General features: G+C 58.8%; 146 protein-coding genes, 4 tRNA genes and 1 pseudogene (1 of these 151 running past the window's edge). 51 read left to right on the top strand and 100 right to left on the bottom strand.

Annotated features, from left to right (window positions below; translation table 11 throughout):
• The 3 genes from ABRP88_RS01570 to ABRP88_RS01560 form a co-directional block, all read right to left on the bottom strand.
• A tRNA-Gly gene (locus ABRP88_RS01570) sits at positions 1 to 76 on the bottom strand.
• A 38-nt stretch (positions 77 to 114) separates the two neighbouring features.
• Positions 115 to 186: transfer RNA gene (locus ABRP88_RS01565), tRNA-Val, on the bottom strand.
• Between the two features lie 54 nt (positions 187 to 240).
• Positions 241 to 316 (bottom strand) — tRNA-Gly (locus tag ABRP88_RS01560).
• A 255-nt stretch (positions 317 to 571) separates the two neighbouring features.
• Here ABRP88_RS01560 and ABRP88_RS01555 point away from each other — a divergent pair.
• The 5 genes and pseudogenes from ABRP88_RS01555 to msrB all read left to right on the top strand — a co-directional run bounded on the left by ABRP88_RS01555 (position 572) and on the right by msrB (position 3,965).
• Positions 572 to 646, top strand: a tRNA-Val gene (locus tag ABRP88_RS01555).
• A gap of 88 nt (positions 647 to 734) precedes the next feature.
• A pseudogene (locus ABRP88_RS01550) lies at positions 735 to 1,636 on the top strand (DMT family transporter).
• 45 nt (positions 1,637 to 1,681) lie between these two features.
• Positions 1,682 to 2,380, top strand: coding sequence for a pyrimidine reductase family protein (locus ABRP88_RS01545; protein ID WP_349835861.1), 699 nt, complete (start codon positions 1,682 to 1,684; stop codon positions 2,378 to 2,380).
• Positions 2,381 to 2,386: 6 nt separating this feature from the next.
• A complete protein-coding gene (locus tag ABRP88_RS01540) occupies positions 2,387 to 3,538 on the top strand; it encodes a glycosyltransferase family 87 protein (RefSeq protein ID WP_349835860.1) in 1,152 nt (383 codons plus the stop codon).
• Between the two features lie 10 nt (positions 3,539 to 3,548).
• Positions 3,549 to 3,965 carry a peptide-methionine (R)-S-oxide reductase MsrB gene (gene msrB / locus ABRP88_RS01535; RefSeq protein WP_023022629.1) on the top strand — a complete coding sequence of 139 codons (417 nt, stop codon included), beginning with the start codon at positions 3,549 to 3,551 and terminating at the stop codon, positions 3,963 to 3,965.
• 93 nt (positions 3,966 to 4,058) lie between these two features.
• Here the strand turns inward: msrB and hemQ are convergent, their stop codons facing one another.
• Positions 4,059 to 4,760, bottom strand: coding sequence for a hydrogen peroxide-dependent heme synthase (gene hemQ, locus ABRP88_RS01530; protein WP_284782068.1), 702 nt, complete (start codon positions 4,758 to 4,760; stop codon positions 4,059 to 4,061).
• A gap of 146 nt (positions 4,761 to 4,906) precedes the next feature.
• Between hemQ and ABRP88_RS01525 the strand changes: the two genes are divergently transcribed.
• Positions 4,907 to 5,581: a DUF3000 domain-containing protein gene (locus ABRP88_RS01525; RefSeq protein ID WP_349835858.1), complete on the top strand. Its 675-nt coding sequence runs from the start codon at positions 4,907 to 4,909 to the stop codon at positions 5,579 to 5,581.
• A gap of 1 nt (position 5,582) precedes the next feature.
• Entirely contained in the window at positions 5,583 to 6,803 is a 1,221-nt protein-coding gene (locus tag ABRP88_RS01520) for an HRDC domain-containing protein (RefSeq protein ID WP_349835856.1), read from the top strand.
• Here the strand turns inward: ABRP88_RS01520 and dxs are convergent.
• The 5 genes from dxs to dut all read right to left on the bottom strand — a co-directional run bounded on the left by dxs (position 6,800) and on the right by dut (position 12,249).
• The gene (dxs, locus tag ABRP88_RS01515; protein WP_349835855.1) at positions 6,800 to 8,698 is read right to left on the bottom strand and encodes a 1-deoxy-D-xylulose-5-phosphate synthase; all 1,899 of its coding nucleotides are present in this window, start codon (positions 8,696 to 8,698) and stop codon (positions 6,800 to 6,802) included. The two genes, ABRP88_RS01520 and dxs, sit on opposite strands and share 4 nt — an antisense overlap.
• Before the next feature lie 106 nt (positions 8,699 to 8,804).
• Positions 8,805 to 10,061: a class I SAM-dependent RNA methyltransferase gene (locus ABRP88_RS01510; RefSeq protein ID WP_349835854.1), complete on the bottom strand. Its 1,257-nt coding sequence runs from the start codon at positions 10,059 to 10,061 to the stop codon at positions 8,805 to 8,807.
• A complete protein-coding gene (locus ABRP88_RS01505) occupies positions 10,054 to 10,761 on the bottom strand; it encodes a DUF3159 domain-containing protein (protein ID WP_349835871.1) in 708 nt (235 codons plus the stop codon). Before ABRP88_RS01505 ends, ABRP88_RS01510 begins: the two co-directional genes overlap by 8 nt.
• Positions 10,762 to 10,790: 29 nt before the next feature.
• The gene (locus tag ABRP88_RS01500; protein ID WP_349835852.1) at positions 10,791 to 11,762 is read right to left on the bottom strand and encodes a DUF3710 domain-containing protein; all 972 of its coding nucleotides are present in this window, start codon (positions 11,760 to 11,762) and stop codon (positions 10,791 to 10,793) included.
• Between the two features lie 13 nt (positions 11,763 to 11,775).
• Entirely contained in the window at positions 11,776 to 12,249 is a 474-nt protein-coding gene (gene dut / locus ABRP88_RS01495; RefSeq protein WP_349835850.1) for a dUTP diphosphatase, read from the bottom strand.
• A gap of 103 nt (positions 12,250 to 12,352) precedes the next feature.
• Between dut and ABRP88_RS01490 the strand changes: the two genes are divergently transcribed.
• A complete protein-coding gene (locus tag ABRP88_RS01490; RefSeq protein ID WP_349835869.1) occupies positions 12,353 to 12,823 on the top strand; it encodes a DUF3093 domain-containing protein in 471 nt (156 codons plus the stop codon).
• Between the two features lie 704 nt (positions 12,824 to 13,527).
• Here ABRP88_RS01490 and ABRP88_RS01485 read toward each other — a convergent pair.
• Together ABRP88_RS01485 and ABRP88_RS01480 are read right to left on the bottom strand one after the other, a co-directional pair.
• The gene (locus ABRP88_RS01485) at positions 13,528 to 13,818 is read right to left on the bottom strand and encodes a DUF4193 domain-containing protein (RefSeq protein WP_023022651.1); all 291 of its coding nucleotides are present in this window, start codon (positions 13,816 to 13,818) and stop codon (positions 13,528 to 13,530) included.
• Positions 13,819 to 13,929: 111 nt separating this feature from the next.
• Complete coding sequence (locus ABRP88_RS01480) at positions 13,930 to 14,817, bottom strand: inositol monophosphatase family protein (protein ID WP_349835849.1); 888 nt, start codon at positions 14,815 to 14,817, stop codon at positions 13,930 to 13,932.
• On the opposite strand from ABRP88_RS01480, the gene ppgK reads away from it, so the two are divergent.
• Both ppgK and ABRP88_RS01470 read left to right on the top strand, forming a co-directional pair.
• Positions 14,816 to 15,574 (top strand): polyphosphate--glucose phosphotransferase, encoded by a 759-nt coding sequence (gene ppgK, locus ABRP88_RS01475; protein ID WP_349835848.1) that lies wholly within the window; start codon positions 14,816 to 14,818, stop codon positions 15,572 to 15,574. The genes ABRP88_RS01480 and ppgK overlap by 2 nt on opposite strands.
• Positions 15,575 to 15,771: 197 nt before the next feature.
• Positions 15,772 to 17,250 (top strand): RNA polymerase sigma factor, encoded by a 1,479-nt coding sequence (locus ABRP88_RS01470; RefSeq protein ID WP_284784257.1) that lies wholly within the window; start codon positions 15,772 to 15,774, stop codon positions 17,248 to 17,250.
• Positions 17,251 to 17,396: 146 nt separating this feature from the next.
• Here the strand turns inward: ABRP88_RS01470 and ABRP88_RS01465 are convergent, their stop codons facing one another.
• Entirely contained in the window at positions 17,397 to 19,160 is a 1,764-nt protein-coding gene (locus tag ABRP88_RS01465; RefSeq protein WP_284769678.1) for a DEAD/DEAH box helicase, read from the bottom strand.
• Entirely contained in the window at positions 19,157 to 19,408 is a 252-nt protein-coding gene (locus tag ABRP88_RS01460; protein ID WP_349835846.1) for a DUF3039 domain-containing protein, read from the bottom strand. The genes ABRP88_RS01465 and ABRP88_RS01460 overlap by 4 nt, the downstream gene beginning before the upstream one ends.
• 138 nt (positions 19,409 to 19,546) lie before the next feature.
• Here ABRP88_RS01460 and ABRP88_RS01455 point away from each other — a divergent pair, with 138 nt between their 5' ends.
• The 9 genes from ABRP88_RS01455 (at position 19,547) to galE (ending at position 29,208) form a co-directional block, all read left to right on the top strand.
• Positions 19,547 to 19,930, top strand: coding sequence for a DUF3099 domain-containing protein (locus tag ABRP88_RS01455; protein ID WP_284853237.1), 384 nt, complete (start codon positions 19,547 to 19,549; stop codon positions 19,928 to 19,930).
• Positions 19,931 to 19,978: 48 nt separating this feature from the next.
• The gene (locus ABRP88_RS01450; protein WP_349835845.1) at positions 19,979 to 21,556 is read left to right on the top strand and encodes a DUF7782 domain-containing protein; all 1,578 of its coding nucleotides are present in this window, start codon (positions 19,979 to 19,981) and stop codon (positions 21,554 to 21,556) included.
• A gap of 41 nt (positions 21,557 to 21,597) precedes the next feature.
• Positions 21,598 to 22,041, top strand: a complete 444-nt coding sequence (gene dtd / locus ABRP88_RS01445) for a D-aminoacyl-tRNA deacylase (RefSeq protein ID WP_284769675.1) — start codon at positions 21,598 to 21,600, stop codon at positions 22,039 to 22,041.
• A gap of 362 nt (positions 22,042 to 22,403) precedes the next feature.
• Positions 22,404 to 23,798 carry an SLC5/6 family protein gene (locus ABRP88_RS01440; protein WP_284782084.1) on the top strand — a complete coding sequence of 465 codons (1,395 nt, stop codon included), beginning with the start codon at positions 22,404 to 22,406 and terminating at the stop codon, positions 23,796 to 23,798.
• A 37-nt stretch (positions 23,799 to 23,835) separates the two neighbouring features.
• Complete coding sequence (locus ABRP88_RS01435) at positions 23,836 to 25,209, top strand: L-serine ammonia-lyase (RefSeq protein WP_349835843.1); 1,374 nt, start codon at positions 23,836 to 23,838, stop codon at positions 25,207 to 25,209.
• A 129-nt stretch (positions 25,210 to 25,338) separates the two neighbouring features.
• Complete coding sequence (locus tag ABRP88_RS01430; RefSeq protein WP_502879833.1) at positions 25,339 to 26,103, top strand: helix-turn-helix transcriptional regulator; 765 nt, start codon at positions 25,339 to 25,341, stop codon at positions 26,101 to 26,103.
• A gap of 191 nt (positions 26,104 to 26,294) precedes the next feature.
• Positions 26,295 to 27,308 (top strand): sigma-70 family RNA polymerase sigma factor, encoded by a 1,014-nt coding sequence (locus ABRP88_RS01425; RefSeq protein WP_284784261.1) that lies wholly within the window; start codon positions 26,295 to 26,297, stop codon positions 27,306 to 27,308.
• A gap of 235 nt (positions 27,309 to 27,543) precedes the next feature.
• Complete coding sequence (locus ABRP88_RS01420; protein WP_284796056.1) at positions 27,544 to 28,221, top strand: metal-dependent transcriptional regulator; 678 nt, start codon at positions 27,544 to 27,546, stop codon at positions 28,219 to 28,221.
• Between the two features lie 3 nt (positions 28,222 to 28,224).
• Positions 28,225 to 29,208, top strand: a complete 984-nt coding sequence (galE, locus tag ABRP88_RS01415; protein ID WP_349835840.1) for a UDP-glucose 4-epimerase GalE — start codon at positions 28,225 to 28,227, stop codon at positions 29,206 to 29,208.
• Between the two features lie 9 nt (positions 29,209 to 29,217).
• Here galE and ABRP88_RS01410 read toward each other — a convergent pair whose 3' ends face one another.
• Positions 29,218 to 30,303, bottom strand: a complete 1,086-nt coding sequence (locus ABRP88_RS01410; RefSeq protein WP_349835838.1) for a DUF4192 domain-containing protein — start codon at positions 30,301 to 30,303, stop codon at positions 29,218 to 29,220.
• Between the two features lie 260 nt (positions 30,304 to 30,563).
• On the opposite strand from ABRP88_RS01410, the gene ABRP88_RS01405 reads away from it, so the two are divergent.
• Together ABRP88_RS01405 and ABRP88_RS01400 are read left to right on the top strand one after the other, a co-directional pair.
• Complete coding sequence (locus ABRP88_RS01405; protein ID WP_284769667.1) at positions 30,564 to 31,580, top strand: PAC2 family protein; 1,017 nt, start codon at positions 30,564 to 30,566, stop codon at positions 31,578 to 31,580.
• A gap of 34 nt (positions 31,581 to 31,614) precedes the next feature.
• Positions 31,615 to 34,158, top strand: a complete 2,544-nt coding sequence (locus ABRP88_RS01400) for a DEAD/DEAH box helicase (protein WP_349835836.1) — start codon at positions 31,615 to 31,617, stop codon at positions 34,156 to 34,158.
• A 124-nt stretch (positions 34,159 to 34,282) separates the two neighbouring features.
• Here ABRP88_RS01400 and ahpD read toward each other — a convergent pair whose 3' ends face one another.
• Together ahpD and ABRP88_RS01390 are read right to left on the bottom strand one after the other, a co-directional pair.
• A complete protein-coding gene (gene ahpD / locus ABRP88_RS01395; protein WP_349835835.1) occupies positions 34,283 to 34,807 on the bottom strand; it encodes an alkylhydroperoxidase, AhpD family in 525 nt (174 codons plus the stop codon).
• 99 nt (positions 34,808 to 34,906) lie between these two features.
• Positions 34,907 to 35,500, bottom strand: a complete 594-nt coding sequence (locus tag ABRP88_RS01390; protein WP_023022697.1) for a peroxiredoxin — start codon at positions 35,498 to 35,500, stop codon at positions 34,907 to 34,909.
• Positions 35,501 to 35,662: 162 nt separating this feature from the next.
• Here ABRP88_RS01390 and ABRP88_RS01385 point away from each other — a divergent pair, with 162 nt between their 5' ends.
• A complete protein-coding gene (locus tag ABRP88_RS01385; protein ID WP_284782100.1) occupies positions 35,663 to 36,610 on the top strand; it encodes a LysR substrate-binding domain-containing protein in 948 nt (315 codons plus the stop codon).
• Between the two features lie 66 nt (positions 36,611 to 36,676).
• Here the strand turns inward: ABRP88_RS01385 and ABRP88_RS01380 are convergent, their stop codons facing one another.
• On the bottom strand, positions 36,677 to 37,621 hold the full coding sequence (locus ABRP88_RS01380; protein WP_349835833.1) for a hypothetical protein: 945 nt from the start codon (positions 37,619 to 37,621) through the stop codon (positions 36,677 to 36,679).
• A gap of 121 nt (positions 37,622 to 37,742) precedes the next feature.
• Between ABRP88_RS01380 and hrpA the strand changes: the two genes are divergently transcribed.
• The gene (gene hrpA, locus ABRP88_RS01375) at positions 37,743 to 41,645 is read left to right on the top strand and encodes an ATP-dependent RNA helicase HrpA (protein WP_349835831.1); all 3,903 of its coding nucleotides are present in this window, start codon (positions 37,743 to 37,745) and stop codon (positions 41,643 to 41,645) included.
• A gap of 291 nt (positions 41,646 to 41,936) precedes the next feature.
• Here hrpA and nrdR read toward each other — a convergent pair whose 3' ends face one another.
• Together nrdR and ABRP88_RS01365 are read right to left on the bottom strand one after the other, a co-directional pair.
• Complete coding sequence (gene nrdR / locus ABRP88_RS01370) at positions 41,937 to 42,395, bottom strand: transcriptional regulator NrdR (protein ID WP_023017363.1); 459 nt, start codon at positions 42,393 to 42,395, stop codon at positions 41,937 to 41,939.
• Positions 42,396 to 42,600: 205 nt separating this feature from the next.
• A complete protein-coding gene (locus ABRP88_RS01365) occupies positions 42,601 to 43,005 on the bottom strand; it encodes a hypothetical protein (RefSeq protein WP_296087147.1) in 405 nt (134 codons plus the stop codon).
• Between the two features lie 253 nt (positions 43,006 to 43,258).
• Here ABRP88_RS01365 and lexA point away from each other — a divergent pair, with 253 nt between their 5' ends.
• A complete protein-coding gene (gene lexA, locus ABRP88_RS01360) occupies positions 43,259 to 43,969 on the top strand; it encodes a transcriptional repressor LexA (protein ID WP_349835830.1) in 711 nt (236 codons plus the stop codon).
• 488 nt (positions 43,970 to 44,457) lie between these two features.
• The gene (gene sugR, locus ABRP88_RS01355; RefSeq protein ID WP_349835829.1) at positions 44,458 to 45,240 is read left to right on the top strand and encodes a transcriptional regulator SugR; all 783 of its coding nucleotides are present in this window, start codon (positions 44,458 to 44,460) and stop codon (positions 45,238 to 45,240) included.
• Positions 45,241 to 45,309: 69 nt separating this feature from the next.
• Here sugR and ptsP read toward each other — a convergent pair whose 3' ends face one another.
• Positions 45,310 to 46,998 carry a phosphoenolpyruvate--protein phosphotransferase gene (gene ptsP, locus ABRP88_RS01350; RefSeq protein WP_284769659.1) on the bottom strand — a complete coding sequence of 563 codons (1,689 nt, stop codon included), beginning with the start codon at positions 46,996 to 46,998 and terminating at the stop codon, positions 45,310 to 45,312.
• Positions 46,999 to 47,207: 209 nt separating this feature from the next.
• Between ptsP and ABRP88_RS01345 the strand changes: the two genes are divergently transcribed.
• The 3 genes from ABRP88_RS01345 to ABRP88_RS01335 are packed head-to-tail and all read left to right on the top strand — an operon-like array spanning position 47,208 to position 50,613.
• Positions 47,208 to 48,170 carry a 1-phosphofructokinase family hexose kinase gene (locus ABRP88_RS01345; protein ID WP_349835828.1) on the top strand — a complete coding sequence of 321 codons (963 nt, stop codon included), beginning with the start codon at positions 47,208 to 47,210 and terminating at the stop codon, positions 48,168 to 48,170.
• Positions 48,171 to 48,188: 18 nt separating this feature from the next.
• Complete coding sequence (locus ABRP88_RS01340) at positions 48,189 to 50,288, top strand: PTS fructose transporter subunit IIABC (protein WP_349835826.1); 2,100 nt, start codon at positions 48,189 to 48,191, stop codon at positions 50,286 to 50,288.
• A 55-nt stretch (positions 50,289 to 50,343) separates the two neighbouring features.
• On the top strand, positions 50,344 to 50,613 hold the full coding sequence (locus ABRP88_RS01335; protein WP_349835824.1) for an HPr family phosphocarrier protein: 270 nt from the start codon (positions 50,344 to 50,346) through the stop codon (positions 50,611 to 50,613).
• Positions 50,614 to 50,742: 129 nt separating this feature from the next.
• On the opposite strand, the gene ABRP88_RS01330 is transcribed toward ABRP88_RS01335, so the two are convergent.
• The 3 genes from ABRP88_RS01330 to hflX all read right to left on the bottom strand — a co-directional run bounded on the left by ABRP88_RS01330 (position 50,743) and on the right by hflX (position 54,734).
• Positions 50,743 to 51,786, bottom strand: a complete 1,044-nt coding sequence (locus ABRP88_RS01330) for an HNH endonuclease signature motif containing protein (RefSeq protein WP_349835823.1) — start codon at positions 51,784 to 51,786, stop codon at positions 50,743 to 50,745.
• 126 nt (positions 51,787 to 51,912) lie between these two features.
• On the bottom strand, positions 51,913 to 53,193 hold the full coding sequence (locus tag ABRP88_RS01325; protein WP_349835821.1) for a uracil-xanthine permease family protein: 1,281 nt from the start codon (positions 53,191 to 53,193) through the stop codon (positions 51,913 to 51,915).
• 32 nt (positions 53,194 to 53,225) lie between these two features.
• The gene (hflX, locus tag ABRP88_RS01320) at positions 53,226 to 54,734 is read right to left on the bottom strand and encodes a GTPase HflX (RefSeq protein ID WP_349835820.1); all 1,509 of its coding nucleotides are present in this window, start codon (positions 54,732 to 54,734) and stop codon (positions 53,226 to 53,228) included.
• A gap of 75 nt (positions 54,735 to 54,809) precedes the next feature.
• Here hflX and ABRP88_RS01315 point away from each other — a divergent pair, with 75 nt between their 5' ends.
• Positions 54,810 to 55,619 (top strand): hypothetical protein, encoded by an 810-nt coding sequence (locus tag ABRP88_RS01315; RefSeq protein ID WP_349835819.1) that lies wholly within the window; start codon positions 54,810 to 54,812, stop codon positions 55,617 to 55,619.
• 10 nt (positions 55,620 to 55,629) lie between these two features.
• Positions 55,630 to 56,178 (top strand): hypothetical protein, encoded by a 549-nt coding sequence (locus ABRP88_RS01310; RefSeq protein ID WP_284852011.1) that lies wholly within the window; start codon positions 55,630 to 55,632, stop codon positions 56,176 to 56,178.
• Positions 56,179 to 56,183: 5 nt separating this feature from the next.
• Here the strand turns inward: ABRP88_RS01310 and dapF are convergent, their stop codons facing one another.
• Genes dapF through ABRP88_RS01295 form a run of 3 tightly spaced genes read right to left on the bottom strand, consistent with a single transcriptional unit; the run spans position 56,184 to position 58,541 of the window.
• Complete coding sequence (dapF, locus tag ABRP88_RS01305; protein WP_349835817.1) at positions 56,184 to 57,029, bottom strand: diaminopimelate epimerase; 846 nt, start codon at positions 57,027 to 57,029, stop codon at positions 56,184 to 56,186.
• 10 nt (positions 57,030 to 57,039) lie between these two features.
• The gene (gene miaA, locus ABRP88_RS01300) at positions 57,040 to 57,939 is read right to left on the bottom strand and encodes a tRNA (adenosine(37)-N6)-dimethylallyltransferase MiaA (protein WP_284769650.1); all 900 of its coding nucleotides are present in this window, start codon (positions 57,937 to 57,939) and stop codon (positions 57,040 to 57,042) included.
• A complete protein-coding gene (locus ABRP88_RS01295) occupies positions 57,921 to 58,541 on the bottom strand; it encodes a protein-L-isoaspartate O-methyltransferase family protein (protein ID WP_284782123.1) in 621 nt (206 codons plus the stop codon). Before ABRP88_RS01295 ends, miaA begins: the two co-directional genes overlap by 19 nt.
• Positions 58,542 to 58,677: 136 nt before the next feature.
• Here ABRP88_RS01295 and ABRP88_RS01290 point away from each other — a divergent pair, with 136 nt between their 5' ends.
• On the top strand, positions 58,678 to 59,982 hold the full coding sequence (locus ABRP88_RS01290; RefSeq protein WP_349835816.1) for a DUF349 domain-containing protein: 1,305 nt from the start codon (positions 58,678 to 58,680) through the stop codon (positions 59,980 to 59,982).
• Positions 59,982 to 61,082 (top strand): GNAT family N-acetyltransferase, encoded by a 1,101-nt coding sequence (locus tag ABRP88_RS01285; protein ID WP_349835815.1) that lies wholly within the window; start codon positions 59,982 to 59,984, stop codon positions 61,080 to 61,082. Before ABRP88_RS01290 ends, ABRP88_RS01285 begins: the two co-directional genes overlap by 1 nt.
• Here the strand turns inward: ABRP88_RS01285 and ABRP88_RS01280 are convergent.
• From ABRP88_RS01280 to ABRP88_RS01260, 5 genes are all read right to left on the bottom strand, one after another.
• Positions 61,079 to 61,705 (bottom strand): Rv2732c family membrane protein, encoded by a 627-nt coding sequence (locus ABRP88_RS01280; protein WP_349835814.1) that lies wholly within the window; start codon positions 61,703 to 61,705, stop codon positions 61,079 to 61,081. The genes ABRP88_RS01285 and ABRP88_RS01280 overlap by 4 nt on opposite strands.
• Positions 61,706 to 61,728: 23 nt before the next feature.
• On the bottom strand, positions 61,729 to 63,255 hold the full coding sequence (miaB, locus tag ABRP88_RS01275; protein ID WP_349835813.1) for a tRNA (N6-isopentenyl adenosine(37)-C2)-methylthiotransferase MiaB: 1,527 nt from the start codon (positions 63,253 to 63,255) through the stop codon (positions 61,729 to 61,731).
• A gap of 156 nt (positions 63,256 to 63,411) precedes the next feature.
• The gene (gene recX, locus ABRP88_RS01270; RefSeq protein WP_349835811.1) at positions 63,412 to 64,011 is read right to left on the bottom strand and encodes a recombination regulator RecX; all 600 of its coding nucleotides are present in this window, start codon (positions 64,009 to 64,011) and stop codon (positions 63,412 to 63,414) included.
• A gap of 39 nt (positions 64,012 to 64,050) precedes the next feature.
• The gene (gene recA / locus ABRP88_RS01265) at positions 64,051 to 65,187 is read right to left on the bottom strand and encodes a recombinase RecA (RefSeq protein ID WP_005283473.1); all 1,137 of its coding nucleotides are present in this window, start codon (positions 65,185 to 65,187) and stop codon (positions 64,051 to 64,053) included.
• Positions 65,188 to 65,368: 181 nt separating this feature from the next.
• A complete protein-coding gene (locus tag ABRP88_RS01260) occupies positions 65,369 to 65,584 on the bottom strand; it encodes a DUF3046 domain-containing protein (RefSeq protein WP_284769643.1) in 216 nt (71 codons plus the stop codon).
• 130 nt (positions 65,585 to 65,714) lie between these two features.
• On the opposite strand from ABRP88_RS01260, the gene ABRP88_RS01255 reads away from it, so the two are divergent.
• The 3 genes from ABRP88_RS01255 to ABRP88_RS01245 are packed head-to-tail and all read left to right on the top strand — an operon-like array spanning position 65,715 to position 67,608.
• A complete protein-coding gene (locus ABRP88_RS01255) occupies positions 65,715 to 66,278 on the top strand; it encodes a biotin transporter BioY (protein WP_349835808.1) in 564 nt (187 codons plus the stop codon).
• Complete coding sequence (locus ABRP88_RS01250; protein ID WP_349835807.1) at positions 66,278 to 66,970, top strand: energy-coupling factor ABC transporter ATP-binding protein; 693 nt, start codon at positions 66,278 to 66,280, stop codon at positions 66,968 to 66,970. The genes ABRP88_RS01255 and ABRP88_RS01250 overlap by 1 nt, the downstream gene beginning before the upstream one ends.
• 14 nt (positions 66,971 to 66,984) lie before the next feature.
• The gene (locus ABRP88_RS01245; protein ID WP_284853259.1) at positions 66,985 to 67,608 is read left to right on the top strand and encodes an energy-coupling factor transporter transmembrane component T family protein; all 624 of its coding nucleotides are present in this window, start codon (positions 66,985 to 66,987) and stop codon (positions 67,606 to 67,608) included.
• A gap of 124 nt (positions 67,609 to 67,732) precedes the next feature.
• Here the strand turns inward: ABRP88_RS01245 and ABRP88_RS01240 are convergent, their stop codons facing one another.
• From ABRP88_RS01240 to pgsA, 4 genes are all read right to left on the bottom strand, one after another.
• A complete protein-coding gene (locus tag ABRP88_RS01240; protein ID WP_349835806.1) occupies positions 67,733 to 68,590 on the bottom strand; it encodes a PspA/IM30 family protein in 858 nt (285 codons plus the stop codon).
• A gap of 133 nt (positions 68,591 to 68,723) precedes the next feature.
• On the bottom strand, positions 68,724 to 69,101 hold the full coding sequence (locus ABRP88_RS01235) for a helix-turn-helix domain-containing protein (RefSeq protein WP_005278839.1): 378 nt from the start codon (positions 69,099 to 69,101) through the stop codon (positions 68,724 to 68,726).
• An 8-nt stretch (positions 69,102 to 69,109) separates the two neighbouring features.
• A complete protein-coding gene (locus tag ABRP88_RS01230; RefSeq protein WP_349835803.1) occupies positions 69,110 to 69,625 on the bottom strand; it encodes a CinA family protein in 516 nt (171 codons plus the stop codon).
• Between the two features lie 5 nt (positions 69,626 to 69,630).
• On the bottom strand, positions 69,631 to 70,215 hold the full coding sequence (gene pgsA / locus ABRP88_RS01225; RefSeq protein WP_284849966.1) for a CDP-diacylglycerol--glycerol-3-phosphate 3-phosphatidyltransferase: 585 nt from the start codon (positions 70,213 to 70,215) through the stop codon (positions 69,631 to 69,633).
• 59 nt (positions 70,216 to 70,274) lie between these two features.
• Between pgsA and ABRP88_RS01220 the strand changes: the two genes are divergently transcribed.
• A complete protein-coding gene (locus ABRP88_RS01220) occupies positions 70,275 to 70,565 on the top strand; it encodes a YciI family protein (protein WP_284784288.1) in 291 nt (96 codons plus the stop codon).
• A gap of 4 nt (positions 70,566 to 70,569) precedes the next feature.
• Here ABRP88_RS01220 and ABRP88_RS01215 read toward each other — a convergent pair whose 3' ends face one another.
• From ABRP88_RS01215 to dapB, 7 genes are all read right to left on the bottom strand, one after another.
• Positions 70,570 to 71,691, bottom strand: a complete 1,122-nt coding sequence (locus ABRP88_RS01215; RefSeq protein WP_349835801.1) for a TerC/Alx family metal homeostasis membrane protein — start codon at positions 71,689 to 71,691, stop codon at positions 70,570 to 70,572.
• Between the two features lie 169 nt (positions 71,692 to 71,860).
• Positions 71,861 to 75,103 carry an FtsK/SpoIIIE family DNA translocase gene (locus ABRP88_RS01210; RefSeq protein WP_502879834.1) on the bottom strand — a complete coding sequence of 1,081 codons (3,243 nt, stop codon included), beginning with the start codon at positions 75,101 to 75,103 and terminating at the stop codon, positions 71,861 to 71,863.
• Positions 75,104 to 75,375: 272 nt separating this feature from the next.
• Entirely contained in the window at positions 75,376 to 76,014 is a 639-nt protein-coding gene (locus tag ABRP88_RS01205; RefSeq protein WP_284851695.1) for a TIGR03085 family metal-binding protein, read from the bottom strand.
• 65 nt (positions 76,015 to 76,079) lie between these two features.
• Positions 76,080 to 78,251: a ribonuclease J gene (locus ABRP88_RS01200; RefSeq protein ID WP_349835798.1), complete on the bottom strand. Its 2,172-nt coding sequence runs from the start codon at positions 78,249 to 78,251 to the stop codon at positions 76,080 to 76,082.
• A 2-nt stretch (positions 78,252 to 78,253) separates the two neighbouring features.
• Positions 78,254 to 79,162: a 4-hydroxy-tetrahydrodipicolinate synthase gene (gene dapA, locus ABRP88_RS01195; RefSeq protein ID WP_284769633.1), complete on the bottom strand. Its 909-nt coding sequence runs from the start codon at positions 79,160 to 79,162 to the stop codon at positions 78,254 to 78,256.
• A 54-nt stretch (positions 79,163 to 79,216) separates the two neighbouring features.
• The gene (gene thyX / locus ABRP88_RS01190) at positions 79,217 to 79,963 is read right to left on the bottom strand and encodes an FAD-dependent thymidylate synthase (RefSeq protein WP_349835796.1); all 747 of its coding nucleotides are present in this window, start codon (positions 79,961 to 79,963) and stop codon (positions 79,217 to 79,219) included.
• A gap of 4 nt (positions 79,964 to 79,967) precedes the next feature.
• Positions 79,968 to 80,714 (bottom strand): 4-hydroxy-tetrahydrodipicolinate reductase, encoded by a 747-nt coding sequence (gene dapB, locus ABRP88_RS01185; RefSeq protein WP_284782137.1) that lies wholly within the window; start codon positions 80,712 to 80,714, stop codon positions 79,968 to 79,970.
• Positions 80,715 to 80,839: 125 nt separating this feature from the next.
• Between dapB and ABRP88_RS01180 the strand changes: the two genes are divergently transcribed.
• Positions 80,840 to 81,229, top strand: coding sequence for a VOC family protein (locus ABRP88_RS01180; protein ID WP_349835794.1), 390 nt, complete (start codon positions 80,840 to 80,842; stop codon positions 81,227 to 81,229).
• A gap of 117 nt (positions 81,230 to 81,346) precedes the next feature.
• The gene (locus ABRP88_RS01175; RefSeq protein ID WP_349835793.1) at positions 81,347 to 82,078 is read left to right on the top strand and encodes an AMIN-like domain-containing (lipo)protein; all 732 of its coding nucleotides are present in this window, start codon (positions 81,347 to 81,349) and stop codon (positions 82,076 to 82,078) included.
• 85 nt (positions 82,079 to 82,163) lie between these two features.
• Here ABRP88_RS01175 and ABRP88_RS01170 read toward each other — a convergent pair whose 3' ends face one another.
• From ABRP88_RS01170 to ABRP88_RS01155, 4 genes are all read right to left on the bottom strand, one after another.
• Positions 82,164 to 84,410 (bottom strand): polyribonucleotide nucleotidyltransferase, encoded by a 2,247-nt coding sequence (locus ABRP88_RS01170; protein WP_284853267.1) that lies wholly within the window; start codon positions 84,408 to 84,410, stop codon positions 82,164 to 82,166.
• A 213-nt stretch (positions 84,411 to 84,623) separates the two neighbouring features.
• A complete protein-coding gene (gene rpsO / locus ABRP88_RS01165) occupies positions 84,624 to 84,893 on the bottom strand; it encodes a 30S ribosomal protein S15 (RefSeq protein ID WP_005278802.1) in 270 nt (89 codons plus the stop codon).
• A gap of 149 nt (positions 84,894 to 85,042) precedes the next feature.
• Complete coding sequence (locus ABRP88_RS01160) at positions 85,043 to 85,984, bottom strand: nucleoside hydrolase (protein WP_284853268.1); 942 nt, start codon at positions 85,982 to 85,984, stop codon at positions 85,043 to 85,045.
• Positions 85,985 to 87,007, bottom strand: coding sequence for a bifunctional riboflavin kinase/FAD synthetase (locus tag ABRP88_RS01155; protein ID WP_349835791.1), 1,023 nt, complete (start codon positions 87,005 to 87,007; stop codon positions 85,985 to 85,987). It abuts the gene before it with no gap.
• A gap of 23 nt (positions 87,008 to 87,030) precedes the next feature.
• On the opposite strand from ABRP88_RS01155, the gene truB reads away from it, so the two are divergent.
• Positions 87,031 to 87,924, top strand: a complete 894-nt coding sequence (gene truB, locus ABRP88_RS01150) for a tRNA pseudouridine(55) synthase TruB (RefSeq protein WP_284819376.1) — start codon at positions 87,031 to 87,033, stop codon at positions 87,922 to 87,924.
• 48 nt (positions 87,925 to 87,972) lie between these two features.
• On the opposite strand, the gene ABRP88_RS01145 is transcribed toward truB, so the two are convergent.
• The 9 genes from ABRP88_RS01145 to rimP form a co-directional block, all read right to left on the bottom strand.
• Entirely contained in the window at positions 87,973 to 88,647 is a 675-nt protein-coding gene (locus tag ABRP88_RS01145) for a 4'-phosphopantetheinyl transferase family protein (RefSeq protein ID WP_349835789.1), read from the bottom strand.
• Positions 88,647 to 89,453 (bottom strand): metallophosphoesterase family protein, encoded by an 807-nt coding sequence (locus ABRP88_RS01140; RefSeq protein ID WP_284851999.1) that lies wholly within the window; start codon positions 89,451 to 89,453, stop codon positions 88,647 to 88,649. Before ABRP88_RS01140 ends, ABRP88_RS01145 begins: the two co-directional genes overlap by 1 nt.
• 100 nt (positions 89,454 to 89,553) lie before the next feature.
• Entirely contained in the window at positions 89,554 to 90,864 is a 1,311-nt protein-coding gene (locus ABRP88_RS01135) for an MATE family efflux transporter (RefSeq protein WP_349835787.1), read from the bottom strand.
• Positions 90,854 to 91,822: a DHH family phosphoesterase gene (locus ABRP88_RS01130; protein ID WP_284784310.1), complete on the bottom strand. Its 969-nt coding sequence runs from the start codon at positions 91,820 to 91,822 to the stop codon at positions 90,854 to 90,856. Before ABRP88_RS01130 ends, ABRP88_RS01135 begins: the two co-directional genes overlap by 11 nt.
• A complete protein-coding gene (gene rbfA / locus ABRP88_RS01125; protein WP_284784312.1) occupies positions 91,823 to 92,266 on the bottom strand; it encodes a 30S ribosome-binding factor RbfA in 444 nt (147 codons plus the stop codon). It lies immediately after the preceding gene.
• A 221-nt stretch (positions 92,267 to 92,487) separates the two neighbouring features.
• Positions 92,488 to 95,361: a translation initiation factor IF-2 gene (gene infB, locus ABRP88_RS01120; RefSeq protein WP_284784314.1), complete on the bottom strand. Its 2,874-nt coding sequence runs from the start codon at positions 95,359 to 95,361 to the stop codon at positions 92,488 to 92,490.
• Between the two features lie 107 nt (positions 95,362 to 95,468).
• Positions 95,469 to 95,831 carry a YlxR family protein gene (locus tag ABRP88_RS01115; protein WP_284784316.1) on the bottom strand — a complete coding sequence of 121 codons (363 nt, stop codon included), beginning with the start codon at positions 95,829 to 95,831 and terminating at the stop codon, positions 95,469 to 95,471.
• Between the two features lie 84 nt (positions 95,832 to 95,915).
• Entirely contained in the window at positions 95,916 to 96,932 is a 1,017-nt protein-coding gene (nusA, locus tag ABRP88_RS01110; protein WP_349835783.1) for a transcription termination factor NusA, read from the bottom strand.
• 23 nt (positions 96,933 to 96,955) lie between these two features.
• A complete protein-coding gene (rimP, locus tag ABRP88_RS01105) occupies positions 96,956 to 97,495 on the bottom strand; it encodes a ribosome maturation factor RimP (RefSeq protein WP_284769616.1) in 540 nt (179 codons plus the stop codon).
• Positions 97,496 to 97,533: 38 nt separating this feature from the next.
• Between rimP and ABRP88_RS01100 the strand changes: the two genes are divergently transcribed.
• Together ABRP88_RS01100 and ABRP88_RS01095 are read left to right on the top strand one after the other, a co-directional pair.
• The gene (locus tag ABRP88_RS01100; protein ID WP_349835781.1) at positions 97,534 to 98,382 is read left to right on the top strand and encodes a DUF4439 domain-containing protein; all 849 of its coding nucleotides are present in this window, start codon (positions 97,534 to 97,536) and stop codon (positions 98,380 to 98,382) included.
• 181 nt (positions 98,383 to 98,563) lie between these two features.
• Positions 98,564 to 98,893: a transglycosylase family protein gene (locus tag ABRP88_RS01095; protein ID WP_410755737.1), complete on the top strand. Its 330-nt coding sequence runs from the start codon at positions 98,564 to 98,566 to the stop codon at positions 98,891 to 98,893.
• 128 nt (positions 98,894 to 99,021) lie between these two features.
• On the opposite strand, the gene ABRP88_RS01090 is transcribed toward ABRP88_RS01095, so the two are convergent.
• Positions 99,022 to 99,384: a DoxX family protein gene (locus ABRP88_RS01090; protein WP_284853275.1), complete on the bottom strand. Its 363-nt coding sequence runs from the start codon at positions 99,382 to 99,384 to the stop codon at positions 99,022 to 99,024.
• Positions 99,385 to 99,444: 60 nt separating this feature from the next.
• Positions 99,445 to 101,214 carry a proline--tRNA ligase gene (locus tag ABRP88_RS01085; RefSeq protein WP_284782252.1) on the bottom strand — a complete coding sequence of 590 codons (1,770 nt, stop codon included), beginning with the start codon at positions 101,212 to 101,214 and terminating at the stop codon, positions 99,445 to 99,447.
• Between the two features lie 30 nt (positions 101,215 to 101,244).
• On the opposite strand from ABRP88_RS01085, the gene yaaA reads away from it, so the two are divergent.
• On the top strand, positions 101,245 to 101,967 hold the full coding sequence (gene yaaA, locus ABRP88_RS01080) for a peroxide stress protein YaaA (RefSeq protein WP_284784322.1): 723 nt from the start codon (positions 101,245 to 101,247) through the stop codon (positions 101,965 to 101,967).
• 22 nt (positions 101,968 to 101,989) lie between these two features.
• Here yaaA and ABRP88_RS01075 read toward each other — a convergent pair whose 3' ends face one another.
• The 4 genes from ABRP88_RS01075 to ABRP88_RS01060 are packed head-to-tail and all read right to left on the bottom strand — an operon-like array spanning position 101,990 to position 105,650.
• Positions 101,990 to 102,727, bottom strand: coding sequence for an ABC transporter permease (locus tag ABRP88_RS01075; RefSeq protein ID WP_284853276.1), 738 nt, complete (start codon positions 102,725 to 102,727; stop codon positions 101,990 to 101,992).
• 28 nt (positions 102,728 to 102,755) lie between these two features.
• Positions 102,756 to 103,655: an ABC transporter ATP-binding protein gene (locus ABRP88_RS01070; protein ID WP_284853277.1), complete on the bottom strand. Its 900-nt coding sequence runs from the start codon at positions 103,653 to 103,655 to the stop codon at positions 102,756 to 102,758.
• 59 nt (positions 103,656 to 103,714) lie between these two features.
• Positions 103,715 to 104,476 carry a response regulator gene (locus tag ABRP88_RS01065; RefSeq protein WP_284853278.1) on the bottom strand — a complete coding sequence of 254 codons (762 nt, stop codon included), beginning with the start codon at positions 104,474 to 104,476 and terminating at the stop codon, positions 103,715 to 103,717.
• Positions 104,469 to 105,650 (bottom strand): sensor histidine kinase, encoded by a 1,182-nt coding sequence (locus ABRP88_RS01060; protein WP_349835778.1) that lies wholly within the window; start codon positions 105,648 to 105,650, stop codon positions 104,469 to 104,471. The genes ABRP88_RS01065 and ABRP88_RS01060 overlap by 8 nt, the downstream gene beginning before the upstream one ends.
• Before the next feature lie 66 nt (positions 105,651 to 105,716).
• Here ABRP88_RS01060 and ABRP88_RS01055 point away from each other — a divergent pair, with 66 nt between their 5' ends.
• Together ABRP88_RS01055 and ABRP88_RS01050 are read left to right on the top strand one after the other, a co-directional pair.
• Complete coding sequence (locus ABRP88_RS01055) at positions 105,717 to 106,541, top strand: PhzF family phenazine biosynthesis protein (protein ID WP_349835776.1); 825 nt, start codon at positions 105,717 to 105,719, stop codon at positions 106,539 to 106,541.
• Position 106,542: 1 nt separating this feature from the next.
• Positions 106,543 to 107,898: a protein adenylyltransferase SelO gene (locus ABRP88_RS01050; protein WP_349835774.1), complete on the top strand. Its 1,356-nt coding sequence runs from the start codon at positions 106,543 to 106,545 to the stop codon at positions 107,896 to 107,898.
• A 110-nt stretch (positions 107,899 to 108,008) separates the two neighbouring features.
• Here ABRP88_RS01050 and mqo read toward each other — a convergent pair whose 3' ends face one another.
• Entirely contained in the window at positions 108,009 to 109,505 is a 1,497-nt protein-coding gene (mqo, locus tag ABRP88_RS01045; RefSeq protein WP_284782151.1) for a malate dehydrogenase (quinone), read from the bottom strand.
• Positions 109,506 to 109,790: 285 nt separating this feature from the next.
• Between mqo and ABRP88_RS01040 the strand changes: the two genes are divergently transcribed.
• Both ABRP88_RS01040 and mtr read left to right on the top strand, forming a co-directional pair.
• The gene (locus ABRP88_RS01040; protein ID WP_349835773.1) at positions 109,791 to 110,837 is read left to right on the top strand and encodes an alpha/beta hydrolase; all 1,047 of its coding nucleotides are present in this window, start codon (positions 109,791 to 109,793) and stop codon (positions 110,835 to 110,837) included.
• A 35-nt stretch (positions 110,838 to 110,872) separates the two neighbouring features.
• A complete protein-coding gene (gene mtr / locus ABRP88_RS01035) occupies positions 110,873 to 112,273 on the top strand; it encodes a mycothione reductase (RefSeq protein WP_349835772.1) in 1,401 nt (466 codons plus the stop codon).
• A gap of 120 nt (positions 112,274 to 112,393) precedes the next feature.
• Here the strand turns inward: mtr and map are convergent, their stop codons facing one another.
• The 5 genes from map to dxr all read right to left on the bottom strand — a co-directional run bounded on the left by map (position 112,394) and on the right by dxr (position 118,997).
• Positions 112,394 to 113,263: a type I methionyl aminopeptidase gene (map, locus tag ABRP88_RS01030; RefSeq protein ID WP_005283598.1), complete on the bottom strand. Its 870-nt coding sequence runs from the start codon at positions 113,261 to 113,263 to the stop codon at positions 112,394 to 112,396.
• Positions 113,264 to 113,328: 65 nt separating this feature from the next.
• On the bottom strand, positions 113,329 to 115,179 hold the full coding sequence (locus ABRP88_RS01025) for a penicillin-binding transpeptidase domain-containing protein (protein WP_349835770.1): 1,851 nt from the start codon (positions 115,177 to 115,179) through the stop codon (positions 113,329 to 113,331).
• A 94-nt stretch (positions 115,180 to 115,273) separates the two neighbouring features.
• A complete protein-coding gene (gene ispG / locus ABRP88_RS01020; RefSeq protein ID WP_284784341.1) occupies positions 115,274 to 116,437 on the bottom strand; it encodes a flavodoxin-dependent (E)-4-hydroxy-3-methylbut-2-enyl-diphosphate synthase in 1,164 nt (387 codons plus the stop codon).
• A 177-nt stretch (positions 116,438 to 116,614) separates the two neighbouring features.
• Complete coding sequence (locus tag ABRP88_RS01015; RefSeq protein WP_349835767.1) at positions 116,615 to 117,823, bottom strand: M50 family metallopeptidase; 1,209 nt, start codon at positions 117,821 to 117,823, stop codon at positions 116,615 to 116,617.
• Between the two features lie 13 nt (positions 117,824 to 117,836).
• Complete coding sequence (gene dxr, locus ABRP88_RS01010) at positions 117,837 to 118,997, bottom strand: 1-deoxy-D-xylulose-5-phosphate reductoisomerase (protein WP_349835766.1); 1,161 nt, start codon at positions 118,995 to 118,997, stop codon at positions 117,837 to 117,839.
• Positions 118,998 to 119,136: 139 nt separating this feature from the next.
• Here dxr and ABRP88_RS01005 point away from each other — a divergent pair, with 139 nt between their 5' ends.
• Positions 119,137 to 119,625 carry a DUF2631 domain-containing protein gene (locus tag ABRP88_RS01005; protein WP_284769599.1) on the top strand — a complete coding sequence of 163 codons (489 nt, stop codon included), beginning with the start codon at positions 119,137 to 119,139 and terminating at the stop codon, positions 119,623 to 119,625.
• Between the two features lie 181 nt (positions 119,626 to 119,806).
• On the opposite strand, the gene rlmN is transcribed toward ABRP88_RS01005, so the two are convergent.
• Positions 119,807 to 120,919, bottom strand: coding sequence for a dual-specificity RNA methyltransferase RlmN (gene rlmN / locus ABRP88_RS01000; protein ID WP_284769598.1), 1,113 nt, complete (start codon positions 120,917 to 120,919; stop codon positions 119,807 to 119,809).
• Between the two features lie 104 nt (positions 120,920 to 121,023).
• Between rlmN and ABRP88_RS00995 the strand changes: the two genes are divergently transcribed.
• Positions 121,024 to 121,425 carry a LapA family protein gene (locus tag ABRP88_RS00995; RefSeq protein WP_349835763.1) on the top strand — a complete coding sequence of 134 codons (402 nt, stop codon included), beginning with the start codon at positions 121,024 to 121,026 and terminating at the stop codon, positions 121,423 to 121,425.
• Positions 121,426 to 121,534: 109 nt separating this feature from the next.
• On the opposite strand, the gene ABRP88_RS00990 is transcribed toward ABRP88_RS00995, so the two are convergent.
• From ABRP88_RS00990 to rpsB, 5 genes are all read right to left on the bottom strand, one after another.
• Positions 121,535 to 122,413 carry a phosphatidate cytidylyltransferase gene (locus tag ABRP88_RS00990; protein WP_284769596.1) on the bottom strand — a complete coding sequence of 293 codons (879 nt, stop codon included), beginning with the start codon at positions 122,411 to 122,413 and terminating at the stop codon, positions 121,535 to 121,537.
• A 123-nt stretch (positions 122,414 to 122,536) separates the two neighbouring features.
• Positions 122,537 to 123,094 (bottom strand): ribosome recycling factor, encoded by a 558-nt coding sequence (gene frr, locus ABRP88_RS00985; RefSeq protein WP_349835761.1) that lies wholly within the window; start codon positions 123,092 to 123,094, stop codon positions 122,537 to 122,539.
• A gap of 70 nt (positions 123,095 to 123,164) precedes the next feature.
• Entirely contained in the window at positions 123,165 to 123,851 is a 687-nt protein-coding gene (gene pyrH, locus ABRP88_RS00980) for a UMP kinase (RefSeq protein WP_284769800.1), read from the bottom strand.
• 229 nt (positions 123,852 to 124,080) lie between these two features.
• Positions 124,081 to 124,893 (bottom strand): translation elongation factor Ts, encoded by an 813-nt coding sequence (gene tsf, locus ABRP88_RS00975; protein WP_284769594.1) that lies wholly within the window; start codon positions 124,891 to 124,893, stop codon positions 124,081 to 124,083.
• A 304-nt stretch (positions 124,894 to 125,197) separates the two neighbouring features.
• Positions 125,198 to 126,031, bottom strand: a complete 834-nt coding sequence (rpsB, locus tag ABRP88_RS00970) for a 30S ribosomal protein S2 (protein ID WP_284769593.1) — start codon at positions 126,029 to 126,031, stop codon at positions 125,198 to 125,200.
• Between the two features lie 391 nt (positions 126,032 to 126,422).
• On the opposite strand from rpsB, the gene ABRP88_RS00965 reads away from it, so the two are divergent.
• Positions 126,423 to 126,944, top strand: coding sequence for a M23 family metallopeptidase (locus tag ABRP88_RS00965; protein WP_284796013.1), 522 nt, complete (start codon positions 126,423 to 126,425; stop codon positions 126,942 to 126,944).
• A 7-nt stretch (positions 126,945 to 126,951) separates the two neighbouring features.
• On the opposite strand, the gene ABRP88_RS00960 is transcribed toward ABRP88_RS00965, so the two are convergent.
• The 15 genes from ABRP88_RS00960 to rimM form a co-directional block, all read right to left on the bottom strand.
• On the bottom strand, positions 126,952 to 127,869 hold the full coding sequence (locus ABRP88_RS00960) for a tyrosine recombinase XerC (protein ID WP_349835759.1): 918 nt from the start codon (positions 127,867 to 127,869) through the stop codon (positions 126,952 to 126,954).
• A 22-nt stretch (positions 127,870 to 127,891) separates the two neighbouring features.
• Positions 127,892 to 129,073, bottom strand: coding sequence for a DNA-processing protein DprA (dprA, locus tag ABRP88_RS00955; protein WP_349835757.1), 1,182 nt, complete (start codon positions 129,071 to 129,073; stop codon positions 127,892 to 127,894).
• Positions 129,070 to 130,635, bottom strand: coding sequence for a YifB family Mg chelatase-like AAA ATPase (locus tag ABRP88_RS00950; RefSeq protein WP_284769589.1), 1,566 nt, complete (start codon positions 130,633 to 130,635; stop codon positions 129,070 to 129,072). Before ABRP88_RS00950 ends, dprA begins: the two co-directional genes overlap by 4 nt.
• On the bottom strand, positions 130,622 to 131,020 hold the full coding sequence (locus ABRP88_RS00945) for a YraN family protein (RefSeq protein ID WP_284769588.1): 399 nt from the start codon (positions 131,018 to 131,020) through the stop codon (positions 130,622 to 130,624). Before ABRP88_RS00945 ends, ABRP88_RS00950 begins: the two co-directional genes overlap by 14 nt.
• A gap of 183 nt (positions 131,021 to 131,203) precedes the next feature.
• Positions 131,204 to 131,509 carry a DUF2469 domain-containing protein gene (locus ABRP88_RS00940; RefSeq protein ID WP_005278666.1) on the bottom strand — a complete coding sequence of 102 codons (306 nt, stop codon included), beginning with the start codon at positions 131,507 to 131,509 and terminating at the stop codon, positions 131,204 to 131,206.
• Positions 131,510 to 131,571: 62 nt separating this feature from the next.
• Positions 131,572 to 132,222: a ribonuclease HII gene (locus ABRP88_RS00935; protein WP_284769799.1), complete on the bottom strand. Its 651-nt coding sequence runs from the start codon at positions 132,220 to 132,222 to the stop codon at positions 131,572 to 131,574.
• Positions 132,200 to 132,937, bottom strand: a complete 738-nt coding sequence (lepB, locus tag ABRP88_RS00930) for a signal peptidase I (protein ID WP_284769587.1) — start codon at positions 132,935 to 132,937, stop codon at positions 132,200 to 132,202. Before lepB (ABRP88_RS00930) ends, ABRP88_RS00935 begins: the two co-directional genes overlap by 23 nt.
• On the bottom strand, positions 132,915 to 133,610 hold the full coding sequence (gene lepB / locus ABRP88_RS00925) for a signal peptidase I (protein WP_349835866.1): 696 nt from the start codon (positions 133,608 to 133,610) through the stop codon (positions 132,915 to 132,917). Before lepB (ABRP88_RS00925) ends, lepB (ABRP88_RS00930) begins: the two co-directional genes overlap by 23 nt.
• Before the next feature lie 245 nt (positions 133,611 to 133,855).
• Positions 133,856 to 134,200 (bottom strand): 50S ribosomal protein L19, encoded by a 345-nt coding sequence (rplS, locus tag ABRP88_RS00920; protein WP_005278655.1) that lies wholly within the window; start codon positions 134,198 to 134,200, stop codon positions 133,856 to 133,858.
• Between the two features lie 171 nt (positions 134,201 to 134,371).
• Positions 134,372 to 136,579: a YhgE/Pip family protein gene (locus tag ABRP88_RS00915; protein ID WP_349835755.1), complete on the bottom strand. Its 2,208-nt coding sequence runs from the start codon at positions 136,577 to 136,579 to the stop codon at positions 134,372 to 134,374.
• A gap of 255 nt (positions 136,580 to 136,834) precedes the next feature.
• Positions 136,835 to 139,159 (bottom strand): Tex family protein, encoded by a 2,325-nt coding sequence (locus ABRP88_RS00910; RefSeq protein WP_349835754.1) that lies wholly within the window; start codon positions 139,157 to 139,159, stop codon positions 136,835 to 136,837.
• A gap of 159 nt (positions 139,160 to 139,318) precedes the next feature.
• Positions 139,319 to 139,909, bottom strand: coding sequence for a hypothetical protein (locus tag ABRP88_RS00905; protein ID WP_349835752.1), 591 nt, complete (start codon positions 139,907 to 139,909; stop codon positions 139,319 to 139,321).
• 97 nt (positions 139,910 to 140,006) lie between these two features.
• A complete protein-coding gene (locus ABRP88_RS00900; RefSeq protein WP_284850018.1) occupies positions 140,007 to 140,381 on the bottom strand; it encodes a hypothetical protein in 375 nt (124 codons plus the stop codon).
• Between the two features lie 5 nt (positions 140,382 to 140,386).
• Positions 140,387 to 141,277 (bottom strand): tRNA (guanosine(37)-N1)-methyltransferase TrmD, encoded by an 891-nt coding sequence (gene trmD / locus ABRP88_RS00895; protein WP_349835751.1) that lies wholly within the window; start codon positions 141,275 to 141,277, stop codon positions 140,387 to 140,389.
• Positions 141,274 to 141,771: a ribosome maturation factor RimM gene (rimM, locus tag ABRP88_RS00890; protein WP_284769581.1), complete on the bottom strand. Its 498-nt coding sequence runs from the start codon at positions 141,769 to 141,771 to the stop codon at positions 141,274 to 141,276. Before rimM ends, trmD begins: the two co-directional genes overlap by 4 nt.
• Positions 141,772 to 142,312: 541 nt before the next feature.
• Here rimM and ABRP88_RS00885 point away from each other — a divergent pair.
• On the top strand, positions 142,313 to 143,011 hold the full coding sequence (locus tag ABRP88_RS00885) for a TetR/AcrR family transcriptional regulator (RefSeq protein ID WP_284769580.1): 699 nt from the start codon (positions 142,313 to 142,315) through the stop codon (positions 143,009 to 143,011).
• 150 nt (positions 143,012 to 143,161) lie between these two features.
• Here ABRP88_RS00885 and rpsP read toward each other — a convergent pair whose 3' ends face one another.
• Positions 143,162 to 143,659: a 30S ribosomal protein S16 gene (gene rpsP / locus ABRP88_RS00880; protein WP_284851456.1), complete on the bottom strand. Its 498-nt coding sequence runs from the start codon at positions 143,657 to 143,659 to the stop codon at positions 143,162 to 143,164.
• A 357-nt stretch (positions 143,660 to 144,016) separates the two neighbouring features.
• Here rpsP and ABRP88_RS00875 point away from each other — a divergent pair, with 357 nt between their 5' ends.
• Positions 144,017 to 146,284, top strand: a complete 2,268-nt coding sequence (locus tag ABRP88_RS00875; RefSeq protein ID WP_349835750.1) for an acyltransferase family protein — start codon at positions 144,017 to 144,019, stop codon at positions 146,282 to 146,284.
• A gap of 82 nt (positions 146,285 to 146,366) precedes the next feature.
• Here ABRP88_RS00875 and ffh read toward each other — a convergent pair whose 3' ends face one another.
• From ffh to smc, 11 genes are all read right to left on the bottom strand, one after another.
• Positions 146,367 to 147,998 carry a signal recognition particle protein gene (gene ffh / locus ABRP88_RS00870; RefSeq protein ID WP_284869101.1) on the bottom strand — a complete coding sequence of 544 codons (1,632 nt, stop codon included), beginning with the start codon at positions 147,996 to 147,998 and terminating at the stop codon, positions 146,367 to 146,369.
• A gap of 51 nt (positions 147,999 to 148,049) precedes the next feature.
• A complete protein-coding gene (locus ABRP88_RS00865) occupies positions 148,050 to 150,182 on the bottom strand; it encodes a [protein-PII] uridylyltransferase (protein WP_349835749.1) in 2,133 nt (710 codons plus the stop codon).
• Between the two features lie 6 nt (positions 150,183 to 150,188).
• On the bottom strand, positions 150,189 to 150,527 hold the full coding sequence (locus ABRP88_RS00860; protein WP_023022932.1) for a P-II family nitrogen regulator: 339 nt from the start codon (positions 150,525 to 150,527) through the stop codon (positions 150,189 to 150,191).
• A gap of 228 nt (positions 150,528 to 150,755) precedes the next feature.
• Positions 150,756 to 151,124 carry a Na+/H+ antiporter subunit G gene (locus ABRP88_RS00855; RefSeq protein ID WP_005283678.1) on the bottom strand — a complete coding sequence of 123 codons (369 nt, stop codon included), beginning with the start codon at positions 151,122 to 151,124 and terminating at the stop codon, positions 150,756 to 150,758.
• Positions 151,125 to 151,127: 3 nt separating this feature from the next.
• A complete protein-coding gene (locus ABRP88_RS00850; RefSeq protein WP_005278611.1) occupies positions 151,128 to 151,418 on the bottom strand; it encodes a cation:proton antiporter in 291 nt (96 codons plus the stop codon).
• Positions 151,415 to 151,948 carry a monovalent cation/H+ antiporter subunit E gene (locus tag ABRP88_RS00845; protein ID WP_005278609.1) on the bottom strand — a complete coding sequence of 178 codons (534 nt, stop codon included), beginning with the start codon at positions 151,946 to 151,948 and terminating at the stop codon, positions 151,415 to 151,417. The genes ABRP88_RS00850 and ABRP88_RS00845 overlap by 4 nt, the downstream gene beginning before the upstream one ends.
• Positions 151,949 to 153,490 (bottom strand): monovalent cation/H+ antiporter subunit D family protein, encoded by a 1,542-nt coding sequence (locus ABRP88_RS00840; protein WP_284851452.1) that lies wholly within the window; start codon positions 153,488 to 153,490, stop codon positions 151,949 to 151,951.
• Positions 153,490 to 153,966 (bottom strand): sodium:proton antiporter, encoded by a 477-nt coding sequence (locus tag ABRP88_RS00835; protein WP_349835746.1) that lies wholly within the window; start codon positions 153,964 to 153,966, stop codon positions 153,490 to 153,492. The genes ABRP88_RS00840 and ABRP88_RS00835 overlap by 1 nt, the downstream gene beginning before the upstream one ends.
• Complete coding sequence (locus tag ABRP88_RS00830; RefSeq protein ID WP_349835745.1) at positions 153,966 to 156,947, bottom strand: DUF4040 family protein; 2,982 nt, start codon at positions 156,945 to 156,947, stop codon at positions 153,966 to 153,968. The genes ABRP88_RS00835 and ABRP88_RS00830 overlap by 1 nt, the downstream gene beginning before the upstream one ends.
• 249 nt (positions 156,948 to 157,196) lie before the next feature.
• On the bottom strand, positions 157,197 to 159,164 hold the full coding sequence (ftsY, locus tag ABRP88_RS00825; protein WP_349835743.1) for a signal recognition particle-docking protein FtsY: 1,968 nt from the start codon (positions 159,162 to 159,164) through the stop codon (positions 157,197 to 157,199).
• Positions 159,165 to 159,218: 54 nt separating this feature from the next.
• Positions 159,219 to 162,088: the 3' portion of a chromosome segregation protein SMC gene (gene smc, locus ABRP88_RS00820; RefSeq protein ID WP_349835741.1), read on the bottom strand. The gene runs 643 nt beyond the window's last position; only the last 2,870 of its 3,513 coding nucleotides appear in the window; the start codon falls outside the window, past its right edge; the stop codon is at positions 159,219 to 159,221.

The raw sequence follows: 162,088 nt of genomic DNA, 5'->3' as shown, positions 1-162,088 counted from the left end.
TGGAGCGGATGACGAGACTCGAACTCGCGACCCTCACCTTGGCAAGGTGATGCGCTACCAACTGCGCTACATCCGCATGCGAAACCAGGCCCGGTTTCTAGGACAAAGTCCTTGTGCGCGATACTGGGATTGAACCAGTGACCTCTTCCGTGTCAGGGAAGCGCTCTCCCACTGAGCTAATCGCGCGCTATTCATTTAGTTCCACTTTCCCTTTGTGGTGTAATACCCTCAAGAAAAGCGTGGAGCGGATGACGAGACTCGAACTCGCGACCCTCACCTTGGCAAGGTGATGCGCTACCAACTGCGCTACATCCGCATCGCGCCGCAGTGCTTAATGCTTTGCGGTGCGTGAACAAACATTATCGTGCTCCCTGTCAGTTTCCAAATCCCCAGCCCAGCACCCCTATTGCGCGACACACATCACGCATTTCTCCGCACCGTGAATTGCAGGGTTGTCATTTACCCCACGAGTAAACCTCCCCTGGATATCCGCGTCTACCCCACCTTCCACGCCTGCCATCCAGCCAATTAGGAAAATGGAATGAACCGGGTGTAGATTTATCCCCCGCAAGGTCCTATAGCTCAGTGGGAGAGCGTTCCGTTCACACCGGAAAGGTCACTGGTTCAATCCCAGTTAGGACCACCACCGCCCACTTAAGCTTAATTTTCTTCGCTTAGGTGGGCTTTTCCCATTCAAGTGGGCTTTTTGGCTTATCTGAGTAAAGTGTCCACCCGTGTTGTGGATACTTTTGGGAATTCTTGCTGGACTGGTCTTACCGATACAAACGCTGGTCAATACCCGCCTTCGCGCCTCCACCGGCACCCCGTTTTCCTCCTCGATGATCTCCTTCGCCGTAGGAACGGTAACCCTGCTCATCGTGGCCACCGCAGTTACCGGCGGGGACTACGGTATTGCGCAGGCTATTGATGAACCACTCTGGATTTGGTTCGGCGGTATGCTAGGTGTTGTCGCTCTGACCGGAAATATTCTTCTCTTTCCACACCTCGGCGCGGTGCAGACTGTGGTCTTGCCCATTGCCGGGCAAGTCATTATGGGGCTCATGTTGACCACTTTGGGCTCTTCGAATCCCCTCAATCGTCTTTAACGGTGGTGCGCGCCGTGGGCGCCATTATCGTGCTTGCTGGCGTGATTGCGGTGGTAGCCACACCGAGCGCAGCAACAAGTAATGAAGATTCCGCGACCGCCCTGTGGCTGTGGCGGCTAGCCGGATTTATTTTTGGCTGTTTTACAGCCAGCCAATCCGCCATCAACGGCCACCTTGGCCAGGTGACGGGATCTCCGGTGAGCGCTGCGCTAGTATCGTTTGCCGTCGGCGTTACCGCCTTGGTCATCATCAATATCGTGTTGCGCTGGCGCCCGCGCATCGAGCGCCCGGAAGGAAAACCAAACCCGTGGTGGATGTGGATAGGCGGTGTATTGGGCGCGCTTTTCATCTTCGGCAACGCCGCCCTCGTTCCGCAGATTGGTACCGGCCTCACCGTAGTTGCCGGCCTGCTTGGCTCGATGCTGGGCTCGCTCATCATTGACCGCGTAAGCGGCGCCCCCATTAAGTCCCGCCAGGTCCTGGGCATTGCCCTCCTTTTGACCGGTGTGGTGCTTATTCGGCTGGTGTAGCCAGCGGGACGATTCACACCTGCAGAACCATTACACTGGCAGACCATGGACATCGCTTCGCTTCTGGGCCCCGAACCCGCTTACCTGCCCGCCGTGCGGGCCAATATGGTTTCTACCCTCACCGGTTCTGCCACCATCAACGATCTTTCAGAGGCCATGGGCAATGACACTGATGCACAGCTTTTCCAGGCCCTGCGCGGCTGGGCGGACGTCGTCTTCGTTGGCGGGCAGACAGTCAGGTCAGAAGATTATGCGGGAGTAGAGCGCGACTCTCCCGATTCACAGCCCGCCCCCATCGCCGTGCCCACGCAAAGCTTGAAGTTTGATCCGGGTTCGAAATTCTTAACGCACTTCACCACTGCCCCGCTCTTCCTTCTCCCCCACGCCGCGTTGCAAAGCGCAGAGGTCTCCGCGAGAAAGCGCTCCATCGAGGCAGCAGGTGCAGAGGTAATCGATGCCGGTGACGGCACCATGCAGGACTATCTCCGCGTATTGCGGGAGCGTGGATTCCAGCGCATCCTCTGCGAAGGTGGGCCAGGAATGCTCGGCCAGCTGGTGCATATCGATGCGATTGATCAGATGTATTTAACCCTGGATCCCCACCTTTCCACCGGCGTAGAAAAACCCGTGGCTACCTTTCATGGCACGCACTCCCACCGCCGAATGCAGCTAGAAAATATTGCCGCCGATACAGATAGCACGGTGTTTCTGCGGTACTCGCGCACTACTGAGTCCGTAGACTAAAAGGTCGTGACTGCTCGAATAAACGCCGCCGCATGGCCTATTGCCGTTCTCCTCGTCATTCAGCGCGTCTTCATCGTGGCGCGCAATGGGACGCTGACTGATGATTTCACTACGGTCTATAGCGCGCTTAAGCGCATGGTCGACGGTATTCCGGTGTATGAACAGGCTTATAACCATGTGGATCCGCTATATCTCTACACCCCAGGCGCAACGCTATTCTTATCGCCTTTAGCGTGGCTCGATTTCAGCCTTGCGCGCGGACTTTTCATCGTTGTTAACGCCCTTGCCATCATTGCCGCACTGGCGCTGCTAACCCACGTGGTGGGAAGAAAGCTCACCTCGCCGGTTTTTCCAGTCTCGATCGCTTTAGCCTTCGCCACCGAATCAGTCACCAACACTTTGGCGTTTACCAATATCAACGGTGTGCTCTTATTCTGCATGGCGCTTTTCCTATGGGCTTTCTTAGCGGCTGAGCGCACCCCGCAGCTCGCGTGGGTCTCCGGCATAGCCCTTGGGCTAGCCATTTTGATTAAGCCCCAATTCGCACCCCTGCTTTTCTTGCCCTTGGTCAAGCTGCAATGGCGCAACCTCCTCGCAGGGCTCGGGATTCCGGTCGTTCTCAATGTCCTCGCGTGGCCGCTCGTGCCGGGTGCTAGCGGTTACCTCGACAAGCTGATGCCCTATCTTTCCACGACCCGCGATTATGCCAATTCCTCCTGGGCGGGATTGCGGGCCTATGTGGAATTCGGCCCCGTTCTCTACTGGGTGGTGTGGGTAGTCTTCGCCGCCTTGGTCGGGTGCGCGGTGCTCGGACTACTGCGGTGGCGACAATCCGAACCGGTATTTTGGGCGCTGACGACGAGTGGCACGATTATGGTCGGGATTTTCTTCTTGTCCTCACTAGGACAGCAATATTATTCAATGTGGTTATTCCCGCTAATTTTCACCGTGTTCCTACCGCGCTCGGTCTTTCACTCGGTGGGCGCATGGGTGGCTGCATTCCTGTTCTTGGCCCCAGTGACATGGACGTCGCAAGCGCACCCGGATGCTGGGCGGTGGGTGAACACTTTCTCCGGCACCGTGGGGTGGAGCCTGCTCATCGTCATCATCTTCGCTTCCGTTGCCGGGTGGTGGCGTGCCACGCAAATAAAGGATTAAACTTAAAGTCATGACTGATTTTAAGCTCATCGCTGATGCCGACTGGCAAAAGCGCCTTAGCCCCGAAGAATATTACGTATTGCGCGAAGCAGGCACGGAGCCGCCGCACGTGGGCGAATACACAGATACCACCACAGAGGGTGTCTACTCCTGCAAGGCCTGCGGCGAGGAGCTATTCCGTTCCACCGAGAAGTTTGCTTCCCACTGTGGTTGGCCTTCCTTCTTCTCCCCGCTAGCCGGTGACAAGATTATCGAGCGGGAAGATAATTCCCTGGGCATGCGCCGCGTCGAGGTACTATGCGCCAACTGTGAGTCCCACTTGGGCCACGTATTCGAAGGCGAAGGCTACGATACCCCGACTGACCTGCGCTACTGCATTAACTCTATTTCTTTGAACCTGGAAGAAAAGCCCATCGAGGAAAACTAGGATTTCACTACCACGCGCAGTGAGATCAAATGACAGCGCTGGAAGCTCCCTCCAGTTAAGGGGGGGCTCCCAGCGCTGTTTTTATTTCAAATCTTAGGGCAGAACCTTAATGAGTTCTGCGATGTCCTTCACGCGACGTCCGGTGTGGAATGGAATTTCCTCACGCACGTGGTGGCGGGCTTCAGTATAGCGCATCTTATACATCAGGTCCACAATGCGGTGTAGCTCGTCGGCTTCAAAGGCAAGGACCCACTCATAATCCCCAAGCGCGAATGCCGGTACGGTATTGGCGCGCACATCGGGGTAGTCGCGTGCCTGCATTCCGTGCTCCATCAAAATACGGCGACGCTTTTCTTCTTCCATCGTGTACCAGTCATACGAACGCACGAATGGGTAGACGGAAATCCACTCCTTGGGCTCTTCCCCCATGATGAAGGAAGGCAGGTGGGACTTATTGAACTCGGCCGGACGGTGCAGGGCATTTCCAATCCACGTTACTTCGCTCACCTGGCCCAAGGTGGTCTCCCGGCGGAAATCGCCAAAGGCTTTCTGGATATCGGAAAACTCCTCGGCGTGCCACCAGATCATGAAGTCCGCAGAATCGCGCATCGCGGTCAGATCGTAAACGCCGCGGACGGTGACCTTATTGTCCTTTTCTAGTTCCGCAAAGAATTCTTGGGCTTGGGAGATGATCTCCTCGCGCTCGCTGCCCAGCCCGCCGGGGATCACCTTGAAAACGGCGTGTTGGGAGTATTGCTGTACCTCGTTGAGTTCCTTGAAATCGAGCTTCGCCATTGCCTTCTCCTTTGCAGAAGCTTATTCGAATATTCGGACAAATCCATCATAAGTTGGAGTTAGACCGATTGTCATCCCCCCTGTGCACCTCCCACTATCGGCGCGCCTCCGCCAGCTCAAGGTAGTGAAACTATAGCTTTATCAAGGTGAGTAATTCCGAATCGAGCACGCCCAGCGCCGGTAAGAATGCCGGAGCCAACTCCGGAGATGGCGCAGCCTTTACCTCCCTACGCCGCAATGACGAGGCACAGGAGCCAACGACGCCGCCGGCTTTTACTCAGGCAGTAGAGTCCATGCACGCGGCCACTCTTCGCCCAGAAATTAGCCTAGGGTCCATTCGCCCACCGCAGCGATTAGCGCCCTTTAGCCACGCCATTGGCCTTGAGGTGGGCACGGAAGAGGAGCCGGATATCATCGCCACCGATTCAGATGGCGATGCCTTCGGGCGCCTCATCCTCCTTCATGACCCGGGCGCGGAAGAGGCCTGGGAGGGCGCAATGCGCTTGGTGGCGTATATCCAGGCCGATATGGATGATTCGGTAGCAGGAGATCCGCTGCTTCCGGACGTAGCCTGGCAATGGCTCAATGAAGGCTTGGAAAAAGAAGGCGCGGAGCTTACCAACCTCGGCGGTACGGTCACCTCCACCGCCTCGGTCCGCTTCGGTGAGATCGGCGGCCCCCCGCGCGCTTATCAGATTGAGATGCGCGCATCGTGGACGGCGGAGGGGCTGGATTTAGCACCGCACGTGCAGGCCTTCGCACAAGTATTAGCCAACGTCGCGGGGCTGCCGCCTGAAGGCGTTACTGAACTCGGCCGCTAAGATGGTGGAATTTCGGAAGCAACCGAAAGAGGGTATTCCGAAGGTATTATCCACGCCAGCGGAATTCACCGCTGCCGCCGCGCGGTTGCACGCTGGTACCGGGCCCTTTGCCATCGATACCGAGCGCGCCTCAGGCTACCGGTACGATGACCGCGCCTTTCTCATCCAGATTCGCCGTAACGGCGCCGGGACGATGCTTTTTGCCCCCGAAGGCCACCGCGCGGAATTGACCAAGACACTGGCTCCGGTGCTCAATGGGCAGCACTGGATCATTCACGCCGCGCCCTCGGATCTCCCGTCTCTTGGGTGGCTCGGGCTTTTCCCTGGCACCCTTTTCGATACGGAATTAGCCGCCCGGTTTGCAGGATTTCACCGCACCAATTTGGGCGCCATTATCGCGGAGCTTCTCGATGTCCAGCTAGAAAAAGGCCACGGCGACGATGACTGGTCCATCCCGCGGCTCAGCGAAGAAATGCGCGCTTATGCCGCACTCGATGTCGAGCTCTTACTGGAATTGGCTACGACGCTGCGCGATATCTTGGCCGAACAAGAAAAGCTGGACTGGATGGTGGAGGAATGTGCGGCGATCGTCGCCAAGCACGCGAATGACACCGCCCCGCAGCCGCACTCTTGGCGCGATATCAAGGGAGTATCGAGCCTAAAGAATGGGAAGCAGCGCGCCGCGGCGCAGTCTTTGTGGAACCTGCGCGATGATATTAGCCGGCGAACCGATACCGCGCCCGGGCGCGTGCTGCCCAATAAGGTACTAGTAGAGATAGCCCGGATCCTGCCCAGCACGCAGCCGCAATTAACCCGCATCAAGGGGTTTCCACGGCGGAGCAAAGGCGTCGCGCACCGCTGGTTACTGGCCGTGCAGCAGTCCCAGAATATTCCACCGCGCGGGCGCCCAGGCCCGCTTCGCCAGGAAAGAACCGTTCCCTCGAAATCGGTGTGGTCTAGGGAGTATCCACAGCAGTGGGGGGAATATCAAGAGATCCGCGCTGCCATTGGGGATATCGCCGAAGAGCTCGGGCTACCACAGGAGCTGCTGCTTCGACCCGCAACCCTTCGCGCCACCGTGTGGGCGGCCATTGGCGGGAGCGGAACCATCAGCCAGCCTGAAGATGTGCCCGCCTTCCTAGAACGCGAAGGCGCGCGGTCGTGGCAGGTCAACCTCGTTGCCCCGGCATTGATCGCGAGCCTATTCTCCCAGCCGCATTAAGCGGTCAGGTTTTCTACCCACTCGGTAATCGATGCAGCAATGAGCTGAGGGCTTAGGCCAAATTCTTCCAAAACCTCGCCGCGGGAACCGTGCTTGGGGAAGTAACCAGGAACACCCAGGCGACGCACTGGGGTGTCCACCTCTGCGGCGCCGAGGGCCTCAGCAATCATGGATCCAATTCCGCCGCGAATGAGGCCATCCTCTACCGTCACCACCAAATCGTGATCTGCCGCCATAGCGATGACGGAGCTTGCCACTGGTGCGACCCACCGCGGGTCGATAACCGTGACGTTGAGCCCCTGCTTCTCCAGCTCTTGCGCTGCCTTGATGCTCCGCGCGGACATCGCACCGATAGAAACGATGAGGACCTCGGGAGTATCCTCACCGGCGTCAGCCTCACCGTAGTAGAGGATATCGACGCCATCGGCAAGCGTATCCACGGCTTCCATATCGGGCAGCAAGTTTCCCTTGGGGAACCGGACGACTGAAGGCCCAGAATCAATGTCCAGAGATTCCTGGAAGAGCTCGCGCAGGCGCGCACCATCGCGCGGGGCGGCGATGTGCATGCCAGGGACAATGCTCATTAAGGACATATCCCAAATTCCGTTGTGGGAGGCGCCATCAGATCCCGTCACGCCCGCGCGGTCCAGCACGATGGTCACCGGCAGCTTAAGCAAGGCAATATCCATGATCACTTGATCCACGGCCCTATTCAGGAACGTGGAATACACAGCCACCACGGGGTGCATGCCGCCCAAAGCCAAACCAGAGGCAGAGGCCATGGCGTGCTGCTCGGCGATGCCCACATCAAAGAACCGCTCCGGGAAACGCTCCTGGAAGGGAGCTAGCCCCGTAGGACCCGCCATGGCTGCGGTAATCGCGACGATGTCCTCGCGCTTTTCCGCCGCCGCAATCAATTCTTCAGAAAATGCGGCCGTCCACCCTGGTTGCTTGGTGCCCTTGGCAACACCTGTGACTGGGTCGATAGCACCCGTCGAGTGCATCTGGTCCTTCGGCTCATTGACCGCCGGGGCAAATCCGTGGCCCTTTTCCGTGACCACATGCACGATAATGGGGCCCTCATAATCGCGGGCATAGGAAAGCGCATGCACCAAGCCATCGATGTCATGGCCGTAGATGGGGCCAATATATTTAATCCCCAGCTCTGGGAAAATCTCCGTGGGCAAGACGGTGGACTTGACGCCTTCCTTCATGGCATGGAGCGCATCAAAGGCGCGCTCGCCCACCCAGCCCATGGATTTTAAGCGGCGCTTGCCCTGCTCCATGAGCTCGTCGTAGCCATGCTGGGAACGAATTCGCCCCAGGTTTTCAGAAATGCCGCCAATGGTGGGCGAATAGCTGCGGCCGTTGTCATTGACCACGATGACTGCATTGCGCTTTTTATCTTCAGAAATATTATTGAGCGCTTCCCAGCACATGCCGCCGGTCAAGGCGCCATCGCCCACAATGCCAATGACATTGCGGTGGCCTTCCCCGCGAATCTTAAAGGCCTTGGACAGCCCATCCACAGTCGAAAGCGAGGCGGAAGCATGCGAGGATTCCGTCCAGTCATGCTCGGACTCACCGCGGTCCGTATAACCGGACAGGCCGCCCTTTTGGCGCAGGGTATCGAATTGGGCCGTGCGACCAGTGAGCATCTTGTGCACATAAGACTGGTGGGAGGTATCAAAGATGATGGGCTCGCGCGGGGAATCAAAGACCCGGTGCAGCGCAATGGTCAATTCCACCACGCCCAAATTGGGCCCCAAATGCCCACCCGTCACCGATACCTTATCGATGAGGCGCTGGCGAATATCCGCCGCAAGTTCCTCCAACTTTTCTGCAGGCAGTGCCTTCAGGTCTTGCGGCGAGTTTATGGTATCCAAGATAGTCATGGAGCGGCCTTCAACTCCTTCTGTGCTTAGTTCTTCCTATCCACCGTACCCGTGGTCCGTATTTTCTTTTATATCGGCTTCTTAATTCAGGCGGGGTATTTTCGCATTAAACAGCGTCCTGCGCCGAGTTATACGCCGCCTTATCTGGGGTAATAAGAGCGATTACCTCAAAGTGATGGGTGCCGGGGAAGGCATTGACCAGCGCCATTTTCTCGGGCTTATACCCAGCGCTTTGCCATAGGGACAGATCGCGGGCAAAGGTCGCTGGATCGCATCCCACATGCACCACGGCTTGGGGCTTTGCCTCCGCCACGGCGCGGACCACCTGCTCGCCTGCCCCGGTTCGCGGCGGATCGAGCACCACGGCACCGGGTTGGGGCAATTGCGCAGCAACCTGTTCTACCTTGGCGGATTTCACGGCAATATCGATATCGCGCAACCCCGGCTGCGTAGTCGCCGTTGCCGCGGGCGAATAGTCCACGGAAATGACTTTTCCGCCGGTGGCTTCTGATAACGCGGGCGCGAATAGTCCAACGCCGCCGTACAAATCCCAAGCGATCTTGTGCTGGTAATCCCGGCCGGCCAGCCACTGCCCTGCCACAGCGCTATAAATCTCCGGCGCCGCCACATGCGCTTGCCAAAATGCCGTGGCGGGGAAGGAAAACTCGCGGCCATTGACGTATTCGGCCACCGTGCCAGAGCCCTCGATGACCTCACGAATGGTCTCCACGCGCCTGCCTCGCGGGGCCTTGCGCGTTTCCACCACATGCCGGTTGCCGGCGCCATCAAGAACCGCGACGATTTCGGCCCCAGGGGTAAAACGCCGCGCGCCATCCCCAACCAGACCATCAATCAAGCCATCTGCTAATTGGGTACAACCGACGGACGTGACCAGCTCATTCGAGCGGTACTTCCGCAATCCGGCGCGGCCTTGCTTGTCGACGCCCAACCGGACCCTCGTCCGCCAGCCCCGTACCGGCGGCAGATCATGTTGCTCAATGGTGAGGGACTCGAGCCCCTCAATGCCGCTGCGGCGCAGCTGTTCGCGGAAGACATCCATCTTGATGTCTATTTCCGCTGCGGGATCCAACTCAGCAAAATCGCAGCACCCAGCACCAAGCTCCGCGGCGGGACAGCTACTGGGTACACGCAGCTGCCCTGCGGTGACGATGCCATCGAGTTCGCCCTTGATAAAGGACTTTTTTACCTTACCCGCGGTGGCACGAACCGTATCCCCCGGAAAAGCCCGCGGAACAAAGACGACGCGCCCGTCTGGGGCGTGGCCGATACCAAGTCCGCCATGGGCCATTCGGTCAATGGTGACTTCTACGGTGTCCCCGCGAGATACTGCGGACTCATTCATTTTCTGCCTCGAGCTCTTGTGTACTGCGATCTGAATTTGTAGCAAGTCCGGCATTTTCTGCCTCTTCTACCGCGGCGTCCGCACGGCGCACCATCCACACTGTTAATGCTGTCACCAACAGCGTCAAGGGCCAGCCCATGACGATCCTGGTAATTCCCAATGCGGTAGTCTCCCCGGCATCATAAATCGCGCGCTGGATGATAAACCGCGCTAAGAAGATAACGGCCCACCCGGCGGTGGCGATGGAATAGGCCCTCCGCGCAAGCTTTACCTTCTGCCAGGCCATATCATCGCCGTTCAAGCCCTTCCAGATAACGCCTACGGCCGGCCACCGGAAAAGGATGGATAACGCTGCGGCAATAAACAAGGCCAGCGACATCCAAATGCCGTATAGGAAGTAGCCTTTGGCATCCCCGGTAAACCATGCGATGGCGGCGCAAATGGCCACGCCGATAAGTCCAGATATGGCCGGCTGAATAGTCTGTTTGCGAACGATGCGCCAGATGGCGATCACTACCGCCACACCCAGCGCGGAGATCAGCGCTGGGGTGAGGCCATAGAGGCTATTGACTGGAATAAGGACGACGATGGGCAACGTGGCCGCGACGAGGCCGGGTAGGCCTCCCATTTGTTCCAACAGAGTTGGTTCAGTATCGCGGTCCTGGTCGTCGCTTAGCTGAGGAGCCTGCGGCTCCGGCAAAGAGTTACTCACGTAGCGTTCTGCTTTACTTACTTATCGGTATCGGGGTTAGACCCCTTGTCTTTGTCATGTGCGGGAGATTCATTCTCCCCCTCGGGTGGCTGCGCGCCCAAATCGCGCAGTTGCTTTTCCGCTTCCGCCTCAGCGGCAGGATCGGGGCCGCCTACCCCGTTTTCTGGGTGGCCTTGGGCCGGCTGACCTTGGGCATTTGCGCCGGATTGTTCCTGCTGGCGCTTTTCCATGGCTTGTTTAACCTGCTCCACCAGCTGCTTTGGCATGATGACCGGCAGTGCATTGCCCGCCAAAATGGGATCCTCACCGCGGTAAACAAAGGTACGCGATGCTACGTCGCGCGCGATCTGCGCCAAATCTTCTTCAAGGCCGGTAGGTGCTGCAAGAGTTAAGCGCAGCATCCACCGCGGGCCCTCGGCGCCAATGACGCGGAGTTGGCCGTTGCCATTTTTGCCAACGATTTCCAGCCCCCAGGGGCCTTGCTCGGTGGTAACGGAAAGTCCATCGCGGCTCATGCCTTCCTTGATTTCTTCCACGGATTCTGCCCACTGTCCAGGCTTGCGCGGAGCTGCGAAGGCAACGGGAGTAATACGACCAGCCTTGGTGACAATGTGCAGCATCTTAGGGCCTTGTTCACCCATTTCCACCTGGACCTGGGAGTCCTTTGGCAGCGGAATGCGCATCGAGCCAAGGTCAAGGATGCCGATGGATGAATCAGAAAAGTCAAAGTCTTCGATATTGACGGAATCGCCATCGAAGGGCCCGGTTTCGCCGTTCACGGCATCGTGGGCAAACTCCGTTGGCACCTGTCCCGAGGCTGCGGCGGCATCGGCAGCCGTATCTTTTACGGATTCAAAAGAACTCGAGTCAGCCGAAGCCGTTCCTGCGGAATCAGCAGCAGGCTCTTGCGACTGCGATTGCTGAGAGTTCTCCGGCTCTTCCTTTCGGCCGTCATCGTTTTTCTTTTTGCCAAATGGCCAAATGCCCATTTTTTAATCCTTCCTATATCCCAGTTGATCCGTAGCCGCCGGTACCGCGGTCGGTCTCATCCAAGTCTTCTACTTCGCTAAAATCCATTAGTTCTACACGCTGTACCACGAGTTGAGCGATGCGCATGCCGCGCTCGATCTCGATCGGGGTGTGGGGATCGTGGTTAATCAGGCACACCTTGATCTCCCCGCGGTAGTCAGCATCCACGGTACCCGGCGTATTGACAATGGACAGCCCGTGTTTAGCTGCTAAGCCGGACCGCGGATGGATTAATCCCACGGTGCCGAGCGGTAAGGCCATGGCGATACCGGTGCCGACAAGTGCGCGTTCGCCAGGTTGGAGGGTAAGCGCCTCCGCGGCGTAGAGATCGGCACCGGCGTCACCCCGATGCGCCCGAAATGGCATCGGGAGCCCTTTATCGAGGCGCTTAATTTTGACGTCTCCTACTGGCGTTAGTTCCTGCGGTAGCGAATTCGAATCAGTCACTTAGCCAATCCTACCTGCCCCAGCCGGTTCATTCTGCGCCTGGAGTGGACTAGACTGCCTAGGCGTGTCTGATATTTCTGCTCCTCAACCCGCTGCCCCGAAAGTGTTGTATCGCGAACGCCAATGGGTGCCGTGGTACTTCTGGATTTTTGCAGCAATCGTTGTGGCTTTAACCTCAGCTACGGCCGGACTTAACCGCTCTGTGTGGTGGACCATCATTCCCGCAGTCCTGCTCGGCGCCATCGCTATCTGGGTGCTCATCACGTGGTCTGGGACCGTTGTGCAGGTGGAACAAGATGAAGATGGAACGCGATGGTTGCTAGTCAAGGATGCGCAGTTACCCAATGAGGTTGTCTCTCGTTCGATTACCGTTCCAAAGTCTGCGCGCCATAACGCACTGGGCCCGCAATTCGATCCGGCCGCATTCTTGGTCTCTCATGCGTGGATTGACGAGCACGCCATGATGGTCCTCAATGATCCGGAGGATGACACCCCATATTGGCTCATTGCCTCGAAAGATCCAGACCAACTGCTCCGCACCTTCCTGCCAGAGCAGCACGCAAAAGGCTCGTAGATTCTAGGGGTCGCTGCTTTTTAGAAGGCGTCACCTGTGAGAGTGCCGTTGGTGTTTTTCGGTGCTACTACATCCCCCGAGCAAGCCCCCGCATGACAGCATTAAAGAAGACTTTCGGTCGCACCTTACGCGGGTTCTTGTACCATCAGTGAAAAGTTGGACTAGGAGGAGATCACAATGGGTTTCGGAGGAGCTCTACGCAGAACTCAGAAAGATGGGAAACCCTGGATACCTCCGTGGTGGTTTTCCTTTGTGATACTGCCACTAATGGTGATCGCTGAATTCTACGTCATTCAAGTAACCGGTTGGCGTGGAGTGTCCTCATCAAACGTAGAGGGGGTTGCCTGGAGCGAAGTGAGCTCTGACGGCATCGTCCTTCACGTAGTGGGGTACATGGCTTTTTACTTCGTTCTAGTATTGCCCATCTTCCTAGTGCGTAGATATCTATGGGAGAAACAGCAAAAGCAAGGAAGCGAACCGGATAAGAAGGGCAAAGACGAGCAGCCTTAGATAGAACTGGATGACTGAAAAGATTTGCACCCTCAAAAAGTAGACACCCCGCGCAGTTAGGTGCCGCGCACATTGGGTGTCTGCTAAATAAGGAAAACTTCAAACCCCGCCGCGTTTACCATTGCAAACTGCGGCGGGGTGAATCTTTATTTGGGTTGTGCGCAATAACGACTAGCTAAGCCAATACTGGCTGCTTAGGCACAATCCTTACAGATGGGCATGCCATCTTCTTCGTGCGAATAACGCTTATTGGACTGAACCAAAAAGCAAGATCCGCAGGTAAATTCGTCTTCTTGGCGGGGAACGACCTGTACGTTGAGTTCCTCGCCGGTCAGATCAACTGATGGTGGTTGGAATGCTTCGACGATTTCGCCATCGTCATCCATGCCATTGCTTTCGGGTTCAGCTGCTTTCAGTCCCTCTAAAGAGTCAGTTTCAAGTTCTTCTTCTGCGCCGCGGCGCGGTGCGTCATAATCGGTGGCCATACTGTACGCCCCTATAAGTCGAGTTGCTTTAGGAATAGTTGTTTATCGATCGCGCATAGTAAAGGACAAATACCGATATGTCATCCTGCTGCTAAAAATTTCTTTAACCCTTCACCCCCGCATCGCCTCCTTAGCGCCATGTGCTGCCAAAAGTTCCTCAAATGCGGGTGCCAATTTCACCCCCGCGGCCCAGGTTAATTCACCATCAGCGGACCCCTTGTCCAGCCTTGGGTGATGGACTTTAGCTCCTGCCTCGCGGGCGATGAGAGCACCGGCGGCAAAGTCCCAGGCGTTAATACCGTGCTCGAAATAGGCATCAACACTCCCCTCTGCCACGCGGCATAAATCAAGGGCGGCTGCGCCGATGCGGCGGATATCGCGGACCTGCGGCAACAACTTAGTCAGTAGTTCCGCCTGTTGCTTGCGCCGCTGTGCGCCGTAACCAAATCCCGTCGCTACCAAGGAAAGCGCGGGATCGTCTTGCTCACCGCACCGTAGTGAGGACCGCGTGCCATCCGCAGCGGTAACCGTGGCACCCTGGCCTGCTGCTGCGGAATACACTTGCCCCCGTGCCACATTGACTACTGCACCCGCTACCAAGCGGCCGTCGTATTCCGCGCCAATCGAGACCGCATAGTCCGGAATGCCGTAAAGGAAATTGACGGTTCCGTCGATGGGATCCACGATCCACCTCACCCCGGTCGTCCCGTCGAAGCTTGCGCCTTCCTCACCCAATAGGCCATCGCCAGGGCGGCTTTCCTTAATCGTGCGCTTAATGAACTCCTCGGTGGCGGTATCGACCTCCGTAACGGGGTCGACGGCGCTCGACTTTGTCTGAGTATGTGCCGCAATACCGTCTCCAGCCACCAAGTCCGCACGGCGCGCGCGAATAAGTTCCGCCGCACGCACTGCGGTAGATTCCGCAAAATCTCGCAGCTGCAGAAAATCTATGTCATGATCCATGCCATCCATTGTGCCTTCTTCTACACTTGCGAGCATGACTACTCATATTGGCCACTCTTTTGGCATCGATATTGGCGGCTCCGGCATTAAGGGCGCCGAAGTCGACCTCAAAAACGGTGAATTCGTGGGCCCACGGCTAAAGATCCCCACCCCACAGCCGTCCACGCCACATGAGGTAGCCACGGTAGTGGCCCAGATTGTGGGCAAAAAAGAGTGGGACAAGCCCGTCGGCATCACCTTGCCCTCGGTGGTGTCCAACCACACGGTGCACTCCGCTGCCAATATCTCACCTGAGTGGGTCGGTGTGGATACCACTGAGTTGTTTTCTCGTTATCTAGACGTTGACTTTGTGGTTTTAAATGATGCCGATGCCGCAGGCCTTGCGGAAGTCGCGTATGGAAACGAGTTGGCTAAAACCGGGCCAGTCATCTTTTTGACGCTGGGAACCGGCATCGGCTCGGCCTTCTTCCTCAACGGGCAACTCTTTCCCAATACTGAGCTTGGACACCTCACTGTGGGAACTGACGAGGCCGAAGCGATCGCATCCTCCGCAGCCAAAGAACGCGAAGGGTTGAAGTACAAGGAGTGGGCGGTTCGGCTCGATCGCGTGCTGCAGGAATACGAGAAGTTATTTAACCCCCAGGCTTTCCTCATCGGGGGTGGCATATCTCGCAAATTCCACAAATGGGGCCCCCACTTAACTATTGATACCCCCGTTATGCCTGCACAACTGCAAAATCGTGCAGGTATTGTAGGTGCAGCGATGGCTGTATTGGAAGGCCTAGAGCCATAAATTCGCCGTTGCATTAACCCTATCTACCGGCATTGTGCAAAAATCGCCTATACTGGGCGGTCGATCCAAAATTGCATGGCTCTCGGGCGTGTCTGACCTGCATAAGGCCTACACCCGCTAGCATTTCATAATGCTATTGCCACCCTGTGCGGGTGCGGTGAGCTATTTCCATCAAGTAGTAAGTCGAAAGGGCGTACGTGGCAGCCACTGATTCTTCAGACCAGGCACTCGGCGAGGACGACAAGTCAGTCGAGGCATCTACTCCTGCAAAGAAGACCGCCAAAAAGACGGCAAAGAAAACGGCGAAGAAAACCGCCAAGAAGACAGCTAAAAAGACGGCGAAAAAGACTGCCAAGAAAACGGCTAAGAAGACCGTCAAGAAGTCGGCGAAGAAATCAGCCAAAAAAGCTGTCAAAAAGACCGTGCGAGCCTCTGCGGCAGAACCGCAAGACTCCCCCGCAAACTCCGCGGAGAAAGCACCGTCGGAAGCTAAGGACGCAGAGGATCAGCTCGACGCCGTTGAGCAAGACGCCCCTGCGGATGACGTCGACTTCGACCCCACCCATGAGGACATCGAAGAAGATGAATTCGATGCCCCCACTGACCTGGATGAAGACGATATCCAGGAAGAGTTGGGCGAAGAAGAAGACGAGGACGAAGCAGAAGATACGTCCTCGGTCTGGGATGAGGAAGAATCCGTCGCCCTACGCCAAGCGCGCAAGGATGCACAGCTGACCGCCTCCGCCGACTCCGTCCGCGCGTACCTTAAGCAGATCGGTAAGGTTGCCCTGCTGAATGCAGAGCAGGAGGTCTCTTTGGCAAAGCGCATTGAGGCTGGCCTGTACGCGCAGCACCGCATGGATGAGATGGAAAAGGCTCGTGCGGAGGGCGATAAGGCTGCCAAGCTCTCCCCCATGGAAAAGCGCGACCTGCGCAGCATCGCAAGGGACGGGCGCAAGGCTAAGAACCACCTGTTGGAGGCCAACCTTCGCCTTGTGGTCTCCTTGGCCAAGCGCTACACCGGCCGCGGCATGGCTTTCTTGGACCTTATTCAGGAAGGCAACTTGGGCCTTATCCGTGCGGTGGAAAAGTTCGACTACACCAAGGGCTATAAGTTCTCTACCTACGCCACGTGGTGGATTCGTCAGGCTATTACCCGCGCCATGGCTGACCAGGCCCGCACCATCCGCATCCCGGTTCACATGGTGGAGGTCATCAACAAGCTGGGCCGCATCCAGCGCGAGCTACTCCAGGACTTGGGCCGCGAGCCCACTCCCCAGGAGCTCGCGAAGGAAATGGACATCACTGAAGAAAAGGTGATGGAGATTCAGCAGTATGCGCGTGAGCCCATCTCGCTGGACCAGACCATTGGTGATGAGGGCGATTCCCAGCTGGGTGATTTCATCGAGGATTCTGAGGCCGTCATCGCCGTCGATGCCGTGTCCTTCACCTTGCTGCAGGACCAGCTCCAGGACGTGCTGACGACGTTGTCCGAGCGCGAAGCCGGCGTCGTGCGCCTGCGCTTTGGGCTTACCGATGGCATGCCGCGCACTTTAGACGAGATCGGCCAAGTCTACGGCGTTACCCGCGAGCGCATCCGCCAGATCGAGTCCAAGACGATGTCGAAGCTGCGCCACCCCTCTCGTTCGCAGGTATTGCGCGATTACCTCGACTAGATAACTCGCCCGTCCTGCACAAAATGAAGGCCGCACCACCATGGTGCGGCCTTTTTATGTGCCTAATTCTCTCCTGCGGGCTGGCGCGGCGAAAGGGGCGCAGCGCCAACCGCCGGCCAGCAGCCAACCAGCGACGGAGAGGCGCTCTACCACTTGCGCAGGTAATTGATACGCTCGCGCAGTTGCTCCGCGCTGCATAACGCGGTGGGCGGTCCACCGCAGGCCTTGCGGACCTCGGTGTGGATGGCACCGTGCGGCCGGCCAGAGCTCTGCGCGGCGATGGAGACCACGGTATTAAGCTCCTTGCGCAGCGCGCCGAGCTCATCAACCACGCCGGTATCCTCCGCGGCATCGGACTCTTGCTGCTTCGCGGCTGGCGCATGACCCATGCCGTAAATCTTGCGGCGGTGGGCCTCTTCTGCCTCGGCGGCCCGGCGCGCCTTTTCCTCAGCCTCGCGGCGGTCCATTTCCTCGGATTGCTTCTTGCGCAAGAGGTCTTTGACCTGGTCGGCATCGAGGAGCCCGGGGATGCCGAGGAAATCGGCCTCCTCATCAGAGGTCATATCGCCGGTATTAAACTGCGAGCCGTTATAGAGCAGGCCAGAAAACTCGGCTTCGGCGCCTAAGGACTCATAAGACTTTTCCAGCATGTCCGGTTCGGTCTTTTTCTGGTTTGCTTGCTCAAGCAGCTCGTCGTCCCAGCCTTCTTTCTCCGTCTTCTCTTTGCCCAAGACGTGGTCACGGGATTTTTCCATGTGCTCTGCAAGGCCGAGCAGCACGGGGACGGAGGGAAGGAATACCGAGGCGGTTTCGCCAGGCATGCGGGAGCGCACGAAGCGGCCGATTGCCTGGGCGAAGAACAAGGGGGTCGACGCGGAGGTGGCGTAGACGCCCACTGCGAGGCGGGGCACGTCGACGCCCTCGGACACCATGCGGACGGCAACCATCCATTCATCGGTGGAGTCCGCAAATTCTTGAATGCGGTCCGAGGAGCCTGGGTCATCGGACAAAATAACCGAGACGGGGGTATTGGAGAGTTGCTTGAGGATTTTCGCGTAGGCACGGGCGGTGGTCGTATCGGAAGCGAGCACGAGCCCGCCGGCATCCGGCATATTGCGCCGCATCTGCATCAAGCGGGTATGCGCCGCCTGCAGCACGGCGGGGATCCATTCGCCCTTGGGGTCAAGCGCGGTGCGCCAGGCACGCGCGGTTTGTTCCACGTTCATGATGTCACCCAAGCGCGCAGAGTGCTCCTCCCCGGCGGAGTCCCGCCAGCGCGCCTCGCCGGAGTAGGACAGGAAGACGACGGGGCGCACGACGCCATCGGCAAGCGCATCGCCGTAATCATAAGTGTGGTCGGCGCGCGAGACCTTATGGCCTTCCCCATCGTCCTCATAGCGCACAAAGGGGATGGGCGATTCATCGGAGCGAAACGGCGTACCGGTCAGCGCAAGGCGGTGGTTGACGTCGTCGTAGGCCTCCTTCACACCATCGCCCCAGCTTTTGGCGTCGCCGGCGTGGTGGATCTCGTCCAAGATCACCAAGGTGCGCCGCGCGGACGCAACGGCGCGGTGCTTGAAGGGGTGCATGCCCACTTGGGCATAGGTCACCACGATGCCATCCATGCTGGGGTTAACAGCAGAAGAGTTCGTGAAGGCAGGATCCAAGGCCAAGCCCACCCGCGCGGCGGCGGCAGACCACTGCGTCTTCAGGTGCTCGGTAGGCACCACGACGATGACGCGCTCCACCGTGCGGTCTTCCATGAGCTCCGTCGCGATGCGCAGAGCAAAGGTGGTTTTACCCGCACCTGGGGTCGCCACCGCCATAAAGTCTTGTGGCTTGGTGGCGAGGAATTTATCGAGGGCTGATTGCTGCCACGCGCGGAGGTTCGTCTTCTTAAACGTCCTCACTTGCGGCGAAGACCCTTAAAAACGCGTTCGCAATCGGGGCAGACCGGCGAGCCCGGCTTTGCCTGTTTAGTTACCGGGAAGGTCTCACCGCACAGGGCAACGACGTACTTGCCGTTGACCGCGGAATCGAGGATCTGATCCTTTTTGACGTAGTGGAAGAACTTCGGCGTTTCATTATCCGTCGTCGAAGTGTCTTCACGAATATCTGGCCGTTCAATTGTCTTCGTAGTCGTAGTCACGCACCCCATTTTGCCGCATCAGCATCGAACTTTGCGAGTCATGCGTCTACCCTTGGAGAACATGCACACTCTACGCACGCCAACGCCGGCTTTCCCGTCCCCTGTTGTAGGGTTACGCGCCGCGCTCCAAGGAGGTGCGTAGTTTAAGTGTTTGGCAAAAAGGAACGTTTTCTCATCACGGATGCCAAGCTCTCGCCCGCACAAGATCGCAGGCGCCGGGAGTTATGGTACGGCTTTTTCCAATTCTTGCGCGTGCCGTCCCTGCTCATTGCCGGGGTCTTTTTATACCTGCATTGGTGGTTCCTCGCGGCGATTATCGTGGGCGTGACTTTTCCTTTGCCGTGGATTGCCGTGGTTATTGGCAATAGCCGCGGTGAGAAGAAGGATAAGCGCGATAAAAATGTCTATAAACCCGCGATGAATCGTCAGCTATATTCGCAGTATCAGAACCAACAGATTTCCCGCGGCGGCTCCACGGCAATCGAATCTAAGCACTCGGTCATTGACCATGACGATACTGCCTCCGACTAACCGCATCATCAGCATGAATAGTACGACTGGAAAGGAACTTCTCCCAGTATGACGTCCTTTGGCCCCCACTTCGATGCCGCCGCGCTGCGCGATCTTGCCCCAGAGTTGGCAGAGGCTTTTTCGCAGGCCGGTTTTACTACCGATGGTTTAGCGGGGCATTTGGGCCCGGAGCTTACGGAGGCCCTCTACCGAGGTGAGCCTGCCGCGGTGGCGCGCGGAACCGCAGGTAATACCCAGCTGGATACGCTCATTCGCTTCTTCCTGCTGCATGAGCATCTGCCTGCCACGTTGCTTGCCGATGCCCTCGGGGCCCGCCTTGCCACCAAGCTCCTGGATGCCGGCGTGGCGCTTTCCGATGATCGCGGCAGCATCTACATTGCCCTCGACATCCGGCCCCATATCATCGTTGGCTCCAACCGCCTCGTCTTTTCCGATGTCGATGCCTCGCTCGTGGACCACGTCCCCGGCGCGGATCACGTCTTAGGAGTCGGGGCGGCAAGCCTTTCGCTATTGCAATCGACGCCGGTAAGCCCGGTATCAACGGTGCTCGATTTGGGTACCGGCTCTGGCGTGCAATTGCTGGGTCAGCTCGAGAGCGCGCACAGCATTACCGCGACAGATGTCCACCGGCGCGCGCTTGATTTGGCAGCGGCGACAGTTGCTGCTGCGGGGTCCAGCACCGAGGTAGAACTTGTTGAGGGCTCGTGGTTCGAGCCCGTTGCGGGACGCACCTTTGACCGCATCGTGGCCAATCCCCCATTTGTCGTTGGCCTCCCTGAGGTGGGCCATGTTTACCGCGATTCTGGCCTGAACTTGGATGGGGCTAGCGAATTGGTGGTATCCCAGGCAGTAGAGCACCTCACCCCGGGTGGAACCGCACACTTGCTCGCCGCCTGGGTACATACCAGTGGGCAGACTTGGCAGCAGCGCGTGGCCTCGTGGCTGCCGGATAAGGGTATAGCCGCTTGGATCATTCAGCGCGATATCGCCGATCCTTCCCTCTACGTATCTACGTGGCTCAAGGATGAATCGTTGGATGTGCGCAGCGATGAGGGCAAGGCTCGCTCCACGGCGCAGCTGGATCATTTCCACGACCACGATGTCACGGGTATCGGGTTTGGATTCGTCGCCATCCAAAAAATCGCCGATGATGAGCCCTCCGATATCTTGGCCGAAGAAATGCCGCAGCACTTTAGTGATCCTTTGGGACCCGAGGTGGAAGAATACTTCGCCCGCGTGGCGTGGCTGCGCGATTTGGTTCCTGGTGAGCTGGAGGGCAAGCACTTCCAGGTACGCCCACAGGTGGCCAAGGAAGAAGTCAGCGTGGCCGATACCGATAACAAACAAGGATTTAACCGGGCGGTAATCCGGCTAACCCGTACCGATGGGCCCCGGTGGAGCCACGAAGTTGATGAGCACTTGGCCGCAATCGTTGCGGGCCTATCTCCCTACGGGCTCAACCTTGCCGAGACCGTGGGCCTTTATGCGGCCGCGCACGGCTTCGATGAAGCAGAACTGACCGCGGCGGCGCTTCCCGCCATTATCGATATGGTCCGCCACGGCTTGCTCATCCCCGCCGATCTGCTGCTCGAGGACGACGCTTCCCCGGCTACCCACGCCGATTAACACCGAATAGCGCCGTATAGCTAAGAAAGGAAGAGACTTTTATGCGCGCAGTACTAACCCGCGTATCCGAAGCCGCGGTCACGGTTGCAGGCGAAACCGTCGGCGCCATCGATTGCCCTGAGACCGGCGGACTTTTAGCCCTCGTCGGTGTTTCCAGGGAGGATTTGGACGATTGGGCACCGCGCGCGGAAAAGATGGCCCGCAAGATCGCGGAGCTGCGCATCCTGGAAGGTGAAGTATCGGTCGCTGATGCTGGAGCACCGGTATTGGTAGTCAGCCAATTCACGCTCTATGGCCGCACCGCCAAGGGGCGGCGCCCATCGTGGGCCGATGCGGCCCCGGGGGAAGAGGCCGAGCCGGTCATCGAGTACATCATCGAGCACCTTCGCGAGCGCAATATCGCGGTCGAATCAGGCCAATTCGGGGCTATGATGCGCGTATCTTCCGTCAACGAAGGCCCGTTTACGGTTTTGGTCGAGACCTAATCTCCTCTAACGCATTTTTCTCATCATCTGGCGATTACCTGCACGAGCGCCCACTCACACCCACGATTATTTATGAGTTAGATCGCAGAGAGTTCGATATTGTTCAACAATGCATATCGCTGGGTGCCGCGCAAGCTTTTTTAGAGTGATAATTAACCTATCCCAAAATGTAATAAATTATTATCACGTGGCATTACCGCGGGCTTATACTTAACGCGTAACGAAGTGAATGGGCTGGATACAAGCTGAAAGTTTAATTTCAGGCCCTTGCCCGCGCACGCTGGTGAGAGAAAATATTTTCTCACTCCAGGGTGACAGGAGCCCCCAAGCTTCGGTCAACCCCATGCAGAGGAGGAAAGAAAATGTCCCACAAGCTCTTGCGCCACGGACAAGTCGAACACCCGGAACACAGTGCGCAAATTCCGGAACAACTACCCGCAGAAGAAAAGCCACCTGCTGACGGCATAGAGACCCCATTTGCGGGCCAAGAAGGCGCCCCAGCGTGGAACAAGGAAGACACCGTTTGGATGCTCTCCCTATTCGGCACCGCCATTGGCGCCGGCGTGCTCTTCCTCCCTATCAACGCTGGCATCGGCGGCATCATCCCGCTTCTTATCATGACCGTCGTCGCCTTGCCGATGACCTACTGGGCCCACCGCGGCATGACCCGCTTGGTCCTATCAAGCTCGAAGCCAGATGGCGATCTCACCGACGTCGTGGAGGAACACTTCGGCGTTAAAGCCGGCGTGCTGATGAATATCCTCTACTTCCTTTCCGTCTACCCCATCCTGTTGGTGTACTCGGTAACCATCACCAACACGGTCAATTCCTTCTTGGAACACCAGCTAGGTATCACTCCACCGGAGCGGTGGCTTACCTCGTTGGTTCTCGTAGGCGGACTCATCCTCGTCGTACGCATGGGTAAAAGCGTGGTCGTCCACGTTATGTCCTACTTGGTATACCCGTTCATCGGTATCCTGGTCCTGCTCTCGCTGTACCTCATCCCCAAGTGGAATACCGCACTCTTTGATAGCTTCGACCTCGACGTCGCGCGCGAAGCTTCCGGCCACGGCATGGGTATTACCTTGATGCTCTTGGTCCCAGTTATGGTCTTTTCCTTCAACCACTCGCCCATGATTTCTTCCTTCGCCGTTGACCGCCGCCAGACCTACGGCAAGTACGCGGAATACAAGTCCCGCAAGATCTTGCTCCGCGCGGAAATCCTCATGGTCGTCGTCGTGATGTTCTTCGTCTTCTCCTGCGCGCTCAGCCTATCGCCTGCGGATATGGCCGAGGCCAAGGAACAAAACATCACCATCTTGTCTTACCTGGCCAACCACTTTGATAACCCCGTCATCCAGTGGATTGCCCCCATCATCGCCATGATTGCCGTAGCCAAGTCCTTTTTGGGCCACTACCTCGGCGCTGCAGAAGGCTTCGAGGGCCTCCTAGTCAAAGGCAGCAAGAATGCCAATAAAGATGATGCAGAATCCAGCCACAAGCTCGACACCATCACGCTTGTCTTCATGCTGGTAACCGCATGGCTCGTTGCCTGGGCAGATCCTTCCATCCTCGGCATGATCGAAACCCTCTGCGGCCCGACCATCGCCATCATGCTGTTCCTTATTCCGATGATTGCCATCCACAAGGTCCCAGCGCTCGCCCGCTTCAAGGGCAAGGCCTCCAACTACTTCGTCTTCATCATGGGCCTTGTTGCCCTGGCCACCATCATCTACTCCATCGTGCAGGCTTTCTAAGCAGCACTTGCTTCTCAGGATTTTCCAGGAGACAACCATGTTCATCAGCATCTTCGATATGTTCAAGATCGGCATCGGCCCCTCAAGCTCACACACCCTTGGGCCAATGAAAGCCGGCAAGGCCTTCGTTGACGAACTCAAAGAAAAAGGCCTCATGGATAAGGTCACCCGCGTCCAGGCCAACGTCTACGGCTCCCTATCCTTGACCGGTGTGGGCCACTCCACCGATAAAGCCATCCTGTTGGGACTGGCCGGCGAAGAACCAGAAACCGTCGATATCGACGGCATCTCCGCCTTCATGAAAGAGATCAACCAGAGCGAAACGCTCCTTCTCGGTGGCACGCACAAGGTGAGCTTCCCCAAAGACGGCGGCTTCTACTTCCACGATGAATACCTGCCGATGCACGAAAACGGCATGTGCCTTATCGCCTTTGCCGGCGAGGAAGACATCCTGCACAAGACCTACTACTCGGTGGGCGGCGGGTTCATCGTCAAGCAAGAAGACTTCGCCATGCGCACCCAGGATTCCGTCGAGGTCCCATTCGCTTATTCCAGCGCGGAAGAACTACTGGCGCTGTGCGAAACCAATAATATGACGCTACCTGAGCTCGGTCGGGCCAATGAAAGGGCGCTGCACAGCGATGAGGACATCGACGAGCACCTGCGCAAGGTCCGCGATGTCATGTACACCGGCATCAAGCGCGGCTCCACCACCGATGGCCCGCTCCCCGGTGCCCTGCTCGTACCGCGCCGCGCCGCCGCCCTGAAGCGCAGGCTGGAACAATCCGACCCGCACGATGGCCTCAACATCTTGAGCTGGGTAAACATGTTTGCCCTGGCCATTTCGGAGGAAAATGCCGCCTGTGGCCGCGTCGTCACCGCACCCACCAACGGCGCATGCGGCGTCGTGCCTGCGGTCCTGGCCTACTTCGATGAATTCGTCGAGCCAGTCACCCCGAGCATGTTCGCGGACTATATCTTCGCCTGCAACCACATTGCCGCGCTGTACAAGATGAACGCCTCCATTTCCGGTGCGGAAGTTGGCTGCCAAGGAGAAATTGGCGTCGCCTGCTCCATGGCCGCGGCCGGGTTGGCCCAACTGATGGGGGCAACGCCGGAACAGGTCTGCGTGGCGGCCGAAATCGGCATGGAACACAAATTGGGCCTGACCTGTGACCCGGTCCTAGGCCAGGTGCAAGTCCCCTGCATCGAGCGCAACGCCGTAGCCGCGGTAGACGCAATTACCAGCGCGCGCATGGCCTTGGACCGCGAAAGCAAGCCATGTGTCAGCCTCGATGAGGTGATCTGGACCATGTACAACACCGGCAAGGACATCAACGCCAAATACCGGGAAACCTCACAAGGCGGCCTCGCCCTAGCGGTGCACCCGCCCATTCCGGTATGTGGTTAATGTCGGCAACCTAGGCTCCGGAAAGAGCGCCATATAAGGAGGTGAGTACTTGGCCACGGCCGGTTACTCGCCTCCTTTTGTCGTTACTTTGTGGTACCTTATCAATAATCTGACAGGAATTATAAGGACATGCTTCAGCTAATGAACCTTTCTAGCAGCCATGCCCCCGAAGAAAACTTCCTCGAGCAGTACATACCACTCGTCGATTTCCTCGGTCAGGCCATAGGCCCTAACACCGAAATCGTGCTTCATGATCTCGATGTACCCGATAAATCCATCATTGCCATTGCCAACGGCCACATCTCTGGACGCGAACTAGGCGGCCCGGTCACAGACTTTGCCCTCTGGTTCATGAAACAGGGCGACGCGGCGGCCGTTCCAATGATGACGGGATACCGCGCGGTCAATGGCGAGGGGAAAGTGTGCCGCTCCTCAAGCTATTTCCTACGCGATACCACCGGCCATATGCGCGGCATGCTTTGTATCAATGTGGAATTATCCGAGCTGATCCAAATCCGCGATGCCGCTAACGCGATGATCGGTGGCACCGAACCGGCCATCGATAAGGCGAAGGCCTTCGGTGGCTACCCCGACACCACCACACCGCCAAAAACTCCGGCATCTGAAGCGACGGCGAATAAAAAGCCGGAAGCGCCCTATAGCGAATCACTGCGTTCCAACGTCGAGCACCTTCTGGACTCCATGCTGGATTCCGCGATTTCCACGCACTCCACTCCGGTCGAGGCGATGCAGCGCAACGAACGGCTCGAAGTCATCGCTTCCCTTGAAGACGCTGGTTTCTTCCTCCTCAAAGGTGGCATCGCCGCCGCGGCCGCCCGGCTCGGCGTGTCTGAGCCCACGGTATATCGCTACCTCGTACAAGTCCGCGGCTAAGACTACCCCGCCACGTGAATGAGCGGTTTTACCGCGTTCACGTGGCGCATGCGCTTGCCGACGCCCCCAAAAAGGTGGGGCAAAACGCCCGGCACGTCGCCGTTTTAAAGATTTCAGGATGCGCGGGAACTAAATGCGACCTAACACCGTTGTACTTTTTGAAACAGGCGACAATTTCAGGAGGCTGAAAGATGACGAATCCATCTGCCAACACCGCCAATGGCACTTCGACTGCCGCTACTGATGAGGAACAGGAAGTAGACCGCGGGTCTCGCCGCAATCAAACCAATGACAATCCCTCTGCGGACTTGGTACGCGTCTACCTCAACGGAATCGGTAAGACCGCCCTGCTCAGCGCCGAGGACGAGGTTGAACTCGCGCAAACCATTGAGGTGGGCCTGTATGCAGAATACAAGCTCAATAACGCAGAGAAGCTGACGCGCGCAGAAAAGCGCGACCTGAAAATTTTGGCTCGCGAAGGCAAGAAGGCCCGCTCCCACCTGCTGGAGGCAAACCTCCGCCTCGTAGTCTCCTTGGCCAAGCGTTACACCGGCCGCGGCATGCCACTATTGGACCTCATCCAAGAGGGCAACCTTGGCCTTATCCGCGCCATGGAAAAGTTCGATTATGCCAAGGGCTTTAAGTTCTCCACCTACGCCACGTGGTGGATCCGCCAAGCCATTACCCGCGGTATGGCCGATCAGTCGCGTACCATCCGCCTCCCGGTCCACCTGGTGGAACAGGTAAATAAGCTTTCCCGCATCAAGCGTGAGATGTATCAGTCCCTGGGCCGCGAGGCGACCAATGAGGAGCTGTCGGAGGAATCCGGCATCGATGAGAACAAGATCGAGATGCTGCTGCGCCAGTCCCGCGATCCCGTCTCGCTCGACATGCCCGTCGGCACCGACGAGGAAGCACCGTTGGGCGACTTCATCGAGGATGCTGAGGCTACCGATGCTGAGACCGCCGTCGTGGCCTCCATGCGGCACTCCGATATTCGCGGTGTCATTGACACGCTAGAAAAGCGCGAGCAGGACGTTATTCGCCTGCGCTACGGCTTGGATGACGGCGTGCCACGCACCCTTGACCAGATTGGTCGCCGGTTCGGACTCTCCCGCGAACGCGTACGCCAAATCGAGCGTGAGGTCATGGCCAAGTTGCGCGATGGCAACCGCGCCGATCGCCTCCGCGAGTACGCGCTATAAAACTTTTCGCCTCCTGAACCTTCATTAATCGCGACCTCGACTGTACTGCCGAGAATTTTTTCCAGTGTGCTTTCGAGGTCGCGTTCTCTATGCAAGCGGCGAGCTCGAACTCGTCTCCGAAAATCTCTCCAGCAAACTTAGGGCAACTTAAGCTAGTCTGGATACAGAATGTAAAAAGCGCTGTCTGCATTGCGCACGGCACGCATTACTGTTTCTCAAAGAAAGGTATGCCCACGTGAGGGACCTCGTTGATACTACTGAGATGTACCTTCGGACCATTTATGAATTGGAAGAAGAAGGCATCACTCCCCTGCGCGCCCGGATTGCGGAACGCCTAGAGCAGTCCGGACCTACCGTATCCCAAACCGTTGCCCGCATGGAGCGCGATGGTCTCCTCCACGTCCGTTCGGATCGGAGCTTGGACCTTACCGAAAAGGGACGCGAATTGGCTACGGCTGTTATGCGCAAGCACCGCCTTGCAGAGCGTTTGCTTACTGATGTCCTCGGGCTCGATATCAGCAAAGTCCACGACGAGGCTTGCCGCTGGGAGCACGTGATGAGCGAAGAGGTGGAAAAGCGCATGGTCACGGTCCTCGATGATCCCAGCCGTTCTCCTTTTGGCAATCCGATTCCGGCGCTGGCAGAGCTGGGCTTCCAGGTCCCCGAACCAGCGATTGGGACGCGGGCTATCGATCTCCCGGATGGCGAAGAGAAGTCCGCCAAGATTATCCAGATCAATGAGATTCTGCAGGTAGATGAGGCTACCTTCCGGGATCTCGCTGAGGCTGGAATCCGCATCGGCACCGAGGTCACCGTGGTCAATAATGGCGGCACCATTTCGCTTACCACTCCCTCGGGTAAGGTCATCACCTTGGCAGATGATCTGGCACACGCTGTGCGCGTGGAGGTCTAGGCCATGAAACTCTTGGTTACTGGCGGCGCCGGCTATGTCGGCAGCGTGTGCTCCGCAGTCCTCGTTGAGCAAGGCCACGATGTCACCATCATCGATAACTTTTCCACGGGAAACCGAGATGCAGTACCGAACTCGGCCCGCATAGTAGAAGGCGATGTGGCAGACAAGGCCGCAGAGGTGCTGGGCGAAGGCGGTTTCGAGGGCGTTCTACACTTCGCCGCCCGCTCGCTCGTCGGTGAATCCGTGGAAAAGCCGGACGAATACTGGCAGCACAACGTCGTGACCACGCTGCGCCTGCTCAATGCCATGCGCGATAACGATGTGAAAAGCCTCGTCTTTTCTTCCACCGCGGCCACCTACGGCGAGCCGGAGCAGGTTCCTATTACTGAGGACTTGCCCACCCAGCCCACGAATCCCTATGGCGCTAGCAAACTAGCTATCGACTACATGATTTCGTCTTTTGCCCAGGCGTTTGGGCTCGCGGCTACATCCCTGCGCTATTTCAACGTTGCCGGCGCGTACGGTTCCATCGGCGAAAACCGCGAGATTGAAACCCACCTTATCCCCATTGTCCTGCAGGTTGCTCTGGGGCACCGCGATAAGATTTTCATGTTTGGCACGGATTGGGATACCCCGGATGGAACGCCGGTGCGCGACTACATCCATATCCGCGATCTTGCCGATGCCCACGTGCTCGCCCTCCACAGCAATACTTCCGGGACCCACCGAATCTATAACTTGGGTTCCGGCGAGGGATACTCGGTCAAGCAGGTCATCGAGATGTGCCGGAAAGTCACCGGCCACGAGATTCCGGCGGAAATTGCCCCACGCCGTGCCGGAGACCCAGCCACGCTCATCGCATCCTCAGAAAAGATCAAGCGGGAGCTTGACTGGAATCCCCAGCGCACGGACTTGGAGACCATCGTGACCGACGCGTGGAATTTCACTCGGCAGCTGGGAGACCGGGCGCATTCGGCACGGCGCTAAAACGCGGGGCTAAACAAGGCCATCGGCATCAATCCCCGCTGCCTCCCGCGCGGCGTCGCAACCGCGGCTCAAGCTAGTAATGAGGCGTTCCCCCATTCCGCTGCGATAGGCCTGGGCGATGAGCTGGCTCAAATTGTGCCCAGGCGCCTCATCGATGGCGACGGTCAGCGCCGGGCCGGCATAGAGCCCAAACCTCTGCGCCACCTGGGTCGCTGCATATAACGCTAGGGCGTTATAGCGGATGGGGCCGCCAAAGGTGCGCGCCGTGGCCAAAAGCAAGGTGCCGGCCGCGTGCGGGGATTCGACGAGGTCCCGGATGACTAGGTCTCGCATCCACGTCGTCGACATCCACATTGCCCCCACGCAGAGTAATTCTTCGTTATCCAACGTCTCTTCCAGGGTTTCTACCTCACTTAATACATATTGCGCATCCGCGATGAGGTGCTGGACCACACGGGTTGGATCCGTCGTACCGTAGCCGTGGCCGGCGCGCATCTGCCGCGACAATTCCTCAGCGCAGCGCTGCATGGACACGATTTCTTCGTGCCCGAAGTACGGATTATGCGGGGCGAATTGCTGGACCAGCTCATTGCGGGAAAGTTCCGGCAAAGTGCCGTTTTCTACGCAGGCGCGCATGGAAGAGCTGGTGGAAATAGCGGGAATGGTTCCTTCGGTCCAGGCGGGCATAGGGCCCTTGCCACCCCCGGTGCTAAAGCCGAATACAAGATCGTAGGCAGTGGATGTGGCGATTTCTTCCACCAGCCAGCAGGCATCAATTCCGGTGCCCTGGTCATCTTCGAAGTGGTAGAGCGACTCGATCATCTCCCAGAGCTCTACTTCCTCGCGCTGGGAGATGATAAAGCCGAGGACGACTTCCGGGTTCCCACAGTGAAAGGCGCTCATGATCTCTGAAAGGGCCGCAGGGACATCGGACAGGTCTACACGCGCGACTGGCCCCATGGTGCGGCCTGCTGGAGTTGGTTCGATGGAGATGAGGACGATGGATTCTGCTGGAAAGAATCCGAGGATTCCTGGAATATTGGCAAGGATATCGCCGGGTGTACGGATGGGCTGTTGTGGTGTTGTGATCTTCATGGCTCCTAGCTTCGGGGCCTGCGGCAAGTACCGAAAGCCCACCACAGGCAGAGGGCCGAAATCTGTGGATAAGGTGGGTGGAAGGGGGCATCGGCAAGCAGTTATGCACAACCCCATCGCACCGGGCCTAGCGCGGGTTGCCGAGTTAGGGCATAATGGGTTATTTAACTACTCCGCGAACACTGAACTGAGTGCGTGTGGGAATAGTACGGTCCTGGCGGTCGTTGATCTAGATTAAGAGACCAAGGAGGTAACACATCATGCACGAAGAAGAGCGCAGCATGTACGAATTGGAGTACCCCGCTCCGGTGGTCAAGGACAATTCCGGTGAAGGAAAAGGCCCCACCATGATTGTTGCCATGCACGGCTATGCCGATGCAGGCCAGGCTATTGAGTCGAGCGCCGATCATCTCAAGGCGGCGCTGGAAAACCGCCAGCTAGCCTCCTTTAACTCTGATGAGCTCATCGATTACCGCTCCCGCCGCCCCGCCGTCACCATCGATAATGACCGGGCCCTAGAGGTAGAACCCATGGATTTGGGCTTGAAGGTGCTCCGGGATAATTCCGGCAAGTCTTTCCTCCTTCTCTCCGGTCCTGAGCCGGATATGCGCTGGGAAGCCTTTACTACAGCGGTGGTAAAACTGGTGGAGAAATTCGATATTGAAGACACCATCATGCTCTACGCCGCGCCGATGCCCGTGCCGCACACCCGCCCCACCGTGGTCACCGCACACGGTACTGCCTCCCGCCTGACGGAAGGCATGGTCAAGATGGACTCGACGATGATGGTTCCGGGAGCCGCGGCGCTCTATATAGAAAAAGCCTTAGCGGATAAGGGCCGGACGGTCGCGGGCTATACCGCGCACGTGCCGCACTACCTGGCTGCGTCCCCGTACCCGCAGGCCACCTTGGAGCTCCTTGACTCCGTGGCTAAAGCCGCCCAGCTCAATATTCCGCTGGGCAGCATTGAGGCGGATATTTCCCGCGTCGAGGGCCAGCTGGATGAGCAGGTCAATGGCTCGGAAGAGATTGAGGGCGTGGTCCAGCAATTGGAGCAGCAATACGATGCCTTCATGGACCGCTACCGCGAAGAGCACCCACAGGCCATTATGCCGGGCGAGGAAGCCGTGCCCAGCGCGGAGGAAATCAGCGAAGAATTCGAAGCCTTCCTCGCCTCTCTCGATGAGTCCGATAGCGAGGAGATTATCCATACTGATATTGATGACCGCGAAGACTCTGCCGATGATGATGACAGAGACTTAGGCGACGATATCTAACGAACCCGCCCCCATCGCCGCTAAGGTGGTGGGGGTGAACTTATCTCAGCAGCTGCCAGATTTAACGGAAGTCCCCGAGTCCCTCATCGATGAGGCCATTTGGGATACTTTTAACTCGTGGACCACCAGCAAGGGAATCGATTTATACCCCGCGCAAGAGGAGGCCTCGCTCGGCATCTTGGCCGGAGATAACGTCATCCTCGCGACCCCAACGGGTTCCGGAAAGTCCATGGTGGCCAACGCCGCCCACTTCATCGCCCTAGCCCGTGGACAGCGGAGTTTTTATACCGCGCCCATTAAGGCGCTGGTCAGCGAGAAGTTCTTTGCGCTGTGTGAAATCTTCGGCGCAGAGAATGTGGGCATGATGACTGGCGATGCCACCGTAAACGGCAACGCCCCCATCATCGCCGCCACCGCCGAGATCGTTGCCAATATCGCGCTTCGCGATGGCGCCGAGGCCAACATCGACCAGGTAGTCATGGACGAATTCCACTACTACTCCGATCCTGATCGCGGCTGGGCGTGGCAGGTTCCGCTCTTGGAGCTGCCCAAGGCGCAATTCCTCTTAATGTCTGCCACGCTCGGTGATACAGACTGGCTGCAAGAAGATCTCACCCGCCGCACGGGGCGCGAGACTAATTTAGTGGCCGGCTCTACTCGCCCGGTGCCGCTTGACTTTTCTTATGTTTTTAGCGCGGTGCACGAAACCATCGAGGAGCTGCTCGCCGATAATAAGGCACCCATTTATGTCGTGCACTTTTCCCAGCGCGAGGCAGCCGAGCGGGCCCAAGCCCTGACCTCGCTTTCTGGCATTATTAGCAAAGAGGAAAAAGAGGACATCGCTGAGGAAATCGGCGGGTTCCGCTTTACCACTGCCTTTGGTAAGGACCTCTCAAAGTTGCTTCGCAAGGGCATTGGTATCCACCATGCGGGAATGCTGCCCAAGTACCGGCGACTTGTAGAGCGCCTCGCACAACGCGGCCTCCTCAAGGTTATTTGCGGCACCGATACCTTGGGCGTGGGCATCAACGTCCCTATCCGCACCGTATTGATGACTGGCCTGGCCAAGTTTGATGGGCAACGCCAGCGCATCTTGAAGTCCCGCGAATTCCACCAGATTGCAGGTCGCGCCGGGCGTGCGGGCTATGACACGGAAGGTACCGTCGTCGTCGAGGCCCCAGAGCACGAGATTGAAAATGCCAAGGCCCGCAGGCGCATTGGCGATGATCCGAAGCGGCTGAAAAAGCTGAAGAAGAAATCCGCACGCGAGGGCGAAGTCTCGTGGTCCGAGAAGACATTTGCGCGGCTCACGGAAGCAGAACCAGAGCAGTTGACCTCGCAATTCCGGGTCTCGAATTCGATGCTGCTCAATGTCTTGGCCCGCCACGGCGGTGGTTATGCGCATATGCGCCACCTCTTGCGCGATAATCACGATCCCCGCAGCAAGCAGAACAAGGACATCCTCACCGCCCTCGACCTCTTCCGCGGATTGGTGGATTCCGGCGTGGTCCAAAAATCCACGAAGGGGCTCGATATTTACGGCCGCCCGTACCACCTCGTGCGGGAGTTGCCGCGAGACTTTGCCTTGAACCAGCCACTCGGCCCCTTTGCCTTGGCCGCGCTCTCCCTCTTGGACCCGGAGGCGGAGAGCTATCACCTGGACGTGATCTCGGTCTTTGAGGCGATCCTCGATGACCCCCGACAGGTGCTACAGGCCCAGCAGAAGAAGCGGCGCGGGGAAGAAATTGCCGCGCTCAAGGCGGACGGGGTGGACTATACCGACCGCATGAATATCGTGGAGGATATCACCTGGCCCAAGCCGCTAGAGGAGCTGCTCGAGCAGGCCTACGATACCTTTGCGGAGACCAATGCTTGGGTAAAGGAATTCGAGCTGCGGCCCAAATCCGTAGTGCGAGACATGGTAGAAAATGCCATGACATTCTCGGATTTGGTGGCCACCTACGGCCTAGCCCGGTCTGAGGGAGTTATCCTCCGTTATCTCACCGACGCGTGGCGGACCCTGAAGCAGTCCATCCCTGATGAATATACGACGCCCCAAATTGAAGACATCATTGTTTGGTTAGGTGAGCTTATCCGCCAGGTGGATTCCTCGCTTGTCGATGAATGGGCGCAGATGGCCGGTGAAGACTCCCCCATCGATCAAGATACGCTCGACCGCGAGCTGGCCTTTGGCGTCGAAGACCCAACAGCCCTTACCGCCAATCGCCGCGCCTTTGGCATTATGGTCCGCAATTACATGTTCCGCCTCGCGCAACTCTTCGCGTTGGAGGAAGAAGACCGCCTCGCCGAGGTATTGGATTATCTGGACGAAATTCCCGATTTTGGTGCCGTCTTAGATGACTACTTCGACGAATACGACGATATTGATACCGGCCCTGAGGCGCGCGGGCCAGAGTACTTCCGGCTGGAAGAATCAAGCTCCCGCAGCTGGCCCGTGCGGCAAATCATTAAGGACCCAGCAGGCGATCGCGCCTATCAATTCGTCGCCACCGTCGATCTGGACGCCTCCGATGAAGCCGGCGAAGTCCGCCTGTCAGAGTTGCGCGTCGAGTATTAGGAACGCGCGGGTTGGGTAAAACGACTTAAGCCACCCCCTCCGCTGCACTCGGCGTCCTGTGGGGGACGCCGAGACAAACAGTGGGCGGGGGTGGCTTAGTTTAAAGGCTGATTAAGCAGCGCTTTTAGCGTGCAGCCTCAATCTGAACAGCCTGTGCGACTGCCTGAATGACAGAAGCAACCTTGATGGCCTCCCAGACCTGCTCCTTGGTCGCACCAGTATCGTTGAGCTTCTGGGTGTGTGCACCCAAGCAGTGCTCGCAGCCGTTGATGGCGGAAACGGCGATATTCCACAGCTCGAAGTTAGCGTCCTCCACGCCAGGCTTGGAGATGAAGTTCATTCGCAGGCCGAACTTAACCTGTGCATAGTCATCGCCCAACCAACCCTTGGCGCGGTAGGCAACGTTATTCATCGCCATGACGGTGGCAGCGCCGTAAGCGGCGTTGATAGCTTCCTCAGAGAGGTGCTCTTGTGCCTCTTCCGCGATTTCAGAAGTCACGGTGTCATTGCGGGTAGCTGCCGCCGAAGCCAACAGGGTGCCCCACAGCTGCTCTTCATTCAGCTCGGTCGTGCGGGTCAGCGCGCCGAGGTTGAGCTTCTGGTCCTTGGCGTACTCAGGCAGTGCTGACTTCAAGTTCTCGATAGACACAGTTTTCTCCTTCTAAATCTTTTCTCAGTAACTTAAATTGCAAGGCAAGTGCGTGCCCCGCCAGAACGGCGGGGGGAAGCACCTACTGATAACTAAGGCTTAAAGCTGGGACTGAACAACGTCCATCTTGTCGATGTTCTTGGTTGGGTCGTTCTTCTCCCAGTTGCAGGCGCAGACCTCTTCGGACTGCAGGGCGTCGAGAACGCGCAGGACCTCGTCAACGTTACGGCCCACAGCGTCCGGGGTAACGGAGACGAACTGGATAACACCATCTGGGTCGATAATGAAGGTTGCGCGATCAGCAACGCCGTCAGCGTTTTCTACGCCCAGGGCGCGGATCAGGTCGTGGCGCACGTCAGAGAACATCGGGAACGGAACGTCCTTCAGGTCCGGGTGGGTTGCGCGCCAGTTGAAGTGAGCGAACTCGTTATCGGTGGAGCCGCCCAGCACCTGGGTGTCGCGGTCCTGGAATTCTTCATCCAGCTTGCCAAAGGCAGCGATCTCGGTCGGGCAAACGAAAGTGAAGTCCTTGGGGTAGAAGAAGACAACCTTCCACTTGCCCTCGTACTTGTCCAAGGAAACCTGCTCGAAGTAGTCCTCTGGCTGGCTAGCGTTAACGTCGTGCAGGTCGCCGCCGGTCAGGGCGGTGAGGTCGAATTCTGGGAACTTTTCGCCAACGGTCATGATAGGCATGTTCTTCAACTCCTTCTTAAAAGGGTAATCTTTTTCAAGTTTCCGACAGTCCTGTGCCGAGGACCACGGGCCGGACCCTCTCCGGCCCAACACCAAAGACAATACCATTAATTCCGGTCACGTCAATAGCTAATCCTATAGATAAATGTTAGAGTGATAGGCATGCATAATAAAGAGTATCGACCAACACTTGCCCAGCTGCGCACGTTTGTCACCGTGGCGGAAAACAAGCACTTCGGCACCGCTGCCGCCAAGCTGGAGATCTCTCAGCCCTCCCTCTCCCAGGGCCTCGTGGCACTCGAGCAGGGGCTCGGCGTGCAGCTCATCGAGCGCTCCACCCGCAAGGTCATCGTAACCTCGGCCGGTGAAACCCTTCTGCCCTATGCCAAATCCACACTTGAGGCCGCCGATACCTTTCTCGCGCACGCCCGCGGCGCCCACGGCACGCTGTCCGGCCCGCTTACCATTGGCGTTATCCCGACCATCGCCCCGTATATCCTCCCGGATTTGTTGGCGAAGATTACGGAGACCTACCCGGAGCTTGAGCCGCGCTTTGTGGAGGAGCAAACCCAGCACCTCATCGCGCGCCTGCGCAACGGTAACCTAGATTTAGCCGTCCTTGCCCTGCCTTCAGAGGCCACGGGCATGGTCGACAGCCCGCTGTACACCGAGGACTTCGCCATCGTCAGCCCGCCCGATCACCCCATCGCCGGGCGTACGGACGTCCAGGTGGCGGAGCTGCGGGACTTGGATTTGCTGCTGCTTGACGATGGCCACTGTCTCCGCGACCAAATCGTCGATCTCTGCCGGCACGCCCACGTCAACCCGGCAGAGGCAACCAATTCCGTCACGCGCGCCTCATCACTGACCACCATTATGCAGCTGGTGATGGGCGGGCTCGGCTGCACCCTTATCCCCAAGTCCGCGTTGGCTACCGAATGCCACGGCAAGAACCTCGGCATCGCCTACTTTGACCCCGATGTCACCGCTGAGCGCGAAATCGGCCTCGTCTTCCGCTCCTCTGCCGCACGCAGTGAAGAGTTCCGCGAATTCGGCACACTGATTACCGCCGCTTATGAAAATGCCCTCGCCCGCTCGCTGGAGGGTTAAAACCGCCACGCACGTTTAAGGCCACCGAAGCAATGCCTCGGTGGCCTTAAATAATGCTAAAGCGCCTTACGCAGCTTGGCTAGTCGCGCGGCCTGCGCACTGGCGGAACAAATATGCCGTAGCCAGCAAGGTAACCGGTACGGCGACAATCAAGCCAACCAGGAACAGGATGCCGCCGGCAATGGTAATCAGCACGTTGAGCACCGTCAGCAGCAAGAGCTGGCCGTAGTTTCCTTTACCGGCCTTAAATCCGTTCTTGATGGCCTGGCCAACCCCGTCACCGTCGGCTGCAAACCACTGCATCAGCATATAAAGCGGCTGGATGAATAGGCCGATGAGCATCAATACAAGCAACATGACGAAAAAGCTTGTCTCGAAGCCAGCCATGGCATCCAATTCCTCGTCCTCGGTGGCGTCGGCGCCCGCGTCTGGGCCGAGGAAGATCGAGCCACCAACGAAGAGGAACATTACTACCGAGGAAATAATACCGATGATGATCATGATCACCAGTGGCTGCCACCACCGCACGTCCTTGCCCACATAGCTCCACCCAGTACGCGGGTCATCGATCTGGAAAAGCGCCAGTCGCATCGCCAACAAGCTGACGACGACCATGATCACGTAGGACACGATTTGCACAATGGATCCCGCACCGGAGGCATCCGCGCCCTCTGCGGGAGCAACGGCCAGGCTCACTCCGGAGACTGCTATGACAATGACGCCAACGAGCAAGGCACCGAGTATCCACAGTTTCCAGTTCTTAAACACCGTGCGAAAGGCCCACGAAATCGAATCAATGGCCGAGGGCTTTCCGGTAAACCCGCCGGAATTTACGGTATTGTCCTGTGCTTGGTAGCCCGCATATCCTTGGTTGCCGGAGCTTTCGTAGCTGCCGCTCTCGTGGCTTCCGCCGTAGGACGGCAGGCTTCCGTAGCTCGGCTGGTCTTCTGGGTGGTCGGTCGGTTCATAGCGGGGAAAATCGTCATTTCCACCGGATTTATCGTCGTTCATCAGCGGTGCCTTCCTTCTGCATTCAGGTTGGGCGCAACGAGAAAAGTATCGTTGAGACAAGTATTTTCACAATAGCAACTTTTTCCACTCCACGTAACCGGGGTAAGCTCATAAATTAGCCATGACACAGCATGAAACCACGACGTCGCAGGCCCCTAGCCGCGATGAACTTTTTGCCGCATTAGACAACGTCACCATCGCCGAGGCCCGCAGCTTCCGCCGCCGCCTATCGAAGGCACGCGCCCCCAAGGCCCTGCGCGAAATCGGCCAGGATATCCAGGCTGCCGCAGATCGCCTGGCGCTTGTCGATGCCGCCGTTCCCCCACTCACCTACCCCGACTCCCTGCCGGTCAGCGGCCGCAAGGACGATATTGCCGCCGCGATTGAAGAAAACCAGGTCGTCATCATTGCCGGCGAAACCGGTTCCGGTAAGACCACGCAGATCCCTAAGATCTGCCTCGACATCGGCCGGGGTCGCCGCGGCCTTATCGGGCATACGCAGCCGCGCCGCATTGCCGCGCGGACCGTCGCCGAGCGCATCGCCTCCGAGCTGGACCAAGATATCGGGGAATCGGTAGGCTACGCCATCCGCTTCGATGACCAGGTCTCTGATACCACCGCCGTAAAGCTTATGACGGACGGCATCCTGCTAGCGGAAATGCAGCGCGATCGCTTCCTTAATAAATACGACACCATCATTATCGATGAGGCGCACGAGCGCTCGCTGAATATCGACTTCCTCTTGGGATATCTGAAGCGACTGCTCCCCAAGCGGCCCGATCTCAAGGTGATTATCACCTCCGCGACGATCGATCCGGAAAGTTTTGCCGAGCACTTCGCCCAGCCCGATGGCACCCCTGCGCCCATCATCGAGGTATCCGGGCGCACCTATCCGGTAGAAATTCGCTACCGCCCCCTCGAATTCGAGGCCGGTGAAAAACTGGTGGATCAGGACCCGCTCGATGGCTTAACCGAGGCCATCGAGGAGCTCATGGCAGAAGGCGATGGCGATATCCTCTGCTTTTTCCCAGGCGAGCGCGATATCCGCGATGCCATGGAAGCAATCGAGGCCAAGAAGTGGAAAAACGTGGAGGTCGCTCCCCTCTTCGGGCGCCTGTCCAACCAGGAACAGCACCGCGTATTTAGCAATCACCGCGGAAGGCGCATCGTTTTGGCTACCAATATCGCCGAAACCTCGCTGACCGTGCCCGGAATCCGCTACGTCGTGGATACCGGCACCGCGCGCATCTCGCGCTATTCCACGCGGACCAAGGTGCAGCGCCTGCCTATCGAGCCCATTTCACAGGCCTCTGCCAATCAGCGCTCGGGTAGGTGCGGCCGCGTCGCCGATGGCATCGCTATCCGCCTCTATAGCGAGCAAGATTTTCAAAGCCGACCAGAGTTTACTGACCCGGAAATCCTGCGCACCAACCTGGCCAGCGTCATTTTGCAGATGGTCTCGCTCAAGCTCGGCGATATCGAGAAATTCCCTTTCCTCCAGCCACCCGAGTTCAAGGCCATTCGCGATGGCCTCAACCTCCTCCACGAGCTCGGTGCTCTCCAGGACAAGCACGAGAAACCGGCGCTGACCGAAACCGGCCGCAATTTGGCCCGCATCCCACTCGATCCCCGCATGGCACGCATGCTTATCGAGGCCCATACCAACGGCTGCCTCCACGATGTCATCGTGATCGTTGCCGCCATGACCATCCAAGACGTGCGCGAACGCCCGCTGGAGTACCAAGCACAAGCCGATCAAGCGCACGCGCGCTTTAAGGACAAGACCTCTGACTTTTTGTCCATGCTGAAGTTGTGGGATTACATCAAACAGACCCGCAACGAGCAATCGGGAAATAAGTTCCGCAAGCACATGAAGCAGGAGTTTCTCCACTACATGCGCATCCGCGAATGGTTCGATTTGGTCCGCCAGCTCAAAGACGTATCCAAGCAACTGGGTTGGAACTACCAGGAAGGCACCGAGTGCCGTTCCGACGATATTCACATCGCGCTGCTATCTGGCCTGCTTTCCAATATTGGCGCCCGCGACGGCAATTCCAAGGAGTTCCACGGCGCGCGCAATACCCGCTTCCTCGTCTTTCCAGGCTCCGCGTTGGCCAAAAAGCCGCCCGAGTTCCTCATGGCGGCAGAGCTCGTCGAAACCTCTCGGCTTTGGGCACGCGACGTTGCCGCTATCGATCCGGCCTGGGTGGAAAAACTCGGTGCGGACCTGCTCAAGCACAACTATTCCGATCCCACTTGGTCCCGCAAGCGCGCGGCCGCCATCGCACACCAGAAGTCCACGCTCTACGGCGTGCCCATCGTCGCGGATCGCACCGTGCCCTATCACCGCGTGGATCCCGTCGCGGCGCGCGATATGTTCATCCGCAATGCGCTTATCGCCGGCGAGTGGAATGCGCACCACGACTTCCTCAAGGCAAACGCGCAGGCCCTTGATGAGGCGGCCGAATACGAGGAAAAGGCCCGCCGCCGCGGCCTTATCGTGGATGAGGATACCCTCTTCGATTTCTATGACCAGCGCATTCCCGCCAAGATCACCACGGGCCGCCATTTCGATTCCTGGTGGAAGAAAAAGCGCCGCCAGGAACCCGATCTGTTGAATTTCGACCCAGCCACGCTTGTCGATGACTCCCACGACGTAACCGAAGTCTCCTTCCCAGATCACTGGCGCAAGGGATCCATCGATTACGAGCTGACCTATAGGTTCGAACCCGGCGACTCGCTCGATGGCGTCACCGTGATGGTGCCTGTGCCTATGCTTGCCGGGCTTGATACCGAAGGCTTCGATTGGCTCGTTCCCGGCCTGCGATTCGAGCTCGTCAACGAACTTATTCGTTCCCTTCCCAAGGCCCTGCGGCGCACGGTCGTGCCAGCCCCGGAATTTGCCGAACGCGCCATGGACCGGCTCATTCCTTTCGAAGGCCCCCTTACCCAGCAGCTTGCCGATGTCCTGCGCGAGCTCGGCGGCCACGGCATCAACGCCTCCGACTTCCAACCGGACAAGCTGCCGGATCATTTGCGGATGAACTACGCGGCCATCGACAAGCGTGGCACCATCATCGACTCCGACAGGGACCTTGCCGCCCTGCGCGAGCGCCAGGCCGGGCACATCAAATCGTCCGTCTCTCAAGTTAGCCGCACCGCCGAATCGACCGCAGTCAGCGAGTGGACCGACGATACCCTGGGCACCGTTGACGAGACCGTCACCACCACCGTTGACGGCCACGAAGTCACCGCCTACCCAGCGCTGGTGGCCACCAAAGACGGCGTGGAGCTTAAGGTTCACCCCACCAAGGCCGCAGCCGATGCCGCCATGGTCACCACCACCCTCACGCTCTTGATGCGCGAAATTTCTGTCTCGACCGCGCAAATGGTCAAGGGCCTACCCTTGCAACAGCGCGTCGCCGTGGATTCTTATCCGCATGGCGGTGCCGACGGGCTGGTCAATGACGCACGCGTCGCGGCAATCCGTGACCTCATGCTCGAAGCCGGCGGCCCCGTGCGCTCCCCAGAGGCGTTTACCGAGCTCAAGGATTCCGTAAAACCACAGGTCCCCGGCCGCGTGCGGCAATCAATTGTTTCGATAGCCCCCGGCCTGGCTGAGTATTCCAATCTCCGCGCCGAGCTTTCTCACTGGGACGGTACCGCCATCGACGATATGGAAAAGCAACTCGCTTTCCTTCTCCCGCCGAATGCCATTACCGTGCACGGAGCCGCGCACCTGCGACACCTTCCCCGCTACATCCAGGCAATGCGGATCCGCTTGGAAGACCTGTCGCTCGACCCAGATCGCGATGCCGACCGTCAGGCCGAGGTCGATAACGCCAAGGCCTACCTGGCAAACCGGCTGCGCAACCTCCCCGCGGGTCGTGAAAAGACGCGCGAGGTCAAGGACATCCACTGGATGATCGAGGAATTGCGGGTCTCGCTATTCGCCCAGCGCCTCGGCACGGCGCACGCGGTATCCCTGCGGAGGATCCAGAAGGCAGTGGATAAATTGCGCTGACCTCCCAGCACCTCGAGTCCCCGTCACCCGCCGAGAACTCCGCTCCCGCCATCGCTGGTCGGTCGGCTGGCTAACCAAAACCGCCAGCCGACTATCGCCGCAGCCCAAACACAACTGCCGCCCATGCGCCGCTGCCGACGAACCACAAGGAAATCCGTTCTCCTGGCCGCCGGCGCCATGAGAATTAGCCGATCACAGCGAAATAATGATGCAAAAAGCCAGCTAAAACTGCTCTAAACCTGCACTCGCATGGCCGTATAACTGCTAAGAAACCGCCATAAGCCCCGCATTTTAAAGGTCCCCGCGATCGCGTCGCCGCATCAGTCGAATCTCCGATTCAAAATCGTCCGCGCTCTCGAAAGATTTATATACCGAGGCAAAGCGCAGATATGCGACCTCGTCTAGGTCGCGCAGCGGCTCAAGGATCGCAAGCCCAATTTCGTTGGCGTTAACCTGCGATGACCCATGGCCCCGCACTGTTTCCTCAACTTCTTGTGCCAACTTCTTAAGGGCATCATCGCTAACATCTCGGCCCTGGCAAGCGCGCCTGACACCCCGAATGAGTTTGTCCCTGCTAAATGGTTCTGCAAGGCCGTTTCTCTTAACGACCAGCAGTACGGCCTTTTCCACAGTGGTAAAACGCCCTTTACACGAAGCACACTCGCGGCGGCGCCGTATCGATGCGCCTGCATCAACCACGCGAGAGTCAATAACGCGGGATTGTTCGTTATGGCAAAACGGGCAGTACACGCTAGTCCTTTCGCTATTTTAGCTTCTCGGCTTAGTTTACCCCGAGGCCAAACCAGGATTCAGACGCCAATACACCAGACTCCTGTTACCGGCATGCCTGCCTCGTTAAGTGAGCAGGTCTCGTCTAATCAGAGGAAGGCAAGCTGATGGCAAAAAAGACGCCAAGCCTAAAGCCCTCCCAACGCTCGCTTAAGTACTAGATGCATTACTGAACGAGCGCTGCTTCTACTTGCTGTACCGAAGCGCCAGGTTCAGTCGGTGCCTCAGCGCTCGTGCCCATCAATCCGCCGACGACCGTGCCAAAAAATACCGCAGCGCCGAACACAGCACCAAGGAGATAATTCTTGCGTGAACTCTGGGCATCGTCTTCTTCGATCGTCTTGTTCGCCACATTAGGCAACGAATATTCTTCAGTCCACATATTCGAATCCCCTTTAGAATTCGTTCGATATTCAGAATCTAGTGTCCTAATTTTTCCTCTTTCAGAGCGGGGATGCTGAGCACCCCACCTACGATCATCAATATCCCAGATAGCGGCTGAAGGTACGATCTGTGGACGTACCGAGTGCTGTTTAACCATGTTATTGCGAGAGTTAAGTAGTTGAGACATTTCTTTCCTTTCGACGACCGCCGTAAGTCTAAAGCGGCCCCTTGACACGACAGAAGCATAATGTCGCTCCTGTGTTCGAGATTGATTCTATGTTCGATTTATAGCATTCCTTCGAAAACCTGTCCAGTTTTGTGTGCAAATCTCGAACGCCTGTACTTTTCGTGCTACAAATGGGTTATGGCACGCAGCTGCCACCCAGTCCCCTTTTCAAGCCACGACCGCAGAACCTCAGACCCCTAGCTAGGAGCCGCACATGGGCCGCAAAAAAGCAAGCAACGCAAAGAACGATTACGCTTCTCTTTCCGAAAGGCAACGCCGCATCCTGAACGTCATCAGCGATGCGGTGATGTTACGCGGCTACCCACCCAGCATCCGCGAAATTGGCGATGCCGCAGGCCTGCAATCCACCTCGTCCGTGGCCTATCAGCTCAAGCAGCTGGAAGAAAAGGGCTTCTTGCGTCGCGATCCTAATAAGCCACGCGCGGTCGATGTGCGTCACCTCAATACTGACGACGGCGAAAAGAAACCAGGCCGTAAATCTAAAGAGGCCACCGATACCTCTGTCCGCAGCCCTGAAGAGTCCGCCGCCGTAGCTTATATTCCCGTCGTGGGACGCATTGCCGCCGGTGCACCGATCACCGCAGAGGAAAATATTGATACGTATTTCCCCATGCCGGACGAGGTCGTCGGCGGCGGCGAGCTTTATATGTTGCAGGTTGTGGGTGATTCCATGCAGGATGCCGGCATCCTTAACGGCGACTGGGTCATCATCCGGTCGCAGTCAGTGGCTGAGGAAGGCGAGTTTGTCGCCGCGCTTCTCGATGGCTCCGAGGCCACCGTCAAAGAATTCCATCGCGACTCCTCGGGCGTGTGGCTCCTTCCCCACAATGATGCCTACCCACCCATCAACGGCGACGATGCAGAGATTATGGGCAAGGTAGTATCCGTCTTCCGCAAGCTCTAAGTCGCGCCAGGCAGATGTGAACTCGCTGTACGCCGGTTCTTCACTAGCGGCCATAACCGCTACCTTTATTCTGCGCCCGCTTCCTTGAAACGCGTACTTTCGACCCACTCGCACAGCCCTGTCTCCCCGCCTTGGAGAGCAGGGCGGTACCAGTTTTACCAAAGTTTAAGTCCGTTCATCCATACAATCGCGCCCCATAAAACCAACTTGAACTCGGGCTCCCTATTGATAAAGCACCCCCGAAATAACGGATCCGTAAGTTAATCACTAATAGGTCTGACTTTCATCACGGTGAAATATTGCTTACTGACCAGCAAGTTTTGTTCAAAAACGGACAGCCGCACAAACCTGTATTTTTGTTTTCGTCCGATTACCGCCGAATTTTGACACAATGGAGGAAGAAATCCCACATCATATAGCTTTCACCGCGCACCTGCATACGCAAATGGAGTAACCGCCCGGCCGAAGGCAAGGAGCAAGGAGGGTCCGTGTACGCAGAGGAGCGACGCCGCCAAATCGCGTCCCAAACTGCTGTCGAGGGTCGCGTTAACGTCACCGATTTATCAGAGCGTTTCGATGTGACTGCCGAAACCATCCGTCGCGACCTAGCTGTGCTGGATAGAGAGGGCGTTGTCCACCGCGTGCACGGCGGCGCCGTTGCTTCGCAAGCCTTCCAAACCGCGGAGCTCACGCTCGATACCCGCCAGCGATCCGCATCGGGGGCCAAGGCCGCCATCGCGCATGCCGCGCTCGATTTCCTTCCCCCTGGCGGCGGCAGCATTTTTTTGGACGCCGGCACCACCATCAATACCTTTGCCGAGCTCATCAGCCAGCAATACCTGCAAGCGCAGTTCAATATCGTCTCCAATAGCCTGCCCATTGCGCTGTCCCTCGCCAATAGTGGCGTCCCCGATGTCCAGCTCCTCGGCGGAACCGTACGCGCAATCACTCAGGCCGTCGTCGGCGATACCGCCTTGCGCACCATGGCGCTCATGCGTGCCGATGTCGCCTTTATCGGCACCAATGCCCTGACCCTCGATCACGGCTTGTCGACGGCCGATTCCCAAGAAGCAGCCATCAAATCCGCCTTCGTCACGAATGCCCACAAGGTCGTGGTCATGTGCGATTCCAGCAAATTGGGCAACGACTACCTGGTGAGCTTCGCTTCCATTGCCGATATCGATGTCGTCATCACTGATTCCGGCGCGCCGGAATCCTTCGTCGATGCTCTCCGCGAGCGCGAGATCGACGTCGTCCTAGCCAGCGAATAGCTCCAGGCCGCACACGACTTCGCCCTCCCTGCCTCGGCGCCGAGGTGGGGAGGGCGAAGCTTTATACCGTTAGTTGAATTTTTCTATCTGCTCCATCGCCGCGGCACGGGCGGCGGAGGGGCCTTCGGAATTGAGGGCGGCATCGGCAAGCTGCTGGCACTGGTCGAAGGTCAACTCGGCCAATTGGGCACCGACGCCGGCGACTGCGGTGGATGCAGCCGACAAGGAGTTGACGCCAAGGCCGGTCAATACGCAGGCCAGTAGCGGATCGGCGGCGGCCTCACCGCAGACGCCAACCGGGACGTTGTATTCGTGTCCAGCGATGCAGGTGTGCTGGATCAGACGAAGCACGGCCGGCTGCCACGGATCGGTGAGGTAAGCAAGCTGTGGCGACAAGCGGTCAGCGGCCATCGTGTACTGGGTGAGGTCATTGGTGCCGATGGATACGAAGTCCAGATGCGGCATGATCTTATCTGCCATCAGCGCTGCTGCGGGCACCTCAATCATCGCGCCCGCGGTCAGGCCGCGCTCCCGGCACAGCTCCGCAAACCACTGGGCCTCCTTCGAGGTCGCCACCATCGGTGCCATGACCCAGGTCTCGGCAGCTTCGCCGCGGGACTCCGCAGCCTGTGCGATGGCATCCAACTGGCGAGTCAAGAGGGACTCATTATCGCGGGCAATGCGCAGGCCGCGCACACCCAATGCCGGGTTCTCCTCAGAGGACAGCGTGGCATAAGAAATCGGCTTATCGGAGCCAGCATCTAAGGTGCGCACCACGACCTTGGAATCGGGGTAGGCGTTGAAGACCTTTCTGTAAATCTTTGCCTGCTCGTCAACGGAAGGCTCCTCGCTAGCGGATAGGAACGACAGCTCCGTGCGGTAGAGGCCAATCCCCTCTGCCTGCGAGTCGGAGGCGATGCGGGCGGCGTTGCCATCGGCCACGTTGGCCAAAAGCTGCACGCGGTGGCCGTCCTTGGTTTGCGCTGGTCCAGTCCATTCGGCAACGCGGGCGGCGCGCTCGCGATATTCTTCGACCGCCTTGGTGGATTCTGCCTCGTCCGCGCCCAGCGTCACGGTTCCAAGCGCACCGTCGACGAAGACGAGCGTGCCGCTTTCAATCTCGCGCAGCTTGTTTCCCACGGCAACGATGCACGGAATATCGAGCTGGCGAGCGATGATCGCGGTGTGGCTGGTGGGCCCGCCCAGCTCGGTGACGAGTGCGCGGATATGCGCGGTATCCAGGGTGGCGGTATCGGCAGGCGCGAGGTCATCGGCAAAAAGTACCGCTTGGCCTTCCACCATGGGCAAACCGGGCTCCTGCTCGCCGCGCAGCTGGGCGATGACGCGGTCGCGCACGTCCTTCAGATCGGTGGTGCGCTCAGCCATAACGCCGCCGGCCGCCTCAAACATGGTGACGAACTTGTCCGTGGCTCCCACCGTGGCGAACTCGGCATTCTTGCCGGATCGGATGTTCTTGCGCACGGCCTTGTGCCAGCCACGGTCCTTGACCATGCCGGCGGTTGCGGTCAGCACTTCCGAGGCTTGGCCCTCCGCGGCTGCGGCGCGGTTTTCCAAGCGGCTGGCAACGATATCGACTGCCTCGAGGAAGCGATCGTATTCGGCTTCGCTGCTGGCCTCTTGGTCAATACTTCCTTCAGTAGGCAGGTCCGGGCGGGGGCGGACCCATACGGCTTCTGCATAGGCGACTCCAGCAACAACGCCGGTTCCTTTAACAGTGGACTGAAGCGTATTTTCCATGGCGATACTTCCTTCGAAGATAGCGGCTTATTTATTTCCAGATCATCACAAATCCAACAGAAATGCAATGTATGCCACACGGTTTCTATTGACTTTCCAACACAATCGGGCAAGAATAAACATTAATGGCGGGCTTAAGCGCGTGTTCCAACCGGACCGACTGCGTGTGGCCCCCAATATACGCACTCTGCGAAAGGGATAAGTTCTCGATGATCCTCACGCTCACCCCAAACCCAAGCATCGACGCCACCCTGGCGCTCAATCAGCCTTTGACCTCAGGCGATGTTCACCGCGCCGCCAGTGTTACCCAGGTTGCGGGCAGTAAAGGCGTCAACGTCGCCCACGCGGTTCACCTCGCCGGGAAAGAAACCCTGGCCCTCTTCCCCGCCCGCGCGGCCGATCCGTTCATCAACCTCATCCACGACGTCGACCTCCCCTACGCCCACGTGAACATGGATGGCGGCGTGCGCGTCAATACCACCATCACCGAGCCAGATGGCACGACCACCAAGGTCAACGGCCCTGGCCCGCTGCTTTCCGATGCCACCCAAAAGCACCTCATCGCCACCCTTACCCGCCACGCCCAGTCCGCCGATTGGGTAGCCCTTGCCGGATCGCTTCCCAAGGGTGTTGACGCCGGGTGGTATACCGACCTCATCAAGGAAATCCGCACTGCCGCCCCGCAGGCGCGCATCGCCGTCGATACCTCCGATGCCCCGATGAAGGCCATCGCCGAGCAGCTCGATTCCGCAGCCCCGGATCTCATCAAACCCAACGGTTTCGAACTGGGGCAGCTCACCGGTCAGGATGGCCTCGCCCTCGAGCGCGCCGCTGCGGCCGGAGACTATAGCCCGGTCGTGGAGGCTGCTAGAGATGTCGTGAAGCGCAGCATCAAGGAAGTGCTTGTCACCCTCGGCGGCGCCGGCGCCGTGCTGGTAAACGCAGACGGCGCATGGGCTGCCACCCCGCCTCCTGCCACGGTGAAATCCACGGTCGGCGCGGGTGATGCCGCGTTGGCCGGATACCTATTAGGGCGCACGCAGGGGCAAGGACCGGCAGATTCCCTTGCGCTCTCGGTGGCTTATGGCACCGCTGCGGCCGCAAAACCGGGCACCCAATTCCCCCGCCCCGAAGAACTCGATACCGCCCACACCTCCATCTCCGCTCTATAGCTAAAGGAGCCTTCCATCATGGCATCCGATCTCATCACTACCGAACTGGTAGCGCTCGACGCCGACTTCGGCGATAGCGTCGATTCCGTAATCACTAACCTCGCCACCCTGGTGCACGATACCGGGCGCGCAACCGAGGTCGAAGGCCTCGCCCAGCCCGCCATCGACCGCGAAGCCAAGGCCGGCACCGGCGTACCTGGAGGCGTGGCCATCCCCCACTGCCGTTCCGAGGCCGTCACCGAGCCGACGTTGGCTTTCGCCCGCCTGTCCCGCGGCGTGGATTTTTCCGGCCCCGACGACGATGCCCAGTTAGTCTTTCTCATTGCCGCACCTGCTGGCGGCGGCAAGGCCCACCTGCAGATTCTTTCCAAGCTCGCCCGCGCCCTCGTGCGCAAGGACTTCCTAGAGGCCCTGCGCACCGCGACGACGAAGGAAGAAATCGTCAAAGAAATCCTCGCCGTCGTCAACGCGGAAAAGCCGAAGAAGAAAAAGCAGGACAACGCGGAGGCTGCTGCAGGTGGGGCAGCGGAAGCGGCATCGGAAAGCGCGGGAGACTCGGCACAAGCTACCCGCATCGTTGCCATCACGGCCTGCCCGACCGGCATCGCGCACACCTACATGGCTGCCGATGCCCTCACCCAGACCGCCGGCGAGCGCGACGACGTCGATCTCACCGTCGAAACCCAGGGCTCGTCCAATAACGAATCGGTCTCGCAGTCCACCATCGACGCTGCCGATGCCGTCATCTTCGCCACGGACGTCGGCGTGCGCGACCGTGAGCGCTTCGCGGGCAAACCCGTCATCGAATCCGGCGTCAAGCGCGCCATCAACGAGCCCGGCAAGATGCTCGATGAAGCCATTGCGGCGGCAAAGAACCCGAACGCCCGCAAGGTCTCTGGAACGGCCTTACCTTCCTCCGCCGAAGAAGAGGGCCAGTCGCTAGGTTGGGGCAAGCGCATCCAGCAGGCGATTATGACCGGTGTGTCCTACATGGTGCCGTTCGTCGCCGCCGGCGGCCTGCTGCTCGCCCTCGGATTCCTCTTCGGTGGCGCCGATATGGCCAATGGCTGGCAGGCGCTTTCCACCAATTACTCCCTGTCCAACCTGCCGGGCAATGAAATCATCGTCGACGGCGAGACGATGTCGTTCGAGCATTCCGGCTACTCGCTTTATATAGGCGCGGTACTCTTTGCCATCGGCCAGGCCGCAATGGGCTTTATTGTCGCCGCACTTTCTGGCTATATCGCCTACGCCCTGGCCGGACGCCCGGGTATTGCGCCGGGCTTCGTCGGCGGTGCTATCGCCGTAACGCTCGACGCGGGCTTTATCGGTGGCCTGGTGACCGGTTTGTTGGCCGGCTTTATCGCCCTGTGGATTGGCAATTGGAAAGTCCCGCGCTGGCTCGGTTCCCTCATGCCGGTGGTCATCATTCCGCTTTTGACCTCCCTGGTCGTTGGCCTGGCGATGTACCTGTTGCTCGGCGCCCCACTGGCCGCGCTGATGGAGGGCCTGCAAAATTGGCTGTCTTCCATGTCTGGGTCTTCTGCCGTAGTGCTCGGCATCATCTTGGGCCTGATGATGTGCGTCGACCTGGGTGGCCCGGTCAACAAAGCCGCCTACCTCTTTGCCACCGCAGGATTGTCCACTGGCGATGCAGCCTCCATGCAAATCATGGCCGCTGTCATGGCCGCCGGCATGGTTCCACCCATCGCACTGTCCTTGGCAACCTTCATTCGCAAGTCACTGTTTACTCCTGCTGAGCAGGAAAACGGTAAGTCCGCCTGGCTGCTCGGCCTGTCCTTCGTCTCCGAAGGCGCCATTCCGTTCGCCGCGGCCGATCCGTTCCGCGTCATCCCTTCCATGATGGCCGGTGGTGCCGTGACGGGTGCTATCTCCATGGCTCTGTCGGTCGAGTCCCGTGCTCCGCACGGTGGTGTCTTCGTCGCCTTCGCTATCGATCCGTTCTGGGCTTACCTGGTCGCAATCCTTGCCGGCGTGGCGGTATCCACCGTCGCAGTCTTGGCCATGAAGCAATTCTGGCCAAATAAAACCGTCCAACAAGCTGCTCAAAAGGCTGCTCCAGAGTCCAAGACCGGTTCCCAGAACGTGGCGGCATAAACCAAACACTCGTACACTGGATCACGATAAATTAACCACAGAAAGGATAAATTCCATGGCTTCCAAGACTGTAAAGGTCGGCTCCTCCGTAGGACTGCACGCACGTCCTGCCTCCATCATTGCTGACGCTGCCGGCGAATTCGACGAGGACATTTTCCTGAACCTTGTTGGTGAAGATGACGATAACGAAACCGACGCCGCTTCTTCCCTGATGATCATGGCCCTCGGTGCTGAGCAGGGCGACGAGGTCACCGTTACCTCTGACAACGAAGAAGCCGTTGAGAAGATCGCGAGCCTCATCGAGCAGGATCTTGATGCTTCCTAAACGCTGCTGCTCATAACTAGCGTTTAAGCACGATTCGTACGCTCCTCGCCTTGATGGCGGGGAGCTTTTGCGATCCGCAGGCAGTTCTTCGCTGCCCCTGTGAGCAGATTTAACTCGTTAGTGCAGCACTCAATTGCGGCCAGTGTTCGATGGCCTGTCGTTTCCGTTAGGGCTTCCGGGAGGCGTGGCCCCGGGAGGAAGCCAACGAACCTTTCCTTGTATTCGGGCCAATCGCCCGCGCCGCGGTGGCGCCTTCGGGTCATCGTCGTTAACGCCGTTGTGGTACGGGCAGCAGGTAGCGAGATTAGCGGAATTGGTATTGCCACCGTGCTGCCAGCTTTCTAGGTGGTGGATCTGGCACTCATCCGCAGGATAGTTGCACTTTTCCCAGGGACATACGGGATTGACTGCGGCAGCCATCAACCGTTGCTTCGCGTTGGCGAACCGGGACGTGCGGTACAAATTGACCGGCCCTTCAACGGGATGCACAAGCGTGATGTATCCGTGATCGCTTAAAACCCGGCTCACGAGGTCAGCGCCGCTGATTCGCGAGCCATTGGTGAGCTGCAGGGTTATTTCCTCGCCATCGCCGTCAACGATGCGATCGAGCTCGTCCAAGGTGATGACCACCTGCGTGCTCGCAGTGGTGCGCGCCCCAGATTTCCCGCCGAAGAAGATGGACTTAACTGAGTCCAGTGGGCTCTGGTTATCAAGGGCGGCGTGCATATCGGCGACATCGGCGGATTCCCCGGTAATGGTCAACGACCACGGTCCGCGCGGCCGGCGGGTAATGCGCACTCCTTTCTTGGGAGTGCGGGGCGGTTGGAGCTCCCGCAACATGGCGCGCGCCCGTTTGCGCAAGGCCGTGGCGCTGCCGCGAAATTTACACAACTCGGAGCGCACGGCCCAGGCATCGCGCTGGGTGCGAGCGCGCAGTGCGAATTTCTCGATCAGGGTGAGCACGTCTAGTGGGTGCGTCGTCGAGCGGGCCGTGCGTTGCTTGGCGCTAAAGGCACTGCGGCCAAAATAGATATCGCAAAGCTGCACCAAATCGCGCGCGGCGACGTCGCTGGCACCGCGCTGCACCAAGTCGCGCTCGCTTAAGCCCTGGGCGGCGGCGATGATGTCCATCCCCTGGCCCAGCGCGGATAAGTAACGGTCGAGTGCGTTCATGCCGCCTAGTACAGCGCAAAACCCTGCGCAGCCGCGACCGCACGCACGAAGGCCTGTGGATTAGGCTGCAAACCGTACCGCTACGACCCTATTTCGCGGCGGGTTCAACAAAGTTATCCACAGAATTTAGTACTTGGCGCCGTTACCTTCGCCCACGGTTTCGTACAGCTTCCGCATGATCGGATAGGCAACGATGATGCCGACCGAGCCCCAGGCGATGCCCTCCAAGCTCACCCCGCCCACGGTCAGCGTCAGGTTACCGATGCCCGCGATCAAGGCCACCGCGGCCGCGGTCAGGTTCACCGGGTTATTGAAGTTGACCTCATTATCCATCCAGATGCGCACGCCCAGCATGCCGATAAGGCCATAGAGCACGAGGGTTGCCCCACCGAGCACGCCGGTAGGGATGGTGAAAATCAGCGCGCCGAACTTCGGGACGAAGGCCAGCAAGATTGCGGTTAAGGCGGCGACCCAATACGCGGCGGTGGAATAGACGCGCGTGGCGGCCATGACGCCAATATTCTCGGCATAGGTGGTGGTACCGGAGCCGCCGAAGCCGCCGGCGAGGGAGGAGGCGAGGCCATCGGCAATCAGCGCATCGCCGGCAAGATCGTCTAAGTCGCGGTTGGTCATCTCGGAGACAGCCTTAACGTGCCCGACGTTTTCCGCAATCAGCACCACGAGCACCGGCAGGGCCACGGCGATGGCCGAAAGATGGAACTCAGGGGCATGGAATTCGGGCAGTCCTACCCACGGGGCGGCATCGATGGCGGCCTTGGCATCCTCGCCCAAGTTGCCGGTCAGGGCGGCGAAAATCCAGCCGACGACCACTCCGATGAGGATGGACAGGCGCGATACCATGCCGCGCCCGGCCACAGTGGCCAAGAGAATAACCAGCAGCGTAATGCCTGCTACCAACGGCTGGCTGGCGAAGTTTTCGGCCGCATTCGGCGCCAAGTTGAGCCCGATGAGCGCGACGATGGCGCCGGTAACCGCCGGTGGCATCACCGCATCGAGCACCCGCCTGCCGGCAGCCTTGACCACGATACCGACCGCCACCAGCACCAAACCGGTCACCAGAATGGATCCAGCCTGCGCCGCGATCCCGTATTGCTGCGAGGCTGTCAGCGGAGCGATGAAAGCAAACGACGAGCCCAAGTAGGACGGCAGGCGATTGCGCGTAATCAGCAGGAAGAGGATGGTGCCGATGCCGGAAAATAGCAGCGTGGTATTGACCGGAAATCCGGTCAGGGTGGGCACCAGCAGCGTGGCACCAAACATCGCCACCACATGCTGCATGCCGATGCCAATGGTTCGGCCCCAGCTTAAACGTTCCTCGGGCGCGACCACGGCGCCTGGTGCAATCTTCTTACCGTCGCCGTGGACGGTCCAACCTAGTATGCTCACGAACCACCATTATGGGCCATGGAGCACGAATTTTAGGAATCTTCCTCCACGATGAATTCGGCGAGCTCGCGGGCGGTGGTGGCGGGCAGGCGGACATCGACAAGCGTGCCATTTTCGGTATATTCCTCGCTGCGCACGGTGCCCTCGGCGTGCACGCGGGAGACGACATCGCCGCGGGTGAAGGGAACCTGCAGCTTAACGTGACTATCGCGGGAGTTGAGGAAGAGCTCCACGCGCGCGCTCAGCTCGTCGATGCCCTCCCCCGTGCGCGCCGAAACATAGACGACGTCCTCATGATCCAGGACGTGGCGCAGCTCCGCAAGCACGAGCGGCTCGGCCTGGTCAATCTTGTTGATCACGATGATTTCCGGCGGGGCCTGCTCACCAGTCTCGCTGACGATATCGTAGATGACCTTATTGACCGCCTCGATTTGCTTGAGCGGGAACGGGTCCGATCCGTCCACGACGTGCAGCATAATATCGGCGGCGAGCACCTCTTCCAGGGTGGATTTGAAGGCCTCCACTAGCTGGGTGGGCAGGTGGCGGACGAAGCCGACGGTATCGGTGAAGACGACCTGGCGGCCATCGGCAAGCGAGGCGCGGCGCGTGGTGGGATCCAAGGTGGCAAAAAGCGCGTCTTCCACAAGCACGCCCGCGTTCGTCATGGCATTAATGAGCGAAGATTTGCCGGCGTTGGTGTAGCCTGCGATGGCGATCTGAGCGATCGTGGAGGACTGGCGCCGAGAGCGCTTGACCTCGCGGGCGGTTTTCATCCCGCGCAATTCCTTGCGCAGGCGCGCCATCTCGGTGCGGATGCGCCGGCGGTCGGTTTCGATCTTGGTTTCACCGGGACCGCGCAGGCCCACGCCGCCATTAGAACCGGCGCGGCCACCGGCCTGGCGCGAAAGGTTGCCACCCCAACCGCGGGTGTGGGTATAGAGGTATTCCAGCTGTGCTAGCGAGACCTGCGCCTTGCCCTCCTTGGACTTTGCGTGCTGGGCAAAGATGTCCAAGATGAGCATGGTGCGGTCGATGACCTTAGTATTCAGCGCCCGCTCGAGCGCCGTGAGCTGGCCGGGGTTTAGCTCACCATCGCAGACGACGGTATCGGCCCCGGTGGCCTCGACGATATCGTGGAGCTCTTTGACCTTGCCCGAGCCGATGAAGGTGCCCGGGTCGGGTTTATCGCGCTTTTGGTAGATCATTTCGACTACGTCGGCGCCGGCGGTCTCGGTTAGGGCCGCCAGCTCATCCATCGTGGCTTCGACCTCCGCTACGGTGCCTTCGGTCCACACGCCCACGAGGATAACGCGCTCGAGGCGCAGTTTTCGGTATTCCACCTCGTAGCCATCGGTGGTGTCCTCGGCGCGGATGGAGGTCTCGCGGGTAACGCGGCGGAAGGCGTTGCGTTCGGCCAAATCTAGATCGCCGCTGGTGGGCGTGGTTTCCTGCGGGGTATCCGCGTGGTCGCGGAAGGCCTGGGCGAGAAGTTCATCCTTGCTCGCGGAGCTATCAGAATTCTGCGGGGAAAATTTGTTCATATTGCTATCTATTTTGGCACGTTAGGCGGCAAAACGGGAATTGCGGTTTCCGGGCGTACTGGACAAAGCGATACAATGGTGGCTATGGAAACCACGCAGCCTAGGCCAACGACTACTACCCAGAAAAAGAATACCGAAATGCAGGCCATCGGCTTGGATTTCGAACGCTGGCAGGACGCGGTCGAGGCAGCCATCGCCACGGACCACCTTGCCGTCACCGGTGAGGTCCGAGGTGGCCAACTCATCCAATACGGCGACCCCTCGGGCGCCCAGCTTAATATCTTGGCGGTAGAGCCCTACGCCACCTTTATTGGTTTCGATGCGGTCACGCAGGGCTTTGCCCACGTGGAGATGTTTAATGACGTTCTAGCGATCATGGACATCATCGATCCCTTCGGCACGCCGCTGGCCCAGGTCACGGCGAACCTCGCGCAGGGGCCACTGTTGGCAGAAGAACCGCGGCAGGAATGGCAGCAGGTATCGCTGACCGCCATGGGACTGGATATCACCACCTACGACTCCCCTTCTGCCTACGAGGCCAAGACCGGTGAGTACCCCGCCCTTTTTGAATCCGAAGGTGCACGCGTGATCGCCTCTGGCTCCGGCGCGCAGGCCCCCACGCCGGCGGCTACTTTTGCCGCCCGGGTGATGGAAGCCGAGTGGCGCACCAATGAACTCACCGGCGAAAAGTTCGCGCACCTCGTCATGGACGGGCTATTCCCCTTCGATCTCTGCCTGCCGGCGGACCGTGGCGAATTGCCGGCCAAGGATACCGTAATCTCCGGTACGGCCCTGCTCACCGCCGCTATTGACATGCCGTCTGGCGGCTGCGGCGATGGCGGATGCGGTTGTGGATCCGGCGGTTGCGGCTGCGGCGGGCACTAGATTTTAGGCCATGGCTTTCCTTAGCGATCCGCAAAACCGGAGGACACTTGTCTTTATCCTCCTGGTCCTTTGCGCGATCGCGATTGTTGCCACGCTAAAACTGCCCGGCCTCATCATCGCCGCCATGCTGGTGGGCGCGGGGTGGTTTATGCTGCGCACGCGCCCCGATACCGCGGAACGGAGGGCCCTGCGCAGCTCCATCTCGCTTTCGGCGGACGATATCCAGGACGTCATCGCCGAATTCGAGGAATTCGAAACCTCCACAGAGGCGGAGCCACTGGCGGATCGCACGCTGTACCGGCCGGCGCTGCTCGACCTCGACTGCTCCCACCCCGCCATCGATGCGTTCCACTACGAATTAGCCGGGGCGCGCCGCTTCCTCCGCCGCCTCAATATCAGAATCCACGCCCACGGCATGCGCACGCAGGAGTTAGAATCACTCCTCCGCGTCACCGATGAGCGCGCCCGCGAGCTGAAAGAATCGTGGCTGGCGGCCCGCCGCGCGGCCTTCCGGCTCGGCCCGGATTACCGCACGCGCCAGATCGACGACGGAAACTAACGCCTCTACAGGCTCGTTTCGCCCGTAGCCACGATGGCGGACGGGCCCGTCAAGCGCGTACCGCCGTCATAGACCTCGACGGTGACCTCGCCGCCAGGAACGTGGACGTGGACGGTGCCAAGGGCTTGGGCGGCATCGGCAAGCGCGGCGGTAGCTGCCGCGACCGTACCCGTGCCACAAGACTGCGTCTCCCCAACCCCGCGCTCGAAGACGCGCATATGCACCTGCCCCTCCCGCAGTGGGGTGACCAGCTCAAAGTTGACCCCACCCGGGAAGAAGGATTCATCATAGACCGGCGCCGTGAGTTCCTTGGTAGCCAATGCTTCCGGTTCCAGGCCTGGGATGACGGCCGCGAGGTGCGGGTTGCCCATATCCACCCCGAGTCCGGCATAGGACTCACCGCCCACGGAAGCGGTGGACACCCCGGTCACGCGCGCCGGCCCCATCTCCACGGTGACGCTCGCGTCAGTGGCATCGCAGGAATGCACCGTTACTTGCTTGGCGCCCGCCCGGGTGCCGATGGTGAATGCGTCCTCGCTAACCAAGTCGTGCGAGCGCAACCAATGGGCAAAGACGCGGGTGCCATTGCCGCACATTTCCGCTACGGAGCCATCGGCGTTGCGGTAATCCATGAACCAATCGGCAGCGTCCACCCCGTCCGGCAAGGCCGCCAGCTCGCCCGCGTCCACGAGTGCGCCGGCCCGGACCACCCGCAGCAGGCCATCGCCGCCGATTCCTGCTCGGCGGTCACACAGCGCCGCCACGCGCTCCGGTGCAAACGGCACGTCGGCGTCGAAGTCTTCTACGATGACGAAGTCATTTTCAGTTCCATGGCCTTTGGCAAATTTCATGCCTTCTACCCTAGCGCCGAAGCGCGTGCAAAGCCTCGGCGGTAGTATCGCCCGCGGCATCGAGCCAGGTAATGCGCTTATCGCGGTTGAACCAGGAACGCTGGCGGCGCACGTACCGGCGGGTGCCAGTAATCGTGCGTTCTACCGCATCCTCCCACGTCAGCTCGCCGCGCTGGGCTTGTAGCACCTGCGCATAACCAATCGCGCGGCCGGCGGTGGAATCGGCCACAAGCCCCTTGTCCTGCAGGCGCTCTACTTCTTCGACGAGGCCTTGCTCAAACATGAGGCGCGTGCGCTTTTCGATGCGCGGGTTCAACCACTCGCTATCTGTGCGCAGCCCCAGCAGCTTGGTTCCCCACCGAGGCGGGCCATTCTTCGGCGGCTGGCTGGCCTTAAAGGGCTTGCCGGTCAGCTCGATGACCTCGAGTGCCCGGACGGTGCGCCGGGGGTCTTTGTCCTCAATAATGGCGGCTGCGGCCGGATCGACGCGTGCCAGCTCGGCGTGGAGTGCGTCGGTTCCGATATCGGCGCGGCGGGCCTCGTATTTGGCACGGACCTGCGGGTCGGTGGGCGGGAATTGCCAATCATCCACCAACGCCTGGGCATAGAGCATGGATCCGCCGACGAGGATGGGCGTCTTACCGCGGGACATGATGTCCTCGATATCGCGCAAGGCCGCCTGCTGATAGCGCGCCACGGAGGCGGTTTCCGTCACGTCCCAGACATCGAGCTGGTGGTGCGGAATGCCTTCGCGCTCTGCGGGGGAAAGCTTTGCGGTGCCGATATCCATGCCGCGGTATAGCTGCATGGAATCGACATTGACCACTTCCCCACCCAGTTCATGGGCTAGGGCCAGCCCGAGCGCAGATTTGCCGGAGGCGGTGGGGCCAACTACTGCGATGGGGCGCATATTACCTCCCAACCAGCCACGTAGCGGCCTACTCCGAGGGTGGCATCCGTCGCCCGCACCTGCGCGCGCTTGGGCGTGCAGCCAGCAAGCTCCAACCAGAGCTCCGGCTCTTCCACGCCACGTTGCTGAAGCCACTCGGCATTGCTGCTTGCCGATGCCCCCATCAGCACCTCCTCGCACCACCGGTGCGCCTCCTGCGCGCCGGGGATAAGGGCCAGCGGTGCCCTCTCGGTAAGACCTGCGCTGCCGTCTGCGACCACAACGCTCAGGACCTTAGGGTCTGGCGCGCCCAGGCGATCGCGGCTATCGCGGACCGTTATCTGTGGGACCGTGGATAAGACGTAGTGGGCCATGATCTCTGGCAGGTAGCTTCCGGCGCCCACGTGCACCTGGTGAGCACCCCATGCGCGCAGGCTTCCGGTATGGCTGGTATGCCAGCGTGGAGAGCGGGATCCGATAATTTCTGCCTCGTTAATGCCGGCGGCAGCGGCTTCAACCGCGAGCGTGCGCGCCGCCGCGAGCAGTGCCCGCGAGGCGGCGTCGTTGGGAGCTAGCTCGACTGCCAGCGCCGGCGAGGCGGGCATAACCATGAGATTGAACATTATTCCTCCATACTATCTACCCAAGAGGAGGTAATTAAATAGATTCTAGGCACACAGCGATTTTTCGCGGTAATGTAACCAGTGATTTCATCCGGCAGCCGTGACGCGCGGCGATATATGTCTAGGAGGGCTTTCCATGTCTCCCACCCCTACTCCAGGTTCCATGCCCAAGAAGGGCCCCCGCCCTACAGCCAAGCCCGTGCCCGTTCAATCTCCGAGCAAGAACGATCCAGCCAAGTGGGGGCGCGTCGATGCCGATGGGTCCGTCTTCGTTTCCGCCCCCGAGGGCGAGCGCAAGATTGGGGAATGGCAGGCAGGCTCTGCGCAAGAGGGCCTCGAGCACTTCGGCGCCCGCTATGACGATCTAGCCACCGAGATCGAGCTTTTGGAGGCTCGCCTGCGCGCCAACCCCAGCGAAGCCGCAGGAATCAAGCAGACGGCCGCGGAATTGCGCGAGACCCTGCCTACCGCTGCGGTTATTGGCGATATCGCCGCATTGGATCGCCGCCTGGGCGCGGTTATCGATCACTCCGTTGTGGCCGGGGAGCAGGCGCAGGCGGATAAGGAAAAGCGCCGACTGGATGCCATTACGGCGAAGGAAAAGCTCGCCGCCGAGGCGGAAGAGATTGCCGAAAATTCCACCGAATGGAAGGCCGCCGGTGACCGCATCCGCGCCATTTTGGAAGAGTGGAAGCAGATTAAGGGCATCGATAAGAAGACCGATGACGGCCTGTGGAAGCGCTACTCTCGCGCCCGCGATGCCTTCAATAGGCGCCGCGGTTCGCACTTTGCAGAACTCGATCGCGCCCGCGCGGCGGCGCGAAAGAAGAAGGAAGAACTCGTCGAGCGCGCTGAATCCATCCAGGACTCCACCGACTGGGGCCCTACCGCCCGCGCCTACCGCGATCTCATGGCGGAGTGGAAGGCGGCTGGCCGCGCCCCGCGCGAGGTCGATGACCAGCTGTGGGCAAAGTTCCGCGCGGCACAGGACCGCTTCTTTGATGCCCGCAATGCCGTCAACGACGAGCGGGACCGCGAGTTCGCCGAAAACGCCAAGGCAAAGGACGCGCTGCTTGCGGAATACGATAGCCTGATTGACCCATCGCAAAGCATGGACAAGGCCAAGGCTAAGCTGCGCGAGCTGCAGGAAAAGTGGGAGGAAATCGGCTTTGTGCCCCGCAATCAGGTGCGCGAGTACGAATCCAAGATCGAGCAGCTAGAAAAGCGCGTCACCCAGGCGGAAGAATCCGAATGGCGGCGCACCGACCCTGAAGCGCAGGCTCGCGTGGCCCAGTTCCAGGCCAAGGTGGAAGACTTCAAGGCCCAGTCCGCGGCCGCGGAAGCTAAGGGCAAAGAGAAGAAGGCCGCGGAGCTGCGCGCGCAGGCGGAGCAATGGCAGGAATTTGCCGATGCCGCTGCCAATGCCGTCAACGATAAATAGTGCACCTCGTTCAGATTGCGCGCCCCACCCAGGTAACCGAGGCTGAACCGGCGGATTGCATCCGATCCTTTGTTTTCTGGGCAAACCTGGCGGCGCAGGAAGCCAGTGGGGATGCGGCGGCCTCGACCTCGCCTAGCCGCGTGGTGCACCGCCTGCAGGGTTCGGGCGAATCGCAAACCTACCTTTTCGCCGTGGTCGATGCGCCGGCGACGCTCGGTCCTGTCTCCGATCTTGGCCTGCCCCAAATCCCCGCCACCGCACCGAGCCCCGAGCTGGACTATGTAGGATTTATCCACATCAGCCTGCCGCTTTTAGAAGAGCGCAATGCCGCGGAAATCGAGTGCGTCCTCTGCGATCTGCCACTGCCCGGAGAACCCCTTGATGCCAAGGGGCAGAAGGTGGCTACCTGGATGGGAGATACCGCCTTAAAAATCACCCAACAGCTCGGCCGCAGCGTCGCGCACGTGGGTCTGCTGCACCCGCCGGAGACTTCGCCGGAGTACGACGCGATGGCAGAGGTCTATCAATCCTTAGGCTTTACGCAGCGCCATAGTGAGCGGCAACTAACCATCGATATTCCAGAACAACCGGCTGCTGCCCTCTTTCCGCCTGGGCTTTCGGCCGCGGTATGGCAGGACTATGCCATACCGGAAGAACACATCGACGATGTCATGCGACTTTTAACGGTCGCCTCCGCAGATGCCGATACCGGCACCCTGTCCACCGAACCCATCGTGTGGTCTCGGCAGCGGTTGGAGGAGGCGCACCAACGCCTGCGTTCGCGGCGCGGACATACGTTGCTCGTAGCGCTCATTGATGACGCCGGCGATATCGTGGCGCTAACCGAGCTGGCGCGCCACGAGGCGGCGGATCCGGAGGTCTGCGAATGGACCCTCACCGTCACCGACCGCGACCACCGCCGGCAAGGCTTGGCGCAATTGGCAAAACTCACCGCCCTGCACGAGGTCAATCAGGTCTGGCCGCAGGTGCGTCGCTGCTATTGTTCCGTCGCCGCCGGTGACGCAGCTATGAACGCGCTATACGCACGGCTCGGGGCGCGGGAAATCTCCCAATCCTCAGCCTGGGAGCTGCACCTTTAGCCCTCCTGCTGGTGACGGTGGCGCTCGGCGGCCTTCTTGCGGCGGTCATCGATAAGCATCTCCTGCGGCTGTGGGGACGCAATATCGGACTGGATTTTGCCTACCTCATCCAGCTGGCCCGCCGAGGCGCGGACCTTCTCCTCGGCCGCGCGTTGCTCCGGGCTGCGGCGCAGGGCGACGAGGCTAAAGCCCAAGAAGGCCAGGAAGGTGGCCAGCATGCCCACCCACATGCCAATGGCCGGGCCGTCTGCGGTGGAGCCGCGGTACCAAAAGCCCCACAGGTTGACGAAGAATGAAACCGTCACCATCATCCACGCAATCAGCCCGAGGGTGGCGCGGCGGGTCAGCAAGGTCGCCGTCGTCAGCACGCCCACGCCGAGTAGCGCGAGCCACGCGGAGACGGTTTCCATCAGCGAGATCTTCACCCCGTCATCGGTGGTGCCAAAACTCAGGACCTGCCACCCGTGGGCAGAGCCGGCATAAGGAACGATGAGGTAGACAATATAGGCCGCCACAGCGATCAACAGCATCAGCTGCTGCCCACGCAGATCCATGGTTTGTGCTGCTCGGCGCTCCGCCTGTGCCGCCTCCTGGGCGGCGCTGGTGGTATTTCGCTCTGTCATGGCACCCTAGCCTACTCCCCCGGTTAGCAGCCGCAGGAATCCGCTGTGGCAGCGCCGGCGGGCTTGCCGATGCCCGGCAGTCCCAACCCCACCCCAATGGGAGCGGTAGTGGGGGTTTGACCCGCCGCCGACATGTCGCCGGCCTTGGTGCGGGTGTGGGTGTTTACTGCGGCATCGGCAAGCAAGAAGAACGAGCCTGCACCGGTGACCTTGGTGCGCACGACGTCGCCTGGGCGAATCTCAGCGGAGATATCCGCGCCGTTGTCGTCGATGGGGCTAAAGTGCACGAGGCGCCCATCGCGGGCCCGACCCGACATGCGGTGGGTCTCGTCGTTCTTGCGCCCGCCTTCTGCCTGGACCAAGAGCTCCACCTCAGTGCCCACGAGCTTCTGATTCTCTTCTGCCTGGATGCTATCCTGCAGCGCAACGAGCCGCTCGAAGCGATCCTGGACGATTTCCTTAGGCACTTGGTTTTCCATCTCCGCCGCGGGGGTGCCAGGGCGCGGGGAATACTGGAAGGTAAACGCCGAGGCGAAGCGAGCGCGGCGAACCAACTCCATGGTGTCCTGGAAATCCTCTTCGGTCTCGCCCGGGAAGCCGACGATGATATCGGTAGTAATCGCCGCGTTTGGAATCTTCTCGCGAACCTCATCGAGGATGCGCAAGAACTTCTTCGTGCGGTAGGAACGGCGCATGTCCTTCAAGACCTTATCCGAGCCGGATTGCAGCGGCATATGCAGCTGCGGGCACACCGCCGGGGTTTCCGCCATGGCGTCGATGACATCCGAGGTAAATTCTGCCGGGTGCGGGGAGGTAAACCGCAGGCGCTCGAGGCCGTCGATCTTTCCCACCTCGCGCAGCAGCTTAGAGAAAGCGAAGCGATCGCGCGGCATTTCTGGATCGGCGAAATTCACGCCATAGGCGTTGACGTTTTGGCCCAGCAGGGTGACCTCAGAGACGCCCTGGTCCACCAGCGCTTGTACCTCGGCCAGGATATCGCCCGGCCGGCGGTCCTCTTCCTTACCGCGCAGGAAGGGAACGATGCAGAAAGTGCAGGTGTTATTGCAGCCTACGGACACCGACACCCAACCCGCGTAGGCGGATTCGCGCTTAGCGGGCAAAACCGAGGGGAACGCCTCTAGCGAATCGACGATTTCTACCTGGGCTTCCTCGTTATGGCGGGCGCGCTCGAGGAGGGTTGGCAATGCTGCCATATTGTGGGTGCCGAAGACGGCATCCACCCACGGTGCGTTGTCAAGGACAGTGTCTTTATCCTTTTGCGCAAGGCAACCGCCCACGGCAATTTGCATGCCTGGGTGGTTCTCCTTCGTCTTCTTCAATGCGCCCAGCGTGCCGTACAGGCGCTTGTCGGCGTTTTCGCGGACTGCGCACGTATTAAAGACGATCAGATCCGGCTCCGTGGCCTCGTCTGCGGCCGCGTAGCCAGCTTCCTCCAGCAGGCCAGAGATGCGCTCAGAATCGTGCACATTCATCTGGCAGCCAAAGGTTCGGACTTCATAGGTACGGGTTTCAGGAATTGTCTGCTCCACGTCGGCATAGTCTAGCCATCACCCAGAACAACTCATAACCGTCGCTGCTAGGCGCCCATGAAGGCTGGAAGATGAGACCGCGTTAGGGTGCGCACCCGCTGTGCGTGGGGATGCGCGCGCGAGTGCCTAGGTTAGTGTCCCACTAGGCGTACGGATTTAAGGAGAAGACAGCTCCTCGCACCGTTCCTCGAGGGCGCTAATGGCAATGTTCAAAGACATTCCCTCGTTGAACCCACGGCGCGCCAATACGCCTACGATTCTGCGCAGCGCCTTATCCCGTTCCTTCCTATCTGCAGGAACGGATTTCAGGCTGCGCGCCTTCTTTTCCGCCAAGGCTCGGGCCATAGCTTCTTCATCGGCGGCATCTATCTGCTCGAGGGCTTCGTCTCTATCCGCTTGGCTTACGCCCTTGTCTCGGAGCTCGCGGTCGAGGACGCTGCGCGATTTCCCCCTCCGCTTGTGCCGCTGCCGCACCCATTCGGCGGCAAAGGCGGCATCGTTAATGAGGCCCGCATGCGCTAAGTCATCGAGGACATCTTCAACCACCTCGGGGTCGAATTCGGCTTGTACTAGACGGTCATACAATTCCTGACGGGATCGCGAACGTTGATCCAGCAAACCCAAGGCGCGGGAGCGAACCTTGGATTTTGCCTCTTCGGCCTCCCGATCAAAAAGCCCGCCCCCGGCTTCTCCTTTTTCATAGGCCTCAAGGGCCTGGCGGAGTTGCTCTAACTTTTCAGGGGCGGGTTGATTCATAGCGCGGGTTAAAAGCGATGGGATTGCAGGTGGACAGGATTAGTCGTCATCGAAGTCGACGTTCGGGACCAAATCTACGGATTCATCCGTCAATGGGTCATCGGAGCCGGGGACATCCATGGCGGTAGCTTCTTCACCATTTGCCGCCTCTTCCCCAATGCCGAGCTTCTGGAAGATCTTCTTTTCGATCTCATTGGCAAGGTCCGGGTTGTCCTTAAGGAAGGAGCGGGCCTTCTCCTTACCTTGGCCCAATTGATCACCTTCATAGGTAAACCAGGAGCCGGACTTGCGGATGAAGCCGTTTTCTACGCCGAGATCAATGATGGAGGACTCGCGAGAAATACCCTCGCCGTACATGATGTCGAACTCGGCGATCTTGAATGGTGGGGAGACCTTATTCTTTACCACCTTGAGCTTTGTGCGGTTGCCAATGGCGTCTTGGCCATCCTTCAGGGTCTGGATACGGCGGATATCGCAGCGCACGGAGGAATAGAACTTCAGCGCCTTACCACCGGTGGTGGTCTCCGGGGAACCGAACATCACACCAATCTTTTCGCGCAGCTGGTTGATGAAGATTGCGGTGGTGCCAGAGTTGTATAGCGCACCGGTCATCTTGCGCAAGGCCTGGGACATAAGGCGGGCTTGCAGGCCCACGTGGCTATCGCCCATCTCACCTTCAATTTCCGCCTTTGGGGTCAACGCCGCCACAGAGTCCACAACGATAATGTCGATGGCGCCGGAGCGCACCAGCATATCTGCTATTTCTAGGGCCTGCTCACCAGTATCAGGCTGGGATACGAGGAGGTTATCGGTGTCGACACCTAGCAGGCGTGCATATTGGGGGTCGAGGGCGTGCTCGGCATCGATAAACGCTGCAATGCCGCCGTCTTTTTGCGCCGAGGCAATTGCGTGCAGTGCCACCGTCGTCTTACCAGAGGACTCTGGGCCATAGATTTCCACAATTCGCCCGCGGGGAAAGCCGCCAATACCCAGTGCCACGTCGATTGCCGTGTTGCCGGAAGAAATGGCCTTGATGGGCGGGCGGTCATCATCGCCCAAGCGCATAACGGCGCCTTTGCCATAATCCTTTTCGATCATGGCCATAGCTGCATCTAGCGCCTTCTGGCGGTCATCTCCCTTGGTTGCGGCTGAGGATGATTTCTTTTTCGTTGCCATTGTTATAAATCCTTATCTCGTACGACACTGCGTGAACACTTAATTAGACTGCTGCAGAGCCCTAAATGGTTCCGCCCTCATTGCAATCCCACTGTAGTCGCCCACACCGACACTCCAACTAGAGTACATACATCTGTTCGAATATCGAAAATGGACACGCATTTTCAGCTTTTCTCAGTCCCTATAAGGTTGGGTAATCTACGCCGAGACGGCGCTCTTGGGGGACATCGAAGTCATCGCACAGCCCTATCCATACACGGCGGGGATCGACGCCACGTTCGATAAGTTCATCCGGCGTTCCATTGAGCGCAGATAAAACATGCGAATGGCTAATCCACGCCCCTTTTGATTCGCCAAATTCATCCACAACCAATTGGTGGTACTCCGTCAATCGCATGCGCGCAATCCTACCCACCACCATGGAAATTTTTCCAAAGCCTTTACCAGGACCCTAAAAATGTTGTACTTGAACAACGTTCAAATATGCATGTCTACAGCGCCTTTACCCAAGATGCTAATCTTTTCCCATGCAGAAGAACTCCGTGGCAACCACCATTGCCTATGTTGCGGTATTTACCGCCCTCGTTATCGTTTTAGCCTTCGTTTCTATCCCCGTAGGCACCGCCGGCGTCCCCATCGTCTTGCAAAACGCCGCGCTCATTTTGGCCGGACTCATCTTAGGCGGCAAACGCGGCGGCTACGTTGGGCTCCTATTCCTCTTTCTTGGTTTGGCATTGCCCGTTTTGGCAGGCGGTGGCACCACGCTCCGCGCGCTCGCCGGCCCCACCGTGGGATACATCGTCGGATACGTGCTCTCCCCAATCGTCGCAGGCGCCATTGCTTACCGCGCCCCACGCGGAAAGAGCGGCATGACCATTGTTCTCGCTATCGCGGCCATCGCAGGCCTCCTGGTGCAGTACACCTGTGGCGCGATCGGCTTGATGCTTCGCTCCGGATTGGACGTCGGCCCGGCCATCGCGGCGCAAGGCCCGTTCGTCCTCGTTGACACTGCAAAGCTCATCGTGGCCATCATCATCGCCGTCGGTGTTCACTCCGCATTCCCCGACCTGATGGGTAAGAAGGCCTCCTAGTGCCCACCATCGACTTTTCCTCGGTGACAGTAACCTTTGATGAGACGGTGGTCCTCGATGACATCAACCTCACTTTAAGCGAGCAGAGGATCGGCATCATCGGTCAAAATGGTGGCGGAAAGTCCACGCTGACCCGGCTAATCAATGGCCTGGGTGAGCCCTCCGCGGGTACCGTCACCGTCGACGGCATAAGTCCCAGCGAGCAGGGCAAAAAGGTGCGCGAAAAGGTGGGTTTCGTCTTTTCTGATGCCGAAAATCAGATCGTCATGCCAAACGTGCGCGATGACATCGCTTTTTCGCTGCGCCGTTTCAAGTTATCTAAGGCCGAGCGCACTGCGCGAGTCGATGCCGCCCTAGAGCGGTTCGGGCTTCTAGACTTCGCCGAACGTTCCCCGCACACGCTATCTGGTGGACAGAAACAATTACTCGCCTTAGCCGCCGTACTGGTCATTGACCCAGTTCTCATCATCGCCGATGAGCCAACGACGCTGCTCGACCTTCGCAATCGCGACCGCATTAAGCGCGAGTTCGCACAGCTCGACCAGCAGCTCATCGTGGTTACTCACGATCTGGAATTCCTCATGGATTTCGACCGTGTCATCTGCATCGATGACCACAAGGTTGCCGCCGATGGAGCTCCCCAGGAGGTCATCGATTTTTACCGAGACCTCATGGCACAACGGCCACTCTAGAAAGTCACCAACTAATGACTCGCCGCAGAACCAATATTCCGCTTTCCGTGTATGTTCCGGGAACGACGGTAATCCACCGGATGAAGCCCAGTTGGAAAATACTCATCCTGCTGGTATTTATCCTGGTTACCAGCATCTTTTTCGACTCTTTGCCGTGGGCTGGCGGCGCGGTAATTGCCGCAGCGTTGACGTATATCGTTGCCCGCATTCCCCCACATATTGCGTGGAGCCAACTCTGGCCGCCCCTGATAATCCTCATTCCTCTTGCCGGGTTCCAGTGGTGGGCGAAAGATTTTGGCTACGCCGCCGTGATGTTCCTCAACATCTTGGCCGCCATGATTCTGGCCTTCTTATTAACGCTTACCTCAACGGTCGACGCGATCATGGAGTCCCTGGAGGAATCCCTCCAGCCGCTTAAACGATTCGGCGTCCCAGTAGAAAACATCAGCTTGGCGATGTCCCTGACAATCCGCCTCATCCCCCTCATGTTCGAAACGGTCTATGAGGTTCTCGATGCCCGGAAGGCGCGCGGGGCTGGGTTTTCCCCCTCGGCGTTTGTTACGCCCGTCATCATCCGCTCTATTCGGCGCGCTCGGGCCATTGGCGAGGCCCTCCAGGCCCGCGGCGTCGGAGACTAAGGTAACAAAGGCACATGCCCGACTAGCACCAAAAGCCTCCGCCTTCCCCCACCGCTCGGAGCGGGAAAGGAAAGATCGGAGGCTTTTGTGCAGTTTGCGTTATGACGAGCGAGGAGTGAGGGAGTTACTCTCCGCGTAGCTCGCGCAGGCGGGCCTGGACGGCGTCATCATTCGACGTCGGCTGAGCGGCCTGATCCGCAGCGGAACCAGAGACCTTATTACCCTCGATGGCCTGAGTGCGGTTGCCTTCCACCGACTTCGTGGAGTTCATCTCACTACGGATCTGCTCCAAACGGGAGTGCCCAGCCATCTGGATGCCTGCTTGCTGAACCTCCGCCATACGGTTTTCTACAGAATTTTCCGCCAATTCCGCCTGCCCCAGAGCCTTGGAGTAACGGCGCTCAATCTTATCGCGCACGGCATCGAGCGAAGGCGTGTTGCCGCCGGCCGAGAGCTCGTTCATGGAGTTCAAAGACTCAGAAACCTTTTCCTGCATCTTTGCCTGTTCCAGCTGCGATAGCAGCTTCGAACGCTCATCAACCTTCTGACGCAGTGCGGCATTATTGCGTTCTACAGCGCGCTTTGCCTGCTCAGCTTGTTGCAATGACTGGTCATGGAGCTTCTTCGTGTCCTCGACAGACTCCTCTGCGGTAACCAGCTGAGCGGCAAAGGCCTCAGCGGCGTTCTCGTACTCCACGGCCTTGCTCTCATCGCCATTAGCGCGTGCCTTATCGGCAAGCTCGAGCGCCTGGCGGGTATTGCCCTGCAGCTTTTCAACCTCGGCGAGGCGTCGGTTAAGTTGCATCTCCAGCTGGCGTTGATTGCCAATGACTGCCGCGGCTTGCTGCGATAGCTCTTGATGCTGACGTTGGGCATCTTCGATGGCCTGCTCAATCTGAATTTTCGGATCGGCATTCTCCTCGATTTTATTATCGAACAGTGCCATGAGGTACTTCCAACCCTTAACAAATGGATTCGCCATTATGCTCTAGACCTTTCTAAGGAATGTGGGAATGCGTCGCGTTATCGTGTTTATAGTAACCCAACGCCTAGGGCTCTGCCGCCACTAATCGCAGGTATCCACCGCGGCTACTCTCTTTAGAGTCGCGCACGCGTTAAAGCTCAGAAGCAGCCGGCGCAGTATGCGCGAGCTCTTCATCCATCGAGGGCAGCGCCATATAACCGGCAGCCTCGATCAGGACGTCCGATACAGACGCGTCGAGCGCATGGCACACGGAGGCCAATAGCTCAGAAGAAACTTCCTTGCGGCCTCGCTCGAGCTCCGACAAGTAGCCCGGTGACACGCGGGCAACGCTAGCCAATTCGCGTAGAGTAACTGACTTATCCGCGCGGAATGCACGCAGGGTCAAGCCCAATGCTTCACGCAATAGTGGCTCGGGTGCGCGGGCAGGTTGTGGCGCCGATGGTGCCGCTGCCGCAGGTTCCGCGGCAGTCTGCGCCGAGTGGTCGAGGACTGCTGTAGAAATGTTCATCGTAAGTTTTAACGCTCCTTCGATGAAATTTGTTCCCCACTGGTAGGAAAATTTTTGATGACCGCACCAAGTTGGGCGATCGCTGCTCCTACCGTGGCGTTTCTAATTTCGTTGCGTGCAGTACCCAAGTCGCGCAGGCAATAAGACTGCGCTATGCGGTCGGCAGAATAGATTCCTAAAAATACCGTGCCGGGATCTTTTCCTTCTTGTTTGTCCGGCCCAGCAACACCGGTAAGCCCTATCCCCCAATCGGCCCCAGTTTCCGCGGTGGCGGCGCGGGCCATATCGACTGCGGTTTCGCCAGAGACGACGCCCATGCGCTCGATCTCTGAGACTGGTTTGTCCAGAAAGTGGGATTTTACCTCGGTGGCATAGATGATAAGGCCGCCACGCAAGACGGCAGACGCCCCAGGCACCGAAGCGATGGTAGCGCTGGCTAAGCCGGCGGTCAGTGATTCACAAAAGGCCACGGACTCGTGGCGCGCTGTCAATAAGGCAACGAGGTCAGATTCTGTGAAGGTCATTGCGTTTAGCTATTTTGCTTCTGGCCGTCGATGAGATACTGCACGCCGGTAACGACAGTTACCACAACGGCCATCCACATGATGAAGGAGGTAGGAATATCCATCCACGAGGGAAGCGGCCACAAGTATAGACCCACGGCGAAGGACTGCAGGACGGTCTTCAACTTGCCGCCTTTAGAGGCCGGGACGACCTTTCCGCGGCGCAGCAGGGCCATGCGCCAGATGGTGATGCCGAATTCTCGGATCAAGATAATGACGGTGATCCAGACCGAAAGCTGATCGACGATATTAAGGCAGACCAGCGCTGTGGTCATGAGCGCTTTATCAGCAATGGGATCGGCAATCTTGCCAAAATCAGTAATCAACCCGCGGGCGCGGGCAATATCGCCATCGAGCTTATCCGTGAGCATTAATGCGGCGAAGACGCCGAAAGACCACCACTGGTGGCCGCTGATGACCAGCCATGCAAAGACCGGAATGAAAACGATACGCAGGCAGGTAAGGACATTTGGCAGATTCCAATTAGAGACCTGCGGATTCACATCCGAGGACTGCGCTGACTGTGCTCCGGGTTGATTCACCCTATACATACTACCCGCTTGGGTTCTGGTCTCGCGGCACACTCCCCCGAGAATTTATACTGGGAGGTATGAAATATTTTGCAGTCAATTATGAATACAACCCAGCCAATCCAGAGATAGCGAAGGTGCGCCCTGCCCACCGCGAGTTCACTGGGAAGTTATTTGATGAGGGCACCATCGTGGCCTCGGGACCGTTCACGGATTCCCAGGGAGGCGCACTCATCATTGTGCGCTTTGACGATGATGACACCCAGGTTGCCGATGTCATCCAGCTGATGAACGATGACCCCTTCTATCAAGAAGGATGCCTCCAGGGCCGAAGCTTCCGCGAGTGGAACCCGGTCAAAGCCCGCTTTTAGGCCCCTAGTTGGGTAGATCTTCTTTGGGCAGCTCCTCGGCCTTGCCCAAGTAATCCCCGCGGGTATTGCGCACGATCTTATTTCCTTCCTCATCCCAGTCGTAGCGGTTGTGGGAGACAGCCACTACGCCTTGGGTCTTATCGCGCATGTTCTTAATAACCGATGCAAGAACGGTGATGACCAGAACTCCAACGATGACCACTAGCGAGCCGATGGTGGAAATTTCCGGCACGGATTCGATATTGTCGCCGCCATTGATAAACGGCAGGTTATTCTCATGCAATGCGTGGAAAAGCAGCTTGACGCCGATAAAGCCAAGGATGATGCCCAGGCCGTAGGGCAGGTAGACGAGGCGGTCCAGGAGGCCATCGATAAGAAAGTACATTTGGCGCAAGCCCATCAGTGCGAATGCGTTGGTGGTAAAGACCAAAAACGCCTCCGAGGTGATGCCGTAGATTGCCGGAATGGAATCGAAGGCAAACATGACATCGATAAGCCCAATGGACACCAGCGCCACAAACAGCGGCGTGAAAGCAAATTTACCCTTCTTTGAGCCACCGTCCGCACGGTAGGTGAGCTTGTCCCCGTGGTACTGCGGGGTAACATCTACCGCCTTGCGCACGAGCTTGATGATGGCCATATCGTTCGGGTTGGTCTCCGGCGCGTCCCGAATCTCATCGATGACCAACTTGATGGCGGTGTAGAGCAAGAAGACGGCGAAGAGGTAGAAGATATCGGACCACGCCGCGATAACCGCCGCGCCCAGCAGGATGAATACCAAGCGAAAGAAAAGGGCGATGATGATGCCGATGAGCAGCACCTTTTGTTGATATTTGCGCGGGATTTTAAAGGACCCCATGATAAGCGCAAATACGAAGAGGTTATCCACAGAGAGCGCTTGCTCGGTGACATAACCGGTAAAGAACTGGATGCCGTGCTCATGGCCCCAAACGGCCCAGACGACGCCGCCAAAAACTACGGCGACGGCAATATAGAAAAGGGTCCACAGGCCCGACTCTTTCAAGGTGGGCTCATGTGGGCTGCGCACGTGAGAATAAAAATCGAATATAAAAAAGGCTAGAATCACCGCACCGGTGACCAGCCACACCCACAATGGAATATTCATCGCGAGATCCCTCCGGTCGAATTTACTTTAAGAAAGTGACCGGAGGTCTCCCCCGCCCAGCGACTATTCCTTGCTGGGCCGACACGACCGGGAGCGCCAGGCTACCGTGTTGACGATCTATGCCGTATGTGGGGTACTCCCCTCCAAGACCGTGACTATCTTACACTACTTAGAATGCTCCGGACGATGGGTTATAGGTTGCTTGCACCGTCCGCGTATCGGAATTGGGCGCATCGGGGGCATCGGAAGTAGCAGACTCTGCAGAATCGCCCGCATCATCGTCTGCCTCTTCTTGGTTCATCTCGTCCTGGATTTCCTTGGGAGCCTCGGCAGGATCGGCGCCCTTAATCATCCACAGGATGGTGTCGAGCTCTTCGGGCTTGACCAGCACCTCGCGGGCCTTGGAGCCTTCCGATGGCCCCACGACACCGCGCGATTCCATCAGATCCATCAGGCGGCCCGCCTTGGCAAAGCCGATGCGCAGCTTGCGCTGCAGCATTGAGGTGGAACCCAGCTGGGCGGTCACCACAAGTTCGACGGCCTCGAGGAGGTCATCCATGTCCTTGCCGATGTCATCGTCGATTTCCTTCTTCGCCTCGGACTGCTTTTCCTCGGTCACGCCCTCGGTGTAGTTCGGGGCAGCCTGGGATTTGGCGGCTTCGACGACATCCATGACCTCGTCATCGGAAACGAATGCGCCCTGCATGCGCACTGGGCGCTTTCCCTGCGGGATGAATAGGCCATCGCCCATGCCGATGAGTTTTTCCGCACCGCCTTGGTCCAAGATGACGCGAGAGTCGGTCAAGGACGAGGTAGCAAACGCCAAGCGGGAAGGCACGTTGGTCTTGATCAGGCCGGTGACCACATCGACGGACGGGCGCTGGGTGGCGAGCACCAAGTGGATGCCGGCAGCGCGGGCCTTCTGGGTGATGCGGACGATGGAGTCCTCAATTTCCTTCGGGGCGGTCATCATCAAATCCGCCAGCTCGTCTACCACGCAGACGATATAAGGATAAGGACGAACCTCGCGCTCGGAACCGGCCGGTGCCTGGTACTCGCCGGAGACTACCTTGCGGTTATAGTCCTCGATCTTGCGCACACGCGCGGCCTTCATATCCATGTAGCGCTGCTCCATCTCTTCCACTAGCCACTGGAGTGCCGCAGCGGCCTTCTTCGGCTGGGTGATGATGGGCGTAATCAGGTGCGGGATGCCTTCATACGGCGTGAGCTCGACCATCTTTGGATCGACGAGGATCAGGCGCACCTGCTCCGGGGTGGCGCGGGTCAGCAGCGAAACCAGCATGGAGTTCACGAATGCAGACTTACCGGAACCGGTGGCACCGGCAACCAGCAAGTGCGGCATCTTCTGCACGGAAAAGGACGTGTATTCACCCTCGATGTCCTTGCCCAGGCCAATCAACATTGGATCCGGGGACGAAGTCATGCTAGGCGCATCCAAGACCTCGCGCAGGTGGACCATTTCGCGGTCCGGGTTAGGCACCTCAATGCCCACCGCGGACTTGCCTGGAATCGGCGTAAGCAAACGCAGGTTATCGGTCGCTACGGCATAGGCCAGGTTGGACTGCAGGTTCGTAATCTTTGAGACCTTCACGCCTGGTCCAAGCTCAATCTCATAGCGGGTTACCGTGGGGCCACGGCTAAAGCCCGTTACCTGAGCATTGACGTTGAACTCTTCGAAGACATCAGTAATGGCCTCAATGATGCGGTCATTGATCTCGGTTCGTTCCTTCGCAGGCGTACCAGGGGTTAGGAGATCGGTAGAGGGCACCGCATAGTTGTCGTTGCCAAACTGCGCTGGGGCGGGCGCTTGGGGTTGCGCGGCAGGCTGCTCCGCCGCGGCGGATTCTACCTGTGCGCCGGTGGCGGCATCGCGACCAGAGCGCTCACGGAACAGGCGCCGAGCCTCCTCGTGCGCCGAAGACACGGCATCAGATCCGGCCTTGGCAGCACCTGCGGCAGCCGCGCCCGCGGCGGCTCCAGCAGCACCGGCACTGGCTGCAGCGCCCTTGGCCTTGCCAGCGGCACCAGCGGCACCAGCAGCACCAGCAGCGCCGGCCACCCCAGAAGCAGCAGCACCAGCGGCACCCGCGGCGCGACCAGCGCGCGAAGCTGCATCGCCCTTCTTGCGGCCGGCAGAAGACCCGCCAGTGGCAGTACCCAAAACGCGGGTGGGCTCACTTTCTGGCAGCGCCGGTTGGGTGGATTCGGAGTCCTCTGTGTATTCGGCGTCGTCTACGGCCGGGAAGGCATCGGTATCCCCCATGCTGGAATCCGTGCCGTATCCCAGTTCTTCGTCGCTGCGGTCTACGGGTTCATAGCCCGCGCGGACTGGAGTATTGAAGGCGACGGTGTGGTCGTCTCCGGGGGCATCGGCAAGCGGCTCCACCGGATAGGAGCTACCGGTCTTGCGCGGGGTGGACGGGCGGCGACGTTTCGGCGCAGGACGCTCGGATCGCTCGCGGCCGTGCGCAATATCGTCGATATCGCCAGATACGTGGCCGTAAAGATCGTCTTCGTCGGCATCGTCGTAGTCCGCCTCGCTGCCGCCAAAGCGGGAAAAGGCCGAGCGCAGCGAATCCGCAACGAGCTCGTAGACCTCGCGGATGGTAATACCGGTAACCAGCAGCGCACCGTAAATGATGACAAGGAAGAGCAGCGGCACCGCAACATACGAGGTAAACGCGGCATCGAGGATCCCGCCGATGGCAAAGCCAACAACACCTCCGGCCCCGCCCGCGGTATCGGTAGTAAAACCGAGCGGCGGATTGTCGGCAAATATGTGAATGAGGCTCAGCATCGCCAGCACGGTGATCGACGTGCCACCGGCAATACGCGGATTGATGCGACCGGATGGACCGTCCAATTCCATCATGAGTGAGATGGCCAGCGCGACGAGCGCAATGGGAAGTACCCACGCGCCGGCGCCGATGACGTAGCGCACCAGGTTACCCACCCAGGCGCCCACCTGGCCGGCGACGCCAAACCACACGGTGGCGGCGAGGACGATGGATACGCCAATGAGCACTAAGGCAACCGCATCCGGATTATTGACGCGGAACCCACCCTGGGAAGATGGCGCGGCCTCCTCGGCAGCCTGTGCTTCCTCCTCGGCCGCGATATCGCGCGCGCGAGTTACCTTGCTCTTCTTCTTTTTCCCGGCGCTGTCAGAAATTTCCTGTGGCTCCCTTGTTCTCTCGAAATCCTCCGTGCCGTCTGCAGGTGCATCCTGGCTCGGCTTTAAGCCCGCAAGGCCATTTCCTAGGCCGCGGGCGACATTGCCCATTCCTCGCGCGGTGGCACCAAATGCAGAGCCAAGCCCCTTGCCGACGGCCCGAAATGCGCTCCCCGTACGCTCCTGCGTCGTTCCTGCCGCGCGCCCAGACGAGGTCATCTCCAGGGTCTCTGGCACACCGGCGCTGGACTGACTGCGGCCAGACGGGCGCGACCGGTTGACTTTCCGGCCAGGCGCGCTTTTCGATGCTCGCGTCTGGTTGCGGCGCGATCCGCGCGAGGAGGCATTTTTGACAGACATGTCATTTACCTTAACCGGAAAACCCCACAAATCACATACGCCACACGCGTGGCGCGGTCCGCAAACTGGAAATTATGCAGTATCTGCGTCAAAACGTTGCCGCCCGGCCAGGAAAAGTGCCTATTTCTAGGCTAGAGGGTTGACATTTCAATGGCGGACTCATCGCCATTGATGGTGACTTGGACAACGTCGCGCCCGTACGCCCACAGCAGTAGTTCCCCGACCTCCCCGCTGACGCGGACCACACGATCACCACGATCGGCCACCCCGTGCTTATCCGCCACGACGATGCGCGGCAGCCCATCCGGTTGCAGGATGACCGGTTGGGTGGACTTGCGCAGGCTAAATTTAGCCCAGATCTTCAAAAAGCGGTGCAGCTTCTTCTGTACCGCAGCGGAAAAATCGCGCGGTTCGGTCTCGCCATTGGCGCGGCGAATATCCTCGTGATGGATAAAATGCTCGGCCAAATTCTGCTGGGAATCAAGAAAGCGTGCGGGGTTGAACTTTGCCGGTCCCCTCCCCCAGGCATCGACAAGCTCATCGAAATCGCGGCGGGCGACCTTGGCGGATTCCTTGTCCAGGTGAGACTTAAAGACCGAGAGGAACATGCCCGCGGCAGCATCGGGACGGTTTTCGCGCACCCAGAGGTGAGTAACTAAGTCGCGCGTGGTCCAGCCCTCACACAACGTGGGGGCATCGGGACCTAACTGATGAAAAAGCGCGACCATCTTGGCGCGTTCGGAAGATGAAAACGACATGTGCCCCAGCATACCGAGGACATCGAAATGCTGGGGCACAGAAATTATGCCGGGATTAAATCCTTTTGTAGGAGAATCTACAGGGACTCGCGGCTGGCGTCGACATCGGCGTCATCGGCAAGCAGCGTCCCGGAATTCGTCGGCACGATGGTGGGCAAAATGACCGGCTCGCGCTTGTACTTGGAATCCATGAGCTTGGAGACCTTGCGGCGCAGCTTCTGCACCATCCGGTAGGTGTCATTCTCACCCTCTGCAGCGAGGTCGTTCATGGTGTTTTCCACCATCTCTGCCACCTCGGGCACGACGCCGCGGTCATCGTCGGAGAAGCCGGTGGTCGCGACCGTCGGGTGCTCCAGCAAGCGGGAGGTGCGGTTATCAATCACGCAGGTAATGGATACCACGCCGCCGGCACCCAGGTTGGTGCGATCTGCCAAGGTATCGGCATCGACATCACCCATGGACACGCCATCGACGTAGAGGTGGCCAACCTGCAGCTGGCCGACGACCTCCGCGCGGCCCTTGCGCAGATCCACCACGACGCCGTTTTGCGCCAAGACCGTCCGGTCGCGGGCAACGCCGGTAGAAATCGCCAATTCCTTATTAGCCCGCAGGTGGCGCCACTCGCCGTGGACCGGCATGGCATTGCGCGGGCGCGCCGCGTTGTACAGGAAGAGCAGCTCACCGGAGTAGCCGTGGCCGGAAGCGTGCACCTTGACGTCCTGGTTGGTGATGACGTTGGCACCAATCTGGGACAGCATATTGATAACGCCGAAGACGGCCTCCTCATTGCCCGGAATGAGCGAGGACGAGAAGATGATGGTATCGCCATCGCGCACCGTAATCTGGCGGTGTTCGCGGCGGGCCATGCGTGAGAGCGCAGCCATCGGCTCACCCTGCGTACCGGTGGTGATGAGCATGGTCTTGTGCGGGGCCATCTTCGCGGCCTCATCGATTGGGATAATCGTGCCGCGCGGAACCTTCAAAAAGCCCATCTTTTCCGCGATTTCCATGTTGCGCATCATCGATCGACCGTTGAAGGCCACCTTGCGGCCATTGGCCACGGCAGCATCGATGGCGGCCTGCACGCGGTAGACGTTCGAGGCGAAGGAAGCCAAGATGACACGCTGCTTCGCGTTAGCCACCAAGCGCTTGAAGTTGGCAGGGATATCGCCCTCGGAGGCAGATACGCCCGGCACCGTGGCGTTGGTGGAATCGCACAGCATGAGGTCAACGCCCTCGTCGCCGTAACGAGACAGCGCCGGAAGGTCGGTCGGACGGTTATCCAACGGGGTCTGGTCCAGCTTGATATCACCGGTGTGGATGATGTTACCGGCCGGGGTGCCCAGCATGATGCCGAGTGCATCAGGCACGGAGTGGTTAACCGCCCAGAAGCGAACGCGGAAGCAGCCGTAGGTCACGTCGGACTTCTCGTTAACCTCGACGAACTTCGGCTTCTGGCGGTGTTCCTTACACTTCGCCGCAATAAGCGCGATGGTGAAACGGGAGGCAACGATGGGAATATCCGGGCGCAGCTTCAACAGCCACGGGATGGCACCAATGTGATCCTCGTGGGCGTGGGTAACCACGAGAGCCTTTACCTTGTTGATCTTCTTTTCAATCGGCCCGAAGTCCGGCAGGATGAGATCCACGCCAGGCTCGCCGGAGGATGGGAAGAGCACGCCGCAGTCAATGATGAGCAGCTCATCGCCGTACTCAAAGACGGTCATATTGCGGCCGATTTCAGAAATTCCGCCCAAAGCGTAGATGCGCAGGGTATCTTTCGCCTGCTTCGGCGGTTCCGGTAGGCGCTTGGTCAGATCCGCGCCCTGCATCGACTTCGGCACATTGCGGCGGCCGCGGTTGTTGTTGTTGCGGCCACGGCCTTTGCCATTGCCGTTCTTTCCGTTGCCACCGTTGTTGTTCTTGTTATTGCCACCGTGGTTATTGCCACCTTGGCCATTGCCGCCGTGGTTATTTCCCTGGCCATGGCCATTATTGCCGTTTCCGCCACGGCCACGGCCGCGGCCGCCGCGGGAACGCGAGCGACGTCCGTTGTTATCGCCATCGTTCTTGTTATCGGACGAGTTGTTCCGGCCAGAGTTGGCCTGGTCTTCGTTTCCGGCAGTGCCGGCGTTATTGGCAGGGGCCTGAAATACGGGCGAAGCCGCCTCGTTGGAGGCGGTCTCAGTTTCCGAAGGTGGACCCACCTTGCGGGTCACCTTGCGGGAACGGTTACGGGGTTCAGTCATTCTTAAAGGACTCCAGATTGTTCCAAATCACGGCGAAGTACCTCGCGTTCCTCCTCGCTCGCGGCGGTGATAGGAAGGCGGGGCTCGCCAACTTCAAAGCCCTGCAGGCGCAGAGCTTCCTTTGCAAATGTCGCTCCGCCCAACCGCGCTTGAGCGCGGGTCAGTGGAAGAAGCGTTGAGTAATTTATTTCTTGCGCGCGGGCCAAATCGCCCGCATCGAAAGCTTCATAGAGTTCTACCAAGGCACGCGGTGCGGCGTGACCGATAACGGAGATGAAACCCGAAGCGCCGAGGGACAGCCACGGCAGGTTAATCGGATCATCACCGGAGTACCACGCCAAATCGGTTTCTTGGATGAGTTCTGCGGCCGCAGAAAGATCGCCCTTGGCATCTTTCACGGCTTGGATAGTCGGCAATTCCGCAAGGCGTCGGAGCGTATCCGACGCCACTGGGATGCCCGAGCGGCCAGGGATGTCATAGACGCAAATCGGCAGATCCGTTGAATCAGCAACTGCGGCAAAATGCTCGTAGACGCCCTTTTGGGAGGGCTTAGAATAATACGGAGTCACCACGAGCAAACTATCGGCTCCGGCGGCGGCGGAAGCTTGGGCCACCTCGATGGAGGTGGCGGTATTATTCGTTCCGGCGCCCGCACAGATCCGGACGCGGTCTCCTACTTCCTCTTTTACGGCCTTGAGCAGCTCCAACTTTTCGTCCAAGGACGTGGTTGGAGACTCGCCCGTCGTTCCACCCAAGATGAGTGAATCCACGCCGTTGTCTACGAGATGAGCTGCCAGGCGGCGACCCGCTTCTAAATCCAGCGCACCGTCACGATCAAACGGAGTGACCATGGCGACGCCAATGCGACCGAAGGTGTCAACGCCAGTCTTTGCTGTCATACCTGTGCTCATAGCCGTCAAGGTTACCCGCTAGGACACCTTTTGGCCGCATCGGGGTGCCGCGTGTTAAGCGTAGGGGCTTGCGGCCATCTGCGTTCCATCGGCCAACGTGGTGATATGGAAGTCATCGAAAAGCGCTGGTGCTTGCTCCTGCAAATGCTTCAAACACTCCACCGCTACGTGGCGCAATTCTGTATCCGCGTGCTCGGCCGCACGCGCCCCAATGAAGTGGCGCCACGCACGGTAATTACCGGTGACGACGAGCCTAGTTTCCGTAGCGTTGGGCAATACTGCGCGCGCTGCCTGGCGCGCCTGCTTCTTTCGCAGCAGCGCATTCGGCTCATCGAGCTTTTCTTCCAAGGCTTCTAGCAGCTCATCGTAGACAAAACGGGTTTCATCGACCGCCTGCATGACCAACCGGCGCAATTGCTCATCTTCTTTCACCAGCTTGGGCAGCGCTACTTGCGTCTCCTTTGGATGCACAAAGCGCTGGGATAGCTGCGAGAAGGAAAAATGCCGGTGTCGAACCAATTCGTGGCTGGCAGAGCGCGAGAGCCCCGTGATGTACATCGTGGCCGTGGCGTGTTCCAATAGCGCCGTATGGCCTACCTCCATGATGTGGTGCAGGTAGGCGGAATTCGTAGCGGTGCGCGGGTTGGGCTTATCAAAAGACTCATAACACGCCCGTCCGGCGAATTCGACGAGGGCCTCGCCGTCAGTCGCCGTGTCATCAGCGCTCCACTGCGTTCCCTGCGGCGGATGAAACTCGGTAGCGGCAATGAGCTGGATTTTAAGCTCACTCGCAGTGGCCATACCGCTACAGCCCCAGGTACTTGTCTAGCCCGACGACCAATCCTGGGTGCTGCGCAATCTCCCGCACGCCGACCAGTACGCCGGGAGTAAAGGAGGAACGATCGTAAGAATCCTGGCGGATGGTCAGAGACTGTCCCTGCGCACCGAAAATGACCTCTTCGTGGGCCACCATGCCGCGGGTACGCACGGCATGCACCGGGATTCCGTCTACATTCGCCCCACGTGCCCCATCGAGGGACTTTTCCGTTGCATCCGGCATCTCCCCCAGGTCGGCGTCGCGGCGCGCTTGGGCAATGGCTTCTGCGGTGTGGATAGCGGTGCCGGAAGGCGCATCCAGCTTGGTGGGGTGGTGAAATTCCACGACCTCAGCAGTCTCAAAGAACTTCGCCGCCTGCTTAGCAAGCACCATTGTCATGACAGCAGAGATAGCGAAATTAGGTGCGATCAGCACGTTGCCAGCACCTTCTTGGCGGGTCCACTGCTCAACCTGGTCCAAGCGCTCTTTATCAAAGCCAGTAGTACCCACCACGCAGTGGATGCCGTTCGCGATGCAAAACTCCAAGTTTCCCATCACCGAATCAGGCTGGGTGAAGTCCACGATAACCTCTGCATGATTATCAACTAATTGCTGCAGATCATCCCCGCGGCTAATTTCCGCTACGAGCTCTAAATCATCTTCGGCATTCACGCCTTCAACAATCGCCTTGCCGACGCGCCCTTGCGCTCCCAAGATTCCTACTTTGATCGCCATTGTGGGCCTCACTTTCTTAACAACTTTGCGTTAAAATTCTACTTCTTTACCTATCCTATCGCGCTCGCTCATGCGCGGCGGGCAGCCCTCCGGACACCAGAAATACCACTGCTAGACTGGCTGCCATGCAGATTTATATTGCTTCCGTTCCAGTAGATGACGTTGCTCGTGCCCACGATTTCTATGTCGATGTCCTTGGCTTCCGCGTAAAAGATGACGTCACACACGGCGATTTCCGGTGGCTGACGGTCACCAACGCCGACGGCGATGGCAGCGTTGAATTGCTGCTTGAGCCCAAGGGCCACCCAGCCGCCAAGACGTACACCGAAGCGCTGAAGGCGGATAATATCCCGGTCACCCAATTCTTGTCGCAGGATGTGGAGAAAGAATACGCCGAACTAAAGGACAAGGGCGTGGGCTTTACCATGGAGCCCACCGACGTTGGACCCTCCATCATCGCGGTCTTTGACGATACCGTGGGCAACCTCATCCAGCTCGTCCAGTTGAAGCGTTAGTCCACACCTTCGCTAGTTTTCTTTGTACAACAATTGCATCACTTCCCCAGTTGAGCCACTTGTGTACCGGTAGAATTGAAAGAGACAACAAGGTAGACAACCTAGGAAGTGGTCACAATGTCTCGATCTACTCTCACCCGCGTTATCGCTGCTGGCGCCGGTATAAGCTGCATGCTCTCATTGGCTGCTTGCGCTAGCCCCAGCGATGACAAGGCCGCCGATGCCTCATTTGCCACGCAGGAGGAATCAACCGGTTCCACTGCAGAGTCGACGACGTCATCGGCAAAGAAGTCAGAGCCTTCTACCACGACCACTGACGATGACCCAACCAAGACGGTAGAAGACACCGCCCCGTTAAGCCACAATCAACAAAAGGCGCAAGGCAATAATCCAAAGCCGACTTTTGGTGGCATGGGCACGCCCTCCCTCGAGGATCAACGCCACCTTCCTCCTGGATTGGGTGGCCTCGTTCCCACAGAGATCCGGGTAGCCGCGCACGATTCATTCACCCGCGTCGTGGTCGACCTTGAAGGAGACGGCGAAGCCGGGTGGTTTACCACCTATACGGATCAGCCCGCCCACCAGGCCTCGGGACTTCCTGTCGAGGTAAAAGGCGCTACATTTCTCAACCTTGGCATCGAGGGCACCCCGTGGCCATCGACGCCAGAGTTGGAGCAAAAGTTCATGGATACTGGCATCACCCCAGGTGCCGGCGTTGTGCAAGAGATCAACTACACCACCACCTTCGAGGCGCAAACGCAGTTGATCATCGGTCTGAAGAAGCAAACGCCGTATTCCGTGACCTTCCTGCAGAACCCCAAGCGCCTCGTGCTTGATTTCCAAAATTAGGTAATCATAGCGAAGGCATAGAAATGGCCCTGTTTCCCAGCATGTGCGGGAAACAGGGCCATTGCTCTAACGAGCGCGCGAGGGGTTAGTCCTCAACGGGCACTAGGGAAATCTTGCCGCGGTTATCAATATCCGCGATTTCTACCTGTACCTTGTCGCCCACGTTGACGACATCTTCGACCTTCTCGATGCGCTCGTCCCCACCCAGGTTGGAGATGTGGATCAATCCATCGCGGCCTGGGGTCAAGGATACGAAGGCGCCGAATGGAACGGTCTTGACTACCGTGCCGAGGAAGCGCTCGCCTACCTTGGGCAACTGCGGATTGGCAATGGAGTTAACCTTTTCAATCGCAGCATCCGCTGCTTCGCCGGTTACCGCAGAGATGTAGACCGTGCCATCGTCTTCAATCGAGACTTCAGCACCGGTATCTTCGGTGATCTGGTTGATGGTCTTGCCCTTAGGCCCGATGAGCTCACCAATCTTATTAACCGGTATCTTCACCGAAGCGATCTTCGGGGCCAGGCCAGACATCTCATCTGGGGAATCAATGACCTCAGCCATGGTTTCCAGGATGGTGGCACGGGCATCGCGGGCCTGCTCGAGTGCTTGAGCCAAGACCTTAGACGGAATGCCATCGAGCTTCGTGTCCAACTGCAGCGCAGTGATGAATTCAGAGGTACCTGCAACCTTGAAGTCCATGTCGCCGAAGGCGTCTTCGGCGCCCAAGATATCGGTCAGTGCCACGAATTTTTCCTTGCCCTTAACCTCACCGGAGACCAGGCCCATGGCGATGCCGGCTACCGGCGCCTTGAGCGGAACACCCGCATTGTAGAGGGACAGGGTGGATGCGCACACAGAACCCATGGAGGTGGAACCGTTGGAACCGAGCGCCTCAGAGACCTGGCGGATGGCATACGGGAAATCCTCGCGCGACGGAATGACCGGAAGCAGGGCGCGCTCGGCTAGTGCACCGTGGCCGATTTCGCGGCGCTTGGGCGAGCCGACGCGGCCGGTCTCACCGGTAGAAAATGGCGGGAAGTTGTAGTGGTGCATGTAGCGCTTGGACTCGATGGGAGTAAGCGAGTCAATCTGCTGCTCCATCTTCAGCATATCCAGGGTGGTTACACCGAGGATCTGCGTCTCACCGCGCTCGAACAAGGAAGAACCGTGTGCGCGTGGTACCAAGTCAACTTCGACGGACAGGTCGCGGATATCGGTAAGCCCGCGGCCATCGATGCGGAAGCCATCGGTCAAGATCTTGCGACGCACGATCTTCTTCATGACCTCGTTATAAGCAGCGCGAATCTGCTTGGAGGCCACTGCTTCTTCCAAGTCCGCGAATTGCGGCAACAGGTCTTGTTCTACCTGTTCCATGTGTGCATTCGTAGCCTCGTCGCGCTCCTGCTTGCCTGGGATGCTCAGCAGGTTCTCCAGCTTCTTGGAAGCGGCCTTTTCCACGGCGGCGAAGACATCGTCCTCATAGGCAGGGAAGAGCGGGAACTCTTGGGTCTCCTTGGCAGTGCGCTCTGCAAGGCCGTTTTGGGCTTCACACAGGGTCTTGATGAACGGCTTAGCCGCCTCGAGGCCCTCGGCGACGGCGGCTTCTTGCGGAGCCGGGGCGCCATCGGCGATGCGCTCTGCAACGTTGGTGCCAGCACCGGCCTCCACCATCATGATGGCGACGTCTTCTTTGCGGCCCTTAGTCACGATGCGGCCCGCCACGACCATCTCAAAGAGCGCGCGCTCGTGCTGCTCGTGGTTCGGGAAAGCCACCCACTGGCCCTCTGGGTGCTTGTCATCGGCGATGAGCGCCATGCGCACGCCGCCGACGGCACCGGATACCGGCAGGCCGGAAAGCTGGGTTGCCGCGGACGCGCCGTTGATGGCTACGACGTCATAGTACTCTTCTGGGTCCTGCGACAGGACGGTGATAACAACCTGTACTTCATTGCGCAGGCCCTTGACAAAAGTGGGGCGCAGCGGGCGGTCGATGAGGCGGCACGCCAAGATAGCCTCCGTGGAGGGGCGGCCCTCGCGGCGAAAGAAGGAACCGGGGATCTTACCGGCCGCGTACATGCGCTCTTCCACGTCAACGGTTAGCGGGAAGAAGTCAAAGTTCTCGCGCGGCTGGTTCGAGGCGGTCGTGGTGGCCAGCAGCATCGTGTCATCGTCGAGGTACGTGGTTACGGAACCATCTGCTTGGCGGGCCAGCTGGCCGGTTTCGAAACGAACGGTGCGGGTACCAAAGTCCCCATTGTCGAGGACAGCGATAGCTTCGGTAATACCGAATTCTTCATCGATATTGAACTCTACGGAGTTCTGAACGCTCATCTAGTAAATCTCCTTGAATGTTTTAGGCGATCGTCGGTGCCGCCTTTTCCACATTGTTTTTGACAACGGTGAAAATTCTAACAGAGATTCCGCACTTTTGAGCTACGGCAACCGCAATCGCCCCTGCTCCCCACAAGGATAAAGTGGGTATAAAACCACTAATTCCCCTTGCCGCAGGGCAAGGGGAATAATTCGGCCGCAGCCGCGTCGCAATTAGCGGCGCAGGCCCAGGCGGGAAATCAGGTCACGGTAGCGATCCACGTTGTTTTCTGCCAAGTACTTCAGCAGGCCACGACGACGACCAACCATCAGCAGCAGACCACGACGGGAGTGGTGATCGTGCTTGTGGAACTTCAAGTGCTCGGTCAAAGTATTGATGCGAGAGGTCAGCAGGGCAACCTGTGCCTCAGGGGAACCGGTGTCGGTCTCGTGCAGGCCGTACTCCTTGAGGATTTCGGCCTTCTTCTCAGTGGTCAGTGCCATGAGTATTTCTCCTTTATTTCAGTCCACACTATTCTTCTACGCAAAGCGCCGCCGTGGCGAGCTCCGCGTGCCGCAACTGTCGTGAACCACAGTCGCTAAGCCAAATCGTCATCTTACAGCCAATTAGCGCGGCAAATCAAAACGCTGCACTACTTAGCGCCCACCGTCCGGAAAAGTTCTTCGAGGTAGTCCACGAATTCATGAACGAAGCGCTCGTTGTCCACGCCCACGGCCACCTTCGCGGTAGGTTCCTGGCTCAGCCGGGTTTCATCGGCAATGGTGCGCCCGCGGGTGGGGCCTTGCGTATCCGTTTTCATATTGGTTTCGATGACCTCTACCAACGACGGATCTGCGGCTACCGCCACGGCCAGCGGATCGTGCAGACCGCAACCTCCCAAGTGGGGAGCCGTGGTGGCATAAGCGCGGATGTAGTAATCCACCATATCGGCGAAAACCTCGCCCGCGGTCGTTCCGGTCTCCCGCCAGCGCGCGGTTTCTTTTTCCGTCAAGAGGGTGCGCAAGGTGACATCAAGGCCGACCATGGTGACATCTTGGCTGTGGCGGAAGAGGTAATCGGTGGCATCCGGGTCTTGGGAAATATTGGCCTCTGCCCACGCGGAGACGTTGCCAGGAACGGTCAGCGCTCCGCCCATCATGACGATGTGGGCGTTGGCGGCAAAGGTGGCATCGGCAAGCATAGCCTGAGCGATGGTCGTCGACGGACCTGTGGGAATAATGACCAGGTCATCACCGTAATCGCGCACGGCCTGCAAGAGGAAATCCGTGGCCGGCTGCGTGTCCTCGGTCTTATCGGACGGGGTAAGCGCGACCTCGCCCACGCCATTCTGGCCGTGGATGAAGGAGGAAATCTCGCTGGGCTGGAAACCGTCCGGGCTGGGGCCCGCAAAGACCGGGATATCAGACCTATCCAGCAAATCCAGCAGCGCCAGGGTATTGCGCACCGCCAGCGGCACCGTGACGTTGCCATAAGTACACGTCACACCGATGAGCTCAAGATCGGGGTGGGCCAGGGCATAAGCCAAGGCCAAAGCATCATCAATGCCGGTATCAAGATCGAGGATGGCCTTCATTTACTTCTCCTTTAAGAAATAGTCTTCGCTATTGCAGCCCTGCGCGCGGGCATCGGCAGCCAGCACCTTGCGGGCGGCTGCGACGTCCTGGGCCATGGCTTCCAAAAGCTCATCGACGGAATGAAACTTCACCATATCCCGCAGGTGGCCCACGAATTTCACGGTTGCCTCATAGCCATAAAGATCGGCATCGCGGTCCAAGACAAAAGACTCCACGGACCGCTCTTCATCACCAAAGGTGGGATTCGTACCGACGGAAATCGCCGCGGCATAGGCTACTTCGGGCTGCATATCCCCATCGAGGGGCGAATCAGAATGCACAATAAACCAACCGGCATAGACCCCGTCCGCAGGAATGGCTACGGTATCCGGGAAATATTGATTAGCCGTGGGAAATCCCAGTTCCTTGCCTCCGCGCCCCGCGCCGCGAACCACGGGACCAGTGACCGTAAAGTGCCGGCCAAGCGCCCAATTCGCCGATTCTATTGCGCCCCGGGACAGGCTATGGCGAATATAGGTGGAACAAATCTGCACACCGTCCTCGTCCAAGAGCGGGATGATATCGACGCTAAATCCAAACTCCTCCCCCAGCTGCCGCATGGCTTCCGCGGTGCCGCTGGCCCCAGCGCCGAAAGTGAAGTTCTCCCCCACCACCACGTGGTGCGCATGGAGTTTGCCCACCAAGAGGTCGCGCACATAGGGGCGCGGCTCCACGCCCTCTAGTTCCTTGGTGAAGTCAATGACAAGCACCATCTCGATGCCCATTTCTTCCGCGAGCTCCAGTCTGCGCTCGAAGCTCACCACAGACAGCGGCGCGCGCTCCGGCAAGAAAACGGAGACCGGGTGCGGGTCAAAGGTCACCATAACGGGGACCTGATTATTCGCCCGCGCGTGCTCCACGCAGGCAGAAACGAGCTGTTGGTGGCCGCGGTGCAAGCCATCGAAGACGCCAATGGTTACCGAGGTCGGCCCCACATCCGCGGGGATGTCATCGATTCCGTAACAAATATCCACGGAATCCATCGTAGAGCATAGACTTGTACCCTATGACTGATGCGCTCGCACATTCCGGACTTGTCATTGTTGATAAGCCTGCCGGCATGACCTCTCACGATGTTGTTAGCCGCCTACGCAGGTATTTTCACACCAAAAAGGTCGGCCACGCCGGCACCTTAGATCCCATGGCAACTGGGGTGCTGGTCCTTGGCATCGAACGCGGTACCAAATTCCTCGCGCACATGGTTGCTTCCACCAAGTCTTATTCAGCCACCATTCGCCTCGGCGCTTCTACCACCACCGATGATGCCGAGGGCGACTTTCGCTGGGGCAAGCCCGCAGCAGCGCTTGATCGATCCGCCATCGAGGCCGAGGTTGCCACATTGACCGGTGAGATTATGCAAAAGCCCGCCGCGGTTTCCGCCATCAAGATCAAAGGTAAAAGGGCGCATGAATTGGTGCGCGAGGGAAAAGAGGTAGATATCCCCGCCCGCCCGGTCACCGTCCACAGTTTTGATATTCATGACATGCGCACCGAGGGCGATTTTCTAGACATCGATGTATCCGTGGAGTGTTCCTCCGGCACCTATATCCGCTCCTTGGCGCGCGATATGGGCGAGGCACTTGGCGTCGGTGGGCATTTAACCGCCCTGCGCCGCACGACGGTGGGGCCCTTTGCGCTTGCCGATGCCCACCTCCTCGACGATCTCGCAGAAAACCCCCGCCTGTCCTTGAGCCTCGACGAAGCACTCAAGCGCAGTTTCCCCGTGCTGCCCGTCACAGAGAAAGAAGCCGCCGCTTTAGCGATGGGCAAATGGTTAGAGCCGCGCGGGCTATCTGGGGTTCATGCGGCGGTAGCCCCCAATGGCCAGGCCATCGCGCTCATTAAGGAGAAGGGAAAAAGGTTGGCCACGGTCTTTGTGGCGCGGCCGTCTACCCTCTAAACCAGAGCCTTAGAGGGAAGACCAAGGGGACCAGTGCGAACGTTCGGTTTAGGCGGAGAAATCAAGGGCCGGAACCAGCGTGGAAACCACGACATAACCGCCCTTTAGGATCCACTTGCCAGTGATAAACGGCACTGGCGTGGGGCGGGCCAGGATATAAGAAATAAAGGTTCCATCTTCGCGGATATCGATTTCTGCCTGATCGAAATCGAGCCACCGATGCGTCATGGGAAACCACGCCTTATAGGTGGCCTCCTTGGCGCAAAATAGCAGGCGGTCTGGGCAGTGCACCCCCGCCTTTTCTAGGCGCGGCAGCTGCGGCATTTCCCCGGCTCGGGCGATCATGGTCAACACATGTTCGGGTAGGCGCTGCGCCGGCTCCGCATCAAGGCCAATGGAGCGAAAATCCATAGTGGAGGCCACCACCGCTGCGCGCAGGCCCTCCGTATGCGTCATGGATCCAATAAATCCTTCGGGCCACAGCGGCATGCCCCGCTCTCCGCGCATAATCGGGTTAGTACCTGTCAAGCCCAGCTCGCGAAGAGCCTGGTGCGCACACCACCGGGCATCGCCAAATTCGGACTTCCGGACATCGACCGCCTGCGAGACTATGGACTGTTCCTTAGGGTCGAGCTGATCATAGTTGAGTAGGTCGGACTCGCGGGCATCCGTACGCACATAGCAATACCGGGTAGTTTCTGGGAACAGGTCGGGGTATAACATCAATTCACCTCCCCAAACGTCGAAGTAACTGGGTATGGCCACGGGATACGGTGCGGCTGGTTACGCCATTCGCGCGGGTAGCCTAATGAGACTTCGATATGGTCTACCCCATCCACATTCATCTTTGAGGGCATGTGCAAGTGGCCGTAAATGACAGCTTCTGCCTTGTACCGTCGCGGCCACGAACGCGTATGCCGCGAGCCGCTCCACAGGGCAATCTCTGGAAAGCGCAGAACCATCGTAGGTTCTTGCACCAGTGGCCAGTGGTTAACCAAGATAGTTGGACCCTGTACTCGGGATAAACGCTTAATGGAATACGCCAAGCGGTCCCAACACCATGCGCGCACGTCTACGAAGGGAGCGATTGCTACCTCATCGGTCATGACAAGCTTTTTAGAGTGTGCCTGCTGCACCGCTTCTTCCACCGAGGTACCCGGTGGGCGGAAACTGTAGTCATACAGGGTAAAAAGCGGCACAATCGTTATCCCATTAAAAGCCGGATAGGGGTCCTCTGGGGTGATAACGCCGATTTCCCGGCAGGCGGCCACCAGGTAATCGTATTTTTCGCGCCCCTTGTACTGGTCTTGGGAACGAGAAAATAACTCGTGATTGCCTGGTGCCCAAATGACGGTGTCATAGCGCGCGGCCAAGTCCCGCAAGATGCGCAGGATAAGCTCGCTGCGCTCTGCAACATCGCCTGCCACAATGAGCCAATCGGCCGGATCGGGTGGGTTAAGTTCTGCAATGCGCGCAAAATTTTCACGGATCGCGCCGTGCAAGTCTGCTACTGCCCATAGCGTTGGCATTACCGCTCCCCCCGCCTTGCTCATCATCGTTATGGAGTCTCTCGCTGTAGTTAAATCTGTAGTGCTGTTGCTACTCGTTACAGTCACTGTAGCGCAGGTACTACTCTGCTACTACAGCCCATTTCATGGAATAGAAGCGGTAGACCACGCCGATGAGGCGGAAAGTAATGAATGCAGCCAAGCCGCACCACACGCCGGTAAGGCCCGTGCCCATGGCATGTGCGAGGAGCACCCCGGGCAAAAATCCCAGAAGAACCGAGGCGATAGTCAGGCTGCGCAAGAATGCCGCATCCCCCGCCCCCAATAGGACGCCGTCCAGGGCAAAGACCACGCCACCGGCGATGACCATGCCGACCAGGATCCACCATGGTTGGCTCATGGCATCGATGACCTCCTGAGAGGATGTAAAGACGCGCGGAATGAACCCGGCCCCAGCGGCGAAAACCAAGGCGAGGAAGGCTGAGAAAATCGTGGAATACATCACTACCTTGCTTCCCACGCTGCGCGCGTGGCGCGCCGAGCCAGCGCCCAAGGCCGCTCCAGTCAAGGCCTGAGCGGCAATGGCCAAGGAATCCAAAATCAGCGACATGAAATTCCACAGTTGCATCATGATTTGGTGGCCGCCCAACGCGGCCGTGCCCACGCGGGATACCACGGCCGTTGCAGTTAGAAAGGCCACCTGAAAGCTAGCGGAGCGCAAGATAAGGTCGCGGCCCAAAATCAGCTGTTCGCGCACGATGTGCCACCGAAATTTCCAAGAGCCTTCGTGCTGTTTATACAGCTCGCGCACGAAGAGGCTCGCGATAATGCTCATCCCCAATACGGTGGCAATGGCAGACCCGGCAAGGCCCCACCAATACACGAATGCGGGTACGGCAATGGCTCCGGGAATCATTCCGGCAAGGGTGAAATAGAGCGGCTTCTTGGTATTTTGCACACCGCGCATCCAGCCATTTCCGGCCATTTCCACCAGCGTTACGGGAATCGCCAGTGCAGCGATCCGCAGCCACAGTGCGGTTCCGGCCGCAGTCGTAGGATCCCCGGTAAGCCACTGGGCAAAAACACCGCCGAAGATCCACATGATGAGGGCTAAAAGCCCACCAACGCCCAGGGCCACGTAGGTTGCTTGCACACCTTCTGCCACTGCCTCGGCGCGCTTTCCAGCGCCAAAAAGGCGGGACGAGCGAGCCGTCGTGCCATAGGACAGGAAGGTCAGCTGCGTGGTCACCACGGTATGGATCGTGGTTGCCGCGGCGAGCGAAGCCAATTCCTGGGCACCCAGGCGCCCCACCACTGCGGTATCGAGCAAGAGGTAGAGCGGCATCGCGGCCAGTACTCCAAGCGCAGGAAACGCGAGGCCAAAGACCTCGCGTGCGCTTACTGTCGTGGGGTTTGACTGCCTAGTGCTCATCGATGGCACTCACCAGCTCCGCGACGATTCTCTCTTCGCTTCCCGATGTCATGTACCCAGCAGCGGGAATATGCCCGCCGCCGCCAAATTGGGTTGCCAAGGCGGCGCAATTGATCGTAGTCGAACGCAGCGATACCGCCCATATCCCAGGCGACTGTTCCTTAAAGACCACACCCAATTCGGTGCCTTCAAGGGCACGCACGAAATCTACTAGGGACTCGACTGCGGAATCCGAATGACCTTCGATATCGGCCAAGCCTGCAACGAGGATGCCCACACCCATTTCACCAGCATGTTCAATGCGCAGTCCTGCGAGCACGCGGCCGACCATCTGCAGATCATCTGGAGTCGTGGCATCGAGCAGGTCCGTGGCAATCTGCTTGGTATCCAAGCCATAGTGCATCAAGCGCGTGGCCACATCGTGCATGCCAGGCCTGCCCCACCGGAAGCTACCCGTATCGGTCAAAAGACCCGCATACAGGCAGTGTGCGATGCTGCTTTCGATTTGCACCGACAGCATATCCAGGATGGTCAATATGGCCACCGTGGTGGACTCGCACTCTGAATCAACCAAGTTCACTGAGCCAAACCCGAGGTTGGACGAGTGGTGGTCGATGCACAGCACGCGCCCTGCCTCTGTCAGCTCGGCGATATCTGCGGAAAACAGTCCGGTGCGATCGATCGACCCACAATCCACGGTGACATAAAGGTCATATCCCTGCGGGAGCTCCCGCATGACCTTGACCTGATCTGCGCCGGGAATGGAGTAAAGATTAGGCGCAAAGTCCTTGTCCTGGCCAATGACCGCACAGGCTTCTTTCCCACTTTGTTGCACGGCTAAGAGCAACGCCGTGGCTGAACCAATGGCATCGGCATCCGGGCGCAAGTGAGTGATAATACAGATGCTTTGCGCGCCAGAAATGGCATCGACTGCGTCCTGATATTCCTTGCGGGTCACTTAAGCCTCGTCTTCATCGGAGGTTTTATACGGATTGGCCTCGCCCGCGGGCTTAGCGTTTTCCTTCAATTTTGCTAGCTCCTCATCGCGAGCCCGAGCGCGCGCCAAGAGCTCTTCCATGTGCGCGGAGGCTTCCGGGACGGTATCGAGCTCAAAAGCAAGGGTTGGGGTAAAGCGAACGGACAACTGATCGCCAACGATCTTGCGCAACTGTCCCTTCGCGCGCTTAAGGGCTTCCTCAGCCTGGTCATAATCGGGTTCCGCATCGATATCGTGGCCACGCACCGTGTAAAAGACGGTAGCGTCGTGCAAATCACCGGTGACGCGGGCATCGGTCACGGTGACCATCTCCAAGCGGCGATCCTTAATCTGCAGCTCAATCGCACTAGCCACGATTTCCTGAATGCGTTTTGCTAGCCGCGCCGCGCGTGCGTGATCGACCATGAGAACCTCCAAGCTAAAGGGGAAAAATTTATTCCTAAATTACCGTGTCGCGGTATCAGAAACCACCAGTTTAGTTACTCACCGCACCCAATGGAAACCGCTTGAAAACCTCACATGCGAAAACGCGAAACGGCCCGCTCTACCTGCCGCACCTCGCGATCTCCCTCCGGGGAGAAAGAATCTTGAGGTGGGCACGTACAGCGGGCCGAAACTAGCAGCGATTAGTCGCGCGGTACCTCGACTTCTTCATAAGCCTGGATGATATCGCCTACCTGGATATCCGGGTAGGACAGCACCATACCGCACTCATAGCCGGCCTTGATCTCAGTAGCGTCGTCCTTTTCGTGACGCAGGGACTCGATCTTGGCATCGGCAGTAACCACGTTGTTATCGCGGAGCAAGCGAACCTTGCCGTTGCGGACAACCTTGCCTTCGGTGACCATACAACCGGCGATGGTACCCACCGAGGAGGACTTGAACAGAGCGCGGATTTCGGCCGCACCGGTGTCGCGTTCCTCGTAGATCGGCTTGAGCATGCCCTTGAGAGCGGCCTCGACTTCTTCGATGGCCTTGTAGATAACCGTGTAGTAGCGGATATCCACACCCTCTTGGGTAGCGATCTCCGTGGCCTTGCCCTCTGAGCGAACATTGAACGCAATGATGACGGCATCGGAAGCGGCGGCCAAGGAAATATTGGTCTCCGTTACGGCACCGACACCGCGGTCGATGATGTTGAGCTCGACTTCGTCCTCGGTCTTGATGTCCAACAGGGCATCTTCCAGCGCCTCGACGGAGCCGGCATTGTCGCCCTTGAGGATGAGGTTGAGGGTCGAGGTCTCCTGCAATACCTTGTCCAGATCCTCCAGGGACACGCGCTTGCGCTGCTTTGCCTGCAGGGCAGAACGCTTACGAGCATCGCGCTGGTTGGCAATCTGGCGGGCCACGCGGTCATCGTCGACCACGAGCAGGTTATCGCCAGCACCTGGAACGCCGGACAGGCCTTGCACCTGTACTGGGCGGGAAGGACCGGCTTCCTTGACGTCCTCACCAAACTCATCGAGCATGCGGCGCACGCGACCATGCGCATCGCCTACCACGATGGAATCGCCGACGTGCAGCGTACCTCGCTGGACGATGACCGTAGCCACTGGGCCGCGACCGCGGTCCAAGTGGGCCTCGATGGCCACACCCTGGGCATCCATCTCTGGATTAGCCGTGAGCTCGAGGGCGGCATCAGCAGTCAGGATGACGGACTCTAGCAGCTGGTCGATGTTCTGGCCCTGCTTAGCAGAGATGTCCACGAACATCGTGTCGCCGCCGTACTCTTCTGGCACCAAGCCGTACTCCGTGAGCTGGCCACGGATCTTTTCCGGCTGCGCCTCCGGCTTATCCACCTTGTTCACGGCCACGACGACCGGGATATCAGCAGCCTTGGCGTGGTTGATGGCCTCAACCGTTTGTGGCATGACGCCGTCATCGGCGGCGACTACCAAGATGGCCAAGTCGGTGGACTTCGCACCGCGGGCACGCATGGCGGTAAAGGCCTCGTGACCAGGGGTATCCAGGAAGGTAATGGTGCGCTCGCCATCCACGTCAACCGTGGTCTGGTAAGCACCGATTCCCTGGGTAATACCGCCGGCCTCACCGGCTGCCTCATTAGTCTTACGGATGGTGTCCAACAGGCGGGTCTTACCGTGGTCAACGTGACCCATGACGGAGACGACTGGAGGGCGGTGTTCGAGGGCCTCTTCGCCACCTTCGTCCTCGCCGAATTGCAGGTCGAAGGACTCGAGCAGCTCGCGGTCCTCGTCTTCTGGGGAGACGACTTCTACCTTGTAGTTGATCTCGTCACCGAGCAGCTGCAGCGTATCTTCCGATACGGATGCGGTTGCGGTGACCATTTCACCAAGGTTGAACAGTGCCTGTACCAATGCTGCTGGATCGGCACCGATCTTCTCCGCGAAGTCAGACAGCGAAGCGCCGCGGCGCAGGCGGACGGTCTGTCCCTTGCCATCTGGCAAGCGGACGCCGCCTACGACGTGCTTCTGCTGCTCTTCAAACTCATGGCGCTTTTGCCGCTTCGACTTCTTGCCCTTGCGTGGTGCGCCACCTGGACGGCCGAATGCACCAGCGGTGCCGCCGCGACGCCCACCGCGTCCACCGCGGAAACCGCCGGGACGACCGCCGCCTGGGCCGCCTGGACCACCAGGTCCGCCGTGACCACCTCGACCGCGGCCGCCGCGTCCACCACCGCTCGGTGCCTTGGAGGGCATCGAGGCAGGGTTCGGATGCGAAGGCATCATGGCTGGCGACGGACGACGTCCACCGCCGCCACCCTGGCCTTGGTTCTGATCCTGGCCCTGACGGTTAGTGCCGCCCTCGTTGCGGCCGCCGCGCTTTCCACCGCGGTTATCGCCGGGACGGTTGCCGCCGCGCTGCCCCTTGGAGCCACCGGGGCGTGGGCCTGGTCGATTGTCGCCGCCACCCGTGGAAAATGGGTTATTGGCAACGCGGCGGGATCCGCCGGGCTTAGGCATCGGTCGCGGCATGGCGTTTCCTGGGGTCGGACGCTCGCCCGACTTCTTGGCATCGCCTTGGCCTGCGTTTTGACCTGGCTTCGGTGCACCTTGGCCGGGCTTCGGTGCTGGCTTGCCAGCGGCAGCGCCCGGCTTTGGTGCTGCCTTACCAGGCTTGGGGGCAGCCTTAGCGGACCCTGCGCCTGGCTTCGGCGCAGCGTCGGATGGCTTCGGTGCCTGTGCCCCTGGCTTCGGTGCTCCGGGCTTAGGCGCAGCGGATTTCGCTCCGCCCTGTGCGCCAGCGCCTGGCTTTGGCGCAGGCGATGCCTGCTTCTTGGCGCTGCCTTGACCGGGCTTAGCGGGCTTGGCAGCTTTCTCAGCCTTGTCTGCCTTAGCTTCGGTGGCATCGCCACCGGACTGTGCTTCATAGTGAGCACGCATCTTCTTGACCACCGGTGGTTCGATGGTCGAGGATGCGGTTTTCACGAACTCGCCTTGTTCCTTCAGGGTGGCGAGCAGTTCCTTGCTGGTTACTCCGAGCTGTTTTGCCAACTCGTGAACACGTAGCTTTCCGGGCACTTGTCTCCTCTTGATATCGCCTAGGAGCCAAGGCCGCGAAAAACTTGCCTGACTCCTAGTTAAACGTTCTGGACTTTCATCGCTGATGCTTCATCGTTGTGCGCTCATCAGTGTTCGGTCTTCCTTTTTAACTCTGGTGTGTACGAATCTTGTGCAGCTTGTTCCGCACACGGTACTTTTTCGCCCTGTACATTTTCGTACTGTGCTTCCAAGTATCTACGTACCTGACCTGTGTCCACGGATGCGGACGTGCGGAGCGCGCGCTTGAAAGCATGTTTGCGCTCAGCTAGCTCGAGTGCAGAAAGCGTGGGGCTAATCCATGCGCCGCGGCCGGGAAGCCGCCGGAATGGATCCGCCACCGCGCGGCTGCCTTGAGGATCATTGGCATCAATGACCACCCGCAGCAGCTCCGTATCGGGCATGCGGCGACGCGTAGCGATGCAAGTACGAAGCCGTTGAGTCTGCGACATCGAACTCCTTAACTTTCGCTGCGTCTTCATGTCCCTTTCTGCATCTGGGCCGTTTACTAGCCTACGCTATTTATCCGCATTTCCTTAATTCGCGTCCGCGTCTGAATGAATATCGATCTTCCAGCCGGTCAAACGGGCGGCTAGACGCGCGTTCTGGCCTTCCTTACCAATGGCAAGAGACAGCTGGTAGTCAGGGACGATAACTCGCGCCACCTGCTCTTCGCTATCGAGCACGGTCACCTTGATCACCTTGGAGGGGGCCAAAGCATTGCCCACATATACGGTGGGATCCTCGCTGTAATCAATGATGTCGATCTTTTCCCCACCGAGCTGGCGCATGATGTTATTCACGCGCTGACCGCGCGGGCCAATGCACGCGCCCTTGGCGTTGAGGCCTTTAGCGTGGCCAATAACAGCGACCTTGGAGCGGTGCCCAGCTTCACGTGCGATGGCGATCATTTCCACGCTGCCATCCGCAACTTCCGGAACTTCCAGTTCAAAAAGCCCGCGCACTAGCTCCGGGTGAGTCCTGGACAAGTTGATTTGCACATTGGCGCCATTGCGATTTACTCCCACCACATACGCCTTGATGCGGTCACCGTGCTGCAGCTTCTCTCCGGGGATTTGTTCTGCGGGAAGCAAGATTCCGTCCTGCGATTCCAACTCGGAACCGAGCTGGACCACAACGATGCCGCGCGCATTGGCACGCGCATCGCGCTGGACGATGCCACTGACAACGCGCCCGCTAAGCTCCGAATAGGAATCAAAAGTGCGCTCGGCTTCGGCCTCGCGCAGCTTGCGCAAGATGGCTTCGCGCACGGCGCGTGCACCCACGCGGCCAAAGTTATCCGGGGTGTCATCGTACTCGCTGGTTACCTCCCCGGTTTCGGGGTCGCGCTCGGTAACGATGACACTGACGGCACCGGTGGTGGTATCGATGTCTACTCGGGACTTGGTGCCTTCGGCCTTGCCCTCCGCGGTGGATTCGCGGTAATCCAGGTAGGAATACAACAAGGCACTTGCAATCGACTCCAACAGGTCATTGACGGGGACCTGCCGTTCGGATTCGATGGTACGAAGTGCCTCAAGATCAATATTCACTTGTCTATCCTCTCGATTGCCGGTTAGCTCTCGGCTTCTGCAAATGGCTGGTGCACGGCGTCTAACTCACGCTGTGATGGCTGTGCAAACTCAATTTCTACCACTGCGTGGGCAATGTTTTCCAATCGCTCCACTTCTGTATGCACCTCGTTTTTCTCAGAGGTGATAAGGACAACGGCATCTTCGTCTGCGTTGAGCGCGCCGATGCGCGCGGTATGGCTCGTGTCGTCGCCGCGATTAAAGGTCACCTTCCGCCCCTTGTTGCGGCGCCAGTGGCGAGGTGCGGTCAGCGGCAAATCCACACCGGGGGTAGAGACCTCCAAGGTATATCCGGCGCCAAAATTCAGCTCGCCCGCAGCCTCTTTTTCATCGAAGAAGGCCGAAATATCGTCGGAGACTTCCTCCAATACGTCAGAGCTGGGCCGCCTATCGCCATCGATGCGGATGATGACCTGTGATTTCTTTCCCGCCTTGGTGGTTTTAATATCCTCCACGTCCAGCCCGCGGGCTTCTAGGCGAGGTTGGAGCAAATCAGTTAATTGTTGTGCATCTGGGAAAGCCATGCCCACTAGCCTACGTCCTTCGAGGTACAGTCTTTTGGGTGAACCGCCGACGTATTGCTTTAACCTGTGTAGCCTCGACTGCCGCCCTGCCCGCCCTCGCGGGCTGTTCCGCAGTCGATTCCGTCGTCGACTATTTTGGCCCGCGCCCAGAAGACGCGCTCGAGCGCCTCGCCGTGGCCGCCGCGAGCGATAGCCTCGCCCTCCAGGGGGTTGATGATGCGGCCGCGGATATGCGCAGCTCGCAGGCCGATGCGCTGTATGAGGAGATTGCGCGCCTCTGCGGCACCGATGACCAAGGAAACGTCCCACACAGCTGTGAGGTGGAACGCCCGACGCAGGCACCACCTGCCACAGATTCCTCCCAGCTGCTAGAAGAAGCCGCCTCTGCCACCACGGAAGCCGCCGATGAGGTCAGTTCTGAGTCGCGGCCCATAGTCACGCAACAGGCCATCACGCTTAATGCCTGGCTGCCTGGCGATGCCCCCGATATTCCCACGCTCTCCCAGCCACACCGCGAGAGCGCGGCTGATTTGTTGCAGTGGGAATACGAGCAGTTCTTTGGCCTGGATTTCGCTCGGGCTTATAGCGATCCTGCTGCCGAGGGGCGCATCGATAAGCTCTTAAGCCTCCATCACCGCCGCATCGACCAACTGCAAGAGGCGCTTAGCCAGAATGGCGAGGCTCCCCAGCCGGAGCCTGCCTATTCTTCCGGCGCAGCCACGCTTCCCAGCGATGCGGACTCCGCTGCAGCCTTCCTCGATACCTTGGTTGAACAAGACGCAGATAAGTGGCACGCGGCTGCGGTGGCTGCCGCACAACAAGAAGGCCCAAACCAGGAGTGGCTGAACTGGTTAATCGGCATCGCCGCCGAAGCCAAGGCCGCATAGCTTCGAGTATTGACCCACCGTGTCTACCTGAACATTCACTGTCCGGCGGGCAGAGAAAAGTCAGCGAGTTATAGGCCGATATTCATTGATAATTCGTTCGGCCCTTACGTAATTTGGTGGATTACGTGCTTGGTGGAGATACCACAAGCCCCAAAACACAATGAGAAGGAGTGCTTTCTCAATGCGTACGAAGAAGACTTTGCTCACTATGGCCGCAGCTACGTTGGGCATCGCGGGCATTGCCGCCCCTGCCGCCAACGCCGCCCCGGAAAGTGCGTGGGACCAGGTCGCCGCGTGCGAGTCCGGCGGTGACTGGCACATCAACACCGGCAATGGCTACCACGGTGGGCTGCAGTTCTCGCAGCAAACCTGGGCCGGTAGCGGCGGCACCCAGTACGCGCCTACCGCTGATCAAGCCACCAAGCAACAGCAGATCGAAATCGCTGAAAATGTTCTTGCCACCCAGGGTGCTGGCGCATGGCCTAATTGCGGCGGCCCCGTGGCTGGCTAATACGCTTCCGCCCACAGCGGTCGCGTGATGCCGACGCTAGCGCAGCATCACGCAAACAACCGACTCCCCCCGGTATTCTTCTCGGGCCCTATTGCCCGGGAAAACAGGGGAGTCGGTTCTTTTTGGTTTTATGCCTTACCCTGCGCAATCTTCCATGCGTAGCGAATCAACGGAATCTGCAGCGGCAGCCGAATGATGTGATAAAGCTTCTTCGGCCATCCTGCGTCGCGCTCGATCCAGGCGTGGTACATATTCGCCGGCCACACGGCAAGAAATAGCGCCGCGGCTAACGCGCCACCGGATTCACGGGTGGCGCGATCGGTGAGCAAACAGCCCGTAGCTATCTCCCAGGCGCCGGAGGCAAAATTATACAACCGCGGCGATCCCGGCAGCTGCGGCGGCACAATGGATTCGAAATTCTTCGCGCGTAGGAAATGCAGCGCTCCCATGGTGATAAGAGCCGTGGGAAGCACCTTCTTATTAAGTCTCATGCTTCCCCACGATACCTTGCCGCTGCTTATGAGCGCTGGGCCTTGGCGCGGTGCTTTGAGCTAAGCCCGCACCAACTCGAGGAGCTTATCCACTATTTTCTCCGCCGGGACCTCCAGCGTTTCCTGCCCGCGGATCCGCAGCTCGATGATGCCATCTTTGAAGGCGCGTCCCAAGATGGCCACAAACGGCATGCCGAGCAGCTCTGCATCCTTGAACTTCACGCCTGGAGAGACCTTAGGGCGGTCATCGAAAAGCACCTCAAGGCCCGCCTGGGACAGCTCTTCTACCAACTTATCGCCGGCCTCCATGGCCGCTGCATCCTTATTCGCCACCGCCACGTGCACCTGGTACGGCGCCACCGCAACCGGCCAATTCAGGCCCTTATCATCGTGGCGCTGCTCTGCCAGCACGGCCAGCATACGGGAGATGCCGATGCCATAAGAGCCCATCGTGGGAATAGCGCGCTTCCCGTTTTCATCAAGAATCTGCACGTCAAAAGCCTCGGTGTACTTCCGGCCCAACTGGAAGATGTGGCCGAGCTCGATGCCGCGCTGCAAAGCCAAGGTGCCCTGGTTATCTGGTGCGGGATCGCCCTCTTTAACCTCGGCCGCTTCCACAAACTCATCGACGTGGAAATCGCGGCCTGCCACGCAGCCCACGACGTAGCAGCTTTGTGCATCGGCGCCGGTGATCCAGGAAGATCCCTTAACTACGCGGGGATCGGCAAAGACCTTCACGCCATTGGAATTCAGCACGCGAGGGCCCACAAAGCCCTGCTCCAAGAAATCGTATTGCGCGTAAATCTTATCGCTTGCCAGGCTGAACTCTGCCGGTTCCAAGGCCGCTTCAAGGCGCTTGGGATCTAGTTCGCGGTCGCCCGGAATCAGCACGGCCGCCAGTTCCTTCTTCTCTTCAGAATCCTCTAGCGCCGGGTGGGTTACCTCCACCATGACGCACTTGAGGATATCTGTGGCCCGAACCTCATGGCCGTCGACCGCAATGTCCTCGGTCTTCGCCCAGTGCACAAGCGCTTCAATGGTGGCGGCATCCGGGGTCCGGTATTCCTTTGCCGCCGGCTGGCCCGCGATGTCCTTTTCTGGGGGCGCTTGGGTCACGACCGCCTCTACATTGGCTGCATAATCGCCCTCGGTAGAGCGAACAAAAAGGTCTTCGCCCACCTCAGAAACTGCCAAGAACTCCTCGGAGGCGGATCCGCCCATCGCCCCAGAAGTGGCCTTACAAATGGCGTAATCGATTTCCAAGCGGTCAAAAACATTTTGATACGCCTTGCGGTGGCGGGCGTAGGAGGAATCGAGGCCCTCATCGTTCATATCGAAGGAGTAGGAATCCTTCATCACGAACTCGCGCCCGCGCAGCACCCCGGCGCGGGGACGTTCCTCATCGCGGTACTTGGTTTGAATTTGATACAGCGTGACTGGGAAATCCTTGTACGAGGAGTACATGTCCTTTACTGCATTGGCAAACATTTCCTCGTGCGTGGGGCCCAGCAGCAAGTCCGCGTTCTTGCGGTCCTGCAGCCGGAATAGGTTGGGACCGTATTCCACCCAACGGTTGGTCTTTTCATAGGGCTCGCGCGGTAGCAGCGCCGGGAAAAGCATCTCTTGCCCGCCTATGGCGTCCATTTCTTGGCGTACTACGTCTTCAATCTTGCGCAGGGTGCGCAGCCCCAACGGCAGCCAGGTATAAATGCCCGGCGCGACGCGGCGCACATAACCGGCACGCACCAGCAGCTTGTGGCTGGGGACCTCGGCATCGGCTGGGTCCTCACGAAGGGTGCGGAGAAATAGTTCAGAAAGGCGGGTAATCATGGTCAAAATATACATCGCTACCCTATCTATATGCTCATTGTCCTCCCTCCTTCAGAAACCAAGGCTCATGGCGGCACGGGAAAGCCGCTTGATTTTGCCAACCTATCTTTTCCCGAACTAAGCGATACCCGGCGCGAAATCGCCGCTGAGCTGCAGTCTCTTCCTATTGATGAGGCGATGGTCGTGCTTAAGCTCTCGGAGAAGCTACGCGGTGAGGCTGAATCGAACAATCAGCTTTTTACCACCCCCACCATGCCGGCGCTCGAGCGCTATACTGGCGTGCTTTTTGATGCACTTTCTGCATCCACCCTTCCCTCATGGCAACGCCTTGCTATTGGCGATGCCCTCTTCGGGCTCCTGCGCGCGGACGACCCTATCCCCCATTACCGCTTATCGGGCGGTACCAAGCTGGGCGGTCGCACCATGAAGTCTTATTGGGGCAAGCAGGTAACGCAGGCGTTAGAAAACATCGACGAGCTGGTGGTGGATCTGCGCTCGGGCACCTACCAGCAACTGGGCCGGCTGCCTTCGGCCGTGACGGTGCGGGTAGAAAGCGTGCAGCCGGATGGCTCGCGCAAGGTGGTCAGCCACTTTAATAAGCACTATAAGGGCCTGTTGGCCCGGGAGCTGGCGCTTTCGCCTGCCGATGCCTTCAGCGCCGCCGATGTCGCCGCTATTGCGCGCGCGGCCGGCATGACGGTAGAAGAACCACCGCACGGCTCAAGGGAGCTTACCCTCGTCGTATCCCCATAAGGTGTGAGTGCCCGCGGGGAGCCTAGACCACGGCGCGGCGTCGCTGGACGGCCGCGGCCCCGCCGAGGACCGCTACCACCATGGCCAAGACGATGACTCCGGATGCCCATTGCGGGGCCATGAGCCCGAAGGTGTCTTGGCCTTGAAAGAAGGTGCGCAGGTTAGCATCGGGCAAAATCTGCAGGATGATTTTGGCCCAGCCCATGTCCATCGAGGTCAGCACGCTTTCGATGACGAAGTATTCGATAATGAGCAGCATGGCCGCAAAGGTGCCGCTGCGCAGGATATAAGCCAGGCTGGTGGCCAGCAGGGTATAGACGATGTATTCCATAAAGCTAAACAGAAACACGGCGTTATCCGGATAGTGCACGAAGCTGGAGAAGTCATACGAGCTGCCGAGCGCAGCGTTAAACAACATTCCGAGGACGCCGGCCAGGCCCGCGGCGGCGACGTTGGCCACGGTGATGACGAGAATTTGGCTCGAAAGCACCTGCAGGCGCCGATTGGTAGATAGGTAGCTCCAGGCTACGGTGCCTTTTTGTAGGTCTCCGCCGACTAGCGTGGCCGAGGAAAAGATCATGATGACCACGGCAAAGATGGCGCCGATGGCTAGATCGGAGGATTGGAGGGCGCTGTCGTCAGTGCGGAGAGCTCCCATCAGCACGTTGGCGGCTGTTAGCCCAACGGTGATGATAGCGAGGTAGACCCACGTAGAGCGCAGGGAAAATATCTTGCGGGATTCGGAAACGATGGTACTCATGGCTCGTCATCTGCCTTTCTTAAGCGAGTTATGCGGAGCGGTAATCCAGGTGATCTGCGGTAGCGCCAAGGAAGGCGTCTTCTAAGGAGGGGTGCTTGACCTCAAGGCTGCTGATGCGGATGCGGTGATCAAAGCACAATTGGCCGACCTCATCGCGGTCTAGGCCGGTAATGCGCAGCACTTCCCCATCGAAGGAGGTTTGTGCCTGCGAACCGTGCAGCAAGCGGGCCAGTTCTTCTGGTTGGTCCACCACGACCTCCACGGTGGCGGCACCGGAGGCATTGACGAATTCTTCTACTGTTCCTTCGCCAACGAGCCTGCCCTTGCCGATGACCACCAGGCGGTCTGCCGTCAGCTGCATTTCTGACAACAGGTGGGAAGAAACAAGCACGGAGCATCCCCCAGCGGCGAATTCGCGGATGCGGTCGCGCATCCAGTGCACGCCCTCAGGGTCGAGGCCGTTGACGGGTTCATCGAGAAGCAAGTGCGTAGGCTGGCTCATCATGGCGCAGGCAAGTCCGAGGCGCTGCTTCATGCCAAGCGAATAACCCCCGATGCGCTTTTTCGCCACCTTTCCGAGCCCGACGCGCTCTAAGGTGTCATCGACGTGATCCATCGATACCCCCTGCAGCGCCGCCATATAACGTAGGTGCGCGCGGGCGCTGCGGCCGGGGTGGAACCAATTGGCATCAAGCAAGGTGCCCACCGTGGAGGCGGGATCGGGTAGTTCGCGGAACGGTGTTCCATCGAATGTAGCGGTGCCGGAGGTGGGATTTTCTAGCCCCACGCACATGCGCATCGTGGTGGATTTGCCGGAGCCATTGGGTCCTAGGAACCCGGTGACTTGGCCATCGGGAACCTCAAAGGAGAGGTTGTCTACTGCTGTAAAGGAACCGTACTTCTTGGAAAGCTGTGTGACTGTGAGCATGGTTTTATCGTGTCGTTTTCCCGGCGCGATGTAACCATCCTCGAGGCGGATTTAGCCGTTCATCCCTGGGGATGAGAAAGCAGCTCTTCCACGGTGACCACCCCATGGGTATAGGCATACAGCACGGCCTGGACGCGGTCGCGGGACCCGGTCTTGGTCAGCACGTGGCGCACGTGGGTCTTGACCGTCGCCATGGAGACAAATTCCTCTTCGGATATTTCGGTATTGGAATACCCCAGCGCCATGAGCCTTAAAATATCCATCTCGCGCGGGGTGAGTTCCGCGGACGGCGGAGCCGTCGCGGTGGTGGCGCCTGGCTGTGCAGCCGCGGCGGTGTGCGAAGCCGAGTGCGCCTTCCTGCTGTCCCCACCCTCCTCGCTGCGGACTTGTTGGAGCACCTGAGCGGTAATGCGCGGTGAAAGCACGGCCTCGCCTGAGTGCACTGTGCGAATGGCTGAGAGCAGCTCCTCAGGTTCGACGTCTTTGAGCAAGAATCCAGAAGCCCCGGCAGAGATTGCGCCGTGGACAAAGTTGTGATCATCAAAGGTGGTCAGCATGATGACCTTGGTATCGGGACATTCCGGGAGAACTTCCTCCGTGGCCGCAATGCCGTTGACCCGCGCCATCTGTACGTCCATGAGGATGATATCGACGGGCTCTTGCCGCGCAAGGTCCAGTACCTCATCGCCATCGGAGGCCTGCCAGACCACGCTCATATCCTCCTGCGAGCCGATCAGCATGGCGAACCCGGCGCGCAGGAGCGGTTGATCATCGACAAGCGCAATGCGGATGGGCTCAGGTTCCTGCTCCGGATTAGACATGCGGTACCTCCACGGTGATTGCAAACGTTCCATCCTCGGTCTTGGTGGACACACTGCCACCATAGGCCTTTACGCGCTCTTTCATCCCGATGAGCCCATAGCCGGGGCTGTGGTCCTCGTCCGGCTGCGCCATGGGGTTGTGTCCTTCGATAGTGAGCGCCGACTTATCGCTGCGAAAGCGCAGAGTTCCCCTGTTCTGGCTGGAGTATTTGAGCATATTCGTCAGTATCTCCTGCACGATGCGGTAGATGGTGAATTGATAAAGCTCGTCGCTATCGGCTGGTAACTTTTCCATGCCGTAAACGGTGATATCGAAGCCAGCGCGCCGGGCCTCTGAAAATAGGCCTGCGATGTCTGAGGTGCCTGGGGCTTTGGTTTCCCCGCGCGCGTCTTCTTCGCGCAAGACGGATAGCAGGCTACGCATCTGTTTTAAGGATTCGCGGGAGGTGGAGGCGATGGTATCGAGCGCCTCTGTGGCTACCTTGGGGTCTTTTGCGGCGGCGAACCGGGCGCCATCGGCAAGCGCAATGACCCCGGCGAGGTTGTGGGCGACGATATCGTGCATCTCCCGGGCAATGCGGTTGCGCTCCACGGCGCCGGCCATCTCCGCGCGCTCGATGAGCAGCTGTTGGCCCTCCCGGCGCTTCCGGTTATTGGTGCCGAGCAAGTAGAAAAAGCCGAGGACCGGCCAGCCGAGCAAGACCGTGCCGGCATAGGCAAGCAGCGGGCTCATGGTCGCATCGCCCAAGCCGATATCGCTGCCTGCGAAGACCTTTTCACCAAACAGGCTTGCGGTGGTTCCCACCAGGGAGCCCAGGGCAATCCACGCAAGCCAGATATAGCGCAAGCGCTTGCGCGAGTGCGTGCCAATGAGAAAAGCCGTGTAGGCGAAAATCGGGGCGTGGAAGTTCGCCAGGGAGGCCAAGGGCGTAAAAATGCACAACGTCATGGTGCCGGCGATGAAGAAAATGGACTTTTCTTGCAGCTTGGGATGCAGCCACAGCGCGAGCGGAATGCCGACGGTGTACAAGACCGCCACGATGGCCTGGAAGGGTGAATCGGTGTGCAAAAAGTTCGCGGCGTTGGGCAAAAGCACGCCGAAGAACACGGGGATGAGGATTCGCCACGGCGGGCCAATCCAGTCGCGCAGACGATCCGGCCAAAGCTTAGACATAAGGGCAAGGCTAGCGCAGAAGCTAACCCGCCGGCCTCATCCTCAGGGCTGACTAGACTGGCTGGCATGCAACTCCAGTTCTTTGAAGTCGATGTCTTTGCCACCTCGGCGTTTTCCGGTAACCCGCTCGCCGTCGTGGCCCATGCCGATGGGCTCTCGACGCAACAGATGCAGGCCATCGCGCACTGGACCAATTTTTCTGAAACCACGTTCTTGCTCGAGCCCACCGATCCCGCGGCGGACTATCGCGTGCGCATTTTTACCCCGCACGAGGAGTTTGATTTCGCCGGCCACCCCACCTTGGGTAGCGCCGCCGTCTGGCGGGCGCTCGGCAATGAACCTCAGAAGGAAGGCGCCATTGTGCAGGAATGCGGGGTAGGGTTGGTCTCCGTGCGCGAGAACGAGGGTATTTATTCTTTTGCCACCCCGCCTCTGCGCGCTAGTGGGCCACTGAGCAGTGCTGAGCTTGCAAAGGCCTGTGCGGGATTGAATATCTCGGAAGCAGACGTCCTTGATTCCGCCTGGGTGGATAATGGGCCCGGCTGGCAGCTTATACAGCTGCGCGATGCCGCGGCCGTGCGCGCGGTTCAGCCCGCTGCCACTCGTCCCAAGGTGGGCGTGGTGGGAATGCGTGATAGCGCCGCAGACGCGGGCTCCGCTGCCTATGAAGTGCGCGCGTTTACCGCAGAATTCGAGGATCCCGTCACCGGCTCTTTCAACGGCGGGGCCGCGCAATTCATGCGCTCGCGCGGGCTGGTTCCCGCCCGCTACACCGCCTGCCAGGGCAGCCAGCTGGGAAGAAACGGCGAGGTCTTTATCCACGATGACGGCACCGATATTTGGGTCGGTGGCCGCGTCCACATCCGCGTGCAAGGACAATTGGAGGTCTAAAATGCACCTACACCACGACTATGCCGATCACCTGCCGGAATTTGTGGCGGCAACCCACGGTGAAGAACAACCGGATCCTAAGCTCGTAGTCCTCAATGAAGAGCTGGCAGTGCAGCTGGGCTTGGATACTGACTGGCTGCGCTCTGCAGACGGCCTGGATTTCCTTTTAGGCCGCGACGGCGGGCATGCCATGGCCTATTCCGGCTTCCAATTCGGCTCTTTCAACCCACAGATGGGCGATGGCCGGGCCATGCTCTTGGGCGAGGTGGACAAAGACGGAAAACTGTGGGATCTCCACGCCAAGGGCACGGGGCTTACCCCTTATTCGCGGTTGGGTGCCGATGGCCGCGGCACCCTCTCGTCCATGCTGCGCGAGTACTTGGTTTCTGAGGCCATGCACGCCCTCGGCGTACCCACCACCCGCTCGCTTGCTGTGATTTCTACCGGCCGTCCCATCCAGCGCGGCCACGTGCAGCCGGCTGGCGTCCTGGTCCGCGTGGCGGCAAGCCATATCCGGGTCGGAACTTTTCACTATGCCGCGCAGTCTGGCCACCTCCAAGACCTCGCGGACTATGCCATAGCGCGCCACTACCCTGGGGCAGATTATCGGGAGTTTTTTCAAGGCGTCATGGACCGCCAGATTGCCACCGTGTCTTCGTGGATGCGCTTGGGCTTTATCCACGGGGTGATGAATACGGATAACACCACCATCTCCGGCGAAACCATTGATTATGGCCCGTGTGCCTTTATGGAGTCCTACTCACCCGATACGGTCTTTTCCAGCATTGACCAGCAGGGACGCTATGCCTTTGGCAATCAACCAGCGATCTTGGGCTGGAACCTCGCCCGGCTCGCGGAATCGCTGGTGCCGCTATTCGATGCCGATATCAATGTCGGGGTCGACTTCGCGCAAGAAACCATCAATGGGTTTCAGGAGAAATTCGCCTCCCAGCGCCGCAGCGATCTGGCAAGCGCCCTCGATACCTCCACCGAGGTAGCCTCGGCCTACTTTACTGCCATGCAGCTTTACCAGCCGGATATCACGCTGGCGCACCGTGCGCTTGCCGATGCCGCCCGCGGCCGCACCCTTCCTGCCCAAGAACTATTTAAGAAATCGGACTTCGTGGATAGCTACCTAGCCACTCACCCCTCCCCGGATGCCGTGGATGCTGCAATGCCCCGGGTCATTCCCCGCAATATGGCCGTCGAAGCCGCACTGCGCGCCGCTGAGGCAGGCGATATGCAGCCCTTTACTGATCTGCTCCACGCCGCGACCCATCCGTGGCAGCCGAATCCGTCTTACGAACAACCCGATCCGGATGGGCTTGCAGGCTTTCTTACCTACTGCGGTACCTAATTTTCTAACAACTCCGAATTCAGGGGTTGGGCATCACAAAGCCCTCCGCGCAATAGGTTTTGCACGGAGGGCAGGGGCCAGGAATTAGCCCAAAGCCGAAGGGTGGGTGTTTAGCGCTCCAGCTTCAGCGTCTTCTGGGTGTATTCCCACATCTCGTTGTAGAAGTCCTCATCATTGGCCAGCTTCATGCCGTAGGACGGGACCATCTCGCGAATCTTATCGCTCCAGTCAATCATGCGCTCGCCAAAGCAACGCTCGAGCAGCTCCAGCATGACGGCTGGGGCAATGGAAGCACCCGGGGAAGCGCCGAGCAGGCCGGCAATATTGCCTTCCTGGTTATTGACCAATGCGGTTCCGAACTCGAGGGAACCGAAACGCGGTGCGCCTGCAGGCTTAATGACCTGTACGCGCTGACCGGCAATCACGGTCTCCCAGTCGCTTTCCTTCGCATTCGGGACGTATTCGCGAAGGGACTCGACGCGGTCAGAGAAGTCCTTGCGCACCTCATCAATGAGGTACTTGGTCAGGCCGAATTCCTGTACCGCAACACCCAGGTAGGAGGTGATGTTATCCGGGCGGATAGACTTGAAAAGGTCCAGGTAGGAACCCTTCTTCAAGAACTTCGGGCTCCAACCGCCGTACGGGCCAAACAGCAGGCCCTTCTCGCCGTCGATAACGCGGGTATCCAGGTGCGGCACGGACATCGGAGGAGCACCCACTGCAGCCTTACCGTAGACCTTGGCCTGGTGCTGCTCAATGAGCTCCGGGTTCTTGGCACGCAACCAGAGACCGGAAATGGGGAATCCGGCGTATCCTGCCACTTCCTTCACCTTTGCCTTGCGGAGCAAGTCTAGGGCGTAGCCGCCGGCACCGACGAAGACGAACTTCGCCTTCACCACGGTGATATCGCCGGTGTGCTTATTTTTGGAATAGACCTTCCAGTCATTTCCATCACGGTCGATATCGAAGACATCGTGGCCGTAACGGATCTCCGTACCAGATGCGCGCGCAGCGGTCAGGAATTGCTTGGCCAGGGCGCCGAAGTTCACATCGGTTCCGACTTCGGTCCAAGAGATAGCGACCTTATTGGAAAAGTCGCGGCCGTCAGCCATGAGCGGCAGCTTCTCCGCGAAGGTGGATTCGTCATCAGAGAACTGCATGCCGGGGAACATGTGCTTTTCACTCAGCACCTCGTAGCGGCGCTTCAGGTAGTCCGCCTGGATTTCACCTTGAGCGAAGGACACGTGTGGGACTGGGTTGATGAACTCGCTAGGTTCAGTCAGGATGCCGTTGTTGAGCTGGTGGGACCAGAACTGGCGCGACTTCTGGAACTTCTCGTTGGTGGCAATGGCCTTAGAAATATCAATGCGGCCGTTCTTCTCTGGCGTGTAGTTGAGCTCACACAGAGCAGAGTGACCGGTACCGGCGTTATTCCACGGAGAGGAGGATTCCAGGGCGGGGCCATCAAGGCGCTCAAAGATCATCTGGGTCCAGCTCGGCTCCAGCTCGCGGAGCATAGCGCCCAGGGTGGCGCTCATGATGCCGGCACCGACCAGTGCGACATCAACCTCATCTACAACTTGTGCTGTCTTCTTTGCTGAGGACACTGTGTTATAACCTCTTCGAATTGAAAATTTATATACATCGGCGCATTCTGCACCATATATTTTAAGCGCTTTGCGCCCCACACCGCGACTGTTATGCACAGACAACCTGCCGATGTGTCACGCATTAACGCCTTACCTTACGCTTTTCTCCACTCGATTGGTTTTTCTCCCCCACCCTGGCCGCCACAATATAGGACGCCATGTAATACACTTCACATTGAGTGGAAATAATTGCAGGTCACGCAGCTACCGTAGCGAACCCCTAGAGTTGACTAGACTCGTGTCATGGCTACAGCAACTCCGTCATGGGGGCCCGATATCCTCGGCCCCGATTTTCAATCAGCCACCCTCAACCTCGGCCCCGATCCTGATGGCGAGGGGGATATTGTCACCACCCTCGTCCGCTATGCACCAGGCTCGGCTGCAGGCTCCACGGATTCGGGCCCCGCCGATTCTTCTTCACCTTCTGCCACTTCCCGCCCGGCCTTGGTATGGCTGCACGGGATGACTGACTACTTCTTCCACACGCACGTCGCACAGCACTTCGCGGCACAAGGCTATGACTTTTACGCGGTCGATCTGCGCAAATGCGGTCGCTCGCACCGCCCGGGCCAGTCCTGGCACTACGTTTCGGACTTGTCCTTATATAACGCGGATCTTTCCGCAGCCCTCGATGCCATTGCAAACGACGAGATAATCGTTATCGCCCACTCCACCGGTGGCCTAATTGCGCCGCTGTGGATGGACTTTCTACGCCGCCATGACGCGGAGCGCTTCTCCCGCCTGAAGGGCCTCATCCTCAATAGCCCCTGGCTGGACATGATGGGCGTTCCCGGCTGGGCCGTATCAGCGCTGAAGCCGGCGATATATTCCACCGCCAAGATCGCACCCAAGACCCCCTTGCCCGGGGGCAACCTCACCGCCTATGGCGAATCGGTGCACAGTGACTTCTACGGCGAGTGGGACTACGACCTCAGCCTGAAACCATTAGCCGGGCATAAGAAATATATAGGCTGGCTGGCCGCCGTCTTCCACGGTTTCGACGCCATTCACAGCGGCCGCATTAATGCCGGGGTCCCCGTATTGACGCTGCAATCTACCCGCTTGCTATTGGGAACGCCCTACTGCGATGCGGTCAATCATGCCGATTGCATCATCGATGTCGCACAGACCCGACGGTGGGCAAAAGAGCTCAATGCGCACTACACGCTGCGTTCCATCGAAGGTGCGCGCCACGATGTCTTTTTATCCCTCTCCGGCCCCCTAGCGGAGGCGTTCGCAGCGTGCGATGCCTGGCTTCCCACCATCGTGGAAGCGCCCACACCAGCATAAATACCCGAATTGGACACATGGATTAAGGTATTGATATGACCACAATTGATACAGCAAATACTCCGGCCGCTGAGGAACACTACGACCTCATCATCATCGGCACCGGTTCCGGCAACTCCATTGCCAACCGTGATTTTCACGATAAGAAAATTGCCATTATTGAAAAGGGCCGCTTCGGTGGCACCTGCCTGAATGTCGGCTGCATCCCCACCAAGATGTACGTCTACGCAGCCGATGTCGCCCTCGCCGCCCGCGAAGGCGAGCGCCTTGGCATTGATGCCCAGGTCAACGACGTGGAGTGGAACCCCATTGTGGAGCGCGTCTTCCACAACCGCATCGACCAGATCGCCCAAAGCGGCGAGGACTACCGTCGCGGCGACAAGACCCCGAATATCACCGTCTACGACGAGCACGCTCGCTTCGTCGGCCCTAAGACCATCCAGACCGGCGATCACGTCATCAGCGCCGATCAGATCGTTGTTGCTACCGGCTCCCGCCCGGTAATCCCTGAGGTCTACGCCAATTCCGGCGTGAAGTACTACACCAACGAAGACATCATGCGGATGGACCGCCAACCAGAAAGCCTGATCATCGTGGGCGGCGGCTATATCGCCATGGAATTTGCCCACGTCTTCGATGGCCTCGGTACCAAGGTCACCGTGGTCAACCGCAGCGAGACCCTGCTGCGCCACCTCGATTCCGATATCTCCTCGCGCTTCAACGAAATTGCCCGCGAGCGTTTCGATGTGCGAATTGCTAACGGCACCAAGCTGGAAGAAACCGACAAGGGCGTAAAGCTGGAGCTCGATAATGGCGAGAGCCTTGAGGCAGACGCCATCCTGGTAGCCACCGGCCGCAAGCCAAATGGCGATCTCATGGATGTGGACAAGGCCGGCATCAAGCTGCTGGACAATGGCCGCATTTCCACCGATGCGCATGGCCTCACGGATGCAGAAGGCGTCTGGGCGCTTGGCGATGTCTCTTCGCCCTACATGCTCAAGCACGTCGCCAACGCCGAAGCCCGCACCATCCAGCACAACCTGCTCCACCCGGAGGATCTGCAGGAGCTTCCGCACGACAACGTTCCTGCCGCCATCTTCACCCACCCGCAGATCGCCTCTGTGGGCTTGAAGGAAGAAGAAGCGCGGGAGCAGGGCTTCGATGTCACCGTAAAGATTCAAAACTTTGGCGACGTGGCCTACGGCTGGGCCATGGAAGATACCACCGGTATTTGCAAGCTGATTGCGGACCGCAAGACGGGCCAGCTCTTGGGCGCCCACCTAATGGGCCCGCAGGCCTCCACCCTGATCCAGCAGCTGATTACGGTGATGGCCTACGAGATCGACCTGCGCGACTTTGCCCGCAAGCAGTACTGGATCCACCCAGCCCTGCCAGAGGTCGTAGAAAACGCCCTCTTGGGCCTCGAATGGGACTAAGGCACATATCTAAGGCTCCATAACAAAAGCCGCCTCCCCGGGCCACGCGCTAAGATTCGTGCGCAGTGGTTAAGGAGGCGGCTTTCGCCGTTCCTAGGCCTTGAAGAAGGGCCCTAGCGATTAATCCTCATCTGGGATGGTCAGGATTTCATTGCCATCATCGGTGATGACCAAGGTGTGCTCGAACTGGGCGGTGAACTTGCCATCACGGTTCTGCACGGTCCAGTCATCGTCCCAAATATCGTAATCCAGCGAACCCAGGTTAATCATCGGCTCTACCGTCAAGGTCATGCCCGGTTCCAAGATATCGCGGTACGTGGTGGAATCGTGGTGCAAGACCACCAACCCATTGTGGAAGGTGGGTCCTACGCCGTGGCCGGTGAAATCGCGCACGACGTTATAACCAAAGCGCTTGGCATATGACTCGATAACGCGGCCGATAACGTTGATCTCGCGGCCAGGCTTTGCGGCCTTAATGCCGCGCATCGTGGCTTCTTTGGTGCGCTCTACTAAAAGGCGGTGCTCCTCTGATACGTCACCTGCCAAGAAGGTGGCGTTATTATCGCCGTGCACGCCGTTTTTATAAGCGGTGACATCGATATTGACGATGTCACCTTCTTCAATCACGGTGGTATCCGGAATGCCGTGGCAGACAATTTCATTCAGCGAAACGCAGCTGCCTTTGGGAAATCCCCGGTATCCCAAGGTAGATGGGTACGCACCGTGGTCACACATATACTCGTGCGCCACGCGGTCGACCTCATCCGTCGTCACGCCAGGCTTTACCGCCTTGCCGGCTTCCTTCAGCGCGTTGGCCGCGATCTTGCAGGCCTCCCGCATCTTCTCAATCACTTCGGGGGACTGCACAAAAGGCTCACCGATGGCCTCTTGTACCTCGTCTTTCCACACATATTCCGGGCGCTCGATATCTTCTGGCACCGGCCGGATGGGGGTTGGTTTACCTGGCTTCAATTTTCCACGAGTACTCATAATTGCCCATGGTAGTCCTCATACCGGCTCACGCAGTATCGGGGTGGCCAGTCAGTGTCCGCTGCTTACTCGACCTTGGGGGCCGGGCCATCATTGGGGCGCGAGCGGTAATCATCCAGCTTCCGCAGGAAGTTATCGGTAATAGCTACCGAGGATTCGGAGCCGCCGCCCAATACGATGAGCGTGGCAAAGGCGATATCGTCTTCTTCCCGGTAGCCGGTAAACCACGCGTGCGAGCCTTCATTGATCTCGGCCTCACCAGTCTTGCCGTAAATCGTTCCGCCCGCCTGCATCCCACGGGCGGTACCGCTGGTGACCACCTGGCGCATCATGCCGCGCACGTTATTCAGCACGTGGTCTGGAATCGGCGCCGACTTATCCGAGGCCTTGGTCTCGCGGCCCTCAATAAGGGTGGGCGTTGGGGTCTTTCCCGCTGCCACAGAGGCCGAAACCATAGCCATGCCGAACGGGCTGGCAAGGTCGTAGCCCTGGCCGTAGCCGGCCTCGGTGCGCTCCAAAACTTCCTTGCCCTCCGGAATCGAGCCGGTCGTGGTGGTCAGCCCGGGGATTTCATAATCCACCCCGAAGCCAAACTTCTTGCCGGTTTCCTTCAACTCACCGGGTGCCAGCTTGGTGGAAATATCCGCGAAGGTGGTGTTGCACGATTGGGCGAAGGCCTGGCTTAGCGGCACATTGCCGAGCGAAAACGCGTTGTAGTTGGTCACCACGCGGCCATAAATATCCATCGTACCAGGACACGGAACGATGGTATCCGTGGTCAGGTTTTGTTTTTCTACACCCGCAGCGGCGGTAAGGATCTTGAAAACCGAGCCGGGTGGGTATTGGCCTTGCAAGGCGACGTCGCCGTCCTCGTCCGCCTTTTCGGTCTGCGCTACGGCCAGGATATCGCCGTTAGAAGGCCGGATGGCAACCAGCATGGCCTGGGCGTCCGAGCGCTGATTCACCGCTTCTTGGGCCGCGCGTTGGACGTCATAATCCAAGCCAACCTTGATGGAGGGGGCGGCCTCGGGCGCATGCTTTTCGACATCGGAAAGCGCCGCACCATTCTCATTGACGACGGCGATGGACCAGCCGGTCTCGCCGTCGAGCTCGTCATTGACGGCCGAGCGCACGCGCGATAAGAGATCGGGCGCAAGACCACGGTCCCGGGTCACCAGCGCGGGCTCTTCATTAATGCGGACGCCTTCCATCCCCTCCAGCTTGGCGCGGATGATGGACTCCTGCTCTTCTGTATAAAGCCCCACCGAATAGGCGGAATCTGCCTTTTCAAGCTTTTCGGCGAGCTCCTTGGCGTCTACCTCCGCGATTGAGTCGTCCTCGCGGTGCGCTGCAGCCAGGGCGCTGCTGACCTTGGAGGCCGTGGGGCGGACATCGGAAAGCGAGCTCGTATCCACGATGACGCGGTAATTCAGCCCGGGGCTCATCAGCTCCACCCCGTTGGAGGAAACGACGCTGGCGCGCGTGGCTTCCAAGGCGCGCAGCTCCAAATGCTGGTGCGCGCCCAGGTCCGGGTGAATAATGCTGGGCTTCCACCGCACCGTCCACTCGTCTTCGGCCTTGGTCAAGGTCATCTGCGTGGTATAGCTCAAGCTGCGATCCTTGGGCAAATCCCAGGTGACCTTATAATCCGCCGTGGCCACGGTTTCGTCCTGTTTTACCCCCTCGAGCTCAATATCGAGGCCCTCTGCCTGCAAACCCGAGTACGTAGCATCGAGGGCCTGTGTGGCGTCATCGGGGGAATCTGTAAGCTCCTCCAAGCCCTCGTCATTTCGGCTCTCCATGCCTTCAATGAACTCTTCTGCCACCGGCTCTGCAGATACGGGCTTAGGGGTACAAGCAACCACACCAGTTGCAGCAAACGAAACTGTAGCAACCAGTGCGAATAACTTCTTCATGCTTTGGCACATTAGCAGCGCACGCAGCAAAAAGGACTGCCCCACACCGAAGTGCAGGACAGTCCTTAAAAACTACCGCGTGGAAGGAAGCTGCTTACTGCGTCACGCGAACATCGGCCTTGGCGCCGTCCACGGCTTCGAGACCTTGCTCATCTGCAATGCGCATTGCCTCTTCAATGAGGGTCTCCACGATCTTGTCTTCCGGCACGGTGCGCACCACTTCGCCCTTGACGAAGATTTGGCCCTTGCCGTTACCGGACGCCACGCCCAAGTCCGCGTCACGGGCCTCACCAGGTCCGTTGACAACGCAACCCATGACGGCAACGCGGATGGGAAATTCCATGCCCTCGAGGCCGGCGGTAACTTCTTCCGCCAGCTTGTACACGTCCACCTGCGCGCGGCCGCACGACGGGCAAGACACGATTTCCAGCTTGCGCGGGCGCAAGTTGAAAGACTGCAGAATTTGATCGCCCACCTTGACCTCTTCTTCAGGCGGGGCCGACAGCGAGACGCGAATCGTATCGCCGATGCCTTCTGCCAAAAGGGCGCCAAAGGCGACGGAGGACTTAATGGTGCCCATGAACTTCGGGCCGGCTTCCGTCACGCCCAAGTGCAGCGGGTAATCAGTCTGCGCGGCCAGCTGGCGGTAGGCCTCCACCATCAGCACGGGGTCAGAGTGCTTGACGGAAATGGCGATATCGCCAAAGCCGTGCTCCTCAAACAGGCTAGCTTCCCACATAGCGGACTCAACGAGTGCCTCTGGGGTGGCCTTGCCATACTTTTCCAGCAGGCGCTTATCCAGCGAACCGCCATTGACGCCGATGCGGATGGGGATCCCCGCATCGCCCGCGGCCTTGGCTACTTCCTTAACGCGCCCATCGAACTCACGGATATTGCCTGGGTTGACGCGAATCGCCGCGCATCCAGCATCGATGGCTTGAAAGATGTACTTGGGCTGGAAGTGGATATCCGCGATGACCGGGATCGGGGACTTCTTGGCGATGGTCGGCAGAGCCTCCGCATCCACCGGCTTAGGGCAGGCCACGCGCACGATATCGCAGCCAGAGGCAGTAAGCTGTGCGATTTGCTGCAGGGTGCCGTTGATGTCATGGGTCTTGGTATTGGTCATCGACTGCACCGAAATTGGGTAGTCAGAACCAACGCCCACCGGGCCTACGTGCAATTGCCGCGTCTTCCGGCGCGGGTGCAATACTGGCGGAGGCCCGTCAGGAATTCCTAGACCGATAGGACTAGACATGAATGCTCCTTATTTCTAGCTCGTGGCTCGTTGCTAAACGTTATTGCACAATAAGTGTTGAACGTCCCCACTCTAGCACTAGATGGTTAAGCGCTAAAGTTCCCGCTCGCGCTGCAAATGTGCACTATACGTTGAGCTCTCCACCCACTCCCCGCGGCGGGCGCGGGAAGGGCAAACCTAGCCAAATAGTCTGATCGGATTAACCACATCCGCGATGATGATCACTACGCCCAGCGCCATAAGTAGGGCCGCCATGACATAGGTGATGGGCATAAGCCTGGTGTAATCGGCCGGACCCAGCGGCTGCTTGCCCATCAGTTTGCGAATGCCATCGCGGATTTTCTCATACAAGATGACCGCTATATGTCCGCCGTCAAAGGGCGGCAGCGGAATAAGGTTAAAAATAGCGAGGAAGAAATTCAGCGTCGCCAGCATCATGAAGAACGATGCCCACAGGGAACGCTCCACGAGTTCGCCACCAACCCGCGACGCACCGACTACGGACATCGGCCCGTTCACATCCCTCTCGTGACCAAAGATGGAGGCCACCACGCCAGGTACCTTAGCGGGGAATTGTTTGATTCCCTCCACCGTGGCCTCGAGCGAATAAGTGGTGAAATGCCACGTTGCAGGAACCGCCTGCGTTGCTGAATATTTCTCGACGATGTCGAGGACCTCATTGCTCAGCCCGATCGATCCGGCATCCACCAATTCACCCTGTTGGTTTAGGCGCTTGACCGTTTCCAATTCGATGGAGAAGTCTTTTTCCGCGCCGTCGCGCTCTACGGTAAGCGTCACGGTCTCGCCGGGACGTTGCATTACCTCATCGCGCAATTGCGTAAAGGAATCCAGGTGCTGGCCATCAAGCGCGAGAATGATATCGCCTTCCTGGACACCGGCCTTACCAGCGGGCCCGTTGCCAGTGCACGATTCCAGCTCCTGGTTTTCTTTTTGGTCTGCGGTGCAGACTACGTCCCCCACCCGCGGGCGCACATCGGCATCGGGATTGGGTAGCCCTGCCGTCATCGCCACGAAATACAAGATGACAAAACCGAGGATCAGGTTGACCCCAATACCGCCTGCAAGGACGATGATGCGCTGCCACCATGGCTTTTTATACATCGCATAGGGCTTTTCTTCCTCCGTAAGGAATTCATCCTGCGCGGTCATCCCGGCGATATCGCAAAATCCACCCACCGGAAACGCGGCGAGACCGTATTCGGTATGCCCCTTACGGAAGGAGAAAACGCGCGGGCCAAAGCCGATAAAATACCGCCGCACCCGCATGCCAAAGGCGCGGGCCGTAAACATATGCCCCGCCTCATGGAGTGCCACGGTCAGCCCAATGCCAAGGGCGAACAACACAATGCCCAGCAAATTTGCCATTAAAGAAAGCTTTCTAGTCAGCTAAACGGTCAATGCGCGCATTCGCACGCCTGCGAGCCTCACCTTCTACGGCGAGGATTTCATCGAGGGTAGAGACTACACCAGCAAACTGGGAAGATTCCCCGAGGATCTCGCCTACGACATCAACAATCTCTGGGAAGTGGATACGCCCGACCAAAAAGGCCGCCGCGGCCTCTTCATTGGCAGCGTTATAAATCACTCCCGTCCCCTTCGCCGCAGCCTCGCGGGCAAGGGATACGGCGGGAAAGGCGGCATCATCTAGCGGCTCAAAATGCCACGTATGCGCCTGAGAAAAATCGAGGGCCGGCTGCGCCCCCGGTACACGCTGGGGCCAATTCAAGGCCAGGGAGATGGGCAGCTTCATCGATGGCGGAGAAGCCTGGGCGATAGTGCAGCCGTCTTTAAAGGTGGCCATCGAGTGAATGACCGACTGCGGGTGAACCGTGACTTCGATGCGCTCTGGCTCAAGATCAAAAAGCAGAGTCGCCTCGATGAGCTCGAGCCCCTTATTGATCAAGGTGGCGGAATTCAGCGTATTCATCTGTCCCATGGACCACGTGGGGTGCTGCGCGGCTTGCTGCGGGGTAACGTCCCACATCTGCTCACGCGTCTGACCGCGGAAAGGGCCGCCCGAGGCTGTGAGAACGAGCTTGGCCAGCTCGCCTTCTTCGCCCGCGCGCAGGCATTGTGCCATCGCAGAGTGCTCCGAATCCACGGGAATGATTTGGCCTGGCCGCGCGGATTTCGTGACCAAAGTGCCGCCGGCAACCAAGGACTCCTTATTCGCTAGTGCGAGGTACTCGCCCATGTCCACCGTTGCCAGGGTGGCTTTGAGCCCGAGGGAGCCCACTAGGGCGTTGAGCACGGTATCGGCAGGAACCGAGCGCACCAGCTCTTCCGCCGCACCATCGCCAGAAAGTACTGTGCCGCCTAAAGCCGCAGAAACCTCCGCAGCCGCCGCAGGTTGGGCCACGGCAATGTGGTCAAACGAAAGGTGGAAGGAGCGGGCCTGCTCAATGATCTGCTGCGGGTGAGAACCGCCCGCAGCAATGCCCACGACCTCAAACTTATCGGGGTTATCCGCAATTACTTCTAATGCTTGCGTGCCAATAGAGCCGGTGGAGCCGAGAATAAGTATTCGCTGAGTAGTCACCCCTCTACCCTAGCGGTCATTTATGTAGCCCTGCTATGGGGTGGAGCCGGGCAAGAAGGCGGGGGTGTTTAATCGCCTTTGCAGCCACGATGTTTTAAAATAGTAGGCAGTCAAATGGCATTGGTGTGCCCCTCGATAAATGGACACACGCGATAGCGAAGGAGAGCAAGTGTCTTCCCACAAGCCGGTACCGCAGGTTTATGACGGTGTTTCTACCGAAGATGTTCCATCCGCAGGCTTCGGTTGGTCCCGCATCAGCCGCTCTGGTGTGCAAATCGCGGGTTGGATCTCCGTGATTTTCATGATTGGTTTCAACTTTGGTAACCACAAGGGCCACGTGGAGACCGTCTGGCTGGTTACCCTGACCGTCCTTCTGGTTGTGGGCCTGCTCATCTTCACCTTCGAGCCAAAGCTCAACCAGGTGCGCACCATCACCTCTAATAATAAGCCGGCCGACCACCAAGAACGTGACTGGATTTATGACCAGAAGACCGTTTCCGGTGCCTACACCGAGTTGACCGATTCCCAGCTGCGCGCGTTGAATATCGAGCCTTCCCGCGTATCCCACCTGCGTGTTGACTCTGCCTCCGATGCTGCCGAGGTAAGCACCGGCAAGCACGCGCTGTAATCCTAGCTACGAAAACCGCCGAGTCTTCCTTATTGCGAGGAGGCCCGGCGGTTTTGTGGTTTTGCCGGGCGTGTAGTTGTGCTGCCCCGCATACGCCAACACCCGCAAATACTAAAGACAAAGCCACCTAGGCACTTTTCAAACTATGCCTAAGTGGCTGTGGCGACCTGCCGGTTCTGGCTTAGGCCGACATGTCTTCTCGCTCATCGGCGGCAAGCTGGCCACAGGCTGCAGCGATTTCATCGCCCTTAGTATCGCGCACAGTGCACGGCACTCCTTGCGCCTGGACGCGACGCACGAATTCATCGAGGCGTGCCTTGGGAGCTGCGTCCCACTCTGAACCCGGAGTCGGGTTAAGCGGGATCACGTTGACGTGCACCTTAGAGCCAAGTTTCTGGTGCAACTTCCGGCCCAGCATATCGGCGCGGAAATCCTGATCGTTCTTATCCCGGATGAGGGCGTACTCGATAGATACACGGCGGGCGGATTTATCGGCGTAGTACCGTGCGGCATCGAGGACTTCATCAACGGACCAACGATTATTGACCGGCACCAAGTTATCGCGCAGTTCATCATCCGGAGTGTGCAGCGACACTGCAAGCGTGCAGGCAAGGTCTTCGTCCGCAAGCTTGCGAATGGCAGGTGCCAAACCCACGGTGGATACGGTCACATTGCGCTGCGAGAGCCCAAAGCCCGTCCCATCTTGGCCGGTAATCTGGCGCACCGCCTGAACCACACGCTTGTAATTTGCCAGCGGCTCGCCCATCCCCATGAAGACAACATTGGATAAGCGTCCGCCTTCGGCTGCCATCGCCGCGGCTGCATGACGGAACTGTTCGACGATTTCGCCGGTAGAAAGGTTGCGGTCTAGCCCGCCCTGGCCGGTGGCGCAAAACGGGCAGGCCATTCCGCAGCCAGCCTGAGAAGAAATGCACAAGGTAGCGCGGCCGGGGTACCGCATCAAGACAGACTCCAAAAGGGTGCCATCGTGCAAGCGCCACAAGGACTTAGTGGTCTCCCCATCATCCGTAGAAGTCGTACGAATAGGCTTCATGAGCTCAGGGAAGAAGGCGTCTTTGACCTCCTCGCGCTTGCCGGCGGGGATATCCGTCATCTCTTCGACATCGTCCGTGAGATGCTCGTAGTAGTGCTTAGCTATTTGCTTAGCGCGGAATTTAGGTAGACCGATTTCTGCGAGCTTATCAATGCGCTCGCTTTCAGAGAGATCCGCAAAATGCTTCGGTGGCAGTCCGCGCCGCGGCGCGGAGAAGTTAAGTTTTACTGGTTGAGCCATAATGATGCCCATCATTCCACGGTTTACCGGAACTTTTCCAATTGTGAACGCCTCATTTTATAGCCAAGTGGAATTTTGGAAGGGTTTACAGAAATAATGGACATATGACCAATCCGAAATACCCTGAAGATGACTTTTCTACCTCCGATGATAAGGCCACCGCGGCAGAAGATAATGCCGCTCTGACCGAAACCGGAAGCAAGGAAGTCTCCACCGACACCGGCACCACTGAGCCTGCTTCCGCCCCACAAAAAGCCCAAGGCTCATTCGCCGCTAGCACTTGGGCAGCGCTCATCGTGGGCTTCCTCTTGCTGATCGTATTAATCATCTTCATTCTGCAAAACCAGCAAGAAGTTCCAATGAACTTCCTCGGCTGGTCGGGTCAGTTCCCGGCGGGCATTGCCTACTTGATGTTCACCATCGGCGGCGCGCTCATCATGGCGCTTGTAGGTGTGTGGCGCATGCTGGAATTGCGCCGCCAATTGCGCAAGCAGACCCAAGGCTAAATAGCCCTACCGCCGCTTTCTCCTGCCTTGGAACGTTATTTCAGCAATGCAGTGAGAAGCGGTGGTTTGATATTCAGCACCCTTTGACACGCGGTGGTTTCAGCTCGGATTAGACCGCAAGGTTTGCCATAAAACTAATGGCCACCCAAGTAACCATGGCAGAGGGCAGCATGCCATCAAGGCGGTCCATAAGGCCGCCGTGCCCAGGGAGAATGTGGGACATGTCCTTAATGCCCAGCTCTCGTTTAAATTGCGATTCCACCAAGTCACCCAGCGAAGCGCAAATAACAAGGCCAAGGCCCATCAAGGCACCTACCCACGCCGAGTGGTGCAAGAGGAAGTGGACGGAAAGCGCCCCAACGATGACGCCGAAGGCTATGGAGCCGCAAAAGCCCTCCCAGGACTTCTTCGGGCTCACGGCCGGTGCCATGGGGTGCGAGCCGAACATCACACCAACGATATAGCCACCCGTATCAGAGGCGACCACGCACAACATAAAGACTACGATGGAAGCGGCGCCGCTGGCCACTGGGGAAGAAATCAGCGACAGCATGGCTGCAAAGGTCGCGAAAAGCGGAATCCACGTCAGCACGAAGATACCGACGGACATGTCCCGCAGGTAATTAATGGGTGGGCGATGCCGACCGTTATGAAAAAGCCTGCCGAACATCAAAATGAGGACTGCTGTGACATATACGGCCACGAGGCCGGGCGCGCCAAGCGGCCAGGAAATCCACACCATGGCTTGACCCAAAATGATTAACAGGGTGCGCGGGATATAGTACGAGTTCTCCCGCAAGCGGGTAAGAACTTCCCACATGGCCCCGCCGACCGCGACTGCTACCACCGCATACCAAGCCAAGGGGCCAGCCCAGACGGCGAGGACGACGAGGGCGCCGAGCCCCACGCCTACTCCAATAGCCGCCGGCAAGTCACGGCCGGGACCATTTTTCGGCTGCGGCAATCGGCGGTTCAAGGCGTCACTCACCGTGACCGGCTCCTTTCACTTGGCGTTGTATGCGCGTCGCGGGGCTTGTCTATTTCCTATACAAAAATACTACGTATAGAAAAGCGCCGCCGGCCGATTGGGCGCGGCGGCAGCGGAAAAGTCCTAGACCTCCATCAATTCGGATTCCTTGTTTTCCACTAGCTTGTCAATCTGCTCGACGTAGCCAGCGGTAATCTTTTCCATTTCCTTCTCTGCGGCAAGGACCTCATCCTCGCCCTCTTCGCCATCCTTTTGGAGCATCTTCAGCTGTTCCATGGCCTTGCGGCGAATATTGCGGATTGCGATCTTGCCGTCCTCGCCCTTGCTCTTAGCCAGCTTGACCATTTCCTTACGGCGTTCCTCGGTCAGCTGGGGAACGGTCACACGCAGTACGTGACCGTCGTTGGTGGGGTTAACGCCCAAATCCGAGTTGCGGATGGAGTTTTCAATCTCTTGGATCATGGACTGCTCGTATGGCTTGATGAGCAACATGCGCGGCTCTGGAACAGAGATGGTAGCCATCTGAGTAATCGGCGTCGGCGCACCGTAGTACTCCGCGATGAGCCCGTTGAACATCGCTGGGTTCGCGCGTCCGGTACGAATGGTCACCAGCTGCTCGCGGGTGTGCTCGACGGAAGCGGTCATGTGCTCTTCGGCTTCGAGCTGAATGTCATCGATCATGAGGCTGAATCATCCTTCAACGTTGAGGGGTAGCTGTATAAAAGGTAGCAGGTTCTGTGTCGTTTTAGAATTAGGACTGCACCAGCGTGCCGATAACCTGGCCGCTGGCCGCGCGGGCGATATTTCCCTCTTCTAGGAGGTTGAAGACCAAGATCGGCATGTCATTGTCCATGCACAGGCTAAAGGCGGTTGCATCGGCAACCTTGAGCCCCTTTTCAATGACCTCGCGCGGAGTAATTTGGGTGTAGAGCTCCGCATCCGGGTTCGTGCGTGGGTCATCGGAGTACACGCCATCAACGCCCTTGGCCAAGAAGAGCACATCGGCGCCAATTTCCAAGGCGCGCTGCGCGGCCGTGGTGTCCGTGGAGAAATACGGCATGCCCATGCCGGCACCGAAGATAACCACGCGGCCCTTCTCTAGGTGTCGGTCAGCGCGCAGCGGCAGGTACGGCTCGGCGATTTGCGCCATGTTGATAGACGTTTGCACACGGCAATCAACGCCCTTTTGCTTCAAGAAGTCCTGCAGGGCCAACGAGTTCATGACTGTGCCCAGCATTCCCATGTAGTCAGAGCGGGCGCGGTCCATGCCGCGCTGCGAGAGCTCTGCTCCGCGGAAGAAGTTGCCGCCGCCGATCACCACGGCGATTTCGATCCCCTGCTCAGCTACTTCAGCGATTTGGCGAGCTACATTTTCGACAACGTCCGGGTCAATTCCGACTTTGCCTCCGCCAAACATTTCGCCGCCGAGTTTCAGCATTACTCGTTTGTATCCGGTTCGCTTTTCGTCTGCAGAAGTCACGCCTTCATCGTCTCCTTTTGCGCGGGCTGATTTTATTTCTTTTCCATCTTACCCACACTGCCACCGGTTCCCCACACTGCACCATAGGCCAGCAGCCACCGCTTCCCCAGTGTCCCTAGACAGCACAAAAGCCCACAGAGAGGACACTCCTCCCGTGGGCTTTAAAGGCTAAAAAGCGGGCTTAAACTTAAGCGCCAACCTCGTAGCGGACGAAGCCGGTAATGGTGGTGCCGGCCTCTTCTGCGACCTGCTTGACGGTCTTCTTGTTATCGGACAAGGAAGCCTGCTCCAGCAAGACAACGGACTTGTAGAAGCCGTTCAGGCGGCCTTCCACGATCTTTGGAAGAGCAGCCTCAGGCTTGCCCTCCTCACGAGTGGTGGCCTCAGCGATGGAGCGCTCCTTCTCGACGATCTCTGCAGGAACGTCTTCGCGCTTCAGATACTCAGCGTTCATAGCTGCAATCTGCAGTGCGGCAGCGTGTGCGCCTTCCTTGTTGCCTTCGTAGGAAACCAAGACACCGACTGCAGGAGGCAGGTCAGCGGAACGCTGGTGCAGGTAGACAGCAACATTGTCGCCATCGACAGTGACTGCACGACGTGCCTGCAGCTTCTCACCGGTCTTTGCGGACTCCTGGTCAACGAACTCGGAGACCTTCTGGCCGTCGATCTCTACGTTGTTGAGTTCTTCCGGGGAGTTAGCCTTGGCTGCGGCTGCAGCTTCAACAATCTTGTTAGCGAAGGACTGGAAGCCTTCGTTCTTTGCCACGAAGTCGGTCTCACAGTTGATCTCAACCATGGTGTTGCCGGATACGGCAACGAGACCTTCGGTAGCCTCGCGGTCAGCACGCTTGGACACGTTCTTAGCGCCCTTGATGCGCAGGAATTCAACGGCCTTGTCGTAGTCGCCGCCGTTTTCTTCCAGGGCCTTCTTGCAATCGAGCATGCCGGAGCCAGTTGCTTCGCGCAGTGCCTTCACGTCTGCAGCAGTGTAGTTCGCCATAGTTAGGGCGATCCTCCTTGAAAATCAATCAGTGTTCGTTGAGACAGCGTAGCCGAAGTAGCGGTCTCGCGCCGTCTTTGGGTGGGAAATCTACCCCATTTTGCCTTCATCAATGCGGTCGTACTGAGGCTAATTTTAGCCGCCTCCAGCATAGATAAAAGTAACCCCCACCGCCGTAGCACACGGTGGTAGGGGTCAGGTAAACAGCCTTGTACAGGAATTATTCCCTAGCTGCCCCACACCAAAATGTGCGTGGGGTATTCAATTAAGTGCAGTTAAGAAAGAATCCTCACAAGAGGCAGGCCTACTGTGCAGGCTTGTCTGCGGGTGCTTCCTCGGTCTTTTCTGCAGAAGCAGGATCGGATGCGGCTGCAGCAGCCTCAGCATCGCGCTGTTCCTTCTCTGCGGAATCGCCGGCAGCTTCCTTAGCGGCTGCAAGCTGACGCTCCTCGCGAGCCTTCTTACCTTCTTCGACGGCAGAAGCCACGATGCCGGACAGCAGCTTGGTGGAACGGATTGCGTCATCGTTGCCCGGAATCGGGAAGTCAACATCATCTGGGTCGCAGTTGGTGTCCAAGATGGCAACAACCGGGATGTTCAGCTTGTGAGCTTCCTTAACCGCGATGTGCTCCTTGTTGGTGTCAACAATCCACAGTGCGGACGGGGTCTTAGCCATCTCGGAGATGCCGCCCAGAACGCGCTCAAGCTTGGCGCGCTCGCGGTTAAGCATCAAAACTTCCTTCTTGGTACGGCCCTTGTAGCCGTCCTCACGCTCATCCATAGCCTGAAGCTCCTTCATGCGCTTCAGACGCTTGGACACGGTCTGGAAGTTGGTGAGCATGCCACCCAACCAACGGTGGTTGACATAAGGCATGCCGACGCGGGTTGCTTCTTCAGCAACTGCTTCCTGCGCCTGCTTCTTGGTGCCAACGAAAAGGATGGTGCCACCGTGAGCGACGGTTTCCTTAACGAATTCGTATGCCTCATCGATGTAGGTCAGCGTCTGCTGCAGGTCGATGATGTAGATGCCGTTACGGTCAGTGAAGATGAAACGACGCATCTTCGGGTTCCAGCGACGGGTCTGGTGGCCAAAGTGCACACCAGCGTCGAGGAGCTCGCGCATGGTTACAACTGCCATGATTCGCTCGCTTTCTTTTAATTGTCTTTCGGTTTTTCCAAATGTGCGGTGTTTTATTCCGCACCCTAGCAACGAAGGCCCTGCTAACACCTTGTTTCCAAGGACCACGTCAGCTATCGGACCGCCACATCCTTAATGCAGGATGCGACAACTTCGTCGCGCGTAGTCAATGCCTCCGTGATGATTACCACCCAGCGGACACACTGCTATAGAAGACAATAATCCCAGCCAGCTGGATTTTCCAAACCGAACGAGCACTTTTCCACAAGTTCCTCTGGCCGCTGCATCTCGATTGTCACTCGAGTTTCTTCCGCCCCAACGCTGTCAATTTATCCACAGCTAATCCAGGCTTCGCAGGACAATATTGGCCCAACGCTTCACACTGTGCCCCATGAACCGTTTGCTACGACCACACAACAACGCCGCTTGCCGATGCCCCCTTCTCCCCTCCGTCACCACCATCCTGACTGGTGCGCTAGTACTACTGTGCGCTGCGCCCGCTGCCGCATATGTCGATCCCGCCTCCGGAAAGACGCGCCCGGTTCGGGTGCTACGCGGCTTTGATAAGCCCGAGCATAAGTGGAGCGCCGGACACCGCGGCGTCGATATGGCCCTGCGAATAGGCGGTACCGTCGTCGCCGCCGAATCAGGCACCGTCGCTTTTGTCGGCACCGTTGCAGGCACCCCAGTCATTTCGATTGACCATGCCGACGGCATTCGCACCACGTATCAACCAGTGCACGCGAGCGTTACCCAAGGCCAAGAAGTGCGCGAGGGACAAACTATAGGCAAGCTCGGCCACCCAGTAGACGGCACACCAGGGCTGCATTGGGGCGCCCGAATCGCCAAAGACAGCTATATCGACCCACTAAGCCTGCTAGATATGCCGGTCATCCGGCTTAAGCCTTTATGAGAATTACTCAGGCCCGCGGGTGCGCCTGGGAATAGACCTGCTTTAACCGCTTTGCGGAGACATGCGTATAAATCTGTGTGGTACTCAAGGATGAATGGCCCAGTAGCTCTTGGACCACGCGCAGATCCGCCCCGCCTTCTAGGAGGTGAGTAGCCGCAAGGTGGCGCACCCCGTGCGGTGTGAGCCCGCTTGTGCCCGTAACCGCTGCGGCTTTTTCCACGATGCGCCGCACCTGGCGCTGATCAATGCGCGCTCCCCTACTGCCCACAAAAATGGCCTGGGTATCTCCCCGCGCCAGTTCTTTGCGCCCGCCATCTATCCACTGCTGCAGGGCATCGGTTGCGGCGGTACCGAAGGGCACGACCCTTTGCTTGTTTCCCTTACCAGTAACGCGCGCGGTGGAACGCTTAAAGTCCACGTCCCCGATATCGAGGCGGGCCAATTCCGCAACGCGCATTCCGGTAGCATAGAGCAGCTCCAAAATGGCGCTATCGCGCTGAAAATGGGCTTCATCGACTGAAACGGCATTGCCCACAAGTTCACCCGCCTGTTGCGGCGCCATGACCGTTGGGAGATGCTGGCCCACCTTCGGTGTTACCAATCGTGCCGCGACATCACGGCTTAGGTAGCCTTCCCTTTCCGCCCAGGTGGAAAAGGCTTTAACTGAGGCAGTCCTGCGTGCCAGCGTTGCGCGCGCTTTGCCTTCTGCAACCGCGTTGCCCAGCCACCGCCGCAGGTTATTGAGATTAAGGTCCGCAAAAGTATCGATGTCTTGGGCCAGGTTTTTTAAGTCCGCGCGGTAGCCACGCACCGTGGCCTCCGCACGGCCTTTGACCTGGAGCTGGAAGTCCGCAAAATCCTCGATGGCCTCATCCATTTGCCCCACCGGAGCATTGCTTTCTGCAGCCTTCCGTTTATCACTCATACCCCATGAGTTTACTTCCTTTTCAGCCCATCTCTAAGCGAACCCAGTTATTTCCTTCCCGCACGATCACGCACATTTTCTCTAGGGTAAGCAATAAGTGGATAGTAAGAGGAAGGCGGAATCCCGCGTCGCGTGCAATATCTTCAGCGGTGGCTGCAGGGCGTCCCGGCGGCGGGGTCGCATCAAAAACACGTAACTCATTCCGCGATAGCCGCTGCGTTAAGGACGCCGCAAAATTCATCTCATATTGCGCCTCCGGATCGACCGTCCCGGCGCGGCTGACTAGGGCGCGAACTTCATCGGCGCTGGCGACCAACTGGGCCCGCCCGTCTTGGATGCGCTGGTGGCACCCGAGCGAGCCGCTCGTCGTAATTGGTCCCGGCACGGCCATGGCAACGCGCCCTAAAGCTTCCGCCCAGTTGAGGGTATTAAGCGCGCCGGAACGATACGCGGCTTCCATGACCACGATTCCTTGGCTCAGCGCTGCAACAAGGCGGTTGCGAATAAGGAAGCGATGCCGCTTGGGTGCTGTCTCGGGGGCGAATTCGGAGACGATGCAGCCATTATCGGCAATCTGATCGAAGAGTCCACCATTGCGGGCCGGATAATTCTTGTCGATTCCGCATGCGGCTACCGCAACGGTGCGCCCCGCATTGTGTAAGGCGGTCTCATGCGCCACCGTATCTACTCCCAAGGCGCCGCCGGAGACGATCGTCCATTCGTGGTTTACCAGGCCTAAGACCACGCTTTGGGTTGCCTGCCACCCATAGCGCGAAATGGCGCGCGTGCCCACGATCCCTACGGCCTGCCCTACCTCGGGTTTGAGTGCTGAGCCGCGTACCCACAAGCTATGTGGCGGCACTGCTTGTTCATCGAATGTGGCCGGCGCGTCCGCGCCATTCTGGTAGAAACCGAAGGCGGAAGAGAATTCCTCTGTCGGCCACTCCGGGCTATCGGCCGTAATCAAGCGCGCCCCTACGCGCTCTGCCGCAGCGAGATCTTCTTTTTGCCGCACCCAATCAAACCGCGAGGCGGTGCGGGCCAAAAGCGGCCCGATCCAATCGGCTCGGTGATAAATCCCGTGGGCAATCTCTTCCGCCGAATGGTGCTCCAGCAAGGCCTGCAAGGAGGCAGACGGGCCCTCAACCACGCGATTGAGATATACCCACGTGGCAAGTGGAGTGGATAAATCAAGCTCACTCATGCCGAAATCCTCCCCACCGTCTGGCTCGAGCGAAGGTCGAGGGCTTGGCCCACTTCCGCAAGATCCGGCCTAGAGCTTCCGTGCAGATCGGCCAAGGTCCACGACACGCGCAGGACGCGGTCGATACCGCGCTGCGAAATCTCGCCTTCGGCTAAGTAGGCAGACAGCATGATCATCGCGGACTCGGAAGCTGGGCGGTGTCGGCGCAAATAGGACGAGGACACGGCGCCATTGACGCGTGCCGGAATGTCATCAGCTGCCCAGCGTGCCCGGGCGCGGTCACGGGCTGCGGCGACGCGCTCAGCAATGGCGGAAGATGATTCTTCGCCCTCCGCGTTAATGGTGGCTGACTGCCCAGACAGGGTGACCACCATGTCCAAGCGGTCACGCAAGGGCCCAGACAGGTTCGATAGATAATTAAGCCGGTCATGCGGATTGCAGGTGCATTTAGAGGGATCCTCGGCAGCGCACCGGCAGGGATTGGCGGCCATAATGAGCTGGAAACGCGCCGGGTAGTCTATTTCTTGCTGCGCGCGTGCTAGGCGGACATGGCCTTCTTCTAAAGGCGCCCGCATGCCGTCGAGGACCGGTGCGCTTACCTCGCTGACTTCATCGAGGAAGAGCACCCCATTATGGGCCAGGCTCACCGCACCTGGGCGAGGATGGCCACTTCCACCACCAAGGAGCGCTGCGCGGGTGACCGAAGAGTGCGGGGCGATGAAGGGAGCATGGGAGACCACTTCTCCGGGGGTTCCTGTCAGCGAGTGGATAGCGGTGGTTTCTACCATCTGGTCTGGGCTCAGGTCCGGAAGGATGCTGGGCAGGCGCGAGGCGATCATGGATTTTCCCGAGCCCGGTGGGCCGATCATCAACAGGTGGTGTCCACCGGCAGCGGCGACTTCTGCCGCCCACTTCGCATGATGCTGCCCGGCTATATCGCAATAGTCGAGCCGTTCCTGTGTGGGTGCCGGTGCGGGGTGGTCAGAGCAGCACTCGGCTGCGCGAGGCAGGTCACGCTCTCCTAGCGCCCACGCAAAGGCATCAAAGAGCGTGGCTGCAACCAAGACATTCATATCGGGCACGAGGGTGGCCTCGGCGGCATTTCCTGGCGGAATAACCAGCGTGTTAATGCCCTCCTCGCGGGCGGCAAGAAGTGCTGGGATAATGCCGGGGACTGCTCTAACCGTGCCGTCCAGCCCCAGTTCCCCGAGCACCAAGGTTTCTTCGAGAACCCGGCTGGGTGCCTGCACGAAGCGCGCGTAATCAGCGCCGTGCTGTTCTACGTGGGCGGCGAGAATCGCAAGGGCCATGGGCAGGTCAAAGTGGGAGCCTGATTTTGGTAAAGAGGCCGGCGACATGGACACGATGACCTTGGTTTTCGGCCACGGCAGGCGGGAGTTCGCGGCGGCGGTCTTGATGCGGTCGCGGGATTCAGATATCGCAGTATCCGCATGCCCCACCACATGGATTCCGGGAAGCCCGTGCCCCACATTCGCTTCGACGTTGATAACGCGGGCGAGCACGCCGTGTAGGGAGACTGCTAAACATTTACCGAGAGCCATCGTCGACCCCCGTAAAGTGTTCTAGCTCAAAGCCCTCGTTTTTGGCCACGAGGGCTATGACATCAAAGCGCACTGTGGAAAGTGGCTTGCCATCTAACCATTGGACGGCGGCCCTGCGCATGCGCGAAAGCTTGTGTGGAGTTACGGCCTCAGCTATGCCAAAGCTCGCTGTAGAGCGGGTTTTCACCTCGACGAAGACGATAGTGCCATCTGGCTCGCGGGCGATCAGATCGATTTCTCCCACGCGGTAGCTAACGTTTGCGGCGATGATCTCGGATCCCCGCTGGCGGAGGTAGCGCGCGGCAAATGATTCGCCCCGCTTGCCTAGCTGTTGTCTATACCGAGGATGTTTCGTGGCCAAGTGTTTATCTGATGCAAATTGCATGTGCGGTGTCCTTTTCTTTCGTGCTGTTTTGTACTGCACGCACAGAACACCGCAGGATGCGGGCAGGCTACAAGCCCGAAAACCAGAAAACCGCCGCAGCTGTGAATAACTTCGACATCACGAAGAGTTATCCACAGCTGCGGCGGAATGCAGCGGGCGCCGAGTTGACAGGCGCGCTAAGCCCTAGTCCGGCATGATGAAATCCGGCTTATCCAATTCCTCGATATTGACGTCCTTGTAGGTAATGACGCGAACGTAGCGCACAAAGCGCGCGGAACGATACATATCCCATACCCAGGCATCGGACATGCGCACCTCGTAGTACACATCGGGCCCGGCGGTATGGGGAATCAGTTCTACGGCATTGGCCAGGTAGAAACGACGCTCGGTTTCTACGACATAAGAAAACTGGCTGACGACATCGCGATATTCGCGGTAAAGGGACAGCTCTACCTCTGCCTCGTAGTTTTCGAGTTCCTCTGCACTCACTGTGGACCTCCAAAAGATGGGATAGCTCGCCCTAGCTTAGCGCGCAGAAACCACAATTTTCGCTAGGCACGCGCAGTGAATTGGGCATGGGCGCGCTGCACATTGCTGTAGCTCATGCGGTGTTCCGGGCTCGCCCCCAAAGCGGCAATCGCGGCCTCGTGCGCCTTGGTGCCATAGCCCTTATGCCCAGCCAAGCCATAGCCCGGAAAACGCTCATCCAGATCCCGCATGAGGTGATCCCGGCTTACCTTGGCCAACACGCTTGCCGCCGCAATGCATCGCGCCGCCGCATCCCCGCCAATAATGGGCAGGTGAGGTTGGGTAAGGCCGGGGATATAGAGGGCATCGGAAAGCACATAGCCTGGGCGCTTGTCCAGGCGCGCTACCGCCCTGCGCATGCCTGAGGTATTCGCGTGCTGGATGCCGCGCTTGTCGATGTCCCCTGCCGCAATATGGACCACCGACCAGTCCACAGCCTTGTCTTTAATGATGGGAAAGAGCTTTTCTCGTTGGCGGGGCGTGAGCTTCTTGGAATCGGTTAAGGTATCCAATTCTCCCACGATGCGCTCGGGCAGGATGCAGGCGGCGATGGTGATGGGGCCGCAGCACGCACCGCGGCCGGCTTCATCCACCCCAGCGACGGGGCCGAGCCCCGCTCGGGCCAGCGCCACCTCAAAGGTGCGCTGCTGTTTAAGCCGCCGCATTCTGGATATCCGGATCGTCGATGCCACCAAAGCGCGATACGGGCAAGACCACGGCTTCTACCTTGCCGCGCACATTATCGACCGGCACGGTGCCTTGCAGGTGATCTCCGATGTGCGCGCGGGAATCAAGGGAATTGGTGCGGTTATCCCCCATGACCCACATATTGCCTTCCGGGACGGTCACGGGGCCAAAGTACTCGCCGCCACAAGCCTGCGAGCCGGAGCCAGGATCCACCGGAATCTCGGGAGGATCCAACGTGAAGCTCTGATCTATCGGTGCGCCATCCACCATCACCGCGGAATCGCCCTCTTCGCACTTGACCGTCTGGCCCTCGGTAGCGATAACGCGCTTGACCAGGATATTTTCCCCATTGGGCAAAAGCCCCACGGATGCAAGGGCATTTTGGGCACCGCGCACCAGCACGTTTTCGGAGCGCTGAACTTCAAATTCGGTATTCCAGGATTCGGGTCCTTCAAAAACCACGACATCGCCTGGATCTGGGTCGTGGAAATAATAGCTCATTTTCTGCACCGCGATGCGGTCATTATCGCAGCCAGTACAGCCATGCAGCGTGGGTTCCATCGACGCGGAGGGAATGACATACATCCGGCCGACGAAAGCCTGCAGTAGGACTAAGAGCACGAAGCCGCCTATGACCGGTGCGAGGAAATCCCGGGTGCGCAGGCGCTGTTGTTGCGGCTTAGCTTTGGATGTCTGGGTCATCGACCCCACCAATGCGGTTGAACGGCCAGAATACGAACTGCACCTTTCCGCGCACATTCTCTACGGGGATCGTGCCGTGGAAATTATCACCCATGTGGTAACGCGAATCAGCAGACGCGGTGCGGTTATCCCCCATGACCCAGATATTCTCTTCGGGCACCTTCACTGGGCCGAAATACGGGCCGCCGCATGCTTCCGATCCGGTCGACTCATCCACTGGGTAGGTCGGCGGATCCTGTACGTAGTCCTGATTGATGGGCTTGCCATCCACCATGACGGCGGGATCGCCCTCTTGGCACGACACCGTCTGCCCACCGATGGCGATAACGCGCTTGACCAGGGTATTTTCATCTGGCGGTGCCAGGGAAATAAAGCTCAACGCATCCTGGATGCCATGAATGACGGAATTGGATGAGCGCGGAGACACGTAACTCCCGTTCCAGTCGTCCGTGCCCTTAAAGACCACAACGTCTCCTGGCTCTGGGCCCTTATCGCCGTAGTAGGAGACCTTTTCTGTAAAGATGCGGTCATTTGTGCATCCCTCACAGCCGTGCAGTGTCGGCTCCATGGATCCTGAGGGAATCACGTATTGGCGGCCAATGAAGTTTTGGAATAGCCCCACGACCACCAGCACGGAAATGACGACCACGAGAGTCTCCAGCCACCACGGCATTTGTTTTTTCTCCGTGGCTACCTTCTCCGTGGCCGCTTCTTTGCCCTGCGAGATGCTTTCGTTATTCACCCGTCAGATCCTAGCAACTGCATGCCCGCAATACGGATTGGCTCCCGTGACTGCGGGGCGATTCACAGGAAATCGAAATGATTTGAAGAGAACGCAATAAAAATCTCCCTCCCTTTCCCGGCACTGTGGATGTGGGAAAGGAAGGGAGAGAAACGCTGCGCGCAGCGGCGCTAGAACTAGCGACGCTCCTTGATGCGAGCCTTCTTGCCGCGCAGATCGCGCAGGTAGTACAGCTTCGCACGGCGGACGCGGCCGCGGCGGGAGACCTTGATGGACTCGAGGTTCGGGGAGTGAACCGGGAAGGTACGCTCTACGCCGATACCGAAGGACACCTTACGCACGGTGAAGGTCTCGCGGATACCGGAGCCCTGGCGGCGGATGCAGATGCCCTTGAAGAGCTGTGCACGCTCGTTGTTACCCTCAATAACCTTGACATTGACGTCGAGGGTATCGCCGGGGCGGAAGGACGGGATGTCGTCGCGCAGCTGTGCTGCATCGACCTTGTCGATAATGTTGGTCATACCAATATTCCTTTTCAGTTTGGGACAGAGGACCCTGGCGGCTTGAAGCCTGACCGGTTCGTGCCCGTTACATAGAACGATGGACTATCTTTCCATAGGAACCGGCCAATTCCAAATTCCTCTGCTTCGCAGATTTACTACCCTACCTGGGGCGAACGGGCCGGGCGCAGCTTAGGCAGGCATGGGAGAGCGGAAGCGGGAATGGTGCTCATCGAGGATCTTCGCCGTGCCCAGGTGCCGTGCTCGGAAGACGAGGTACGAGGCCCCCACCGCAATCACCGTGATGCCAAAGAGGATGATAATCCCGCTCCAGAACGTTCCATCATGAATGCCATCGGTGGCGCGGGTAAAGGCATCCTTGGCGTAGGACATCGGATGGAAGGGGTGCAGCAGGCTCAGCGCACGCGGAATCGCCACGACCGGCCATACCCCGCCAAAGACCATGACGCCCAGGGCGAAGGCGCCGGCGGCAAAGATCGAACCAATCTTGCGCCCGAAGGTAACCAGGAAGAACTGGTAGGTCGCAGCACCTACAGCGGATATCGCAGCAAGTACGAGCGCGATCATGGACCAACTTGCCGGCTGCCATCCCAGGGTAGAAGACATCAGGGCCATAAACGCTAGTACGAGGAAGTTCAGCCCGGTCAGCGCGACAAAGGCGCCGAAGACGCTGCGGGCAGGGCTAGTTATCCGGGCTCCCCTACGCGCCATGTAGTACGGCAGCGTCATCGCCAGCAGCAGCATCACGAGGAAGCCGAATACGAGCACGAAGAGCATGGAGGCGCCGCCGGTAATATTCTTCTCGGTCGGGTCCGCTGGGTTTACCACCGTTTGCACGGGGTGGACATTAGATGCGGTGAAGTTGATGGGTACCGCCATATTTTGCGCGGAATCCTCAGGACGGGAAACGGTGGGAGCTTTAGCTGCGCCCTCGGCAAGCTTCGTGGATAGTTCGCCGGAGCCTTCCTTGAGGCGATCCATGCCGCCCTTCAGCTCAGCTCCGCCTTCTGCCAGCCGGCCGGTGCCCTCCTTAAGCGCGCCCGTGCCATCGTGGAGGCGAGATGCGCCATCCTGCAGGCGGGACGCGCCGTCCTGCAGCTGCGAGGTACCGTCACTAAGCTTCCCGACTCCGCCGCGCAGTTCCTTGATGCCATCAGACAGGCGGTGTGCCCCGCCGTTGAGCGTGGTAAGGCCGCCCAGATATTCCGATTGCGGATCGGACAGGTTGTAGTGCAACTGGCCGGTACCTGCGGAAAGTTTTTCCAGCTGCCCCACCATATTCCCACTCGATGCGGGATCAAGCTTGGATACGAGCGAATAAAGCTGGTCTGCTTGTTGGGTCATGCCGAGCCCGCGCAGAATGTCTACCAGCTGGGTAAGACCAGGCACCACGGCTTGGGCTTGTTTCAGCACGGGGATCAGCATGCCCGTGAGCTGATTGACACCGGCATCGATTTGGCCCGCACCATCGGCGAGGCGGCCGGTACCGGCAAGGAGCTTATCGGAGCCATCGGCAAGCCGGGTGGCACCGTCATCGAGGCGCGCGGCGCCATCGCTCAGCCGGCCCGCACCATCATTCAACTGGCCGACGCCATCATTGAGCCGCGTCGTTCCGTTGAGGAGCTCGGCCGTGCCGTTATTAAGCGTTCCCGCACCGTTGTCGAGCTTGTTAATTCCGTCAATCGCGCGCCCGCCGCCCTCTTGCAGCTTGCCGACGCCTTCATCGAGTCGCCCCGCGCCGTCCGCGGCATTGTTCAGGCCGTCGCTCAACTTAGTAAGCCCTTCGATGACCTGGTCAGCGTACTTTTTGGAAATGGCGTTTTCCACGCTGGTTTGCACCTGCGGAATAAGGCTGGAGGAAATCACTGAGCCATTCGTGCCGTAGTAGTCATTGGTAGCGAAGTTTATCTCAGGCTTTTCGGGCTTTTCGCTGATAATGGTGACGGCTTGTTCGGAAAAGTTCTTCGGGATCGTCACCACCATCAAGTACTTGCCCTTGACCAGGCCCTCATCGCCGTCGTTCTTATTGACCTCAGAGAAGTTGAGGTAATCGGTATCCAGCAAGCCCTTGACCACCTGGTCGCCATAGTTGGTGTGCTTGCCCTGCTTATCCACGCCCGCATCTTCATTGACCACGGCAAGGTCAATATTGCGCATGTACTTGGATGGATCCCACATAGCCCACATCATGGTTCCGGCCACGATGATGGGAGCAACGAGGAGGAATACGATAAGCACCCGCGACAAAGCGCTGCGCGGGCGCCAATCCAAGAGGCGGTGCCAGCCCAGCACTCCCCGGCCCTTGGGTTCCTCGCCGCTTATCGAAGGCATCTCTGCGGTGTCCCCGGCACCTTGACCGCTATCGGCCGCACGACTCATAGTTGTCTCCTTATGGCAGTAGTTCAGCGTCCCCCTTGCCCCGCTCTACTCAGCAGTGCCTCGCTGGAACAGGAGAAGAAGGACGCCATTTACTTAGTTTTGCCAAACTTACCATTAATGGACGCGGGAGTCCGCATCGACTGCGAAGTGGCGGTCATATTTTTCGGCGCATGCGCGGTTGGCGGTGAAATTTCCCCACCGCCGCCTCAGGCAGCGGCCCACCTTGCGGTACCGGTAGGCCGCTGCACAGAGAAGTTAGAAGCCGGCCTTCTTCAGGGCATCGGCCATGGTCCCCTTGGCTGCCGGGCGCCCGCGGGAGCCTCCACGATCGGAGTTGCGGCCACCCTTCTTCCCCGCTGCGCGCGAGGGTTTTTGACCGCCGCGCTTGCTGGATCCGCGCGGTGAATCGCCGCCGCGACGCTTCCGTGCAGGCTGGCCTGGTTCATCATCCAGCCGCAGCGACAGGCCGATGCGCTGGCGATCAACGTCAACCTCCATCACCTTGACCTTGACCACCTGGCCAGAGCGCACGACTTCATGGGGATCAGAAACAAACTGATGGCTCATGGCAGAGACATGGACGAGGCCATCTTGGTGCACGCCGACATCGACAAACGCACCAAAGGCCGCCACGTTGGTGACCGTGCCCTCTAAAACCATGCCCGGAGTAAGGTCAGAGACCTTATGTACGCCTTCTTTAAAGGTGGCGGTCTTAAACTCAGGGCGCGGATCGCGGCCCGGCTTATCTAGCTCGGCGATGATATCGCTCACAGTTGGGATACCGAAGGTCTCGTCCGCAAAATCGGCGGGATCCAGCTTGTCCAGCACCCGGTTATTGCCAATGAGCTCGCCGATGCCCAGCCCCGTCTGCTCCGCAATCCTTGTCACGATAGGATAGGCCTCGGGGTGAACCGCCGACGCATCGAGCGGGTCCGCTCCCCCATTAATGCGCAGGAAGCCGGCGGATTGTTCAAAGGCCTTCGGGCCTAAGCGCGGCACCTTCTTCAGCTCCTTACGGGTAGCAAAAGAGCCATTGTCATTGCGGTAGGCCACGATATTGGCGGCGATGGTGGGGTTAACACCCGCCACGCGCTCCAATAGCGGCGCCGAGGCCGTATTGAGGTCGACGCCGACGCCATTGACGGCGCTTTCTACCACGCCATCCAACGTCCGGGCCAGCGACGTCTGGTTCACATCGTGCTGATACTGGCCCACTCCGATGGCCTTAGGATCGATTTTCACCAGCTCTGCCAGCGGATCCTGCAGGCGCCGGGCAATAGAGACCGCCCCGCGCAGCGAGACATCCATATCGGGAAATTCCTCCGCCGCCAGCTGCGATGCGGAGTAGACCGATGCACCTGATTCGGAGACCACAACGGGCGTCGGGCGCTGGCCGCCAACCTGCTTGAGCAGGTCAGCAATCTCGTGCGCGAGCTTTTCTGTTTCCCTGGAGGCAGTGCCATTGCCGATGGCCATAAGGTCAACCGAGTGCCGCGCGCACAGTGTGGACAGGGTCTGTACCGCCTGCGACCACTGGTTTTGCGGCTGATGGGGATAGACGATGGTGGTATCGAGCACCTTGCCCGTTTTATCCACCACGGCGCATTTGGTGCCGTTGCGGTAGCCCGGGTCAAGGCCGATGGTGGCGCGCTGGCCCGCGGGGGCGGCAAGCAGCACATCGCGCAGGTTCGTGGCAAAGACCTTGAGCGCGCCTTCTTCTGCTACTTCTTTCAAGCGCATGCGCACATCTAGGCTGGAAGAAACATACAGCTTGGTGCGCCATCCCCAGTGCACGGCGTTATCCAACCACGCGGAGCTGCGTTCCAACTCGAACCGATCCGCGATGAGGTTCTCGTAGTCGGCGTCGTCACCGGCATCGAGGTGCAGCTGCAGCACTCCCTCGTTCTCCCCGCGCAGGAGTGCCAGAATGCGGTGGGAAGGAAGCGAAGAAAAAGGTTCGTTGAAGTCGAAGTAATCCTTGAACTTCGCCCCCTCGGCTTCCTTTCCTTCCACCACCTGCGCCTGCATGGCACCCTGGTTAAACATGCGCTCGCGCACACTGCCTACCAAGTCTGCATCGAGCGCGAAGCGATCGATAAGAATGGAGCGCGCCCCCTCTAGCGCCTTCTTGGTATCCGCGAAACCTTCCGTAAGAAAACCCTGTGCCAGTTCCTCCGGCTGGGCCTGCGGCTGCGCAATCAATATGTCGGTCAGCTCTTCCAAGCCGGCTTCGCGCGCGATATCCGCCTTTGTCTTGCGCCGCTTTTTATACGGCAGATACAAATCCTCAAGCCGGGCTTTGGTATCGCAGGCAAGGATCTGGCTGCGCAGGTCATCGCTAAGCTTGCCCTGCTCATCGATGGCGGCAAGGATTGTCTCTTTGCGCTCTTCTAGCTCACGCAGGTAGGTGGCCCTCTCTTCGATGGTGCGCAGTTGGGCATCATCCAAACCACCCGTGACCTCCTTGCGATAGCGCGCAATGAAAGGCACCGTATTTCCCTCCGCAAGGAGCTTCAGCGCCGTCGAAACCTGGGTTTCTTGAGCGCGGATCTCCGCCGCGATGGTGGCCGCAATATTCACGTAGATTCCTCACACTTCTATTTCACAGCTTGGTATGGGACCCACCCAATCTACCGCATGCCTTTTCCATCGCCCCGGCTTGCCACCGCAGGGCACACAAAAATCCTCTTCCTCCCGCACGCTGAAAGCAGGAAGAAGAGGAGCAAAAGACGCGCTATTTTAGTGGATGACTACCTGGGCCCTATCGCCGCCAGAGCAGCTCACCCTCGAGGAGTTCCCGGAGCAGTACATCGTATAGGCACCACCGGTAGTCGGTGAATAGACGCTCAAGGTGACATCCGTTCCGCCACCGGACACCCAGTTATTCATAAAGGTGTTGTAGACATTTTTCGCAAATGCTTCTGACGTTTTACTGGTGGCAGCGTAATAGCTCGTGTAGTCGCCCCACGAGTGCCCATTGCCGCTGCTTACAGGTGCCTGAGCTGGGGCGGGCGCAGGTGCCTGCTCAGTCTTGGTCACGGTAGCTTCACTACCCGACGACTTCTCGTCGTCCTTGTCATCAACGCTTGTGGAGTCCGCCTTTTGCTGAAATTGGGTTTCCTGCGCGGTGGCGTTGGAATTATCGCCATTTCCCTGCACGAAAAAGACTGCCGCAGCGGCAATGGCAAGAAGTGCCACAACTCCCAAAATAATCGCCGCAATCATGGCCCCATTCCCGCGGCTTTGTTGCGGCTGAGAATACGCGGGGTACTGGTTGTACTGCGGCTGTTGGTTGTATCCGCCAAAATCATTTCCATTGGGAGAAGTCATGCGAGAGAGTCCTTGGAGAGCAAGTAAAAATGCGAGTGTGTGCTGCACTTACAGTAGCACTACCCAGCACCGATACAAGTTTCTCTAGCGACTTTTCCTAATTTTCTTCGCTGGATTCAACGCTCCATACCGGCTCGGCCGACCACGCGAATTCGGTATGCCCGATTTCTGTACTTCCCAACCACGCCGCGGTGGCCGGCAAGCACTCAGCAACCATCGGCGCGAGGGAGGGCAGGGCTGCTGTGGTATCGCCATTGACGATGACCCGCCACAGCGGCGTGCCCTCCGCTGCGGTTCCATTGCTGAATTCATATTCTTGGGCCAATGGGCTATCTTTCGGCGGCGACGGGGAAACTACGGTGGCAAAAATATTTACCGGCACAAAACCTGCATCGCGCAGTTTCTCCGGCATACCAGCCAGGCTTTCTTCCCATTCTTCCTGGCTCATCAGCACAGAAAGATCCACGCTCACCCGCACTACTGTGCCTTGCCTTTCGGTTCACGCTCGCTCAATTGCGCTACAAATGCCTTATCCGCCTTACTCAATTCCACCTGATCCAATAACTCCGGGCGGCGCTGCCACGTGCGCTCCAACGCTTGTTCCCTGCGCCACCGATCTACCAGACCATGATTTCCAGAAGTCAAAACCTCCGGCACCGCAAGCCCGCGCCACTCGCGCGGTTTGGTATAGCTCGGGCCTTCCAATAGGCCATCTGAAAAGGAATCCTCTTCATGCGAGCGCTTATTACCCAATACCCCGGGGATAAGGCGGACTACGGCTTCTGCGATCACCAATACGGCGACCTCCCCGCCAATGAGCACATAATCCCCGATGGATACTTCCCGAACGCGGTAGCGCTTCTTTGCATCTTCAACCACGCGCTGGTCGATGCCTTCGTAACGTCCACAGGCAAAAACAATGTGCTCTTCAGTGGACCATGCCCGCGCATCCGCTTGGGTAAACGGCGCCCCAGCCGGGGTGGGAACCAGAAGCAGCGGAAGCTCGCCATCTTCGTTCTCACTATCTGGCTCGCCTTGTGACGCTTCAGCGTCATACGCCTGGGCTTCGACACCTTCTAATTCATCGTGGCGTGGGCGGTTGAGGTGCGGCAGGGAGGAATCGAGGGTGGGGGCGGTGGTCCCGAGTGCGACATCGTCAAGCGCAGGGCCCCATACCTCAGGTTTCATGACCATTCCTGGGCCGCCACCAAAGGGGGAGTCATCGACCGATTTATGAGCATCCGTAGCCCACTGCCGCAGATCGTGCACGCCCACCTCAAGACGGCCCTGCTCGATTGCCTTGCCTAAAAGGGCATGGCGCAGCGACTGCAGGTATTCCGGAAAGATGGTCACGACATCGAGCCTCATAGATCCAACAACCCTTCTGGGGGTTGGATGGTGCACGAGCCGGCTTCCAAGTCCACCTCGGGGACGATGGCATGGACAAAGGGCACCAAGGCGGAGTTGCCCGAAGCCAGCTCAACCTCTAAGAGATCTTGGCTAGGCCCGTGCACGACGGAGGTCACAGAGCCGATGTCTTCCCCCTCGTGGATAACGCGCAGGCCTTCGAGCTCGTGGTCATAAAAGCCCTCGTCGTCATTCTCTAATGGGGCAGCGAAAAATTGGGTGCCGCGCAGGCTTTCCGCCTGTGTGCGATCGGCAATTTCCTTGCACGTCACCAAAAGCCTGCCTTTATGGCTGCGCACCGCAGAGATAGTCAACTCGTGTCCCTTGCGGCCCTGCCTTCCCCGCAGTGTTTCTCCCACCGCAAAGCGCACCTCAGGCTCATCGGTGGTGGGCTCTACCACCACTTCTCCCTTGATCCCATGCGACTTAATGACGCGCCCAATCATCAATTCCATGGCGCAGAGTTTACCGCATACACCCAGTTGCTCTTATTTCCTGCCGCGCTCCCCACAATCTCACTCTTAGGCATTACGCTTGAAGCATGAACGACTCTCCCCACCCGTCCTCCGATCCTCGCAGCGCGCATCAGGAGGCACCGAACTCCCCCTTGATCGACCTTGATCTGGTGGCTTTGGCACCTCCCACCGATCCTGAACGCGAGCGCCCTGGGGTCAAGCGAGTCTTAAACGGTGAGCGCGCAAACCTGATCCTTTTCAGTTTTGCCCCTGGTCAATCCCTGCCAGATCACAAAGCCGCCCACCCGATCACCGTGCAGGCGATACGCGGCGAAGTGAATTTCACTTGTGGGGAGAACACGGTCGCACTAGCCCCAGGTAACATTGTGCACTTACCCGCCTATATAGTGCATAGCGTTGCCGCACCCCTACCGGATGTGAACTCGGACTCACCGACAGAACAGTCAGACGGGCAACCGGCACTAATGCTTTTAACGATGCTTACAGGCTAATTGGAATACACACACCGTTAGGACAGATTTTGGATACATCGCAGTCTCATAACAAGCCTTACCACCACGGAAACCTCCACGACGAGCTGCTACGGATCGCCGTGCAATTAGGAAAGGAAAAAGGCCCCGAGGCTATTACCATCCGCGCCGTCACCCGCGCGGCAGGAGTATCCCCCACCTCGGCCTACCGGCACTTTAAGGATCAGGAAGAACTGCACGATAAGGTAGCCGAACTAGCCACCGACGAGCTCGTGCGCCGCCTTCACCACACCACCGATAAAGCTGGCAACCTCGCTTTCCCCGATCACCTCGTGCAGGTTGGGTATGCCTACCTCGAATTTGCCTTGGATGAAACGAACTTCTTCCGTTGCATGTTGGAGTGGAAGGCGCTTCGTTTTATGCTCGGCGTAGACCCCTCAACTCCCGATGATCCAAAAAGCGAGCACCTGAATCTGATTCAGCGCTACTTCGATCTCTTGGCCCGTCACACCCAAGCCCAAGGCCAAACGCCCAATAAAGAGTATTTCCTACACAATAGCTTGCTGTCTTGGTCCGCCGTCCACGGGTTTACCGTACTTGCCATTGACGGGCCCCTGTCTAAACTGCCGCGGGAGGAAATCTATCAGCTATTCAAACCCGTCGTCGCAGGCAGCTTGCGCGGGATGGATTTTAAAGATCCAGGCGATGTATACGCCAATTACCCCGAATTGCGGCCACGCTCTGAATAGCGCTAGCCACTAGCCTCAGTGGCGGCCGCGCGCTGGCCGAGCGCGCAAAATCCCCCACTCGTTATCGCGCATAAATGCAACGATGACAGGTGGGGGATGAAGCTTATGCACAGCGCCCTAATCAGTAAAGGGCGCTAGAGACCGAGCAGATTACTCTGCGGACTCCTCAGAAGCTTCTGCTTCAGCGTCTGCCTCGCCGGCAGCAGCAGCGGCAGCCTCAGCTGCAGCAGCCTCTTCAGCTTCCTTCTTCTTTGCTTCTTCCTTGGCCTTCTTCTTTTCAGTGATGGCCTCGATGGTTGGGCCGTTATTAGCCTCAGCCAGCGCCTCGTTGAAGAGGTCCAGCTTGGACTTCTTCTCTTCGGCAACCTTCAAGGTGCCTTCTGCGCCCGGCAGGCCCTTGTGCTTCTGCCAGTCGCCGGTGACCTTCAGTAGTGCCAAGACAGGCTCGGTAGGCTGTGCACCAACGGACAGCCAGTGCTGTGCGCGCTCGGAGTCGATCTTGATGAGGGAAGGCTCTTCCTTCGGGTGGTAGATGCCAATGTTCTCGATGACCTTGCCGCTGCGGCGGGTACGAGCATCAGCGATAACTACGCGGTATTCAGCGGCGCGGATCTTACCTACGCGCTGCAGTTTAATTTTGACAGCCATGATGGCTCCTTTTCTAGTCACTGGGCAGTTCAGACACGCGCTTTTTAGCACGCCGGTTCAACCCTTGGATTTTATCTGCGCGTGACGTACCGGCCGACCGTAGACGGGAACGGTGTTACGCAGAATGAAACGTCTCATTATCGTCAGCAGTTCACACCACTGCGATAACCCGAACCATTTTAGCGTGTGCAGGCAGTATTTTAAAATCTCCGCGTCTCCCGCATTCTACCTTGCCTCGTTATGCCTCCGAGACCATTAAAGAGTAACCTGATTAGCCGAACGTAAACCTTTGACCCAGAAGGCTTAGAAGTACGCCACGCTTGTTTCCCCATGAGCAAGCGCACGAAATGACGTTTTATGACAAATGATTCTCCACGCAGCTTTCGATACCGCTATGACCTCGATGGTCTGCGCGGTATCGCAATTGGCCTCGTAGTTATCTACCACGTCTTTGTCGGTCGTGTCTCCGGCGGCGTGGATGTCTTTTTACTGCTTTCCGGTTACTTCTTTTTAGGCTCACAGCTGCGCTATGCCGGCAAGCCCAACGCGTCATTGAACCCATGGTGGCCAATCTGGCGCACGTTGCGCCGCTTGGTACCAAGCCTTGTTTTGGTCATCGGTGTGACGTATATCTTCGTGCGCCTTTTCACGCCGCAGCTCATGCGCACTGAATTTACCCAGCAAATTACGGCAACCATGCTGTACTACCAGAACTGGGAGCTGGCGCGCCAACACGCTGACTACACTGCGGCCGCCGCCGATACTTCCCCGCTGCAGCATATGTGGTCGATGTCCGTGCAGGGCCAGTTCTACCTGATGGGCATTGCCTTTGCCCTCATCCTGGCTGCGATAATGAAATGGCGCCCGCAGCAATCTTCACTGCGCACAAGCCGCTTCCCCACGGTCAACCAAATCGCCGGCCCCATCCTCATCGTGGTGACCATCATTTCCTTTGCCTATGCCTCGCGCCATGGGCTACACGGAACTCCAGAAAACTACTACTCCACGTGGTCACGCGCCTGGGAGTTGACCCTTGGTGCGGTTCTAGCCATCTACGGTTCTGCATGGAAGATTCCTGCGCGTTTTTATGATCTGTTTACTGGCCTTGGCCTTTTCATGCTGGTCTTTACCGGCGCCATCATCGCAGAGACCACCGCCTACCCAGGACCGCTCTCGCTTTTGCCTTTGGGCGGTGCCGTGCTCATCATCTTGGGCGGTGGCGGCAAGATCTCCAAGGCCATGGCCTCTAAAAAGGCGCGCTGGCTAGGCGATGTCGCCTATCCATTGTATCTATGGCACTGGCCGCTGCTTATTTTGTCCACCTCGTACTTGGGCCAGCAGACCCCGTCGTGGTGGCTGGGCATCATTATTATTGCCATCTCCCTGCTGCTTGCAGATATCACGCATCGCTTCATCGAGCGTCCCCTGCGCCAGCACCGCAAGCGGCCCTTGGCAGAGGATCTTCCAGCCCACAAGGCAGTCTCCAGTCTGTCCACCCGTGCCGGTGCCGGTCGGGCCATCGGCGGCGTCGTGGTCGCCAGCTGCGTCACGGCGCTGCTTCTCATTCAGCCGCTGTGGCTGCGCACCCTTAATATCGCCGACGCGGAAATGCTCAACCCCCAGCAATATCCCGGCGCTACCACGTTCATCAATGACATCACCCCGCCGGATGGCGTAGAGATCAAACCTGATCCCATCGTGGCTAGAGGAATCCAGCCGCCGGTTGCTGCAAACTGGTGCTTCGTGCCCGATAGCCAGCCCGCTGATTTCTTCTTTGAAACGCGCAGGGACGGCAAGACCCCCTGCATTTTCGGCGACACTACTGCCGAAAAGGAAGTCTATTTGGTGGGAGGATCCCACGCGGAGCAATACTCGTCTGCCCTCGACCGCCTCGGCCGAGAGATGGGTTTCAAGCTGGTTCCCCTCTTGCGCCAAGGTTGCCCCATCGAGCTTGGCGATGACGTCACGGTCAGCCCCGAATGCGCCGAGTGGGGTGAACTGGTCATGGACCGCATTGCCGAAGCCCAGCCAGAGTTGGTTATCTCCAATACCACCCGCCCGCAAAACGAATTCGGGCATGGCCCAGACGCTGTCCCCGCCGGCTACCAAGCCTTTTGGGAAGAACTATCCAAGCGCGATATCCCCTTCCTGGGTTTCCGCGATAACCCGTGGGGATTCGATGAGGACGGGGAGCCGCGCGAATTCGATGAGTGCTACGTTGCCACTGAGGACTCTGTGGGCTGCGGCATGCGGTTTGAGCAGGTTTACCAACCTTACGATCCAGGTGCCGTTGTTCTATCGCAGTACGAAAACATGCTGTCCCTCGATACCGCGCCGTGGTTCTGCGATGCTAATGGCGATTGCCCGGTCATCATCGGCAACACCATGGTCTACCGCGATATGCACCACATCACCAACGCCTTTGCTGATTCCGCGATGCCGATGATCCGAGAAGCCCTCACGCCCTTCTTGAACGGCGAAAAGGTCCAACAAGAGGCGCCAGAAATCTCCCCGGAAGAGGCAGAGGCAGCACTAGAGGAATCGCCAGCTGCCCCCACCACCGGTGGCACGCGGCGCGCCAACCCGGTGCCGTATCCCAATACCCTGGAAAACGACCCGGTGTAGACGCTCCCCCGCGACGGCACGCACAAAGGTGGCCCATCACCTGAGAGGTCATGGGCCACCTTCTATTTATGTCTCTGCGCGGCTACTTTTTGCCCTTGCCAAAGTTGAGGTTATCGAGGTCGATATTCTCCATGCCCTTGGGCATCTTGGGCATGCCGGGGATCTTTCCACCGCCAAGGCCACCGGCACCGCCCATTTGCTGCTGCAGCTGCTGTAGCTCTTCCATCGACGGCATACCGCCGCCCATTCCTGGCATACCACCCGGCATCTTGGGGCCGCGGTTGCCACCGCCGCCCTTGCCCTTCTTGCGCTTGCCGTTTTTGCCCTTGCGGCCCTTTGGCTTTTTCTTGGTGGCAGAACGTCCGCCACCGCCCATGCCAAATTGGCCGGCCATCTTGGACATCATCTTCTTGGCTTGGTTGAATCGCTCAATGAGCTGGTTGACCTCAGAAACGCTTACACCGGAACCATTGGCGATGCGCTTGCGGCGCGACGCGTTCAAGATCTTCGGGTTCTCGCGCTCTTCTGGGGTCATACCGCGGATGATGGCCTGGATGCGATCCAGCTGCTTTTCATCCACCATGGCGGCCATTTCATTCATCTGCTTGCCGCCAGGCATCATCTTCAGCAGGTTGCCAATTGGACCCATCTTGCGGATCATCAGCATCTGGTCCAAGAAGTCATTCAGCGTGAGCTCGCCGGAGCCAAGCTTAGAGGCTGCTTCTTCGGCCTTCTGGTGATCCAGGGTGGCTTCCGCCTGCTCAATCAGGGAGAGCAGGTCACCCATTCCCAGGATGCGGCTAGACATGCGCTCTGGGTGGAAGACATCAAAATCATCGAGCTTCTCACCGGTGGACGCATACAAAATCGGCTTACCGGTCACCTCACGAATGGACAGCGCTGCACCACCGCGGGCGTCACCATCCAGCTTCGTGAGAACCACGCCGGTAAAGTCCACGCCATCGCGGAAGGCCTCCGCCGTTTGCACGGCGTCCTGACCAATCATGGAGTCGATGACGAACAGGACTTCATTCGGATTGACGGCATCACGGATATTGCGCGCCTGTGTCATCAGGGTTTCATCGATGCCCAGGCGGCCGGCGGTATCGATGATGACCACATCGTGCTGCTTCTGTTTTGCTTCAGCAATACCGCGCTTGGCGACGTCCACCGGGTCCCCGTGCGAGGTACCCATCTCGTGGTCATTGGAATCCAGGGAGGTACCTGGGTCTGGAGCGAAGGTCGGGACTTCCGCGCGCTCGCCGACGATCTGCAGCTGCTGCACGGCTCCTGGGCGCTGCAAGTCACAGGCCACGAGCATCGGGGTGTGTCCCTGCTTCGTGAGGTGCTTGGCCAATTTACCGGCCAAGGTGGTTTTACCAGCACCCTGCAGACCGGCCAGCATGATGACGGTCGGTGGATTCTTGGCCAAGTTCAACCGGCGGGTTTCTCCGCCTAGGATCTCAATGAGCTCTTCATTGACGATCTTGACCACCTGTTGGGCGGGGTTGAGCGCCTCAGATACTTCCGCGCCGCGGGCGCGTTCCTTGATGCGCTTGATAAACCCGCGCACCACCGTTAGAGAAACGTCAGCTTCCAGCAAGGCCAAACGAATCTCACGAGTCGTGGCGTTGATATCCGCCTCAGTTAATTTTCCCTTGCCGCGCAGGCCCGCCAGGGCTGACTGTAGGCGGTCTGATAGTGAGTCAAACACTACGGATGCGCTCCCTTAAATTAGATCGATCTAAAGTTCAATTATTCAATCTTAGTCCCTAGCCAGGGCCCTGGTCACATTCCCCACCACCTGGGCGCGCGAAACCGAAGCTCCAAAGAACACATGCACAATCATCGTGGCGCCCAGGATCTCATGGCGCAGCCACATAAACTCCGGCAAAGACTCCACCAAATAGCCCAATGCACCTATTCTCTCGACGGTACGAATCTCCAAAATACCGCCCACGTTAAAGGCCGCCGTCGTGGGCTCACCTGCGATATCGGGAAGCTCTTTGTACGTACGCGAATTATAGGACTGGATAAACCTATCCGGTTCCGCGGCCTCTGTGAGCGTCTTTTGCACAGTGCGGATGACAAACTCCGCCTGATAGCTACCAGCATCACCCTGTACGAAATTGGCCCGCACAATCGTCCACCCCAAGGCTGAAATCAGCGCAAAAATGCGCTTAAACTCTGCCTTATTGGCACCGGACCAGGTCACGGTGACCACTTCCTCCTGCCAATCAACCGCAAGCCCTACCCCATACTCGTCCTGCGGAACACGGACTAAGGGGCGGGTGACTATGCGCGGCTTATTCGCTTCCAAAGCGCGGGCGACGATAAGGGCCTGCGCCTGTGCGGTGCGAGCAGACCACACGCCAGGGCCTGTTGATAAGGCATCCGCCTTGGATAAGGTCTCGAGCAGCGAAATGGTCAATTGATCATAATGGCACGCATTCAATAGGGCATCGCGCGCGGCATCCGAACTCGGATCCATCGTCGCTGCCAATCGCGCCAGGCTCGTATGCTCTGCCACCACGGTTTGCACGCGGGAAATATCTGCAAGATTAAAGCGCATGCGCGCGGCCTGCCGCGCCACCATCTCTGCTCCTACTTGCTCGTGCGGGCGGTCATGTCCCTTGCCTAAATCGTGGTACAACGCGGCCAGGAGGAGCAGATCCGGGCGCGCCACCGAGGTCCGCACCTCGGCGCAGCGCGTGACGGTGGCGACGAGGTGGTAGTCAACAGAATGCATGTGGCTGCGTTCTCTGGGCAGTAATCCGCGCACATGACCCCATTCTGGGACCAAGCGCTCCCACAGCCCATAGCGATCCAGCTCCGCAATCACCCGCGGGGTATGAGACGGCGAAGACAAAATGGCGAAAAAGTCATCCACGGCCGCCCGCGGCCACCGCTCCGGTGGAGCCGGCAGCTCCTGCAGTACCCGCCATGTCGTTGCGGAGACGGAATAGCCTGTCCGCGCTGCGGCCGCCGCGACTCGGGTCAACAGCCATGGGTCTGCACGATTGGGTGTGCGGGCCAAGGAGATAACGGCACCATCAGCCACGACGTCCACGTCAAGGGGCCTGCGCACACGGTCGCGCCCCTGCGCCGGACCAGCACCCCGGCTACCCAAAACGCCGCGGGCTGTGGCCAAGCTACGCTCTACCGCTTCATCGACAGCAGAAGCTGCAGTAACCAGTGCCGCCGTTAGCTCATAGCGGCTGCTAAAACCTAATTCATCAGCGACATCTGCGGCAAAGTCCGGATCCAAAATATCGCGGTGCCGATGAGCCTTGACGTGCAGCAGGGTCCGTGCATCGAGTAACAACCGCCGCTCTTCTTCCAGCACAGGCAGATCGCACAGGTTTCCTAGGGCCAAAGCACGCAAGAGCTGAATATCGCGCAATCCCCCGCGCCCGTTTTTCAGATCTGGGTTAGTCATGGTGGCAACGGCGCCAGAACGGTTCCACCGTGCGATGGCGGTATCGACGAAGCGGTCAAACCCCCGCTGCAACTGTCGACGCCACGCGTGTAGGAGGCGTTGACGAGCGTCATCGACAAGCGGCTTCTCGCCAGCAATATACGTCAGATCCAATTGTGCGAAGCCAGCTGAGGCATCCTGCAAGGCGATCTCGGCGCACTCCTGCGGGGTACGCAGGGCAAAATCCAACCGATACTTGGCATCCCACACCGGATACCACAAGTCCTCTACCAAGCGGGGATCTGGCTCGTAATCCTCCGGAAAGATCAAGATGACATCAATATCGGAATAGGGAGTCATCTCCTGCCTGGCTAAAGAGCCAGTTGCAGCTAGCGCCGTGTGCGGCGGCAGATCTAAATCCTGGAGCAGGCGCACCGCCGCGTCATAAGCCTCGCTGCGAAGAGCGGATGCTGCCACCATTTTTGCTTAAAGGGCGGTCTCGCCGCGCTCCCCGGTGCGGATACGGATGACGTCTTCTACCGGGGTAATCCAAATCTTGCCATCGCCAATCTTGCCGGTATAAGCGGCATCCACGATGGCGTCAATGAGCTCTTCCACCTGGTCATCAGCGGTCAAAACTTCTAGTTTCACCTTGGGTACAAAGTCCGTCGCGTATTCGGCGCCGCGGTAGACCTCGCTGTGCCCACTCTGTTGCCCAAAGCCCTGGCTTTCGGTCACTGTAAGGCCGTGTACATCCTGCTGTTTTAATGCCTCCCGGATATCCGGCAGAGTAAACGGCTTAACGATGGCGGTAATTAGTTTCATTTAATCCTCCTGAAGAAAAGTATAAGTCGGCGGCCAGGTGCGGCGCGGATATGCTGCGTTCTAGTCTAACCCCGCACAACTTCCGAATGTGCCCGAATTACAGTTGCAGCCGGTAAATTAAGGCTGGATCCGCTGCTGTACGCACCGCATCTGCCCAAAAGAAACGCGGGCCGTACATCCTCCATGGAGAAAGTACGAACCCGCGCTGCACACTAGGGAAAGATAACCCTAGATTTCGTCTTCATCAGCGTAGACGGTCTGAATTTTCTCATTATTGTGTTTGGCGTGTTTAACGTCAGTAACCGCAACACCGTAGATGGAACGCCCCAGGTAGAACGAACCCACCGAGCCGATAATCCAGACACCAAAGCACGCGATGAGGCCCTTGATAAGGAGGCCGAGTGAAAAGCCATCCTGCCCAAAATCCACCACTAGCTTGGCGAGGATAATAAGCGGCACCGCCAAACCCACGGTCGGACCCATCAGGTTGGCACGGGTCAAGGCATCCGGTGCGCGCCACAAGGAGACCACGGTTGCCACCACGAGGATCGTGGCCACAATGAGCAGAACCGAAGCAATAATCTCGTATACAGCCATGGCTTATCGCCGCCCTTTCGAAATAATGCGGGCCATAGACAAGGTCGGCAAAATACCGGCAGCGATGGCGCCAATCAGGGCAATGTCATAGGCCAATGGGGCATTATTGATCATTGACCAACCGAGGTACATGCAAATCATGCCGTAAAAGACGATGTCTGACATCACCGCGCGGGTGAGCTCGTCACGGGTGCGCAGCGCCAATAGCACCCCGCACCAGGCTGCCCCGCCCATGATGAACACGCACACCAGTACAACCCAACCGAATGGGGACAATGTTGCAAAATCAATCATCGGTCGGTCTCCTTTCTGCGTTGAATTTTCCGGGCGAGGTGCTTGGGCTTTTCGACGTCCGCCTGGCTCTCCGAAAGCGGAGTGTCCTCCGCCCGCGCGAGATCCGGTGAGCGCATATAGCGGCCGAGCGTATCCAAGGGGAATTCGTAGAAAGCCTCATCGAGTTCCGTCGTATCCCCTTGCCCAGGCACGCCATAGTCGATGCTCTTGACGCGCGGGGCCAAGTGCTCTTCCATATCCGCCAAGTCAGCCACAATCGCCGCAGGATCGGAACCCTGGACCGCTTGTACTAGCACGATGCGGGGCAAGCCCTTCCGCGGTGGTTCGCGGAGCCCCAAGGACAGCGTGCCAGGGGTAGCGGTGATTGACGAGGTGAACCAGAAGATCTCCCAGGCGCTGGTAACGCGCAGCGGATACCGGATGATGACCGGGTGGTATTCGTTATCGGGCTTAAATGCTGACATCGCCAGGGTGAACCCAGCAACGAAAATTTCTTTGATGAGCCAGAGTGCATAGGCTACGGCATGCATTTATCGGCCCTCCTGAATGTCATCGATATTAGGTAGTGCGGCTGAGTCATCGTCCAAGATGGTGTCAGTATAAGCCGTCGTGTCCAGCAATTGGTCTGCTGCGGTTTCCACCGCATCAATGACCACGCCGGAGAAAATAAACATGCCCAGCGAGACCAAGATGAGCGCTGCAGAAGGCGCCATCAATTTCTTGCGAATGATGAGCTCATCGGGAACCTTGTCCGAGGGCAAATCGTGTCCCCAGAATGCTTCGCGCCAGACGCGCAACATCGCCAAGAATGCTGCGAAGGAGGCGATGATGATGGCGGCAATCGCAATCCAGGCCCAAGCCCCGCCATTGCGGGCGACCTCGAAGACGATCATGAGCTTGCCCCACATGCCGGAGAATGGCGGGAAGCCCACAACGGAGAAAGCACCAGCGGCAAAAATCCAGGCGATAATGGTATCGCGGCGCGCGAGGCCAGATAGCTTGGTCAAGTCACCCGTGCCGTAGGTCTCTTCGATGGCACCGGAAGCCAGGATCAACGAGCCAACGGTCACCATGTGGTGAATCGTGTACATGATACCGGCGGCTAGGGCGCGGCTTGGGTCCTCCGAGGTAAAGGCCAGCATCACCAAGATGAACGGCATACCGTTGAGCATCTGGTAACCCAACACGCGCCGAATGGTCTTTTCGGTCAGGCCACCAAACGCACCGATCATCATCGAGATCAGCATGAGGACGATGATGAGCACGTTCCACCGCTGCTCAAGATCGAAAAGCTGCACGTACAGCCGGTAAAGCATGTACACAGCAACCTTCGTGTGCAAGCCGGAAAAGAGCCCCATCACCGCCGCCGACGTTCCAGGATAAGTACGCGGCAGCCAGGACTGCACTGGGAATACGCCAGCCTTGGCGGTAATCGCAATGAGAATAATGCCCGCAGCGACGGTCACCGGACCGTTGCCGGCGGCGGCCCCCTGCAGGGCGGCCAAGTTAACCGAGCCGGTGACGGAATAGATATAACCGACACCAACCACCAGCAGCGTGGAGGCGAAAAGGTTAACGAGGACGAACGCGCGACCAGCTGCCAGGCGCGACCACGTACCAGACATGGTGATAAGGCCGTACGACGGCAGCAGCATGACCTCAATGAATACGAAGAAGTTAAAGAGGTCAGCGGTCAGGAGCGCACCGCACACACCGGTGATAAGAATCAGCGTGAGCGAAGGGTAATAACGGGATTTAGTCTCCCCGCCCACGATGGCGAACCAGTTGGCGCCAAAGGCAACGATCATCGTGGTGATGATCATCAGCGCGGAGAAGGCATCCGCCACGAGAGGAATACCCACATTGCCTACGTAGAGGCCCACGGTATGCGCCACTACCCCATTGTTCATGGTGTAGATCAACAGCCCCAGGCCGGCGAAGACACCGACTCCAGGGATGATGAGCATGATCGCATCGCGGACGGCGCGCCACGGCGCCAACAAGGCAAGAGCCGCGGCAATGAGGGGAATTGCCGGGAAAAGCGGAAGAAGTTGGGCTACAACATCAGCCATTATTTTTCATCCTCCTTCTTCCTCTGTACCCCGCGCTCAGCCACAGGGGTGTCGTGGTCTACTCGGCCAATGCGATCGAGCTCATTTGTGGATTCTTCCAAGATTGCTCGATTCTGGGCATCGCGGCCCAAGGTAGAAAATGCGTGGTCGATGGTGTTGTCATCGACGGGTTCCACCACATCGGTGTCATCGTTTTTGCCCATTGCAGCCATGGTCAACAGGATGGTCGAGGTTGCCATGGAGATAACAACTGCCGTTAGAACGAATGCCTGCGGTAGCGGATCGGCCATCTGGTCATGGGGGACTTCCGAGGGAAAGGCTTCACCTCGGTAGGAGTACACGCCAGTGGCCAACAAGGTCAGGTTGGCACCGTGGCCGAATGCCATCATGCCCAATACAATGCGGACCAAGCCGCGTTGCTGAATGAGGTAGACGGCGCCACCGATGAGGATGGCGATTGTTAACGCGAGAATCATTACTTCTCCCCTCCTCGGTTGGCGTTAGAACGGCGACGTTGCTTTGTCTTTGTCTTTGCCTCTTTGGGGCTGAGCAAAGCCAGCGGATCCGTCGACGGGTTGATTGGGTCTGGGTACGGATCGTCCGCATCCTCAACGGCAATCCGCGGCGTCGCCGGCAGGGCCGAGTCATCATCATGGACCCATGGCAGGTAGTCCCGCTCGGTACCAGGCCTGAGGTAGCCACCCAAGGCATTGATGGCCATCGTGAGCATACCCAGCACCGCCAGATAAATACCGAGGTCGAAGATGAGGGACGTCGTCCAGTGCTGGCCAAGGGCCTCACCGTGCAAGGCGGTAAGGAAACCACCATTGCCAAAGCCGTCGTGCCAGTAGCCAATAAAGCCTGCCAACAGCGCGGTAATGATGCCAATACCGGTAAGGTGCACGGGGGTCATGCGGCCGAAGACAATTTCATCGGAGCCGCGGGACAGGTAGGTAAGTCCGATGGCCGCACCCATGATGAGCGCAGCTGGGAATCCACCGCCGGAAGAATTGTGTCCGCGGAAGAACACGATGACGGACATGATGATGAGCAAAGGAATGACAATATTGATTCCCTTGCGCAGCGGCACGGAGTTCAGCTGTGACTGGCCGAACGGCGCCGGGCGCGTGCCCGAGCTGAACGGGAAGCGCGGCAGCGTGGTGGTAATGGCTGCGATAACGACGGCGGCCATGCCCAGCACGGACAGCTCGCCCAAGGTATCGAGTGCACGGAATTCCACGATGATGGTGGCCACGACGTTATCGCCACCCGTGATATCCGGTGCCTTGTCGAGGTACCACAGCGCCAGGTCCGAGCGTTCGTGCCGGCCCATCAGGCCCCAGACTCCGAGGAAGGCCGCAACACCGGCCAATACGGCGATGACGATGGAGCCCACCCTGCGAGATTTATCCGTAACCGGCTGGAAGGTCTCTGGCAGGTAACGCAGCACCATCATCATGACGACCACAGACAGTGCTTCCACCATGAACTGGGTAAGTGCCACGTCCGGTGCACCCAAGAGGAACATCTGCAAGGTAACGCCTGTACCCGCAATGCCGATCATGACGGCGCCGGTAAGGCGGTTCTTGGTGCGCACCAGCCCGAATACGGACAACGCAATAATGCCCAAAGGCAGAAGGTCCCACGGGTTGTCTAGCCCATCGACGCGCGGTTGCAGCGGTACGCCGTCGACTCCCTCGCCGAACAACGTAGTACCAGCAAGAACAATAACCACGATGACAATCGGCAAAATGTGGCGAGACGGATTGTGGGAATCGGACATTTTGCCCAATACCTGGCCGAGCTTGGCGCAGCCATCTTGCAGGCTTTGCAGGAGCTCGTTGCCGCTGCGCGGCATGAAGTTGCGTCCCTCGAAAGCCGGCCACATCTTCTTGCGGACAAAGATGGCCGCAATTCCGGCTACCAGCACGAGGATCGAAATGATAAATGGCACGTTGATTCCATGCCATACCGCAAGGTGAGCATGCGTTTCCATGCCCACGGCGCCAACGGCATGCTCCAAAGGCTCATCGAAAATGCCCAGGACGAAGACGAGCGGCAGGGACATAAAGCCCGGTAGCGCTGCAGGAAGCCACAGGGAAACTGGGGCTTCGTGGACATCGTCCATGGACCGTGGCCCATCGAAGAATGCGCCGAAGACGATCTTTGCAGAGTAGGTGAAGGTAAAGAAGGCACCGATTCCTGCCACGGCAAGCAAGATTGCTTGGCCTGCGCCGCCAATGGGGGCATCCTCAAAGGCAGTGAGCATGCCTTCCTTGGACACAAAGCCCAGCAGTGGAGGTACCGCAGCCATGGATGCGGCGCCGATGACTACAGAGCCAAACGTCCACGGCATCTTATTCCACAGCGGGCCAAGGCGTCGGATATCGCGCGAACCTGCTTCATGGTCAATGACGCCGATGAGCATGAACAGCGAGGACTTGAAGAGCGCGTGTGCCAAGGTGTGTACCAGTGCCGCACCGATGGCGAATGGGGTGCCGACACCGATAGTGGCGACAATCCAACCCAGGTGGGAAACGGTGGAATAAGCGGTCAGCTTCTTCAGGTCCGTCTTTTGTACCGCGAAGACTGCGGACATTACCGCCGTGCCCATACCGACGACGATGAGCACCCAGTTCCACACCGCGACGTCGTAAAAGATCGTGGAGAAGCGAATGAGCAAGTAGATGCCCGCCTTGACCACGGCCGCGGCGTGTAGGAACGCCGAGACTGGCGTAGCGGCGGCCATGGCTTCTGGCAGCCAGAAGTGGAATGGGAATTGAGCGGACTTGGTAAAGGCAGAAGCCGCGATTAGCACGGCAACGCTTGCGGTCACACCTGGACGTTCATCCCATACCGAGGATGCGAGAATCTCAGAAATGGTGGTCGAACCGGTGGTCACTGCGGCAATGCCTAATGCCGTCAATAGCGTAAGGCCACCGATAAACGTCAAAATTAAGGTGCGCTGGGAGCCTGCCTCTCCCCCAGAGCCAGAACGCGCGATGAGCATGAAAGATGCCAAGGAGACAAGCTCCCAGGCGAGGAATAGGACAACAACGTCATTGGCCAGAACCAGTAACAAGATGGACAGCGTGAATGCCGTCATCAGTGTATAAAAGCTCGTATTTCCCTCGTTTTTAGGGAGATAAGCTGCCGAGTACGTCAACACGACAGCGCCAATGACAAGAGCCAACATGGCGAAGAAGATGCTCAATGCATCTCCACGCAGAGCGAAACTTACGTCAACCCCCGGTGCAATAAAATCGCGTACCCAGGTGGCTTGGAAACTGAGTTCCTCCCCCGCTGCAATGGCAGAAAAATCCCTAGCAATGAGCACCGCTGCAATGAGAAAAAGGCCAGCTAATGGATAGCCTGCCTGTCGGTCCATGACCTTTACGGTCACCGGTGCCAAGATCACTGCCAATGCCGCAAGGAGGACAGCAAAAAGTAGCGTCACGAAATACTTGCCTCACGAACCTTGGTCTTGGATTGGTGCGAATTTCGCACCGAATCACTAAATACAGCCCTACCAGATTACCATTGCTCACCAACCCAATCCAGATCACAGTAATTCAGGGCATCCCATGCTCGCGGGGCATACATGCACGGCACATCGGCGAGAGAAAACTCCCCAGCGCCCGCGGCTTTCTCGCTTTTGTAAGCAGCCGGGGTCCTGGGGAGTTATCTAAGCCGGTTGAAGGAGTCCCTATTTCTCGCCTAACAAGGCATCGACAAATCCTTCGACTTCGAATGGTGCAAGATCATCGGCACCCTCACCCAAGCCCACAAGCTTGACTGGAACACCCAATTCTTCTTGCACCTGGAAGACGATGCCGCCCTTCGCCGTGCCATCCAGCTTGGTAAGCACCACGCCGGAAATATCCACAACCTCGCGGAAAATGCGTGCCTGTGCCAGACCGTTTTGGCCCACCGTGGCATCGAGGACCAAGAGAACCTCATCAACCTCGGTCTTCTTTTCTACAACGCGCTTGACCTTGCCCAGCTGATCCATCAGGTCGGTCGAGGTGTGCAGGCGGCCGGCCGTATCAACCAAAACGACATCGACCTGCTGCTCCACACCGGTGGCCACGGCATCAAAGGCCACGGAGGCAGGGTCTGCGCCTTCCTTGCCGCGTACGGTTTCGGCGCCCACGCGGCGCCCCCACGTTTCTAGCTGATCGGCTGCTGCGGCTCGGAAGGTATCTGCCGCACCCAGCAATACGCTGTGGTCCATCGATACGAGGACGCGGGCGAGCTTACCGGTGGTGGTGGTCTTACCGGTGCCGTTAACGCCCACGACCATCACGATGGCCGGCTTGCCGTCATTAGGCATCGCGCGAATGGAGCGATCCATTTCTGGGTGGCAGGCCTCGATGAGGCATTCACGCAGCATCGCACGTGCTTCTTCTTCGCTCGACACGCCACGCTCAGCGATCTTGTCACGCAAAGAATCGGTGACCTTCATCGTGGACTTGGTGCCAAGGTCCGCCATGATGAGGGTATCTTCGATTTCCTCCCAGGCGTCTTCATCCAGATCACCGGCGGAAAGGATCCCCATCAGTCCTTGGCCGATGGCGTTCTGGGAACGAGAGAGGCGGCCGCGCAGTCGGCCGAGGCGGCCTCCCGCCGGAGCAATGTCCTCGGTGGGCTGGCCCGTCGCGGCAGGCTCGCCATCTGGTACAGGCGTTTGTTCCTTGGCCGCTTCCGCCGCATCCGTTTGTGCATCGGCTGCAGCTGCGGCTTCTTCGGCTTCCTCGTGGTTATCGACGCGTTCTTCGATCTGGTCTGCGTCTTTATCATCTACCACCGCGTCAAAGACTGGCGATTCATCTTCTACCTCGGCGGTCTCGACGGATACAACGTCTTCTGGGGCTTTTTCTTCATGGTCCGGCTCGCCGCGTTCGCCTGCGCTCGCTGCCGCAGGTTTCTCGGCAGCAGCTGGGGCGGATTGCTCGCTGCCCTTTGCTTCTTTTTCTTCTGCTTCCTTCTCACCAGAAGCAGGTGTGGAAGCCTGCGCGGAATCCGGCTTATCAGATTGATCCTCTGCCTGATCTGCAGGTTCCTTATCTGCATCATCTGCGGCGGATTCCTGGCGGTCACCAGAGGCTGCAGCAGCAGCGGCGCCGACTCCCCCAGCTGCGGCCGTACCGGCAGCACCCTTATCTTCGGTCTTATCCGCGGCAGGCTTGGACTTGGCTTCCGGAGTGGAAGCAGACTCGGAATCGGCCTTAGCTTCATCGCCAGCGCCGTTGTCTTTTCCTGTGTCCTTATCCTGCTTGGCTGCCTTTTCGGGTGCAGTGCCTTTATCCTTAGCCGGTGCAGATCGCTTGGCCGCCGGCGGCTCTTCACCGTTGAGCTGGGCGTTTGCGATATCGGTAGCGCTCGGCTCCGCTTTCTCCGAAGGCGCCGGCTGCTGCTCCTGCTTAGCCTGCTGTGGCTTCTCCTGCGCTACCTTCTCGGGTTCTTTCGCGCCCGCTGGGGCAAAGTTGAAGCCAGACTTCGCCTGGTAATTGCCGGACTTTTGCTCTTGGGTTAGCTGCTTTGGCTCTTCTTCCTTGGGTTTCTCGAAAGAAACCTTCTTGGACTCACCGCGCTTTTTGCCAATTGCAATAAAGACGACAATCAGCACAATGACAACGATTGCTATGCCGATCCATAACCATAAAGAATTCATGCCTCTATAGTGCCAGCCTTTCGGGCTTGCGGCACATAAGGGAGGGGAAATCTTTTATTCCGTTGATTGCGGCGCATCAACTCCAAGCCGCGTTGCATCCTGGCTTGCTTGCTCGGCTCCCGGCGCGAGTCCGGCTGGATTCATGCGCTGGGAAATGACCCGGGTGATGCCATCACCGCGCATGGTCACGCCATAAAGGACGTTGGCCACATCCATGGTGGGTTTTTGGTGCGTGATGACAATAAGCTGGGAATCCTTCCGCAACTCCTCGAATAAGGCGATGAGCCGGCGCAGATTGACATCATCAAGCGCTGCCTCGACCTCATCCATGACATAGAACGGGCTGGGGCGTGCGCGGAAGATAGCCACGAGCATGGCCAGTGCGGTAAGGGATTTCTCACCGCCGGAAAGCAGCGACAGGCGCTTGACCTTCTTACCGGGCGGGCGGGCTTCTACCTCGATGCCGGTGGTGAGCATGTCTTCTGGCTCGGTAAGGATCAACCGGCCCTCTCCACCCGGAAAGAGGGTATTGAATACCTTGGGAAACTCTGCTTCCACATCCCGCCAGGCATCGGTAAACAGCTGCAGGATCTGCTTATCCACGTCCGAAATCACCCCGGCGAGATCCTTCCGGGCTTGGATGACGTCATCGAGCTGGGTGGACAGGTAGCTGTATCGCTCTTCCAGCGCCTTAAATTCTTCCAAGGCCAAGGGATTAACCTTGCCCAGCGAATTCAGATCCTTTTCCGCCTGCTGCAGCCGCGACTTTTCCGCGCTGCGGTCAAAGTCTTCGCCCGGGGTGAAATCGCGCAGCAGGTCAGCGATGGCGATGCCCAGCTGTTCGCCAATCTTTTTCTCCGCTTCATCCAGGCGCACCTGCGCCTGCGAGCGCGCCAGTTCTGCTTCATGCGCCCGCGCGGTTAGCCGGTCGCTATTTTGGCGTGCAGCCGAGACCGCCTGCTTGGCCTGCTGCAATTGGGAATTTAAGGAGTTGCGCTCGTGCAAAAACTCATCGCGCTCAGAGGTGGCGCGGGTTAAGAGTTGGTTCGCCCGCGCGGCCAAGTCCTGTGCGTGTCGTGCCACTGTAGCGGCCAATTGGCCCTGTGCCTTGCGGCGGGCCATCGCCTGTTCATGGCGGGCCTTCGCTTGGCGTTCGTGTTGGGCCTGGCGCCGCAGATTATCAGCCTTGCCGGCAACTTGGCCCACGCGCTCTTGCGCCGAGCGGGCGGCAACTTGGGCCTCCATTTCCATGGACTTTACTTCTTCCAGCGCGGCCGAGGCGGCATCCCTATCTGCGGACGAGGGCTCGTCTGGTTGATCGTCGGCGTCGACGCGGGCGAGCCTATCGCGGGCATCGGCAAGCTCTTTATTGGCTTTCTGCAGCCGCACCTCAATCTCGGTGGCGCGCTGGGCGGACTTTTCCAGCTCCGCTTTATTGGCCTCGTACTGCTTTTCCAAGCGGTGGTGATCGCGCTTCCAAGCATCAACCTCGGTATCGTGCTCCCGCAAAGCTGCCTTCGCGGACGCGGCCGTCACGCGGGCATCTTCGGCAGCAATCCTTGCTCCCTCCAGGGTGCCGGAGAGCTCGTCCAGGGCCTGATTGGCTTGCTCTAGCTCCTCTTCGGCCTCCGCGATGCGAGCGGAAACCTCCACGGTAGACGAGGATCCGGTACCGACCTCGACCCACCCTTCGCCAATGACGACGCCCGAAGCGGTCACGGCGCGCAGGCGCGGATCATCGGAGACGAGGCGCCGGCCGTGGGCAATATCGGGGACGAGGACGACATCGGCAAGCAGCCGGTGCAATGCCGTCGAAACCGCAGGTTGGACCGTTATGTGATCCAGCAGCCAGGAGGTCTGCGGCGGAAGATCGGCATCGACGCGCCACGAGCTTGCAGGCGCGGTCGCTGCCGCATCCAGCAGCGCCGAGCGCGGGCCCTTCTCCAAATCCGCAATCAACCCTTCGGTCAGCTGACCCGCCTGTGCTTCAGCGAAGGTGCCCAAGGCGGCCGCAACCGCTGACTCGTAGGTCGTAGAAATGTATGCGGCCAATGGCTGGAATTCCTCACCTACCTCGACCGGCTCAGGGATAGTCTGGGATAGCGTATCGATGCGGGACCGCAGCGTATAGACACTGCGCTCGCGCTCGCGCTGGGCATCGCGGAGCTGGTCCAAGCGCTTATCGGCAGCGCCCGACTCGCTGGCAGCCCGCGTATGCGCTTCCTCCAAAGGCTGGCGCTCCGCAGCATAATTATCCAGCTTCTGCGCTACCTCAGCGGCTTCTGCCTGCGCGTTCTGAGTGCGTTGCTGCAGCGAGGCCACGGCCTCTTCTTGCCGCGCCAATTCCTCTTCCGCGCTGGCCACCTGCCCCGCGGCCTTTTCCTCGGCGGCAAAAAGGCGCACGACGCCCTCGCGGCGGTCCGCAATAGCGCGCACCTGCGCCATATGTTCGTGCTCTGCGGCCTCGAATGCTTGCCGACGCTCCGCTACTTCCTCCCGGATGCTTTCCAACCGCTCCGCAGCTTCTTCTGCCGCTTCCAAGAGCTCCTCGTGCTCCTCGTCCGCGCGCGTCGCCTTGGCCTCAAGATCATCCGGATCCTGGCCGGCATAGGCGACCTGGGACCCGGCATTATCCGCCCTCTCCTCTGCGATGCGCTGGGTCGCCGCAATGCGCTCGGACAAGGTGGAGAGATCAAACCACAGTTTTTGGGCGGCTTCCGCTTGCGGATTGACCTCCTCTAGCTGGGTTTCCAGCTCCATTTGGTGCTCGGTCGCCTCTTCGAGCTGCGCCGTGGTCTCTTCCACCTGGGTGGATAGGGCCGTCGCGGTCTGCTCGGCAGCGGAAAGCTTTTGCCGCAAGCCGACGATGCGGTCTCCGGCCAAGCGCAGGCGCGCATCGCGTACATCTGCCTGCACTGTTGCCG

The organism is Corynebacterium sp. KPL2734, assembly GCF_040225595.1.
GTDB classification, from domain to species: Bacteria; Actinomycetota; Actinomycetes; order Mycobacteriales; family Mycobacteriaceae; genus Corynebacterium; species Corynebacterium rhinophilum.
This window is presented reverse-complemented; position numbering and strand designations above follow the sequence as displayed.

Bases quoted from the DNA above. Each gene is read 5' to 3' on its own strand.
- ABRP88_RS01545 (WP_349835861.1), top strand. From the start codon at position 1,682: ATGGACATCGCTTCGCTTCTGGGCCCCGAACCCGCTTACCTGCCCGCC.
- msrB (WP_023022629.1), top strand. From the start codon at position 3,549: ATGACTGATTTTAAGCTCATCGCTGATGCCGACTGGCAAAAGCGCCTT.
- hemQ (WP_284782068.1), bottom strand. From the start codon at position 4,760: ATGGCGAAGCTCGATTTCAAGGAACTCAACGAGGTACAGCAATACTCC.
- ABRP88_RS01520 (WP_349835856.1), top strand. From the start codon at position 5,583: ATGGTGGAATTTCGGAAGCAACCGAAAGAGGGTATTCCGAAGGTATTA.
- dxs (WP_349835855.1), bottom strand. From the start codon at position 8,698: ATGACTATCTTGGATACCATAAACTCGCCGCAAGACCTGAAGGCACTG.
- ABRP88_RS01510 (WP_349835854.1), bottom strand. From the start codon at position 10,061: ATGAATGAGTCCGCAGTATCTCGCGGGGACACCGTAGAAGTCACCATT.
- ABRP88_RS01500 (WP_349835852.1), bottom strand. From the start codon at position 11,762: ATGGGCATTTGGCCATTTGGCAAAAAGAAAAACGATGACGGCCGAAAG.
- ABRP88_RS01485 (WP_023022651.1), bottom strand. From the start codon at position 13,818: ATGGCCACCGATTATGACGCACCGCGCCGCGGCGCAGAAGAAGAACTT.
- ppgK (WP_349835848.1), top strand. From the start codon at position 14,816: ATGACTACTCATATTGGCCACTCTTTTGGCATCGATATTGGCGGCTCC.
- ABRP88_RS01480 (WP_349835849.1), bottom strand. From the start codon at position 14,817: ATGCTCGCAAGTGTAGAAGAAGGCACAATGGATGGCATGGATCATGAC.
- ABRP88_RS01460 (WP_349835846.1), bottom strand. From the start codon at position 19,408: ATGGGGTGCGTGACTACGACTACGAAGACAATTGAACGGCCAGATATT.
- ABRP88_RS01450 (WP_349835845.1), top strand. From the start codon at position 19,979: ATGACGTCCTTTGGCCCCCACTTCGATGCCGCCGCGCTGCGCGATCTT.
- dtd (WP_284769675.1), top strand. From the start codon at position 21,598: ATGCGCGCAGTACTAACCCGCGTATCCGAAGCCGCGGTCACGGTTGCA.
- ABRP88_RS01440 (WP_284782084.1), top strand. From the start codon at position 22,404: ATGTCCCACAAGCTCTTGCGCCACGGACAAGTCGAACACCCGGAACAC.
- ABRP88_RS01435 (WP_349835843.1), top strand. From the start codon at position 23,836: ATGTTCATCAGCATCTTCGATATGTTCAAGATCGGCATCGGCCCCTCA.
- ABRP88_RS01430 (WP_502879833.1), top strand. From the start codon at position 25,339: ATGCTTCAGCTAATGAACCTTTCTAGCAGCCATGCCCCCGAAGAAAAC.
- ABRP88_RS01425 (WP_284784261.1), top strand. From the start codon at position 26,295: ATGACGAATCCATCTGCCAACACCGCCAATGGCACTTCGACTGCCGCT.
- galE (WP_349835840.1), top strand. From the start codon at position 28,225: ATGAAACTCTTGGTTACTGGCGGCGCCGGCTATGTCGGCAGCGTGTGC.
- ABRP88_RS01410 (WP_349835838.1), bottom strand. From the start codon at position 30,303: ATGAAGATCACAACACCACAACAGCCCATCCGTACACCCGGCGATATC.
- ABRP88_RS01405 (WP_284769667.1), top strand. From the start codon at position 30,564: ATGCACGAAGAAGAGCGCAGCATGTACGAATTGGAGTACCCCGCTCCG.
- ABRP88_RS01390 (WP_023022697.1), bottom strand. From the start codon at position 35,500: ATGCCTATCATGACCGTTGGCGAAAAGTTCCCAGAATTCGACCTCACC.
- ABRP88_RS01385 (WP_284782100.1), top strand. From the start codon at position 35,663: ATGCATAATAAAGAGTATCGACCAACACTTGCCCAGCTGCGCACGTTT.
- ABRP88_RS01380 (WP_349835833.1), bottom strand. From the start codon at position 37,621: ATGAACGACGATAAATCCGGTGGAAATGACGATTTTCCCCGCTATGAA.
- hrpA (WP_349835831.1), top strand. From the start codon at position 37,743: ATGACACAGCATGAAACCACGACGTCGCAGGCCCCTAGCCGCGATGAA.
- ABRP88_RS01365 (WP_296087147.1), bottom strand. From the start codon at position 43,005: ATGTCTCAACTACTTAACTCTCGCAATAACATGGTTAAACAGCACTCG.
- lexA (WP_349835830.1), top strand. From the start codon at position 43,259: ATGGGCCGCAAAAAAGCAAGCAACGCAAAGAACGATTACGCTTCTCTT.
- ptsP (WP_284769659.1), bottom strand. From the start codon at position 46,998: ATGGAAAATACGCTTCAGTCCACTGTTAAAGGAACCGGCGTTGTTGCT.
- ABRP88_RS01345 (WP_349835828.1), top strand. From the start codon at position 47,208: ATGATCCTCACGCTCACCCCAAACCCAAGCATCGACGCCACCCTGGCG.
- ABRP88_RS01340 (WP_349835826.1), top strand. From the start codon at position 48,189: ATGGCATCCGATCTCATCACTACCGAACTGGTAGCGCTCGACGCCGAC.
- ABRP88_RS01335 (WP_349835824.1), top strand. From the start codon at position 50,344: ATGGCTTCCAAGACTGTAAAGGTCGGCTCCTCCGTAGGACTGCACGCA.
- ABRP88_RS01330 (WP_349835823.1), bottom strand. From the start codon at position 51,786: ATGAACGCACTCGACCGTTACTTATCCGCGCTGGGCCAGGGGATGGAC.
- hflX (WP_349835820.1), bottom strand. From the start codon at position 54,734: ATGAACAAATTTTCCCCGCAGAATTCTGATAGCTCCGCGAGCAAGGAT.
- ABRP88_RS01315 (WP_349835819.1), top strand. From the start codon at position 54,810: ATGGTGGCTATGGAAACCACGCAGCCTAGGCCAACGACTACTACCCAG.
- ABRP88_RS01310 (WP_284852011.1), top strand. From the start codon at position 55,630: ATGGCTTTCCTTAGCGATCCGCAAAACCGGAGGACACTTGTCTTTATC.
- dapF (WP_349835817.1), bottom strand. From the start codon at position 57,029: ATGAAATTTGCCAAAGGCCATGGAACTGAAAATGACTTCGTCATCGTA.
- miaA (WP_284769650.1), bottom strand. From the start codon at position 57,939: ATGCGCCCCATCGCAGTAGTTGGCCCCACCGCCTCCGGCAAATCTGCG.
- ABRP88_RS01295 (WP_284782123.1), bottom strand. From the start codon at position 58,541: ATGTTCAATCTCATGGTTATGCCCGCCTCGCCGGCGCTGGCAGTCGAG.
- ABRP88_RS01290 (WP_349835816.1), top strand. From the start codon at position 58,678: ATGTCTCCCACCCCTACTCCAGGTTCCATGCCCAAGAAGGGCCCCCGC.
- ABRP88_RS01280 (WP_349835814.1), bottom strand. From the start codon at position 61,705: ATGACAGAGCGAAATACCACCAGCGCCGCCCAGGAGGCGGCACAGGCG.
- recX (WP_349835811.1), bottom strand. From the start codon at position 64,011: ATGAATCAACCCGCCCCTGAAAAGTTAGAGCAACTCCGCCAGGCCCTT.
- recA (WP_005283473.1), bottom strand. From the start codon at position 65,187: ATGGCAACGAAAAAGAAATCATCCTCAGCCGCAACCAAGGGAGATGAC.
- ABRP88_RS01260 (WP_284769643.1), bottom strand. From the start codon at position 65,584: ATGCGATTGACGGAGTACCACCAATTGGTTGTGGATGAATTTGGCGAA.
- ABRP88_RS01255 (WP_349835808.1), top strand. From the start codon at position 65,715: ATGCAGAAGAACTCCGTGGCAACCACCATTGCCTATGTTGCGGTATTT.
- ABRP88_RS01245 (WP_284853259.1), top strand. From the start codon at position 66,985: ATGACTCGCCGCAGAACCAATATTCCGCTTTCCGTGTATGTTCCGGGA.
- ABRP88_RS01240 (WP_349835806.1), bottom strand. From the start codon at position 68,590: ATGGCGAATCCATTTGTTAAGGGTTGGAAGTACCTCATGGCACTGTTC.
- ABRP88_RS01235 (WP_005278839.1), bottom strand. From the start codon at position 69,101: ATGAACATTTCTACAGCAGTCCTCGACCACTCGGCGCAGACTGCCGCG.
- ABRP88_RS01230 (WP_349835803.1), bottom strand. From the start codon at position 69,625: ATGACCTTCACAGAATCTGACCTCGTTGCCTTATTGACAGCGCGCCAC.
- pgsA (WP_284849966.1), bottom strand. From the start codon at position 70,215: ATGTATAGGGTGAATCAACCCGGAGCACAGTCAGCGCAGTCCTCGGAT.
- ABRP88_RS01220 (WP_284784288.1), top strand. From the start codon at position 70,275: ATGAAATATTTTGCAGTCAATTATGAATACAACCCAGCCAATCCAGAG.
- ABRP88_RS01215 (WP_349835801.1), bottom strand. From the start codon at position 71,691: ATGAATATTCCATTGTGGGTGTGGCTGGTCACCGGTGCGGTGATTCTA.
- ABRP88_RS01210 (WP_502879834.1), bottom strand. From the start codon at position 75,103: ATGACCTCGTCTGGGCGCGCGGCAGGAACGACGCAGGAGCGTACGGGG.
- ABRP88_RS01205 (WP_284851695.1), bottom strand. From the start codon at position 76,014: ATGCTGGGGCACATGTCGTTTTCATCTTCCGAACGCGCCAAGATGGTC.
- ABRP88_RS01200 (WP_349835798.1), bottom strand. From the start codon at position 78,251: ATGACTGAACCCCGTAACCGTTCCCGCAAGGTGACCCGCAAGGTGGGT.
- dapA (WP_284769633.1), bottom strand. From the start codon at position 79,162: ATGAGCACAGGTATGACAGCAAAGACTGGCGTTGACACCTTCGGTCGC.
- thyX (WP_349835796.1), bottom strand. From the start codon at position 79,963: ATGGCCACTGCGAGTGAGCTTAAAATCCAGCTCATTGCCGCTACCGAG.
- dapB (WP_284782137.1), bottom strand. From the start codon at position 80,714: ATGGCGATCAAAGTAGGAATCTTGGGAGCGCAAGGGCGCGTCGGCAAG.
- ABRP88_RS01180 (WP_349835794.1), top strand. From the start codon at position 80,840: ATGCAGATTTATATTGCTTCCGTTCCAGTAGATGACGTTGCTCGTGCC.
- ABRP88_RS01175 (WP_349835793.1), top strand. From the start codon at position 81,347: ATGTCTCGATCTACTCTCACCCGCGTTATCGCTGCTGGCGCCGGTATA.
- ABRP88_RS01170 (WP_284853267.1), bottom strand. From the start codon at position 84,410: ATGAGCGTTCAGAACTCCGTAGAGTTCAATATCGATGAAGAATTCGGT.
- rpsO (WP_005278802.1), bottom strand. From the start codon at position 84,893: ATGGCACTGACCACTGAGAAGAAGGCCGAAATCCTCAAGGAGTACGGC.
- ABRP88_RS01160 (WP_284853268.1), bottom strand. From the start codon at position 85,984: ATGAAGGCCATCCTCGATCTTGATACCGGCATTGATGATGCTTTGGCC.
- ABRP88_RS01155 (WP_349835791.1), bottom strand. From the start codon at position 87,007: ATGGATTCCGTGGATATTTGTTACGGAATCGATGACATCCCCGCGGAT.
- truB (WP_284819376.1), top strand. From the start codon at position 87,031: ATGACTGATGCGCTCGCACATTCCGGACTTGTCATTGTTGATAAGCCT.
- ABRP88_RS01145 (WP_349835789.1), bottom strand. From the start codon at position 88,647: ATGTTATACCCCGACCTGTTCCCAGAAACTACCCGGTATTGCTATGTG.
- ABRP88_RS01140 (WP_284851999.1), bottom strand. From the start codon at position 89,453: ATGCCAACGCTATGGGCAGTAGCAGACTTGCACGGCGCGATCCGTGAA.
- ABRP88_RS01135 (WP_349835787.1), bottom strand. From the start codon at position 90,864: ATGAGCACTAGGCAGTCAAACCCCACGACAGTAAGCGCACGCGAGGTC.
- rbfA (WP_284784312.1), bottom strand. From the start codon at position 92,266: ATGGTCGATCACGCACGCGCGGCGCGGCTAGCAAAACGCATTCAGGAA.
- ABRP88_RS01115 (WP_284784316.1), bottom strand. From the start codon at position 95,831: ATGTCGCAGACTCAACGGCTTCGTACTTGCATCGCTACGCGTCGCCGC.
- rimP (WP_284769616.1), bottom strand. From the start codon at position 97,495: ATGGCTTTCCCAGATGCACAACAATTAACTGATTTGCTCCAACCTCGC.
- ABRP88_RS01095 (WP_410755737.1), top strand. From the start codon at position 98,564: ATGCGTACGAAGAAGACTTTGCTCACTATGGCCGCAGCTACGTTGGGC.
- ABRP88_RS01090 (WP_284853275.1), bottom strand. From the start codon at position 99,384: ATGAGACTTAATAAGAAGGTGCTTCCCACGGCTCTTATCACCATGGGA.
- ABRP88_RS01085 (WP_284782252.1), bottom strand. From the start codon at position 101,214: ATGATTACCCGCCTTTCTGAACTATTTCTCCGCACCCTTCGTGAGGAC.
- yaaA (WP_284784322.1), top strand. From the start codon at position 101,245: ATGCTCATTGTCCTCCCTCCTTCAGAAACCAAGGCTCATGGCGGCACG.
- ABRP88_RS01075 (WP_284853276.1), bottom strand. From the start codon at position 102,727: ATGAGTACCATCGTTTCCGAATCCCGCAAGATATTTTCCCTGCGCTCT.
- ABRP88_RS01070 (WP_284853277.1), bottom strand. From the start codon at position 103,655: ATGCTCACAGTCACACAGCTTTCCAAGAAGTACGGTTCCTTTACAGCA.
- ABRP88_RS01065 (WP_284853278.1), bottom strand. From the start codon at position 104,476: ATGTCTAATCCGGAGCAGGAACCTGAGCCCATCCGCATTGCGCTTGTC.
- ABRP88_RS01060 (WP_349835778.1), bottom strand. From the start codon at position 105,650: ATGTCTAAGCTTTGGCCGGATCGTCTGCGCGACTGGATTGGCCCGCCG.
- ABRP88_RS01055 (WP_349835776.1), top strand. From the start codon at position 105,717: ATGCAACTCCAGTTCTTTGAAGTCGATGTCTTTGCCACCTCGGCGTTT.
- ABRP88_RS01050 (WP_349835774.1), top strand. From the start codon at position 106,543: ATGCACCTACACCACGACTATGCCGATCACCTGCCGGAATTTGTGGCG.
- ABRP88_RS01040 (WP_349835773.1), top strand. From the start codon at position 109,791: ATGGCTACAGCAACTCCGTCATGGGGGCCCGATATCCTCGGCCCCGAT.
- mtr (WP_349835772.1), top strand. From the start codon at position 110,873: ATGACCACAATTGATACAGCAAATACTCCGGCCGCTGAGGAACACTAC.
- map (WP_005283598.1), bottom strand. From the start codon at position 113,263: ATGAGTACTCGTGGAAAATTGAAGCCAGGTAAACCAACCCCCATCCGG.
- ABRP88_RS01025 (WP_349835770.1), bottom strand. From the start codon at position 115,179: ATGAAGAAGTTATTCGCACTGGTTGCTACAGTTTCGTTTGCTGCAACT.
- ispG (WP_284784341.1), bottom strand. From the start codon at position 116,437: ATGTCTAGTCCTATCGGTCTAGGAATTCCTGACGGGCCTCCGCCAGTA.
- ABRP88_RS01015 (WP_349835767.1), bottom strand. From the start codon at position 117,823: ATGGCAAATTTGCTGGGCATTGTGTTGTTCGCCCTTGGCATTGGGCTG.
- ABRP88_RS01005 (WP_284769599.1), top strand. From the start codon at position 119,137: ATGGACACACGCGATAGCGAAGGAGAGCAAGTGTCTTCCCACAAGCCG.
- rlmN (WP_284769598.1), bottom strand. From the start codon at position 120,919: ATGGCTCAACCAGTAAAACTTAACTTCTCCGCGCCGCGGCGCGGACTG.
- ABRP88_RS00995 (WP_349835763.1), top strand. From the start codon at position 121,024: ATGACCAATCCGAAATACCCTGAAGATGACTTTTCTACCTCCGATGAT.
- frr (WP_349835761.1), bottom strand. From the start codon at position 123,094: ATGATCGATGACATTCAGCTCGAAGCCGAAGAGCACATGACCGCTTCC.
- pyrH (WP_284769800.1), bottom strand. From the start codon at position 123,851: ATGCTGAAACTCGGCGGCGAAATGTTTGGCGGAGGCAAAGTCGGAATT.
- tsf (WP_284769594.1), bottom strand. From the start codon at position 124,893: ATGGCGAACTACACTGCTGCAGACGTGAAGGCACTGCGCGAAGCAACT.
- rpsB (WP_284769593.1), bottom strand. From the start codon at position 126,031: ATGGCAGTTGTAACCATGCGCGAGCTCCTCGACGCTGGTGTGCACTTT.
- ABRP88_RS00965 (WP_284796013.1), top strand. From the start codon at position 126,423: ATGAACCGTTTGCTACGACCACACAACAACGCCGCTTGCCGATGCCCC.
- ABRP88_RS00960 (WP_349835759.1), bottom strand. From the start codon at position 127,869: ATGAGTGATAAACGGAAGGCTGCAGAAAGCAATGCTCCGGTGGGGCAA.
- dprA (WP_349835757.1), bottom strand. From the start codon at position 129,073: ATGAGTGAGCTTGATTTATCCACTCCACTTGCCACGTGGGTATATCTC.
- ABRP88_RS00950 (WP_284769589.1), bottom strand. From the start codon at position 130,635: ATGGCTCTCGGTAAATGTTTAGCAGTCTCCCTACACGGCGTGCTCGCC.
- ABRP88_RS00945 (WP_284769588.1), bottom strand. From the start codon at position 131,020: ATGCAATTTGCATCAGATAAACACTTGGCCACGAAACATCCTCGGTAT.
- lepB (WP_284769587.1), bottom strand. From the start codon at position 132,937: ATGACCCAGACATCCAAAGCTAAGCCGCAACAACAGCGCCTGCGCACC.
- lepB (WP_349835866.1), bottom strand. From the start codon at position 133,610: ATGCCGTGGTGGCTGGAGACTCTCGTGGTCGTCATTTCCGTGCTGGTG.
- rplS (WP_005278655.1), bottom strand. From the start codon at position 134,200: ATGACCAACATTATCGACAAGGTCGATGCAGCACAGCTGCGCGACGAC.
- ABRP88_RS00915 (WP_349835755.1), bottom strand. From the start codon at position 136,579: ATGAGTCGTGCGGCCGATAGCGGTCAAGGTGCCGGGGACACCGCAGAG.
- ABRP88_RS00905 (WP_349835752.1), bottom strand. From the start codon at position 139,909: ATGACTTCTCCCAATGGAAATGATTTTGGCGGATACAACCAACAGCCG.
- trmD (WP_349835751.1), bottom strand. From the start codon at position 141,277: ATGAGGCTCGATGTCGTGACCATCTTTCCGGAATACCTGCAGTCGCTG.
- rimM (WP_284769581.1), bottom strand. From the start codon at position 141,771: ATGGAATTGATGATTGGGCGCGTCATTAAGTCGCATGGGATCAAGGGA.
- rpsP (WP_284851456.1), bottom strand. From the start codon at position 143,659: ATGGCTGTCAAAATTAAACTGCAGCGCGTAGGTAAGATCCGCGCCGCT.
- ABRP88_RS00875 (WP_349835750.1), top strand. From the start codon at position 144,017: ATGACAAATGATTCTCCACGCAGCTTTCGATACCGCTATGACCTCGAT.
- ABRP88_RS00865 (WP_349835749.1), bottom strand. From the start codon at position 150,182: ATGGTGGCAGCATCCGCTCTTCGCAGCGAGGCTTATGACGCGGCGGTG.
- ABRP88_RS00860 (WP_023022932.1), bottom strand. From the start codon at position 150,527: ATGAAACTAATTACCGCCATCGTTAAGCCGTTTACTCTGCCGGATATC.
- ABRP88_RS00855 (WP_005283678.1), bottom strand. From the start codon at position 151,124: ATGGCTGTATACGAGATTATTGCTTCGGTTCTGCTCATTGTGGCCACG.
- ABRP88_RS00850 (WP_005278611.1), bottom strand. From the start codon at position 151,418: ATGATTGATTTTGCAACATTGTCCCCATTCGGTTGGGTTGTACTGGTG.
- ABRP88_RS00845 (WP_005278609.1), bottom strand. From the start codon at position 151,948: ATGCATGCCGTAGCCTATGCACTCTGGCTCATCAAAGAAATTTTCGTT.
- ABRP88_RS00840 (WP_284851452.1), bottom strand. From the start codon at position 153,490: ATGGCTGATGTTGTAGCCCAACTTCTTCCGCTTTTCCCGGCAATTCCC.
- ABRP88_RS00835 (WP_349835746.1), bottom strand. From the start codon at position 153,966: ATGATTCTCGCGTTAACAATCGCCATCCTCATCGGTGGCGCCGTCTAC.
- ftsY (WP_349835743.1), bottom strand. From the start codon at position 159,164: ATGAATTCTTTATGGTTATGGATCGGCATAGCAATCGTTGTCATTGTG.